This is a genomic window from Pseudidiomarina sp. (genome assembly GCF_048268165.1).
Taxonomy (GTDB): Bacteria; Pseudomonadota; Gammaproteobacteria; order Enterobacterales; family Alteromonadaceae; genus Pseudidiomarina.
In genome coordinates this window covers 1204975-1387085 of the sequence record NZ_JBLWWA010000001.1, presented here as the reverse complement: position 1 = coordinate 1387085, position 182111 = coordinate 1204975, and the positions used below count along the sequence as shown (strand labels likewise).

167 protein-coding genes, 1 other RNA gene, 1 pseudogene and 1 riboswitch (1 of these 170 running past the window's edge) are annotated in these 182111 nt (G+C 49.1%); of the genes and pseudogenes, 113 read left to right on the top strand and 56 right to left on the bottom strand.

Annotation, left to right across the window (positions count from 1 at the left end):
• Both ACN0UY_RS06610 and ACN0UY_RS06605 read left to right on the top strand, forming a co-directional pair.
• Positions 1 to 113, top strand: a 113-nt coding sequence (locus ACN0UY_RS06610; RefSeq protein WP_417665924.1) for a hypothetical protein, incomplete at its 5' end; no start/stop codon positions are given.
• Positions 114 to 253: 140 nt separating this feature from the next.
• On the top strand, positions 254 to 1018 hold the full coding sequence (locus tag ACN0UY_RS06605) for a hypothetical protein (RefSeq protein ID WP_417665887.1): 765 nt from the start codon (positions 254 to 256) through the stop codon (positions 1016 to 1018).
• On the opposite strand, the gene glsA is transcribed toward ACN0UY_RS06605, so the two are convergent.
• Together glsA and uvrA are read right to left on the bottom strand one after the other, a co-directional pair.
• The gene (glsA, locus tag ACN0UY_RS06600) at positions 1015 to 1971 is read right to left on the bottom strand and encodes a glutaminase A (RefSeq protein ID WP_417665886.1); all 957 of its coding nucleotides are present in this window, start codon (positions 1969 to 1971) and stop codon (positions 1015 to 1017) included. The genes ACN0UY_RS06605 and glsA overlap by 4 nt on opposite strands.
• Positions 1968 to 4799, bottom strand: coding sequence for an excinuclease ABC subunit UvrA (gene uvrA / locus ACN0UY_RS06595; RefSeq protein WP_417665885.1), 2832 nt, complete (start codon positions 4797 to 4799; stop codon positions 1968 to 1970). Before uvrA ends, glsA begins: the two co-directional genes overlap by 4 nt.
• Before the next feature lie 117 nt (positions 4800 to 4916).
• On the opposite strand from uvrA, the gene ACN0UY_RS06590 reads away from it, so the two are divergent.
• The 4 genes from ACN0UY_RS06590 (at position 4917) to ACN0UY_RS06575 (ending at position 10484) form a co-directional block, all read left to right on the top strand.
• Positions 4917 to 6302, top strand: a complete 1386-nt coding sequence (locus ACN0UY_RS06590) for an MFS transporter (protein ID WP_417665884.1) — start codon at positions 4917 to 4919, stop codon at positions 6300 to 6302.
• 22 nt (positions 6303 to 6324) lie between these two features.
• Positions 6325 to 6900 (top strand): single-stranded DNA-binding protein, encoded by a 576-nt coding sequence (gene ssb, locus ACN0UY_RS06585; protein WP_417665883.1) that lies wholly within the window; start codon positions 6325 to 6327, stop codon positions 6898 to 6900.
• Between the two features lie 204 nt (positions 6901 to 7104).
• Positions 7105 to 8040, top strand: coding sequence for a hypothetical protein (locus ACN0UY_RS06580; RefSeq protein ID WP_417665882.1), 936 nt, complete (start codon positions 7105 to 7107; stop codon positions 8038 to 8040).
• Positions 8037 to 10484 (top strand): putative bifunctional diguanylate cyclase/phosphodiesterase, encoded by a 2448-nt coding sequence (locus tag ACN0UY_RS06575; RefSeq protein ID WP_417665881.1) that lies wholly within the window; start codon positions 8037 to 8039, stop codon positions 10482 to 10484. The genes ACN0UY_RS06580 and ACN0UY_RS06575 overlap by 4 nt, the downstream gene beginning before the upstream one ends.
• Before the next feature lie 3 nt (positions 10485 to 10487).
• Here ACN0UY_RS06575 and ACN0UY_RS06570 read toward each other — a convergent pair whose 3' ends face one another.
• Positions 10488 to 11717 carry an adenosine deaminase family protein gene (locus ACN0UY_RS06570; protein WP_417665880.1) on the bottom strand — a complete coding sequence of 410 codons (1230 nt, stop codon included), beginning with the start codon at positions 11715 to 11717 and terminating at the stop codon, positions 10488 to 10490.
• Positions 11718 to 11842: 125 nt separating this feature from the next.
• Between ACN0UY_RS06570 and ACN0UY_RS06565 the strand changes: the two genes are divergently transcribed.
• The 14 genes from ACN0UY_RS06565 (at position 11843) to ACN0UY_RS06500 (ending at position 26542) form a co-directional block, all read left to right on the top strand.
• Positions 11843 to 12427 (top strand): thymidine kinase, encoded by a 585-nt coding sequence (locus ACN0UY_RS06565; RefSeq protein WP_417665879.1) that lies wholly within the window; start codon positions 11843 to 11845, stop codon positions 12425 to 12427.
• A gap of 115 nt (positions 12428 to 12542) precedes the next feature.
• On the top strand, positions 12543 to 14870 hold the full coding sequence (locus ACN0UY_RS06560) for a diguanylate cyclase (RefSeq protein WP_417665878.1): 2328 nt from the start codon (positions 12543 to 12545) through the stop codon (positions 14868 to 14870).
• Between the two features lie 40 nt (positions 14871 to 14910).
• Entirely contained in the window at positions 14911 to 15948 is a 1038-nt protein-coding gene (gene pyrC, locus ACN0UY_RS06555) for a dihydroorotase (protein WP_417665877.1), read from the top strand.
• 126 nt (positions 15949 to 16074) lie between these two features.
• Positions 16075 to 17034, top strand: a complete 960-nt coding sequence (locus tag ACN0UY_RS06550; RefSeq protein WP_417665876.1) for a hypothetical protein — start codon at positions 16075 to 16077, stop codon at positions 17032 to 17034.
• Positions 17031 to 17666, top strand: coding sequence for a PilN domain-containing protein (locus ACN0UY_RS06545; protein WP_417665875.1), 636 nt, complete (start codon positions 17031 to 17033; stop codon positions 17664 to 17666). The genes ACN0UY_RS06550 and ACN0UY_RS06545 overlap by 4 nt, the downstream gene beginning before the upstream one ends.
• The gene (locus ACN0UY_RS06540) at positions 17663 to 18307 is read left to right on the top strand and encodes a hypothetical protein (RefSeq protein WP_417665874.1); all 645 of its coding nucleotides are present in this window, start codon (positions 17663 to 17665) and stop codon (positions 18305 to 18307) included. The genes ACN0UY_RS06545 and ACN0UY_RS06540 overlap by 4 nt, the downstream gene beginning before the upstream one ends.
• Positions 18294 to 18647: a hypothetical protein gene (locus ACN0UY_RS06535; protein WP_417665873.1), complete on the top strand. Its 354-nt coding sequence runs from the start codon at positions 18294 to 18296 to the stop codon at positions 18645 to 18647. The genes ACN0UY_RS06540 and ACN0UY_RS06535 overlap by 14 nt, the downstream gene beginning before the upstream one ends.
• Positions 18644 to 20284, top strand: a complete 1641-nt coding sequence (mshL, locus tag ACN0UY_RS06530) for a pilus (MSHA type) biogenesis protein MshL (protein ID WP_417665872.1) — start codon at positions 18644 to 18646, stop codon at positions 20282 to 20284. Before ACN0UY_RS06535 ends, mshL begins: the two co-directional genes overlap by 4 nt.
• Positions 20285 to 20291: 7 nt before the next feature.
• Positions 20292 to 21206: an ExeA family protein gene (locus ACN0UY_RS06525; RefSeq protein WP_417665871.1), complete on the top strand. Its 915-nt coding sequence runs from the start codon at positions 20292 to 20294 to the stop codon at positions 21204 to 21206.
• Positions 21203 to 22306 (top strand): tetratricopeptide repeat protein, encoded by a 1104-nt coding sequence (locus tag ACN0UY_RS06520; RefSeq protein ID WP_417665870.1) that lies wholly within the window; start codon positions 21203 to 21205, stop codon positions 22304 to 22306. Before ACN0UY_RS06525 ends, ACN0UY_RS06520 begins: the two co-directional genes overlap by 4 nt.
• A 1-nt stretch (position 22307) precedes the next feature.
• A complete protein-coding gene (locus tag ACN0UY_RS06515) occupies positions 22308 to 24065 on the top strand; it encodes a GspE/PulE family protein (protein WP_417665869.1) in 1758 nt (585 codons plus the stop codon).
• Positions 24058 to 25278 (top strand): type II secretion system F family protein, encoded by a 1221-nt coding sequence (locus tag ACN0UY_RS06510; RefSeq protein ID WP_417665868.1) that lies wholly within the window; start codon positions 24058 to 24060, stop codon positions 25276 to 25278. Before ACN0UY_RS06515 ends, ACN0UY_RS06510 begins: the two co-directional genes overlap by 8 nt.
• Before the next feature lie 98 nt (positions 25279 to 25376).
• Positions 25377 to 25973: a type II secretion system protein gene (locus tag ACN0UY_RS06505; RefSeq protein ID WP_417665867.1), complete on the top strand. Its 597-nt coding sequence runs from the start codon at positions 25377 to 25379 to the stop codon at positions 25971 to 25973.
• Between the two features lie 47 nt (positions 25974 to 26020).
• The gene (locus ACN0UY_RS06500) at positions 26021 to 26542 is read left to right on the top strand and encodes a type II secretion system protein (protein ID WP_417665866.1); all 522 of its coding nucleotides are present in this window, start codon (positions 26021 to 26023) and stop codon (positions 26540 to 26542) included.
• A 95-nt stretch (positions 26543 to 26637) separates the two neighbouring features.
• Here ACN0UY_RS06500 and ACN0UY_RS06495 read toward each other — a convergent pair whose 3' ends face one another.
• From ACN0UY_RS06495 to ACN0UY_RS06480, 4 genes are read right to left on the bottom strand one after another with little or no spacing between them, the layout of a single operon-like run.
• Positions 26638 to 30585: a DUF6701 domain-containing protein gene (locus ACN0UY_RS06495; protein WP_417665865.1), complete on the bottom strand. Its 3948-nt coding sequence runs from the start codon at positions 30583 to 30585 to the stop codon at positions 26638 to 26640.
• On the bottom strand, positions 30572 to 31039 hold the full coding sequence (locus ACN0UY_RS06490) for a hypothetical protein (protein WP_417665864.1): 468 nt from the start codon (positions 31037 to 31039) through the stop codon (positions 30572 to 30574). The genes ACN0UY_RS06495 and ACN0UY_RS06490 overlap by 14 nt, the downstream gene beginning before the upstream one ends.
• Positions 31029 to 31865 (bottom strand): PilW family protein, encoded by an 837-nt coding sequence (locus tag ACN0UY_RS06485; RefSeq protein ID WP_417665863.1) that lies wholly within the window; start codon positions 31863 to 31865, stop codon positions 31029 to 31031. The genes ACN0UY_RS06490 and ACN0UY_RS06485 overlap by 11 nt, the downstream gene beginning before the upstream one ends.
• Complete coding sequence (locus ACN0UY_RS06480; protein ID WP_417665862.1) at positions 31865 to 32428, bottom strand: type IV pilus modification PilV family protein; 564 nt, start codon at positions 32426 to 32428, stop codon at positions 31865 to 31867. The genes ACN0UY_RS06485 and ACN0UY_RS06480 overlap by 1 nt, the downstream gene beginning before the upstream one ends.
• 124 nt (positions 32429 to 32552) lie before the next feature.
• Between ACN0UY_RS06480 and ACN0UY_RS06475 the strand changes: the two genes are divergently transcribed.
• The 9 genes from ACN0UY_RS06475 (at position 32553) to tldD (ending at position 43759) form a co-directional block, all read left to right on the top strand.
• Positions 32553 to 33065: a type II secretion system protein gene (locus ACN0UY_RS06475; RefSeq protein ID WP_417665861.1), complete on the top strand. Its 513-nt coding sequence runs from the start codon at positions 32553 to 32555 to the stop codon at positions 33063 to 33065.
• Between the two features lie 97 nt (positions 33066 to 33162).
• Complete coding sequence (locus ACN0UY_RS06470) at positions 33163 to 34206, top strand: rod shape-determining protein (protein ID WP_128352190.1); 1044 nt, start codon at positions 33163 to 33165, stop codon at positions 34204 to 34206.
• A gap of 8 nt (positions 34207 to 34214) precedes the next feature.
• Positions 34215 to 35087 (top strand): rod shape-determining protein MreC, encoded by an 873-nt coding sequence (gene mreC / locus ACN0UY_RS06465; RefSeq protein WP_417665860.1) that lies wholly within the window; start codon positions 34215 to 34217, stop codon positions 35085 to 35087.
• A complete protein-coding gene (gene mreD, locus ACN0UY_RS06460; protein WP_417665859.1) occupies positions 35077 to 35559 on the top strand; it encodes a rod shape-determining protein MreD in 483 nt (160 codons plus the stop codon). Before mreC ends, mreD begins: the two co-directional genes overlap by 11 nt.
• Entirely contained in the window at positions 35549 to 36124 is a 576-nt protein-coding gene (locus tag ACN0UY_RS06455; protein ID WP_417665858.1) for a Maf family protein, read from the top strand. The genes mreD and ACN0UY_RS06455 overlap by 11 nt, the downstream gene beginning before the upstream one ends.
• On the top strand, positions 36121 to 37590 hold the full coding sequence (gene rng, locus ACN0UY_RS06450; protein ID WP_417665857.1) for a ribonuclease G: 1470 nt from the start codon (positions 36121 to 36123) through the stop codon (positions 37588 to 37590). Before ACN0UY_RS06455 ends, rng begins: the two co-directional genes overlap by 4 nt.
• A 2-nt stretch (positions 37591 to 37592) precedes the next feature.
• Positions 37593 to 41564, top strand: a complete 3972-nt coding sequence (locus tag ACN0UY_RS06445; RefSeq protein WP_417665856.1) for a YhdP family protein — start codon at positions 37593 to 37595, stop codon at positions 41562 to 41564.
• Entirely contained in the window at positions 41458 to 42339 is an 882-nt protein-coding gene (locus ACN0UY_RS06440) for a carbon-nitrogen hydrolase family protein (protein WP_417665855.1), read from the top strand. Before ACN0UY_RS06445 ends, ACN0UY_RS06440 begins: the two co-directional genes overlap by 107 nt.
• Positions 42314 to 43759, top strand: a complete 1446-nt coding sequence (gene tldD / locus ACN0UY_RS06435) for a metalloprotease TldD (RefSeq protein WP_417665854.1) — start codon at positions 42314 to 42316, stop codon at positions 43757 to 43759. The genes ACN0UY_RS06440 and tldD overlap by 26 nt, the downstream gene beginning before the upstream one ends.
• Here tldD and yjgA read toward each other — a convergent pair.
• Entirely contained in the window at positions 43756 to 44259 is a 504-nt protein-coding gene (yjgA, locus tag ACN0UY_RS06430; protein ID WP_417665853.1) for a ribosome biogenesis factor YjgA, read from the bottom strand. The two genes, tldD and yjgA, sit on opposite strands and share 4 nt — an antisense overlap.
• Before the next feature lie 171 nt (positions 44260 to 44430).
• Between yjgA and pmbA the strand changes: the two genes are divergently transcribed.
• Positions 44431 to 45777 carry a metalloprotease PmbA gene (gene pmbA / locus ACN0UY_RS06425; RefSeq protein ID WP_417665852.1) on the top strand — a complete coding sequence of 449 codons (1347 nt, stop codon included), beginning with the start codon at positions 44431 to 44433 and terminating at the stop codon, positions 45775 to 45777.
• Here the strand turns inward: pmbA and mgtE are convergent.
• The 11 genes from mgtE to ACN0UY_RS06370 are packed head-to-tail and all read right to left on the bottom strand — an operon-like array spanning position 45774 to position 53786.
• Entirely contained in the window at positions 45774 to 47135 is a 1362-nt protein-coding gene (mgtE, locus tag ACN0UY_RS06420) for a magnesium transporter (protein WP_417665851.1), read from the bottom strand. The genes pmbA and mgtE overlap by 4 nt on opposite strands.
• Before the next feature lie 36 nt (positions 47136 to 47171).
• Positions 47172 to 47450: an HPr family phosphocarrier protein gene (locus ACN0UY_RS06415; protein WP_128352181.1), complete on the bottom strand. Its 279-nt coding sequence runs from the start codon at positions 47448 to 47450 to the stop codon at positions 47172 to 47174.
• A 9-nt stretch (positions 47451 to 47459) separates the two neighbouring features.
• Entirely contained in the window at positions 47460 to 48311 is an 852-nt protein-coding gene (gene rapZ, locus ACN0UY_RS06410) for an RNase adapter RapZ (RefSeq protein ID WP_417665850.1), read from the bottom strand.
• A gap of 25 nt (positions 48312 to 48336) precedes the next feature.
• On the bottom strand, positions 48337 to 48783 hold the full coding sequence (ptsN, locus tag ACN0UY_RS06405; protein ID WP_128352179.1) for a PTS IIA-like nitrogen regulatory protein PtsN: 447 nt from the start codon (positions 48781 to 48783) through the stop codon (positions 48337 to 48339).
• Positions 48784 to 48786: 3 nt separating this feature from the next.
• Positions 48787 to 49074, bottom strand: a complete 288-nt coding sequence (gene hpf, locus ACN0UY_RS06400) for a ribosome hibernation promoting factor (protein ID WP_128352178.1) — start codon at positions 49072 to 49074, stop codon at positions 48787 to 48789.
• A gap of 27 nt (positions 49075 to 49101) precedes the next feature.
• Positions 49102 to 50475: an RNA polymerase factor sigma-54 gene (locus ACN0UY_RS06395; RefSeq protein ID WP_417665849.1), complete on the bottom strand. Its 1374-nt coding sequence runs from the start codon at positions 50473 to 50475 to the stop codon at positions 49102 to 49104.
• 8 nt (positions 50476 to 50483) lie between these two features.
• Positions 50484 to 51209, bottom strand: coding sequence for an LPS export ABC transporter ATP-binding protein (lptB, locus tag ACN0UY_RS06390; protein ID WP_128352176.1), 726 nt, complete (start codon positions 51207 to 51209; stop codon positions 50484 to 50486).
• Positions 51190 to 51723 (bottom strand): lipopolysaccharide transport periplasmic protein LptA, encoded by a 534-nt coding sequence (gene lptA / locus ACN0UY_RS06385; protein WP_417665848.1) that lies wholly within the window; start codon positions 51721 to 51723, stop codon positions 51190 to 51192. The genes lptB and lptA overlap by 20 nt, the downstream gene beginning before the upstream one ends.
• Positions 51680 to 52255, bottom strand: a complete 576-nt coding sequence (gene lptC / locus ACN0UY_RS06380; protein WP_417665847.1) for an LPS export ABC transporter periplasmic protein LptC — start codon at positions 52253 to 52255, stop codon at positions 51680 to 51682. The genes lptA and lptC overlap by 44 nt, the downstream gene beginning before the upstream one ends.
• Positions 52252 to 52806, bottom strand: coding sequence for a 3-deoxy-manno-octulosonate-8-phosphatase KdsC (gene kdsC / locus ACN0UY_RS06375; protein ID WP_417665846.1), 555 nt, complete (start codon positions 52804 to 52806; stop codon positions 52252 to 52254). The genes lptC and kdsC overlap by 4 nt, the downstream gene beginning before the upstream one ends.
• A complete protein-coding gene (locus ACN0UY_RS06370; protein WP_417665845.1) occupies positions 52806 to 53786 on the bottom strand; it encodes a KpsF/GutQ family sugar-phosphate isomerase in 981 nt (326 codons plus the stop codon). The genes kdsC and ACN0UY_RS06370 overlap by 1 nt, the downstream gene beginning before the upstream one ends.
• A 177-nt stretch (positions 53787 to 53963) precedes the next feature.
• Here ACN0UY_RS06370 and ACN0UY_RS06365 point away from each other — a divergent pair, with 177 nt between their 5' ends.
• From ACN0UY_RS06365 to murA, 7 genes are all read left to right on the top strand, one after another.
• Entirely contained in the window at positions 53964 to 54824 is an 861-nt protein-coding gene (locus ACN0UY_RS06365; protein WP_417665844.1) for an ATP-binding cassette domain-containing protein, read from the top strand.
• On the top strand, positions 54817 to 55593 hold the full coding sequence (mlaE, locus tag ACN0UY_RS06360; RefSeq protein WP_417665843.1) for a lipid asymmetry maintenance ABC transporter permease subunit MlaE: 777 nt from the start codon (positions 54817 to 54819) through the stop codon (positions 55591 to 55593). The genes ACN0UY_RS06365 and mlaE overlap by 8 nt, the downstream gene beginning before the upstream one ends.
• Positions 55594 to 55598: 5 nt before the next feature.
• On the top strand, positions 55599 to 56066 hold the full coding sequence (gene mlaD / locus ACN0UY_RS06355; protein WP_417665842.1) for an outer membrane lipid asymmetry maintenance protein MlaD: 468 nt from the start codon (positions 55599 to 55601) through the stop codon (positions 56064 to 56066).
• A 10-nt stretch (positions 56067 to 56076) separates the two neighbouring features.
• Positions 56077 to 56742: an MlaC/ttg2D family ABC transporter substrate-binding protein gene (locus ACN0UY_RS06350; RefSeq protein WP_417665841.1), complete on the top strand. Its 666-nt coding sequence runs from the start codon at positions 56077 to 56079 to the stop codon at positions 56740 to 56742.
• Complete coding sequence (locus ACN0UY_RS06345; RefSeq protein ID WP_417665840.1) at positions 56742 to 57041, top strand: STAS domain-containing protein; 300 nt, start codon at positions 56742 to 56744, stop codon at positions 57039 to 57041. The genes ACN0UY_RS06350 and ACN0UY_RS06345 overlap by 1 nt, the downstream gene beginning before the upstream one ends.
• A gap of 62 nt (positions 57042 to 57103) precedes the next feature.
• A complete protein-coding gene (locus ACN0UY_RS06340) occupies positions 57104 to 57361 on the top strand; it encodes a BolA family protein (protein WP_417665923.1) in 258 nt (85 codons plus the stop codon).
• A gap of 12 nt (positions 57362 to 57373) precedes the next feature.
• A complete protein-coding gene (gene murA / locus ACN0UY_RS06335) occupies positions 57374 to 58630 on the top strand; it encodes a UDP-N-acetylglucosamine 1-carboxyvinyltransferase (protein WP_417665839.1) in 1257 nt (418 codons plus the stop codon).
• A gap of 16 nt (positions 58631 to 58646) precedes the next feature.
• Here the strand turns inward: murA and ACN0UY_RS06330 are convergent, their stop codons facing one another.
• The 3 genes from ACN0UY_RS06330 to ACN0UY_RS06320 all read right to left on the bottom strand — a co-directional run bounded on the left by ACN0UY_RS06330 (position 58647) and on the right by ACN0UY_RS06320 (position 61809).
• Positions 58647 to 59702, bottom strand: coding sequence for a trypsin-like peptidase domain-containing protein (locus ACN0UY_RS06330; RefSeq protein WP_417665838.1), 1056 nt, complete (start codon positions 59700 to 59702; stop codon positions 58647 to 58649).
• A gap of 122 nt (positions 59703 to 59824) precedes the next feature.
• Positions 59825 to 61171 carry a DegQ family serine endoprotease gene (locus tag ACN0UY_RS06325; protein ID WP_417665837.1) on the bottom strand — a complete coding sequence of 449 codons (1347 nt, stop codon included), beginning with the start codon at positions 61169 to 61171 and terminating at the stop codon, positions 59825 to 59827.
• Positions 61172 to 61392: 221 nt separating this feature from the next.
• Positions 61393 to 61809, bottom strand: coding sequence for a YhcB family protein (locus ACN0UY_RS06320; RefSeq protein WP_128352162.1), 417 nt, complete (start codon positions 61807 to 61809; stop codon positions 61393 to 61395).
• A gap of 76 nt (positions 61810 to 61885) precedes the next feature.
• Here ACN0UY_RS06320 and zapE point away from each other — a divergent pair, with 76 nt between their 5' ends.
• The 9 genes from zapE to ACN0UY_RS06275 all read left to right on the top strand — a co-directional run bounded on the left by zapE (position 61886) and on the right by ACN0UY_RS06275 (position 69569).
• Positions 61886 to 63007, top strand: coding sequence for a cell division protein ZapE (gene zapE / locus ACN0UY_RS06315; RefSeq protein WP_417665836.1), 1122 nt, complete (start codon positions 61886 to 61888; stop codon positions 63005 to 63007).
• Positions 63004 to 64557, top strand: coding sequence for a Na/Pi cotransporter family protein (locus tag ACN0UY_RS06310; protein ID WP_417665835.1), 1554 nt, complete (start codon positions 63004 to 63006; stop codon positions 64555 to 64557). The genes zapE and ACN0UY_RS06310 overlap by 4 nt, the downstream gene beginning before the upstream one ends.
• 242 nt (positions 64558 to 64799) lie before the next feature.
• Positions 64800 to 65228, top strand: coding sequence for a 50S ribosomal protein L13 (gene rplM / locus ACN0UY_RS06305; protein ID WP_128352159.1), 429 nt, complete (start codon positions 64800 to 64802; stop codon positions 65226 to 65228).
• Positions 65229 to 65245: 17 nt separating this feature from the next.
• Entirely contained in the window at positions 65246 to 65638 is a 393-nt protein-coding gene (gene rpsI, locus ACN0UY_RS06300) for a 30S ribosomal protein S9 (protein WP_128352158.1), read from the top strand.
• 206 nt (positions 65639 to 65844) lie between these two features.
• Entirely contained in the window at positions 65845 to 66435 is a 591-nt protein-coding gene (gene petA, locus ACN0UY_RS06295; RefSeq protein ID WP_417665922.1) for a ubiquinol-cytochrome c reductase iron-sulfur subunit, read from the top strand.
• A complete protein-coding gene (locus ACN0UY_RS06290; RefSeq protein ID WP_128352156.1) occupies positions 66435 to 67697 on the top strand; it encodes a cytochrome b in 1263 nt (420 codons plus the stop codon). The genes petA and ACN0UY_RS06290 overlap by 1 nt, the downstream gene beginning before the upstream one ends.
• Before the next feature lie 11 nt (positions 67698 to 67708).
• Positions 67709 to 68443, top strand: a complete 735-nt coding sequence (locus ACN0UY_RS06285; protein ID WP_417665921.1) for a cytochrome c1 — start codon at positions 67709 to 67711, stop codon at positions 68441 to 68443.
• A gap of 17 nt (positions 68444 to 68460) precedes the next feature.
• On the top strand, positions 68461 to 69090 hold the full coding sequence (gene sspA / locus ACN0UY_RS06280; RefSeq protein WP_417665834.1) for a stringent starvation protein SspA: 630 nt from the start codon (positions 68461 to 68463) through the stop codon (positions 69088 to 69090).
• Positions 69091 to 69101: 11 nt separating this feature from the next.
• Entirely contained in the window at positions 69102 to 69569 is a 468-nt protein-coding gene (locus tag ACN0UY_RS06275) for a ClpXP protease specificity-enhancing factor (protein ID WP_417665833.1), read from the top strand.
• 6 nt (positions 69570 to 69575) lie between these two features.
• On the opposite strand, the gene dolP is transcribed toward ACN0UY_RS06275, so the two are convergent.
• The 4 genes from dolP to ACN0UY_RS06255 are packed head-to-tail and all read right to left on the bottom strand — an operon-like array spanning position 69576 to position 72966.
• The gene (gene dolP / locus ACN0UY_RS06270) at positions 69576 to 70151 is read right to left on the bottom strand and encodes a division/outer membrane stress-associated lipid-binding lipoprotein (protein WP_417665832.1); all 576 of its coding nucleotides are present in this window, start codon (positions 70149 to 70151) and stop codon (positions 69576 to 69578) included.
• Positions 70148 to 70720, bottom strand: coding sequence for an SIS domain-containing protein (locus tag ACN0UY_RS06265; RefSeq protein WP_417665831.1), 573 nt, complete (start codon positions 70718 to 70720; stop codon positions 70148 to 70150). The genes dolP and ACN0UY_RS06265 overlap by 4 nt, the downstream gene beginning before the upstream one ends.
• A 9-nt stretch (positions 70721 to 70729) precedes the next feature.
• Positions 70730 to 71080 carry a YraN family protein gene (locus ACN0UY_RS06260; RefSeq protein ID WP_417665830.1) on the bottom strand — a complete coding sequence of 117 codons (351 nt, stop codon included), beginning with the start codon at positions 71078 to 71080 and terminating at the stop codon, positions 70730 to 70732.
• 38 nt (positions 71081 to 71118) lie between these two features.
• Positions 71119 to 72966 (bottom strand): penicillin-binding protein activator, encoded by a 1848-nt coding sequence (locus tag ACN0UY_RS06255; RefSeq protein WP_417665829.1) that lies wholly within the window; start codon positions 72964 to 72966, stop codon positions 71119 to 71121.
• 94 nt (positions 72967 to 73060) lie between these two features.
• Between ACN0UY_RS06255 and rsmI the strand changes: the two genes are divergently transcribed.
• Positions 73061 to 73912: a 16S rRNA (cytidine(1402)-2'-O)-methyltransferase gene (gene rsmI / locus ACN0UY_RS06250; RefSeq protein WP_417665828.1), complete on the top strand. Its 852-nt coding sequence runs from the start codon at positions 73061 to 73063 to the stop codon at positions 73910 to 73912.
• A 12-nt stretch (positions 73913 to 73924) separates the two neighbouring features.
• Positions 73925 to 74286: RNase P RNA component class A (gene rnpB, locus ACN0UY_RS06245), an RNA gene on the top strand.
• A gap of 143 nt (positions 74287 to 74429) precedes the next feature.
• Here the strand turns inward: rnpB and ACN0UY_RS06240 are convergent.
• Positions 74430 to 76193: pseudogene (locus tag ACN0UY_RS06240) on the bottom strand (putative bifunctional diguanylate cyclase/phosphodiesterase); the annotation flags it as partial.
• 526 nt (positions 76194 to 76719) lie between these two features.
• Between ACN0UY_RS06240 and mraZ the strand changes: the two are divergent.
• The 16 genes from mraZ (at position 76720) to lpxC (ending at position 94605) form a co-directional block, all read left to right on the top strand.
• Entirely contained in the window at positions 76720 to 77178 is a 459-nt protein-coding gene (mraZ, locus tag ACN0UY_RS06235) for a division/cell wall cluster transcriptional repressor MraZ (RefSeq protein WP_128352147.1), read from the top strand.
• Positions 77178 to 78128 (top strand): 16S rRNA (cytosine(1402)-N(4))-methyltransferase RsmH, encoded by a 951-nt coding sequence (gene rsmH / locus ACN0UY_RS06230; protein ID WP_417665827.1) that lies wholly within the window; start codon positions 77178 to 77180, stop codon positions 78126 to 78128. Before mraZ ends, rsmH begins: the two co-directional genes overlap by 1 nt.
• Positions 78118 to 78435, top strand: coding sequence for a cell division protein FtsL (ftsL, locus tag ACN0UY_RS06225; protein ID WP_417665826.1), 318 nt, complete (start codon positions 78118 to 78120; stop codon positions 78433 to 78435). The genes rsmH and ftsL overlap by 11 nt, the downstream gene beginning before the upstream one ends.
• The gene (locus ACN0UY_RS06220) at positions 78426 to 80174 is read left to right on the top strand and encodes a peptidoglycan D,D-transpeptidase FtsI family protein (RefSeq protein WP_417665825.1); all 1749 of its coding nucleotides are present in this window, start codon (positions 78426 to 78428) and stop codon (positions 80172 to 80174) included. The genes ftsL and ACN0UY_RS06220 overlap by 10 nt, the downstream gene beginning before the upstream one ends.
• On the top strand, positions 80167 to 81660 hold the full coding sequence (murE, locus tag ACN0UY_RS06215; RefSeq protein WP_417665824.1) for a UDP-N-acetylmuramoyl-L-alanyl-D-glutamate--2,6-diaminopimelate ligase: 1494 nt from the start codon (positions 80167 to 80169) through the stop codon (positions 81658 to 81660). The genes ACN0UY_RS06220 and murE overlap by 8 nt, the downstream gene beginning before the upstream one ends.
• Positions 81657 to 83102, top strand: coding sequence for a UDP-N-acetylmuramoyl-tripeptide--D-alanyl-D-alanine ligase (locus ACN0UY_RS06210; protein WP_417665823.1), 1446 nt, complete (start codon positions 81657 to 81659; stop codon positions 83100 to 83102). Before murE ends, ACN0UY_RS06210 begins: the two co-directional genes overlap by 4 nt.
• Positions 83096 to 84178: a phospho-N-acetylmuramoyl-pentapeptide-transferase gene (mraY, locus tag ACN0UY_RS06205; protein WP_417665822.1), complete on the top strand. Its 1083-nt coding sequence runs from the start codon at positions 83096 to 83098 to the stop codon at positions 84176 to 84178. The genes ACN0UY_RS06210 and mraY overlap by 7 nt, the downstream gene beginning before the upstream one ends.
• A gap of 3 nt (positions 84179 to 84181) precedes the next feature.
• A complete protein-coding gene (murD, locus tag ACN0UY_RS06200) occupies positions 84182 to 85537 on the top strand; it encodes a UDP-N-acetylmuramoyl-L-alanine--D-glutamate ligase (RefSeq protein ID WP_417665821.1) in 1356 nt (451 codons plus the stop codon).
• The gene (ftsW, locus tag ACN0UY_RS06195) at positions 85527 to 86813 is read left to right on the top strand and encodes a cell division protein FtsW (RefSeq protein WP_417665820.1); all 1287 of its coding nucleotides are present in this window, start codon (positions 85527 to 85529) and stop codon (positions 86811 to 86813) included. Before murD ends, ftsW begins: the two co-directional genes overlap by 11 nt.
• Positions 86810 to 87910: an undecaprenyldiphospho-muramoylpentapeptide beta-N-acetylglucosaminyltransferase gene (gene murG / locus ACN0UY_RS06190; protein WP_417665819.1), complete on the top strand. Its 1101-nt coding sequence runs from the start codon at positions 86810 to 86812 to the stop codon at positions 87908 to 87910. The genes ftsW and murG overlap by 4 nt, the downstream gene beginning before the upstream one ends.
• On the top strand, positions 87910 to 89403 hold the full coding sequence (gene murC, locus ACN0UY_RS06185) for a UDP-N-acetylmuramate--L-alanine ligase (protein WP_417665818.1): 1494 nt from the start codon (positions 87910 to 87912) through the stop codon (positions 89401 to 89403). Before murG ends, murC begins: the two co-directional genes overlap by 1 nt.
• Entirely contained in the window at positions 89403 to 90326 is a 924-nt protein-coding gene (locus ACN0UY_RS06180) for a D-alanine--D-alanine ligase (protein WP_417665817.1), read from the top strand. The genes murC and ACN0UY_RS06180 overlap by 1 nt, the downstream gene beginning before the upstream one ends.
• Position 90327: 1 nt before the next feature.
• A complete protein-coding gene (locus tag ACN0UY_RS06175; protein WP_417665816.1) occupies positions 90328 to 91062 on the top strand; it encodes a cell division protein FtsQ/DivIB in 735 nt (244 codons plus the stop codon).
• Positions 91063 to 91079: 17 nt separating this feature from the next.
• Positions 91080 to 92312 (top strand): cell division protein FtsA, encoded by a 1233-nt coding sequence (ftsA, locus tag ACN0UY_RS06170; protein WP_128352137.1) that lies wholly within the window; start codon positions 91080 to 91082, stop codon positions 92310 to 92312.
• Between the two features lie 65 nt (positions 92313 to 92377).
• On the top strand, positions 92378 to 93601 hold the full coding sequence (gene ftsZ, locus ACN0UY_RS06165; protein WP_417665815.1) for a cell division protein FtsZ: 1224 nt from the start codon (positions 92378 to 92380) through the stop codon (positions 93599 to 93601).
• 89 nt (positions 93602 to 93690) lie between these two features.
• On the top strand, positions 93691 to 94605 hold the full coding sequence (lpxC, locus tag ACN0UY_RS06160) for a UDP-3-O-acyl-N-acetylglucosamine deacetylase (RefSeq protein ID WP_128352135.1): 915 nt from the start codon (positions 93691 to 93693) through the stop codon (positions 94603 to 94605).
• A 123-nt stretch (positions 94606 to 94728) separates the two neighbouring features.
• Here lpxC and ACN0UY_RS06155 read toward each other — a convergent pair whose 3' ends face one another.
• Positions 94729 to 95205, bottom strand: a complete 477-nt coding sequence (locus ACN0UY_RS06155) for a DciA family protein (RefSeq protein ID WP_417665814.1) — start codon at positions 95203 to 95205, stop codon at positions 94729 to 94731.
• A 29-nt stretch (positions 95206 to 95234) separates the two neighbouring features.
• Between ACN0UY_RS06155 and ACN0UY_RS06150 the strand changes: the two genes are divergently transcribed.
• From ACN0UY_RS06150 to mutT, 3 genes are read left to right on the top strand one after another with little or no spacing between them, the layout of a single operon-like run.
• Positions 95235 to 96167 (top strand): M23 family metallopeptidase, encoded by a 933-nt coding sequence (locus ACN0UY_RS06150; protein WP_417665813.1) that lies wholly within the window; start codon positions 95235 to 95237, stop codon positions 96165 to 96167.
• A gap of 36 nt (positions 96168 to 96203) precedes the next feature.
• Positions 96204 to 98903 (top strand): preprotein translocase subunit SecA, encoded by a 2700-nt coding sequence (gene secA / locus ACN0UY_RS06145; RefSeq protein ID WP_417665812.1) that lies wholly within the window; start codon positions 96204 to 96206, stop codon positions 98901 to 98903.
• A complete protein-coding gene (gene mutT, locus ACN0UY_RS06140) occupies positions 98890 to 99288 on the top strand; it encodes an 8-oxo-dGTP diphosphatase MutT (protein WP_417665811.1) in 399 nt (132 codons plus the stop codon). Before secA ends, mutT begins: the two co-directional genes overlap by 14 nt.
• 16 nt (positions 99289 to 99304) lie before the next feature.
• Here mutT and zapD read toward each other — a convergent pair whose 3' ends face one another.
• From zapD to ACN0UY_RS06100, 8 genes are all read right to left on the bottom strand, one after another.
• Entirely contained in the window at positions 99305 to 100069 is a 765-nt protein-coding gene (zapD, locus tag ACN0UY_RS06135) for a cell division protein ZapD (RefSeq protein WP_417665810.1), read from the bottom strand.
• 31 nt (positions 100070 to 100100) lie between these two features.
• Entirely contained in the window at positions 100101 to 100712 is a 612-nt protein-coding gene (coaE, locus tag ACN0UY_RS06130; protein WP_417665809.1) for a dephospho-CoA kinase, read from the bottom strand.
• On the bottom strand, positions 100712 to 101578 hold the full coding sequence (locus tag ACN0UY_RS06125; RefSeq protein WP_417665808.1) for a prepilin peptidase: 867 nt from the start codon (positions 101576 to 101578) through the stop codon (positions 100712 to 100714). The genes coaE and ACN0UY_RS06125 overlap by 1 nt, the downstream gene beginning before the upstream one ends.
• A gap of 1 nt (position 101579) precedes the next feature.
• Positions 101580 to 102806, bottom strand: a complete 1227-nt coding sequence (locus tag ACN0UY_RS06120) for a type II secretion system F family protein (protein WP_417665807.1) — start codon at positions 102804 to 102806, stop codon at positions 101580 to 101582.
• A gap of 42 nt (positions 102807 to 102848) precedes the next feature.
• Positions 102849 to 104546, bottom strand: coding sequence for a type IV-A pilus assembly ATPase PilB (gene pilB, locus ACN0UY_RS06115; RefSeq protein ID WP_417665806.1), 1698 nt, complete (start codon positions 104544 to 104546; stop codon positions 102849 to 102851).
• Between the two features lie 103 nt (positions 104547 to 104649).
• A complete protein-coding gene (locus ACN0UY_RS06110; RefSeq protein WP_417665805.1) occupies positions 104650 to 105162 on the bottom strand; it encodes a pilin in 513 nt (170 codons plus the stop codon).
• Positions 105163 to 105354: 192 nt separating this feature from the next.
• Positions 105355 to 105461: riboswitch (cyclic di-GMP riboswitch) on the bottom strand.
• Between the two features lie 106 nt (positions 105462 to 105567).
• Entirely contained in the window at positions 105568 to 106434 is an 867-nt protein-coding gene (nadC, locus tag ACN0UY_RS06105) for a carboxylating nicotinate-nucleotide diphosphorylase (RefSeq protein ID WP_417665804.1), read from the bottom strand.
• Between the two features lie 87 nt (positions 106435 to 106521).
• The gene (locus ACN0UY_RS06100) at positions 106522 to 107106 is read right to left on the bottom strand and encodes a sigma factor-like helix-turn-helix DNA-binding protein (protein WP_417665803.1); all 585 of its coding nucleotides are present in this window, start codon (positions 107104 to 107106) and stop codon (positions 106522 to 106524) included.
• Positions 107107 to 107322: 216 nt separating this feature from the next.
• Here ACN0UY_RS06100 and ampD point away from each other — a divergent pair, with 216 nt between their 5' ends.
• From ampD to ACN0UY_RS06045, 11 genes are all read left to right on the top strand, one after another.
• Positions 107323 to 107883 carry a 1,6-anhydro-N-acetylmuramyl-L-alanine amidase AmpD gene (gene ampD / locus ACN0UY_RS06095; protein ID WP_417665802.1) on the top strand — a complete coding sequence of 187 codons (561 nt, stop codon included), beginning with the start codon at positions 107323 to 107325 and terminating at the stop codon, positions 107881 to 107883.
• Between the two features lie 2 nt (positions 107884 to 107885).
• A complete protein-coding gene (ampE, locus tag ACN0UY_RS06090; RefSeq protein WP_417665801.1) occupies positions 107886 to 108668 on the top strand; it encodes a regulatory signaling modulator protein AmpE in 783 nt (260 codons plus the stop codon).
• Positions 108669 to 108868: 200 nt separating this feature from the next.
• Positions 108869 to 109624, top strand: coding sequence for a pyruvate dehydrogenase complex transcriptional repressor PdhR (gene pdhR / locus ACN0UY_RS06085; RefSeq protein WP_417665800.1), 756 nt, complete (start codon positions 108869 to 108871; stop codon positions 109622 to 109624).
• Between the two features lie 10 nt (positions 109625 to 109634).
• Entirely contained in the window at positions 109635 to 112307 is a 2673-nt protein-coding gene (gene aceE, locus ACN0UY_RS06080) for a pyruvate dehydrogenase (acetyl-transferring), homodimeric type (RefSeq protein WP_417665799.1), read from the top strand.
• A gap of 21 nt (positions 112308 to 112328) precedes the next feature.
• Complete coding sequence (gene aceF, locus ACN0UY_RS06075) at positions 112329 to 114086, top strand: dihydrolipoyllysine-residue acetyltransferase (protein WP_417665798.1); 1758 nt, start codon at positions 112329 to 112331, stop codon at positions 114084 to 114086.
• A gap of 68 nt (positions 114087 to 114154) precedes the next feature.
• Positions 114155 to 115579: a dihydrolipoyl dehydrogenase gene (gene lpdA / locus ACN0UY_RS06070; RefSeq protein ID WP_417665797.1), complete on the top strand. Its 1425-nt coding sequence runs from the start codon at positions 114155 to 114157 to the stop codon at positions 115577 to 115579.
• Between the two features lie 151 nt (positions 115580 to 115730).
• Positions 115731 to 116015, top strand: coding sequence for an encapsulin-associated ferritin-like protein (locus ACN0UY_RS06065; RefSeq protein ID WP_128352116.1), 285 nt, complete (start codon positions 115731 to 115733; stop codon positions 116013 to 116015).
• A 16-nt stretch (positions 116016 to 116031) separates the two neighbouring features.
• Positions 116032 to 118095 (top strand): M13 family metallopeptidase, encoded by a 2064-nt coding sequence (locus tag ACN0UY_RS06060; protein ID WP_417665796.1) that lies wholly within the window; start codon positions 116032 to 116034, stop codon positions 118093 to 118095.
• Between the two features lie 31 nt (positions 118096 to 118126).
• Positions 118127 to 118492, top strand: a complete 366-nt coding sequence (locus tag ACN0UY_RS06055) for a hypothetical protein (RefSeq protein WP_417665795.1) — start codon at positions 118127 to 118129, stop codon at positions 118490 to 118492.
• A gap of 66 nt (positions 118493 to 118558) precedes the next feature.
• Positions 118559 to 119776 (top strand): efflux RND transporter periplasmic adaptor subunit, encoded by a 1218-nt coding sequence (locus ACN0UY_RS06050; protein WP_417665794.1) that lies wholly within the window; start codon positions 118559 to 118561, stop codon positions 119774 to 119776.
• On the top strand, positions 119757 to 122879 hold the full coding sequence (locus ACN0UY_RS06045) for an efflux RND transporter permease subunit (protein ID WP_417665793.1): 3123 nt from the start codon (positions 119757 to 119759) through the stop codon (positions 122877 to 122879). Before ACN0UY_RS06050 ends, ACN0UY_RS06045 begins: the two co-directional genes overlap by 20 nt.
• A 14-nt stretch (positions 122880 to 122893) precedes the next feature.
• Here the strand turns inward: ACN0UY_RS06045 and ACN0UY_RS06040 are convergent, their stop codons facing one another.
• The 3 genes from ACN0UY_RS06040 to ACN0UY_RS06030 are packed head-to-tail and all read right to left on the bottom strand — an operon-like array spanning position 122894 to position 127793.
• Positions 122894 to 123631: a 3',5'-cyclic-nucleotide phosphodiesterase gene (locus ACN0UY_RS06040; protein WP_417665792.1), complete on the bottom strand. Its 738-nt coding sequence runs from the start codon at positions 123629 to 123631 to the stop codon at positions 122894 to 122896.
• Complete coding sequence (locus ACN0UY_RS06035; protein WP_417665920.1) at positions 123628 to 126714, bottom strand: efflux RND transporter permease subunit; 3087 nt, start codon at positions 126712 to 126714, stop codon at positions 123628 to 123630. Before ACN0UY_RS06035 ends, ACN0UY_RS06040 begins: the two co-directional genes overlap by 4 nt.
• Positions 126714 to 127793 (bottom strand): efflux RND transporter periplasmic adaptor subunit, encoded by a 1080-nt coding sequence (locus tag ACN0UY_RS06030; protein ID WP_417665791.1) that lies wholly within the window; start codon positions 127791 to 127793, stop codon positions 126714 to 126716. Before ACN0UY_RS06030 ends, ACN0UY_RS06035 begins: the two co-directional genes overlap by 1 nt.
• A gap of 167 nt (positions 127794 to 127960) precedes the next feature.
• Here ACN0UY_RS06030 and ACN0UY_RS06025 point away from each other — a divergent pair, with 167 nt between their 5' ends.
• A complete protein-coding gene (locus tag ACN0UY_RS06025; RefSeq protein ID WP_128352109.1) occupies positions 127961 to 128833 on the top strand; it encodes a LysR family transcriptional regulator in 873 nt (290 codons plus the stop codon).
• Here the strand turns inward: ACN0UY_RS06025 and ACN0UY_RS06020 are convergent.
• Positions 128830 to 129141, bottom strand: a complete 312-nt coding sequence (locus ACN0UY_RS06020) for a hypothetical protein (RefSeq protein WP_417665790.1) — start codon at positions 129139 to 129141, stop codon at positions 128830 to 128832. The genes ACN0UY_RS06025 and ACN0UY_RS06020 overlap by 4 nt on opposite strands.
• A 367-nt stretch (positions 129142 to 129508) precedes the next feature.
• Between ACN0UY_RS06020 and acnB the strand changes: the two genes are divergently transcribed.
• The 7 genes from acnB (at position 129509) to ACN0UY_RS05985 (ending at position 137446) form a co-directional block, all read left to right on the top strand.
• Complete coding sequence (gene acnB, locus ACN0UY_RS06015; protein WP_417665789.1) at positions 129509 to 132097, top strand: bifunctional aconitate hydratase 2/2-methylisocitrate dehydratase; 2589 nt, start codon at positions 129509 to 129511, stop codon at positions 132095 to 132097.
• Between the two features lie 226 nt (positions 132098 to 132323).
• A complete protein-coding gene (locus ACN0UY_RS06010; protein WP_128351375.1) occupies positions 132324 to 132851 on the top strand; it encodes a hypothetical protein in 528 nt (175 codons plus the stop codon).
• Between the two features lie 46 nt (positions 132852 to 132897).
• Positions 132898 to 133533: a hypothetical protein gene (locus tag ACN0UY_RS06005; protein ID WP_417665788.1), complete on the top strand. Its 636-nt coding sequence runs from the start codon at positions 132898 to 132900 to the stop codon at positions 133531 to 133533.
• Positions 133490 to 134722: a hypothetical protein gene (locus tag ACN0UY_RS06000; RefSeq protein ID WP_417665787.1), complete on the top strand. Its 1233-nt coding sequence runs from the start codon at positions 133490 to 133492 to the stop codon at positions 134720 to 134722. Before ACN0UY_RS06005 ends, ACN0UY_RS06000 begins: the two co-directional genes overlap by 44 nt.
• Before the next feature lie 22 nt (positions 134723 to 134744).
• The gene (locus tag ACN0UY_RS05995; RefSeq protein ID WP_417665786.1) at positions 134745 to 135206 is read left to right on the top strand and encodes a hypothetical protein; all 462 of its coding nucleotides are present in this window, start codon (positions 134745 to 134747) and stop codon (positions 135204 to 135206) included.
• A gap of 1 nt (position 135207) precedes the next feature.
• Complete coding sequence (locus tag ACN0UY_RS05990) at positions 135208 to 136086, top strand: hypothetical protein (protein ID WP_417665785.1); 879 nt, start codon at positions 135208 to 135210, stop codon at positions 136084 to 136086.
• A gap of 46 nt (positions 136087 to 136132) precedes the next feature.
• Complete coding sequence (locus ACN0UY_RS05985) at positions 136133 to 137446, top strand: S41 family peptidase (RefSeq protein ID WP_417665784.1); 1314 nt, start codon at positions 136133 to 136135, stop codon at positions 137444 to 137446.
• 3 nt (positions 137447 to 137449) lie between these two features.
• Here the strand turns inward: ACN0UY_RS05985 and ACN0UY_RS05980 are convergent, their stop codons facing one another.
• A complete protein-coding gene (locus tag ACN0UY_RS05980) occupies positions 137450 to 139300 on the bottom strand; it encodes a DUF885 domain-containing protein (RefSeq protein ID WP_417665783.1) in 1851 nt (616 codons plus the stop codon).
• Positions 139301 to 139497: 197 nt separating this feature from the next.
• Here ACN0UY_RS05980 and ACN0UY_RS05975 point away from each other — a divergent pair, with 197 nt between their 5' ends.
• A complete protein-coding gene (locus ACN0UY_RS05975) occupies positions 139498 to 140424 on the top strand; it encodes a Dyp-type peroxidase (RefSeq protein WP_417665782.1) in 927 nt (308 codons plus the stop codon).
• 56 nt (positions 140425 to 140480) lie between these two features.
• Here ACN0UY_RS05975 and argR read toward each other — a convergent pair whose 3' ends face one another.
• Complete coding sequence (gene argR, locus ACN0UY_RS05970) at positions 140481 to 140954, bottom strand: transcriptional regulator ArgR (RefSeq protein WP_128351367.1); 474 nt, start codon at positions 140952 to 140954, stop codon at positions 140481 to 140483.
• Between the two features lie 168 nt (positions 140955 to 141122).
• Here argR and mdh point away from each other — a divergent pair, with 168 nt between their 5' ends.
• The 12 genes from mdh (at position 141123) to ACN0UY_RS05910 (ending at position 153106) form a co-directional block, all read left to right on the top strand.
• A complete protein-coding gene (gene mdh / locus ACN0UY_RS05965) occupies positions 141123 to 142055 on the top strand; it encodes a malate dehydrogenase (RefSeq protein ID WP_417665781.1) in 933 nt (310 codons plus the stop codon).
• Positions 142056 to 142080: 25 nt separating this feature from the next.
• Positions 142081 to 142620 (top strand): rhombosortase, encoded by a 540-nt coding sequence (gene rrtA / locus ACN0UY_RS05960; RefSeq protein WP_417665780.1) that lies wholly within the window; start codon positions 142081 to 142083, stop codon positions 142618 to 142620.
• Positions 142621 to 142764: 144 nt separating this feature from the next.
• Positions 142765 to 145371 carry a TonB-dependent receptor plug domain-containing protein gene (locus ACN0UY_RS05955; RefSeq protein ID WP_417665779.1) on the top strand — a complete coding sequence of 869 codons (2607 nt, stop codon included), beginning with the start codon at positions 142765 to 142767 and terminating at the stop codon, positions 145369 to 145371.
• Between the two features lie 112 nt (positions 145372 to 145483).
• Positions 145484 to 146455: an octaprenyl diphosphate synthase gene (gene ispB, locus ACN0UY_RS05950; protein WP_417665778.1), complete on the top strand. Its 972-nt coding sequence runs from the start codon at positions 145484 to 145486 to the stop codon at positions 146453 to 146455.
• 179 nt (positions 146456 to 146634) lie between these two features.
• Positions 146635 to 146946 (top strand): 50S ribosomal protein L21, encoded by a 312-nt coding sequence (gene rplU / locus ACN0UY_RS05945; protein WP_128351363.1) that lies wholly within the window; start codon positions 146635 to 146637, stop codon positions 146944 to 146946.
• Between the two features lie 18 nt (positions 146947 to 146964).
• On the top strand, positions 146965 to 147222 hold the full coding sequence (gene rpmA, locus ACN0UY_RS05940) for a 50S ribosomal protein L27 (RefSeq protein ID WP_128351362.1): 258 nt from the start codon (positions 146965 to 146967) through the stop codon (positions 147220 to 147222).
• Between the two features lie 82 nt (positions 147223 to 147304).
• Positions 147305 to 148477 carry an Obg family GTPase CgtA gene (gene cgtA, locus ACN0UY_RS05935; protein WP_417665777.1) on the top strand — a complete coding sequence of 391 codons (1173 nt, stop codon included), beginning with the start codon at positions 147305 to 147307 and terminating at the stop codon, positions 148475 to 148477.
• A 120-nt stretch (positions 148478 to 148597) separates the two neighbouring features.
• On the top strand, positions 148598 to 149095 hold the full coding sequence (gene folA, locus ACN0UY_RS05930; RefSeq protein ID WP_417665776.1) for a type 3 dihydrofolate reductase: 498 nt from the start codon (positions 148598 to 148600) through the stop codon (positions 149093 to 149095).
• Between the two features lie 222 nt (positions 149096 to 149317).
• Positions 149318 to 149641: a DUF3718 domain-containing protein gene (locus tag ACN0UY_RS05925; protein WP_417665919.1), complete on the top strand. Its 324-nt coding sequence runs from the start codon at positions 149318 to 149320 to the stop codon at positions 149639 to 149641.
• A gap of 91 nt (positions 149642 to 149732) precedes the next feature.
• Positions 149733 to 151205 carry an alpha/beta hydrolase gene (locus ACN0UY_RS05920; protein WP_417665775.1) on the top strand — a complete coding sequence of 491 codons (1473 nt, stop codon included), beginning with the start codon at positions 149733 to 149735 and terminating at the stop codon, positions 151203 to 151205.
• A gap of 9 nt (positions 151206 to 151214) precedes the next feature.
• Positions 151215 to 151949, top strand: coding sequence for an ATP-binding cassette domain-containing protein (locus tag ACN0UY_RS05915; RefSeq protein WP_417665774.1), 735 nt, complete (start codon positions 151215 to 151217; stop codon positions 151947 to 151949).
• Entirely contained in the window at positions 151946 to 153106 is a 1161-nt protein-coding gene (locus ACN0UY_RS05910) for an ABC transporter permease (RefSeq protein WP_417665773.1), read from the top strand. Before ACN0UY_RS05915 ends, ACN0UY_RS05910 begins: the two co-directional genes overlap by 4 nt.
• Before the next feature lie 34 nt (positions 153107 to 153140).
• On the opposite strand, the gene ACN0UY_RS05905 is transcribed toward ACN0UY_RS05910, so the two are convergent.
• The 5 genes from ACN0UY_RS05905 to folE2 form a co-directional block, all read right to left on the bottom strand.
• The gene (locus ACN0UY_RS05905) at positions 153141 to 154472 is read right to left on the bottom strand and encodes an NAD(P)/FAD-dependent oxidoreductase (protein WP_417665772.1); all 1332 of its coding nucleotides are present in this window, start codon (positions 154470 to 154472) and stop codon (positions 153141 to 153143) included.
• Positions 154473 to 154502: 30 nt separating this feature from the next.
• Complete coding sequence (locus tag ACN0UY_RS05900) at positions 154503 to 155060, bottom strand: GNAT family N-acetyltransferase (protein ID WP_417658774.1); 558 nt, start codon at positions 155058 to 155060, stop codon at positions 154503 to 154505.
• 131 nt (positions 155061 to 155191) lie between these two features.
• Positions 155192 to 156556, bottom strand: a complete 1365-nt coding sequence (gene ahcY / locus ACN0UY_RS05895; protein ID WP_417665771.1) for an adenosylhomocysteinase — start codon at positions 156554 to 156556, stop codon at positions 155192 to 155194.
• A gap of 170 nt (positions 156557 to 156726) precedes the next feature.
• Positions 156727 to 157740 (bottom strand): adenosine kinase, encoded by a 1014-nt coding sequence (locus tag ACN0UY_RS05890; RefSeq protein ID WP_417665770.1) that lies wholly within the window; start codon positions 157738 to 157740, stop codon positions 156727 to 156729.
• Between the two features lie 91 nt (positions 157741 to 157831).
• Entirely contained in the window at positions 157832 to 158770 is a 939-nt protein-coding gene (folE2, locus tag ACN0UY_RS05885) for a GTP cyclohydrolase FolE2 (RefSeq protein WP_417665769.1), read from the bottom strand.
• A 154-nt stretch (positions 158771 to 158924) separates the two neighbouring features.
• Between folE2 and ACN0UY_RS05880 the strand changes: the two genes are divergently transcribed.
• Positions 158925 to 159284, top strand: a complete 360-nt coding sequence (locus ACN0UY_RS05880) for an Hpt domain-containing protein (protein WP_417665768.1) — start codon at positions 158925 to 158927, stop codon at positions 159282 to 159284.
• Here the strand turns inward: ACN0UY_RS05880 and arcA are convergent.
• The 8 genes from arcA to mutH form a co-directional block, all read right to left on the bottom strand.
• Positions 159261 to 160016: a two-component system response regulator ArcA gene (gene arcA, locus ACN0UY_RS05875; RefSeq protein WP_128351350.1), complete on the bottom strand. Its 756-nt coding sequence runs from the start codon at positions 160014 to 160016 to the stop codon at positions 159261 to 159263. The two genes, ACN0UY_RS05880 and arcA, sit on opposite strands and share 24 nt — an antisense overlap.
• Before the next feature lie 109 nt (positions 160017 to 160125).
• Positions 160126 to 161772, bottom strand: coding sequence for an ATP-binding protein (locus tag ACN0UY_RS05870; protein ID WP_417665767.1), 1647 nt, complete (start codon positions 161770 to 161772; stop codon positions 160126 to 160128).
• Positions 161773 to 161793: 21 nt separating this feature from the next.
• On the bottom strand, positions 161794 to 162825 hold the full coding sequence (locus ACN0UY_RS05865; RefSeq protein ID WP_417665766.1) for a methyltransferase: 1032 nt from the start codon (positions 162823 to 162825) through the stop codon (positions 161794 to 161796).
• 25 nt (positions 162826 to 162850) lie between these two features.
• Positions 162851 to 163873, bottom strand: coding sequence for a succinylglutamate desuccinylase/aspartoacylase family protein (locus ACN0UY_RS05860; protein WP_417665765.1), 1023 nt, complete (start codon positions 163871 to 163873; stop codon positions 162851 to 162853).
• Between the two features lie 13 nt (positions 163874 to 163886).
• The gene (gene rimK, locus ACN0UY_RS05855; protein ID WP_128351346.1) at positions 163887 to 164792 is read right to left on the bottom strand and encodes a 30S ribosomal protein S6--L-glutamate ligase; all 906 of its coding nucleotides are present in this window, start codon (positions 164790 to 164792) and stop codon (positions 163887 to 163889) included.
• A complete protein-coding gene (locus ACN0UY_RS05850; RefSeq protein WP_417665764.1) occupies positions 164789 to 165220 on the bottom strand; it encodes an ATP-dependent zinc protease in 432 nt (143 codons plus the stop codon). Before ACN0UY_RS05850 ends, rimK begins: the two co-directional genes overlap by 4 nt.
• 34 nt (positions 165221 to 165254) lie before the next feature.
• Positions 165255 to 165950: a DUF2982 domain-containing protein gene (locus tag ACN0UY_RS05845; protein WP_417665763.1), complete on the bottom strand. Its 696-nt coding sequence runs from the start codon at positions 165948 to 165950 to the stop codon at positions 165255 to 165257.
• Entirely contained in the window at positions 165943 to 166653 is a 711-nt protein-coding gene (gene mutH / locus ACN0UY_RS05840) for a DNA mismatch repair endonuclease MutH (RefSeq protein ID WP_417665762.1), read from the bottom strand. The genes ACN0UY_RS05845 and mutH overlap by 8 nt, the downstream gene beginning before the upstream one ends.
• Positions 166654 to 166710: 57 nt before the next feature.
• On the opposite strand from mutH, the gene rppH reads away from it, so the two are divergent.
• From rppH to tcdA, 8 genes are all read left to right on the top strand, one after another.
• Entirely contained in the window at positions 166711 to 167226 is a 516-nt protein-coding gene (gene rppH, locus ACN0UY_RS05835; protein WP_128351342.1) for an RNA pyrophosphohydrolase, read from the top strand.
• 45 nt (positions 167227 to 167271) lie between these two features.
• A complete protein-coding gene (gene ptsP, locus ACN0UY_RS05830; protein ID WP_417665761.1) occupies positions 167272 to 169545 on the top strand; it encodes a phosphoenolpyruvate--protein phosphotransferase in 2274 nt (757 codons plus the stop codon).
• Positions 169546 to 169554: 9 nt separating this feature from the next.
• Positions 169555 to 170346 carry a sulfite exporter TauE/SafE family protein gene (locus ACN0UY_RS05825; RefSeq protein WP_417665760.1) on the top strand — a complete coding sequence of 264 codons (792 nt, stop codon included), beginning with the start codon at positions 169555 to 169557 and terminating at the stop codon, positions 170344 to 170346.
• Positions 170347 to 170349: 3 nt separating this feature from the next.
• A complete protein-coding gene (lgt, locus tag ACN0UY_RS05820; RefSeq protein WP_417665759.1) occupies positions 170350 to 171171 on the top strand; it encodes a prolipoprotein diacylglyceryl transferase in 822 nt (273 codons plus the stop codon).
• Positions 171168 to 172019, top strand: coding sequence for a thymidylate synthase (locus tag ACN0UY_RS05815; protein WP_417665758.1), 852 nt, complete (start codon positions 171168 to 171170; stop codon positions 172017 to 172019). Before lgt ends, ACN0UY_RS05815 begins: the two co-directional genes overlap by 4 nt.
• Positions 172020 to 172360: 341 nt before the next feature.
• Positions 172361 to 172693: a helix-turn-helix transcriptional regulator gene (locus ACN0UY_RS05810; protein WP_417665757.1), complete on the top strand. Its 333-nt coding sequence runs from the start codon at positions 172361 to 172363 to the stop codon at positions 172691 to 172693.
• Positions 172687 to 174003, top strand: a complete 1317-nt coding sequence (locus tag ACN0UY_RS05805) for a type II toxin-antitoxin system HipA family toxin (RefSeq protein WP_417665756.1) — start codon at positions 172687 to 172689, stop codon at positions 174001 to 174003. The genes ACN0UY_RS05810 and ACN0UY_RS05805 overlap by 7 nt, the downstream gene beginning before the upstream one ends.
• Positions 174004 to 174024: 21 nt before the next feature.
• Positions 174025 to 174783, top strand: coding sequence for a tRNA cyclic N6-threonylcarbamoyladenosine(37) synthase TcdA (tcdA, locus tag ACN0UY_RS05800; protein WP_417665755.1), 759 nt, complete (start codon positions 174025 to 174027; stop codon positions 174781 to 174783).
• A 7-nt stretch (positions 174784 to 174790) separates the two neighbouring features.
• Here tcdA and ACN0UY_RS05795 read toward each other — a convergent pair whose 3' ends face one another.
• The gene (locus tag ACN0UY_RS05795; RefSeq protein ID WP_417665754.1) at positions 174791 to 175195 is read right to left on the bottom strand and encodes a SufE family protein; all 405 of its coding nucleotides are present in this window, start codon (positions 175193 to 175195) and stop codon (positions 174791 to 174793) included.
• Between the two features lie 129 nt (positions 175196 to 175324).
• Here ACN0UY_RS05795 and ACN0UY_RS05790 point away from each other — a divergent pair, with 129 nt between their 5' ends.
• The 5 genes from ACN0UY_RS05790 to ACN0UY_RS05770 all read left to right on the top strand — a co-directional run.
• Complete coding sequence (locus tag ACN0UY_RS05790; RefSeq protein ID WP_128351331.1) at positions 175325 to 176074, top strand: electron transfer flavoprotein subunit beta/FixA family protein; 750 nt, start codon at positions 175325 to 175327, stop codon at positions 176072 to 176074.
• A complete protein-coding gene (locus ACN0UY_RS05785) occupies positions 176071 to 177000 on the top strand; it encodes an electron transfer flavoprotein subunit alpha/FixB family protein (RefSeq protein ID WP_417665753.1) in 930 nt (309 codons plus the stop codon). Before ACN0UY_RS05790 ends, ACN0UY_RS05785 begins: the two co-directional genes overlap by 4 nt.
• Before the next feature lie 285 nt (positions 177001 to 177285).
• Complete coding sequence (locus tag ACN0UY_RS05780) at positions 177286 to 178158, top strand: hypothetical protein (RefSeq protein WP_417665752.1); 873 nt, start codon at positions 177286 to 177288, stop codon at positions 178156 to 178158.
• A 236-nt stretch (positions 178159 to 178394) separates the two neighbouring features.
• Positions 178395 to 180221 (top strand): DUF1302 domain-containing protein, encoded by a 1827-nt coding sequence (locus ACN0UY_RS05775; RefSeq protein ID WP_417665751.1) that lies wholly within the window; start codon positions 178395 to 178397, stop codon positions 180219 to 180221.
• A 232-nt stretch (positions 180222 to 180453) separates the two neighbouring features.
• Positions 180454 to 182111 carry the 5' portion of a S9 family peptidase gene (locus ACN0UY_RS05770; protein WP_417665750.1) on the top strand. 358 nt of this gene lie beyond the right edge of the window, so only the first 1658 of its 2016 coding nucleotides appear in the window; its start codon is at positions 180454 to 180456; its stop codon lies off the right edge, out of view.

Here is a 182111-nt window from a genome sequence, read left to right as displayed (position 1 = left end):
AATTTGTTGTTGAACTGATTCACCCAATCGCGATGGACGAAGGTTTACGCTTCGCAATCCGTGAAGGTGGCCGTACAGTAGGCGCAGGCGTAGTATCTAAGATCATCGCTTAATGTGCTGAGGTATCCGTTTACGGGTATTGATGAAAGGGGAGCTTCGGCTCCCTTTTTTAATGCAATAACGACTAACGAAACTTGACATTACTGCTGTGAACGTAAACGATAGATGCAAGGATAATGGAGCGTAATTACCGTTGAAGCATTTAATTACAACAATAATAGCTTTGGGCTTTGCCCTTCAAGCAGTCGCAGAACCTATCAATGTTCGCGTCGCGGCATATGAATTCCCACCGTATTACTCTGACACCATGGATAGCCATGTTGTTGGTGAGATGCTGAATGAACTTAACAGAATCCAAGATAAGTACCTATTCACACTTGAGCGCGTTGCGCCAAATGGCCGCTATTTTGCTTTAAGCGAAAAGGGGTGTTGTGATTTGATCTTATTTGAAGATCCGGGTTGGGGCTGGCAGAACGCTGAATACCGGGTGGAAGTTACTGAACCCTTATTAATTGGTCGCGAGCGCTTTGTCACTATGAAGCAAATCAATCGCGGTCAGCAGTTTTTTGAAACCAAAGGGCTTCGATTCGGCGGTATTGTTGGCTATCATTATCCATTTGCAGCCAATGAAAAAGATAACCGTGTGCTCGAGGAGCAATACGGGATTTACTTAACCCATTCACACCATGCAAACTTACGTATGCTGATGAATGGACGCCTTGATCTCATCATGTTGACAGATAACTTTATTCAGACCATGTTGACTGAAACAGAACGCGAACAGCTGCTGTTGTCAGATAAACCTTTTGGCGTTTATAAGTTGCGGACTGTGATTAGCACTGTGAAAGCATTGAACCCGGAAGATTTTAAGCTGTTTCTCAAGCAGTTAAAACGACAAGGCAAATTAGAGGAAATCTATCAACGCTTTAAAATAAAAGCTGAGCCAAGTGTGTCTTAATAAACGCTTAAACCTAATTTGTTAGCCAGCTCACGGATCATAAACATGCTGCGCGCCGAGTTGCCGAATGAATTCAAAGGTGGGCTCCACGCACAAATCACGCCGTAGTCCGGTACAATTGCAATAATTCCACCACCAACCCCACTTTTAGCTGGTAACCCGACGGTAAACGCGAACTGTCCCGATTGATCATACATGCCACTGGTGCTCAATAGCGCATTAACGCGCTGAGCGTCCCTATGTGAGGTTATTTGGGCGCCGGTGCGCGGACATACGCCTCGGTTCGCTAAGAACGCTAGGCTGCGCGCTAGGTCTTCTGTGGTCATTGTTAATGCGCATTGCCAGAAATAGTGATCAAGCACTTCTTCGACATCTGATTCGATATTGCCAAAACTCTTCATCAAATAGGCCAATGCCGAGTTGCGTGAGCCGTGTTCGCGTTCAGATTCGTGTACCCGGGAGTCGACACACACATTATCACTGCCGCATAAGCTGCGTACCATACTCAAAAAAGCTGACTTACTGGCTGAGTAGTGACTAACAAGCACATCGCTCACTAAAATCGCACCTGCGTTAATCATTGGATTACGGGGGATGCCCTTCTCCCACTCTAACTGCACAATTGAGTTGAACGGTTGGCCAGAGGGCTCCATTTGCACGCGGTCCCAAAGTGGATCGCCCAAACGTTCCATAGCTAACATGAGTCCGAATATTTTAGAAATCGACTGAATAGAAAAGGGCGTCGTGGTGTCACCAACCGAAGTGACATTGCCGTCGAGCGTAGCCACCGTCAGCGCGCAAAACTCTGGGTTCACCTCAGCCAAAGCCGGAATGTAATCTGCGACTTTTCCCTCATTCACGCTTAAGGCTTGTTGCAAAATCTTTTCCAACAAGGGTTTAAGGTTGTCTGGGGCATGAATCGGTTGCCCGCCGCTGATCACATCTTTGCTCATTGCGCCTTCAATAGTGGTTTTAGGAAACGTGCAGTATGCGAACGTTCACAATCAACGATATCTTCTGGTGCACCCGCCGTCAAAATCTCGCCACCACCGGAGCCACCTTCTGGGCCTAAGTCGATGATCCAATCGGCCGTTTTAATCACATCAAGGTTGTGCTCAATAATGACAATGGTGTTGCCGTGATCGCGCAAGCGATGCAATACCGTAAGTAACTGCTGAATATCATGAAAATGCAAACCAGTGGTCGGCTCATCAAGAATATACAACGTCTTACCGGTATCGCGTTTTGATAATTCACGGGCTAACTTAACCCGCTGTGCTTCGCCGCCAGACAGGGTAGTCGCAGATTGGCCCAAACGAATATAGGACAAGCCTACGTCGATCAGTGTTTGTAATTTGCGCGCGATAGCTGGAATGGGTGCGAAAAACTCTCTCGCATCTTCAACGGTCATATCCAGTACTTCGTGAATGCTTTTGCCTTTGTATTTAATTTCCAAGGTTTCACGATTGTAGCGTTTGCCTTTACAGACATCGCATGGCACATACACATCAGGTAGGAAGTGCATTTCAACCTTGATCACCCCGTCACCTTGGCAGGCCTCGCAGCGTCCGCCGCGCACATTAAAGCTGAAGCGTCCAACTTTATAGCCGCGCGAACGTGCTTCTTCCGTGCCCGCATAGAGTTCGCGAATTGGGGTGAAAATGCCCGTGTAGGTGGCCGGGTTTGAGCGTGGTGTGCGGCCGATTGGGCTTTGGTCGATATCCACCACTTTATCCAAGAACTGCATGCCATCGATACTTGCATACGGTGCGGGTTCGTTGGCCGTCGCTTTGTTGAGTTCGCGGTGCGCAATGCGGAACAAAGTGTCGTTAATTAGAGTTGATTTACCGGAGCCCGACACGCCCGTTACACAGGTCATGAGCCCTGTTGGAATTTTAGCATCAACGTCTTTAAGGTTGTTGCCGGAGGCGCCCTTGAGGTGAACCCAGTGCTTACCGGGCTTGTTGCGCTTTTTAGGTATCTCTATGGCTTTACGGCCCGACAGGTAGTCACCCGTCAGCGATGCCTCATTGGCCATGATGTCTTCGTAGTGGCCTTGCGCAATGATTTCACCGCCGTGCACACCAGCTCCAGGGCCAATATCGATAACGTGGTCGGCTGCGCGTATAGCATCCTCATCGTGTTCGACCACGATGACTGTGTTGCCGAGGTCGCGTAGACGCGTCAAGGTTCCCAACAAACGTTCGTTATCACGTTGGTGCAAACCAATCGACGGCTCATCCAGTACGTACATGACGCCAACCAAGCCGGCTCCGATTTGTGAGGCCAGTCGAATGCGTTGTGCTTCGCCGCCGGATAACGTTTCAGCGCTGCGTGAAAGGCTTAAGTAGTTCAAGCCGACGTTGACCAAAAAGCCAAGACGGTCATTGATTTCTTTCAATATCTTTTCGGCAATTTGAGCGCGCTGACCTTCAAGTTCAAGTTGCTCAAAAAAGGCGAGGGCATCGCCAATCGAGCGCTCAACCACTTGCGGTAACGTTGTGTTGTTCACATACACATGACGCGCTTCCTGACGTAACCGTGCGCCATTACAACTTTTACATGGTTGCGACGCTAAGTATTTCGACAAGTCTTCACGCACTGCCATCGAGTCAGTTTCACGGTAGCGGCGCTGCATGTTGGGAATAATCCCTTCAAATGCATGCGTGCGGGCAACGCGGTCGCCGCGGTCATTCATGTAGGTGAATTCAATTTCTTCTTTGCCACTGCCAAACAACACAACCTGCCGGTGTTCCTCGTTGATATTGGCGAAAGGTTTGTTGAGGTCAAACTTATAGTGGCGTGCTAGCGACTGTAGCATTTGATAGTAATAAAAATTACGTTTGTCCCAACCGCGAATCGCGCCGCCGGTTAAACTGAGTTCTGGGTTCGTTACTACTTTCGCCGGGTCAAAAAATTGTTCGATACCCAACCCATCGCAAGAACCGCACGCGCCGGCCGGGTTATTAAACGAGAACAACCGTGGTTCCAGTTCTTGCATGCTGTAACCGCAATGCGGGCAGGCAAAGTTGGCTGAAAATACAATATCAGCAACATCAGAATCAGTTTCCATAGGCACCACCAAGGCCGTGCCACCACTTAATTCCAATGCCGTTTCAAATGACTCAGCTAACCGCAGTCCCAGGCCTTCACGTACTTTAATGCGGTCAACGACCACTTCAATGGTGTGCTTCTTTTGCAGCTCCAATTTTGGCGGGTCACTCAAGTCACAGAGCTCGCCATCAATGCGTGCGCGAATAAACCCTTGCGCGGCAAGGTTTTCAAGTACCTTAGTGTGTTCGCCTTTACGTTCCTGAATGATCGGGGCCACAATCATCAGTTTTTCACCTTCTGGCAACGCCAATACTTGGTCGACCATTTGCGAAACCGTTTGCGCCGCCAGTGCAACATCGTGTGTTGGACAACGGGGTTCACCGACACGCGCAAACATTAAGCGCAAGTAGTCATAAATTTCGGTAATGGTTCCCACGGTTGAACGTGGGTTATGAGACGTTGATTTCTGTTCAATGGAGATGGCGGGTGACAACCCTTCAATGCTATCAACGTCAGGCTTTTCCATGAGTGATAAAAACTGACGTGCGTAGGCTGAAAGTGACTCAACGTAACGACGCTGACCTTCTGCATAAAGAGTATCAAACGCTAGCGACGACTTACCCGAGCCAGACAACCCCGTAATAACCACCAATTTGTCACGCGGTATGGTCACATTGATGTTTTTCAGGTTGTGGGTGCGGGCACCGCGGATTTCTATTTTATCCATGAGAACTACAACTCTCCGTTGCCAATGACAAGCGATTGAATGAAACGAGTATTATCGCACAACCGATACCTTCTGGTACAATGGCCAGCGATTTTTTCCTGCAGCAATGAGAATTTCATGCGACAGCAAAACCAAGACAACCGACTAACACCCATCGAGCGGCGCGCCTCCGGTGCTTTAGCTGCTGTGTTTGGATTACGTATGCTGGGCCTGTTTTTGATCATGCCCGTTATTGCAATTTATGGCCAACAGTACCCAGATTACACGCCGTTACTGATTGGTCTTGCGATTGGCGCATACGGTTTAACCCAAGCCTTGCTGCAAATTCCACTCGGCATGCTGTCTGATCGCATCGGTCGCAAACCAGTTATTGTTGGTGGCTTAATTCTATTTGCTTTAGGCAGTTTAGTGGCCGCATGGGCCGACACCCTTGTCGGCGTTGTCATTGGCCGTGCGTTACAAGGCACGGGTGCTATAGCTGCGGCTATTTTGGCACTCGCCGCCGATATCACGCGCGACTCACAGCGGCCAAAAGTTATGGCAACTATCGGCATGTTTATTGGCCTGTCGTTTGCCTTGGCATTAGTGCTTGGGCCGCTATTAGGCGCACAGATAGGCCTGTCGGGTCTGTTTTATTTTACCGCTGTGAGTGCTGTGTTCGGTATTGTGGTGTTATTAGCGGCAGTACCAAGTGTGTCGCAGAAATCTGCTCGGGGTGACTTAATCCCGCTTTCGAGTGAATTAGGGCAACTTTTTAAGAATCCGCAACTGGCTCGCCTTAATTTTGGGGTGCTGGTATTGCACTGCGTGCTTACCGCATTTTTCGTGGTGGTACCGCTGCAATTGATGCGCGGTGGCTTGGCTGCGGATGAACACGCTTGGCTTTACCTGCCCACGCTATTATTCTCGTTTGCCTTGATGATACCCATGTTAATTAGAGCTGAGCGACAACGACAGCAGCCGCACTATTTTCGTGTTGCGATTGCGTTGGTTGTTATTGCGGTAGGAGTTATCGCATTTGTCCCTGCGCATTGGGCATATTTAGCCATTGCTGTTGTATTATTTTTTACTGGGTTTAACTTCCTTGAGGCAACCTTGCCGTCGTCATTGACGCGCTTCGCACCTGCAGGCCGCAAGGGCAGTGCGAGTGGCATTTATTCGACCTTTCAGTTTTTAGGGGCGTTTATCGGCGGTGCCGCCGGCGGCTCAATTTACCAACATTTTGGGCTTTTAGGTGTTGGGATTTTTTGTGTGGTGCTGCTACTATGCTGGTTCGTGGTTAGTTTTGGCATGCAGCCTCCACCGCAGCAACAAAGTGTCAGTTATACCTTGCCGAAGTTATCGGAAGCACAGTCAGATGGGCTTGCCGAGCAGCTCAGTCACGTTAACGGTGTGGAAGAAGTGCGCATAGTTGCAGCAGAACATACAGTGTATTTAAAAGTACATAAAACAGATTACAATGATGCGGACGTAGAGGCGCAGTTAGCGCCGTACAGAACATAAGAATATTGAAGGAGCAGATGGCATGGCCAGTCGCGGTATAAATAAAGTAATTCTCATTGGTAATTTAGGCGCAGATCCAGAGGTGCGCTATACACAAAACAATACTGCCATTGCAAACTTGTCAATTGCGACTAGCGAAACATGGAAAGACAAGCAAACAGGCGAGCCGCGTGAGCAAACCGAATGGCACCGTTGTGTTGCTTATCGCCGGTTAGCTGAAATCGCTGGTGAGTACTTGAAAAAAGGTTCCAAAGTATACGTAGAAGGGCGTTTGCAGACGCGTAAATGGCAGGGGCAAGACGGCGTTGAGCGCTACACAACTGAAATTGTAATTAACGATCTGCAAATGTTAGACGGGCGTCCTGGTAGCGGCCAAGGTGGTGGTCAAGGTGGTTATGGCGGTGGCCAACAAGCTGGCGGTTTTGGTGGCCAGCAAGGAAGTCAACAGGGCGGGAAAAAGCCTGCAGCAGCTCAGCAGGGCGGTCAACAACGCCAAGCGCCTGCGCAAAACTTCAATCAACAGCCGGCCCAACAGCCGAAGCAAGAACAAGAACCGTTTATTCCAGATCAAGATTTTGATGACGATATCCCGTTCTAAGGAACCCGTATTGCCATCAACCCATCTCTATAGCCCCTTTCAATAGGGGCTTTTTTTTGTTTATTAACCCGTATTAAATACATGGTCTCTTAGTCTAGAATCATCTATGATTAAACCTTACGTGCGCAACCCAGTATTCAAAGTGAACGACGAACCTAAAGTTTTCTAAATTCATCTTGGTTTTCAGCATGCGAGGTTAACTCAGTGATAAAGCAGCTTGTACTTGTTTGTGTAAGCATAGTGACTTTAGCTGGCTGTAATAACCAACAAGAGCCCATTAATGTGGTGGGTAACTCATGGTTGGGGTATCAACCCTACTATGCGCAACATCTTCTTCACCGTGAACAACAGCCCCCTGCCGTGCATATCACCATGCTGGTTTCTGATGTCAGTGTAATGCGCATGCTCACTAATGAAGCCGCAAGCGTGGCAATGCTGAGTTTAGACAATGCGATAAGCGTAAATTCGCGGACCAATTTGGATTTTTGCATTGCACTGGCTTTATCGAGCTCAAATGGTGCCGATGGGATTATGATGCATCCAAATTTTAGCGGGAAGTTAAATTCTAATGCACCAATCCGCGTTGGTATGGAAGACAGCGCTTTGGCGCGCTATGTATTGTCGCGCTGGCTGAAAATAGCCAATATTGATCCCGCGCGAATTGAACGTGAAATAATACTACCGAATAGTCATGCCACTGCATTTGCACGCGGTAGTTTTGATCTTCTCGTGACTTACGCACCGTTTACGACACGGCTCCGGTCTTCCGGTGCAATACCAGTTTTTTCCAGCATTGAAATACCGGATGAAATTATCGACACGGTGATCATCCGGCGTGATGTTTGGCAGCAGCACAAAAAACGACTGTATCCGTTGGTAACTACTTCTTGGAATCAGGCAATCGCAGCGGCGCAACAACCAGGATCCGACATTTTTAACGCGATGTCTCAGTTGTCAGAACTCAACACAAATGACCTAGTCACCACAATGGCTCAGCTTAAATTCTACGACGCAGCAACAAGTCGGGAGTTTTTGGCCGAGCGCTACGCCACTATCCACAATGTCGTAGCGCGGCACTTGGTTGAGGCAGGTGTGGTGCGCGAGGTGAAACCGTTGCCAGTCTGTGAGGGAATTTTGTGAAAGCACTCCCATACTGGAAAAGACTGAGTTTGCAAATTACGATTCCAATTGTGGTCACCGCGTTGCTGATTCTATCGGCACTGAGTTATTACCTAATCAGTGTGCAGCAAGATGAAGCTTTCGAGCGCGCCGAGCTAGAGTTACGCTCAATGGTGGTAGTAGCGCAAGGCTCTCTAAATCGCATGTTTTCATTGGATCGTACAGAATCCGTCACTGAGCTATTGAGTGAAGTGCATGTTCACCCACGCGTGAAGCAAGCCGTTATTCTCAGTCCAAGCGGCGAGTTAAGAGCGTTCTATGCGGCCAATCAAGTTGCGCCTGAGCTTAATAAATTTATTGCTGAGTTGCCACGCGAACAAATACTTAATGCGGCGCGCTCTGGCGTAACCAGCATTGAGTACCATGCTGCCCATAAACATTTTGTGGCTGTGGTACCTGTTTTGCCAGGTTCTCAACTTAGTACTGAACTGAGTCGAAACTTATTTGTGGTGGAATACTATCACGACAATACCTGGTACCAATTGAATTCAATGGCGATGAACGAGTTGATGGCGTTTATCTCGGTTATTCTGGTCGTTGGCTTGATGCTCTGGACTGGACTGCAATTCCTGATTGCTCGCCCAGTAAAAACACTGGTGCAAGCGTTAGACCGCTTTGCCGATCGGGAAATTATTGGCACATTAAACGTACCGAGCTATAACGAGTTAGGCTTGCTTGCAGACGCGTTACTGAATGCCGCGCATTCTCGTGAAGACTATGAAGCACGGCTGCGAACTTTAACGGCGGCGGTGGAGCAAAGTAGCGACAGTATTGTCATAACTGATCTTAATGCTCGCATTGAATATGTGAATAAGGCCTTTACTGACATCTCAGGTTATTCCGCTGATGATGTCATTGGCTCGAATCTGAAAATACTTGCGTCAGGGAACACGTCAAAGACCACCTATGAGGCAATGTGGAAGGTTCTAACAGCAGGCCAAGTATGGCAGGGTGAGCTTTATAACCTGCGAAAAGATGGCTCCGAATATCGCGAGTGGGCAACCATTTCGCCATTGCGTGATGAACATGGCGAAATTAAAAATTACCTTGCGAGCAAGCAAAATATTACCGAACGCAGAGCGGCAGAAGAACAAGTTCACCACTTGGCTTTTTTCGATGTTTTGACTGGCCTGCCCAATCGCCCCCATTGCACGCAAATACTCCGGGAGATGCTAAGTAGTCGAGATGCGCGCAAATTTGGAGTGGTTGTGCTGTTTGATGTTGACGGCTTGCAACGTATTAATGATGTGCGCGGGTTTGAGTTTGGCGATCAAATCTTATTGAGTATTAATGAGCGTTTGAGTCAGGTGCTCAACTATGAACACGACGCCAAACTTGGTAATTTAGGCGGTGACTTGTTTGCATTCATTCTGCCGGCCAGAGGCGAACGCGAGCACATCATTGCACACTCGAAAGTATTGGTTAAAGAGGCGTTGGATGAAATTGCACGCCCAGTTATTGTCTCCGGTGAGAATGTCACGGTTACAGCGAGTGCGGGTATGGTTGTTTACCCCGAATACGGTGATACGGCCGAGTCAATAATCCGACATGCCGAAACCGCAGTTCATAATGCCAAAGACGCTGGCGGCAATCAGTTGATCGTATACAACCCTGCTTATAGCTACGAGCTTGAGCAGCGCTTCGAGATTGAACGAGAACTTCGCGCAGCTATTGGCAGTGACCAATTAAAAATATACGTACAACCGCAGCAACTTGCTGATGGCACTTTTGTTGGGGTTGAGGTGTTATGCCGTTGGCACCACCCAGAGCTCGGCGCGGTTTCGCCTGTGGTGTTTATTCCGATTGCGGAAAAAACGGATTTAATTGTTGATTTGGGTAAGTGGATTTTAGCCGAGGCACTTGAAGTGCTTGCTCGCTTGCCCGGTGATTTGACACTGGCAATCAACATCAGCCCCCGTCAGTTTCGTAAATTTGACTTTATTTATTATATTGAACGTCAACTCTTGCGCACCGGCGCCGACCCGAAACGGCTAATACTGGAAGTAACCGAAAACCTTTTGGTGGACGATGTGCAAGACATCACCCTAAAAATGAAAACATTGAAAGAAACCGGCGTGCAGTTCTCAATTGATGATTTCGGTACAGGGTATTCGTCGTTAAGTTATTTGACGAATCTACCGCTCGATGAGCTAAAAATTGATCAGAGCTTTGTGCAAGGAATTGGTGATGTCAACAAAGAGAAGATTGTTGAAACCGTCGTGTCCATGGGCGAACATTTGGGGTTGCGTATTGTCGCCGAAGGCGTTGAGACCAAGCAGCAACTTAATTTCTTAACACAGCTTTCATGTGAAGTTGTGAGCCAGGGGTATTACTTCTTTAAACCGATGCCGGTGGACGATTTTTTTGCAGAACTGAAAAACCGCCCCCAGCAGTTGCCGAAGTAACACCTATTTTATGCCGTGCTCTGTTGCCACAGTATCGAAATACTCCAACGCCTGCTTTGCATAAGCACGTTTTTCGATGTAGTCACCGGCAAAAAAGTTTTTCTTAAAGCCATAGGCAACCATATCTTTGAGTCGTTTCAACGGTACATCAACGGCGCTTAATGCCAATTCATATTCCTGAGTTACCGTAGTGCGTGAAACCAATCGGTTATCCGTACAAATAACGGTTGCAAGACGGTGATTGAACATGTGCTTAAAGTTGTGATTGCTGACATCGCCGATATCCGGATTGGTCTGCAAATTGCTGGTAATACACACTTCTACGGCAATACGGCGGTCAGCAATAAATGACGCCAAGCGTCGTGCATAGTCTTCTTTGTCTGTAATTTTTGGGTCTTGAATCATTTCCGGTGAAAACAACGAATAGCCATGGCCGAGTCGGTCTGCATAGCACTGCGTTAAGGCTTCAAAAATACTTTCGGCGCCGTAGGCTTCACCGGCATGCACCGTTTTCAGTAGGAAATTTTGGTGCGCATATTCATAAACTTCTTTGAAATCGTGCGCAGGGTAGCCCATTTCTTGCCCGGCAATATCAAGGCCTACTATTGGCAAGCCTTCTTCATCGCGCAAGCGTACACTGGCACGAATCATCTCCATGGCAGCAGTTTTGATAACTTGCTTTGGCTCATGGTCGCGCAGCATTTGAAATAATTGCGTGTAATAAGGAGAGAAGCCTTTCTTGCCGAACATACGCATGGCGCAATTAATGATGCCATAGTCAAAAGGCGGCTTGTTGCCCGAACGCACGTCGGTTTGCGAATTGTATTCATGTTTGGCGCGCGCTAGCCCCTTGTTTACAGCGTGCATCACCGTGTCAAAATCAATTCCGCGGGCTGGGTCCATCATAAGTTGCGGCGCGAAGCGCGCTTCAATATATATGACGCCTTCTGCAAGGTTATCTTGCGCTAACTCATAAGCTGCTTGTTCAAGGTTTTCCATGTCACGCAACACGGCACACGTGTACTGAAAGCCATTCAAATACTCGCCTAAATTCTGGTAGGACTCTTTAAATACCAGATCATACAAACCATCTACCGTATAGGATGGCAATTCAACACCACTGCGCTTGGCCATTTCAATTAAACCTTGTGGGCGTAAACTGCCATCTAAATGCAGATGTAAGTCAGCCTTTGGCATGGCTTTTAGAAAGGCTTGGGAGTATGTTGTGGTCATTGACTTCTCCTTGATTAAGTTGACGAAGTATACCATTTAACTGCAGGTATTCGAACGCTAACGCTTGTCGTTTTTCCTAAAAACGTAGACACTTACAACCATTAAATTAACGATTAACGGAATCTATGGCCTCACTCTATTTTACCTACTCTGCAATGAACGCCGGCAAGAGCACCTCATTGTTGCAAGTTGCGCATAATTACGAAGAGCGCGACCAACGCGTTCTGCTATTAACACCGTCGATTGATGATCGAGCAGGTCAGGGGCGCATTGCATCGCGCCTCGGAATTGACCGTGAAGCGTTGGCGTTTTCAAATACCACCGACTTAGCAGCGCTGATTGATGCCCGCCACCAACGTCAACCTATAGACTGTGTGCTAATTGATGAGTCACAGTTTTTGACCGAAGCACAGGTTTGGCAGCTCACGGATGTGGTCGACCGTATGGATATTCCCGTGATGTGTTACGGCATTCGCAGCGATGCGTTTGGTAAAGCCTTTCCGGGCAGCGGCGTTTTATTGGCGGTGGCCGACAAAGTTGCGGAAATGAAGACCATTTGCTTTTGTGGGCGTAAAGCAACCATGAACTTGCGCATTGACGCGCAAGGCAATGCAGTAAAAGCAGGCGATCAAATTGCCATCGGCGGTAATGATCGTTACATCTCTTGCTGCCGTAAACATTGGAAAGAAAAGCTCGACTGGAATGCATGAAAAAAGCCCCAATAACACGACTTTAATATGTTAATTTTTGCAATCACCTCAATTATCTAGGTAAAAGTCTGCTACTATTTGATGTAGAACAAAAATTAACCTGTTCGGAGAGTCGATGAAGTCAGCACCGGTACCAAAAAATGAATTGGAACGCCTGCATTTGCTGCACGAGCTCGATATCTTAGACACCGAGCCGGAACCAATATTTGATAAAATAACACTGATGGCGAAGCAGCTGTTCGGTGTCGAAACTGCGCTGATTAGTTTGGTTGATACCGATAGGCAGTGGTTTAAATCGAAAGTTGGCTTCAATGAAAGTGAAACACCCCGCGAAGTTTCGATGTGTGCTCACGCGATAGCGCAGGGCGCAACGATGGTTATCAACGACACGCGAGAAGATACGCGCTTCGTGGAAAATCCGTTTGTTGTCGCCAGTGGGGGGATACGCTTTTATGCTGGCGCGCCTATTGAAATAGCCCCTCAAATTTATATTGGCACGCTCTGTGTCATTGATTCAAAACCTCATACATTTACGGCACAGCAACAACAGTGGTTGGAAACCTTGGCTGAGTGGGTTAGAAATGAGCTGCTTGGGCGCTTTGCTATGAGTAACTACGAGCAAGAACGACAGGTATTGGCGCAGGGCCCGGTAGCGGCGGTGGTATGGCAAGCCGAACCTGAAGCGCATTTAATCTACGTTGCGGAAAATGTGGAGCGGGTGTTGGGGTATTCCGAGGCTTACTTACTTAACCCAGAAGTGCGTTATGAAACCATCGTGCATACTGCAGATCGAGATGAGTTACTAACGCGTATGCAAGCAGTGCTTGATGGTGAGCAAGAGTCGTTGGAAATTGAGTACCGCGTGGTTACGCCATCAGAAGACATTCGTTGGGTGCATCACTTTGCCCGAGCTGACCGTGATCACAACGGTAAACTCGCGCGGGTGCGGGGCTATTTGCATGACAGCACTAAGCGTAAAAACTTAGAATTGAGTTTGCAGCATGCAAACCAAAGCATTGCGCTGGCGCTAGAGGCAGGGAATTTAGCGACCTGGGAATGGTATTTGTTTGATCAACGGGTTGAGGTTGATCATACTTGGGAAGAAATGTTGGGTCGCGATGAGAACTATGCGCTTGGCAACAAATGGGCTGAATTGATTCATCCGCAAGACTACCAACGTGTACGAACAGCATTGCAAAAACATTTGAAAGGCAAGTCAGAACGCTTTGAGTCACGGTTTCGTCTATTACATGGAGACGGGCATTATATTTGGCTACATAGCATCGGCAAGGTCATTGAAACGAATGAACAAGGCTTAGCTCAGCGTATGGTCGGTATTCATCATGACATTACATCTGAAGTCATGAATGAGCAGCGTCGTCGTCAACAAGAAGCCGTATTGAGTTTAGTCAGCTCGGTGCAACATGAATTTTTATTTGTAAACGACTTTAGTGAAGTCTGCGATGTTGCATTGCCCAAGTTAATGGAGTTAACGGAGAGCAAAACTGGACTGATTGGTGAACTGCCAGATAATTCGCGTTCACGGAATATGTTATGGTTGCACGGCTTACGCACTCTCGAGAACGAAACAAAAAATTCAGCTTATCAAAAACTTATTAAGCAAGGCATCGACGTTGAGGTAACTGGGGAATTAGCATTGAGTGTTTTAGTGCGGGGGGAACCACAGTTATGTCCCAACCCAGTTCAGCCTGAAGAAGCAATTTTTCATCCACTCGAGTTATCCGAGTTGAAAAATGCCCTTATTTTACCGCTTTATTTTAAACAACACGTCGTGGGAATGTTACTGCTTGCAAACTCAGAAAACGGTTATCAGCGTGAACAATTGGCCACATTGAAACCGATGCTGAATACGCTCGGTACGTTAATGCATATACGGCGCATGGACGAAGAGCGCCAATTTGCGGTGGACGAGCTGCGGCGGATGGCAACCATTGATGAGTTGACGCAAATTGCTAATCGCCGAGTATTTATTGAAGCAGCAGAGCAGCGATTTATAGAGCAGCAACGCTATGATATGCCTGTAAGCGTCGCGATTATTGACTTAGACCACTTTAAAAAGGTCAACGACTCCTTTGGCCATGCTGCTGGCGACAAAGTGTTAAAGCAATTTACTGATGTAGCCAAGGAAGTGCTGCGCGATGGTGATCTGCTGGGCCGCCAAGGTGGCGAGGAATTCGGTATTTTACTGCCGCATGCTGACATCAATCAGGCCATGCAGGCTGCCGAGCGTGTTCGTAAAGCCGTTGAAAAAACTGAATTTTCATGGGACGGCAAAATCATTCCCGTGTCGATTAGTATCGGGGTAGCACAATTGATGACAACCGATAATGATGTAGATAGATGGTTCGCACGCGCAGATAAAGCACTTTACCAAGCAAAATCTGAAGGTCGTAATCGCTGTATTGCCGCAGACGAGGTATAATGGCGGTGAAATAACCATCGAAACACAACTTGAGGTAGATATGCAGGTTACTGAGCTAACAATCCCCACGCCCGACGATTGGCATCTTCATCTTCGCGACGGTGAGCTGTTAGCCACCACAGTTCCTGCTACTGCAGTTGTTTTTGGGCGTGCTGTAATTATGCCCAATCTTGTTCCACCGGTTACCTCTGTTGAGCAGGCTCGCGCGTACCGTGAACGTATTGAAGCCGAGCGGCCCGCCGGTAATTCATTTAAGCCGCTGATGGCACTCTACTTGACTCAAGATACCAGCATCGAAACCGTGCAAGCGGCTGCAGCCGATCCACATGTTATTGGTTTTAAACTTTATCCATCGGGTGCCACCACGAACTCAGCGGCTGGCGTGACCGATGTAAATGGGTTGGACGCTGTATTTGCTGAAATGGCAAAACTGCAGGTTCCTTTATTGGTTCATGGCGAAGTAACCACTGCTGATGTGGATATTTTTGACCGTGAAAAAGTCTTTATAGATAACTACTTACGGCCTCTTTTGCAACGTCATTCGACCTTAAAGCTGGTGCTTGAACACATTACTACCGGCGATGCCGTGGCCTTTGTTGAAGAGCACGGTAACAATGTTGCCGCCACCATTACACCGCAGCACTTATTGATGAATCGTAATCATCTTTTAGTAGGTGGTGTGCGACCACATAATTATTGCTTGCCAATATTAAAACGTCGCGAACATCAGCTAGAGTTGCGTCGTGCAGCGGTTTCTGGGAGCCCTAAATTCTTTCTCGGTACCGATTCAGCACCACATGCTCAGTCGAAGAAGGAGAACGCGTGTGGTTGCGCTGGTTGCTACTCAGCCCCGGCAGCGTTACCGTTGTATGCAGAGTTTTTTGAGCAAATGGATGCGCTGGACAAATTGGAAAATTTTGCCAGCGGTTTTGGTGCAGATTTTTACGGCTACGCAAGAGCAACATCGACAGTTACTTTAGTGCGCAAACCTTGGCGAGTTCCAGAATCTGTATCAACTGCGGTGGGACCCATGGTGCCGTATTGGGCTGGCGAGATGTTAAATTGGCAGCTAAAATAAATATAACGCAAAAATAACAAGCGGCTGAACAATTTAACAAGCTAGAAATTCCCCTCAAGTAGTGGTCTTATAACGGCTTGAGGGATAAAATAATAACTATAATAAAAGTATAATTTATAAAGGGAAATGACTTTGATTCGCTTGTGGCGCGCTAAACACAACAATCGCCTAGTGCTTACGTACGCGTTGGCATCGGGATACGTGTCGCTGGCAATCGCTGAATTTGGCGACAATGACCCTGAACATGCTCCTGCCTTAATTGTTTCTGATCATATCGAAGTGATTAATAGTGACTTTGCAGCCGCAATTCGCGAGTTGTCCAATAGGTATTCGCGCTATACCAAAGGTAGCCCAATGGCAGTAGTTATTTTGGGACCATCGGTATATCAGAGCGTGCAGTTAGAACGACCAAACCTTCCAGTCGAAGAAATTACTCAGGCATTGCGCTATAACTTGCGCGATTTAGTGTCGTTGCCGCCAACCGATATTGTTGCGGATTATTATGATGCACCTGTGCAACTGGCAGGACAGGACAAGATTAATGCGATTGTGGCAGACCGCAAGGTGTTGAAACCGGTGTTAAATGAGATTCACCAGGTTACCGAAAATATTCTTGGCATTTTCTCTGAAGAACAAGCTATCGCACAGTTATTCACTGACCAAAACGAGCCAGCGGTAGTGGCTTACCAACATGATCTAGAGCCAGCATTATTGCAGGTTTATGCGCAAGGCAAGCTGCAGGTGAACCGTGTGGTTCGAAGTCTTGAGCAGCTCTCGCTGTTAGGCGCCGATGAAATCGACCTTGGCGGAGCATCGCCACTGAGTGTCGAAGTTCAGCGCTCGGCCGACTATTTTGAACGCCAGTTACGACAACGCCCTATTCGCGAGCTTATTATCGCTGTTGGTTCCAAGCATCGTCAAAGCATCGCCAAACAGCTGAATCAAGACCTAGGGCTCGAGTCGCGTTGGGTTGAATACCCTGAATGGGCCCGAGAGCTAGCCGTGGGCGACTTTTCTGATTTCCCAGTGCTTGGTGGTGTGATGTTGGCGCAGCGCTTACGAAACGCAAAGCAGGTCGCCGCATGAAGCATTTAGCGAACCTGTATTTAAGTGAGCTTCAGCCAAGTCGAGAAAAACTTACGTTTAACCGTGTTATGGGCGCGACCGCGGCACTGCTGGTTGTTGCCGTGGTGCTGGGCATCAGTATGCACTTATGGGCAAGTCAGCAGCAAATTAATACGCAGCGGGCGGCTCATTCATTAAGCCAAGCCCAGCAGCAACTCGCAGCGAAACAACAACAGTTGCGCGCGGCAATGAATAATCCAGATGTTGAGCAACGCATTGAGCAAACAGAGTTACAGCTGGGCCAACGCCAACGATTGCTGCAGCAAATGCAGCAGATTACCCAAAGTGGGCAGGTTAGTTTTGCAACGTTACTCAATGAACTCGCTCAAGCCGACGTTGAAGCAATTTGGCTACAACGTATTCTTGTAGCAAACAGTGAACTTACTTTGCAGGGCAAAACCGCGAATGCAAGTGCACTGCCGTCGTGGCTTGCGAGCTTTTCGAACTATCCATCATTAAGTGGTCGTCAATTTGGTGTGTTTGAACTGCGCGATAATGCTTCATCAGGCGTATTAGATTTCACCGTGGGCAGTTTGCAACACAGCAGCTTAATGAGCAGCCAGCCAAGTCGTGGCGCAGGAGCAGCGCAATGAAAGAACAATGGCTGCAGTGGAAAAATAAATTTGAGCAGGTTGATGTAAAACGCCGCCGCATTTGGTTTGTGGTTGCGTTATTTCTAATCGCGTATTTAGGTTTTTGGTTTGGCGTGCGCCCAGCGCTTGAAGTCATTCAAACTGAGCGGACACAACAGCAGCGTCAACACGTGTTAATTGAACAAATCGAGCAGGAAGTTGCCGCAATTAATACACGCTTAGCCGGTGATCCTCAGGCGGCGCAAAGAAGTCGATTGGAACAGTTGCAGCAACGTTTGGTGCAAGTGAACCAACAACTGAATCAAGAAGCAAATTATGTCAGTGCTGCGGATAACCGCGCGTTATTGAAGGCTCTGTTGAACCAAGCTCGCGGAATAAAAGTTGTTGCGGCGCAAGCGTTACCTGCGGAACAAGTCTACCAGGACACCGAGACTGCCGACGCTGCAATTTACCGTCATCGATTACAATTGGTGGTTACCGGGAATTATTTTGCGCTTGCGAACTATTTGCAGCAACTTGAACAATTAGATTGGTCGTTTTATTGGCAGCGTCTGGATTATAAAGTTCTGCAGGCGCCAGAAGCTGAAGCAACAATTGAAATATATACCATTAGCTTGGAGCGTGATTATGTGGCGAGTTAATTGCACGGCGCTACTTATTCTGATGGTACCTATGCTCTCGTATGCCCAGGCTTTAAGTGATCCAACTGCTCCGCCACGCGTGATTGAACGCAGTGAAGCAGGGGAAAGCTCGACGCAACGCTTAAAATTACAATCAATACAATGGATAGGTACGGAGCGCTCAGCATTGATCAATGGTGAACGGCTTTACCCAGGTGATAAATTGAATAGTTATACGGTTGAAACAATCGAAATGAGTCAGGTGACCTTGCGCGACCAACGAACCAATCAGTTAATAACTTTGCGCCTTTTTGGCTTCGCAAAACAGCGTGTCAGTCCGGCAGCGAGGAGCGGTTTATGATAAGAGCGGGTAGCGTTGCAGTGGCATTAATTGTACTTGCTGCTTGCGCGCATCATCCAGAGCGGAAGCCGATTGAGGCGCAGCAAGCGCTGCAAGAGCGCGGCAATGTACGCGCGAATTCCGAACGCCCGCCGTTGCCCGACTCGGTGCGTGAAAGCTTAGTAAACAATAGTGCTACACTGCGCAATGCCAGTGCGCAACTATTGGCAGAACCCCGCTTTTCGATTGCCGCAAACGACGTACCTGCAGCTGACTTTTTTGCAGGCTTGACCACAGATTCACCCTATAACATCGTTGTGCACCCTAATGTTTCTGGCACAATTACTGTGAACCTTAAAGATGTGACGCTAACTGAAACACTTGACGTTATTGGCGACATTTATGGCTACGACGTACGTAAAGAACGCAACATGATTCGGGTATTTCCAGCTGGCCTTCGCAGTGAAACCATAGCCTTGGATTACTTAGCTTTACGCCGCATGGGGTTGTCTCAAACCAGCGTCAGTTCTGGCGGTGTTAAAGATAGCGATCGTAACAGCAACAGCCAGTACGGTGGCAATAACAATAATAATCTCTTGGGTAATCAGGGCGGTGTAAATAACAACCCAGCTTCGCAAAACATGAATGGCATGCAAACGAATGGTTCTTCCATTAGTAGCTCGTCTGAAACTGATTTATGGAGCGACTTAAAAGCTATCCTAGAAGGGATTGTTGGTACTGGTGAAGGTCGGCGTGTGGTGGTAGCACCGCAAGCGGGCTTAGTAACCGTTACTGCGTTGCCGGCAGAGTTAAGGGCTGCACGCGAGTTTTTGGAGTCAGCTCAACGCCGATTGCAACGTCAGGTTATCTTAGAGGCCCGCATTGTCGAAGTTGCGCTCAATGATGATTACCAACAAGGCATCAATTGGAACGATCTATTCACAGCAGGGAACTCCGTAGGTTCAATCAGCATGAGCGGTTCTGGCGTATCTGCCGGTAGCGTTGGCGGTGTATTTGGTATGACCCTGAACGTGGGCGACTTTACTGGTGCGTTAAACTTGCTGCAAAGCCAAGGTAATGTGCAGGTGTTATCGAACCCGCGTGTTAGTGCAGCAAACAACCAGAAAGCGGTGATTAAAATTGGTGAAGATGAATATTTTGTTACTAATGTATCAACCACGACAGTTACGGGCACCGCAACAACGTCGACACCGAATATTGAACTGACGCCATTTTTCTCAGGTATTTCATTAGATATTACCCCGCAGATTAGTGAAAACGGTGACGTGATTTTGCATGTTCACCCGTCAGTAGTTGAAACCACCGAACAAGAAAAAGTGGTGAAGCTGAATAATGACACCTTTGTGTTGCCGCTGGCGCAAAGTAATATCCGTGAAAGCGACACCATCGTTAAAGCGCGTAACGGCGAAATCGTCGTACTTGGTGGTCTGATGCAAACCTCATATAGCGACAGTGAATCGAAGGCACCACTACTCGGTGATATTCCGGTACTTGGCAACCTGTTTAAGAACAAGCGCCGTACGGAGCAGAAAAAAGAGCTCATCATATTAATTCGCCCAACCGTTATCGGTGCAGAAACATGGCAAGACGAACTCGACCGTTCAAGTGAGATTTTGAAGCAATGGTACGGGAACTGAGGCCGCTATGTATCAAAAGCATTACGGCTTAACAGAACTGCCATTTACGCTAACCCCGAATACCAGTTTCTATTGTGACTTAGAGGGGCATCGCGCGGCATTAGAAGTTCTGTTAACAGCGCTTGAAACAGGTGAAGGCTTCATCAAAGTTGTTGGTGAAGTGGGCACAGGTAAAACGCTGTTATGCCGAAAGCTTTTAAACGAACTTCCTGACGAGTATGTGACCGCTTACATACCCAATCCATTTTTAACTCCTGAAGAACTCCGTGCGCAAGTTGCACGCGAATTACAAGTTGATATCAGCGATGCCAGCAGCCAGCAGTTAGTTACGCAAGCGATACAACAAAGGTTGTTGGAAATTAACGGTGAAAAACGCACCGTGGTGATTGTACTGGACGAAGCGCAAGCGCTACCGAGTGACTCTCTTGAGGCTTTACGACTGATTTCTAACCTAGAGACGGAAAGTCGTAAGCTATTGCATATTGTGTTGTTTGGACAACCTGAACTGAATGAACGTTTAGCTGCCCGGGAACACCGGCAATTACGTCAGCGCATTTCATTTAGCTACTACTTGCAGGCCATGACCGTTCATGAACTGGCACGGTATATTTCGCACCGACTGCATATAGCGGGCTATAAAGGCGCGCCTATTTTTAACGGCAGGGTTGTTACCATGCTGCACCAAGCGAGCCGAGGTATTCCACGGTTGGCAAATGTGTTGTGCCATAAAACATTGTTGCTGTGCTACGGCGAAGGTGTTTATCCAGTAACAGCGAAGCATGTTCGCATGGCTGTTGATGACACCGAAGATGCAACCTTACCGAAATCTAGATGGCCGTGGTGGCTCGCGGCTGGAATTATACTAGCTAGCCTTGCAGCTTATGGTTATAGCCAAAATTGGCTCGTGGAGGCTTGGTCGTGAGTGTGATTAACCGCATGCTACGTGACCTCGACGAGCGGCAGCAGCAGATCAAGAATCAAACCTACACACCAGCTGCCGTTGCGCCTCAACCCATTCATTGGCTATGGATAGTCGCGATTGTAGTTATCAGTGCGGCGGTGATTGTTGGGACCTTAAATTTATGGTGGATGTACTCCGACAAAGCGACGCCAAACGAGGGCGAGCAAATTGTTGACGTGCAATCAATGCCAAACCAGCCGACTTCAATCGCAACATTACCTAAGTCTGAGTCAAAACCTGAGCCACAGCCTGTAAACAAAGAGCCAGTGAAGCCGGCGGATGAAACCCCAAAGCAAGCCCAGGCGATTGTGGATGTTCGCGCGCTTGAGCAAATTCAAGAGCAAGCCGCCGAGGCCGAGCCAGCACAACAACAGCCAGCACAACAACAGCCAGAAAAACAAGAACCAGTAGCGGTTGCGAAACCTAAACCCAAGCCTGAACCCGTAGAAAAAGAAAGTTCGTTTGCAGTCACCCGTGTTCAGTTGTCACCGACTGAACTGGCTGAAGCGAATTTAGCGAAAGCGCGCGAAGCCTTGGCAAAGGGTGAACAATCACGTGGCCAAGAATTGCTGGAAAAAGCACTGATGGTAAAACCCGATCATGTCATTGTCCGGTCGGAATTAGCTGCTTATTGGTACGGCCGCGGCATGGCATCACGAGCGCTGACATTATTGCAGCAGGGGCTGGATATGAAGCCCCAGCAAAGTGAGTGGCAACTATTATACGCGCGCATGCTGGAACGTATTGGGCGTGTTGAACAAGCTTATACGGCATTAATCACAATTGATTCGAACGCCGCCGAAGTGCAGGAATTGTTAAAATTGCGAGCTGCTGCTGCCACCCAGTTGGGCTATTTCAGCGAAGCTGCTGCGGACTATACGGCGCTCGCTGCTGAATATGGCGAGCAGCGTTGGTGGCTAGCGGCAGCAGTTGCTTATGAAGACGGCGACAATATTGATGCTGCCGTACGTTGTTATCGGCAAGCCTTGCAATACCCTGAACTCGGCAATGATGCGCGCGCTTATATTGAACAGCGCTTAAATGTATTGGAGGGCTACTAACATGCGCCCACGCTTAAAAATGCGTCTTGGTGACTTACTCGTTCAAGATGGCATGATTAGTGAAAACCAATTACAGCTAGCACTGGCTGATCAAAAGCAAAATGGCCGTAAGTTAGGTGTCACACTCATTGATTTAGGCTTTATTGCAGAACACGATCTGCTCGAGTTCTTAGCTCGCCAGCTTAACATTCCGCTGATTGAGCTCGGCGATCGAAAAATATCCGAGCAAGTTGTCAATTTAATTCCCGAAGTGCAGGCGCGTCGGCATCGCGCCATCGTGATTGAAGCCGATGATAAAACAGCATTGGTCGGCATGAGTGACCCAGCAGATTTAGCCGCTGTTGATGCGATATCTCAATATATTCAACCACGTGACCTAAAACTTGCGGTAGTTCCAGACGCTGACTTGCTGGAGGCGTTTGACAATTTATACCGCCGCACCAAAGACATCGCCCAGTTCGCAAAAGAGCTACAGACAGAAACCCAAGACGGTGCCGAATTTGATCTGGGCGCATTGTCGTTGGATGATGACGACGACGAAGCAACCGTTGCCAAACTATTGCAATCAATATTTGCCGACGCAGTTCAAGTACGCGCATCAGATATTCATATCGAGCCCGATGATCGTGCATTACGTATTCGGATGCGCGTTGATGGCGTATTACAAGAAAACGTATTGACCGAAACCAATATCGCTAATGCATTGTTGTTGCGTTTGAAGCTGATGGCTGGGCTCGATATTTCAGAAAAAAGGTTGCCGCAAGACGGTCGATTCAACATAAAAGTGCGCGATCACAGTATTGATGTGCGGGTTTCGACCATGCCGGTTCAGTTCGGCGAATCGTGCGTTATGCGTTTACTTGATCAATCCGCTGGGCTGTTGCATCTTGAGCAAACCGGCATGCCCGACCACATATTGCAGCGCGTTCGGCGGTTGATTCATCGTCCCTATGGTATGTTGATTGTGACTGGGCCAACCGGCTCGGGTAAAACCACGACTTTGTACGGCGCACTCAGTGAGCTGAATCAAGCCGAGAAAAAAATAATTACCGTTGAAGACCCTGTTGAATATCGATTGCCGCGAATATCTCAGGTGCAAGTCAGTAGTAAAATCGGCTTAAGCTTTTCTAATGTGTTGCGTACAGCGTTACGCCAAGATCCTGATGTGATCATGGTGGGTGAGATGCGTGATCACGAAACCGTAGAAATAGGTCTTCGTGGCGCAATTACCGGTCACTTAGTGTTAACGACATTACACACCAATGACTCCATTACCAGTGCCCTGCGACTTATCGACATGGGCGCAGCGCCGTATTTGGTTGGTGCAGCGTTGCGTGGTGTGTTAGCGCAACGCTTGATTCGACGCGTTTGTGAAAATTGTAAAGTTGCCGATAGCCCTGAGCCTGCAGAGTTAACTTTGTTGCGGCGTATGGACGCAAGTATTCCAGCCGATGGTTCGGGTTTTGTGCGCGGCAAGGGCTGCCGTAGTTGCAATCACACTGGCTACAAAGGCCGAATTGGTGTGTTTGAATTACTGGAAATGAACGAAGCCATGATTGATGCGTTACGTGACAGTAATATGCGTGAATTCGCCCAAGCTGCCCGTCAGTCAGAAGGTTTTAAACCGCTCGCAAGTGTCGCGCTCGAATATGCGCGTCAGGGTGTAACATCACTTGATGAGGTGTTATTCCTGGCCGAAACAGTTGAAGAGAAAGAATTGCGGATAACACCGCCGACGGTGGAGGGGCTAGATGGCTAACTTCAAGTATCGCGGTCGTGACAATGGTGGAGCTATTGTTCAGGGCACCGTAGAAGCAGCCAGCGAGGGCTCTGCCGCAGAAACGTTGTTGCGTCGCGGCGTAACACCTCTTGCGATACAGCCTGATAGCATAGCTGCAGAGACAACGCCGAAACGAAGATTGTTTGAACCGCGTATTAGCAGTTCTGATTTGATTGTGTTTACGCGCCAAATGTACGCATTGACTAAAGCAGGTATCCCGCTGCTGCGAGCTATCGATGGCTTGGCTGAAAATACCAGTAACCGCCGGTTTGGCAAAATATTAAAAGACCTTGTTGAGCAGTTAGAACGTGGGCGTCCACTTTCTAGTGCCATGGCATCGCATCAGCGCGTTTTTCCGCGACTGTTAGTGGCGATAGTTCACGTTGGCGAAAACACAGGTGAACTTGAAGGCGCTTTTTTACAGCTTTCCGAATATTTAGAAAAAGAACAAGAAACTCGCAAAGCAATCAAAGCCGCCATGCGTTATCCAACATTTATTATGATGGCGCTGGTTGCCGCGGTTGTCATCATTAACATATGGGTGATTCCGCCTTTCGCACAAATGTTTGCCAATTTTAATGTGGATCTGCCGTTGCCAACCCGAATTATTTTGGCCACATCAAACTTCTTTGTGAATTGGTGGCCAGCCATGTTAGTGGTTACTGTGGCGGCCATTGGCGCCGCCATAAATTATGTAAAAACCGCCGCAGGAAAATTGAAGTGGGATCATTGGAAAACCCATATGCCCGTGGTTGGCGACATTATTATGCGCTCGTTACTGGCACGTTTCGCCCGCACCTTTGCGGTTATGTTGCAGTCCGGTGTACCACTGACACAAGGTTTAGGTTTAGTTGCCGAAGCAGTTGATAACTCGTGGATGAGTAAACGTATTAATGACATGCGACGGAATATTGAGCGGGGCGAGAGCCTGACGCGTACGGCCCGGAGTAGCGAGCTATTTACGCCTTTGGTATTACAAATGATAGCTGTTGGCGAAGAAACTGGCCGAGTCGATGAAATGTTGTTTGAAGTTGCAGGCTACTATGAGCGTGAAGTGGACTATGATTTGAAGAGCTTGACGGCACGAATTGAACCAATCATGTTAGTATTTGTTGCGATTATAATAACTGTTATGGCACTCGGTGTATTTTTACCGATGTGGGAGATGATGGACGCTTATCGCGGCCGTTAAAATCAACAAATAAACTACATTATTGAATAACCATTAATCTTTGCGTGGTTTCTCGATAAAAATGATAATAAACACACGGGGAATAAGGGGTGCAAGCAGTGCAAACTAAAACAACAACTAACCAATCTGGCTTTACCCTGATTGAATTGATTATTGTAGTTGTCATTCTTGGTCTGTTAGCAGCCTCAGCTTTGCCGCGCTTTACCAGTGTGACAGCTGATGCAGAAGACGCAGCCCTAGAAGGTGTTGCCGGTGGTTTTGCCAGTGCGGTAGGCCTTGTGCGTGCCGAATGGGAACTGCGCGGACGCCCGCAAGGCAACGTTGATGGTGCTGGCGCTGTAGTTATTATGGACGGCATCACCGTGAATGTTGATGGCAGCACCGGTTACCCCGTCAGCGGTGACGACAACCTCAATGCTCATGACTTAAATATTACCGGCGAAGATTGCCGCACTATGATGCAAGCAATTTTGCAAGGTGCACCAACCGCCACCACCAGTTTTACACTGTTGGGTGAAAACCGTTACTACGTAACCCGCGAAAGTAACGGAACCAATGATATTTGCGTATACTACTTAGCAAATACCATTAAAAACTTGGCGTCTGCGCCAAGTGGCACCGACTATCTATCCGTCGGTAACGTGTTTGTTTACAACCCACGTACCGGTGGGGTAAGTATTTTTAGCAATAATTAATAGATACTTTTGGGAATACTCCTACTTTATTTAAAAGGGAATGCGTTATGAAAGCACAAAAAGGTTTTACACTGATCGAACTGATCATCGTTATCGTGGTACTCGGCATCTTAGCCGTTACTGCCGCACCACAGTTCTTCAATTTCTCAAGTGACGCCCGCGAGTCGACGCTGAGCGGTTTAAAAGCATCAATGAATGGTGCATCTGATCTAGTATATGGCAAAGCTGCCATTGCAGGCGTTGAAGGTGATGCAGATGATGGCGCGGCAACGCCTGGCTACGTTGTTGTTGACTCTATCGACGTTGTTTATGGCTATCCGGCAGCAACTGCTTCTGGTATCACATCAGCATTGAATATCGAGGTTGCTGATTGGGATATCGCGTATACCGACAACGCAGACATTGGGGTAACTGCAAACGTGGTTCGTTTTGCACCAGCAGGTACCACACCAACAGCTACCTTCGACGCGGCTAATCATACTACAATTACTGAGTGCTACGTTGAATACACCGATGTTGTTACAGATGGCGCACGCCCAACAATTACTATTGTTACAACAGGTTGTTAATTCGTGTTGAGAGAAATAAAAAAAAGCGCCTTCGGGCGCTTTTTTATTGCCTTTTGTTTAACAACGAACAACGAATAACGAATAACGAACACCCATCAATTCCCAACCCGCTCCATCCAGAAAATCACTCGATCATTACCGCGATACTGGCCAAAGCCGGCAGTCGCACGAGGAAATCGATGTCCGTCGCCGTCTTCGTCCAACCAAGGGTACTCCAACCAGCTGTCCGTTTGATATTCAAATAGAAACTCACCCGTATTATTGGGCGGTGTTGGCGCAGACCACAGAAGATTCCCAAGTTGCAATTCACCCAGCAACAAATCGCTATCGATACCTGCAGCACTTGTTGCTAAGGCATTTGGATTGTCGATAATATTCAGTGCAGTCGATGTGGTTGCTGTACAAGAGTCATCGCCATGAAGAGTGAACCGTTGGCCGTCAAAATATTCACTGCGCATAACAACGGGTAAAGGTTCGTCTTCAGGGCCAAAAGTATTTTCAAGAACCATTCTACCGTAACGTAAATCTAAAGAGCCGTTCAATGCGGTGGCATTGCCGGATTGAGTGACTAAAGAAGCGCTTGCAAAGGCTCTATTATCTTGTTCATTTAGCACGCGTAGGCCCAGGCGCAAATTCGGATAGGGACCATCAGCGGCCTCATCAAGGCGGCGGTTAAACTGCACTGATGGCGTGATGGGGACCGTGTATTGTCCAGCCACCCATGTGCTCGTTATTGGCGCGACTAAGCGGGTTGAAAACTCATCGCCCACAGTGTCTTGCGGCGTGGTGTGTGCGGCCACAAGTTCAAACGCTGCAGTTCCTACGTAATTGGCACTGTTGTAATTGCGTGTTAAGACGCCCGCAGTATTCACTGCATCAATGGTATACGCAACGCCAATTGTCGGCTGCCCCATGTAACTAAAATTGCCTGTAGGGCAACTATTGCTAACACTCGATGAACTTAGTACAAAGCGGTCAGGATAAAATCGCCCGATAGGGCTGGCGAGTCGATTGAATGCATCGCCGGCGCCTAAATAACTATCGGCACCTAGTCGTGCGCGTAAATTAACCGTGCCAGCTTCACGCCAAACGGCACCAGTCGTTCGCTTAGCACCAGTGTAGGTTGGGTCTATAGTGAACGGATTGGTTATCGTGAGTTTACTTGCATTGCTCGACGGGTCAGCCGGAATTGGATAGGCCATCGAGTCAAACTCTGCGAGTACATTCGCTGAGATGGCTTCCTGGCCAAAATTAGGAGTGGGGTTACCAGCAGCATTGAGCGACTGAACTATGAGTGTAAACGGCTCACCAGCTGCCGTAAAACCTGCTCCCGTGTCGGTCGTTGCTACCCAGATATTTTCTAAGTCATCAAGTGCGGCTGTCACTAATGTATGCGGACGCACGATAAAATCATTTATACTGGTTCCGGTTAACGTGACGTCAGGGTCACCGTTGCCGGCATCTTCGGCTAAATCGAGTTCTGCGTGTAAGCGCAATTGGCCGACGTCGGTATAATTTGCTGTCAACAGCGCTGTTCCGGTATTGTCGAAGCTCACGGAAATCGAGCTAGTGGTTATGGCAGTGCCGTTATTATTTAACGGAATGGACGTGCTATTGAGCGAGAAGTTCTGACCGGCCTGACACGTCAGTGGGTTGGTGCATTCCAAGCCAAAATTGACAGACTGATTGCCTTCAATACGAGCAATACAGGCGCCCGTGGTGGTATTCGTTTCCACGGCCCGTAACGCCAGGGTGAAATCATTGCCAGCAAAGTCGCTCGGTACATTACTGATGCCGTCAGCTGCCGTAATAATCAAACCCGCAGAGACAAACTCAACCGCACATGATGTTGGTGTCACCCCCGACGGGTCATAACACTGCACAGGTTCGGTCGCTGCGGGCACCGCATTCGTTAAGCTAATAGCGGTAAACCCTCCACTCACATTACGTAGGCTAGCGTTGCCCGTTCCGTTCAAAAACTCCCAGTTTGAACTTTCGGCAGTGGCACTCACCACGGCGCCACCTTGCCATGTACTTCCGGTACCACTCGCCGTTGCAGTGAACGCTACAGCGTCATCATAAGTTTCGGTGCAGTCATTGTTGGCACAGGCTATAACTTCTACCGTGGCGGCTAGGCAGCTGACTTGCCGCACTGGATGTAAAATACGAAAATGGTCTACGGCAGCAGGCTCTGGAGTGCAGCCTGCGGCGTCGTTTACTTCACTTTGTACTGCGGGTGTGTACGAAATGTTCGTATTACTACCTAAAGTGATAGTTCCGGCTGTTAACGCACCACCTTGGAAGTTTGTATTATTACCAAAATTGATATCAGTGGTTTGATATGGGCTATAAATAAGGCCATTAAAGGTAAACTCCGGGCAATTATTGCCACTATTGCAGTAGTTACCAATAACAAAGTCAGCACCTTCATAGAGGTAAATAACTAGGTTGCCAACATTTCCTGTACTGTTAAATGAGATATCATTGCCACCAAATACACCATCACGAATAAACAACCGCACCGGGCCAGCAGGAACAATATTTATTGATGTATTATTGCCTAAGTCCATGCTTTTAATGAAGTAATCTCCCGGACCCAAATTCAGTGCGTTTGAGTTGGTCGAAAAAGTAATTTGTTCAATGTAGTAAGTGCCCCCCCCCGCAGTTGAAGAAGTAGCGTTGGCACCCTGGGTATGGATAGTTCCGTAAGTTCCGGGGGCTAGGTTGGTCGCGTTTTGCTGAGTTCCAGAACCGGTAAACACCGGAAATGTTGCGGGTTCTAATGGCGGAAACTCAAGATCAACGGTATCGATGCTGCCTTCTGGAGTTGGTGTATTACCGCCGGTACCCGTTTCATCGACGATGTCGTTATTGTTAATTTGTGAACCACCGCCGGCATTAAAGCCGTTTCCACCGACAACTCCGAAATCGGCAAGATCGTTAAATAATGAACAGCTATCAGGTGGAGGTGGGGTGCTGGGGTCGCAGTTTGGTGGTGTTGAGCCAGCACCCGCGTCACAAAATGTTGTACCGCCCACATTGCCGCCATTGTTTTCAACAGTCGGGGCCGAAACATCGCCACTAATGGTGCCCTGCCAATCAATTTGAATTTCCGTAGTGGCGGTCGCATTACCGGTAATGTATGCATTGCTGGCTTCTAATTGAATGAAGTCAGCGCTGGCGTTACCGGTTATCCCTGAGCCGTTGCCAATGATGATGTCTTGAGTTGCGTTAACTGTGCCTTGAATGTTGCTGTTTGATGCCAAAATGAGCACATTCTCGGCGCTTACGTTACCGTCCATTGAGCTGCCACTGGCTAACGTAAACGTTCCTGTTGCCGTGACATTGCCAGTTATGGTTACTGGCGAATCTGTGGTTACGTCGGTACCGGAAATGTTGCCATTAATGACATGGCCGCTACCAATAGAAATAGTACCGGAACTTGTAATCGGGCCACTAAAAGTTGAATTATCAGCGCGCAATACGATTGAATTGGTTCCGGTAATGGCACCTGTTATATTATTTTGACCATTGATATCAATGCTATCCGATGCATTCAGCGAACCATCAATTGTATCCTGATAGCTGGTGATGATTTGGGTGGCGGTTAAGTTACCGGTAATTTGGCTTAGCCCACCCGTGGTAATTTGCACGGCATTCAAATTCCCGGTAATGGAATTTTGATAGCCAAGAGAAATATTGCCGGTTGCGGAAAAATTAACGGTCCCCGAGAATTGAAAACCTGTGGTGATGTTACCGCTTGCAGTAATGGTTAACGGAACACCGCTTGCGCCCACCAAAATAGAAGCACCGTTTAGATTAACATCACCCGTAACCTCAATGATGGTTTTGCCATCCGTGATAAGGGTATCACCTGCTTGCAGCACTAACCCATTACAGGTGACATTGGTGTTGTTTTTGGCGGTACATCCGGGCGGTACGTCCCAATTGTTCCCGCCACCAGAAAGTGTATACGTCTGCGCTAACGCAGCACCGGAAGTTAACAAAAGAAGCAAGCTAAGCGTCGTCTTAATAAACCCCATCACTTGCCTCCAGCATTATTTCCTTGGAATAGGTCATATCCCCAACTGCGCAAATTCCTTCAGCAACGATACGAAAGTGCTCCCCGGAATAAGGGTTACTTAACACCGCTTTATCGCAGTAAACGGTTGTTGAGCAATTTGTCAGCCCATTAATTGAAAACACTTGCTCCGCCCGCGCCACAGCAGGCGGAGCAGCGGTTCGAACCGCGCATAAGCTGCTATTAACCGGTGCATCGTGCGGAAACAGCTCCACCAAAAATAATTCTGCACCAGTACGCGCTGCCGCTTGCGCGCGAGCACCATAAACTTCACTGACCGTAGCGCTGCTGGAGTCACCCAAAATGCGTACCATGGCTGTGCCGATTAAACTCATGACGACGATAATGAACACCGCGACGGCTAATGCTGCGCCGCGTTGATGTCTTGGGCTTGATACTCGTGGTTTAGGGAACATTCGGTATATGCACCTCATGTAACAGTTGTAGCGGTTCTTGGTCAGCGGTTCGGCTAAAACGCCAGTCAACTTGCACTAAATTATTGCGTTGCAAGGTTGCCTCAAATTGATAAAACGGAAATTCATTAGCCCCCAAATCATTGAATAAATTTTCAGCCATCAGCTCGGCACTGGTTGCAGCACTTACCTGCAGCGCATTCAACGATGGTTGGGTTATGGTGAGGCCGTAGCCCGCGTAGCGAAACAGCGCATTGCGCACATCATCGTAGCACCAACTGACCGGCTCACCACCGATGTAATAACGGCGAGCGGGGCTTTCAGCACCAAAGAACGACGGATTAGTGCTGTATTCAATCTCAACCACATTGTCTTGTGCAGGTGCGACAGGGCTAATATTGGTGACCACCTTTCTGCGCTGGTTTGATCCCCCATAAATATAGCTGCTGTTGGTGGCATAAACGAATAAATAGCCGCCGACCAGCGATTGGCTTGTGGTGGGTGCAATTGCAATAAAAGGGTTATTGCCCGTCGAGCCCGGGCGTGGAATATCCAAGTATTGGCTACTGGCAAGTATGGGTATAAATTCCACACACCGTTGGTTGTCGGTTATGCTAACGCGTACACTTCGAGGTACCGAATTACGCAACTCAGAGGCCAGTCGGTTAACGGCAAAACGAGATTGAGAAACCAATTGATCACGCTCCGCGGTATCGCGAAATATCTGAGCGCCAAAGCCTAAATAATTAAAGACGAACAGCCCTGTTATTGCTAAAAGAACAATAACAATAATCAGTTCGACCAGCGTGAAACCTCTATTACGTCCCATCAATAGTTCCCTCGTATCGATGTAAACGTGAAGGTTTGGCCGAACGATGTGGTTACCGACACCTGAATGCGCTTATATAAGCTGACAGCGCCCTGACACACGCCGCTATCATCACTGTAGCAAATGTCGATGGCGAAGCTAAAGCCGACATAGCGTGCGGCAATGTCGTCACCCAAAGCATCCTCTAAAGCTGGGTACGTTATCTCTAATTGATGGTAATCATCTACGTCATCAAAATCTTCGCGGGGCTCACCGTCAGGGCCCAGGTTGGCTGGGAGGGTGCAAGACACCGCTCCAACCTCACCACAGCGCGTTGCGCCACCTTGCCGATCACTATTCTCATCAAATGACTTGCCACTTATTTCATCAATAAGGGCCTGGCCAAGCGCCGCTGCACGCACTTGCAAAAGTGGCTCAGCGCTGCGCTGCGCTTGCGGAAACACGAGTACCGTTAGTAGCACAATAGACATACTCAGCACGACGATGCCGATTATAATTTCGATCAGCGTAAAACCTTGCTGATTTTCGGTACTGCCATTTTGCTTTGGCGAATCGCGCAGCATGGACAAACTCCGAGGCTTCTACTTTTCTTATAATTTGTTGATATATTGTTCTGTATACTACACTTTTTTCGTTTACACTGCATATATATAGTCAGTCATAGCAAGTGAGTGCAATCAGACCAATATGCAGAATATTATCGCCTGCAAAAATGTAAATAATCAGCAAGGCTTCACGCTTGTAGAGCTGATTATTGTTATTGTATTGGTTGGTATTTTGGCCGTTACGGCTGGGCCTCGTATTTTTGGTTCAGGCGGTGTTGATCAAGTAGTTACCGAAAGGCAATTGCTAAGCTTGTTGCGGCTACAGCAACAGCAGGCCATGCAGGACGTTACCAGCCGTTGTTACGGTGTTACGTTCAGCAGTACGCAGGTTGCGCCCTATGACTGCGGTCAGCCCGTGAATGCACAACGCTTAATCAATCTGCCGAGTGACAACACGTTGACCGTTGTTTCGAGTATACTAGGTGCTACGTCTGAACTGCGATTCAACGCGCTTGGATGCCCAGTATCTGTGAACCATGCAACCGCCGCCGAAAACTGTGGTCAAAGCAGTGTCGAAATACAAATAGCAGGGCCCAACGCCCGTAACCTTTGCATTCAAAGCCAAGGTTATATTCGCGTAGGCAGTTGCAGCTAGAAACAACCGATAGAACGCGCTTGCCCGCGCGGTGTCAGCTTGGTAAAGTTACACGGTTATTCAGTCCACCAAATTACGAGTAAGGGAACATCCCCTCATGTTTAAGAAGTTACGCGGCATCTTCTCAAACGATCTATCGATCGACTTGGGTACAGCAAACACACTTATTTACGTTAAAGACGAAGGTATCGTGCTGAACGAACCTTCAGTTGTGGCGATTCGGCAAGAACGCTCAGGCGGCCCCAAAAGTGTGGCGGCAGTCGGTCACGCGGCGAAACAAATGTTGGGTCGTACGCCGGGTAACATTAAAGCAATTCGGCCAATGAAAGACGGCGTGATTGCTGACTTTTATGTGACTGAAAAAATGCTGCAGCACTTTATTAAGAAAGTGCATGACAGCCATTACTTTCGTCCAAGTCCGCGAGTTTTAGTTTGTGTGCCATGTGGTTCAACGCAAGTTGAACGCCGCGCCATTCGCGAATCAGCGCTTGGTGCTGGCGCCCGCGAAGTCTATTTAATTGACGAACCAATGGCTGCCGCAATTGGTGCAGGGTTACCTGTATCCGAGCCAACCGGTTCTATGGTAGTGGACATCGGTGGTGGTACCACTGAAGTCGCGATTATCTCATTAAATGGTGTGGTGTATTCTTCGTCGGTTCGTATTGGTGGCGACAAATTTGATGAAGCCATTGTTAATTATATACGCCGTAACTTTGGTTCATTAATCGGTGAAGCCACGGCTGAACGAATTAAGCACGAAATTGGCTCGGCCTTCCCAGGTGAAGAAGTGCGCGAAATTGAAGTGCGTGGTCGTAACCTTGCTGAAGGTGTACCGCGTTCATTTACCCTGAACAGCAACGAAATTTTAGAAGCATTACAAGAACCGTTAATGGGGATTGTGAGTGCCGTCATGGTTGCCTTGGAGCAATCACCACCAGAACTCGCGTCTGACATTTCTGAACGCGGTATGGTCTTAACAGGTGGTGGCGCATTATTACGTGACCTTGATCGCTTATTGATGGAAGAAACTGGAATTCCAGTAATCGTTGCTGATGACCCGCTGACTTGTGTTGCTCGTGGCGGTGGTAAGGCACTCGAAATGATCGACATGCACGGCGGTGACCTGTTCAGTTATGAGTAAGCGACATCATGAAGTCGCTATTTGATCGAGGGCCCAGCCTTCTTACAAGACTGGTGCTGGCGCTTATCTGCGCTGCCACAGTGATGTTCTTAGACCACCGGCTGAATACCATGCAGCCGGTGCGTTCGTTTTTATCTACCCTTGTTGCTCCCGTTCAATACCTCGCTGTGTTGCCTGAAGAAGTGCTGGACCGTCTGGTTTATTTGTCGACAACGCGCACCACGTTGCGCGAAGAAAATAAGGCTCTAAAACAAGAGCTGCAAGAACTGCAAATGGCTGTTCAACGTTTAAACTTTTTAGAAAACGAGAACGATCGGTTACGGCAATTGCTAGACTCGGAAGTGCGAGAGACAAGTCGTCGCATGGCCGCCGAAGTGGTGGCAGTGGCAACTGACCCGTTTTCCCATCAAGTGGTCATTAACAAGGGCAGCGCTAACGGCGTTTACGAAGGCCAGCCGGTGCTCGATAACCGTGGCATTGTGGGACAAATTTTAAGTGTCGGCCGTGGTACTGCGCGCGTATTACTCATTTCTGATCAAAGCCATGCTATTTCTCTGCGTGCAGAACGTAACGACATTCGCGTACTGGCACGTGGTACCGGCGACCTGCAGCGGCTTGAACTTTTATTTATACCGCACTCAAGTGAACTTGAAGTTGGCGATAAGTTGATGTCGTCCGGCTTGGGTGGGGTATTTCCTGAGGGGTATCCGGTCGCAGAAATCATCGAGTTTGATCGTGACGAACGTTTACAATATGCGCGCGTGGTGGCACAACCCTTTGCGCAATTAGATCGCATTCGAACGGTGTTGTTGCTGTGGCCAAGCAGCGCAACAGAACAACCGGTTTATGATGAAAAAGAGGGTGCAGATAATGTGGATTAAATCTGGATTGCTGCCGCTCTTAGTGAGTTACCTAGTGGCTTTAGTGCTCATGGTTATGCCAATGCCCGCGTTTTTAGAAGCTTGGCGACCAGATTGGTTAAGCCTGGTGATTATTTATTGGGTCATGGCATTACCGCACCGGGTGGGTATGGGTACCGTACTTATTCTCGGGTTGATTGCTGACATTTTGATGGGCTCAGTGTTCGGTATTTATGCCACTGCGCTATTAATTATGGCGTATCCTGCTATTCGACACTTTCAACGTATTCGTAATTACTCATTTACCCAACAGGCTTTAATCGTGGCAGTGTTGGTTTTGGTAAAGCGGGTGTTGGTCTATGAACTTGAACATGTATTGAACGATGCAATGTTTCATGGCTCTTACTTATATCCAGTGATTTCGTCAGCCATAGCTTGGCCCTGGGTGTATTTGATTTTACGTAAGTACCGGAGGCATTATCTTGTCCGCTAAGACACTAGCACTGGCATCGGGCTCACCACGCCGGTTTGAATTGTTGCAGCTATTAGACCGGCCCTTCTCTGTGGTGCGGCCGCAGGTTCCTGAGCAGATTCAACCGCATGAAACGCCGTTAGCTTATGTGCAGCGCTTGGCGCTAAGTAAAGCACATGCAGGTGCACAGCTTTGTGATGCAGACACGTTAGTGCTCGGTGCCGATACCATAGTGATGTGTGACAACCTAGTGCTCGAGAAACCGCATGACTATCAACATTTTGTGCGCATGATGAAGATGCTTTCGGGTAAAACACATCAGGCCGTGACGGCCGTTGCTGGCGTGCTCAATGCCATTGAAGACACGGTAGTAAGTTGCGCCAATGTTACCTTTAAAACCCTGTCGGAAGCTGAAATTGAAGCTTACTGGCACAGTGGCGAACCGCAGGACAAAGCTGGTGGCTATGGTATTCAAGGGCGGGCGTCTAAATTTGTGACGCATCTAGAAGGTAGCTATTTCGCTGTGGTGGGATTACCCATGTACGAAACCGAACAGTTAATACAAACCATTGAGGGGCGCGCATGAGTGCAGAAATATTGATGAACGTCACGCCCACAGAAACTCGGGTTGCTTTAATTGAAAACGGAATTTTGCAAGAAATACATATTGAGCGGCAAGCCAAACGCGGGCTTGTTGGAAATATCTACGTAGGCAAGGTTTCACGCGTGTTGCCTGGTATGCAGGCAGCTTTTATTGATATCGGCTTAGACAAAGCTGCTTTTTTGCATGCATCGGATATTGTCACGCAGCTGGAGCAAGCCGAAGACATCGCGCGCGGTACATTACCGACGGCGGATATTGCACAACTCGTGCGGCCAGGGCAGCAGATTTTGGTGCAAGTGGTGAAAGACCCTCTTGGCACCAAAGGCGCACGCCTAACCACGGATATCACTATTCCATCACGCTACATGGTTTTAATGCCGCAATCTCCGCATGTGGGCATTTCGCAGCGCATTGAAGATGAGCAAGAGCGCGACCGCTTAAAAAAAGCCGCGATGCCTTATTGCGACGGCGACAGCGGTTTTATTGTGCGCACCGCTGCAGAAGGTGCTGCGGATGATGAACTGCAGCGTGATGCTAAATTTTTGCGACGCTTATGGGACACCATTCAAGCGCGCCGTAAAGGCATGCGCAAAATAGGCTTGGTTTACGAAGATTTAAACCTATCGTGTCGCATATTGCGCGACTTTGTCGGTGAACAAATTGAACGCATTCGTGTTGATTCGCGGGTTACTTATGACTTGCTTAACGAGTTTGTGAAAGAATTTATTCCGGAGCTCAGTGATGCGTTGGAATACTACAGTGGCGAACGGCCGATATTCGATTTATTTGATGTCGAAAATGAAGTTCAACGCGCGCTCGACCGCAAGGTTGAATTAAAGTCCGGCGGTTCCATTATTATCGACCAAACTGAGGCCATGACCACCATTGATATTAATACTGGTGGTTTCGTTGGGCACCGTAATCTGGAAGAAACAATTTTTAATACCAACACCGAGGCGACACAAGCCATTGCGCGACAACTGCGGCTGCGCAATCTTGGCGGCATTATTATTATCGATTTTATAGATATGCAAAACGCGGATCATCGCCGGCGTGTGCTTCACAGCCTCGAGCAGGCGCTAGGCAAAGACCGCGCGAAGACCTCAATCAATGGTTTCACTTCATTGGGTTTGGTTGAGATGACGCGAAAACGCACCCGGGAGAGTCTGGAGCACGTGCTGTGCTCAGAGTGCCCGGTATGCGGCGGACGCGGATCTATGAAGACCATTGAAACCGTGTGTTATGAGGTAATGCGCGAAATTGTGCGGGTTAACCGTGCCTATGCAGCGGATCATTTTGTGGTCTATGCATCGGCAGCGGTCACTGAAATGCTGCTTAACGAGGAATCACATGCTCTGGCTGAACTTGAAGTGTTCATAGGAAAACAAGTCAAAGTACTGGTTGAACCTTTGTACAATCAAGAGCAGTTTGATGTGGTAATGATGTAACTATGGCGCGTCAGGCATTCGGGTTTATCTACAGAACCCTACTGTATAGTATCGCAGTAGTGCTGGTGCTGTTTGCGCTATTCATTAGTGGTTTACGGTATCTATTACCGCAGTTACCAGACGTAACCCAACAGGTAGAAACCTTTCTAAGTAACCGCTATGCCATTGAAGTAAGCCTTGCGCAAATAAGCGCGGATTGGAGTCGTACAGGCCCTGAATTAATATTGCATGAGCTTGTAGTGCGCCCCGATGCGACCAAGGCCACCCGTGTTGAAATTGGCGAAGCCAGAGTACATATCAACTTTTGGAGCAGTGCCAGCACAGTTAGTCTTCAGTTTGAACGGGTGCAATTGGACGCCATGCGACTGCATTATGACCTGCGCGACAGCTACGGCAGTGATGATGCAACCGACTTGAGGTTGTCGGACAACTTAACTTCATTGTTGTTGAATCAGCTCGACTATATTCAGGTAACCGAAAGTACGCTTGAACTGGTTAATTTAATTGGGGTAACTCGCGCCATTGATATTCAGGAACTGCGCTGGAACAACCAAAACAAACGCCACCAAGGTGTAGGCAAGCTCGTATTTTCAGATGTTTCCGATAATACCCTCGATGTCATCATTGATGTGCAAGGTAGTGATGCACGCGCCCTGAATGGGCAAGTTTATGTTGCTGCTCATAAGTTAAATATTACACCTTGGGTTCAGCAGCAAGTTATTGATACACAAATTAAAAACGCCGAGTTTAACTACAAACTCTGGTTAAACTTTCAGCAAAATCAATTCACCGACGGCCTGTTACAGCTCGGTGAACAAGCCTTAGTGTGGCAGGTGGGAGAGCAAACTCACCAACTGCGGGTGCCTGGCGGGGAGCTGAAGTTGCGCCCGTATGAAGATGGCTGGCGAGTAAATTCAAATCCGATAACTATTGAGCATAACCAGCGTAGCTGGGTACTCCCTACATTTAGCTGGGAGCAAACCCCGACAAACACAGCAATTAGTGCGAATGATATTCCACTACCACCGATGTTGGAGTTACTCAACTTGCTTGGTAGCCAAGGTGCCGCGGTGAGCAATGAGCTTGCTGACCGCGACGCTCAGGGGGTGATTGATGTGGTGTTCGAGAACCAATTAAAAGGGCCTATGCGTTGGTCAGCCAGCGGTGAAGCGCTAAGTTGGGGGCAATTTGGTGGTGTACCAGGGCTGTCGAATGTTAATTTGCGACTGTACGGCTCTGGTGAACGCGTGGCGTGGCGGCTTGATGGTGTTAACGCAGCGTTTAATAGTGTGGCATTAGACTATGATGCCCCTTGGGCGTTGCCGAAATTAGCAATGTCTGGCGATTTCTCTTGGTACGGCGATGGGGATTGGCAGTTACGGGTCGATCCGACCAGCGAGTTGCATTTGGAGGGGTTTCCGATTGGGCTGGCTGCAACGCTTCAGCCTACGGAAGATTCAATCTATGTAAACGCCTTAGCGCGCAGTTTAAACGACGCACCCATTTCGGCTGAAACCCTGCGTAATAGTTTACCCGTTGTCATGGGTGATAAATTGCATGAATATTTGTCGGTTGCTATTCAAGGCGGGCAAGCGCAAGAAATTGCCATGGTGTGGCGCGGTGATTTGAAGCGTTTCCCATATCACGACAAACAGGGTGCGTTTGAAGCGCGAGCGCGTTTAAGTGGGCTCAACTATAAATTCCAACCGAATTGGCGTCCGGTTTATGACGCCAATGCAGTGATCAATTTCCGTAATGAGCGCATGCATATTGTCGCTGAGAACGGTCAACTCGGTAATGTACAAATAAACCGTGCTGATGTGATATTGCCGGATATCTTGGCTGGGGAAAATGCGTATTTAGATATTCAGGCTGATATTGCCGGGAACGCGAAAGAACTTAAGCCTGTATTTGATGATAGCCCGTTAGCAAACAGTTTAGGCGCTACCTTTGCGGAACTGCAGTTGCGTGGCCCGTTAACCAGTCAACTGCAACTGACAATACCACTTAAGAAAGATGCGCAAGTCATTGCTGAGGGTTTTGCCGAGTTGCAAGGCAACGATCTTACGGTGCGCAGCCTTAAAGAGACGTTTACCGAGGTTAGCGGTCGCGTGGATTTTCGCAATGATGTAATAACGGCAGAACAACTCTCAATGCAGTGGCGCGACTTCCCTGTAGCAATAACGCTAAATAGTAGCCAGCGCGAGAACGATTATTTTGTTGATGTAACGGCCGAAGGAAACTGGGCGTTGCAGAAATTCGCCCCACTTGTTGCGGGGCAAATGCCCTGGAATGCAACGTTTAACTTAAGTCTACCCAAACAAGGTGGTTATTCGTTTCGTTGGCAGCAAACGGCTAATCTTGATGGTGTCGCAGTCAATGCTCCTGTGCCTCTAAATAAAGAGACAGGGCAGTCACAAGAACTCGAATTATTGGTTTCCGGTAGCCAAGACAGCATTTTAGTAAATGCTGAAGTGGGTGAGGACGTGCTCGTCGAACTGCAATTTGATGGTAAGGGCGAGCAACTCCAAACGGGCTACGCGCGTGTCGGGCCATCGTTCAGTCAGTCACCTAACCCGAATGTAGTTCGGCTGAACCCAGTTTTCACCGTTGACGTGAATCTTCCCGAAGCTGATGTTGAGCAATGGTCTACCGCCTATGAACAGCTCCAGCAGCTCATTCCAGAAGGTGCTGATGAAACACAACTGGCCAGTTTATTGCAGCCAGATTATATTCAGCTAATTAGTCCGCGAGTCTATTTTAGGAACAACCAGTTAACTGATCTCGTTATGGTCGCTTGGCCTGCCGAGCGTGGTTGGAATGCGCGGATTGAATCGGCGCAAATGCTCAGCGATGCGTTATTCGTGCCTGCGACGCGCGCAACCGCGGAGGTTAAGGCGAATAAAGCTCAACTGCGATTGAATGCAGAGTTCATAGAGCTAGGAACCAGCAATTCAGCTGCGAAGGTTCTTGATGACGCAAGTACGGTCGCCGATAAAATTGCAAAATCACCTAAAGACTTTAACCACTTGCCGGATATTTATCTGCAATGTAAACGTTGCCGCTATGGGCCCTATGAATTGGGGGAGGTGGATTTACATTTAAGTGGCGAAAGCAACCTGTTAAAGCTCGTTAACTTTAAGGCACAACATAGAAATCATACCATTACCGCAGAAGGTAGTTGGGCACTCGAAACGAGCACGCAACACCCGCAAACTCGGATTTTCGGTGAGTTTACATCGCCTGACTTTGGTGAGTTTCTTGAGAACTATGAATTCACCTCAATGGTGCGTGACAGCGAAGCCAGAATCACGTTTGATTTAAGCTATTTGGGGGCGCCGCAGAATTTTGATGCAGCATCACTCAATGGCACCGTTGGTTGGCGGCTAGGGCAGGGGTATCTCAATGAAGTGAGTGACCGCGGCGCACGACTATTTTCATTACTAAGTCTCGACAGCATTCTGCGCAAGTTACGCTTTGATTTTCGTGATGTGTTTGCAAACGGATTGTTTTATACCAATTTTAGTGGCGACTTTAACATCGTAAATGGCATCGTAAACACCAATAATACCGAACTCAATGGTGCTGCGGGTGACATGGAAGTTAAAGGACAAACCAACTTGATGACGCGTACGCTGAACTATGATCTTCAGTTTGTGCCCAAAGTTACCTCCAGCTTACCAGTCATTTTGGCATGGATGATTAATCCGCCTTCTGGTCTCGCAGCCTTGGTCATTGATCGTATGTTGCACGATGCTAAAGTAATCAGCCGGCTCGAATATAAAATATCTGGCACGATGGACGAGCCGATCATTGAAGAAGTTGCGCGTGACAGTCGCGACGCGCCAATTCCACCGGAGGTGCGCAATGACACAGAATCAAAAGAACCTGACGCAGGTACAAATGACGGCGCTGCAAATGACCAGCAGCCCACAACCGAGTCAGAATCTTCAAACAATCGAGACGCTACTTAAGCAGCTACCCGCGCACCGACCGCAATTGGTTGTTTTGCCTGAGGCTTGCTTATGTTTTGGGGCGGGCGACCAACGTCAGCGCGAGTTGGCAGAGTTACCAAATCAGGGGCCGATGCAAGAGGGGCTTTCTGAACTTGCGCGCCGCTATAATGTTTGGTTGGTCGGTGGCACCATTCCGTTAATTAATCATCCCGACGACAATAAATTCTACGCGGCAAGTCTTGTCTATAATCCGCAAGGTGACTGCGTCGCTAGGTATAATAAAATACATCTGTTCGACGTCGACGTTGCTGATAACACGCGTAGCTACAGGGAATCCAATTGGACCGAAGCTGGCACTGAGGTGGTCACTGTGGCCACCGAGTTTGGCACATTGGGATTGGCGGTATGTTATGATGTGCGCTTTCCTGAACTGTTTCGAGCATTGCGAAGCGCTGGCGCGGACATTCTTCTGTTGCCCTCAGCATTTACGCAAGTGACGGGTGCTGCGCATTGGCACGTGTTGACCCGCGCACGAGCCATTGAGCAGCAATGTTTTATGGTTGCGGCCGCACAAGCAGGCGAACATGAGAATGGTCGTCAAACGTTCGGCCACGCGCTTGTAATTGATGCGTGGGGCCGCATATTAGCTGAAACAGAGCAAACACAACCAAGTTTGGCAACGGCACTCGTGTCGGTCAGCGGTATTGATAAAATTCGACAAGACATTCCGGTAGCGGACCATTTTAAACGCAGTAATAAGGTTCTTCATGCAAGCACAGAGCGTACAAGATAATCTCCTCAAGCATCATGGTCTTGACCGTGATGCTTTGCATACATCATTGGCAACCTTATATACAGGTGATATCGATTTTGCGGATATCTATCTGCAAAGCAGTATTAACGAATCTTGGGTGCTCGAAGACGGCATCGTCAAAGAAGGCAGCTTCCATATCGAAGCAGGCCTCGGCGTGCGAGCCATACATGGCGAGAAAACAGGGTTTGCTTATGCGGATGATATTTCGCCGCACGCGCTTCAGAAAGCGGCTGCGGCTGCTCGCGGTATCAGTTTGGCTGGTGCCAACAAGCAAGTTTGTGCATTTACCCAGGTGCCACATGCTGAGCGCTATGCCGCGGTGAACCCGTTGGCGAGCCTAAATGAACAAGCAAAGATTGATCTGTTGCGTGAAATTGACGCCTATGCACGCAGTTTGGACTCTCGTGTGGTCGAAGTGATTGCTAGCATTAGCGGTAGCTACGACGAAGTGCTTGTGGCGGCAACGGATGGTACCTTTGCGACCGACATTCGCCCGTTAGTGCGGGTGAATTGTACAGTATTAGTGGAACACAATGGTCGCCGTGAGCGGGGCAGTGCAGGTGGCGGCGCGCGCGTTGACTACCATTACTTTGCCCAGCCCATGGGTGAAAAGCCGCGTTGGCAAACATTTGCTGACGAAGCGGTTCGACAAGCTTTGGTGAACCTTGAAGCTCGGCCCGCACCAGCGGGAACTATGCCAGTTGTGCTTGGCGCAGGTTGGCCGGGGGTGTTGCTGCACGAGGCGGTTGGGCACGGTCTGGAAGGTGACTTTAACCGCAAAGGTGCTTCCGCCTATGCTGGTAAAATAGGTGAAATGGTTGCTTCTGAGCTGTGTACCATTGTTGACGATGGCACCATCAATGACCGTCGCGGGTCGCTTGCTATTGACGATGAAGGTACCGAAGCTGGTTATAACGTGTTGATTGAAAAAGGCCGTTTAGTTGGCTACATGCAAGATAAAATGAATGCGCGACTAATGGGTGTGAGCCCAACCGGTAACGGGCGCCGTGAAAGTTACGCGCACCTGCCAATGCCACGTATGACGAACACCTATATGCTAGCCGGTGAACATGATCCGCAAGAGATTATTGGCAGCGTGAAACGTGGTATTTACGCGCCTCACTTTGCCGGCGGTCAAGTAGATATCACGTCGGGAAAATTTGTATTCTCGGCATCAGAAGCCTACTTAATTGAAGACGGTAAAATTACGGCACCAATTAAAGGTGCTACGCTCATCGGTAATGGGCCAGATGCGATGCGTCAAGTTTCTATGGTTGGCCATGATTTAGAGCTCGACCAAGGTGTGGGTGTGTGTGGTAAAGACGGCCAAAGTGTGCCGGTTGGCGTTGGCCAACCCACGCTTAAATTAGATGCATTAACAGTGGGTGGCACCGACTAAAGGGTGACCACCTCACGTAAATATTTGAATAATTCGCGCGCAGCAGCCGGTGATTTACCTTGCTGCGCTTGCTTATTCGCTTGGCGATAAAACTGACGTAATTTTTGGCGATCAGCATTCGGATAGCTATCTATAAACTGCTGAATTGCTTCGTCACCGCGGGCTAAAATACTGTCACGATACTTTTCAAGCTGGTGGAACAATGCACTTTGTTCGTTGTGGGCATCTTCCAACTCAGCTAATGCTTGCTCTATCGGCGCTGTGTCGCGATGGCGCATCATTTTACCGATAAGCTGCAATTGACGACGGTAACCTTCACGCGTGTTGCGAATGCGCTGAGCCAGATGAATCGCGTCGAGTAACTCTTCGTCGAGTGGAATTTTAGCAAGCTTACCTTCTGACAAGGTAACAAGTTGCTCACCGAGTCGCTGTTGAGCTTCGGCTGCGCGTTTTAGTTCTGATTTACTGACAAGATCGTCGTCGTGCTCAAGTTCGGTCATGGGGTCGCCTCTGTGTTTTCGAGCGAATTGTACCTGAACACGAGTTATAAATACAAAAACGATATTAGTTATTAGCTATTGGATATTAGATTGGATATTTCCGGCTCTTGGTTTTTAACCAATATCTAATATCCAATAGCTAATATCGCTCTAAGTTTTAAAGGAGAAGTAATGATTCCGGATATCAAAGAACTAAGTATCGAACTTCACGACGTTGAAGAAGCCGTAGCGGATGCCATCAAGTATGCCAATAAACTTGGTGTGAGTGCTTCTGAATGCGCAATTAGCCGCAGCAGTGGAATCAACGTAGGCACGCGTCTGGGAGAAGTTGAGACTGTTGAGTTCAATCAAGATGGCGCACTTGGAATCACAGTGTTTCGTGGTCAGCAAAAAGGCTCAGCATCAACCACCGATTTAACCGCTAAGGCGATTCGTGCAGCTGTTGAAAAAGCAAATGACATTGCGCGGTTCACGTCGCCTGACCCATATGCTGGCCTTGCCCCAGGCGAGCTAATGGCCACCGAAATTCCTGATTTGGACTTGTGTCACCCAGCCGACCAGAGTGCGGAATTTGCCCTAGAACAAGCACTTGCGTGTGAACAACATGCCTTGCAGCTTGATCCACGCATCGTAAACTCCGACGGAGCAGGTTATAGCAGCCATGTTGGCTATCGTGTGTATGGCAATAGCCATGGGTTTGTTGCTGGGTATTTACAGTCGCGCCATAGTTTAAGCTGTGCGTTGATTGCAAAAAGTGGCGATGCCATGCAGCGTGACTATAGCTACACTGTTGCACGCAATCGGGACGACTTGTGGTCGCCTGAATATGTGGCCAAAGACGCGGTAGAAGCGACCATTTCACGTTTAGATTCTAAGAAAATAGCGACCGCCAAAGTACCTGTCATTTTTCGTGCTGACGTTGCGAATAGCTTGTTTGGCCACTTAGTCGCGGGTATTAGCGGTGGTAGCCTGTACCGTAAATCGAGTTTCTTAGTGGACCATCTAGGCAAACAAGTACTTCCTGAGTGGCTAACCATTACAGAGCGCCCGCACTTAGCTGGTGCATTGGCTAGCAGCCCGTTTGATCATGAGGGCCTTGCCACCCGTGACCGTGAAATCGTTGCTGACGGTGTTTTGCAAACCTATCTGTTAACCAGTTATTCGGCGCGCAAATTAAATATGCAGCCAACAGGCCATGCTGGCGGAATTCACACCTGGGAAGTAAATACCCAAGTGGACGACCTCGCCGCGCTGTGTAAGCGGATGGGTACGGGGTTATTGGTTACAGAACTGATGGGGCAAGGCGTAAACATCGTTAACGGCGACTATTCGCGTGGCGCTGCAGGCTTTTGGATTGAAAACGGCGAAATACAGTATCCGGTAGAAGAAATTACAATTGCGGGTAACTTAAAAGATATGTTGCAGAATATTGTGGCAATTGCCGGTGATGTGGACATGCGTCATGGCGTGCGTACCGGCTCGGTATTGTTAGAGGAAATGCGTATTGCCGGTGTTTAACCGAGCAGTAGGGTTGCCGTACCTAAGAATGCGAAAATACCGACCACGTCGGTCACAGTAGTTAGAATGACCCCGCCCGCAAGGGCTGGGTCAATATTGAACTTCTTCAAAATCAGCGGTACGGTAACGCCTGCCAGGCCAGCCGCGAGCAAGTTCGCCATCATCGCGAATGCAATGATACCGCCTATAACTAAATCTTGTTTCCAAATCGCAATCACACCTGCAATCAGCACAGCCCAAATCACACCATTTAGTGCACCAATCGCTAATTCTTTGCCAATTAACCAGCGTTGGTTGCTGGCGCCAATATGTCCAAGCGCCATACCACGAATAACCAAGGTGAGTGTCTGTGAGCCCGCAATTCCACCCATGCTTGGCACAATGGTGTTGAGGATGGCAAGAATCGCCATCTGTGCCAAAATATCCTCAAACATGGAGCTAACGGCTGCGGCGAGCAGCGCGGTCAGCAAATTCACACCCAACCAAATGCTGCGGCGGCGAGTACTTTTTAAGACAGGTGCGAAGGTATCTTCATCGTCGTCTAAACCGGCCATGCTCAACATGGAATGCTGTGCGTCTTCCCGGATAATATCTACCACGTCATCAATGGTGATACGACCGAGAAGGCGGTTTTCAGCATCAATAACCGGTGCTGATATCCAATCCTGGCGTTCAAACAGTTTTGCGACTTCAGTTTCATCCATTTCAACAGGAATGCCCTGAATGTCTTGATCCATGACTTCGTTGACGTATTTAGCTGGGTCAACGGTTAGTAGCCGCGTAATTCCAATTTCGCCAATGAATTTGTCATCACGATCCACCACGTACAATTTATCGGTTGCTTCAGGGAGCTCGCCTTTTAGGCGCAAATAACGCAATACCACGTCGATGCTTACGTCAGGGCGCAAGGTGATGGTATCGGTATTCATCATACCGCCAGCAGTTTCTTCGGCGTAGGAGAGCGCTTGCTCGGCACGGTGCCGATCTTGCTCGTCCATTGACTTTAGAACTTCTTGATAGACCTGCTCAGGAAGGCCACGAAGAACATAAGCAAGGTCATCGGTATCCATGCCCTCGGTAGCGGCCGCGAGCTTCTCAGGCGCCATTTGGCGGATAACTGATTTTTGAACTTCTTCGGAAAGCTCTTCAAGAATATCACCATGCTCTTCGGCATCTACCAACTGCCAAATAATGGCACGTGCTTTAGGGGGGGAAGATTCGAGTAGGAGTGCAACATCCCATGCTGGAAGATTATGCAGTTGTCGCCGTGCCTGCACATACATGCCACGGACTAACGATTCAGAAACTTCCTGAATGCGTTGTTCGGCAAATTCTTTGTCGGCAACTTCGGCTAGCATACGATAAACTCCCAGTAATATGAGAAGTTTACCGCATCATTGCGCTTCATCAAAGCGTGATTCAATTAAGTTTGCAATGGCATCCACTGCAACGAGCGCATCTTTACCTTCAGCAACCACGTCAATTTCGCGCCCTTGCCCACTGGCGAGCAGTAGCAAACACATCACACTGGAGGCATCAACGCGTTGATCGCCTTGTACAATGGTTACTTTGGCATCGAACTGATGAGAAAGCTTGGCTAACTTAGTAGCTGCACGAGCGTGTAAACCCAACTTATTCCGGATGGTCACTGTGCGGCGGATAACCTCACTCACAATATCACCTCACTTGTGTCGGCTCGCCTCGCGATGGCGAACCTGTACTTTGAAGGGTTGATCACTAAAGCGCTTCGCAAGTTGCTCTGCGATATAAACCGAACGATGTTGACCACCGGTGCAGCCAATACCAATGGTTAAATAACTGCGGTTACTGCGCTGAAAATGCGGTAACCAAGTTTCTAAAAACACTTCGAGCTGATGGATAAACTTGGTCACAAGTGGTTGCTGAGCGAAAAAATGTTGCACTGCTGGGTCGCGTCCAGTTAATGGTTTTAGCTCAGGCTCCCAGTGCGGGTTAGGTAGAATTCGCGCATCGAAGGCGTAGTCGAGGTCGGGCGGTAAACCATATTTGTAGCCAAACGACTGAAACACCACAATCAACCGTGACGCCGCTTTTCCAAGCACACGCTCGGCGACTTGCTCACTAAGCTGGTGCACACTCAAATCACTACTGTCGATTCGCCATGTTGCGCGCTCTGCCAGTGGTTCCAACATAGCCGCTTCCGCAGCAAGAGCGTCTGCAAGGGGCAATTCTTTCTGTGACAGTGGGTGCAATCTGCGCGTTTCGCCAAAACGGCGCAATAAAATCGATTCAGAAGAATCAATATAGAGAATTTCTGGTTTTACTTTACTGGGCAGAAAGTCGAGTGCTTCGGTTAGTTCATTTTGATCTGCGGGTAAATTGCGCACGTCAACGCTAACCGCAACTTTATCGTATTGTTCAATAACGGCATGAACCAGTGTGGGTAAGAGCGTTATGGGGATATTGTCCACGCAATAATAGCCGAGATCTTCAAGCACCCTCAGTGCAATGGTTTTCCCTGAGCCAGATCGGCCTGTGACAATAATCAGCTGCATCGAATTTGGTTACTCTACCCTTGGGTTATTTGATAAAAATTTCGTAGAGATCTTGGTCGCTCTGCGCATCGCGTAATGCCCGCGTACAATTTTTATCATTCAAACGCTGTGCTACGGAAGCTAACGTTTGCAGATGTTGCTCATGTTCGTCTTCTGGCACAAGCAAAGCAAAAATAATATCCACCGGTTGGTTATCTATTGCATCGAAATCAATGGGATCAGATAACGTCATTAAAATTGCAACGGGTTTATTGGCACTAGCCAAACGCCCGTGCGGAATGGCGACACCCAGCCCTATGCCCGTGCTACCTAACCGTTCACGGTTGAGCAGGCTTTCAAATACATCAAAGCTAGTGGTGCCGGAGAGGCGAGGCGAGGCCAATTGACCAATGAGCTCAAGTACTTTCTTTTTGCTTGAGCCATCGACTGCACAACGTGTGCAGTCGGGGCTTAATAAGGTGGATAAATCCATGATTTAGTGGCGTTTTATCTTTTCTTTGTGTTTAATTACCTGCCGATCGAGTTTATCAATCAGCCCGTCAATGGCGGCATACATATCTTCGTGTTGTGAATCTGCGAAAATTTCGCCGCCATTTAAGTGCAGCGTAGCTTCCGCTTTTTGCGTTAACTTTTCAACATTTAAAATGACATGGACGTTATTTATGTGGTCAAAATGACGCTGAAGCTTACTAAATTTACTATCAACATACTCGCGCAATGCGTCAGTGATTTCTACGTGATGACCAGTCAGATTAATTTGCATAACATCTTCCTTCTGTTTGTCCAAGATTCAGATAAGACGTTTGCGTTGACTCGAGGGCGGAATGTTAAGCGCTTCTCGATACTTCGCAATGGTCCGTCTAGCTACTTGGATACCCTGTTCGGCAAGGAGTTCAGTAAGTTTACTGTCACTCAACGGCTTTTTCGGGTTCTCCGCAGCAACTAGTTTTTTCAACAAAGCTCTGATAGCTGTTGATGAAGCTTCCCCGCCATTGTCAGTGTTCAATTGACTTGAGAAGAAGTACTTCAATTCAAACACACCACGCGGTGAATGCATATACTTTTGCGTGGTTACCCGTGAAATTGTTGATTCATGCATATCTATTGCGCTGGCGATGTCGGCAAGCACCATAGGTTTCATCGCTTCGGCACCGTGTTCAAAGAAACCTTGTTGGCGCGCAACAATTGCGCTGGCAACTTTTAATAAGGTTTCGTTGCGGCTTTCGAGGCTGCGGATAAACCATTTGGCTTCTTGAGTTTGTTGGCGAATGTATTGCATGTCGTCTTTTTGTCGCGCGCCTTGGCATAAGTTCAAATAACTTTCATTCACTTTAAGTTTAGGCACACTTTCAGGATTTAGCTCAACCATCCAACGGTTATTTTTTTTGCGCACTAACACATCTGGAATTACGTAATCGTCACTCGCATTGCCAAAACCCTCACCGGGTCTTGGCTGGAGGTGTTGAATCAACTCCAGAACCTCAGCAAGGTCCGACTCCTGCAGCCGTAATCGCCGCGCTAAAGTGCGATAATCGCGACTTCCCAATAGCGCCAGGTGCTCACGTACCGCTGCCAATGCTTGGGCTCGCCATGGTGTTTGTTCCGGTAAATGCAACAGTTGTAGCTCTAAACATTCACGTACGTCGCGTGCGCCGACGCCGATAGGGTCAAAATGCTGAATGCGCTTCAATACCACGGCAACTTCATCGGGCTCAATCTGTTCACCAGTTTGCTTTTCGGCAGCGGCCAAAATTTCGTCCAGTGAAACAGTTAAGTAGCCGCTTTCATCAATCGAATCGATAATAGCAAGGGCAATGAATTCATCGGTAGGGGAAAAATGCGAAAGCTGCATTTGCCAGATCAGATGGTCTTGAAGGGATTGGTGCGTTTCACCTTGGTAAATCGCATCCTCACCATCATAACCTGCAGAGGATTGGCCTAAAGCAGCCGAGCATGGGCTGTCCCAAGGCGACTCGTAGGCACCGATGTCGGTCTCGCCTTCAGCATCAGCATGCTCGAGCTCAAGCAAAGGATTTTCTTCTAACGCTTGTTGCACTTCTTGTTGCAATTCGAGCGTCGATAACTGCAATAGTTTAATAGCCTGTTGCAACTGCGGTGTCATCGACAGTTGCTGCGAGAATTTAAACTGCAGGCTTTGTTTCATTGCACCACCTACAAGGTGAACTGTTCACCCAGGTAAACGTCTTTCACCTGTTGGTTATTTAAGATGGTTTGGGCGTCGCCACTGGCTATCAATTCACCATGACTTACTATGTAGGCATGTTCACATACCGACAGGGTTTCACGCACATTATGGTCGGTGATTAACACGCCAATACCGCGGTTGCGCAGGTGTTCAATAATCTTCTTAATATCTAGAACTGATATTGGGTCAACCCCGGCAAATGGTTCGTCCAGTAAAATGAATGCAGGGTCTGCTGCGAGTGCCCGCGCGATTTCTACCCGCCGCCGTTCGCCACCAGAAAGACTCATACCCAGGCTATGAGCAATATGGCCTATATGAAATTCTTCCAATAACCCGTCAAGACGCTCTTCGCGCCCATTGGCGTCGAGGTCACTGCGGGTTTCCAATATCGCCATAATATTGTCACGTACGGTGAGCTTGCGAAATATAGAGGATTCTTGCGGTAAGTAGCCGATGCCCCGACGCGCGCGTTCATGCATGGGTAACAATGAGATATCGTCGTCGTCAATCATGATACGACCTTTATCGTTATTCACCAGCCCAACAATCATATAAAACGTTGTGGTTTTACCGGCGCCATTGGGGCCGAGCAAGCCAATAATCTGGCCAGACTCAACCGTTAAGCTGACGTCTTTGACGACCTGGCGTTTTTTATATGACTTAGCTAAATGCTCAGCGATTAGTCGGCTCATTGTTCGTGTCGCTCTTTTTCTTCGGCATAAATATAGTGGTGACACGATCGCTTTCATCGTCACCGCGGTTCGCTGTCATTTGTTGCGTCGCGAAGTTATACACAATTTCACTGCCTTGAATCACGCTATTGCTCTGTGAAACTTTGACATTGCCTGATAACGTCAATAATTGCTTGGTTTGATCGTAACTAATTATTTCGGCTTCGGCGGAAATGGGTGAACCATCATCAAGTTGTTGTTCGTACACCGCAGGGCTACCGCTAGCAGTAAATACATCAGACTGGTCGTCACGTCGGGTAACTTCCAAATGGTCAGCACGAATGCTCAAGCTGCCTTGACGAATCACCACATTATCTTCAAATACAGCAATTTTGTTTGCCACGTCAAACCAGTCGCGTTCGGCATTGATTTTAATGGGTTGCTCAAAATCCAAGCGACCTTGGGCGTTCGCCTCACCAACGGAAAACAGACTAATTATTAGTAGTGCTGCCGCCGGTATATATTGTTTCAACATGTCGTGTAAGTTCCAATGTTTGAGCGCGCATATCAGCGCGCAGACCTTCGCCTTTCGCCGTAAAATCACGGCCTACAATCAGCACTGGCTGGTCAGTTTGAACGGATTCGTCCAGTGTATCAATGGTTAAATAACTTGTTTCGATGCGGTCGATAAATTCTGATTCAGAGAGACTGATCATTTCAATGTTCCGCTCCAACACCAAACTCTTGTCAGCGTAAAACGAACCTTGCTCCGCCTGAACTTGCCAAATAGGGCCATCATTGTCGAGTTGCACGATATAAGTCGGTGCGGTCAACTCAGTCAGCCCTATTGGACTGTAGTGGGTCATTTTTTCGGCAGCGATGCGGTGCGCTAGCTCGCCATTGACGCCGTAAACCCTCACAATCAGGCCCTGTGCCGTAAAGTCGGGTTTAATTTCAGTATACCCTTGCTTTTCTTCATCATTGTCATCGACACCAAACGGCCGCCAGAAAAGCAAAGCTGCCGTGACAAAAATGATGGCGATGACCCATGCTAAGTTGCGATTCACAGGCTCACTCCGCCATGCAGCTGTAATTGCCCTTGTGCAAGGAGTATCAAGTCACTCAACTCGCGCACTGCACCATAGCCACCGCGTTGTGCCGTCACGTAGTCAGCGATTTGTTGCACAAACGGGTGTGCGTCTTGCACCGCAACACCAATGCCGCTGCGTTTAATCATGTCTACATCCGGTACGTCATCGCCAATGGTTGCAACCTGATGGTCCTGTAAATTAAGCGTTTTTAGCAATGCATTGTAACAGGTGAGTTTTTGTTCTTGCCCTTGGTAAACATGGGGGACCCCGAGTGCTTTCATTCGGTTTTCTACGATGGATGATTTTCGTCCGGTTATCACAGCAACCTGAATGCCAGCATGAAGCAGTGCTTTAACCCCGAAGCCATCGCGGGTATTGAATGCTTTGAGCTCTTCGCCGTCGTTACCCAAGTAAATGCAGCCGTCAGAAAATACGCCGTCAACGTCGCATACAACCAGTTTAATTTGCTTAAAACGTTCCAGCAATGTGTGCGAGATGTCGCCGTACCAAGTGCTGATTGTTTCCATTACATCACTCCCGCCTTCAGTAAGTCATGCATATTCAGTGCACCATGAGCGATGCCTTGGTCATCGACCACAAAGAGCCCATTAATTTTGCGGTCTTCCATAAGTTTTAAACCTTGTGCCGCTAAAACATCCGGTTTAATGGTTACTGGGCTGCGAGTCATAACTTGCGCAATTGGTGTGGTGTGTAAGTCGATGCGTTGGTCTAAAATGCGACGTAAGTCACCGTCGGTAAATATTCCTGCTAATTTCCCTGAGCTATCACCAACCCCTGTCATGCCCAACCCTTTACGCGACATTTCCAGCAGCGCTTCAGAAATCGTAGCTGATTCAGCCACCATAGGCATGCGATCACCGCTATGCATAATATCGTGAATGTGAAGTAATAGTCGGCGACCTAAGCTGCCGCCCGGGTGCGACATGGCAAAATCATCAGCAGTGAACCCCCGTGCATTGAGCAAGGCAACCGCTAAAGCGTCGCCCATAACCAATGTTGCAGTGGTCGATGATGTTGGCGCCAACCCCAGCGGGCAGGCTTCCTGTTCAACCGCAATACACACGTGCACATCGGCAATGTCTGCCAAGGTTGAATTTGGGTTGCCGGTCATACTAATCAGCTTAACGCCCCGGCGCTTAATAAGTGGCGCAATGGCCAACAGTTCACCCGTTTCACCAGAGTTCGATATAGCGAGTACCACGTCTTGGCTGGTAATCATACCAAGGTCGCCATGGCTTGCTTCGCCAGGGTGCACGAAGAATGCGGGGGTCCCCGTAGAGGCAAAGGTGGCTGCAATCTTGCCACCAATATGACCGGATTTACCCATACCGATAACAATAACACGCCCAGCACAGTTTAATAGGATGTCGCACGCTTGCTCAAAACTGCCATCAAGGAAGCGCTTCAGGCCAGTAATAGCAGCGGCTTCAATATCCACGACGCGCTCACCGAGCGCCCTAAAAGACTGCTTGCTTGAATCTGTCATAGCAATGAATTACCCCAGCTAAAGTGCGTTAATTGCAATAATACCCGATCGAAATCCGAAATGCAGACGTAAAAAGCACAGAATCTCACGTTTTGTCACAAATTTTACCGCCTTTACCTATAGAAAAAAGCCTAAATCTGGTACACTAGCGGGCTTGAAAAGGGAGATAACAAGGCGATGCATACGGCTCATAGTTCGGCGAGCGTAAAGCCAGAAACCCATGCTGATGACGACGCTTTAGTCGTTATTGATGACATTGACTTTGCTCATGGGTTCGGCGCTCATCAGGTTTATCGTGGATTATCGATGCGTATTCCAAAAGGGAAAATCACTGCAGTGATGGGCCCAAGCGGTATCGGTAAAACGACACTATTACGATTGATTGGTGCACAGTTGCGACCGCAGCGCGGTAGCATCACCTTTGCAGGTGAAAACGTGCATGCTTTAGGGCGCTCAGACCTTTACGAATTGCGTAAACGCATGAGTATGCTGTTTCAAAGTGGTGCGTTGTTCACCGATATGACGGTGTACGACAATATCGCATTTCCAATTCGTGAACACAGCCAGCTCCCAGAAGAAATTATTAAAACCATCGTAAAGATGAAGCTTGAAGCTGTGGGCTTACGCGGTGCCAGACATTTAATGCCGGCTGAGTTGTCAGGCGGTATGGCACGGCGTGCAGCACTTGCTCGGGCGATGGCTTTAGACCCAGAACTCATTATGTACGACGAACCATTTGCTGGCCAAGACCCCATTTCGATGGGGGTTATCGTCAAGCTAATCAAAGAGTTGAACGAGTCGCTCGGGCTTACCAGTATCGTCGTTACCCATGATGTTGCTGAAGTGCTGACCATTGCCGACTATGTTTACATTATTGCCGACAAAAAAGTGATCGGGCATGGTACCCCATCTGAGCTGCAGAAATCAGATAATGCATTAGTGCACCAGTTTTTACATGGCGAAGCCGATGGTCCTGTGCCGTTCCATTATGCCGCACCGTCACTTGCAGATGATTTATTGGGGGCTACAGATGCTTGATCGGATAGCTGCACTTGGCCGCTCAGTTTTAGACTCAATTGCGGGCGCAGGCGCAGCCTTTTTTATGTTGATGCGTGCATTGCTAGGCAAGCCGCAATTTCGTAAGTCATGGCCTTTATTGATGCAGCAAATGTACTCAGTGGGCGTGTTGTCTCTAGTTATTATTGTGGTCAGCGGTTTGTTTATTGGAATGGTGCTTGGCTTGCAGGGCTACACCATTTTGGTTGACTTTGGTGCCGAACAGTCACTGGGCCCGATGGTGGCGTTGTCATTATTACGCGAACTTGGGCCGGTGGTTACCGCGCTGTTATTTGCGGGGCGCGCCGGTTCATCACTCACGGCTGAAATAGGGTTAATGAAAGCAACTGAACAGCTTTCAAGCCTTGAAATGATGGGGGTTGACCCGTTACGCCGAGTTATTTCGCCACGTTTTTGGGCAGGTTTTTATAGCATGCCAATACTTGCCATTGTGTTCTCAGCGGTAGGTATCTACGGCGGTTACTTGGTCGGTGTGCGTTGGCTGGGTGTTGATGATGGCGCGTTTTGGTCAGTCATGCAGTCCAACGTGGAGTGGGGACAAGACATTCTGAACGGCATCATTAAAAGTTTAGTGTTCGCTTTTGTGGTGACATGGATTGCTTTACACAAAGGGTACAGTTGCACGCCAACTTCGGTGGGTATTAGTCGTGCAACCACGTCGACCGTCGTAACTGCATCACTCGCAGTACTTGGGCTCGATTTCGTTTTAACAGCATTGATGTTTGGATAAAAGCTATGGAATCAAGAAATACACAATTAGCAGTTGGTTTATTTGTCATTATCGGCGTTTTAGCGTTGTTGTTTTTGGGTTTACAGGCAGCCAATACCAGTGTTGTAACAAACGGTGACACCTACAAGCTCTATGCTAAATTCGACAATATCGGTGGCTTAAAAACCCGCTCACCCGTGAAGGTTGGTGGCGTGGTTGTCGGCCGTGTGAGCAACATTTCGTTAAGTGGTGATTATTACGAACCGTTGGTCGAAATGACAATTAGCGCTGAATACAATGAATTTTCTGATACCACGTCGGTCTCAATACTGACTTCCGGATTGCTGGGTGAGCAATATATCGGCTTAAACCCAGGCTTTATCGACGATACCGTAGAGATGTTGAAAGACGGTGATCAAATTTATGACACCAAGTCAGCATTGGTTTTAGAAGACTTAATTGGGCAGTTCCTATTTAGTCAGGGTAACGATTAAGGAGAAAAGCATGAAAATGTGGTTAGTTGCTGCATTCGCAGCGGTTGTTGGATTTGGCGCCATAACGCCGGTTCAAGCTGAATTAATTCGTGATGAAAACCCTTATATTTTGCTAGAAAAGTTAGCAAACGAAACGCTTGAGCGCATTGAGCAAGACCGCGAGCTTATTGATCAAGATATCAACCACATTCGTTTGGTTATTCGCGAAGAAATGATGCCCTACGTTGATTACGTGTATGCAGCAAAACGCGTACTCGGGCGCAACTTATCTGAGACCACCGAAGAACAGCGTCAAGAGTTCTATGCGGTATTTCGTGATTATTTGATCACCACCTATGCGGGTGCGTTTACGCAGTACGACGAAGAAAAACATACCATTGAATTTGGTAACGCGGAACGTTTTGAAAAAGGCAGTCGCATGGTTGTAGTCCACACACGCTTAGTTGAACAGGGACGGCCACCAATTCGTTTGGACTTTAAAATGCGTTTTGATAGCAATGATAACGTATGGAAAGCTTATGATTTGGTGGTTGAAGGTGTTAGCCTTTTAAACAGCAAACAAGCAGAGATTAGCTCGGTTATCCGCTCAAGCGGTATTGACGGAACCATTGCATTGCTGCGCGAAAAAGCACAAGAAACAGTGCAAGCACGCGATCTTCCGGAAGGGGCAGAGTAATGAGCGATTGCGCATGGCAGCTGAATGAGAGTGGCCACGTGGCATTCAATGGTGTGCTAACGCGGGCCAGTGTCCCTGATATCTGGAAGCAGAGAAAGCAGTGGCTGCAAGGTGAGCAAGCGTTAACTTTTGATTTGCAACAGCTCGAAAAAATTGATTCAGCTGGGGTCGCAATGCTACTTGAAGTTAAACGTGAACTACGCACACAGCAACGTGATTTGGTGATTAAAAACGCCAATCAGCAGTTAACTGCGATGATCCGAGTAAGTGGTGTGGATACGCTCTTAGAGCTGGCGTAACTTACGAACAAATCTCATACCATTCATGCAATGAACACAAACAAAGAACCAATTTATTTATGATAACTGCAGAATCTATTCAGCAACATCTACGCGACAACATCGATGTCAGCGAAGTTTTAGTTAAGCTCGATGGCGGTCATGCCAACATAACCGTGGTGGGTGAACTCTTTGGTGAACTGTCGCGAGTTAAAAAACAACAGGTTGTCTATGCGCCTCTGAAAGAATGGATCGCCAGTGGTGAACTCCATGCAGTTTCTATTCGCACCTACACGCCAACAGAATGGCAACGCGAGAAAAAACTCGCAATGTTGAGTTAACAGGAACTGCAGATGCAAAAATTAGTCATCCAAGGTGGTCAGGCATTGCACGGCGATGTGATGATATCGGGCGCCAAAAATGCGGCACTTCCAATTTTAATGGCGGCAATACTGCCTTCTGCGGATGTGCAGCTAGACAATGTTCCTGCCCTACAAGACGTAAGCACCAGTTTGAAATTGCTGGGCGAACTCGGTGTCAGCAGCGAAAAGCTCGGCCCAAACAGCTTCTTGATTAAGCCGCAAGGTATTAATAACCACATTGCAAGTTACGACTTAGTGAAAACGATGCGCGCCTCAATTTTGATTTTGGGGCCTTTGCTCGCTAAATATGGTGAAGCGCAAGTATCTCTTCCTGGTGGATGTGCCATTGGCGCTCGGCCTGTCAACCTTCACATTGAAGGGCTACGCCAGATGGGCGCAGAGATAATCGTCGAAAATGGTTACATCAATGCCAAAGTTGATGGGCGCTTAAAGGGTGCCAATATCCTCATGGATATGGTCAGCGTAACCGGCACCGAAAACCTGATGGCGGCGGCGACGTTGGCTGAAGGGGTCACCACCATTGAGAACGCAGCACGTGAACCAGAAATTGAAGATTTAGCTAATTTTTTGAACAGTATGGGGGCGGACATCCGTGACGCCGGCACCGACACCATTACTATTCATGGTAAAGAAGAGCTGCACGGTGGCGCGTATCGCGTTCAACCCGACCGTATTGAAACCGGTACCTTTTTAGTCGCAGCCTTGGCAACCGGAGGCGATGTTACCTGCCGCAATACCGACCCAACCATGCTGGATGCTGTTTTGAAAAAGCTAACTGAGGCTGGCGCTGTGATAACCAAAGGTGATGACTGGATTCGCCTGCAGGCCACACAGCGACCGCGCCCAGTGAATATCATTACCGCACCACACCCAGCTTTCCCAACGGACATGCAGGCACAGTTTTGTGCATTGAATGCAATTGCTGATGGTGCGGGTTGGGTGCGTGAAACTATTTTTGAAAATCGTTTTATGCATGTGCCTGAATTACGGCGCATGGGTGCAAATATCGAACTTGAAGGCAACACCGCCATTTCCAAAGGTGTACCTCGTTTAACTGGCGCACAGGTTATGTGTACTGATTTACGAGCCTCGGCCTCATTAGTGATTGCTGGTTTGGTGGCGCAGGGCGAGACTGTGGTTGAGCGTATCTACCACATCGATCGTGGTTACGAGGCGATTGAGAAGAAGTTGTCTGCTTTAGGTGCGAATATAAAACGCGTGAGTTGATAACTCACGCAACACCCTACATTGAGCCGAGTTTGGTAATGGTTACTTCGGCAATTCGTTCCTGATTATCTCTTAAGTAATGTACTTGAATTGTCGTGCCTGGTTTGGTCTGAGCTACTACGGCTAAGCCTTCTGTAGCCGAAGACATGGGCTTATCATTAATCTCTGTAATGTAATCATCGGCCCGTAAACCAGCTTTTTCGGCTGGGCTGTTGGGGTCAACGCCAGTCACATAGATACCCGGTTGTGTGTAAGGGTTTGATTGCGGTGTTTCACCAACTTGTACGCCCAAATAGCCACGAACAACCTCACCTTCGCGAATTAATGTATCCATCACTGAGCGAGCCAGTGGATAGGGCACGGCAAAGTAAATGCCATCGATACCCTGACCCCGTGCATCGCGAAACTGAGCGTTATTGATACCAACTAAGTAGCCTTGGCTATTAATCAATGCGCCACCTGATGCGCCTTCGTTAATAACAGCGTCCATTTGAATCAAGTCAGCATGGGAATGAATGACACCCATGCGGCCACCCGTTGCGCTGATAATGCCTTGGGTAATTGTTTGACCGAGGTTATGCGGGTTCCCGATAGCCAGCACGACGTCACCCACTTGGGTTGTGAGTGATTCATTCTGTGGAATTGTTGGAAGGTTGTCGGCTTCAATACGAACAACCGCTAAATCGGTAATGCGATCAGAACCAATCACTTGACCGCTGTAATTGCGGCCGTCTTGCAAAGCAACTTGAATCTCGTTGACATCAGCAACCACATGGTAAGCAGTTAAAATATGACCACGATTGTCCATGATCACACCAGAACCCAAACGCACCAGCGTACTTGGTCGCCGTGAATAATAAGACTCGCGAGTTGACCCAATGCTATAAATATTAACGACGGCAGGTGCCGCACGTTGCACTGCCGTTGAAAAGCTTAACGGCATTTCTGCGCGTTGCGAGTCATTATCACTGTCATTATTTAGATAGGGCAATAGGTAAATTACAATTGCAGCGACAGCTAGGCCGAGAACAACAGAGCGAACGATGTACCAAGCGATTGGGCGTAGCTGCATAGCGAGTTGTAACCTATTGATTTAAGAATATGCAAAAGCATAACACTGTTTAAAAAAGAAGGCAGCAACTGCTGCCTTCTTTCATATTCGCTGAGTAGCAGCGGCTATGTTTTCATGCTGCATTAACCGCCGCGCAATACTAAGTACAACTGCGAGTTACCGCGACGAATATTTAATGCCACGACATTACCTGCGCTGCTTAGCGCTTCACGCAATGCCGCCATGGTATTCACTGGGCTGCGGTTAACGCCAATAATTACGTCATCTTTGCGGATGCCGTAGCGTTCAGCCATTGAGCCTTCTTCAATCGCGGTTACTTGCAGGCCACCTTGCTCGCTCGGCGCAAGAGTCAGACCGTTAAGCGCGGGGTGAAGCGCAGCGGCTGTAACTGCTTGGTCGTCAGCACTGAGAACCACGTCAAACTTCTGTTCTTCACCGTCACGTAGTACGGTGAGTTTGAGTTCTTTACCCGCGCCCAGGGTGCTTACACGTGCACCTAAGTCAGCAAAGGTTCGAATCTTTTCACCGTTCACGCCAACAATAACATCGCCCGACTTCAGACCAGCTTTGTCGGCAGCGCCGTCCGGAATAACTTCCGCAATAAACGCGCCTTGATTTGCTTTTAAGTCTAAGGCTTTTGCGATTTCATGAGTCAAATCATTACCACGAACACCCAACACGCCGCGACGTACTTCGCCGAACTCAATCAACTGTTGCACCAGGTTCTGCATCATGTCGGCAGGAATTGCGAAGCCGATGCCTATGTTGCCACCATTCGGGCCTAAAATGGCGGTATTGATACCAATGAGTTGACCATCAAGTGTCACCAATGCACCACCTGAATTTCCGCTGTTTATTGCAGCATCAGTTTGAATGAAGTTTTCAATTTCCTCAATTCCCAACCCGCTTCGGCCTAATGCGCTAACAATACCCGACGTAACTGTTTGCCCAAGTCCAAAAGGGTTGCCAATAGCTACCACAAAGTCGCCTACGCGTAGCTTAGTTGAATCCCCAATTTTTAATTCGGTAAGGTTTTCGCCGTCTTTAATTTTCAGCAATGCGATATCTGAACGGTCATCGGTACCAATCACTTCGGCGTCAAACTGACGACCGTCTTTTAACGTCACCAAAATTTCAGAGGCGCCATCAATCACGTGGTTGTTGGTTACAACGTAGCCTTCATCAGCGTCTATGATGACGCCTGAGCCCAAACCTTGAAACGGGCGTTCCTGCACCTGTTCACGCGGGCCGCCCGGGCCGAAAAAGAAGCGGAACATATCCGGAATGCGTTGGCGAACTTCGCGTTTTCCCTTCACTGAGATGTTCACAACCGCAGGTGTGACTTCTTCAAGCATCGGCGCCAAAGTTGGGGTTTCATCTTTATCACCAAAGAAAGGGATGCCGGCCGAAACAGGCGCAATAATGAGTGCACTCGCAATGGCCAATACAGCTATGAACTTCACTTTCATCAGAGTTAACTCCTATATATGCACTGTGTGCAAACTATGATCGGAAAAGATATAAATAGATGCAGTTAAAGACTGACGACTTATAAATAAGTTCAGGTGGGATGTGTTTCAAGATGTAAATTCGTTATTCGTGCGCTACGCTGTTCGTACGCTACGCTCTTCGAATAGTGCGCAGCACGGACGAACAGCGCAGCGCACGAACAACGACTAACGTTTTTTAGTTATTTAAATAGGCCTGATTTTTTATCACTGTAATCGCGTGGCATATCACTTGCTGCTTTATCGTCGGATTTGCGCTTTTCGCTGTTTATTTTATTGGCCATACGCAGTTCGCGCATGGTGTCTTCAGCGAAAAACGGCAGGCTTGGCTGTTCTTGCTCGCGCTGCAATAAGTCAGCGCTGTGATGAAGATAAGCTTTTAACTTGTCTTGCGTTTCTTCCAACTGACCCACAAGTGCTTGCGCGGTGGCCAAATGTTCAGCAACTTCCTGGCGATAGTCAGCCAGCTGTTGCTTGGTTTGAGTCACTTGGTCGTTCAGTTCTGCTTCATCCGAATGCTCCGCGAGCCAGTAGCGCGCCGCAAAAAAACCAACAATTGCTCCGGCAACGACTAATAAAATTCCAATAATCCAGCTCATAATTACTCCTTAAAAATGCAATTCGCATGATAAACTAACACCTACTAGCATAATCTAGAAAAGGGTCGAAGTGGTAGTGACAACGAACAAGCTTACGCCAATCTCAAAATATGAGCAGGACCTTAACAGTGGTAATTTCACGCCAGACGAGGCGCAACGCCGCGCTGTTGAAGCCTTGCAACGCCTTTATGACGAACTGGTCTTATTTCATAACCAAGCGCCACAATCCAGTCTTTTAGAATCCATTAAAAGCCTGTTTGGTAAGACCACGAAGGTACCCAAAGGCATTTATTTCTGGGGCGGTGTTGGCCGCGGTAAAACCTACTTAGTGGATACTTTTTACGAAACGCTACCATTTCAGCAAAAACTACGTGTCCACTTTCATCGATTTATGCACCGCGTGCATGCTGAGCTTAAAGAGCTCAAAGGGCGTAGCGATCCGTTGCCATTGATTGCTGATAAGCTTGCGGCAGAGGCTCGGGTGGTATGTTTTGATGAGTTTTTCGTGCAAGACATTACCGACGCAATGATCTTGGGCACACTGATGCAGGAATTATTTAAGCGCAATGTGGTGCTTGTGGCGACCTCAAATATTGTTCCGGACGAGTTATATCGTAACGGTTTACAGCGTCAACGCTTCATACCAGCAATTGAACTGATTAAGCAACATTGTGAAATTATCAATGTTGACAGTGGCATTGATTACCGATTACGCACATTGAGCCAAGCCGAAATTTATCACTCCCCGGCGGACGCGGCCGCCGATGCCAATCTTGAGCGATACTTTACCGAATTAGCGCCCGATCACTGTAACCGTGATGAGCACGGTTACATTACGGTGAATAATCGCAATATTCCGGTGCGTATGGAGTGTGATGACGTGGTGTTGTTTTCATTTGAGGCAATCTGCGGTGGCCCTCGCTCACAGAACGACTATATTGAATTAGCACAGTGCTATCATGCGGTGCTGATTAGTGACGTACCGCAAATGGGCTCGCACAATGATGACGCGGCGCGACGTTTCATCGCCTTGGTGGATGAATTTTATGAACGGCGCGTGAAGCTCATCATGTCGGCTGCGACTAAGCTTGATGCGCTTTACACTGACGGTAAACTTAACTTTGAGTTCAAGCGTTGTATGAGTCGCTTACTTGAAATGCAAAGTCACGAATATCTGGGACTCGCACATAAACCATGACTTTAACTGACCTGACGTTAGCAATTGGCGGTCTAGGACTACTGTTACTTGGTATGCAGTTGCTCACCGATGGTTTGAAAGCTGCAGCTGGCAGCCATTTACAAAGTTTCCTCGAACGTTCCACTCAAACCCGTATGCGCGCCGCTTTGTCAGGTTTTACCGTGACTGCTTTGGTGCAATCATCCAGCGCAGTTGTTGTTGCTTTACTCGGTTTTACTAACGCCGGCATGCTTAAGTTGCGCGAAGCTGCGTGGGTGGTTTTTGGCAGCAACGTAGGTACCACCATGACGGCGTGGATAGTTGCGCTGATTGGTCTTAAGCTCAATATTGGCGTTTTTGCCTGGCCGCTAATCGGTTTTGGTATGCTCATTCAGTTGGTTCGTAAAAACTCCGTTGCCGGCAATGTCGGCACGGCAATTGCTGGTTTCGGTGTCTTGTTTGTCGGGCTGGATACGCTGCGCGATGCATTCGAACAAGTGGTAACGGTTTTACCGGTCGAGCAATTGCAAGTTACTGGTATAGCAGGGGTGCTGTTGGCGGTAATGGCAGGGGCGATACTCACAGCGCTAGTACAATCGTCTTCAGCAGCACTCGCAATTGTATTAACGGCATCAGTCAGTGGCGTCTTTAGCCCACTTGCCGGTGCTGCTGTGGTTATCGGTGCCAATATTGGCACCACCATTACGGCGTTACTGGCCAGTGTAGGCGCAACCGCACACGCGAAACGCCTGGCAGCCGTCCACGTGCTTATGAACAGCGTGACGGGTGCAGTCGCATTGGTGTTGTTGGTGCCTTTATGGTGGGTCGCAGAATTGCTTTCTGGTGGTGAGCAAGTCACCAATATCAGTTCAGGGCTTGCGGTGTTTCATACATTGTTTAACGTGCTCGGCCTCGCTTTGATGTGGTTGCTGGACAATCGCATTTTTCGCCAGGTCGAACGTTGGTATCGCCTGCCGCCTTTACGCTCAGGTGAGCCACGCTTTCTGGATAAAACTGTACTTCAAATTCCCGCCATGGGTTTGGGTGCGGCGCAGCAAGAACTCAGCCGTGTTTTGCGTCAATACATTATGCGCCTAAGAGCCCTACTTCGTGATGACGCTGTAAACACCGATACCGAAGAAGACATTGCCACCGGCGAGTTACTTGGACATATCAAGGTTTACCTTAATTTGCTCAGCGAAAAGCAATTGCATGGTGACGAAGCATTGAAGCTGGCGGAACTTCATAACAGCTATACACGCCTAATCGATTTGCGCGATATCGTTGAAAAACTTCGCGCTGCGAAGCCGGAGCATATCGATGCAAGCCTTAATCATGATTTACGCAGTCAACTGCTTGAACTTCTGAGTGGGGCTGATATGAAAGATCGTTCGGAGGCGAATTGGTCGGCGCTGTTAAGCTCAATACGTGCAACTCGCAATTTACTGCGCCACACCTGGCTGACAGACATTGCTGCGAACGAATTGTCGCCAACTGATGGTGCCGCGTTGTTCCAGCTTGCAAGCTTGTGGGAACGCAGCGCCGAAATCATCGCAGCACTGAAAGCCTGAAACGCGTTATTCGTTAATCGATCGCTGCGCTTGTCGTTATTCGTTAACCAATAACCAATAACGATTAACGATTAACGAATAACGAACATCACCGTTGATCTTTCGATCACTTTTCCCTATAATCCGCGCAGCCCACGTTACAGGTACAACTAACCGTTAAGTGGCTCAACCACAGCGGTTGTTGTGGTTCGCGGGGAAGCCCGGAACTACTGTCGTGAACCTTAAAGAAAAGAGTAATTTCAATGAGTACATTTGTTGCAAAACCAGAAACTGTACAACGTGACTGGTATGTTATTGACGCTGAAGGCAAAACCTTAGGTCGTTTAGCGACTGAAGTTGCTACACGCTTGCGCGGTAAGCATAAGCCTGAATACACTCCTCACGTAGACACTGGTGATTACATCATCATCGTTAACGCTGAGAAAGTGACTGTTACTGGCCGTAAGGCACAGGGCAAGATCTACTATTCACACACTGGTTACCCAGGCGGTATCAAAGAAATCAGCTTCGAGAAGTTGATTGCTAAGAAACCAGAAATGGTAATTCAGAAAGCGGTGAAAGGTATGTTACCTCGTGGTCCACTAGGTCGTGCCATGTTCCGTAAACTGAAAGTGTACGCTGGTGCAGAGCACAACCATGTAGCTCAGCAACCAAAACAACTTGAAATTTAAGACGGAGCATGAAGACTATGGCACAGAATCAATACTACGGTACTGGTCGTCGCAAAAGCTCGACTGCACGCGTTTTCTTGCGTCCAGGCAGCGGCAACATCAGCATCAATAATCGCACTTTAGAAGAATACTTTAGCCGTGATACCGCTCGTATGGTTGTTCGTCAACCGCTTGAGTTGGTAGAAATGGTTGAAAAATTCGATTTGTACATCACTGTTAAAGGTGGTGGTACGAGTGGTCAAGCTGGCGCAGTACGTCACGGGATTACCCGTGCACTGATGCAGTACGACGAAACTCTACGTAGCAACTTGCGTAGCGCGGGTTATGTAACGCGTGACGCACGTCAAGTTGAACGTAAGAAAGTCGGCTTGCACAAAGCGCGTAAGCGTCCACAGTTCTCGAAGCGTTAATTCGAAAGCTCGAGTACGTCAAAAACCCGGCCTTTGTGCCGGGTTTTTTGTCTTTATCCTTGTAAAAATCAGGGCATTTCTTTATCATCTGAAAGCATTTTTTTATTGTCGCTCACCCGCAAGTTGTTTGGGTGAGCCTAACGCAGCAGCTAATTACTGACTTCGCGGCAAAGTCCCGTGAAGCGTCCAAACTGGAGAGTAAGTGGATGAGCAATGCGCCTGTAGATAAAGGCCGCCGTCGTTTTCTGACTGTCGCGACATCTGTCGTTGGAGCAGCGGGCGCGGTTGGTGTTGCCGTTCCTTTCATTGCATCGTGGAACCCAAGTGAAAAAGCAAAAAACGCGGGTGCCCCAGTGGAAGTGAACATTGGAAAAGCTGAGCCGGGCCAATTGGTTCGGGTTGAATGGCGTGGCCAACCTGTTTGGGTTGTGCGTCGTACACCAGAAATGTTGGCGTCGCTAGAAGCCGTTAACGATCAGCTTCGTGACCCGAATTCCGACGAACCGCAACAACCAGAGTATGCAAAAAACTTGCATCGCTCACGCAAAGAAGAATTCTTTGTAGCGGTTGGTATCTGTACCCATCTAGGCTGTTCACCACAGTTTTTAGATCAAGGTATGGGCGAGTACGTTGAAGGGGCAGAAACCGGTTTCTTCTGTCCGTGCCACGGCTCTATTTTTGATATCGCAGGTCGCGTATTCCAAGGTGTTCCAGCGCCATATAACTTGGTTGTTCCACCGCATTACTACGTCAGTGATACAACCATTTTAATCGGTGAAGACGGGGGGCAAGCCTAATGAAAAAGCTCATTGCATGGTTTGACGAACGTATTCCGATGACCAAAACGTGGAATATCCACTTAGCGCAGTATCCTGCTCCGAAAAACTTTAACTTCTGGTACATCTTTGGTGTGCTAGCTACCTTGGTTTTAGTAAATCAGATTCTTACTGGTATCTGGTTAACAATGAACTATGTCCCATCAGCCGAAGGCGCATTCGCCTCGGTTGAATTCATCATGCGAGACATTGAATACGGGTGGTTGTTGCGCTATATGCACTCCACTGGTGCGTCTGCGTTCTTCGTGGTGGTGTATCTGCACATGTTCCGCGGCATGATGTATGGCTCCTACCAGAAGCCACGCGAATTGCTGTGGGTGTTCGGTATGCTGATCTTCTTGGTGCTCATGGCCGAAGCCTTTATGGGCTATTTGTTGCCTTGGGGCCAAATGTCATACTGGGGTGCACAGGTAATCATTTCATTGTTTGGTGCAATCCCAATCATTGGTGATGACTTAACGCTGTGGATTCGCGGTGACTATGTTATTTCCGGCGCTACCTTGAACCGCTTCTTTGCATTGCACGTTATCGCCTTGCCACTGGTTTTGGTTATATTAGTGTTCTTGCACATTATCGCATTGCACGAAGTTGGCTCGAACAACCCTGAAGGTGTTTCAATTAAGAAGCCTAAAGGTTCAGTACCAGAGTCTGAGAAGCCGAAGTTCACGTTCCACGAGCGCTTCACTAAGAAGTACGACATTGTCGATGCATTCCCATTCTTCCCGTATTACATCGTGAAAGACCTAGTGGGCGTTGCTATCTTCTTGTTCTTCTTCTGTTACGTCATCTTCTTTGCTCCGGCAATGGGTGGTCTATTCTTAGAGCCACCAAACTTTGAAGCGGCCAACCCGCTGAAAACGCCGGCGCACATAGCACCTGTTTGGTACTTCACGCCGTTCTATGCAATTTTGCGTGCAGTACCTGATAAGTTGTTTGGTGTTATCTTGATGTTTGGCGCTATCGTCGCCTTGTTCGTATTGCCATGGCTTGACCGCGGCAAAGTACGCTCAATTCGCTACCGTAGCACCATTCACAAAGTGAACCTGACGGTATTTGCGATCAGCTTCATCGCGCTCGGCTACTTAGGTCTGAAGCCGGCGACTGAGGTTTATACGATGTTCGCGCGTATCTTCACCTTCTTGTACTTTGCGTTCTTTGTTGTCTTGTTCTTCTACAGTAAGAACGAGAACACGAAGCCAGTTCCAGAGAGGATTACTAAGTGATGAAACAGTTTATTAAAAATACTCTGCTGGTAGCAGCATCACTGTGGTCAGTTGCAACATTAGCAGCTGACCCGACGGTTCCACTGGATAAAGCGAACGTTGACTTGCATGACAAAGCGTCATTGCAACGTGGTGCACAGTTGTTCATGAACTACTGCTTGGGTTGTCACTCAATGCAGTATCAGCGCTACAACCGCATGTTCAAAGACCTTGAGATTCCTGAAGAGTTAGGGGTCGAGAACTTACAATTTACAGGCGAAAAAGTCGGTGACTTAGTAACCAACGCCATGACTGCTGAAGATGCAGGTAACTGGTTTGGTACAGCAGCTCCAGACTTAACGCTGGTTTCACGCGTTCGTGGCGCCGACTGGATCTACACCTACTTGCGTTCATTCTATGTGGACGAAAGCCGTCCATTTGGCGTGAATAACGCAGTATTTCCAGCAGTTGGTATGCCGCATGCGTTGCAGGAACTGCAAGGTGTGCCGCGTAAAACAACAGAACAGCGCATGATAGACGGCGAAATGCAGGACGTTTATGTAGGTATCAAAGCCGATGGCAGCGGTATGTTGACCGAAGCTGAATACGACCAAGCCGCGCTTGATTTGACCAATTTCTTGGTTTACACAGGTGAACCAATGATGTTGCAACAGAAGCGCATTGGCTGGTATGTGTTCGGTTTCCTATTAGTCTTTTTGATTTTCGCGATACTGCTAAAACGTGAATTCTTTAAGGACGTGAAATAAGCTTTATGGAGAACAACATGTCGGTTGCGGCAAACAAACGGTCAGTAATGACCTTATATTCGGGCGTAAATGACTTACGCAGCCATCAAACGCGTATCGTGCTTGCAGAGAAAGGCGTTGGTGTTGAGATAACATTTGTTGACCCGGATAATCGTCCGGAAGACTTAATGCAACTCAACCCATATGCGGACTCATTGCCGACACTGGTTGATCGCGAGTTAGTGCTTTATAACGCTCATATCATCATGGAGTACCTTGATGAACGTTTCCCGCACCCGCCATTAATGCCGGTGTACCCTGTTGCTCGGGGTACCAGCCGCTTAATGATGTACCGTATTGATCGTGATTGGTATGCGCTTGCGGAAAAAATTAGGGCGGGTGGCAAAGGTGCAGAAGCAGCACGTCAGGAGCTACGCGAAGGTATTTTATCGCTTGCACCACTGTTTGCGGATTCGCCTTTCTTCATGAGTGAAGAGTTTAGCCTAGTCGATTGCTATCTCGCTCCATTGCTATGGCGTTTGCCATTGTATGGTATCGAGTTAGAAGGTGCCGGTGCGAAAGAAGTAAAAGCCTACATGGTTCGTGTGTTTGAGCGCGAATCATTCCAGGAATCCCTCACCGATAATGAGCGAGACTTAGGTCGGTGAGTGACCAGGAGATGACACCACGCCGTCCGTACTTAGTGCGGGCGGTGTATGAGTGGATAATCGATAATCAAGTAACGCCGCATCTGGTGGTTGATGCTGACTATCCTGGTTGTCAGGTGCCGTGGCAGTTTGTACAAGACGGCCAGATTATTCTTAATATTTCCCCAACCGCGGTTACAAACTTTGTAGTCGACAACGAGTCAGTGCAATTTAATGCGCGATTTTCTGGCAACCCGCATCGGGTGATTGTACCTATGGGTGCAATATTAGCACTGTATGCACGTGAGAACGGTGCTGGGTCAGTATTTGAACCAGAACCTTATTACGACACCCCAAGTGTAACTGCGCTAGAACAATCGTCGGAGCAGTTGTCTTCAGAAATTGATGAAGACGAGGAAACGGCGCCAAGCGAACCTAAGTCAAAATCTAAAACGACTAAGAAGAAGTCGTCAGGCTCGCATTTACGCGTAGTAAAATAAATCGCGTTATTCAAATGCATCGATAACGCGTGTAACACCATTAATGTTGCGCGCGATATCTATAGCGAGCTTTGCAATATCACGGTCAACCAAGCCCATTAATGCAACCTCGCCATTCTCTGTAACGACCTTAATATCACTTACTTTAATCTTATCGTTAGCAACGAATTTAGCCTTTATTTTACTCGTAATGTACGTGTCTTTACTGATCTGGCCAAACGAGATAACGGGTGCAACTTGAAGTTCGTTATGCACGCGGTCTACACCCTGGGTATTGCGAACAATGTGGCTGGCCAGTTCGCGCAGTGAGCTGTTAGTGACCTGACCTAACAGCAATACCGAACGATTAAATGAAACCACTTGCACTCGCGAGTCATCCATTCGGTCGTCATTTTTTAACGCCGTAATCACGCGTACTTCAATGGTTTGATCATCAATTTGCGTGCCCACACTTCGGGTATCCGTCGCCGCTGAAATACCCACCGCTGTGGCGCCCACTAAGGCTGCGGCACAGCCACTTAACGTCACGGTAAGAAGGGCGCTAAGAAATGTCGTACGAATCAATTTCCGACGGTTGTTCATGAATCGGTCTCCTGTGGAAAAATTCGATGTTCAATAATAGTACACAGCATATTTGATATCTGAAGTAAGTGCTCACTAGCTCTTGCGCTGCTGTTGGTAGGTATTCTTATCTCAACATCCTCAGGGCCAAGTAAGCCAGCAATGTCTGTGTCGCTATTGTGTGTTATTGCAATAATAAGCATCTCGCGACTCAACGCCGCTTCCATGGCTGCGCTTATACGTGGTGCGCGTTCGCAGGCGTTGAACACCATCAACACATCATTTGCTTGCCCTACGGCTTGGATTTGCTGAGCGAACATACGGGTATGTTCCTTCGCACCATAATCGGCATGTAGTGAGGTAACTGGAAAGGGTGGCCTTTCAAAACTTAAGCCGGTTAGCATGATGTGCGCAAAATGGCGCGAGGTAGCATGCGCCAGGCTCTCACCACAACAATAGATCTTACGACCTTGCAGTAACGACCCAACCAATAAGTTAGCAGCGCTTTCGAGCGGCTCTTGCAGCATATCCGCTGCCGCAATTTGAGTTTGAATGCACTCAGTAAATAAGGTTTTTATTGGGTCTTGCATATAGCCTCTTCAAAATGCATCCTGCAACCATTGGGCTTCTTCAAAGTCCATCACAATGGCGACGATGTCAAAGCGCATGAAAGTAACATGCTCATTTAAGTTTTGCTGAATTAAAAAGAGTTGCGCGCAGCGTCGGATTCTTTGACATTGATCTGCGGTAATCTGTTCAACCACACTGGCAAACTTTTCGTTGCTTCGAGATTTTACCTCAATAAACACCCAAGCGTCGCTATCTCGCATAATTAAATCTATTTCGCCCATGTCGCAGCGAAAATTGCTTTGTATGTGTTCTAAACCGTTCTGCTCAAGCAGTGCGCGGGCAATGTCTTCGCCCTGATTTCCCATATCTTTGCGTGACATTCCATGTCCTTAACGTTTCAATGTTACTGAGTTTTTAACTACTCGGCGACGACTTCGTGCCCTTTGAAGCGTGCCCAATTAAGCTTCCGCGTAACTTGCTCATCAGTAACCTGTAATTCGCCCGTTAACCCTTTGGCGGATATGCCCGGCATTGTTTGCAGTAGCGGTAAACGTTGACTTAATATTAGTGCGTCATGGCCAAATGCAACAAGCCGCGCAGTGCTATAGCCCCACCCCGTCCGCATCGCGAGAAGCTCTTCAAGAACCGCGCTTTCGCTATGACCGGGCAGCAACCATGGTGCTTCAGTAAAACGCACATTGTCTAAGTCATTCTCGCTAAGATTATTGCGTAGGGTGTGGCTGCCGGAGTTGGCATACACGGGTAGGGCTTTCATAAACGGCGAAATATTTACGTCAATAAATGGTTTCAATAAGCGCGTTTGTTCAATTCCACCAACCAAATAGACTGAATCTATATCCGCTCGGCTACGTGCTTGAGACTCTACAATAATCTTGCCAGCCGCAATTTTAACTTGGTAGATACGTGCTTCACTGGTGGTAACACCAAGCTGGTTTTGCACTGCTGATTTCATTTCTTCGGTATTGCGGTAGCTACCCAACGCAATGCTGGTGTCATCCGCAAACTGTGCTTGCCATGCTTCTTTAAACACCTCAGCTTGCTGTTGCCCGCGGTTGGTGGCAGGTGCAAGCACAACCGGATGCCGATGCCCACGTTGGGCCATATAAGACGCTGCTTGCTTAATTTCAGTCTCGGTATCTAATGCAAAAAAGTGCTGTAAACCGTGCACTGCTACAAAACCAGTTTCCGGCTCATTGAGCGTTAGCCACGGTAAATTATCTGGCAGCGTAGTGACATCAATGGCAGCAACATTCGGCTTCAATAATGGGCCCAATAGCATACTGGCCTGATGCTGTTGTAGCAGCTCCGGCAGCGTAGAAAAATCCAGTAGGTTGGTATCAACGAACACCGCTTTAACCTGCGGCTGGCGGGTTAAAGCTTTGATGATACCGTCGCGTACCGCATTGCCCTGTTCTTGGTATTGGCCGGTTAGCGGGAGTAATACTAAAACGTGATTACGGGGCTGAGCGGTAAGTGCAGTGAGATTATCCACCACGAACTGGCCGGGATGAGCAGCAAAGTTCTGCTGCCACTGATTTAAAATGGCATCGAATTGATTCGGGTTGGCGCTGATTTCATGCAAGGCTGTCATCAGTTGCACCCATCCAGCAACCAATCGGCTGCGTTGAGAACTTGGTGGCAACACCACCGCATTCGGATCGGTAACGTGTTTCAATACTGCCCATACTTCTGTGGGGTCAGTATGCTCCGGTACCACATTAACCAGCTGTAACTGATACCGCGCAGCCTGTTGCCAATGCCGCTGCGCGCGCGCAGCTTGCAAGGCAAGCTCAAGTGTTTGCTCAGGGTAATCTTGCGATAAGCGTGGTGTTAACAACGGCTGTAATAACTGCTCGGCATAGGTCCAGCGGCCTTCATAGGCTGCGAACCGTGCTTCCAACAAAGCTACAAGTTGTTGCTGCTCCGCACTCAAGGCCTGCGGCTCAAAGTGGCGTTGCACTTGCGCAATAACCACTGCACTTTGTTGCCACTGCTCGTCACGTTGAAAGGTAGCTGCTGCTTGCAATAAGGCATCCACTTGCGCAGCACCCTCGAGCAGTCGTGCATTCGCCAACCAGCTAGATGCGGAGCGATCTTGCTCAGTTAATGGCACCGCAATAAAGTCGGTATCGTCACCGCGCGTTTGCGGTTGTTCTGACCCTGAACGCGGGCCGGAAGAACATGCTGTTAGTGCAACAATAACCATGCACAGCAGCAACTTCTTTGGCACAATAGCAGCCGTCATTTCTGATCCACCAATAGTTTCATCAATGGGTCATACTATAAACCGTACGGCACACCTAAACAACGGAGCTGTGTGGTTCTTACAAGGGGTTAACATGAGCGCAACGAAAGCGGGCTGCTTATTCATCGTACCGACACCCATTGGTAATTTGGGGGATATCACCGAACGCGCGTTAAATGTCTTGCGCGATTGTGATGCGATTGCAGCTGAAGATACCCGCCATAGCGGACAACTGCTGCAGCATTTGGGCATTCGCAAAGAAATGTTTGCGCTGCACGAGCACAATGAACGTCAACGGGCTAGTCAGGTAATCGAGCGCCTACAACATGGCGATAATATTGCTTTAATAAGCGATGCCGGAACGCCGCTAATCAGCGACCCTGGGTATGTTTTGGTGCAGCAATGCCGTGAGGCGGGCGTGACCGTAACAGCGTTACCGGGTGCATGCGCCTTCGTAACTGCACTTTCGGGAGCAGGGCTACCCACCGACAGATTTACCTTTGAGGGGTTTCTTCCCGCCAAACCACAACAGCGACGCAAACGTTTGCAGGAGCTTGTTGGCGAAACCCGCACCTTAGTGTTTTATGAATCACCGCATCGAATTGCCGACACCCTAGCCGATATGGTTAGCGAAATTGGCGCCGACAGGCCGTTGGTTATGGCGCGTGAACTTACCAAGCAATTCGAAACCTATTTGAGCGGTAGCATTGCCGAAGTACAGCAACGGGTTATCGACGATAGCAATCAACAACGCGGTGAAATTGTACTCATTTTAGGTGGGGCTGAAGAGCTGGCGGCAGAAGATGTAAACCCTGCCGCTATGAAGACATTAAATTTGTTGCGCAAAGAGTTACCGTTAAAAAAAGCAGCAGCGCTGGCCGCTGAAATCCACGGTGCGCGTAAAAACACTTTGTATCAACTAGCACTCGAGCAAGATAACACGTAGAATGCGCGCTCGGGAGTCAGCCAGGCAATCGCTGCTTATGTGCTTGCACATAAGGGGAGGAAAGTCCGGGCTCCATAGGGCAGGGTGCCAGATAACGTCTGGGCGGCGTAAGCCGACGACCAGTGCAACAGAGAGCAAACCGCCGATGGCCTGCGTAAGCGGGATCAGGTAAGGGTGAAAGGGTGCGGTAAGAGCGCACCGCGCGGCTGGTAACAGTTCGTGGCACGGTAAACTCCACCCGGAGCAAGGTCAAATAGGGGTTCATTGGCGCGGCCCGCGTTGAACCCGGGTAGACTGCTTGAACGCTAGAGTGATTTAGCGGCTAGACGAATGATTGTCCTCGACAGAACCCGGCTTATCGGCTGGCTCCCGACACTTCACCTTGGATACTATTGTTATCCATCACGTTGCGATTAAATTGCTGAGTGAATCGAATAAATTCACTGAGTGGCATCGCTCGGCCGTAAAAGAACCCTTGCTGGAAGTGACAGTGTTGTTGCTGCAGAAATTCAACTTGCTGCTCATGTTCAACACCTTCCGCAACCACTTTCATATTTAAGGTGTGGGCGATACGAATCAGCACTTCAACCAAGGCTTTTTGTTGCCCCTGATGCGGCACATTATGTAAGAAACTGCGGTCAATTTTAATCACATCAATTGGGTATGAGCGCAGGTAGTTCAAGCTTGAGTAGCCGGTACCGAAGTCGTCTATGGCAAGTGTAATGCCCGCATCACGTAGTTTGCGTAAATTTGCAAACTGGCGTTCTTTATTACGCATGAGCATCGACTCAGTAATTTCAAACATCAGACGATTTGGCGGCACATCTGCAGCGGCAATTACATTTAACCAATGGGATGCGGCTTGGCGATCGTTAAACTCTCGCGGTGAGCGGTTAAGCGCTATCGACAAATCAAGCCCAGCTGCGTGCATTTTCTTCCAATCACGCACCACCTGGCGCAATACAAAATCACCCAGACCAATGATCGCGCCTGTTTTCTCTGCAATGGGAATAAACTCAGCTGGCGAAATAGCGCCACGCTCAGGATGCGTCCAACGCAACAGTGCTTCACAACGCGTCAGTAAACCGGTTTCTGTTTCAATAACCGGTTGGTAATGCACTTCAAACTGCTCGGCTTCAATACCCTTGATAATCTGATGGTGCAGATTGATATCCCGTTCGGTACTTTGACGCAATTGCTCGTCAAAGAAATGCACGCTCATAGCACCTTGCGTTTTCGCGGCATACATTGCCAATTCTGCGTGCTTCAGTAACTGCTGAACTTCTTGACCGTCATGAGGGAACATCGCGATGCCAGTACTGGCGGTCATATTAATATGGTTGTGTTCAATATCCAGCGTATGCAGCAGATCATTCATAATGGTTTTCGCACGAATTTCGGCTTCGCTCGGATCATTCAAGTCACGCAACACAATCGCGAACTCATCGCCACCGATGCGCGCAAGTAAGTCATCTTCACGAATACTGGTGCGGATACGTTCAGCAACCCTTTGTAATAACGCATCGCCAACTTCATGGCCGAGCACATCGTTGATTTCGCGCAAATGATCGAGATCAAGAACCAACAACGCGAACTTTTGTTGATTGCGTAGTGCAGAGCGAATATCCGCGCCGAGCTGCTCAGAGAAGAAATTGCGATTTGGTAAATCAGTCAGGCCGTCATAGCGGGCTTGATATGCAATGGTGGAAATTGCGCCGCGCAGACGATGTTGGGTAAATATCAGCATTAAAAATGCAGACAAAATAACCGCCGTTAAGCCAATACCGATGGCCCAGTGCAGCCAGAAGTCTGCGTTTGTAGCCACCCAGCGTCCATCGCGCGGGTAAGCCGCAAGTTCCCAACGCCCGCGGGGGAAGGTGATTTCCGTAACCAACGCATCTTTCTGAAATACATCATTTTCTCCGGCAAATGCGGGCGCAGTTGCTTCGGACTCCGTGACGACATGACGAATCGCAAAGGAGTAGTTAGGATGCTGGTAAAAACGCACACCATCTAATAAATGCACGTGGTCAATAACTAAGGACGTAACACCCCACAGCGTGCGGTCGTTTCGGAACACAGGCATGCGTGCGATCAATGCTTCACGCCCTTGAGTAAGACGTAACGGCCCCGTAAGCACTACGTCTTTAACTGAAATAGCACGTAAAATGCCAGCATATTGTTCGGTATCAAGGCGGTAGTTGAACCCAATCATTGACTGGTTGCCTTCCACGGGGTAAACAAATTTCACTTCAAGGTCAGGGGCAAGCGCAACATGCATGATGTCAAGATTGGACGAAAGGAATTCATCCATGATGTGTTGTAAGCGCACTCGGTCGGGGGTGTCTTGCCAAAGAATTTCTGGGCGCAAAGCCCTAAGCGCAAGCATGTTAGCTTGTAGACGTTGCTCAATCTGGCCACGCATCGCGCTTAAATGTTCCCCGGCACGTCGCTTTTCAACCTCAAGCTGTTGCTGGCGTTCACCATCAACCACAAGGTAAACCGCATACAGCAAAGCCGACGCGATGAAGAGCACGACAACAAGGTAGCGCAATAAGCGCCAGCGTTCGGACTGCTTACCGAACTTATCTGGAAAACTCACAACATCTATCTGCTTCATTTATATGAGAAAGCTTATTGTTAGAATTATATGCTAGATGACATACCTACCGCATCATCCTTTACATGAACCTTTCCGTCAAGAGCGGTCGCACACCGCAAACTTAGGATTTTTGCTTGACAGGTGGAAAGATCGGCACCTAGACTGTCACATTGTGGGGATTTGTGGGTAAAAGTGGATCAATATCATGTTTCGTGGCGCAGCAGCACTCAGTCTAGATGACAAAGGCCGGCTCGCGATACCATCAAAGTATCGCAAGAGCCTGCTTTTGGATTGTGACGGACAAATGGTCTGCACCATCGATATCAAGCAACCTTGTTTACTGCTGTATCCGTTGCCACAGTGGCAATTGATTGAACAGAAGCTCACCACCTTATCCAGCATGAACCCCGCGGAGCGTCGTCTCCAGCGCCTGTTACTGGGTCACGCCGAAGATTGCCAGATGGATAAAAATGGCCGTATTTTGATTGCACCAACCTTGCGTCAACATGCGGACTTGAGCAAAAAGATCATGATTATTGGTCAGCTCAATAAATTTGAACTCTGGTCTGAAGCGGCATGGCAAGAACAGATCGCAGCCGATATGGCAGCGGAGCAACAAGACGACTTGGCACTCACTGATCGACTACAAGACTTCTCATTATAATGACAACAGAAGCGCAACAACACGTCTCGGTGTTGTTACAAGAGTCCATTGCGGGCCTTGCGATCAAACCAGACGGAATTTATTTAGATGCAACCTTCGGTAGAGGGGGGCATTCGCGCGCAATTCTGGCTCAATTAAACGCTCAAGGTAAACTTTATGCACTGGATCGCGATCCCACCGCGATAGCAGCAGCTGAATCCTTACGCGATGACCCACGCTTTACCATTATCCACACCCCATTCTCACGTTTAGCAGAAGTGCTGGAAGCACAGCAACTGTCCGGGCAACTGGATGGCATTCTGTTTGACCTTGGCGTTTCCTCCCCACAATTGGATGACGCCGAACGCGGTTTTAGTTTTATGCGCGAAGGGCCACTCGATATGCGCATGGATACCAGCTGTGGTCCCACTGCCGCAGACTTTCTAAATCATGCCAGTGCCGATGAGATTGCATTTGTACTGCGCGAATATGGCGAAGAGCGCTTCGCTTGGCGTATTGCGCAAGCGGTCGTTAAGCACCGCGAACAACAGCCGCTGACCACCACGCGTGAATTGGCTGAGCTGATTTCCAACGCCGTGCCATTTAAAGATAAACACAAGCACCCAGCTACCCGTAGCTTTCAGGGTATTCGTATTCATATCAACGGTGAGTTGGACGAAATTGAAACCGCATTAACAGCTGCGGTTACTGGCTTAAAACCAGAAGGCCGCTTGGTGGTTATTAGTTTCCATAGCTTGGAAGACCGGTTGGTAAAACGCTTTATGCGAGGCCAGGCAAAAGGCCGTTCAATTCCCGCTGGATTGCCTATTCGTGATGCCGATTTTGATCGGGGCCAAACATTGCGTTTGGTTGGTAAAGCAATCAAGCCGTCGGCCGCTGAAACACAATTAAACCCACGCGCCCGCAGTTCGGTGCTACGCATTGCAGCGAGGTTAGATTATGAAAGCTAGCCGAGTACCTGCGTTAGTATCTGTTTTGTTTGACGATTTTCGCCAGCACCTTGTGCTGGTGTTGCTGTTTTTAATGGCCATAACAAGTGCCTTGGCAGTTATCTACGTTTCGCATGGGCATCGCTTGCTCACCATCGAGCGTGATGAGTTGCTGTCAGAGCGTGATGCGCTTGATATTGAATGGCGGCATTTACAGATTGAACAGAACACGTTGACTGAGCACAACCGGGTAGAGCGCATTGCTGAGCAACGCCTGAATATGGTGCGTGCAGACGCTGAGCAGGAGGTGCTAGTGCCATGGCAATAACACCAAAGCCAAACCGCCGCGCAACAAAAAAAGCGCAACCACACTTAAGCAAGGCGCGTTTCTACTTCGCCATGTTGGTGGTTTTGGGCGTGTTCGGTAGCTTGGTGGCTCGCGCAGCATATATTCAAATTATAGAACCTGAGCGCCTGATTTATGAGGGTGACCGCCGTTCACTACGCGCCGATGCAACGACCGTTCAACGCGGTAGCATTCTTGATCGCAATGGTCGCGAACTGGCGGTAAGTGTACCGGTACAAACGGTATGGGCAGATCCCAAACGAGTGCACGAAGGCAACGGGCTCGATAATCGTGAGCGCTGGTTGGCGTTGGCGGAGGTGTTCCGCACCGACGTGAACGATCTGATGAGTAAAGTTGCCGACCCGACCCGTCGGTTTGTGTACCTAGAACGCAAAGTAACACCGGGCGTGGCCGACTTTGTGCGTCAACTCGGTATTCCCGGCGTGTATTTAAAAACAGAATCGCGGCGTTTTTATCCCGCCGGTGAAATTGCCGCCCATGTGGTGGGCTTCACCGACATTGACGGTCTCGGCATTGATGGCCTTGAGGCTATTTATAACCAAGTACTTACCGGTGTTCCCGGTGAGCGAGTTTATCGCAAGGACGCGGCAGGACGGGTTGTTGAAGAAATACGAGTTACCGAAGCGCAACAACCACAACAATTAACGCTGAGTATTGATCAACGTTTGCAATCACTGGCTTATGCCGAAGTCAAAAAAGCCGTGCGCTATCACCAGGCGACTTCAGGTTCGGCCGTGATTCTTGACGTGCAAACCGGCGAGGTGCTCGCAATGGTCAACAGCCCGTCCTACAACCCAAACAATCGCTCCGACATGCAGCCGCACAAATTGCGCAATCGGGCAATTACGGACGCCTATGAACCCGGCTCTACGGTGAAGCCACTCGCTATTCTCGCGGGTTTGGAGTCAGGTGTGATTAAGGCCACTGATGTTATCGACACCAGCCCAGGTTGGCTGCGTTTAGGTGGCCGTCGGGTCAGTGATCCACGCAATCGGGGTGAACTGACCATTACACAAATTTTAGAGAACTCAAGTAACGTTGGCACTGCCAAAGTAGCTTTAGCAGCAGGTATCGACACAATGCTGAATACTTATGCTGCAGTAGGCTTCGGCAACGATACAGGAGTCGCCATGTTGGGCGAAAGCTTTGGTATTTTACAAAACCGCCAGCGGTGGTCAGACTTTGAAATTGCAACCTTATCTTATGGTTATGGCATGTCGGCAACCACGCTTCAGTTAGCACAGATGTACGCCATTATTGGCAATAGCGGCATTCGTAACCCGTTAACCATTCAGCGTCGCGAAGGCAAGCCCGCAGGCGAGCAAGTGATTTCCAAACAAAACGCCGACACCGTGTTAGCCATGTTAGAAAGCGTGGTGGCCAATGGTTCAGGCAGTCGAGCACAGGTTCGTGGCTACCGTGTGGCTGGCAAAACCGGTACGTCGCGTAAGGCCATCGCCGGCGGCTATGGCGATGAATATGTAACGTTATTCGCAGGTGTCGCACCCGTTAGTGAGCCGCGCATTGCCGTGGTGGTTACCATCAATGAACCCAGTGGCGACGAATATTATGGCAGTGAGGTGTCAGCGCCTGTATTCGCTGAAATTGTCAGTGACGCCCTGCGGGTTATGAATGTGCCACCCGACAATTTGGCCAACACTGAATTAAAAGCTGCCGGCTTCGGAGGTTCACGTGATTGATCTCATGACCTTGTTACCGGAATACCCGATGCAACTGCCTGCTGTGAAAGTGGGCGGCCTGAAGCTAGACAGCCGCCAGGTTGCTGCCAATGACCTCTTTATTGCCGTACCTGGATATCAGGTGGACGGGCGTCACTTTATTGATGCAGCAATTGCAGCCGGAGCAGCAGTGGTGCTGGCCGATTCTGAAACGGTAGGCATGGAGCTTCGCGGCTCTACATGGGTCATTGAAGTACCTCAACTTAAAAATCAGTTGTCGCACATTGCTGGACGTTTCTTCCACGAGCCGTCGCAAGCAATCGATGTGATTGGCGTGACGGGCACCAACGGTAAAACCTCAGTGACATACATTGCAGCCCAGTTACTTGAATCACTTGGGGTGCGTTGTGGTGTTATCGGCACGACCGGCAGCGGCTTTCCGGGACGTCTATTACCAGAAACGCACACCACGCCTGACGCGATTGCCGTACAGCATCGTTTGCACGTGCTACGCAGCGAAGGCGCTCAAGCTGTGGCAATGGAAGTGTCTTCGCACGCGTTGGTACAGCGCCGCGTTGAAGCAGTACACTTTAAAGTGGGTGTAGCAACTAACATAAGCCGTGATCACCTTGATTACCATGGCACCATGGCCAACTACGCCGGTGCAAAACGCCGCCTATTTACCGAACTCGACACCCAGTTCAGCGTACTGAATGCCGATGATGCAGCAGTCGCAGCTTGGTTGCCCGACCGCACCGACAGCTGGCGCTTTAGCTTAACACCGCAGTCAGCCGCGCACAGTTTGTGGGCAAGCGACGTGCGTTATGCGCATGACGGCACCGAATTCATCCTCAATGTGCGTCACAGCCATGACAGTCTTGAACAGCTAACTGTGCACTCGCCGTTACTCGGTGGCTTTAATGTTTACAACCTATTGGCTGCAATTGGTGCGGTGATGGCGCTTGGGCATTCGCCGCAATCGGTAGTGGCAGCCTGCACCAAATTACATGCTGTGCCGGGCCGTATGGAAGCGTTCGGTGGAACCGCCGGTAAACCTTTGGTGATTGTGGACTATGCGCATACCCCAGATGCCCTGCAGCAGGTGTTGAGCGCATTGCGTCGCCATTGCCACGGCCAATTGTGGTGTGTATTCGGATGTGGTGGCGACCGTGACCGTGGCAAGCGGCCACAAATGGGCGCAGTCGCTGCAGATTTGGCCGACCAAGTGGTGGTTACTGACGACAATCCGCGGACTGAAGAACCTGAGCAAATCGTCAAAGATATTCTTGCAGGTATGCCAAGCCGTCAGCGCGTGCAAGTCATTATGGGACGCGACAATGCCGTACGCCAAGTGATTGCGCAAGCCAAGGCCGATGATGTGGTAGTGCTGGCTGGTAAAGGGCACGAAGACTATCAGGTTATTGGTCAGCAGCGCATCGACTACGATGAACGCAAACTGGTTGCAGAAATCATCGCAGCCAGCCAATCTGCGGAGGAATTATCATGATTCGCATTGACCTCGCTTGGATTGCAGCAGCTGTTGAAGGACGTCTGATTGGTGTTAACCGTACCGTTGATCAAGTCAGTACCGACACGCGGAATATGCCCAACGGCTGTCTGTTTATTGCCTTAAAAGGCCCTAACTTTGATGCCCATGACTTTGCCAGCCAAGCTATCCGCGATGGTGCTGCAGCGGTGATGGTAGAGCGCGAGCTTAGTGCCGAAGATTGCGACGGAGCACCGCAAATTATCGTGGCAGATACCCGCCATGCGTTGGGTCTACTTGGTGCCGCAGTGAAAGCCAAAGTAGCACCAAAAACCATTGCGATTACCGGTAGCAGCGGTAAAACCACTGTCAAAGAAATGCTTGCTGCAATATTACGCAAGCAAGGCGAGGTGCTGGCAACAGCGGGTAACTTTAATAATGATATTGGAGTGCCGCTTACGTTGTTACGTATAGAGCCGCACCATCAGTTTGCCGTGATTGAACTTGGCGCTAACCATTTAGGTGAAATTGCTTACACCACGCGTTTAACCCAACCAGATGTAGCCATAATCAATAACGTGGCGCCGGCACATGTTGAAGGCTTTGGTGACATTCATGGGGTCTATCGCGCCAAATCCGAAATTTTCCGTGGGCTCGGTCCGCATGGCTTAGCGCTTACACCATTTCATTCCGACTTTGCGCAAGGCTGGGCACAGCAGCTCAGCGGTGTTCATCACGAAACCTTTGGCCGCGCACCGGAAGATGCGCAGCAGCCGCAACCTACGGTGCGTGCGCGCAATATTTCAGTGGATGAGCAAGGGTGTGCTGAATTTGATGTTGAACTGGGCGGAGCCACGCCACAGCAAGCACATATTAAGCTGAGCTTGCCTGGTTTACACAATGTTGACAACGCACTAGTGGCTATTCGGGCTGCGGTTGCGGTAGGTTGTGCGCTCACCGATGCACAAACTGCATTGGCTGAATTAACACCAGTGGCAGGTCGGTTACACGTGATTCGCCTCAACGACCATATTCGCCTCATTGATGATAGCTATAACGCCAATGTGGGCTCGGTAAAAGCCGCACTGGACATGCTCGCTGCCTATCCAGGTTACCGCATGATGGTGCTCGGTGACATGGGTGAACTTGGCAGTCAAGCTCGGGAATACCACGAAGAAGTCGGTGCGTACGCCATTAAGGCGGGTATCGATAATTTGTATACCGCAGGGGTATTGAGCCAAAGTGCGAGCGAAGTTTTTAACGGGCGTGGCGGCCGTCATTTCTCGGCAATTGAAGGTCTGGTTGAAGCCATCATTGCTACGGTGAAGCAAGCACAAGCCCCGATAACCATTTTAGTAAAAGGGTCGCGCAGCGCACGAATGGAGCGTGTAATTGAGGCGTTGCAACACCGTCAGGAAGAACTACAGCCTATGACACCAAAAGAAGGAAAGCACGCATGCTAGTGTGGTTAGCCGAATACTTAACCCAATTTGCGAGTGCTTTTAATGTCATCTCGTACCTTACTATGCGCGCTATTCTTAGCGTGCTAACAGCATTGCTAATCTCATTATGGATGGGGCCAACGCTCATCAAATACTTGCAGCGTTTACAAGTCGGTCAAGCGGTGCGTGACGACGGCCCACAGTCGCATTTAAGTAAAGCCGGCACGCCTACCATGGGTGGGGTATTGATTATCGCGTCCATCGTGTTGTCGACATTATTATGGGCTGATTTAACCAACCGTTACGTGCATGTCGTGTTAGCGGTGGTAATTGGCTTTGGTTTAGTGGGTTTCATTGACGACTACCGTAAAGTGGTGCAGAAGAACTCACGCGGTTTACCAGCGCGTTGGAAGTATTTTTGGCAGTCGCTCATCGCAACCTTAGCCGCTGTCTATTTGTATGCAAACGCAACCATCGGCGCAGAAACGCAACTGCTGGTTCCATTTTTCAAAGACGTGATGCCGCAACTGGGCATGATGTACATCTTGTTGGCCTATTTTGTAGTGGTAGGCACCAGCAACGCCGTGAACTTAACCGATGGCCTTGACGGTTTGGCGATTGTCCCAACGATCATGGTTGCTGGCGCACTCGGGGTATTCGCCTACGCCTCAGGTAACGCGAATTTTGCACAGTATTTAAGTATTCCATTTTTGCCCTTGTCTGGTGAACTGTTGATTGTGTGTACCGCAATTTTCGGGGCGGGTTTGGGCTTCCTTTGGTTCAACACCTATCCGGCCATGGTCTTTATGGGCGATGTCGGCTCGCTGACTTTGGGCGCCGCACTGGGCATCATTGCCGTAATGGTGCGTCAAGAATTGGTGTTGTTCATTATGGGGGGCGTTTTTGTGATGGAAACCCTCAGCGTGATATTGCAAGTAGGGTCTTACAAATTGCGCGGCAAACGGGTTTTTCGTATGGCACCTATTCATCACCATTATGAATTAAAAGGCTGGCCAGAGCCGCGCGTTATCGTGCGGTTTTGGATATTGAGCCTGGTGTTTGTGCTTATTGGTTTAGCGACCTTGAAACTGAGATAAACGATGAAATTAGCAGCATTAGACAGCTATGAAATGATCGGCGTAGTTGGCCTCGGCCAAACTGGGCTATCGTGCGTACGCTATTTGCTGCAGCGCGACATTACCCCCGTGGTATTTGATACCCGTGTTGAACCGCCGGGTATGGCAGAACTCCAACAATTGGCGCCTGACCTTGAGATTCACACCGGCGCACTTGAGCTGGAATACATTCTTGGTATGGACTTGTTGATTGTTAGCCCCGGTGTGGACTTACGTACGCCAGCACTGCAACTCGCGATTGATGCGGCCATACCGGTGGTCGGCGACATGGACCTGTTTGCGCGCCATGCCAATAAACCGGTGTTAGGTATTACCGGGTCAAATGGTAAGTCAACGGTAACGCGGTTGGTGACAGAGTTACTCATCGCGGCCGGTAAAAAAGTAGCAATGGGCGGTAATATTGGGGTTCCGGTGCTTGATTTGGTCGGTGAGCCTGTAGACGCCTTCGTTATTGAACTCTCAAGTTTTCAGCTCGAACTCATGCACGATTTGCATTTGCGTGGCGCAACCATCCTGAACATCAGTGATGACCACATGGACCGTTACAGTGACTTGCGCGACTACACAAATGCGAAGCATCGTATTTATAACCGTACCGACGTTGCGGTATGGAATCGCGAACAAGAAATGACGGCGCCAGCGCTTACTCCAATGGATGCGCAAATTACCTTTGGACTCGGGCCAAGCAGCGACAACGGGCCCGCCATGTTTGGCTTAACCGAGCATGAAGGTGAATTTGCGATTAGCTTTTGTGGTGAACCTTTGCTGAAAGCCAGTGAATTACAGTTAACCGGCATACACAACCTATTGAACGTACAGGCAGCGCTAGCCTTAGCCTATGCGCTCGATATTCAGCCTAAGGAAGTGCTTGGCGCGGTGCGGGCGTTCAAAGGCTTGCCGCACCGCTGTGAACTTATCGGTGAATTCGATCAGGTGCGGTGGGTGAATGACTCCAAGGCCACCAATATCGGAGCAGCTGAGGCTGCAATTTTTGGCATGCGCCAATTGGTCAGCGGCAAATTGATATTGATTGCTGGCGGTGATGGTAAAGGGGCTGACTTCAGCCACTTCCGAGCGGCTTTGCAACACGTTGATGTGGTGATTGTATTGGGTAAAGACGGCGAGCGCATTGCTCATCAAGTTGAACACGCAGTGCGTGTCACCAACCTTGAAGAAGCCGTAAGCACGGCAGCAGAATTGGCAACGCCACAAAGTATGGTTCTGCTTTCGCCAGCCTGTGCAAGTTTGGACATGTTTAAGAATTACGAGCATCGCGGTGATGAATTCCGCGCTGCAGTGGAGGCACACTATGGTCGCTAAAGCGCACAAAGCGCGCACCGCCAATGGCGCCGAGCAGCAACTGGAGCTTGGTATCCAGCCTATGCTGGATGCTATGGGTGCGCCGTTGTGGCAGCGCTGGCGCGATTGGTGGGCGGACAGCGATGCCACGCTGTTGTACGACCGGGTATTGCTGTGGCTGACGCTGAGCTTAATTGCCATCGGCTTAATCATGGTGACTTCGGCGTCATTCCCAGCAGCAGAGCGACTCACCGGCAATCCATTCCACTTCATGATTCGTCATGGCATGTATGTTGGGTTGGGTCTCATGTTGCTATTTACGGTCATACAAATTCCTGTGCAATGGTGGTATCGCGGGAGCGGCTCATTATTGCTGATCGCGATGGGCATGTTGGCGATGGTGCTGGTGATTGGGTATGAAGTAAATGGCGCTAAACGTTGGATTAAAATTGGGCCATTAACCTTGCAGGTGGCTGAGGTCGCGAAATTGTTCTTTGTAGTTTATATGTCCAGCTACCTAACGCGGCGTGTTGATCAGGTGCAGGAAAATTTACGTGGGTTTATTAAACCGTTAATCGTGTTGTTCTTTTTTGCAGGGTTACTGTTATTGCAGCCCGATTTTGGCTCGTTAGTGGTGATGTCTTGTATTGCGGTAGGCATGCTGTTCCTTGCTGGCGCCCGCTTGTGGCAGTTTTTCGCAGTACTCATTGCCTTTGCGTTGGCCATTACCTTATTGATAGTGAAAGAGCCGTATCGCATGCGTCGAGTGGTGTCGTTCATGGACCCATGGCAAGACCCGTTCGGCAGTGGCTATCAGCTGACTCAGTCACTGATGGCGTTTGGGCGCGGTGATTGGTTCGGACAAGGCTTAGGAAACAGCATTCAAAAGCTGCAATACCTGCCCGAAGCACACACCGACTTTATTATGGCAGTGGTTGGCGAAGAGCTCGGGTTCTTCGGCATTGTGGTGGTGCTGGTGTTGTCGTTCGCGTTAGTGGTTCGCACCATGCAGTTGGGGCGAAAAGCCTTGCATGCTGGGCATCAATACGGCGGCTTTATTGCTTACGGTATCGGCATTTGGTTCGCCTTTCAGTCAATGGTGAACATCGGTGCCGCAGCGGGTTTGTTGCCGACCAAAGGCTTAACACTGCCGTTGATTAGCTACGGCGGTACCAGCTTACTGATTAGCTGCATTGCAATAGGTATTTTGTTACGCGTTGACTACGAAGTGCGCGTCAGCAAAATCAAAGTGGCACCGCGGCGCAGAGCGTCGACTAAAGCCGGAGAACGCACATGAATCGCATCATGATTGCAGCTGCCGGCACCGGTGGTCACGTGTTTCCTGCTCTAGCTGTCGCTGAACAATTACGCAGCTACGGGTGGGAAGTTGTTTGGCTGGGAACAACCGAGCAGCGACTTGAAAGTAAAGTGGTACCTGCGGCGGGCTTTAAGCTGGAACAAATCAGCATGCAAGGCATGCGCGGGCATGGAGTGATGCGTAAGTTAGGCACGCCATGGCGTTTATTTAAAGCATTCTTGCAGTGCCGTAAATTGTTGAAGCAGCATCGCTCGCAACTGTTGCTGACCTTCGGGGGCTACGTGTGCGGACCTGCAGGGCTTGCCGCACGGTCACTGAGCGTACCATTGCTGGTACACGAACAAAACGCTGTAGCGGGTTTAACCAACAAGTTATTAGCGCGCTTTGCGCAGCATGTCATGCTTGGTTTCGGGGCTGCGAAGAAGCAGTTGCCCATGGCGGAGATTACCGGAAACCCATTGCGTGCCAACTGGTTGGCAAAGGAAGTTGCGGCATCTACCGATGGAAAATTAAAGTTATTAATTGTTGGTGGCAGCTTGGGTGCGCAAGCATTGAACGAAGCCGTACCAAAGGCTATTGCGCAATTGGATGCCGCACTGCAGGACAATTTAATCGTGCAGCACCAATGTGGGCAAGGCCGTTTGGCTGCAGTAACGGCCGCGTATGAACCCGTTACCGCAAGTATACAAGTGGAAGAATTTATTAACGACATGCACAGGGCCTACAGCAGCGCCGACATTGTGATCTGTCGCGCTGGGGCACTTACCGTTGCGGAGTTGGCTGTAGTAGGTACCCCAGCAATTTTCGTACCTCTGCCGCATGCGGTGGATGACCACCAAACGGCCAATGCGCGCGAGCTGGTTGAGGCCGGTGCCGCGCGATTGTTACCGCAGTCAGAGCTGGTACAGATAGAGCCATTAGTACAGATATTAAATGAATTGTTGCGTAATGAAGAAATGCGCAGGGCCATGCAGAAGCATGCCGCACAAGCAGCTTATCCGAACGCGACTGAAGCCGTTGTGAATCAGTGTGAGCGTTGGGCAAATCCAGAAAAATTAACCGTAGGCATTAAGTAATGAAGCAAGACAAAGCAACCCCATTTACAGTCGTTAATGTACCGGAGATGCGTCGTGTGCGCCGCATCCACTTTGTCGGTATTGGCGGCGCTGGAATGGGAGGCATTGCTGAGGTGTTGCAGAACCAAGGCTATGAAATTGCTGGCTCAGACTTAGCTGAGAACGCAAATACTCGGCGTTTACGCGGTTTTGGTGCAGAAATCTTTATCGGCCATGCTGCCGAGCATGTCAAAGGTGCTGATGTTATTGTGGTGTCATCGGCGATTAAGGCCGACAACCCGGAGTTAGTGGCTGCCAAAGAGTTATTAATCCCGCAGGTACGCCGTGCCGAAATGCTGGCCGAGTTAATGCGCTTTCGCCATGGTGTCGCAATTGCAGGCACACACGGCAAAACCACCACCACCAGCTTAATTGCCAGCGTATTCGCCGAAGGTGACTTAGACCCCACGTTCGTTATTGGTGGCTTACTCAATAGCGCCGGCACCAACGCGCGCTTAGGTACCAGTAAGTACCTGATTGCCGAAGCCGACGAGTCAGACGCATCGTTCTTGCACCTGCAGCCGATGGTTGCAGTCGTGACCAATATCGAAGCCGATCACATGGATACTTATGGCGGCGACTTTAACAAGCTGCTCGACACTTATATTGATTTTCTGCACAACTTACCGTTTTACGGATTGGCGGTGATGTGTGTGGATGACCCAGTAGTGCGTGAATTATTGCCGCGCGTGGGCAGACAGATAATTACTTATGGGTTTAGCGACGATGCGGATGTGCGTGGCGCAGATTATCAGCAGAATGGTGGTATGAGCTCATTTACAGTGCATCGCGCGGGGCAACAGCCTTTGCCAGTAACTGTGAATTTACCCGGTCGACACAATGCCTTGAACGCACTTGCAGCCATCGCGGTGGCAACAGACGAAGGTGTCAGTGATGCGGCAATCATCGCCGCACTGGAGAAATTCGGAGGCATCGGGCGTCGTTTTGAACATCTTGGCGCGTTTGCGAGTGAGCACAATGGCCAACAAGGCGATGTGCTGTTAGTCGATGATTATGGTCATCATCCGTCGGAAGTTGCTGTAACCATCGCTGCTGCGCGAGCCGGTTGGCCTGAACGGCGCATCGTGATGGCCTTTCAGCCACACCGTTATTCACGGACACGGGATTTATTCGATGATTTCGTGAATGTGCTTAGTGAAGTAGATGTGCTGTTGTTACTTGATGTCTACAGCGCAGGTGAAACACCAGTTACCGGCGCGGATAGCCGTGCGCTGGCGCGCGCCATTCGCATGCGCGGGCAAATGGAACCGATTTATGTGGGCGACCGCGGTGCATTGTATAAAGTTTTAGCTGATGTGCTGCAGCCCGGCGACATGTTACTGGCGCAAGGCGCTGGCACCATTGGCGCCATCGCACGAGATTTAGTTGCAACCGAATTGGCGCCGGATTCGTTGCGCGCCAAAGCCGATCAATTGCAGGGAGAGAAGTCGTAATGGCTACGAGCAAAGATTTTGGCAAAGTAGCTGTACTGTTTGGCGGAGACTCTGCCGAGCGCGACGTATCGTTGCGCTCCGGACAAGCGGTATTGGCTGCATTGCAGGCACAGGGTATCAATGCGCACGGATTTGATCCTGCGGAGCAGCCGCTAACAGGATTGGTTGAGCAACATTTTGATCGCGCCTTTATTGTTTTGCACGGGCGCGGCGGTGAAGACGGCACCATTCAAGGTGCACTGCAATATCTAGGCGTTCCGTACACTGGCAGTGGCGTGTTAGGGTGCGCCCTAGCTATGGATAAGGTACGCACCAAGCGCGTGTGGCAATCGACCGGTCTACCGGTTGCGCAAAGTGCTGTTATCGTTCGTGGCAAGCCAGTTGATTGGGCGTCAATGATTGACGAGCTCGGTGGCAAAGTTATGGTCAAGCCAGCGCAAGAAGGCAGCAGCATTGGTATGAGTCCGGCGCGCAATGCAGCGGAACTGGAACAGGCCGTGGCGTTGGCACATAAATACGATCAGGAAGCTTTGGTCGAAAGTTGGTTAAGTGGCCCTGAATACACAGTATCCATTTTGGGTGACCAAGCATTGCCGGCAATTCGCGTGCAGTCTACCCATGAATTTTATGATTACGACGCCAAGTACCAAGCCGGTGACACGCAATATCATTGCCCTGCAGGCCTGTGTGAACTGGAAGAGCGCGCCTTAGAACAACTGGCGGTTTCAGCTTTTCGCGCGGTTGGTGGCAAAGGCTGGGGTCGCATTGACGTGATGTGCGACCAAGACGGCAACTTTAAGTTGTTGGAAGCGAACATGGTGCCCGGTATGACCACCAAAAGCTTGGTACCGATGGCGGCCAAAGCAGTGGGTATGAGTTTCGAGCAGTTGGTAGTGCGCATACTCGAACTTAGCGAGGTTTAAGGTGGCGGCAGTCCGCTGGCAGTTTTGGCTGGGGTTTAGTTTTTTTCTCAGCGTCGTCATCGGAGCGATAGCGGGCGTTGCATGGCTGTATTATTTGGCGATGGACGTCAATGAAGTGCCGTTGAAACGACTCGTGGTACAAGGTGAGTTGCAGTATTTGGAACGTACCGAAGTACGCGATGCATTAGCTGGAGAAGAGCTGGGTAGCTTTTTCTCGGCCGATGTAAATAACATTCGAACACGATTAGAAGCTCAGCCCTGGATAGAGCAGGCGTCGGTACGAAAAGAATGGCCCGACATTTTGAAAGTGTTTTTGGTTGAACAAAAGCCAATCGGGCACTGGAACGAGGCAACACGACCCAATGCGCTGGTGAGTGCAAAAGGTGAAGTGTTTGAAGTGGATAAATCGGTCATTGATGTGTTGTTACCAAAACTCAATGGCCCGGAACATGCAGTAAAAGAAACCGTTGAGCAGTATCAGCAAGTGCATGAACTGCTCAAAATTAACGGCCACCAAGTGGTGGCTCTGACGCTCTCCGAGCGTTTCGCAGTGGATGTGGAGTTGTTGTCTGGCATTCGTCTGCGGCTAGGTCGTGAAGGGTTATTGGAACGGGTACAACGCTTTATTGATTTGTTCCCAACCATAATTCGGCATAAAGCCAAGCCGATAGACTATGTGGACTTACGTTATGACACCGGCGTTGCGGTGGCCTGGAAAGACGAAAACGAAGAATAAAAAGAGAGAAACGCAACATGTCGAAAGCAGCAGAACGGAACATGGTAGTAGGTTTAGACATTGGCACCAGTAAAGTGGTGGCGCTGATAGGCGAAGTAATGCCTGATAGCGACATCAGCGTGATTGGTGTTGGTGCGGCAACTGCGCGTGGCATGGATAAAGGCGGCGTTAACGATCTGAACCTAGTGGTGCAGTCCATTCAACGGGCCGTTGAAGAAGCCGAATTAATGGCTGATTGCCGCATTGCGTCGGTATACCTGAATATCTCTGGGCGCCACATTGGCTGCCAAAACGAATCCGGCATGGTGCCAATTAACGAAGCTGAAGTAACGCAAGACGATGTTGATAGCGTGATTCACGCCGCAAAATCGGTACCGATAGCGCAAGAACGGCGCATTTTGCACGTATTGCCGCAGGAATTCATCATCGACTCGCAAGAAAGCATCAAGAGTCCAATCGGCATGTCGGGCGTGCGCATGGAAGCCAAAGTACACATTATTACCTGCGCCAACGATATGGCTAAGAACATCGTCAAAGCGGTTGAGCGTTGCGGCTTAAGTGTCGATCGGCTGATTTTTTCGGCGCTTGCGTCAAGCTACGCAGTGCTAACTGATGACGAAAAAGACTTAGGTGTGGCGCTGGTGGATATGGGTGCAGGTACTATCGACATCAATATCTATACCGGTGGCGTACTGCGCCACACGGCGGTTATTCCGGCAGCGGGAAATCAGGTAACCAGCGACATCGCCAAGATATTCCGCACCCCGCTAAACCACGCCGAAGAAATCAAAACCAAATACGCGTGTGCGTTGCGCGAGCTGGTCAGTAAAGACGACAACATCGAAGTGCCATCAGTGGGGGGACGCCCTTCACGCACCATGCAGCGCCATATTCTGGCGGAAGTGGTGGAGCCTCGGTATCAAGAATTATTTGAGTTGATACGTGATCAAATCAACCAAAGCGGACTCGAAGATCAAATTGCAGCCGGTATTGTTTTAACCGGCGGGTGCGGGCGTATGGAAGGCGCTATTGAATTCGCAGAAGAAATATTTCAAATGCCAGTGCGCTTAGGTGAGCCACTGGGCATGCACGGTCTGAGCGATTACGTGCAAGATCCAACCTATGCAACAGCGGTTGGCTTGCTACGTTATGGTCAGGAAGATGTTCAAAACCGCCAAAGTGAAGCAAGCACAACCAACGTGATTGGGTTAGGAAAGCGCTTACTGAGCTGGTTTAAAGGCGAATTTTAATGAAAACAACGTTTTGGATATCTTCACTAGGGGTAGTACAATAAGCAGGTATAAGGAGAAACAACATGTCTGAAGTATTCGAAGTAGTCGACAACTTTGATTCGGACGCAGTGATTAAGGTCATTGGCGTCGGAGGCGGCGGCGGTAACGCTGTCAAACATATGATTAGCGAGTCCATTGAAGGTGTGCAATTTATCGTTGCCAACACCGATGCGCAGGCGTTGCGCAATCATGGTGCTCACGCAACCATTCAACTGGGTACTGACATCACCAAAGGGCTTGGTGCTGGCGCGAATCCAGAAGTTGGCCGTCAGGCAGCAGAAGAAGCGCGCGACGAAATTCGCAAGCATCTGCAAGGCGCTGACATGGTATTTATTGCCGCAGGTATGGGCGGTGGCACCGGAACGGGTGCTGCACCTGTCGTTGCCGAAGTGGCGCGTGAACTGGGTATTTTGACTGTGGCGGTGGTAACCAAACCATTCCCATTCGAAGGCCAGCGTCGCATGGCTGCAGCCAAAGAAGGTATTGAGCAATTAGCGCGCAACGTTGACTCGCTTATTACCATTCCTAATGAAAAGCTTTTGAAAGTTTTAGGTAAAGGTACCAGCCTACTTGATGCTTTTGCTAAGGCAAACGACGTATTATTAGGGGCTGTACAAGGTATTTCAGACTTAATTACCCGCGACGGCCTGATCAACGTCGACTTTGCAGACGTACGTGCGGTAATGCGTGAGATGGGTACTGCCATGATGGGTACCGGCGTCGCACGCGGCGAAGACCGCGCTCAAGAAGCGGCAGAGATGGCCATCAACAGCCCGCTGTTGGAAGACATTGACCTGTCGGGTGCACGTGGTGTGTTGTTGAACATCACCGCTGGCATGGACTTGAGCATGGAAGAATTTGAAATTGTCGGTAACGTGGTGAAAGGGTTTGTATCTGAGAATGCTACCGTCATCGTCGGTACCGTCATCGACATGGACATGTCTGAAGAGTTGCGTGTCACTGTGGTTGCAACGGGAATTGGTGGCGAGCGTAAGCCCGACATCGCATTAGTGAACCGTCGTGAACCTGCACCAAGCTATGGTAGTCGTAGCAGTGGTAGCAGCACCAGCAGTGGCGGCAGTTACGGGAATACCGCAACCGCACGCAACATTGAACCAGAAGCTGAAGAAGAGTCTGTAGAAGCTGAGCCGGTAGCAAGTAAATCGGCAGCAAAACCTCAGGCAAATCAAGGTAAAGACATGGATTATCTCGACATCCCGGCGTTCTTGCGTCGTCAAGTCGATTAGAAACGCTGTTTTCTTGCGGTTTTTTAGATAATCCGTTAAACTATTGCGCCTTTTGCTGGTCAAAAGACTTGATGAGAAGAAGAGCAGACATGATTAAACAACGTACAATCAAGCAGCCGATTGCAACCACTGGTGTTGGTTTGCATAAAGGTAACAAGGTTCAGCTTACGCTGCGCCCAGCACCTGCGAATACAGGTCTGGTGTTTCGTCGCGTAGACTTAAACCCTGCTGTGGATATTCCTGCTAACGCTGAGTTAGTGCGGGATACGCGTATGTGTACCTGTCTGATCAACGATGACAACGTTCGCGTATCAACCGTGGAGCACTTGCTTGCGGCAGTTGCGGCGATGGGCATCGATAACCTGATCATTGAAGTTGATAGCCATGAAATCCCGATCATGGATGGTAGCTCACACCCCTTTGTATACCTGCTGCAGAGCGCGGGAATTGAAGAGCAAGGCGCAGCGAAAAAGTTTATTAAGATTAAACAGCCGATTCGTGTTGAAGAAGATGACAAGTGGGCGGAACTACTACCCCATAACGGGTTCCGTATCGACTTTGCCATCGACTTCGACCATCCGGCGATTGCCGATACTGGGCAAGTGCTAAGCATTGACTTTAATAGCAGTAATTTTATTAAAGAAATCAGCCGTGCACGCACCTTCGGCTTCATGAAAGACATCGAAATGCTGCGCGCTAATAACCTTGCGTTAGGCGGCAGCTTCGATAACGCCGTGGTATTGGATGAATTCCGTATTCTAAATAACGACGGTTTGCGTTATGACGACGAGTTCGTTAAACACAAAATCTTAGATGCAATTGGTGACTTATACATGGGCGGTTACGCAATTTTAGGTAACTTACGTGCATTCAAATCAGGCCATGCGCTAAACAATCAATTGTTGCGTGCGGTATTGCAGAATCAAGAAGCGTGGGAATTTGTCACCTTCGAAGCTGAAGCGGAAAGCGCGCCAATCGCCTTCGCGACTCCGTCGCTGGCTTAAAAAAAACCGTTAGTCGTTATTCGTACGCTTCGCTGTTCCTCCGCTTCGCTCTTCGAATAGTGCGAAGCACGGACGAACAGTAAGCGCAGCTTACGCACGAATAACGAATAACGCTTTTAGCTTTTAGCTATTCTCGTATTTCTCCGCTAAAGCGAGCAACTGCGAACGCAGCGGTTCCTCGCATAATTCCGCCTGCTGACGTAATTTCGCCACCGTTTCACCATCATTATTGTTTGTTTTTTGAACAGGTTGCGTAGGCTTCTCAGCGCTTTGTGCCAAAGGCGTACGCATTTGTGGACGCACCTGCACTTCAAGGCGCGAGATATGCCCCGTAGATTCAGATTGAAAATGCGTTATAATGCGGCTTTGCTGCAGCTTTATTCGATTGGCCAAGGCCGCTGATGAAGCTTCCAGCACAAGGGTGTGCGCACGAACCGACACCACTTTACAATGTGCCAATAAAGGCGACAGCTGCAGTGCATCAAAACATTGTTGCAATTGCTGTTGCCAGCGTTGGTATTGCTCTGTAAAGTCAGTAAAACGCTGTAAGCGCTGACCGCCGAACAGTTGTTGAATATCGCGTGGTCGTTTTCGTGCCATAACATATATAATTAGCAGCGAGAGATTGCATGAGTTTATCAGTCTTCTACCGAGGCACCAAAGTTAAATTCAGTTTTGCGCTAAGTCGTCGACGTATCCTGTCGCTGGCTGGCCTTGCTGCGTTTGGTGTACTTGCTGTGACGAAGCCGTGGGCGCATCAGGGGCTAGACCCAGATAGCGCGCGTGCAAAAATTACAGAAGAAAAACTGGCATTGGCTGCACAAGAGCAGGCGGTGCTCGAATTAAAAAACGAGACCGAGAAAAAGCTGACTGCCATGACCATCTACTTAGGTGAGATGCAGTCACAGTTACGCCGTTTAGATGCCTTAGGGCAACGTTTAGCCTCGGTCGCTGACTTAGACAACGGTGAGTTCGCCTTTGACGAACCACTGATTGAAGTCATGGGTGGCCCCGAAGCCTCAATTACCGATGCGCCAAAAGTAGATGGTCGCGATGTTATCGATCAAATCGAAGGCATGCTCGGTGAGCTTTCCAGCAAACAAAAACAGCTCGCACTCCTTGAGTCTGTGATGATGAGTCACCATATCTCAGCAGAGAGCTATATTGCCGGGCGTCCAATTGAGTCTGGTTGGCTGTCTTCGCAATACGGAATTCGTAAAGACCCGTTTAATAGTCGCCCCGCAATGCACAAAGGCTTAGACTTCGCGAGCCTTGAAGAAGGTGCAGGTGTTTATGCGACGGGTGCCGGCGTTGTAACCTGGGCTGGTGAGCGCTCAGGTTATGGCAAGTTAATCGAAATTGATCATGGGGGCGGTTTAAAAACCCGCTACGGCCACAGCAAAGAGCTGTTAGTCAAAGAAGGTGACGTGGTAACACGGGGGCAGCAAATTGCTCTAATTGGCAGCACAGGGCGCTCAACAGGGCCACATGTGCACTACGAAGTGTTACGTAATAACCGTCAAATCGACCCATACAAATATGTCTATCGCTCGGCTGACTGAAGCCGGGTGATTGCTACAACAGGAAATTAGATTCACATGTTAGGTAGTTTATTCCGCAAGGTATTTGGTAGCCGCAACGATCGCATTCTTAAAGGTTTACAAAAAAAGGTTCAGCAAATTAATGCGCTTGAACCTGAATTTGAAGCGTTAAGCGACGAAGAACTCAAACAAAAAACCGTTGAATTTAAGCAGCGCGTTGAGCAAGGCCAAAAGTTAGACGACCTACTTGTCGAAGCCTTTGGCACCGTGCGTGAAGCATCGAAGCGGGTGTTTAAAATGCGCCACTTCGACGTGCAGTTGGTTGGCGGTATGATTTTGAATGAAAACCGCATTGCCGAAATGCGTACGGGTGAAGGTAAAACCCTTACCGCTACCTTGTCAGCCTACCTGAATGCGCTCTCCGGAAAGGGCGTTCACATTGTGACCGTGAACGACTATTTGGCGCGCCGTGATGCCGAAACCAACCGTCCATTATTTGAATTCTTAGGCCTTAGTGTCGCTTTCAATATTCCAGGTATGAACCCGCAGGCGAAGCGTGAAGCTTACGCAGCCGACATCACCTACGGTACCAACAACGAATTTGGCTTCGACTATTTGCGCGACAATATGGCGTTCAGCCCACAAGAACGCGTGCAGCGCGAATTGAATTATGCAATTGTCGATGAGGTGGACTCCATCTTGATTGACGAAGCGCGTACCCCGTTGATTATCTCAGGTGCCGCCGAAGACAGCTCAGAAATGTACATGAAAATGAATGACATTGTGCCTTTGCTGGAGCGTCAGGAAAAAGAAGACACCGAAGAAGAGCGGGGCGTGGGTGACTTCACCATTGACGAAAAATCCAAACAAGTGCACATGACCGAGCACGGGCAAGAGCACGTTGAAGAAATTCTAAAAGAACGCGGCATGCTGGCAGAAGACGATTCATTGTTCTCTGCAGCAAATATTACCCTGCTGCACCACGTCAATGCAGCGCTGCGTGCACACCACTTGTTCCAAAAAGACGTCGACTACATTGTCAAAGACGACCAAATCATCATTGTTGATGAACACACCGGTCGTACCATGGAAGGGCGCCGTTGGTCAGAAGGCTTGCACCAAGCCATTGAAGCCAAAGAAGGCGTTAAGATTCAAAACGAAAACCAAACGTTGGCATCTATTACCTTCCAGAACTTCTTCCGCTTGTACACCAAGCTGGCAGGTATGACAGGTACTGCCGACACTGAAGCATTCGAGTTCCAGTCTATTTATGGCCTGGAAACTGTGGTGATTCCAACCAACCGGCCGATGATTCGTGACGACCGCGCGGATTTGATCTTTATCACTGCTGAAGAAAAATACGATGCCATTGTGGCGGATATTGAAGAGTGCCGTGCGGCCAAACGCCCGGCGTTGGTGGGTACCATTTCAATTGAAACCTCAGAGCTGCTGTCGAAGTTACTGAAAAAGAAAAAAATTCCACACAAAGTACTGAATGCGAAATTTCACGCCAGTGAAGCTGAAATTGTTGCACAAGCGGGTATGCCAGGTGCAATTACCATTGCGACCAACATGGCTGGCCGCGGTACCGACATTGTGTTGGGCGGTAATTTACAAACTGAAATTGCTGAGCTGAAAGACCCAAGCCCAGAAAAAATTGAAGAAGTGAAAGCCGAATGGCAGAAACGTCACGACGCCGTCATTGAAGCTGGTGGCCTGCATATTATAGGTACCGAGCGTCATGAATCACGTCGTATCGATAACCAGTTACGTGGCCGTTCAGGCCGTCAGGGTGACCCGGGTTCATCACGCTTCTACTTATCGCTTGAAGATGCCTTGATGCGCATGTTTGCATCAGAGCGTATGGCTACTATGATGAAACGCCTTGGCATGAAGCCAGGTGAAGCCATTGAACACCCGTGGGTCAGCCGTGCTATCGAAAACGCACAACGTAAAGTTGAAGGCCGTAACTTCGATATCCGTAAGCAATTGCTTGAATACGATGATGTTGCCAATGACCAGCGTAAAGTGGTTTATGAGCAACGCAACGAACTGCTCGATGAGGGCGATATTTCAGAAACCATCGAAGTGATTCGCGCTGATGTGATTGATCGTGTGATCAGTGAATACATTCCACCGCAGTCATTGTTGGAAATGTGGGATCTCGACGGATTAGAAGAGCGCTTGCGTGCTGACTTTGCCCTGCCGTTGCCAATCAAGCAGTGGTTGGACGAAGACGATAAATTGCACGAAGAAGTATTGCGTGAGCGAATCCTTGATGAGCTGGTTAAAGCCTACCGTGACAAAGAACAAATGGTTGGCGAACAAGTAATACGTCAGTTCGAGAAAACCATCATGCTGCAAAGTCTCGATATGCATTGGAAAGAGCATCTTGCGGCAATGGATCACCTGCGCCAAGGTATCCACTTACGTGGCTATGCACAGAAGAACCCGAAACAAGAATACAAGCGTGAAGCTTTTGAACTCTTTGCCGAGATGCTTGAAGCATTGAAGCTTGAAGTGGTCACAATTCTAAGCAAAGTACGCGTGCGTGCTGAAGAAGAAGTGGAAGCGGTTGAAGCCAAACGTCGCGCCGCAGAAGCGTCACAGCAAAAAGAATATCAGCACGAAGGTGCACCAACCAGTGGTACCAGCGAAGCTCCGGCACAAGCCAGTTCAGCCAAGCAAGTTGGCCGCAATGACCCATGCCCGTGTGGTTCAGGTAAGAAGTTTAAACAGTGCCATGGCAAAATCTAAACGCGTACATGTTGCCGTTGGTGTTATTCAAAACACCAACGGTGATGTGTTCATTAGCCGTCGTCACGCCCATTTGCACCAAGGCAATAAGTGGGAGTTTCCGGGCGGTAAAGTGGAAGCCGAGGAAGATGTTTACAGCGCGTTGTGCCGCGAGTTGCATGAAGAATGTAATATCACGGTAGATGCTGCCTCACCGTTAACCGCTATTCAATTCGATTACCCCGATAAACAGGTGCTTCTGGACGTGTGGATGGTCACTGCGTTTCGTGGTGCTGTGCAGCAAAAAGAAGGGCAAGAATGGGCGTGGGTGCCAGTGCATCAGCTTGAGGCCTATCCGTTTCCTGCAGCCAACCAAGCCATTATCGAGCGGTTATTAACGTTATAGCTGGTGGGCTAGAGGGTTACGGGCAGAGCGCAAGTTCAAATTCAACGTTCTGGTCATAAGAGGCTTTGCCGTTAACCGGCTCGTAACGTAAAAAACGAATACTAAAGCGTTGTTTATGACCCGAAATAACTGGGTAGGCGGGCAAGTCTGCCGCCACACGAATACGCAGCAAACTTAACGGCTCGGTGCTTTCTTGCAGTAACCCATTAGGGGCACTTGCGGTTTGAAAACGCGCTTGGCCGCGCATCAGTTCCAATTCCAACAGTAAACCATTCACTAGCACGTCAAGTTCAGACCACCAGCGGTTGGTGTCTGCATCGCGCACTTCTTGTGGTTGATGCAGCCAAAAGTGCAACTGCGGTACGTCAAAATTACAGGTGCCACCTGGCATCGCGAAACGCTGACGAATTGCACTGAGTAAGCGGTCTTGTTTAAGGTTGCTACCCACGCGACTCATTGGTTGAATAGCCTGCAGCGCATCACCAACCCGCTGCATGGTTTCTTGCAATTGTTGTTGATTCACATCTGGGTGTTCCGCCCAAATTTTTAATTGGGCTTTGCGCCGTTCTAAATCTTTTTGCACGTCGGTGCGCACGTCACTGCGCTCGCATAAATCGAGCACGGAAAATAACGCGCTAAAATAGCGGGTAAAATTCTGTTGGCTGACTGGGGTATTGGGTTGCAGAGCATTTACAATATGCTCCAGACGCAAATAAGTGCGCACCCGCTCTAGTAGCGGGTACTCGTATTCAATAGTCGCCGTATTCTTATTGTTATTCATGGCCTCTATCATAGCTGCTTACAGCGAACTTTCAATCACTTGGCGTATGGGTATCTGCTAAACGCAGGTAAATTTCGTGCAATTTCTCAACTTTGTTAACAAGAAGGCTTCGGTCGCCATCATTGTGGATAACATTGTCGGCAGCGGCCAAGCGTTGTTGCCGTGTTGCTTGAGCCTGGATAATAGCCTGCACCTGATCTGTGGAAACATCATCGCGCGCAAGAGTTCGTTCAATTTGTGTGGCTTCGCTCACGTCAACAACCAGCACGCGATCACAAAGTGTGGTGAGGCGGTTTTCCACCAGTAATGGCGCTGAAAGAATCACGTAAGGCGATGTGGCAGCTTCGAGTTCGCGTAGCAGTTGCTCTCGAATAAGCGGGTGGGTTAGGCCATTCAGCCATTGCTTGTCTTCAGGATGATTAAAAATGCGTTCGCGTAGCCACGCGCGATTCAAACTGCCGTTATCATTCAAAGCTTCGGTGCCGAAGCGTTCTTCAACAGCAGCTAAAGCCGGACTGCCAGTATCCATAATATGACGGGCTATCACGTCTGCGTCGACAACGGTAATGCCGTGCGCTTGAAACAAGTCGGTGACGGTGGTTTTGCCGCTACCAATGCCGCCGGTAACACCCACCACAAACATTAGCCATACACCCAGTTCAGGTAGCTATGCAGTATCTGATCACCCCACAACATAGCAATCACACCGCCACATATTAGAAACGGACCAAAAGGGATTGGTTGGCCTTGTTTGTTACGATGAATAAATTGCCAAGCAATACCTATAACTGCGCCACTGCCTGCGGCAGCAATGATGGTAACCGGCAACATTTGGTAGCCATGCCAGGCCCCAAACGCCGCGAGCAGCTTAAAGTCACCGTAGCCCATACCTTCCTTGCCGGTTACCAATTTAAACGCCCAGTAGACGCTCCAGAGGGCTAAATAGCCAGCTATGGCACCAATCACGGCATCTTGCAGCGGAATATGCCCGCTGTAAACCGCAAAGCCCAAGCCAGTCCACAGCATCAGGTAGGTCATTTGGTCAGGCAACAGCATGTGGTCAGCATCAATAAAGAACATGCTGATCAGCAAGCAGGCTAGAAATAAATACACGAAGGTGGTGAAGGTGAACCCAAGGTTCCACACAATTAGTGCAAAGACGACTCCCGTAAGCAGTTCTATCAGCGGGTAACGTATTGAAATGCCGGTGCCACAACTGCGACACTTGGCGCGCAACATCAACCAGCTGATAACCGGAATGTTGTCATACCATTTTATGGGGGCTTTGCATTTAGGGCAGTGCGAATTGGGCTTGGCCAAATTGAAAGGGGCATGGGCTTCAGGCGTGGTACCGGAAACTTCCGCGCATTCACGTTGCCATTGGCGTTGCATCATGATCGGGAAACGGCCAATTACCACATTTAAGAAACTGCCAACCACCAAGCCAAGTAGTAATCCAAATACGGTGACCCACCAAGTCGCTGCGGGGTACTCAAGTATAATATTCACCTTAGCTCACCACTTTACCGAGTGAGAAGATAGGCAAGTACATGGCGACAATCAATCCACCCACCAGCACACCGATAACAACCATGATCATGGGTTCAAGCAGTGCGGTCAGGTTATCGACTAAGTCGTCAACTTCGCGTTCGTAAATATCGGCAACTTTCGCAAGCATGTCGTCTAATGAACCGGACTCTTCGCCGATAAAAACCATCTGTTCGGCCAGAGTCGGGAACAAGTCCTGTGATTGCATGGCCGTATTCATTTGCATACCCGAAGTCACTTCATCGCGGATGCGGAAAATAGCGTCGCGATAGACAGCGTTACCCGATGCGCCTGCTGCTGAATCAAGTGCGCTAATCAGCGGAACGCCAGCGGCAAACGTGGTTGATAAAGTACGCGCAAAACGCGCCACGGCAGCTTTGTTCAGAATTTCTTTAATGACAGGAATCTTTAGCGAGTATTTATCCACCTTGTCCCGCAACGATTGGCTTTTACTATAGGCCCGTTTGAACAACCAACCAGCCACGATAAATCCAGCGATGACGTATAAAAAGTAGGCTTGGACGATTTCCGATAAGGTAACCACAAACTGGGTCATGGCTGGCAGTTCAGCACCGAAGTCTTTAAACACCGCCTCAAACTGTGGTACCACGAATACCAGCAAAATAATTGTTACGGCAATTGCGACTACGATAACAGAGGCAGGATATACCAAAGCTTTCTTTATTTTAGCCTTCAATTGCTCGGATTTCTCTCGGTACGTGGCGATACGATCAAAGATGGTTTCGAGTGAACCGGACTGCTCGCCGGAATCGACTAAATCACAATATAAACTATCGAACACGTCTGGGTGTTTGCGCAAAGCACCGGCTAACGGTGAGCCTGCTGCGACATCGTTGGCTATGGTTAGCATGAGGTTACGAACTTTAACTTTCTCAACGCCTTTTGCCACCATTTCCAATGATTGCAATAGTGGCACACCAGCCGCAAGCATGGTGGCAATCTGGCGAGTAAATAACGCAATATCGGCCCCGACAATTTTTTTGTCACCCAGCAGCGGCTTGCCTTTTTTCTTCACGCTTTTCGGCATTACTCCCTGGTCGCGCAGCTTGGCACGCACCATGCGGTCGCTATCGGCGCGCATCACGCCTTTAACTTTCTGTCCGCGTTTGTTGATACCAGTCCAGGCAAACTCGGTGATTTCTTTTATGGTTTGAGGTTTTTTTGCCATTACTGCACCTACTTACTCTGATTATTATTTTGTTTATTCTAATTAGAAGTTTGTCACGCGGTTCGCTTCAATCAAGCTAATGGTGCCCTTGGCAACCTTAAGTAACGCCGATTCGCGCAAAGAATTAATACCATCTTTGCGTGCTTGTTTGGCAATATCCAACGACGATGAACCGGTCATTATAAGGTCTGCGATGTTGGCTGTAATCGGCATTACCTCGTAAACACCTGTACGACCTTTATAACCGTTAGTGCACTGATCGCAACCCACCGCTTTATAAACAGTGGCAGTTTTTACCTGTTCTTCACTAAAGCCTTGGCGAAGCATCTCTTCTTTTGGCAGTTTTTCTTCTTCTTTGCAGTGACCACAGAGACGCCGCGCAAGACGCTGCGCAATGATCAATGTTACGGAGCCGGCAATGTTATAGGCGGGCACACCCATATTCATCAGACGGGTTAGGGTTTCGGCGGCTGAGTTGGTGTGCAAGGTGGAAAGCACCAAGTGACCGGTTTGTGCTGCTTTAATGGCTATTTCTGCGGTTTCTAAGTCACGTACCTCACCCACCATAACCACATCAGGGTCTTGCCGCAAAAACGAGCGCAGCGCATCAGCAAAACCCAAACCGGCTTTGACATTAATCTGAACCTGGTTAATCCCCATTAAGTTAATTTCTACAGGGTCTTCGGCGGTAGAAATATTGCGTTCGGGGGTATTAAGAATATTGAGGCCTGTATACAGTGATACGGTTTTACCTGAACCCGTTGGGCCGGTAACTAATATCATGCCCTGAGGCTTTTCCAGTGCTTCTTCATAAAGCTTTTGCTGATCCGGTTCATAACCGAGTGATTCGATACCGATCATGGCAGCTGCGGCATCAAGTATCCGCAATACAATTTTCTCACCGTATAAAGTCGGCAATGAGCTAACCCGGAAATCTATGGCTTTGTGTTTGGAAAGTTTAAGTTTTATACGTCCATCTTGAGGCAGTCGGCGCTCGGCAATATCAAGCTGCGACATAACTTTTAACCGCGCTGCGATGCGTCCTGCTAGCTGCACCGGTGGCTTGGCAATTTCATGTAATACGCCATCAATACGAAACCGCACGCGGTATTCCTGCTCGTAGGGCTCAAAGTGCAAATCCGAGGCACCGCGTTTAATGGCATCCAACAACATCTTGTTGATGTAAATAACAATGGGCGCATCATTTTTAACGTCTGCCGATACGGCTCCGGTATCGTCTTGGCGCTCTTCAGCCGCATCAATGTCCCGTAATTCTTGTTCGTCTTCTGCGGTGACGCCAAGTGCTGATGATTCGTTTTCAAGTACCGTATCAATCAATTTCTGAAGTTTGTTTTCTTCCACCAATACCGCTTCAGTTTGCATACGTGTGCGGAATTGGAATTCATCGAGTGTTTCAATCCGGGTTGGATCTGAAACCGCCACGTACAACACATTCCCGCGCAGGTATAGCGGAATGGCATGGTTTTTACGAATTAAGCGTTCGTTGATGAATTCTTGAGGAATGAAATCGGCATTAAAGGCATCAAGGTCAAGCCACGGGGCATTGGACTCGAGGTAACAAAAGTTGGCAAGTTCGCTTGGCGAAATAAGCTTTTGCTCAATTAAGCAGGCACTAAAAGGAAGCTTATTTTCCCAAGCATACTCACTGCAACGGGTGAGTTTATCTTCAGGGATGAGTTTGTCACGCAGCAGCAAAGCCGCGAGGGAGTGGTGCAGCATGGTTTCTTACCTAACTTCACTGAAAAAATAAAAGGCCTCAAACATAATGTGTGTTCGAGGCCTCTCTATTCATTCGCTTATCAAATGAAAAGCACTGAGCAGATTAACCAGCTATCGCAACAGTACAACCATCTACGCGTGAGCCTTTAGAAAAATCTGAACAAGCGATAGTCCAAGTAAGTACACCACCACCTTGTGAGGCAGTTGGCGTAACCGTTACGTTGATTGGTGTACCGTCAACGTCTACAGCTTCTAAAGTTGCTGAGATAATACCAGCAGTTACGTTTGCAGTTGTTACACCGTTAACGCTGTCAGCAGAAGTAATCGCTTTAGGGATTGGCGTGATGTTAGCCGCTACAGCAGTAGTCGTGCCGTCACCATTATCAACTGTAGAAGCATCGGTAGAAGCATCACAGTTAGCTAAAGCGCCATAAGTCTGATAGCACATAGCTACAGTAGTTTTGTAGTTCGCCAATGCAGCTAAACCAGTAGAAGCTTTAGCACGTTGGGTGTAGTCGCTGTACATTGGAATTGCTACAGCTGCCAAGATACCGATGATCGCAACAACGATCATCAACTCGATTAAGGTAAAACCTTTTTGTACTTGCGCTTTCATGAAATATCTCCCGAAAGTAATTTCGAACTTATTAGTTATTGTTGTGTCTGTCTAAGTAGCATCCAGATGCACATCAGCACTTGGATGGTCACAAAAAAAGACCACAACAAGTCATCTGCATCAGCCGAAAGAACAAGTGGTTTTTGCTTTGTCGACATAACATCGGAAAGCTACTTCATCCACCAGACTTTAGCCTGCAGCCCCGCTATCCGCTAATTTGGTTGGCTGTAAAGCCGCCCTCACCAGTTGGACCGGAGGTTTTGCGTCACTACCTCTCAGTAGCTTTGCCTTTTAAAGCGTGCCTGGCACCTAAGAACCACCATTCCTGTCTTTTCATTCGACAGTGGGGGCTTTTAGTTGCGCATTGCCCTTAAAACATAGCAGATCAATTTAATTCGTCAATAGTTAAAGTTTTTGAAATCTTAAAGAAAGGTCAACGGCCTGTATACTTTTTGTTAAAGCCCCCGATGAAATATAATCGACGCCAGTTAATGCTAATTCATTCAAGCGCTTATCAGTGATGTTTCCGGACACTTCTAAGCGGGTCTGACCTGTACGTTGTTCTACAGCTGTGTAAATATCATGTAAAGAGAAGTTATCAAGCATAATTATGTCGGCACCGGCACTCAGTGCCTCCTCATATTCGCTTAAACTTTCCACTTCCACCTCAACAGGCTTGCCCGGATTTAACCTGCGTGCGGCCTCAACAGCTTGTGCAATACCGCCACATGCCATGATGTGGTTTTCCTTAATAAGGTAGGCGTCGTACAAGCCAATACGGTGATTAAAACCGCCGCCACAGACTACGGCGTACTTCAATGCTGTACGCAAACCGGGCACAGTTTTGCGGGTATCCAGCAGCCTTGTTTCGCTGCCTTCTAAATGCCGAACGTAATGTGCCGTGGTGGTTGCGACGGCCGATAACGTCTGCAGAAAATTAAGCGCAGTGCGCTCCCCGGTTAGAATGACACGCGCCGGGCCTTCCAGTTCACACAGTACGGAGTCGGCATCAACCATGTCGCCATCGGCCACCAGCCAGTTTACCGTAACGTCACCGCCTAGCTGCTTAAACACTTCGTTCACCCAATCAACACCGCATATCACGGCATCTTCACGGGTGATAATCGTGGCGCGGGCGTGCTCGGTAGCGGGTATCAGTTGCGCGGTAATGTCTAAGTCAGCAGAGAGTCCGTTTAAGTCTTCTTGCAGGGCGCGCTGCACCATGTGTTCGCGGTCAGCCGCCAATAAATTAGGGTCTACTCGAGTATCCATGCATGTGCCTTTTATATACGGTGATCATTGCTTAATGTGGCATATTGTAGGGCTGCGGAGCGTTTCTCACAAGAATGTTCCGAATTATTAGTCCGTTGCCAATAGTTGCCTTGCTTCAATGAGATACAATTCGAACAACTTATAATGTGTGCTGTTGAGTATTTGCGTGACATTCACACGCGATTTATTAAGTTTATCAGCTAGCTCCTGATGAGTGATCGGCATAAACCTCAGGTAATAGCTGAGTACCTGTGCCTGGGTAGAAGTTAACTGCGAAAGCAACGCATCAGCAAACTTGGTTGTTAATCTTAAACGATCATCTGTGGTGGGGCGTCCGGTTAGAACCATGAGCCGGTCTTTCTTTAAAGACGCTAGTGCTTGATTCGACAAACTCTCCGTTAACCCAACCCCGACTCGTACATCCCAATCATCCTGTTGTTGTTTCGATTTAAGAAATAACCGCAGCAGCATTGCAATGTCGAGCGCGTGACTTGCCTGTGCGGTTTGAATAACAAAGTGTTTGCCGCGAAATACGTCATATGAGAGCGGAACATAGTCATGAATTAAGCGCAGCCCTAATTCGATATGCGCGCTCAAATGCCTACGGCTATCGGAAGTCTCATTGGGCAAATCGACGACTTCGCCGGTTAACACCGCGCGTCTGGAAATCATGATGAATGTTGTCCTAAATAATGTTAGTAATTAAATATAGTTACATTTATGAAAGTAATCAAATAAGATTACTAAATGAAGCTTTCATACCTACTCTATTTTGCCTTGAATTTACATCTGACTTATAAAAAGTCTATAAAATGACTCAAGATAAAACTATGGTGTTAGCTGTTGTTCAGCAACGCACTACTTAATGAGGCAGATGAAGTCACACACATGACAACACCGAACATCAACAACGGTTGGCTGCCACAGGCCCAACATCGCGAATCACCCCACGCTGACGAGCGTCCTGACGCCAATGACATTAGCGTATTGGTGGTGCATGGCATCAGTTTGCCAGCTGGGGAATTCGGCGGGCCCTACATTGACGATCTATTTATGGGCACCTTGAACACCAGCGCGCATCCAGACTTCGCCGTGCTTGAGGGACTGCGTGTTTCCGCACATTGCTTAATTCGGCGCGACGGTGAATTGATTCAATATGTGCCGTTTCATCGTCGCGCATGGCATGCTGGGCAGTCGCATTACTGCGGCCGCAAGCGCTGTAATGACTTCACCATTGGAATAGAGCTTGAGGGAACTGACCACCAGCCCTACACTAATGAACAGTACCGACGCCTCGCTGAAGTGGCCCGACAACTCATCGAACACTACCCGGGCTTAACGCGGCGTCGTATAGTAGGGCACGAACATATTGCGCCAGTGCGCAAAACAGACCCCGGCCCAGCATTTGACTGGCAGCGGTTCCACCAATTGCTCAGTAAGAAGGTATAAGCATGTATTTGTTGGTAATATTGCTTGCATATTCGTTAGAACGAACGCTAGAAATTACCCGTAACTTGCATTGGCGTCGTATTATTTTACGTTGGCAACATTGGCAGGTGCGCGGCGCGCAACTGGAGGCTTGGCGTCAGCATGATTTAGGGCAAGTACTCTGGGCAATTATCCCAGCGTTGTTTATTGGTTTTGTGCTGGCGCTGCTAAACAATGTATTGCTCACCTTCTTAGTGAGTGCCGCCGGTTTATTGGCCGCCATTCAGGCTCCAGCCGCTCGCGCAGCTTACAAACGCTATTTACAGGCCGAATCTGAAGAAGATGGCGCGGAACAAGCACGCCAGCTGAAACTATTGCAACAGGCATCAGGGCGTAAAGAAGCTGCCCCCGTTGAACATCTATTGCTATGGATTCATTTGCGGCACTATTTTGCAGTGATGATCTACTTCGTGTTGTTGGGTGTTACTGGCGCATTGGTCTATGCCACGCTGCGTGACATGCGTCACAACAAAAGCCCGCGTTGGCAAACTGTGCACCAAATTATCAACTGGTTACCAACCCGCCTGATGACTTTAGGCTTCCTGTTAGTTGGTAACTTCTCCAAAGCGTTGCCGGTGTGGTTAAGTTCCATTGGCAACAAACCACAAAATAACTTCATCGCTTTGACCAAGGTGGCTGAGCTCGCCGATGACCTGACTGCTCCGACCACTACCGCGCTAGTTAAACGTAACTTCCTGTTATATGTGGTTTTTGTTGCGCTATTGACCATTGGTGGTTGGGTTTAGTCGGAATCTATTTGGTTTTTACGAAACCCTGATCTACAATGTTGGTCTATTGGTATTACCAAAGGCAAAAGCAAAAGCGTTATTCGTTATTCGTACGTTCGCTGCGCTCTCTGTTCGTCCGTGCTTCGCACTGTTCGAACAGCAAAGCGCACGAGCAGTGAAACGGACGAACAGCGCAGCGCACGAACAACGGGTTTTCTATGACATTCAAACGCATTCAGCAGACTAAACTGTCAGATGTAATCATGGAACGCATTGAAGCCATGATCGTGGACGGCACGCTCGAAGCAGGGGCGCGGTTGCCGTCTGAGCGCGATCTTGCCGCTCAGTTTTCGGTGTCCCGTCCGAGTTTGCGTGAAGCCATTCAGAAACTTGAAGCGCGTGGTTTAGTTGAGCGGCGTCAAGGTGGCGGCACTTACGTTTGCGATAACATGCAAGAGCGTGTTGCGGAGCCGCTACTGAACTTATTGGCACAGCATCCAGAATCCCAATTTGATTTACTCGAGTTTCGTCATGCCCTAGAGGGCATCTCGTCGTATTACGCTGCGTTGCGCGGCACCAGTGCCGATATCGAGGCGATAAAAGCCGCCTTCACCGCATTGCAATTAGACCCAGGTGCGGAGCTCGCCGCACAAGCGCAGGCGCTGACCGAGTTTAATTTGCGTATTACCGAAGCCTCGCACAATGTGATCCTGTTGCACTTGGTGCGCAGTATGTTGCCACTGTTGCAGAAAAATATTCTTCAAAACCTGCAGGACCTCGCGCACAAGCCGGGCGTTATGCAGCAATTACACGAACATCGGCAGCAAGTTGTGGCTGCCATTACCGCTGGCGAACCGGAGCAGGCTCGAGAAACCTGCCATCAGTTGCTAGCCTATATTGAACATGCGTTGCTCACCTCGAATCGTGAACAGTCACGAATTCAGCGGTCGCTACGCCGAACTCAGCAAGGGTAAGGACAGAAGTATGACTGACCATTTAAAAGACGACATCGACCCGCAAGAAACGCGCGAGTGGCTTGAAGCCCTCGAGGTCGTGTTGGAAGAAGACGGCGCCGAGCGCGGCCATTTCTTACTCGAATCACTCATTGAAAAGGCTCGTCGTAGCGGTGCGTATCTGCCGTACAACGCCACGACAGCGTACCTAAACACTATCCCTGCTAGCCAAGAGCCAACCATGCCGGGTGACCGCTCAATTGAAGCGCGGGTGCGTGCTGCAATTCGTTGGAACGCATTGGCGATGGTTCTGCGCGGTTCGAAAAAAGACCTCGAATTAGGTGGTCACATTTCAAGTTTTGCTTCGTCAGCCATGCTGTACGATGTAGGTTTTAACCACTTTTTCCGCGCGCCGACTGACCAAGACGGTGGTGACTACCTTTACGTTCAAGGCCATGTCTCGCCGGGCATTTATGCACGTGCATACCTTGAAGGGCGCATCAGCGAAGAGCAATTGAATAACTTCCGTCAAGAAGTAGACGGCAAAGGTGTGCCTTCGTATCCGCACCCACATTTAATGCCTGATTTTTGGCAGTTCCCAACTGTATCGATGGGCCTTGGCCCCATTCAGGCAATTTATCAGGCACGCTACCTGAAGTATTTAACCGACCGCGGCATTAAAGACTGTTCAAACCAACGTGTGTATTGCTTCTTGGGTGATGGCGAAGTGGATGAGCCAGAAAGCTTAGGTGCTATTGGCTTGGCAACGCGCGAAGGCTTAGACAACTTAACCTTTATTGTAAACTGTAACTTGCAGCGTTTAGATGGCCCGGTACGTGGTAACGGCAAAATCATTCAAGAGCTGGAAGGTACATTCCGTGGCGCAGGCTGGGAAGTTATCAAGGTAATTTGGGGTCGCTACTGGGATCCATTGCTGTACCGTGATACCGAAGGCAAGCTTGCTGAAATTATGCAAAACAGCGTTGACGGCGAATACCAGAACTACAAAGCGAAGGGCGGTGCCTATACCCGTGAGCACTTCTTCGGCAAAACTGAAGAAACCAAAGCGATGGTTTCAAACCTGACCGACGAAGACATCTGGCGCTTAAACCGCGGTGGCCATGACCCAATGAAAGTTTACGCGGCATATCATAAAGCCGTGAACACCAAAGGCCGCCCACAGGTCATCCTTGCTAAAACCGTTAAGGGTTATGGCATGGGCACAGCTGGTGAAGGTAAAAACATTGCGCACCAAGTGAAGAAGATGGACATGGAGGCAATTAAGCACTTCCGTGACCGCTTTAACATTCCGATTAAAGACAGCGAACTTGAAGATATTCCATTGTACAAGTTCCCGGACGACAGCGAAGAAATGAAGTACATGCGCGAGCGCCGTGAAGCGCTTGGCGGCTTCATGCCGAAACGTCTACCGAAAACCGACGTTGAGTTAGAAATTCCGTCACTAAAAGCATTCGAAGCTGTAACCAAAGGCTCGGGCGATCGTGAAATCTCTAGCACCATGGCGTTTGTACGTGTTCTTACTGCGCTGTTGAAAGACAAGAAGATTGGCCAACGTATTGTGCCAATCATTCCAGACGAAGCCCGTACGTTCGGTATGGAAGGCTTGTTCCGTCAAGTGGGTATTTACTCCAGCCAAGGCCAGAAGTACGAACCACAAGACGCAGATCAGGTTGCCTACTACCGCGAAGATACCAAGGGCCAAGTACTGCAAGAAGGTATCAATGAGCTCGGCGCCATGGCGTCATGGGTTGCAGCAGCTACCAGCTACTCAACCAACAACGAGCCGATGATTCCGTTCTACATCTATTACTCCATGTTCGGTTTCCAACGTGTGGGTGACTTAGTATGGGCTGCCGGTGATAGCCAAGCACGTGGCTTCTTAGTTGGCGGTACTGCAGGGCGAACCACGCTCAACGGTGAAGGTTTACAACACCAAGACGGCAGCAGCCACATCTTGTTCAATACCGTGCCGAACTGTATTACGTACGACCCAACCTATGGCTACGAAGTCGCGGTTATCGTGCAAGACGGTTTACGCCGCATGTATGGTGAACAAGAGAATGTGTTCTATTACCTGACCGTTATGAACGAGAACTACAAACAGCCGGAAATGCCAGAAGGCGTTGAAGAAGGCATTGTTAAAGGTATTTACGAGTTCGAAACAGTAAAAGCCTCAGGTAAAGCGAAAGGCGAAGTGCAACTGGTCGGCTCTGGCACCATTTTGGAGCAGGTACGTGCTGCTGCGAAATTGCTGGCAGACGACTTTAGCATTACTGCAAAAGTTTACAGCGCGACGTCGTTTAACGAATTGGCCCGTGACGGCTATGACGTTGAACGCCATAACATGCTGCACCCAGCTAAGAAGCAAAAAACTGCTTATGTAACCAAAGTATTTGAAAAAGCCAAAGGCCCAACTATTGCGGCAACGGATTACATGAAGCAATACGCGGATCAAATCCGTGCATGGGTGCCAACACCTTATCGTGTATTGGGTACGGATGGCTTCGGTCGTTCAGACAGCCGTGAAAACTTACGCCGTCATTTTGAGGTGAATCCACAGTACATTGTTGTTGCTGCTCTTACTGAGCTGGCGAAGGCGGGCGATATTGATGCCAAAGTCGTTGAAAAAGCGATCAAGGAATACGGCATCGATACCAACAAAATCAACCCACTGTACGCGTAAGCAACGGGAGCGGAGGCAAGCATGGCAGATTTAAAAGAAGTAAAAGCCCCCGATGTGGGCGGTGATGAAGTTGAAGTCATAGAAATCTTGGTGAGCAAAGGCGACAGCCTAGAAGCCGAAGACTCACTGATCACAGTTGAAAGCGACAAAGCATCGATGGACATCCCAGCACCGTTTGCCGGTGTTGTGGCTGAACTGAAGGTGAAAGTCGGCGACAAAATCAAAGAAGGCGACCTGCTGGCAATGTTCGAAGCGGCAGCAGAGTCGGGGTCTGACACCGCGCAAGCGGAGTCTGACTCCCAATCTAACAGCGGCGAAGCCGCTGACAAAGATGCTGAAAAAGTAAGTCAGGGGTCAGGCACGGCTGACGCCAAGCCAGACCCCGATCAGGGTAGTGACGAGAGCAGCTCTGCACCGGCATCGAAGAAAGTGATTGAAGTTAACGTGCCGGACATTGGCGAAGACGGTGAAGTTGATGTTATCGAAGTGCTGGTAAAAGAAGGCGATGAAATCAACGCAGAAGACGGCCTCATCACGCTTGAAACCGACAAAGCAACCATGGACGTGCCAAGCCCAGAAGCGGGTGTGGTTAAGTCTGTAGAAGTAAAAGTTGGCGACAAAGTGAAGCAAGGCTCGCTCGTCATAAAACTCGAAACCTCAGCCAAATCGGGATCTGATACCGCGGAAGCGGAGTCTGAGCCCCAATCTCACAGCGGCAAAGCCGATGACAGCGATGCTGAGAAAGCAGCAAGCAGCGATGCTAAAAAGGCCGCTGACAGCGACTCAGAAAAAGCTGATCGTAAGCCGCCGGTGCCCGATCACCCGCTGGACAAAAAGTCAAAAGCCGAAGGTTTGGCTTATGCATCACCTGCAGTGCGCCGTTTGGCGAATGAGTTCGGCGTTGATTTGAACAAAGTCAAAGGTTCGGGCCGCAAAGAACGTATTCTTAAAGAAGACGTGCAAGAATTCGTGAAATATGAACTGTCACGCCCGAAAGCGAACGCATCTAGCGGTGTTGCACAAGGTGAAGGCGGTCTACAAGTCATTGCGCCACCGAAAGTTGATTTCAGCAAGTTTGGTGAAATTGAAGAAGTGCCATTAACGCGCATTCAGAAAATTTCCGGACCAAACCTGCATCGCAACTGGGTAACTATCCCGCACGTGACGCAGTTTGATGAAGCTGATATCACTGAGCTGGAAGCATTCCGCAAGCAAGAAAACGAACTGCAGGCGAAAAAGAAAGATGGTGTGAAAATCACCCCGTTGGTTTTCATCATGAAAGCCGTTGCCAAAGCAATGCGCGAGTACCCAGTATTTAACTCGTCATTGGCACCGGATGGCGAACACTTGATCATGAAAAAATACGTGCACATCGGTATCGCGGTGGACACGCCAAATGGTCTGGTCGTGCCGGTTATCCGTGATGTCGACAAAAAGGGCATCTATGAGCTGTCTGACGAGCTACTCGAAATTAGTGCGAAAGCACGTGACGGCAAGCTCAAGGCGCAGGACATGCAAGGCGGTTGCTTCTCAATTTCTAGCCTTGGTGGTATCGGTGGTACTGCGTTTACGCCAATTGTAAACGCGCCGGATGTTGCCATCTTAGGTGTATCGAAAAGCGAAATGAAACCGAAGTGGAATGGCAAAGACTTTGATCCACGCCTGATGTTGCCACTCAGCCTGAGCTATGATCACCGTGTGATTGACGGTGCCGTTGCAGCGCGTTTCAGTGTCTACCTGAGCGCCGTGCTGTCGGATATTCGTAAATTGGTTCTATAAATTAAACAAATTGTGCAGGGGCTGTTATAATCAGCCCCACGTTTTTACCGGATTCAGATGAGGTTGTTATGAGCAAAGAAGTGAAGGCACAAGTAGTCGTTCTTGGTGGCGGCCCAGGTGGTTACTCAGCAGCATTCCGTGCTGCAGACTTAGGTTTAGAAACCGTATTGGTTGAGCGCTATAGCACCTTAGGTGGTGTTTGCTTGAACGTCGGCTGTATCCCTTCAAAAGCCTTGTTGCACATTGCCAAGCACATTGAAGATGCGAAGCACATGGGCGCAGAAGGCGTTGAATTCGGCAAGCCAAAAATCGACCTCGACAAAATCCGTACGCACAAAGAAAAAGTCATTGGTCAATTGACTGGTGGCCTAGGCCAAATGTCGAAAATGCGCAAAGTAAAAGTTGTGAATGGCGTGGGCGAATTTGCCAGCGACAAACAGCTCAAAGTGAAAGACGCGGACGGTAACGAAACGGTTATTAACTTCGAGCACGCGATTATCGCAGCGGGTTCACAATCAATTAAATTGCCATTTGTCCCGCATGACGACGAGCGCATCTGGGACTCTACCGACGCACTCGAACTGCCATTCGTACCGGGCCGTATGCTGATTCTAGGCGGCGGTATCATTGGTTTGGAAATGGGCTGTGTGTACAGCGCGTTAGGCGCGAAAGTTGACGTGGTTGAAATGACCGAGCAACTGATTCCGCCAGCAGACAAAGACATCATTAAGTCGTTCACCAAGTCAATTTCTAAGAAATTCGACAACATCATGCTGAACACTAAAGCGGCTAAAGTTGAAGCCAAGAAAGACGGCATTCACGTAACTTTCGAAGGCGACAAAGCGCCTGAGAAACCAGTGAAGTATGACGCCGTATTGGTTGCTGTTGGTCGTGCACCAAACGGTGACAAAGTAGGTGCTGAAAACGCGGGCGTAAAAGTAACTGACCGTGGCTTCATTGAAGTAGACAACCAACTGCGCACCAACGTGAAGAACATCTTCGCAATCGGCGACTTAGTGGGTCAGCCAATGCTGGCGCACAAAGCTGTTCACGAAGGCCACGTTGCCGCCGAAGTTATTGCGGGCAAGAAACACTTCTTTGATCCGAAAGTTATTCCTTCAATTGCTTACACCGACCCTGAAGTTGCATGGGCTGGCTTAACCGAGAAAGAAGCGAAAGAGCAAGGCGTTGAGTACGAAGCAGCAGTATTCCCATGGTCAGCTTCTGGCCGTGCTATTGCACAAGGTGCTACAGACGGCTTTACCAAGTTGTTGTTTGATAAGAACAACCGCATCATTGGTGGCGCAATCGTTGGTTCTAACGCTGGTGAGCTATTGGGCGAAATCTGCTTGGCCATTGAAATGGGCTGTGATGCAGAAGACATCGCATTAACCATTCATGCGCACCCAACCTTGCATGAATCAGTTGGCCTTGCCGCTGAAGTATTCGAAGGCTCAATTACTGACCTTCCGAACAAAAAAGCGAAAAAGTAACGGCTGCCGATTCGGCAGTTGGTTAACATTTTGCGACAAAAAAGCCCGCGGATGCGATGCATCTGCGGGCTTTTCTATTGTGCATCTTAGTGGCTTGGCTTATGGTAGAAAGGTTAACTGAAATCCACTGTGAATAACGACGGAGGCATTTATGGCCAACGAAGGGTACCACGAGCCGTTCGAGCTATTGTCGGAAGAAACCCGCGATATGCACCGAGCTATTGTGTCACTAATGGAAGAATTGGAAGCAGTCGATTGGTATAACCAACGTATCGATGTGTGTAAGGACGATGAGTTAAGAAAAATTCTTATTCACAATCGCGACGAAGAAAAAGAGCACGCAGCCATGACCCTAGAATGGATTCGGCGCCGTGACAAAGTTTTTGATGAAGAGCTTAAAGAATACCTATTCACCGAAGAAGTAATAGGTCACTAAAACAAACGGGGAAATTATGAACAAAGTCAGTACCATTGCGCTAAGTGTAGCGTTAGCATTAGGTGTAGCTGCATGCTCGCCACAGCAATCAGAACAACAACAAACACAGCAAGAACAGCCTCAGAAGCAATTAACGTCAGGTTTGAACCTTGAAGCGTTCAATACCGATGTGCGTCCACAAGACGATTTGTTCCAATATGTTAATGGTACTTGGTATGACAATGCCGAAATGCCAGCTGATAAGTCACGCATTGGTTCATTCTTAGAGTTGCGTGAAGAAAACCAGGAACGCTTGCGTAAAATTATTGAGGAAGCTTCAGCTAAAGCGGCTGAAGAGGGTAGCAATGCACAAAAAATCGGTGACTTTTTCAATAGCTATATGGACGTTGAGAAGCTGAATAGCTTGGGGTACACCCCGATTGCAGCTGATTTGCAAGCAACCGCACAAGTGAGTACTCACGCTGAAGCAGCGGCGCGCATGGCAGAATTAACCAAGCTTGGTGTAAGTTCGCCGTTTGGTTTTTACGTGTACCCAGATGCAAAAGACCCAGAAATCAATGCGATGTACATGTCGCAATCTGGTTTAGGTTTGCCTGATCGCGACTATTACCTGAAAGACGACGAAAAGTTCGTAGAAATTCGTAAGCAATATCAATCATATATCGCCGATGTGCTTGCGTTGGTTGATTATGAGCAAGCCGAAGAAGCTGCCGCTGCGATACTCGACTTAGAAACCAAGCTTGCCGAAGCGCAGTGGAGCCGAGTAGAGAGCCGCAACGCAGACAAAACCTATAACAAAAAGTCGTTGGCAGAATTAGCGACCATGTTTGATGCATTTGACTTTGAAACTTGGGCTGAAACCACAGGTGCCAATGTAGCAAGTGACATTATTGTGCGTCAGCCAAGCTACTTTGAGACGTTTGGTGAAATGTTTGACGAAGTCAGCGTGGATACGTGGAAACACTACATGACGTTGAAAACTGTTGATCGTTTTGCCTCAGCACTTACCGAAGAAATCAACGACCGTCGCTTTGATTTTTATGGCCAAGTATTGCGTGGCACACCAGAGCAAGAGCCGCGTTGGAAGCGCGGTGTTGATGCAACCGACAACGCCTTAGGCGAAGTGTTGGGTCAACTTTACGTTGCAGAATATTTTCCTCCAGCGGCAAAAGCGCGTATGGAAGAATTGGTTGATAATCTGATTGTTGCTTATGGTGACTCAATCAAAGATCTAGAGTGGATGACCGAGGAAACCAAGCAAAAAGCGCTGGAAAAACTTAGCAAATTCACCCCGTACATAGGCTATCCAAGCGAATGGCGTGACTATTCAGGTTTAGTGGTTTCTGCGGATGACTTGGTTGGTAACTACAAGCGCTCATATGCGTTTGATTATCAAGAAAACATCGGCAAAATTGGTCAGCCAGTTAAAGAAGAAGACTGGGGCATGACGCCGCAAACGGTCAACGCTTACTACAGCCCTGTGCGTAATGAAATTGTATTCCCAGCAGGTATCTTGCAGCCGCCATTTTTCGACATGAATGCCGAAGACGCTGTGAACTACGGCGGTATCGGTGCGGTAATTGGTCATGAATTAGGCCATGGCTTCGATGACCAAGGCTCTAAATATGATGGTGATGGCAATCTTAGCAGCTGGTGGACAGACTCAGACCGTGAAGCATTTGATGCACGTGGCTCAATGCTTGCAGCTCAGTACGATAGCTATGAAGTTATTCCAGACACCTTTATCAATGGTAAATTAACTTTAGGTGAAAACATTGGTGATTTAGCTGGTTTAACCATTGCGTATCGCGCTTATCAAACGTCGTTAAATGGCGAAGAATCACCGGTCATGGACGGCTACACTGGCGAGCAGCGTGTATTTTTAGGCTGGGCGCAAGTGTGGAAAACTAAAGCACGTGACGAATATGTTCGTAACCAAGTATTAAGTGACCCGCACTCGCCAGCTGATTATCGCGTTAACGGCACTGTGGTTAACATTCCCGCGTTTTACGAAGCATTTGACGTAAAACCAGGTGATGACTTGTACTTGCCACCGGAACAGCGTGTAACTATCTGGTAATTGCACCAGAGATAGGTTTATAATCAAAACCATGAACACATTGTTGAAGCTGATGATTATCGTAAGTTTGTTGCTGGCCCCGTTTTCGGGACCAGCGCAAGCTGCTGCGCTGTCGTCAGCCTCAATGATGTCTCATCATGCCATGATGGACACGGCAACCTCGGATAGCCAGCAGCACGACTGCTGTGAGCAGCCGGCAGTTGAAGCAACCACCATGCATCAAAGTTGTGACAATAGCTGTAGTGATTGTCAGCACCATTGCAGCTCGTCAGCGGGGGCATTAGTTGCTCGTTTTGCTGTCGACGCTTTATACCATCCAATTACCCTGTGGCCATCTGTAAATGCGCTGCTGCTAACTCGTAGCGAAACATCGCTGCGTCCCCCGATGTCTGCTTAGTTAACACGTTTCGTTTTGCGAACCATGCGGGTTCGTGTGTTGTGATAACTAACTGGCAGAAATCTTATGAATTACATTCGTTCTATTATTGTACTGATACTTTGCGTGATCGTGGCTATTCCGACGCTTAGTGCGCAAGAATTTGAGCTAAACCATGAACACGAAGCAAGCACCGAATATGTGTGCCCCATGCATAGTCATATTGTCAGTGATGAGCCTGGCACCTGCCCAATTTGTGGTATGGACCTAGAGCCGCGTCAGCGGGTGCAAGAAAGCGATGTTAAAGTCAGCGCGCAAATGCAGCAAAACCTCGGCATTCGCACAACCACGGCCGAAGTCACCACACTATGGCGCTACTACCCAACCATTGCCAGCGTGCAGTGGAATGACAACGCACGCCACCATCTGCATACACGAGCTTCGGGCTGGATTGAACGCTTGCATGTACGTAGTGAAGGCCAGCGGGTGCAGCAGGGAGACCCAGTTTACGAAATTTACAGCCGTGAACTGGTTGTAGCGCAACAAGACTTGTTGCAGGCGTTAAGCAGCGCATCGGCAAATCCACGCTTGTTGCGTGACGCTAAGCTGCGTTTAGAGTTGCTTGGGTTTGCCAAGCCATTAATTGCGCAACTGGAAAAATCAAAAGAAATTATCTATCGCGTACCTGTATTCGCTCCACACAGTGGCGTGGTAACAGAGCTTAATGTGGCGGAAGGCATGTACATTGAGCCTGGCCTGGCAGTCATGACCTTAACCGGCGATGACAGCTATTGGCTCATCGCCGATGTACCTGAGCGCTACAGCGATTGGCTCAGTACTGGTGCGCCCGTTGATGTGACTTTGCCGCAAGCAGGGCTGAACAAACACGAAACAACCATCGACTACATTTATCCAGAACTTGATACCCAAGCGCGCACCCAGCGGGTAAGAATCAAGATGCCAGACAGCAAAGTGGGTACTAACTTACTGGTTGGCATGCAAGCCGAAGTGGAACTCTACGGTGGGCCAAAACGCGATGCCCTAACGGTGCCGCTAAGCAGTTTAATGATTACCGGCACTACGAACCGAGTGATGGTAAAAACCGACGACAATAGCTTTGTCCAGCGTGACGTGCATGTTGGTCTGGTGGTCGGTGACCAAGCTGAAATTCTGCACGGTTTAGAAGCCGGAGAGCAAGTTGTTGTGGCAGGTCAATTCTTGCTTGATTCAGAGGCGACGCTCATCAACAGCCGTATGCAGAATCCACAAGCACAGGAGGCCACTGATGCTCACGCAAATCATTAATGCCTCATTGCGTAACCGCATACTGGTCATTATTGCGGCCGTATTAGCGGCTTGGTTTGGTTGGCGTGCCATGACCAGCACGCCACTTGACGCTATTCCTGACCTTTCCGATGTGCAGGTGATTGTTAAAACCAGTTATCCAGGGCAGGCACCGCAATTGGTGGAAGAACAGGTCACCTGGCCGCTCGCCAACGTCATGCTGGCCGTACCGGGGGCCGCTGAGGTGCGTGGCTATTCGTTTTTTGGTGACTCCTATTTATATATCCTGTTTGAAGACGGTACCGATATCTATTGGGCCCGCAGTCGTGTGTTGGAATACCTGAGTCAAGCACAAGAGCGCTTACCGCAGGGCGTTACGCCCGAACTTGGTCCCGACGCGAGTGGCGTGGGTTGGGTATTTCAGTATGTATTAACCGATAGCACTGGGCAGCATGACTTAGGGCAGCTCACCAGTTTGCAAAATTGGTTCTTAAAGCAAGAGCTACAAAGTGTAAGTGGCGTGTCGGAAATTGCCACTGTTGGCGGTATGGTGCAGGCCTATCAAGTGGTTATTGAGCCCGCGCGATTGCAAACCTATGGCTTAACTTTAGGCGCCATACGTGAAGCAATTCAGGCTGCTAACGCCGAAGTGGGCGGCGGCATCGTTGAAATGGCAGAAGCCGAATATATGGTACGCGGTACCGGTTACCTGCAGTCACTTGAAGACTTACGTAAATTACCATTGAATGTACGCAGTGCAACCGGCACCGCGATTACCTTAGATGACGTAGCCACCGTGCGACGTGGTCCGGTAAGTCGACGTGGTATTGCTGAATTTAATGGTGAAGGTGAAGTGGTGGGCGGTATTGTTGTAATGCGCCACGGCGAAAATGCCTTAGCCACAATTGAGCGGGTGCGCGACAAACTCAAAACCTTGCAGCAAGGCTTGCCTGAAGGCGTTGAAATAACGCCGGTGTATGACCGTTCGCAACTCATCCACCGCGCCGTTGATAACCTAACCACCAAGCTGGTTGAAGAAATGGCGTTTGTGGCATTGGTCACCATTCTCTTTTTACTGCATATTCGTTCCGCGTTGGTGGCAATTATCACCTTGCCTTTGGCGGTGTTAATCAGTTTTATCGTTATGCGTTGGCTGGGGATTAACGCCAACATAATGAGCTTAGGTGGGATCGCTATTGCCATTGGTGCATTGGTTGATGCGGCCATTGTGATGGTGGAAAATGCCCACAAACACTTGGAGCGCTACCGTGAACAGCATGGCGCGCCGCCGCAGGGCGCTGAGCACTGGCAAGTCATTGCCAAAGCCACCGGTGAAGTGGGGCCAGCATTATTTCTATCGTTGCTGATTATTACGCTGAGCTTTATTCCAGTTTTTGCATTAGAGCAACAAGAAGGGCGTTTGTTTGCCCCGTTGGCGTACACCAAAACCTTTGCCATGGCGGCGGCAGCATTACTGTCGATTACCTTGGTGCCGGTATTGATGGGCTATTTTGTACGCGGGAAAATCATTAGCGAACACCGTAACCCAATCACGCGCTTGTTGGTTGCAGTGTACCGGCCGCTACTGAATGTCGTGCTCAATTGGCCAAAATTCACCTTGGTATTTGCAGTGATTGCAGCAGTGAGCGCTTACTACCCACTGAGTAAGCTGGGCAGCGAGTTTATGCCTGCCATGCAAGAGGGCGATTTGCTGTACATGCCAACCACCATGCCGGGTGTTAGTCCTGCCGCGGTCGGCAAGCTGCTGCAGCAAACAGACCGGTTAATCAAACAAGTGCCCGAGGTTGATACGGTATTTGGCAAATCCGGCCGTGCTGAAACGGCCACAGACCCAGCACCATTGACCATGCTGGAAACCACCATTCAGTTAAAGCCTCAAGACCAATGGCGTGAAGGCATCACCATTACCGATATTATCGCCGAACTTGATGCAACGGTGCAGGTTCCGGGTATTACCAATGCGTGGGTCCAGCCAATTAAAACCCGTATCGATATGCTTTCCACCGGACTTAAAACGCCGTTAGGGTTGAAGATTGCAGGGCCTGATCTGAAAGAAATACAGCGTATCGGCGCTGAACTTGAACAGGTACTGCAGAATGTGCCTGGTGTGAGTTCGGTTTTTGCTGAACGCCCAGCCAGTGGCCGCTATATCGAAATACGGCCGCAACTGGACAAAGCGGCGCGTTACGGCCTCACCCAAGCTGATATTCAAACTGCAATACAATTTGGTATCGGCGGCGCGACCATTGCAGAAACCGTTGAAGGTACAGAACGCTACCCAATCACATTGCGCTATCCGCGTGCCGAGCGAGACCACGTTGAACGTTTGAAAACCATGCCATTGGTAAGCAAAGACGGCGCGTGGGTTACCCTTGAACAGGTTGCTGATATTCGTGTGACCATGGGGCCGGCAATGATTCGTAGTGAAAACGCACGACCTACCGGCTGGGTATTCGTAGATGTCGCGGCAGATGTACCCGTTGGTGATGTATTGACCGCTGCCCAACCTATCGTGAATGCGTACCAACTTCCACCGCGCTACAGCGTTAGCTGGTCAGGGCAATACGAGTCCATGCAACGCGTAAAAGCCAAGTTGCAAGAGGTGGTGCCGGTTACCTTAGCGGTTATCCTGATTCTGTTGTATTTCACCTTCCGCTCCTTCAAACAAGCGGTTCTGATCATGGCGACACTGCCACTCGCATTGGCGGGTAGCTTATGGTTTATCTGGTTGCTCGGGTTTAACCTGTCCATCGCTGTGGTGGTGGGCATGATAGCCCTGGCAGGTGTTGCTGCTGAGTTTGGCGTGGTGATGTTGTTGTACTTGAACAACGCGTGGCACGAGCGTACCGAGCGTACCCGCACCAGCTTGCATGATGCCATTATGGAAGGTGCGGTGCAGCGCGTGCGACCGAAAGCAATGACGGTAATAACCATTATCGCCGGCCTATTGCCGATTATGCTTACTGAGGGCACCGGTAGTGAAGTGATGCAACGCATAGCAGCACCCATGATTGGTGGTATGGTGGCTGCGCCGCTATTAAGTTTGTTTGTGTTACCGGCGGTCTATTGGCTGTATTGGCAACGCAAAGTTAAGGCCGTTTAAATGAGTAGCCCGAGTTACAGTAAAAGCTGCCAGTCAGCGGCTAGCTGCGGCTGAATGCGTTCGGCCAGGTCGGGCTTCAGGTGATTAATGCAAATGCGTTTGGGCTGCTCGGTTAAACCGCCGAGCAGCTTTTCGCACAGTTGTGGCGTTAAGTGACACGACTGCAATGCAATGGCTTCGAGTTCGTTGGGAAACGAACATTCAAGAATAATAGCGTCAAGTGGGGCCAATGCGTTGAGAGCGCTCACAACACTTTCGGCATACCCCGTATCCGCAACAAAGGCCGTCAACTGGCCAGCTTTGCGCACCGCATACCCGAACGTGGGCACGGTGTGATAGGTCGAAAAGGCCTTAATTTCTATACCCTCAATGGTAATGGACTCACCTGCTGCAATTTCTTGCAGGCGTACAAGTGGCTTTTCAGCCGACGGCATTACCGTCATATCGGGCCAGATCACCCAGTTAAATACGTGTGCTTTAAGCGCAGCGAACGTGTCTTTGGAGCCATACAAGGTCACCGACTGTGATGGATCAAGCGCGTTGAATAAATTAGCCAGCAACATGGGCAGGCAACAAATATGATCGCTATGGCTGTGGCTTAAAAATATATGCCGCACCTGCTGCATTTGTGCCAAGCTTAATTGACTGATACCGGTTCCGGCATCAATCAATATGGTTTCGCTGATTTGCAGGCAGGTACTGCCGCTGAGCCCAGCTAAGCCGCCGCTGGCACCTAATACATTTATGTTCATTTAACTCGCATCACTAAAGCGTACATAACCGGCACCACCACCAGTGTTAACAGGGTGGCGAAGCCCAAGCCAAACATAATCACCACCGCCATGCTGACAAAGAAGTCATCAAATAACAATGGGATCATTCCGACAATGGTGGTGGCTGCGGTCATTGTTACCGGCCGCACGCGACTAATTGAGGCATCAACAAGCGCGCTGAGTGCTTCTTTGCCCGAATGCAACTCAACGCGCACTTGCTCCAACAACACCACACCGTTTTTAATAAGCATGCCTGACAAACTTAAGAAACCAAGCAAAGCCATAAAACCAAACGGCTGATTGGTTATCCATAACCCCAAGGTAACGCCAATAACGCTCAGCGGTACAGTGGTCCAGAGCACACTTGCCTGACGAATGGAGCTAAACAACAATACGGTAATAATGAACATCACTAAAAAGGCGAGCGGTAAGGCTTGGAATACCGCCCCCGTGGCTTTTTGTGAAGCCTCGAATTCGCCGCCCCAACTTAGTTCATAACCAACTGGCAGCTCAATCGCTTCAATTGCTGGACGAACGCGCGACAGCACCATAGCTGGGGTTTCGTCGCCGAAAATATCGTGGTCGGCCATAACGGTAATTGTACGTTTGCGGTCACGGCGCAGTATGAGGTTATCTTCGGCCAGTAAGGTCATGTCACGCACCACTTGGCCAAGCGGAATATGCTGCTGCAAGGCTGAGCTATATACTTGCAGCTCTCGCCAATTATTCAAATCAGTGCGTTCACCGGCCGGTGCGCGCACCACAATAGGCAACAAGTCAGTGCCGTCACGATAAACGCCAACCGCTTGCCCGGTAAAGTTACGTTTCAGTACATCGTCAACATCCGATTTGGTGATGCCCAACCGCCGTGCTGCCGCTTCATTGAATTCAGGTTGCAGCACTTTGGTGCGTTGGCGCCAGTTATCACGCAAGTTATGCACGCCGTCGTCTTTTGCCATAATTGCCCGCGCTTGATCGGCTAATTGACGCAGCACTACCGGGTCAGAACCGCTAAAACGAGCTTCAATTTTAGCCGTTTGCGTGGGGCCCATTTCCAGAGGCTTCATTTTGTATTCAACGTCAGGTTGCTCAACCTTCAGGTAAGCTTCAAAGTCCAATAAAATAGCCTGCAGCTGATCGGTGTTTTCCGCACGTAATATAAGCTGCGCGTAACTTTCATAAGACTTTTCTACTTGGTATGTCAGTGTAAATCGCGGCGCACCTTGACCAATTGTTGATGCGACAAATTTTAAGCCATTGTTATTGTTTTCCGCGTCCACGCCCTGTGTGGCCAAGTAATGTTCCAGCTGTTTCACTTGCTGTGCTGTTGCACGTATGTCGGTGCCTTGTGGGTACCACAAATCAACAAATGCCATTGGCGTTGTGCTAGGAGGAAAGAACGATTGCTTAATGGTGGTAAACCCGTATCCAGCAACAACCAGTAGCACTAACATTACCGCAACGGTTGTTTTACGCCAGCGTAAAAACCAGTGCAGCATGATGCGATAACCACGAAACACCCAGTGATTATAAACGTGGTCGTCGTCTTCCGGTTGCTCACGGGCTGTTCGGGCGCGCGCATCTTTGCGGAATAATATGTTTCCTAAAAATGGTGTCAGCGTTATGGCCGTGAACCAACTGAGTAACAACGAAATAAACAGCACCCAGAACAGTGAATTGGCATACTCGCCGCTGGCATCTCGTGACAGGCCTATTGGCGCAAAGGCAATAATGGCAACGGCCGTTGCGCCCAACAAGGGCCAAATATTCTGTTGCACCACGTCAATGGCGGCTTGAACCCGTGAAAGGCCGCGCCGAACACCAACCAACATACCTTCGGCAATCACAATCGCGTTATCAACCAGCATGCCCAGAGCAATAATCAGTGCGCCTAAAGAAACCCGTTGCAGCTGAATGTCCATCAGATACATGAAGATAAAGCTGCCAAGCACGGTGATGAGCAACACACTGCCAATTAGAACCCCCGACCGCAAGCCCATGGTTACCAGTAACGCTATCACCACAATGACGATGGCTTCAGCGAGGTTAATCAGGAAGTTATTGACCGAATTATCCACTTCCGAGGGCTGGTCATAAATTTTTTGAACCTGCATACCAACCGGTTGTGCATACCGCAGCTCGTCCAGGCGTTGCATGACCCGTTCACCCACATCGACCACGTTCACGTCTTCAGCAAATGACAGTGCTAACCACAAAGAGTCCTCACCGTTGTAACGAACCAAATGTGTCGGAATGTCTTGGTATTCGCGCGTTACCGTCGCCACATCGCGCAACAAGATACGCTCGTCGGCACCGGGGTTACTGATCATAAGGTTGGATAGTTCGTTAACGCTCTTAAACTCGCCGCTGGTTTGCAGGCGAATTCGTTCGCTACCTACTTGCACGCGGCCAGCATCGCTGACTGTGTTTTGGGTTTGCAGCAGATTAACGATTTGTTGTGGCGGGACACCAAAGTTGGCGAGTTTTTCACGTGAAACTTCAACGATCACCTGTTCATTTTGTTTGCCGGAAACTTGTACTTTGCCAACCCCTTTAACCAACACCAGCTCGCGGCGTAGGTAATCGGTATAGTCGGCAATATCTTGATAGCTATAGCCTTCGCCTGTAATTGCGAACGTCATGCCATATACATCAGCAAAGTCGTCTTTCACCATGGGCTCGCCGCTACCCGGCGGCAAATGTTTGCGGGTGTCGTTGACCTTGCGGCGCAGCTCATCCCACACCTGTGGCATTTGATGCTTGCGTAGCGTGCTGTGCATCTCAATCATGATTTGGCTTAAGCCCGGCTGTGACACTGACGTAATATGGTCAACATAGCTCAGTTCTTGAATGGCGTTTTCCAGCCGGTAGGTTACTTCTTCTTCAACTTGCTGTGACGTGGCGCCGGGATACTGGGTAATCACCATGGCTTGTTTCAAGGTGAACTCAGGGTCTTCTAAGCGGCCAATATTTTGTAGGGCCACCACACCACCAAGCAGTAAAATCAGCAACACCAACCAACTGGTGGTGGTGCGCTTCATACTGTAGCGAGCGATATTTATCACAGGCCACGCTCCTTAACCCATGGACGCACCTGCTGTTCGCTTTGCAACGCGTGCACGCCGGCAATCACGATTTGCTCGCCGGGCGTTAACCCGTCGATAACCTCGACGCCTTGATTGGTCACCGCACGAACGGTAATTTGGCGCTGCTGAACCCGCTCGGTTTCAGGGTTGAAAACCCAAACAAAATGCCCTTGGTCAGGCGCATCCGAGGTGGGCGAGAACAGCGCTGCTGTCGGCACTAATATGGCAGCTTCGGCCTGCTTTGACACGGCATTAGCATCAACCGAAACCATTGCCGACATACCCGGAAGCACATTCAGGTTCTCGGGCGCGGGCAGGGTAAACACTACTTTGTAGGTATTGGTGGCAGGGTCAGCCGTTGAATCCCACTCTTTTAAACTTGCTTTGAATTTCTGCTCTGGGGCAGCCGCAAAGGTGACATCTGGCTGGTAATTCGTTTGGCGTTGCACCCGCGCAAATAACCCCTCAGGAACGCGAATACTGACATCAATTGCGTTATTCATTTGCAAGGTTGCGATTTGACGCTGCGGCTGAACGGTCTCATAGCGCTCCACAAATACATGGGCAATGGTTCCAGCAAACGGTGCGCGTAACTCGGTATAGCGCACATTGGCACGGGCAGTTTCAACATTCGCCCGTGCAACCTCAAGGTTCGACTTCACTTCGTCAAATTGCTGCGGCGATATCACTCCTTGGTCAACCAAGTTTTCCGTGCGGCGAAATTGCGCCTGCGCCAACTCAAAGCGCGCCTGCGCTTGGTCCAGAACCAGTTGATAATCGGTTGGGTCGAGCTTGGCAATCAATTGGCCTTGCGTAACCTCATGACCGGCCTTAACCGGAAACTCTTGAATTTCACCACCTACGCGAAACGCCAGTTGCGCCACTTGTGCAGCTTCAACCACCGCTGGAAAACTGCGTACACGCTGACCATCAGCAAAACTGACAGTATGCAACTTCACCGGTTGTATGACTGCCGCGCGCTGTTTCTCCTGCGGCGCATCGCTGCAACCAGCTAAAGCCGCAAGGGCGGCGAGGATGAAAAAACGAATGTGCATAAAACCTCCAGTGAGATGAAAAACAAAAGCGATATTAGTTATTCGTTATTGGTTATTCGTTGGATCGAGAAAACGAATAACGATTTTACGCTGTTGCATGTAAAATAATACTGAATTAATCTTGAATACATGTTCAGTTTTACTTAATTAGATTCGGTGTGCTTGCGATGAAGATTCAACAACTACAGATGCTCAATGCATTGAGTGAGACAGGAACGCTACTGGGGGCTGCCGAACACTTACATCGAACCCAAGCAGCGGTCAGTATGGCACTTAAGAAGCTTGAAGACGAGGTGGGGTTTCCGCTGTTTGATCGTGAAGGCTATCGGCTGAAATTAACCGCCTATGGTGAGCAATTTTTACGACAGGCGCGCGAAGTACTGCGGCAACAACAACGTTTGCAATCCTTAACCCAACAGTTACGCGATGGTGCAGAACCGGTATTGCGTATTTCTTACGATCACACTTGCGCACCCGCCAGCTTGTTTGAGGCCATGCGCGCCATGCAAACCCGTTACCCAACCACTGATCTCCTGCTAAATGGCGAAGCACAATTGCGTTCCTTACGGGCCATTCGCGAAGGTGAAGCGGATTTAGCGTTAACGCCTTGGTTACCCGTGTTTCGCCAGCATGGCGATTTTGAAACTAAGCTCGTCCGCCCATTTGAATTGTTGGTCACCATTTCGCCAGCACTTGTGGCCAAGTATGGCTTGCCCACACAACGGCGTGACTTACTTGACATACCTATGTTGATGCCGCAAAACCAAGACGTCGGCATTAATTTGGACCGAATGATTCGCATGCCCGGCCAACAACGGATACGTGTGAATGATTCCATCGCCCAGCGAGAACTGCTGGTAGCAGGTATGGGCTGGGGCATTGTACCCGGTGATATTATTGGCGATGAGCTGGCGCGCGGTGATCTCATTCGCATTGACATACCGGACTTCATCAACCAGGTTCACCTGGAAGTGCATCTTGTTCGCTCCGCAGAGCGCATTGCAGGCCCCGCCGCCCAAATTATCTGGGACTATTTTTAAACGATTTTCTTCCACAGCAAAGGCTCAACCCGCTTCGGTATATACAGTGCATAGCCGTATTGAGTTTGCAGTTGTGCCGCAGTATCGTACAAGTCCATCATTGAACTACTTTTAATGTCACTCGCCGTTTCATTGCGAATATCGTTGCGCGCAATATCCACAGCGTGGTCCCAGCTACCAATTGCACGTTCGGGTGAATAAACGTAACGGTAAACTTGCATGTTGGTATTGTCAGTGTCAGCTAGTGCTGGCGCAGCAGTTACAAGAGCTGCGGCTACCAACAAGGTTTTCATTGTGAATGTTTTCATGATCAATCCCCCCACAGAGATGTCATGTATTAAGATAGTCTAAAAGTGTGAAAAGTTTATTGCGCAAGTGTAACGAGTCGTTACTGGTTATTCGTTATTCGTTATTGGTTACTCGTTATTCGTCCAGTCACTTCGTTCCTTGTTGGTCCGCACTACGTGCTGTTCGTATTTATTTCTCGAACAACAAGCGCAGCGCGTGCACGAACAGCGAAGCGCACGAATAGCGAATAACGAATAACGCTCTTTCCCTATTCACAGCATTTATCGCAAAGATTGATGCATATATCCCCCTATGAATTCAAATCAGCCGCTAAAACCCGTATAATTCGCCACACTTTTCAAACCGCAACAGCAAAAGGGGTACCCAGTGCTGCAAGAATACCGTAAGCATGTCGAAGAGCGGGCCGCAGAAGGCATTCCGCCAAAGCCACTGACAGCAGAGCAAGTTGCTGATTTAGTCGAATTACTGAAAAACCCACCAGCCGGTGAAGAAGACTTCTTATTAGAACTTCTTTCTGAGCGCGTACCTCCAGGTGTTGATGAAGCTGCTTACGTAAAAGCAGGATTTTTGTCAGCTATCGTAAAAGGTGAAGTAACAAGTCCTGTCGTAAGCAAAGACGCTGCAGTTTCTCTGCTTGGCAATATGCACGGCGGTTACAACATCGTAACTTTGGTTGAGTTGCTCGACGATGCCGACTTAGGCGAATTAGCTGCAGAAGAACTGAAACACACCTTGTTGATGTTTGATGCCTTCCACGACGTGGAAGAGAAAATGAAAAACGGCAATGAACTGGCCAAAGAAGTTGTTGAATCATGGGCAAATGCCGAGTGGTTCACGGGCCGTGACAAAATGCCTGAGCAAATTAAAGCAACCGTATTCAAAGTAACGGGCGAAACCAATACCGACGACTTGTCACCAGCACCTGATGCGTGGTCACGTCCGGATATTCCGTTGCACGCCAAAGCGATGTACAAAATGCCACGTGAAGGCGTAACTGACGCGGCGAAGCAAATTGACGAGCTGAAGCAAAAAGGCCATCCAGTAGCTTTTGTTGGTGACGTTGTAGGTACCGGTTCTTCGCGTAAATCTGCCACCAACTCAGTGTTGTGGTTTATTGGCGAAGACATGCCAGGCACCCCAAACAAGCGTGCTGGCGGCATCTGTATTGGTAGCAAAGTTGCGCCAATTTTCTTCAACACCATGAAAGACGCAGGCGCGTTGGTGTTTGAAGCCGACGTTGAAAAAATGAATATGGGCGATGTGATCACCATTCACCCATACGCAGGCAAAATTGAAAACGAAGCGGGCGAAGTTATCGCAGAATATGACTACGCATCACGGGTTATCCTTGATGAAGTGCGTGCTGGCGGTCGTATTAACCTGATCATCGGCCGCGGTTTGACAGAAAAAGCGCGTGAGTCACTCGGTTTGGGTCACTCAGAGCTGTTTTTGAAGCCTGAACAACCAGTCGACAGCGGCAAAGGCTTTACCCTAGCGCAAAAAATGGTGGGTAAAGCATGTGGTATGGAAGGCGTTCGCCCAGGTACCTATTGCGAACCGAAAATGACCACTGTGGGCTCACAAGACACCACCGGGCCAATGACCCGTGACGAGTTGAAAGACTTAGCCTGCTTGGGCTTCACTGCGGATTTAACCATGCAGTCATTCTGTCATACGGCGGCGTATCCAAAGCCTGTTGATGTTGAGACACAGCACACCTTGCCAGACTTCATCATGAACCGTGGCGGCGTGAGCTTGCGTCCGGGCGACGGTATCATCCACAGCTGGTTGAACCGTATGTTGTTACCAGACACCGTAGGCACTGGTGGTGACTCGCACACCCGTTTCCCACTGGGTATCTCATTCCCGGCAGGGTCTGGTTTGGTTGCGTTCGCGGCAGCTACCGGTGTTATGCCGTTGGATATGCCTGAGTCAGTATTGGTCCGCTTCAAAGGCGAAATGCAGCCAGGAATTACCTTACGTGACTTGGTTCACGCTATTCCGGCATTTGCGATTAAAGAAGGTTTATTGACCGTTGAAAAACGTGGCAAGAAAAACATCTTCTCAGGCCGCATTTTAGAAATCGAAGGCCTTGATCACTTAACCGTTGAGCAAGCGTTTGAATTATCAGACGCATCAGCAGAGCGTTCAGCGGCAGGTTGTACGATTAACTTGTCAGAAGAATCAGTTGCTGAGTACTTGCGCTCGAACATCACCATGTTGCGTTGGATGATCAACGAAGGCTACGGCGACGTGCGTACGCTTGAACGTCGTGCAAGCAAAATGGAAGAGTGGTTGGCGAACCCAACGTTGATGCGTGCTGATGCAGACGCAGAGTACTCAACCGTGCTTGAAATTGACTTGGCCGATATCAAAGAGCCAATCGTGTGTTGCCCGAATGACCCAGATGACGCGAAATTCTTAAGCGAAGTTGCTGGCGATAAGGTTGACGAAGTGTTCATCGGCTCGTGCATGACCAACATTGGTCACTTCCGTGCTGCAGGTAAATTGCTTGAGAAAAATACGCAAGAATTGAACACGCGTTTGTGGATTGCGCCACCGACTAAAATGGACGAAGCGCAGTTACGTGAAGAAGGTTATTACAACATCTACGCCAACAATGGCGTGCGTACTGAAATGCCAGGCTGTTCATTGTGCATGGGTAACCAAGCACGGGTTGAAGCGGGCGCAACAGTGCTGTCAACGTCTACCCGTAACTTCCCGAACCGTTTAGGTGATGGCGCCAATGTTTACCTGACTTCAGCTGAACTTGCAGCTGTTGGTGCAATTTTGGGTAAACTGCCAACGCCTGAAGAGTACATGGAGTATGCGCAGGACATCAACTCAATGGCTGGTGAAGTTTATAAGTACTTAAACTTTGACCAAATGGACGCCTTCCGCGAAGCAGAAGCTGCAGCGAAAGCGAATGTAATCCCAACCATTAATGTTGGCTAATGGCGTTCACGCAATTGGTTGAAAAGGAGCTCATTTGAGCTCCTTTTTTTTGCCTAAAATTTTTTATTTATTAATCAAATGTTTAAACAAAAGTTATAAATTCTTCTTGCCTATTTCTCGTCTTTGCATAATCTTAACGTTAACTGAACATAAAGTACCCATAGGTACGAGTTAACAAATCAGTTGCACCATCAATAACAAAAATAACAGCTCATTGGAGAGCTCTATGAACAACATCAAACTAGCTATCGTAGCTATTCTCGCTTTATTCCTCAGCGCTTGCGCCATGGGACCCCAACTCGCTCAACCTTACCAACTTACCGCACCACCAGCAATTGAAGGCAACAGTGGCCAATACATGAGCCCCTATACTTCTGACGGTGTGTTAGCCGAATGGGTTAACAACGCACGCAATGCCGACATGGGCAGTGCAATTGGCGGCATGGCTGGCGCTTATGCGGGGCAAAAATTGGCGGAAAACATTCCATTTATCGGCGGTTGGTTAGGTCAGGAAATTGGTGAAACCGTTGGCCGTGAAGTGGCTTTAGAAATGGCCGGTGGCGAAGAAATTATCCGTGGCACTTCAGATATTTCCTTTAACAGCTTAGAAGAGCTCTCTGTGTGGATGTACGTAACCCACTCAGCGCACCCGCATTATCAAGACGCGCTGGAATCGGCAATGTCGATTTATCCTGAGCTAAAAACTGTTTACTCCCAAGCTTTGTATACAGCCTCTGGTCAACTTGGCTACTAAGCATCTAAGCGTTAACAGTTACTAATCAGAAAAAAAGGCAATCCTTATGAATAAAGTCGTTTTACTAGCGACCCTGGCAAGCGTTATTGCGCTTGCTGGGTGCTCAAGCACCTCAAACATAGACAACAGTGCGGGCCGTGCCACGGTGTATGAAGACGCACGCTCACCAGGCAAAGTGCAAGGTGTTGGCGTTGAATCGCAAGATATTATGGCCGTTACCGATCAAATGATGCGCGACATGCTTAGCAACCCACAGCTGGTTAGCCGTGATGTTGCGCCGCGAATCATTATCGACAGCCAGTATTTCACCAATGAGAGTTCATCACGTATCAATAAAAACATGCTGACCGATCGGCTGCGGATTAACTTAAATCGTGCGTCCAATGGTCGCTTGGTTTTCGTTGGTCGTGAATATGCTGACATGGTTGAAAAAGAGCGTGAATTGAAACGTATGGGCGTGGTTGACGGCGGCACCATTCGTGCTACCCAGGCCACCGCCGGTGCTGACTTCCGTTTGGTTGGGCGCATTATGTCGCTCGACGCTATGGACACGCGTAGCCAAGAACGTTCGCGTTATCATCAAATCACTTTCGAGCTTGTAGACCTCGAACTTGGCACCTATGTGTGGAGTGGCATGTATGAATTCCAGAAAACTGCACAAGACGACGTTATCTATCGTTAGTGCAGCCTTGGTGTTGGGCCTTGCTGGCTGTGCCAGTACGGGCCCAACGCAATACCAAGCGTTAGCACTGAATCAACAAGAAAAAGACGCACTGAACGACAAGCCTGCCTATTTACGTCCGCTTTATCGCAAACTCTTCGAAGAAGGTAAGCGTAACGAAGTGCTGAACCGCATGGAAATTGGTACCGCTGCGTTCTATCAAGGCGATATTGATATTGCGCGTGAGAACTTTGATGCGGCTTTGGAAGTAATTGAAACCGTGTATGCGGACAATGACTCAGCAACAAAAGCCCGCAGCCTGTGGCACGAAGAGGGCCGCAAAGACTTTAAAGGTGAACCCTATGAGCGCGCTATGGCCTACTACTATCGTGGACTCATCTATTTGATTGACGGGGTTTACGACAACGCGCGAGCAAGTTTCGTCAGTGGCTTAATGCAAGATGCATTTGCCGAAGAAGAGCAAAACCGCAGTGACTTTGCGGTGATGCTGTTGCTTGCTGGCTGGTCAGCGCAAAAAATGGGTAGCCCAGTACTTGCTGAGGAAGCTTACGACGAATTACGTGAACTGCGCCCTGATTTTCCGATTCCAGCGGCTGATGACAACGTGCTAATTTTGGCTGAAACCGGGTACTCACCGCGTAAGCTCGCAGATGGCATGGGTCACTATGAATTGGTGTTCAGGCCGGGTAAAAACTTCAAAGAAAAGCAGGTTGTTATCGATACGGGGCAACAACAAGTAGCGATGGAACCGATTGAAAGTGTTTATTGGCAGGCTACTTCTCGTGGCGGTCGCCCAGTTGATGCCATTATTGAAGGCAAAGCTGCATTTGCCAATAACACCGCCAGTTTTGGTCGGGATATAGCCCAGCTCGGTGTCACCGCGCGCGTGTTTTCACCAGCAATAGGTGGCAGCAGCGGGCAAGTTGGTAACACCTTGGCGCTCATCGGTGTGGCAAGCATGGCGTTGTCGGCCAATGTGAAGCCGCGCGCAGACACCCGTTATTGGTCACGTTTACCCGATGCCGTGCATAGCTCCACCACCAAGGCCAATCCAGCCGACGTGGCCATGTGGCAAGCACAGTACACAGATATTGATGGGAATCCTGTCGCCCTAGACTCTGGCGTGTTTCATCACTACCAAGATCCACAGGGCAATCATTTAATCTGGCACAGCTCACGTGCCCGTTAACACAGCATTAAGGATAAGCATTATGAAACGACATTTCATAGTAGTCGCCAGTTTAGTACTTACTTTAGCCGCGTGCGGTAGTACACAAAATGGTTACAGTGGTTCGCACCCGGTGCAGCGCACCAGCACCAATGAGCTCAATTCAATTGTTTTTATTGACCACAGTTTGAATCGAACAGACATTACCAAAACGCCATTCGGCGAAAAGGTTAAAGACACCGTCAAGGTCACTTTAGATCGCAGCGGCATCACCAACACAGCGACTGGGCAGTTGGAAGTGTGGACTATGATTCGTAACCGCACAGATTATGATCTGCAAATTGAAGGTAAAGCATTGTTTTTTGATGCCAACCAAGCACCGTTAATGGATGAGTCCATGTGGCGTCGCGTGTATGTACCGGCAAACGGCACGGCCATCTATAAGGAAACATCACTCAACAATCGGGCCGAATACTTTTTAGTTGAGCTACGCGAGGGCCGCTAATATGAAAGCCGTGTTCCTGTATGGTATGTGTGCTGCTACTTTGTTGGTTAGCAGCACTGTCCAAGCGCAAGATACCCAAGCGCAACCGATGTTAAATGACCCGTACTTTGACCGGGCTCGGCAAGCTGAGCAACAACAAGTCAGTTTGTTACAGGTGGATAAAGCGACGTTTCGTGCAGCTTACGACAAGGCGGGTAAGCCCAAGTTGGTGATGTTAGTTGGCGAACCTTTCAGTGACATGGTTTCTGACTGGCACATGCAACGTCGGGTAAGCGTTAACGCTCAAGCAACCGGCACAGAGGGGACATTTGTGCCCGAATCGCAAAGTGTTCAGGTTGGTGTTGAACAACGAGGCTATGACAGCCCTCGCCGCTCCAGTATGCTTAGCGCAGCCCAGTGGGATGAATATCAACGCGGTTATCAGAGCATGCTGATGAGTTTTGGCGTGCGTCTGGTCAATCGCAGTGTGGCCATGCGTTTACTGGACTCGGAGATTCGTGCGCAAACCAGCCGTAACCCGCAAGACGACAATCAACGCTTAGAAATGGACATGTTGCGCAAGCACACCAATCTACTCATTGAAGTGATGCCATACCGTGAAACCAAAATGAACTATGAGCCTATTGGCTATCACATCACCATGACCTCGTTAGAAGACGCCACGTTACTTGCTGATGACCGCGTGCCAATTCCACAAGGTTTGTATGAATACGGGGCAACTGCCGGTGGTTATGAGTTACAACGGCCGCGCAATGTTGCTGGGGTAACCGCGCAACCTGGCGGCTATGAAGTGATTGAAGAGCAAGCCGAGCTGTGGGCCGAGCAAGGGCAACTAGCTGCGCAGGCAACGCTGCAAATGCTTTACGACCGTTATCTGTAAGGCTAGTCTACTAGGCACAGGTAGCTAATATTGGAGTGACTGTGCCTTGAACATTAAAGGTTGGGTTCTGACCGCCGCTACTGCAATGCTGCTGGTCGGCTGCAGTGGCAACGAGCGCAACACACCGCAACTTGATATCAATGACGGCGTGTATTGGTCAGAACGTTATCAAAGCTATCTGGTGGTTGATGATGCGGTGATTACCCGCTATCAGTGGACACCGTCACAATGTTGGGCCGCAGATGCCGGCCTCATGCCGCGCGTATTTTCTAGCAAGTTCAACCCCGGCCAGCATGCCTGGGTGGGGGCGGGCTACCGAACCTTGGTATTGCAACGCTTATCCGATGGTTTACCCGTGGTGTTTACCCGCGAACCCTTTTTACCCAAGCATTGCACGCAAAAGCCAGAGTCTGGCGCCCAGCAAGTTGTTGATACACTGGCCGAACTATTGCAGCAATTTCATCATGGCTTGAGCCAAACAGCGCTGCTGCGCTGGCAATATGAAGCGCAACGTATCGACGCCATTAAATCGGATGTGCCGCTTGATGATCAGGTGGCGTTATTTGCCTTAGTCAGTGAAGTGCTAGAAGACAGTAACGACGAGCATGCTTTTATTTTGGCGCAGGGCATTCAGCGCTATTATCGCGTCAGCGACTTTGAAGTGGGTGAGGCACAACGCGAACAAGCGCGGCGGCAGTTGTTGCAAGACCTGCAAACCAGCCGACTCAACCACGGTTGTGAGCAAGCCTTATGGTGGGGGTTACTCAATACCGGGGAATATTACCTTGGTGTACAACGGTTACACCGTTTTAGTCCTGAAGCCAGTTATAGTGAACCTGGACAGCGTTGCTTGCAGCGCGCCTTGTATAGCATAGAAGAAGACTTAAAAGGTGTTGCACAAGTTACCGGCGCTAAACCGAAGCTACTTATTGATTTACGCTACAACGAAGGCGGCAGTTTGTTGTTGGCAAGTCAGCTCGCTAACAGCTTGGTAAACCGTGACGAAGCACTGACGACCATTCAAGGGCACAGTGTATTTGAAACACGCCGGCCTGAACTATCCGAGTTGCATCAGCGCGGTACGGTATTGGTCACTGAAGTTACTGCAAGTGCGGCAGAGCATTTAGCTCAAGCTTTGCGGTTGCGCGGATTTTTATTGCGCGGGCAAAAAACCCGTGGCGCATTTTCACCGACAACCGTAAAAAGCCTACCCAATGGATGGATAGTGGGCTTGTCGATGTACGCCCCAGATGCCGTGGTGGACGGTCGCGGCGCGGTCCTTCCTGAGGGGGAAGGGCTCACGCCCGACGAAAACTTACCCATAGAAGTGCTGTTTCCAACGGAACCAGCACCAGACTAGATGCTAGGCATTGTTCGCGGCAGAACGCTCAGCAGAGCGCTCGGCCACTTGGCTGTCTATCCAGTTGCGTGTTTCTTGCTGCAGAACATCCAGCGGAATACTGCCATTGCGCAGAATCACCTCATGAAACTCGCGCAAGTCAAAGTCGGCGCCTAACGCTTGTTCAGCTTCGGTACGCAGCTGACGTATCAGCATTTCACCCAATTTGTACGACAATGCTTGGCCAGGCCAGGTAATATAACGGTCAATTTCCGTTTTCACATTATGTAAGCTTAAGGCCGTATTGGAGGCCATGAAGTCCATCGCTTGCTGACGGCTCCAGCCCATGGCGTGCATACCCGTGTCGACCACTAAGCGCGCTGCGCGCCACATTTCATAGCTTAAGCGACCAAAGTCACTATAAGGGTCCTGATAGAAGCCCATTTCTTTACCAAGCCACTCCGCATACAAACCCCAACCTTCGCCGAAGGCAGAAATATAGGTGTATCGGCGGTAATCCGGTAAGTCTGACATTTCGCGCGCTAGCGCACCTTGCAAATGATGGCCTGGTGCCGCTTCATGTAAGGTCAAAGCTTCCATCTGGTAGAGCGGGCGGCGATCAAGCGCGTAGGTGTTAACCCAGTAGAAGCCTGCGCGGTCGTCGCGATTGCTGCCAGCATAACGTCCGGTGGTGTATTTCGGCGCAATTTCAGCAGGTACTGGCGCCACCCCATAAGGTTGCCGTGGGAGCTTTTTGAAAAACTTCGGCAGTTCGCCGTCTGCTTTCTTGGCAATGTATGCAGCTTCTTTCAGCAACTCTTCCGCGGTTTCCGGGTAAAACTGTGGGTCTGTGCGCAAAAAGTTGGTGAACTCCTCAAAGCTGCCTTCAAAACCAGTTTGCTCAATGACTATCGCCATTTCATTGCGAATACGTTTAACTTCATCCAACCCGCGCTGGTGAATATCTTCAGGCGTTAAATCAAGCGTCGTGAAATGTTTAATACGGTTTTGATAATAATCACGGCCATCAGGTAACTCGCTGGCGCCCACACTGTCGCGACTGTTCGGCAGGTAATCCATGACCATGAAGTCAAAGTAACTTTGGTAAGCTGGCAATACCTGCTCATCAATAATTGTTGCCGCTTCTTCTTGCAGTTGAACCCATTGTATTGCGGTTACAAAAATTGGTTTTTTGCCGGTGAAAGGTTCAAAAAACAGACTATCTTCAGGTGCCTGCACAATGTATGCAGCAATACTTTCTTCAAACCCTTGCATGGCCGCTTTCGGTTGGGTGTAGCCTTCTGCTAAAGCCGCTTGTAACCAAGCAGTTTGTTGCACCATGTAGCGCGGAACCGAACGTAACCGTTCTAAATAATTCTGATAGTCTTCAAAGCTCCGAAAACTGGCATTACGCACCATGAAGCCAAGGTTACTATGAAAGCCACCTTCAGCGTTAAGTGGCATATAATGTTCTTTGTAGGTGTAGCCATCGACTACGTTTTGTAATCGGTAGGTCAGCATGCGATGGTTGATTTGATTCTGTCGCGACAGCGCAGACACGTCCACCTGTTGCAATCGGGCCAGCCAAACCTTTTGCTCTTGAGCGCGCTCGGCAAGTGCAGCCGCAGACATATCAGGCAATTGGTTACCTTGCTGCGAGCCCTGTGCTTGCAGTTGTTCAAAAATGCCGTCAGCCAGCTCAGTGTAACGGCTGTCAGCATTTTCAGCCGCTTGCTGTGTGGCCGCTGTGTTGGCTTGTGAAGCTGTTTCTTGCGTGCTGGCGCAACCGCTAAGCAGTAGGGCAATGGCCGTTGCCGCTAAGCTGGTTTTAAACAGAGTTTTGGTGTTGGACTGTGCGGGTATTCCTGAACGCATGATATCTCCGGCAATTGATTCAAACAGTTACATATTAACCTATGACATGAGTTTGCTAGACTTTATAATCTACATCAGTGTCAAAATATGGTAAAAACCATCATTAAAGAAAACCAATCTATCGCACAAACGGGCATGGCGCTACAAGCACGATGCGACCGACACGCAGTATTTGGCGAGGAATTTACGAGGAATTTATGACGCACGCACAGACAGGGATATACGCGGAACCCAATTTACACGGGGTGACCTTGCTGTTGAATGTCATGACAGATGACGTGGCTCACGTACGTCGTAAGCTCGCCAGAGTTCCTCAGCTGCTTGACGACTTAGACCTACGCTTCTCAGAGGCCATGCTCAATGGCTATATTGCTATTGGCAGCGATTATTGGGACGTGGTTTACCCAGAGTCACGGCCACTGCAGCTTACCGGCTTCCCAGATTTAAACGATGGCGACCGCCAGGCGCCTCGCGAGTCGGTCGATTTGATGCTCTGTGTGCGTTCTGATCGCTTTGATGTAAATTTTCAGGCTGCACGCACCTTGATGGAGTGGCTGGGACACGACGTTGAATTGATTGATCAAATCAACACGTTCCGTTTTATGGACGGCCGTGACTTGCTCGGCTTTATCGACGCTCCGGATAATTCGCGGGGTATGCGCCGCCGTGAAATAGCCTTAGTGAATGACGATCCAGTATTTAAAGGTGGCAGCTACATATTCAGCCAACGTTTTCGCTATGACCTGCGGCGTTGGGAGCAATTAAGTACCGAAATTCAAGAACATGTAATGGGGCGTAAAAAAGTAACTGGCGAGCGCATCAGTGAAGCGGTACTAAGCATGGTCACCCATACTCAAAAGGCACGTTTGGTAGACGCCAAGGAACAACCCTTAGAGTTATTGCGTCAGAATATGCCGTGGGGCAACTTACGTGAACAAGGGCTGCTGGGTATGTATATGACAGGCAAGCCACAGCACGTTATCCATTGGCTAAAAAATCGTTATATTGCAGACGAGCAGGGCGATTACGATCCGTTGCTGGATTACATTGAAGCCGTAAGTAACGCAGCCTTCTTCGCCCCCTCAATCGATTTTCTGAAAAACAAAAGCGATATTAGCCGTTAGATATTTGATATTAGAAAAACACTGTTACATCATATCTAATATCTAATATCTAATATCTAATATCGTGGTTGCCCTTCGAAGAGTTTTTTGACGTTCTGCAGTGTGAAATCAATCTCAGAGACCTTCAGCGGTGCAATGAAAATTGTATCATCGCCAGCAATCGTGCCCAGCACACCTTCTTGTTTGCCGACCGAATCAAGCAAGCGAGCAATTAACTGGGCAGCCCCCGGCGTAGTACGAATAATCACCATCACATCATTGTGTTGTATATCCAAAACAAGCTGGGTTAATGGTGCGCGGGTACTTGGAATACCTAATTCTGCGGGTAGGCAGTACACCATTTCTTGCCGTGCATTGCGGGTTCGCACCGCCCCATATTTGCTTAATAAACGTGAAACCTTCGACTGACTAATATTGGCAAAGCCTTGTTCTTTAAGGGCATCGACAATATCCCCTTGCGAACCGTAACGTTCTTCTTTTAGCAACGCTTTAAAGGCTTCAATCATGTCGTCTGGTTTTTTGTTTGGCATAAGTTTGGCTCAATCAACACATTAAATTAATCCTCAATCATATACAGCCAGCACCGTAACGCAAGTGTTTCCGAGCACTTACGCAGCCGTTGTTTGGTTGTAATTTGGCCGAAAAAGGAGTAAAGTTTTCGGCCTAAAATATCCCCACACAAATGGATGGAGTCTGAGATGAAAGTTGCAGTTTTAGGTGCTGCTGGCGGTATCGGCCAAGCATTATCATTACTTTTGAAAACCCAATTACCTGCTGGTTCTGAATTGGCGTTATACGACGTTGCGCCTGTAGTACCTGGTGTTGCTGTTGATCTGAGCCACATCCCTACTGCGGTATCCGTTGCTGGTTATGGTAAAGACGACTTAGCTTCAGCGTTAGTTGGTGCTGACATCGTGTTGATTCCTGCGGGCGTACCGCGCAAGCCAGGCATGGACCGTTCAGACTTGTTCAACATCAACGCAGGTATCGTTGCGAACTTGGTTGAAGCAATTGCTGATAACTGCCCGAAAGCTTGTGTGGGTATTATTACCAACCCGGTGAACACCACAGTTGCTATCGCCAAGAAAGTGCTTGAGAAAAAAGGCGTTTACGACAAAAACAAATTATTCGGTGTGACCACGCTGGACGTGATTCGTGCTGAAACATTTGTGGCAGAAATTCATGGCAAAAACCCAGCTGAAGTGACTGTTCCAGTTATTGGCGGCCACAGCGGTACCACTATTTTGCCATTGTTGTCACAAACCGGTTTAAGCTTCTCAGACGAGCAAATTGAAGCGCTAACCAAGCGTATTCAAAATGCTGGCACTGAAGTTGTTGAAGCAAAAGCTGGCGGCGGTTCTGCAACCCTTTCAATGGGTCAGGCAGCTGCGCGCTTCTGCTTATCGTTGGTTAAAGCAATGGAAGGTGACAACAGCGTTGTTGAGTGCACTTACGTTGAAACTGACGGCAAAGACGCGTTGTTCTTCGCACACCCAGTACGTTTGGGCAAAAATGGTATTGAAGAAATTCTGCCATACGGCGAACTAAGCGCTTATGAAGAAAAAGCAAAAGCTGCTATGTTGGATGGTCTGAAAGCTGATATCCAAGCTGGCTTAGACTTCGTTAAATAAGCCTTTCACCTAAAAAGGCTGAATCATGCCAAAGCAGAGTGTCTTACCACCCCTTGTGATAAGCGCTCTGCTTTTGTGTTTCTATTACCTGCTCATGCCATGGCATGACGCACTACTGATGCGTTACCCCCGAGTTATCGACGGCGCGTGGTGGCAAATCATCACCGGTCAGTTGATGCATCATGACCAACCCCACCTTTGGTTCAATGTTATCGGCGTTTGGATTGGCTGGTTACTGTTCCCTGAGCAATTGAAACATGCAAAACACTGGTGGGTAGTTTTCCCCATTCTAATCGCTAGCAGTGCTGGTCAGTTACTCGGTGCCCCCAGCTATGAAGTTTATGCCGGCTTTTCGGGCACGCTTTACGGTTTATTTGCCTTCGCTGCGCTCAAAGATGCCCTGGCCAAACAATGGATAGGCATGGTCGTGCTCGCAGCACTCGTGCTAAAAATCATTTTTGATCTGGATCAACCCGCAAGCGGCGACGCGGTTGCCGTATTTGCGCATATTGGCGGTGCTTTGTGTGGTTTAGCACTCGCGGCAGTTCCCCGCGTATCTTTATAGACTTTTGTCTAATTTAACCTATCTCCCCTTGTAAAATCTGAACAATTGGCGATATTTAATACAGCGCGTAGTACTTTAGTGCTATGCGCATTCGCAAAACAAACCAGAACAATCCAGAACAACAATAAGATCAGGGAGAAATTTATGACAAAGTCTGTCATCCAAAAAGTAGTCCCAAGTGGCCATGGTGTGCGGCCTACGCTTATCGCCTGTGCTATTTTTGCATGCTTACCATCGCTTGGTATGGCACAAGAAGCCGGGACCGAATCAGAGCAGCCAGAAACACGGGCGGATGAACGTATTGCAGTGGTGGGCACCCGTTCAGCGCCTCGGTCAGTTGGTGATTCAGCGGTGCCCTTGGATATTATCGGTGCCGATGAACTCACCGACCAAGGTTCCACGGACATGCTCAATATGGTGAGCACAGTGGTACCGTCATTCAATGTTAACGACCAACCTATCAATGATGCATCAACGCTGGTTCGTCCTGCCAACCTGCGTGGTTTGGCTTCTGACCATACGTTGGTGCTGGTTAACGGTAAACGTCGCCACCGTAGTGCGGTAATAACCTTCCTTGGAGGGGGATTATCCGATGGCGCACAGGGCCCGGATATTTCAAATATTCCGGCATCTGCGCTGAAGCAAATTGAAGTGTTGCGTGATGGTGCCGCGGCCCAATACGGGTCCGATGCAATAGCAGGTGTGGTCAACTTTGTTTTAAAAGATGCCTCTGAGGGCGGTATGTTGGAGGCACGCTATGGCACTACCGCAGAGGGCGACGGCGACACCATTCAAATCAGCGGTAACGTAGGGTTTGAACTCAGTGAGCGTGGCTTCGCTAACTTTAGTGCGGAATACCGAGAAGCAGATGCAACCAGTCGTACGGTACAACGCGACGACGCTGCAGCATTAATAGATGCAGGCAATACCTTTGTCGCAGATCCGGCCCAAATTTGGGGCACACCGGAGATTAAATATGACTTCAAAGCACTTGCTAATTTCGGCTTAGATTTAGGTAAGAACCGAGAGGCCTATTTATTTGCTAACTACGCGGAACGTGAAATTGAAGGCGGTTTTTACTTTCGCCATCCGCATAACCGCGATGGGGTGTACTTCGGTGGATTTAATGATCAAGACGAACAGCTACTCTTAGTCGGTGACTTAGACGGAGTGGGACAAGGGCTTTCGTGTCCCGACGTGCCGGTTGGCGATAACGTATTAGATGCGCCTGAATATCAATTAATAGCTGACAACAGCACGCCACTTGGTGCCAACTGTTTCGCATTTAATGAGCTATTCCCTGGCGGCTTTACCCCGCGATTTGGCGGCATTGTAACCGACGCGTCCTTTGTAGCCGGCACTAATGGTTATGTGGGCAACGACTGGGCTTATGATGTCTCGATCGGGGTTGGCTACTCGCATGTTGAATACCTGCTATTCAATACCGTAAACCCATCGTTAGGGCCAAACACGCCGTTTGACTTCAGCCCAGGTGCAGCCAGTCAGTTAGAGAAGAACTTTAACCTAGATTTCAGCAAAGGCTTTCAGTTAGACGGCTTCTATGACTTGGTTAATTTTGCAACCGGTATTGAATACCGCCGCGAAACCTTCAAGCAAGAAGTTGGTGACCCAGCGTCATTTGCAATAGGGCCCTTAACCGAGCAAGGGTTTGGTATTGGCTCGAACGGCTTCCCGGGTATTAAACCTGAAGCTGCCGGTGAATGGAGTCGTGGAAACTGGGCGTGGTATGCCGATGTTGAAACTTATCTAACAGCTGACTTTATGGTTGGCGCTGCAGTTCGCTTTGAAGACTTCACTGATTTTGGTTCCACCGCCAATGGTAAATTATCGGCGCGTTGGCAGTTGAGCTCAGATTGGGCTGTTCGTGCTGCTGCGAGTACCGGCTTTAAGGCACCAACGGTAGGACAAAGTAACGTTATTAACGTTACCACGGCCTTTGTTGGCGATGCGTTGCAAGACCAAGCACTGTTGCCACCAACCAATCCAATTGCCGCACTTAAAGGCGGTAAACCGCTTGAGCCTGAAGAGTCAGTGGCTTATAGCTTGGGTATTGTTGGTGAATTTGAAAGTGGACTCTATCTGACGGTGGATTACTTCAACATTGAAGTGACCGATCGTTTAAGTCGCACATCAGCGATTCCACTAACGCAGGAAGATATCGACGCCTTAATCGCGCAAGGTGTGCGTGATGCATCAAGCTATAGCAGTGTGGTTTATTTCACCAACGACTTTGATACCACCACGCAAGGTATCGATGTTGTCGCTAACTACGGCCACGACTTGTGGGAAGGTGAGATGAAGTACACCCTGGCATACAACTGGACTGACACCAAAGTTGATTCATTTAATCCGCAAAACATCAATTTGGCCAAAGTGCAGATGCTTGAAGATAACCTTCCAGAGCATCGCTCCACCGTAACCGCGAATTACCGTAAAGGCGACACGCGCACCTTGTTGCGCCTGAACTACTACGGTAAATACTATGAGGACCACGTGGATGCGGGTGGCGGTTTAGATATCTACCCTGGTGCCGAAACCACCGTAGATGTTGAGTTCGCGTATGACTTTACGCAAAACTTCACCGCAGCCTTAGGGGGTAAAAACGTGTTTGATAACCGTCCCGATGAAAACCCATTCGGTCGCGCGGTAGTCGGGTCTCAATACCCACCTACCTCGCCGATGGGTGTGAACGGCGGTTTCTATTACGTGCGAGCGCAATATAAATTTTAATGCGTTGCGATAGAAAGAATAGAAGGCAGGCCTAATAGCCTGCCTTTTTTCTGTGCCAAAAACCTAAATTCGTGTACAATCTTTGGCTTAATTTAACTGTTGCACTGAAGCTATGAAGTTATCAGAAATCAATGTGTTGATGGCCGACGATATGTCAGGCGTAAATCGATTAATTGGCGCTGAATTACAGTCAGACGTTGCTTTAATTAATCAGCTCGGTTTGTACATTGTTAACAGTGGTGGCAAGCGTTTGCGTCCTTTGTTGGCAGTAACTGCCGCACGAGCAGCCGGTTACCAAGGGCAGGGGCATCTGACCTTGGCAACCATCATTGAGTTTATTCATACCGCAACGCTGTTGCATGACGACGTTGTGGATGCCTCAGAATTGCGCCGCGGTCAAGAAACAGCCAACGCCGTGTTTGGTAACGAAGCCAGCGTATTGGTGGGTGACTTTTTGTACACCCGTGCGTTCCAGTTAATGGTTACGCTGAATTCGATGAAAGTGATGAAGATTTTGGCGGATGCCACCAACATCATTTCTGAAGGCGAAGTGTTGCAGCTGATGAATTGCAACGACCCAGACACCACTGAGAAAAGTTACTTCGAAGTGATTTACGGGAAAACCGGCAAGTTATTTGAGGCAGCTACCCAATTAGGTGCTGTGCTGGCAGACAAACCGGCAGCAGTTGAAGAAGCACTCGCGGCTTACGGACGTCATTTGGGCACTGCGTTTCAGTTGGTCGATGACTTACTCGACTACACGGCTGACAGCGAAACCATGGGCAAGCAAGCTGGCGACGACTTAGCCGAGGGTAAGCCAACCTTGCCGTTGCTGTATGCCATGTGGCACGGCAACGATGCCGAAGCAGCAATGATCCGCAAAGCTATTGAACAAGGCGACGGCCGTGATCAGTTACAAACGATTTTAGCGGCCATGCAGCGCACAGGCGCACTCGATTACACACGTGATCGCGCACTGAAAGAAGCGGAATTAGCGCAGCAGCAGTTGGCACAGTTGCCGGATTCGCCTCACCGCGAAGCCCTGCATGCTCTCGCTGCCATCGCCGTCGACAGAATTGCTTAAAAAAACAAAAACGATATAAGTTGTTAGATATTGGATATTAGAGCTGATGTATCGAGTATTGATTGGTTATCCAATATCTAAAAGCTAATATCGTAGTTGCATTTCGTCCCGTAGGGACATATAATTCGCGCCCTGAATTTAATTCAAATAAAGACCCTTCGGGGAAATCGGAGAAAGACATGTACGCAGTATTCCAAAGTGGCGGTAAGCAACACCGTGTATCTGAAGGCCAAATCGTCCGCCTGGAAAAACTGGAAGCGGCCACTGGTGATGTGGTTGAGTTCGATCAAGTGTTAATGCTATCGAACGGTGACGACGTTAAAATCGGCGCGCCCTTTGTTTCTGGTGGATCTATCAAGGCGGAAGTTATCAACCACGGTCGTGGCGACAAAGTGAACATTATCAAGTTCCGTCGTCGTAAGCACCATATGAAGCGCCAAGGTCATCGTCAGTGGTTCACTGAAGTGAAAATCACTGGCATTAACGGTTAATTGAAGGAGTAACGACACATGGCACATAAAAAAGCCGCAGGCTCAACTCGTAACGGTCGTGACTCAGAAAGTAAACGTCTGGGTGTAAAACGTTTCGGTGGCGAATCAGTATTAGCTGGTAGCATCATCGTTCGTCAACGTGGTACCAAGTTCCACGCTGGTGATAACGTTGGTATTGGTCGTGACCACACTTTGTTCGCGCTTAGCGACGGTAAAGTTTCTTTTGCGGAGAAAGGTCCTAAAAACCGCAAATACGTTAGCATCGTTACTGAATAATTTCAGTTAGAAGGCTAGCGCAGAAATAAGAAACCCCGTCCGGAGTGGCGGGGTTTTTTCATGTAAGCAAGTAGGTAAAATCATGAAGTTTGTAGATGAAGTCGGAATTCGCGTAGAAGCAGGCGACGGCGGTAACGGTGTCGTAAGTTTCCGACGTGAAAAATATATCCCCAAGGGCGGTCCCGATGGCGGTGACGGTGGCGATGGCGGCGACGTTTATCTAGAAGCCGATGAGAACCTGAACACACTCATTGATTATCGCTTTGAGCGTTTTCACCGTGCTCAGCGTGGCGAAAACGGTCACGGCAAAAATTGTACCGGCAAGCGCGGCGCAGATCTGGTGCTGAAAGTTCCAGTGGGCACACGTGCTACTGATGAAGAAACCGGTGAAGTACTCGGTGACTTAACCCGTCATGGTTTGCGTCGCATGGTGGCCAAAGGTGGTTTCCACGGCTTAGGTAATGCGCGCTTCAAAAGCTCGACGAACCGTGCACCGCGTCAAAAAACCATGGGCACCCCAGGCGAAATTCGCAACTTGAAGCTTGAACTGATGCTGCTTGCAGACGTCGGTTTGCTCGGTATGCCAAACGCCGGTAAATCCACCTTTATTCGCTCAGTTTCTGCGGCGAAACCGAAAGTTGCCGACTACCCGTTCACGACCTTGGTACCAAACCTTGGTGTTGTGCGTCCAGTGCCGCATGCAACCTTCGTTATCGCAGATATTCCTGGCTTGATTGAAGGGGCTGCAGAAGGTGCCGGTTTAGGAATTCGCTTCTTGAAGCACCTTGAGCGTTGCCGCTTATTGTTGCATCTTGTTGATTTAGCACCGTATGATGAATCAGACCCAGCTAAACAAGCGGTAAAAATTGTGAATGAGCTGGAGAAATATAGCCCAGCTTTAGCCGCAAAACCGCGTTGGTTGGTGGTGAACAAAGTTGACTTGCTTAGCGAAGAAGAAATTGCCGAAGGCATTGAGCGCGTCAAAGAAGCACTTGACTGGGACGGTCCGGTGTATCAGATATCGGGTCTATCCAAGATCAATACCGACGCGCTCTGCAAGGAAATCGTTAATTATCTTGAAACCTTGCCGAAGCCAACGCCAGAAGAAATGGAAGCGGAAGCCAAGGCCAGCGTTGAGTTCAAGTGGGACGATTACCACAAAGAGCAACTTGAAGCCTTTGCGCAAGATGACGAAGATGATGATGACGATTATGACGACGACGATCACGACGTCGAAGTGATCTACCAGAAATAAAAGAAGCGTTATTCGTTGGTCGTACGTTCGCTTTGTTCACTGTTCGTCCGTGCTACGCACTGTTCGAAGAGCGAAGCGCACGAATAACGAACAGCGAAGCGCACGAATAACGGAGGTTACATGCATATTGCTTTGGTGGCGGCGATGGCTGCGAATCGCGTTATCGGTAAAGATGGCAAAATGCCATGGCACCTTCCTGCCGAGCTGCAACATTTCAAACGGGTTACCCTGGGTAAGCCGGTGGTTATGGGGCGCACAACCTATGAATCTATTGGGCGTCCGTTACCTGGGCGCACCAATATTGTTCTTAGCCGCAAACACCAGCAACCCTACACCGACGAGCAGGGCGTTATTTGGGTGAATAGCCCACAATTAGCGGTTCGCGAAGCGGGTCACTCGGACGAATTGATGGTGATTGGTGGTGGGCATGTTTATGCTGAGTTTCTGCCTCATGCTGATCGTTTGTACTTAACCCAAATTCAACTCGAAACTGAAGGCGACACGTTTTTTCCTGACTACCAGGCTGCCGCTGAATGGGAATTGATCGAGTCCGTCGAACATCCTGCTGATTCCAATAACCCGCATGCATTTGTAACAGAAGTTTACCGTCGTCTTTGAATCGGCTTAGACACCTGAAAAAGTGTAAATAAGCTGTTAAAAACCGAATATCGTTAACAAATTATTCCGTTGCATGCGCTTTAACAGCTGTTTACCATGCTAAACAGAATAATAAAAAAGCGATGTTTAGTTATGGTTGGTTCAGCGAGTCGACTGCGGTTGCTCACATTATCTTGCGTATTAATTGGGGTATTTAACAGCCCGGCGTCCGCTCAAGTGAGTATGAACTCATTTGGTGAGGACTTGGCCTTGCTGTTTTGTAGCCATGTGTTGACCAATGATTCCAATGCATTTCGTAACAAGCTTCGCGAGCATCGTCTTCGTATTCGTGATATCTATCCCCGCATTCGCTGTAACGGCGAAACCATGATTCAATTTGCCGAGCGACATGGATCAACTGAGATTGGCCTGTTTATCGTGCATAGCGTACTGCATGCGGACCTGCAACAAGCAGGTGATTTGAGCTGGGCTCAGAAACTTCCTTATAATCACCCGATAAACTCGGTGTTGCGCGAGCGCTTTGAAAGCTCTGCGCCACAACAATAGCCAAAAAAATAAACATTTACAGTTTGTTGCTTTCCTTTGCACATCCTCGCGCGCTAAACTAACCACAATTGTTACAACTGGATAACAAATCATGGGAATTAAGGGAATATCTGTAATAGGAACACTGTTGGCTTCGTTAGCCAGCATCAATGTAGCAAATGCTGATGAAACGGATGCAATCAATGTTTCGCAAGCGCCATTAGCTTCATGTTATTTAAAGAATATCAGCGAGCAAGTTCTTTGTGGCGAGCTTGCGGTTCCAGAAAACTACGACCAGCCGGAAGGTCGTCAAATTACCATTAATTACGCGGTGCTACCTGCAGTTAGCGAGAATAAAAAAGCTGACCCTTTATTGATTTTAGCCGGTGGGCCAGGTCAGGCAGCAACCGAGTTGGCAGCAATGATCAATCGTATGTTCAGTGACGTTCGCAAGCAGCGCGACATTCTGTTAATCGATCAACGCGGCACTGGTAAATCGAACCCTCTGGGTTGTGAACTGAGCCATGTTGATGAACTTGTTAAAGCCGATGATGACATGCAGCTCGATCGCATTGCGGGCGAGTGTCTTGCTAAGTTTAACGAAGAAGATTTGACCCAATATCACACCGTGAATGCAATTCGCGATTTTGAAGCAGTTCGTGAACATTTAGGCTACAGCCAAGTTAATTTATATGGTGGTTCGTACGGTACTCGGGCTGGCTTGGTATACATGCGTGAAGCACCTAACTCAGTTCGTGCTGCAGTATTAGATGCGGTTGCGCCCCCGGAAGTCGTGGTTGGGCCATTTGGTCGTCACGGCGCACAATCGTTTGAATTGTTGCTTGAGCAATGTGCGGAATCTAAAGCCTGCACCGCAACATTTCCCAATTTAGAACAAACCTACGCCAACACCTTGGCTTCGCTTGGAAGCCAGCCGGTGCCGTTGACTGTGGCAGATCCGCTTAGCAATGAAGCGACCGAAATACTGATTACGGCAGGGCGGTTTACATCGGTAATGCGTGTTGGGCTATATCACCCAACGACACGACAAATGTTGCCGTACGTCATTCAGCAAACTGGGCGAGGTAATTACACGCCTTTGGTGGGGTTGCTAGGCAGCGCAATGTCACAATCTGAAATGTATATGGGTTTGACGCTGTCGGTGCTTTGTAGCGAAGACCTTCCACGAGCAACCGAACGGCTGTTGGCCGAAGACGGCAACAACAGCTTTATCGGCAGTCGCACAGCCGATGCATTTATTGAAATGTGTTCCGTATGGCCACAAGCACCGCGCCCCGAAGCGTGGTTCGAACCTGTTTACAGCGACATTCCGACACTACTGCTATCAGGTCGCCTTGATCCAGTTACCCCGCCAACGTGGGGTGCTCTTGCAGCACAATCGTTAAGCAACAGTCGGCATTTAATTGCGCCACATGGCTCACATACCATTGCTGGCCATACCTGTGCCAATAAACTTGCGGGACAATTTATCGAAACGCTTGATGCGCAGGTACTGGATGACAGCTGTTTGAAAAATCAAAAGCCTGCACCTTTCGTGTTGAATGCTAACGGTAAAGGACTGTAGGAGGCCGCGATGATTGAAGTTACTGGATTACGCAAACAATTTGCCGAAGTCGTGGCACTCGATGGATTAACCTTTACTGCACCAGAAGGGCAGATAACTGGTTTGTTGGGCCCGAATGGCGCGGGCAAAACAACCTGCTTACGCACCATTTATGGTTTGCTCAAAGCGGATAGCGGTCACGCGTTGATTGATGGCATAGATGCCAGCAAACAGCCACTGGAAGCACGTCGCAATATTGGTATTTTCCCTGATAAATTTGGCTTGTATGAGCGTTTAACTGCGCGCGAGCAAGTCGCCTATTTTGCCGCATTGCACGGTTTAGAAAAGCAGGCGGGTGAAGCTGCGGTGCAGCAAGCACTGGAACGTCTCGATATGTTGGCTATTGCGGACCGCAAAGCAACCGGGTTTTCGCAAGGGCAACGGATGAAAGTTGCGTTGGCGCAGGCGATTGTGCATAGCCCGAAGCATTTGATACTGGACGAACCAAGCCGTGGACTAGATGTCATGAGCACACGTATTTTGCGCGAATTACTGCGCGAGCTGCGCGGTCAAGGCACCAGTATTTTATTTTCGAGTCATGTCATGCAAGAAGTGGCCGCGTTGTGCGACCAAGTTGTTGTCGTCGCGAAGGGTAAAGTCGCCGCGCAAGGCACCACCGAAGAACTTTGTGCGCAAACCGGCGAAACTGCATTGGAAGAAGCGTTTGTAAAAATCATAGGAACAGATGAGGGTATCGCAGCATGAGTAATTTAGTTCGCAATCCAATCCGGATTGTTTGGCGAAAAGAACTTCGTGATGCGATTCGTGACAAGCGCTCTGTTATGGCGGCTATGTCCTATGCATTTTTTGGCCCATTGCTGATGGCTGTAGCGTTTTACGTGATGATCAGCCAGCTGACTGATCCCAGTGACGTTGAGATAGACATTACCGGTGCGGAACATGCACCTGCTTTGGTTGAGCATTTAAACAGTAATGGGATTGTCGAGCGCGATAAACCTTGGCCTGCAGGGCGTCAACCCATCGTACTAGCGATTGGTGAGAGCTGGGCCGAAGACATCGCACTTGCCAAACCTGCACCGGTTACCTTAACGGCAGACTTCAGTGCCACCAAGCAAACTGGTGATTTGCGTCGCATAGAACGTGCTATTGAAGGCTATAGCAATCAAATAGCCTTTATTCGCATGCAAATGCGCGGCCTCGATCCGCGTGTGGTGCAACCCATCGATTTGGTGAAACACGACACCGCAACGAAAGGCTCGCGCTCGGCCATATTGATGGGCAGCGTACTCATTTTTATTCTGCTATCAGTGTTTTTCTCAGGCATGAATGTAGCGATTGATATCAGTGCCGGTGAACGTGAACGTAACTCACTGGAGTTGCTGCTATCGCAACCGTTAAGTTCCCATCAGCTGGTGCTTGGTAAAGCGCTCGCGGCAAGCTGTTTCGCCATGTTTGGTGGGGTACTTAGTGTGGTGTTGATTCCAATTATATTCCGTTTCTTACCGCTGCATAATATTGGCATCAGTTTGACGCTAGATTGGACCATGATGCTACTCATCATCCTGATGTTGGCACCGCTTGCGTTGTTCGCAACCGCATTACAGTTATTTGTCAGCTTTCGCGCCAAAAGCTTTAAAGAAGCGCAAACCTATATTTCGTTTTTACTTATGCTGCCCATGTTAGCTGTATTCGGAGTGGAGTTCGCACGCCTTAAAAATCCAATACTCTATTACTTACCCTTAACGGGTCAGCATCAAGCGTTATTGGACATCATTAAAGGTGAAAGCCTACAGTGGTTACCAATTATCGTCAGTGCAGGGGTAACGGCATTGTTAAGCTTGTTGATCATTCGCTATATCGGGCGGATGCTCGCCAGCGAAAAAGTAGTGTTTGGATTGTAGAGCAAAGGCGTTATTAGATATTAGCTATTAGATATTAGTTAACGCGACTTTGAATTTGATAGTACAGCCACTGACCAAGGCGCCGCAGCTGTGGCAGCGGAAACTTTGGCAACGCTGACTGATAAAACGGTAAGTCCGGCATTTTCTCACCCATGGCCAGTTGCGCAACGCGCTGGCCAGCTAATTGGGTAAACGTCACACCTGCACCGCAATAGCCCATACTGGTATAAACACCCTCAGCTGGGCTGTAAATACGTGGGTAATCATCCAATGCAACAGCTACCCAGCCACTCCAACTGTAAGCTGGTGCTTCTTGGCTGAGCGCAGTGAGTGCTGGAAACGTTTGCGCCATTGCAGCCAACAGATGTTTTGTGTAGCGCGGCTTTTCCGCATCGCACCCTCGAATGGCGCCACGTCCACCGAATAACATACGGCCGTCAGGGAGTAACCGAAAATAGTATTTGAGTGTGCGGGTATCCATAACCAGCTCATGCGGCTGCACACCAATGGCGGCACGCTCGGTTTCTGTCAATTTACGCGTAACCAATACGCTGGAGAGCACGGGCAAACTGCGGCCATGAATGCTGGGGTGCAAATTATTCGGTGTATAGCCATTGGTGGCGATAATCACTTTCTTTGCTTGAATCACGCCTTTGGCGGTGGTCAGCTGATGCATACCATTTGCGTGTGTCTGCCAATTTTGCACCGGTGCATGCTCCACTAAGGTCGCGCCGGCTTGAGCGGCCTGACGTGCAACGCTCGCTAACAGCAACAATGGGTTCACACCGAAGCTCTGCGGAAAATGAATCGCAGCAAACGCCTGCGGGCTTTTTACGCGCGCTCGAATGGCGTCGCGGTCTAGCCAGCGTGTGGTAGGTTCGTATTGGCATAAGGCGTGGTATTGTTGGTTTAATTCCGCGACAGCGCCTTGGCGGTGCGCAATTTTCAAGTAGCCGCCGCGTTGCACCTGCAGTTGTTCTGGGCATGCACTGAGGTGCCGTTCTAAACGTGCAAAAGCATGTTGATATTCAGCTTGAATACCTTGTGCAACGGCTTCACCGCACCGTTTTTTCCATGCGGAATAACCAAGTCTGCCGGTACCCGGCATGGCGAACCCTGCGTTACGGCTTGAGCAGCCCCAGCCGAGCTGATTCGCTTCAACCACAACCACCTTCTGTTGATAAGCTTCAGCCAGCTCAAGAGCCGCGTTTAATCCGGTGTAGCCCGCACCAATAACTACAATATCGGCTTGGTCGGGTAAGGCTGTGGCGCAGTCTGGCCATTGTGGCGCGCTGTGGGCGTGCCAATAGCTGGTGGGGTAGGGCTGATTAGGGCCTGGGCTGCGATCGTGAAGTGGGTCGTACATGCCAGGCCTCCAAAGGTAACTTCGTACTGTTTAAAATTTCAAAATCATCTCGCCAGCCGTGCAGTGGCAAACGCCATCGCAGACTGGACAGTGGTACCCATCGTTGATGGATAAATCATACCAGCGCTTGTCATGTTCACGAATTAGCTCACCGCCACAGCGGGTGAAGTATTCGAACGCTGCATTGTCTGGGCTTTGCATCCAAATGTGCGCCAATCCTGCCTGACACCCTAGCTTCTTAGCTTCAGCAATCGAACGCTCTAACAAGCCACGGCCAATGCCGCCACCGCGCACGTCAGGGTCAACAGCAACACATTTAAAGTAACAGATCTGTTCAGCAGGTACGGGCCACTCCGACGGGCAACAGTGCCCATCAATGTCCCAGTTGCCAGGGGCAAAAGTCAGCCGAATACCTGCCAACTTACCGTCTGCAAATGCTAACCAGTTCAAGTTCACATCGCCCACACGCCCACGCTGGTCATAATCTGCCAGTGACTCAGGTGTCAGGTAGTTGTCGCCGTGAACACGGTTGCCTAATTCAATTACGGCCGCGTAATCGGCGGCCGTCATTTGTTTGTATTCAATCATAAAAACCAAGTTCGTTATTCGCTGTTCGTTATTCGTACACTTCGTTGTTCGTCCGCTACGCTGTTCGAACAGCGCGAAGCGCGTACCAACAGTGAGCGAAGCGAACGTACGAGTAACGAATAACGGCTTTCCTAGTAGCGGTAGTCGTCCGACTTGAACGGCCCTTCCACGGCTACATGAATATAATCCGCTTGTTGCTGGGTCAGCTTGGTCATAACGCCACCAAAGCCTTGCACCATATAGCGGGCAACTTCTTCATCAAGCTGCTTCGGTAAAACTTCAACGCGCAGCTTGGCAGCTTTTTCAGCCGCTGGCAAGTCAGCAAACTTCTCTTCGAACAAGTGCATTTGCGCCAATACTTGGTTGGCAAAAGAACCGTCCATAATGCGGCTTGGGTGACCGGTTGCGTTACCAAGGTTTACTAAACGACCTTCAGAAAGCAACAACAAATAGTCGTTGTCGTCATCGCTACGATAGATCTTATGTACTTGTGGTTTCACTTCGTCCCAACGCCAATTATCACGCATAAACTTGGTGTCAATTTCGTTATCGAAGTGGCCAATATTACATACCACAGCAGTTGGTTTTAACGCCGCCAACATGTATTTATCACAGACATTGACGTTACCGGTTGTGGTAACAATCAGGTCGGTATTTTGCAGCAAATCACGGTTAATGCCTTCAGCAGAGTTTGTGTTCACACCATTTTTAAACGGTGACACCACTTCATAGCCATCCATACAGGCTTGCATGGCACAGATTGGGTCAACTTCGGTAATCTTCACAATCATGCCTTCTTGACGCAAGCTGGCTGCAGAACCTTTACCTACATCGCCATAACCAACAACAAGCGCCTTTTTACCTGACAACAAGTGGTCAGTTGCGCGCTTAATTGCGTCATTCAAAGAGTGGCGACAACCGTATTTATTGTCGTTTTTCGACTTGGTTACAGAATCGTTCACGTTAATGGCAGGCACGCGCAAAGTACCGTGCTTCAACATCTCGAGCAAACGGTGCACACCCGTGGTGGTTTCTTCCGTAATGCCGTGCACTTTATCCAGCATCTGAGGATATTTTTCGTGGATCAACAGCGTTAAATCGCCGCCGTCATCCAAAATCATATTGGCGTTCCACAACTCGCCGTCTTTACGACAAGTTTGTTCCAAACACCACTCATATTCTTCTTCGGTTTCACCTTTCCAAGCAAACACAGGTACACCCGCGGCTGCCATTGCTGCTGCTGCGTGGTCTTGCGTTGAAAAGATATTGCATGATGACCAGCGCACTTCCGCACCAAGCTCAATCAAGGTTTCAATAAGCACGGCGGTTTGGATGGTCATGTGAATACAACCAATAATGCGTGCGCCGGCAAGAGGCTTGCTGTCAGCATATTTGCGGCGAATAGTCATCAACGCCGGCATTTCTGATTCAGCGATAGAAATTTCTTTGCGGCCCCAATCGGCCAATTTAATGTCTGCGACTTTGTAATCTTGCATATAAAACCTCTTAAATCGTTAATCGTTGTTCGTTAATCGTTATTCGTAGTGTTGCTCGCTGGTTCGACCCTCAGATCGACTCGCACATTTTTCTGTGCGGTGACTTTTGATATTCGCTTTTTCCTTTTCGAATAACTAATAACGAACAACGAATAACGGTTTTGCTTTTTTTAGCTAAATTCTGGTTCGTGCTGTAGACGAATCAACAGCTGTTGCTGACGGCTTAACTCTAGGCGTGGCCCGAAATTTGATACAACCTCCGCCGCAGCGTGGCTGGCTAATAAACCGCAGGCTGCGAGCGAATAGTTTCGTGTTAGTCCATACATCATGGCGCCGGCAAACATATCCCCAGCACCGTTGGTATCGACCGCTTTAACTGGCACACCAGGAACCACAACCTGGCGTTCGCCGTCGCCCAACAAGGCGCCGTCTTTACCCAGCGTAATTGCAACTAAGTCAGCATGCTGCTGCAGCTGTTGCATGGCCTCTTGTACGTTATTGGTGCCGGTTAAGATCCCTGCTTCTTCTTCATTACAGAACATCACATCAACGCCGCCTGCTAGAATTTCATCTATGCCGTCACGGAAATACTTCACCATGGCCGGGTCAGAGCAGGTCACCGCAATTTTAGTGCCATGGGCCCGCGCAACTTCTTTGGCGCGGGCTATTGCCTGGCGCGCAATTGGTGATGTGACTAAATACCCTTCAATATACAGATACTGAGCACGAGCAATAGCGTCTTCATCAAGTTCGGCTACCGATAAGTCAGCGGTAATTCCCAAATAGGTGCGCATGGTGCGCTCAGCGTCAGGGGTGACCATGACTAAACAACGGCCGGTTTTGCCTTCATGTTTTTGGCTGCCGATATTGGTCGTAATTCCAATTTTCTCGAGATCGTCACAATAGAATTTACCCGCTTGGTCATCGGCCACTTTGCAGCAATAAAAGGCGGTTCCACCAAATTGCGCAAACCCTACCAGTGAGTTGGCCGCGGAGCCACCGCCGGATTGCTTCTTGAGCTCACCACGTTTTGCCAGTAGCTCAATAAGCCGCTCTTGGTCAGCATCTTCAATCAGCGTCATCATGCCTTTTTCAATCTGATGCTGCTGCAGGAATTCGTCCGTTACTTCAAATTCTTGATCGACGAGCGCGTTGCCAATGCCAACGATATCAATAGGTTCCATGCCTTTCTCGTGTAAGGTTCTAGTCGTGTTTAAAAACAAAAAATCCGGCTGCGTAGTATACCGCAGCCGGATTAGTAGGTCGATAAAATGGTTAAGCTTTGAAGCCGCCCGGCACGCCTTTGGTCGTGATACTTACAGCATCATGCGCATGCAGCGATTCATAGTGGTTTACTCTGATCCAGAAGTCTGAAAATTGTTTTTGCAGATTCAGGGCATGCTGCAAACGGCGCGCGGCATCTTCACAGAACATCAGGTTCTGACCGTTCAAACGCGCAAACTCTTGTTCGTCTTCACGTTTTACAGCTGCTTGCACCGGGGTTTTCAAGGCATCTTCGATGGCATCGATTAACCCAATAATTGGCAGCTCAGACACCCCTTCACCCATAATGACATTCACTTGGGCAATGGAACGTTGGCTGTGTGGTGTCGCCACAATACCTTGGGTGGTACCTAACCAGCGGTGCACCATTTCGGCATCAACTTCGCTGTCGGTACCAAACTGGTTGGCAAAGGCTTCTTGAATTAGCTGGCGTGCCAAAGCAGCCGAACATGGACAGGTGCTGGAATAAGGCACTTCCACGCCTAACTCAAGATTTAGTTTGCCGTTATCGTAACGCCCTGTAACAGTCACCGGGTAGGCTTTCCAACCCTGCTTTTTGCTGATCAGTGACTTTCGACGCAAGTGATAATCGAAACTAAACTTCACATAAGCTTGATCTGCAAGGCCATCATGACTATCAATAAAGTCATGTAAGAGCTTGCTGAGCGAATGATGGCTAAGTACATCATTGTTTGATAAATCTTCCAACAGCAGGTATAAGCGAGACATGTGAATGCCTTTCGCTTTAGGGTCCGTTAGGTTAACAAACGCGTCAACGTGTGCACTAACTGGACGTTCCGGCTCTTGGGCAGCACCGACAACTAGTGGCATTTCAATATTACTCATGCCCACCCAATCGAGAGTCCCCTCGGTTTGTGCGCGGGTTTGATTGGCGATGTCTGGCATCAAAGTTGGTGTAGCTGTTGGCATGCTTGTACGGCTCCAAACGTTAAAAATACTTAGTCCCAGTAAAAGGGGGCGATAGTATACTAGATTTAACCTTAATACGGTAGTTTGCCAGATTGGGTTTAGAACCGAAGTAAAACTTTTCGATTAGCGGAATCGAAAATGATGGATGATCACGATGGATAAAGAAACCACGATGTTAGATGAGAAACTATTAGACCAATACTACGAGTTATTGGGCAGTGATGGCGTACGCGAAATGTACGACACATTTAACGATAATATAAGTGGTTATCTCGACCATTTAAAGCACTTGGTTGGCAAACGGGACGAAGGTGATACCCGCCGTCAGGCTCACAAAGTAAAAGGCGCGTGCCGTTCAGTTGGTTTAGCACAATTGGCAAGTCAAATGGAGCGTTTAGAGCGGGAAGAGTGGCACTGGCAAGATGCAGACGATTTGCTGGAGCAATGGGTGATTGAATTACCATTGCACCAGCATCAACTGCGTCGCTGGTTACATGCCCGGGGCATTCAGTGACGGTTGTTCCAAGTGCTTAATCGAAACATCACCAATAAACCGATAACCTTCACCATGAATGGTGGTAATTAAGTTCGGTGAATCAGGCAGAGCCTCAAAATGACGGCGAATGCGGCGAATGGCGACATCAACAGTACGGTCATTCGGGCGTAAATCGCGGTCGAGCATTTTCTTAACCAATGTTTCGCGGTCAAGAATTTTACCAGGATTCGTCAGGAACAATTCCATGGCGCGGTATTCACTCTTCGGCAAGCGGAACATCTTACCGTCTGGCGAGAATAAGCAACGGCTGTCACTCTCTAAACGCCAACCATTAAACTCATAAACAACACTGTCGTGCCCAACGTTTTTCTGCTGGCTCTTCAGTGCTTCGATGCGACGGTATAAGTTGCGCACCCGAATAATGAGTTCTTTTGGATTGTAAGGCTTGATTAAGTAGTCGTCGGCGCCTAGTTCAAGTGCCAGCAAACGGTCTTCTTCAGCATCACGGCCAGTTAAGAATACCAATCCGATATTGTCATTTTCACGGAGTTTTTCCGCAAGTTCGATACCGCTCTTGCCTGGCAAGTTGACGTCCATGATCACGAGGTCAATTTGTTGGCGAGCCATAATGCGTTGCATCTGCATGCCATCGGCTGCATCAAACACATCGTAGCCTTCTTGCTGAAATAAACGAGTAAGTGTATTGCGTGTTACGACTTCATCTTCGACGATTAATAATCTGGCGCTCATAAGCAGTTCCGAGAATCCGTTAACATGTGTTGAAATTTGGTAATGAAAGATAGTGTAGCATGCGATTTTATATATAGCTGCAAAATCGTGCAACAATTCTTACAATTGTTTACTTCGATTGTACTAAGCGCCGCACCGGAAATACAACTTTGAAACGTGTGCCTTGGTGTGGCTGGCTTTCAAGCTCAATGTGCCCCTGTAAAACTTGCACCACCAGGTTGTAAACCAAGTGCAAACCTAACCCTGCGGCGCCATGACTGCGCTTACTGGTCACGAACGGATCGAATACGCTTTTTATCAAATCATCCGGAATGCCATCGCCGTTATCTTCGTAGGTCATTTGTAAGTCACCTGACTCGCTATTTTCAGCCTGCGGTATAAAACTGAAGCTGAATTGAATCATCGGGTTGGCTGTGTTTGAGAAAGCATGTTGCAACGCGTTTTGAACCAGCTGACTAATCACTTGATTTAACGGGCCGGGGCGGGTGCTAATAATCAGGTCCTCTGCCACCTGACATGACAACGCAACGGCTGTGAGTTCAGGATGACGATTGTACAAACTTTGCGCAATTTCATCCCAGAACTTGATCAAGTGCAGCGAGCGGTCATCGTCGCTGAACTGGTCCATCGATAATTTACTGAAATTACTGATGAGGTCGGCGGTGCGTTTGATATTTCGGCTTATCAGTGCAAGGTTCTCATCAAACCCTGACATATAGCGTTCAAATTCTTGGCTGGTAAGCTTTTTATCGGCGAATTTTTGCTTCAATAGTTGCAGGTTGTCCTGCAAAATTGAGGTGGAGGTTACGGCTAAACCGACTGGCGTGTTAACTTCGTGCGCGACACCGGATACCAGTTTCGCCAAGCTCGACATCTTTTCAGCTTGCACTAATTCGCTTTGATATTGGTGGGCAGTTTCTAAAGCTTGATGCAGTTCTTGGTTTGATTCATACAGTTTTTGAGTGCGCTGCTTTACTTGCAGTTCCAGCTCCGCATTTAACTCACTTGCCTCTCGTTCAGCTTGGTCTTGTCGGCGTATGTGTTGCTGAATTCGGGTCAGAAGCGCGTTAAAGGCATCGGCAACGCGGTCGAGCTCCTGCAATTCAAATTCGTGCAAGGTGCGGTCATAATTTTTATCGCGCGCAATTTGCTGAATGCTCTCAACCATTTCATCCAGTGGTTGCGTGATTACCCGACGTAACCACAACGACATCAACCAACTCAAAATAAAACTGGCTGTGATAATTACGCCACTTATAGCCGCGGCATACCACTTGGCTTCATCAAGCGCGGCGCGTGAGGTGCGCAAATACACGTAGCCTTGCAAGGTGTTTTGTACATACAGTGGCACAGCACTTTCCACATAGTTAGTCGCGAAACGTGCTTCAGTAATATTCTTCACGCGGTCGAAACGAACCGGAATAGGCGCTTCGCGTTCGGCATAATAACTGGCAAAGAAAGCAAGGGCTTCGGTATTCGGGTCATAGCGGTACAAGTGAACATGCTGAATCAGCGGAGAATGCCGTAATGAGTGCAACCAGCGTTCGGCCGCTTCGGCCTGGTTGTACACCATGTAAGAGGTGGCATTTTCAGCAATAAACCGACTTACTTGCTCAGACTGCCGCAACAAGCGATGGTGAGTATCTGCAATGAAGTTGTAACTCAGTACCAAGCACGCCAGCGCCACCGATATTGTGGTAATTAAAATAACCAGACTGGTGACACTGCGTTTAATGGAGCTGACTTTTAAGTTCATTGGGTTGCTCTATCGATCTCGTTATCTATCCCGTTTCGCAAGATATACCGCGAATTTGTTGTCTTGTGCAACTCGAATACAATGGCCAAAAGCGTGCTCAATAAGCTCGGGCCATGGCAGAAACCGATTCGCAACTAACCACAGCTCGCCTTTTACGCGCAAATGACTGCGAATGCCGCGTAAAAATTGTTTGCCGATTTCGTAGTCGGTTGCTAACCCAGTATGAAAAGGGGGATGACTCACCACGTAATCGAACTGTCCCAGATTGTCCTGAAGGCCTTCACTGGCAATGCACGTGCCCGTTAAGCCATTTAATTGCAGAGTTTTTTCGGCGGCTTTGAGCGCAAGGGCGCTGACATCAAGGTAGGTAACCTCCAGTTCCGGTGCTTGGCGGTTTAGCCATGCACCGAGCACACCATGGCCACAGGCAAAATCAAGCAGGCGGCCTTTCTGCCAGTGGGGCAGGTGCTGCAATAAAATTTCACTACCTGTATCAATACTCGGAAACGCAAATACACCCGGTAAGCTGGCGAGATGCAGCGGCTCGGTTTGCTCTGGTTGTGGTAAGTCCACATAGGCAAAGTGTTCGTCGACGCTAAATTCAGCAGCACACTCGGCAACCGTGGTGCGTATTAACAGCGAGTGATTGCCCACGGCCATTTTTTGTGCCGGGGTAACGGTATTTGGAAATTGCTTATGAATGCTTTTAATGCCGCCACGGTTCTCGCCCACTAACCAGATGGTAGCACCTTGTGGCAAAACACTGCGCAGTGCATCGAGTACATACCAGGTGAGTTGCTTTTCTTTAGGTAGCCACACCAGCGCAGCTTGCGCACCCGCCGCAGCTGGCGCACTTGCACCAAAATGGTGCACTATATTCGGTGCTTGTTGCTTCCAGCGCTCGGCAAACCCAGCGTGCCACTGCCAGCAGCTAACCACCGGCAGTGCCTCGGCCACTTCGGCTTCAGGCGCGTTAACCACTAATAGCGGAACGCCATCGAAACGCTCTTGATGGCGTAAAATAAGTTGAGATGGTGGGCTTAAATGCTTCAAATTTTTGTTCCGTTTAAATCGTCAGTTATATCGTTTTTTGATCATAGGTTTCAGCGAATACATCAACATTTTCGCTGGCGTCGCCAATTTGTTCGCCGTCAAACTGCGCCACATTGAATAAAGCCTCGCCTTCATTGGCAACTGGAATGTTACTAATACCAATCACAATGCCATGATAAGGGCTTTTAATTGCATGTAAATCGTCACCGTGCGGATTCACGGTTTGCGCAACCACTTGCCCTTTGTTGATGGTTTGCCCAAGTTCAACTTTAGGCACCACCAAGCCATCGTACTCGTTACGAATCCAGCCGCTCCGGTGCGCCACCACAGGTTTAACTTTCTTGCGGCTACGGCGGCCTTTCATCATTTTTAGGCTTTTCATGACATTTTGTACGCCGATAACGCCCGCGCGTATGGCACCGTAATCAAACCGTAAGGCTTCACCGGCTTCATACAAAATCAGCGGAATACCTAATTCAGTTGCCAGAGAACGCAACGAACCATCGCGCTCTTTGCTGTGCAAAATTACTGGCGTACCAAACGACTCAGCCATCTTTAACGCTTCACCGTTGTCGGTGTCGACACGAATTTGTGGCAGGTTGCTACGGTGAATGGCCCCAGTATGCAAATCAATAATGTGGGTTGCGTTTTGTACCAAGGTTTCACTAAACAGGTAAGCTAAACGACTACCCAAAGCACCGCGTTCAGAGCCAGGAAAGCAGCGATTCAGGTCGCGCCGATCAGGTAAATAACGTGACTGTTGAATAAACCCAAACACATTAACGACTGGCACGATAATCACTGTGCCATTTAATTGCAGCGGGTCCAGCTCGCCCATCAGGCGTCGGCATACTTCAATACCGTTTAATTCATCGCCGTGAATTGCTGCGCACACTAACAGCGTGGGCCCTTTTTTCACGCCATGAAAAACCTCAGCGTGTAAATCCATGGGCGTATCGTTATAAAGTCGCGCCGCCGGTATTTTAACGCTATGGCGCGAACCCGGCATGATGCGCTGGGTGGCTAAGTGAAATGCTTTCTGCTTCATGGCTTTTATCGTCTTAGCCTTTACCTTTGGTGCGCGTTTTATGCGCTTTTGCAGTTTTCTCAATGAAACTGATAATTTGATCGGCCACGTCTTTATTGGTTGCGCCTTCAATACCTTCAAGGCCTGGTGACGAGTTAACCTCCATGACCAATGGGCCGTGATTCGAGCGCAAAATGTCGACACCGGCCACGTTTAATCCCATCGTCTTCGCAGCTTTTACAGCGGTTGCACGCTCAGCCGGAGTCAACTTCACCAAGCTGGCTGAACCGCCGCGATGCAAGTTGGAGCGAAACTCCCCGGCTTTTGCTTGACGCTTCATTGCGGCAATAACTTTATCGCCAATCACAAAGCAGCGGATGTCGGCACCGCCAGCTTCCTTGATGTATTCCTGCACCATGATGTGCGATTCCAAGCCCATAAAGGCTTCGATAACACTTTCTGCTGCTTGGCGAGTTTCAGCAAGCACCACGCCAATGCCTTGTGTGCCTTCGAGTAACTTAATCACTAACGGCGCGCCACCAACCATGTCAATCAAGTCGGGAATGTCCTGCGGCTGGCTGGCGAAACCTGTGGTTGGAAGGCCAATGCCTTTGCGGCTTAACAGCTGCAACGAACGTAATTTGTCGCGGCTGCGTGAAATTGCCACCGATTCGTTAAGCGGGTAGGTGCCAATCATTTCAAACTGCCGCAATACGGCCGTTCCGAAAAAGGTAATCGAGGCGCCGATGCGCGGAATAATGGCATCGTAAGGCGGCAAGTCTTTACCCTTCATGTGAATGGACGACTCGCGCGCATTAATATTCATGTAGCAGCGCAGCGGATCCAGAACATCCACGGTATGGCCGCGAGCTTCACCAGCTTCGACCAAGCGACGGGTTGAATAGAGGCGTGGATTACGCGATAAAATTGCAATTCTCATGCATTAGCTCCTGGCTGGCCGAATAGATAAGACTTATCAGGGTCGACAATAAAATGTCCGCGCATTGCTTGGCGGCCGAGTAACATACGAAATTTCATGGTGTCGCGATTAGTAAGCGTGAGCTCTACTGGTTGCGAAAAATCGCCAATGGTTAATGTCGACAGAATAACGTACCGAAGCTCGGTATGGCCACCTGAGTCGGTTACTTCACGTTGGTCGTGAATTTTGGATTCACAGACAAGTACCCGATCGCTATGTTGTTCGGGGTGTAGCCAAATCCGCAACCAATTCTCGCCGTTTTTTTCAAAGGGTTCCAGCTTAAATGCATGCAAACACGAAGTGCGGGCGCCAGTGTCTACTTTCATTTTAAGGGCGTTAATACCAAGATCAGGTAATGACCCCCATTCGCGCCAACCTAGTGTCTGCATGTTAAAATCCTCGTTATTCGTTATTCGTTATTCGTTATTCGTTATTCGTCAAGGTTCTTGTCTGTTGCAATTGCTGCAAGAAATGCAAGAACTCATCTGCTGGGCGATCAAGTGCTCCCGCAGGAATGAATAGATCATAACCTAATATGTCGCGAAAGTGTTGACATCGTACCGCGAACATCGCCTGTACACCTCGGTATTCTTTTCCTGAGGCAGCTTTATAGCGATCTGGAACTTCGAAGTACGTGGAGTAATCTTTCAGTTCTGGGCGTTCGTGACGTAAAGCGACTACCAGCAGGTGGCGTTGCTCACTTAATAAATATACCGCAAGACGCGGTGTTATAGCATGTAATACGGGCTCAATGTCATGTAATCGAAAGCCGATATAGGGCAGTTCTTCAATGTCTAAGCCGCGATGGGTGCGCGGAATATCAAAACGCACGATATTTTCCCACGTGATGTGCCAGTTACCGCGGCCATGTAAGTAGGAAATTGTGGCTGGCGTAATTTTCATACTTACCGCGGGTTCAAACACCTTCGCGCTGCCCAAAAATATTAACACCGCGCTGGCAATATAGAGCAATCCGAATGCGGCCTTAGGTATTGGCGCGTCTACCAACCACATGAACATGGTCACCGCAAAAATGACAACACCAAGGGCGCTAAAACCAATGCCGTTGGCGCGGGTATGTGGGCTGATTAGTACTTCGCGCGGCTGGGTATCAGTCATGGGGTGCTGGCGCCGTTTCGAGCCCAAAGGTAGAGCAAATGATTTGCCAGGTAAATTGCGTCTTCAAATAGAAACCACGTGGCAAGGTTTTTATGATTTTGCCGTCTGCGCCAATGGCTTCAGTCAGTACCCGACTGTTCGCGGCCTTCGGGCGCAGTTGTAAAACCTCACCTTGGTGCGCGCTAATTGAGTCAATGTCACCAAGTGCAATTTTATCCATGTGTTCTTGCCAATCAGCGCGTAATTGCGCCTCCTGTTCGGCGCTAGGCTGCCAAAGAAACGCAGTGCCAATGGTGCGTTCTGCCAGCGGAACGTCTCGGCGACCATCAATCGGTATCCACAATACGCATTGCAGCTTGTTGCGCACGTTACTGGTTTCCCAAGTTAAATTATGAATATTAATCAGTGGGGTAGTGCACACGAACGTAGTTTCCAGTGGTTTGCCAGCAGCATCCAACGGAATCGTCTTTAGCTCCACACCAAGTTCAGGGAAATCTTGTAGCGCTTGCGAACCCGCACTTGCACCTAAAGCGCTTTCCAGCAACTGGCCCACCCAACCTTTGTTGCGGCGCAAATCATTAGGTACCGACATGCCTTGGCGCGCCGCTAATTCGGCAAAGCTCATACCGGCTAGGGCGCTAGCGTTTTCAAAGAGCTGCTTAAGCTGCACAATTACCTCGTCTAAACGGATTAATCCTTTCATTCATGCCGCGATTATGGAAAAATCCAAGCAATATGTCGAATTTATGAGGGCGCTCGCGTGATAGACGCAGAAGGATTTCGCGCCAATGTGGGAATTATTATCTGCAACGAGCAGGGACAAGTCTTTTGGGCGCGTCGATTCGGACAACATAGCTGGCAATTTCCACAAGGTGGAATAGATGACGGTGAAACACCTGAACAAGCTATGTTCCGTGAACTCTGGGAAGAGGTAGGGCTAAAACCCGAACAAGTTGAACTTATCTACACTAGCCGAAACTGGTTCCGTTATCGGTTACCAAAACGTTTAGTGCGACGCGAACAACGGCCAACCTGTATCGGTCAGAAGCAGAAATGGTTTTTGCTGCGGTTAAAATGTGATGAGAAAGATGTGAACGTTATGCAGTCGTCGCATCCCGAGTTTGATGACTGGCGTTGGGTCAGTTTCTGGTACCCGGTGCGACAAGTTGTGTCGTTTAAACGGGAAGTATACCGTCGTGTGTTGAAAGAGTTCTCTTCGGTCATTATGGCCCCGTTTCAACGCCGACAAAGACCCCCACGCCGCCGCCGTTCTTGAATCGTTAAGTAAGAAAGGTTGAGTAAGAAAAACTAAAGGCAGGCTATGCTCCGAATACTGCAACGCATTGTGGAAGCGGTGAACCAAGCGCCAGATTTTGAACTGGCGCTGCAAACCATGGTGCGTCAAGTAAAAGAGGCCTTAAAAACAGATTCCTGCACTGTTTATTTAGCCGACCACGAGCAGCAAATGTTTGCCTTGGCGGCTACCGACGGCCTCGAAATTCGTTCCAATGAACCCATCCATGTGCCTTTTGGTGAAGGGGTTATCAGCCTGGCTGCTAGCCGCGAAGAGCCTCTAAATATTGCCAATGCTTCCGACCATCCAGCATTTTTAAAGCTTGAACACGTGGTCGAAGACCGTTACAAAGCCATGTTGGCCGCCCCAGTTATCCATCGCCGCAGGGTGCTCGGCGTGCTTGCCGTGCAACAAGAACAAGCCCGCGCGTTTACCCGTGATGAAGAAGCTTTTGTGGTCACTTTGGCTGCACAGTTGGCGGTGGTTATTGCGCATGCGGAAGCGAAAGGCTTTTTACGCACCGCCAAGCAGTCACCTTGGCTGCAAACCATCAAAGGGATACCCGCCGCGCCAGGCGTAGCCATTGGTGAAGCATTTGTGGTCAAGCCGCCCGCACGTTTAAGCGAGGTGACGCCGAAACGCAGCACCATGCCGGAACATGAAATTCGCGCGTTTCGTGCCGCCGTTGCGCGCACCCGTCAAGAATTACTGACCATTAGCGACAGCATGAAGGGTCACGTGGCCGATGAAACCCTGGCAATTTTTGACGTGTACCACGCCATGATGGACTCTGCCAGTTTAGGGCAAGAAGTGGAGCAAACCATTAACGATGGCTGGCGCGCGCAAACCGCGTTGAAGCTAGTGGTTGAGCAACTGGTTAATCAATTTGAAAACCTCGATGACGAATACATTCGTGAGCGCGCGAGCGATGTTCGTGACCTAGGTAACCGCATACTGGCGCATCTGCAAAACCGCGAAGTGCGCAACCTGAACCCGCCGGCTCAATGTATTTTGGTGGCCGACGAAGTCACTGCCACCATGCTGGCTGAACTACCCCAAGCCGAAATTATTGGCATGGTGTCGCTGCGCGGCTCCGCCAATTCCCATGCAGCCATTATGGCGCGCAGCATGGGCATTCCGGCAGTATTGGGGGTGGACAACATTCAGCTCAATGAAGTCAGTGGCGAAACGCTGATTGTTGATGGTTACAACGGCGACGTGTTCGTTAACCCGCCCATTCAAGTCGAGAATGAATACAGCCAATTAGCGGAAGAAGAGCTGGCGCTGCGTCAAAAAGTGATGCAAGCGCGCGACTTACCGGCCGAAACAACTGATGGCGTGCGAGTGCAGCTGAACTTGAATGTCGGCTTAAACACCGAGCGCGACTGGCTTAATGATTTGAATGTACATGGAGTAGGGCTGTACCGCACGGAAATCCCGTTTATGATGCGCGAACGGCTGCCAACTGAAGACGAACAAGAAGAGCTGTACAGCCAGGTGTTAGAGCAGTTTCGTGGTGCACCCGTGGTAATGCGTACGCTGGATGTTGGCGGTGACAAGCCACTGCCGTATTTACCCATGGACGAAGAAAACCCGTTTTTGGGCTGGCGCGGCATTCGCATGACACTTGATCATCCAGAAATTTTTTTAATGCAAATTCGCGCCATGCTGCGCGCCTCCGTGGGGCGCAATAATCTGCGTATTTTGTTGCCGATGATAACCAGTGCGGAAGAAGTCGATGAGTCAGTGCGAATGATTCATCAGGCTTATCATGAAGTGGCTGAAGAGCTCGCCTGCAGTGTTGATGAACAATTATTTGAACCGCAAATTGGTGTCATGATTGAAGTGCCAGCTATGATCTATCAGCTGCATTGCGTCGCCGATAAAATTGATTTCTTTTCGGTAGGCACCAACGACTTAACTCAATACATGCTGGCGGTAGATCGCAACAACTCGCGGGTCGCGAGTTTATACGATGCGTTTCATCCAGCCGTTCTGCATGCGCTGAAGCAAATTATCGACCGTTGCGATGGGCTTAATAAGCCTGTGTCAGTATGCGGTGAGTTGGCTGGTGAGCCGGGTGGTGCGCTATTACTACTTGCCATGGGCTACCGGAACCTCAGCATGAACAGCTACAATATAGATCGTATTCGATGGATCATCCGCCACATTGCGGCCGATGATTTAACCGAGGTATTGCAACGTTCACTCGCGGCGCGTTCGCCCCACGAAGTGCGGCAGCAAGTTATCATGGCACTCGAAAACGCCGGTTTAGGTGGCTTCGTGCGTGCAGGTGGTTAAGGAGAACAAGTGCTCTTAGCAGGCTGGTTGTGGTGTTTAGCCGGAGGCATGGTAGCAGGCCTGTTAGCAGGTATGCTCGGCATTGGCGGCGGCCTGGTGATTGTCCCCTTGTTGATTTACTTGTTACCACTGCTTGGCGTTGCTCCTGATTTAGTGGTGCAGATGGCCGTTGCGACGTCACTGGCCACCATTGTGATGACCACTTTAAGTTCGGCGCGCTCGCATTTGAAGCACGGCCAGGTCAGTTTTTTCTGGGTACGCCGGCTTATTCCTGGGTTGATGGTTGGTGCCGTGTGTGGCGCTTGGCTGGCCACGTTGCTCCACCCCGACTGGTTACAACGCATTTTCGCAGTGGTACTGATGTTGCTTTCATTACGTATGTTGGTGCCACAACGCGGTGGTGAGCCGCTCACTGACGTGTCGAAACGCCTGATGGCTTTAATTAGCACGGGTATGGGCACACTGTCAGCGTTAGTCGGTATTGGCGGCGGCTCGTTAACGGTGCCGTTACTGCAGCGGTTAAGGGTTCCTATCCGCCAAGCGATTGCGGTATCCTCGGTGGGCAGTTTAAGCATTGGTTTAAGCGCAGTTATCGCGTTTGTGGTGCTGGGGCAGCAGTTGGAAGGCGGCGAAGGTCTGTTTGGTTATGTGCACGTGCAGGCGTGGTTGGCTATCTCCATAGCCTCAATGCTCTGTGCCCCATTAGGAGCTGCACTCACGCAACGTATACCGGTGAAGCATTTGCAACGCGGCTTCGCGATATTTTTAGTCATTATTTCACTTAAATTGGTTATAGGATAATTCATGCAATCAGCGTTCACGCAAACAGACTACCTGGTGCACCCCAACATTGATCCCATTATCGTTAGCATCGGGCCATTTGATTTGCGTTGGTACGGGTTGATGTACCTTGTCGGCTTTCTGTTTGCATGGTGGTGGGGTAACCGTCAGTGCCAGCAACCGCATCACGCCGCGCAGGGGTGGACCGAAAAACGCTTCAGCGATCTGCTCTTCTGGGGGTTCATGGGCGTGATTGCTGGCGGCCGCGTTGGCTATGTAATCTTCTACCAGTTTGATTACTTTGTGCAAAACCCCTTATACCTCTTTGATATCACCAGCGGCGGCATGTCCTTTCATGGCGGCATGCTTGGTGTGATTACCGTATTGTGGATATTTGCTGCTAAAACCAAACAGTCGTTGCTTGCCGTGGGTGATTTTATCGCTCCGTTGGTGCCGGTTGGGTTAGGTGCTGGCCGCATTGGTAACTTTATCAACGGCGAGTTATGGGGCCGTGTTACGGATGTCCCGTGGGCCATGATATTTCCAGCAGCCGGGCCATTACCGCGTCATCCATCGCAGCTGTATCAAGCATTACTTGAAGGCTTTGTACTGTTTGTTATTTTGGCGCTGTACAGCCGCAAACCACGCCCAGTAGGCGCTATTGGCGGCTTGTTCTTAATCGGCTACGGCTTAGCACGGTTTGTGGTTGAGTACGCCCGTGAGCCTGATGCGCATCTTGGGTTGTTAGCCTTTGGCTGGTCAATGGGGCAGTGGTTATCTGCACCTATGGTGTTGATTGGTGCGTTGTTGATGGTATTTGCATATAAGCGTGGGAGCCGAGCGTGAGACAGTATTTAGATTTATGCCAGCGAATTGTGGACGAGGGCGTTTGGGTTGAAAACCAGCGCACCGGTAAACGTTGCCTCACGGTTATCAATGCAGATTTAGACTATCGCGTTGACCGCAATGAATTTCCGCTTATCACCACCCGTAAAAGCTATTGGAAAGCCGCAATCGCCGAATTAATTGGCTACATTCGAGGCTACTCCAGCGCCGCAGATTTCCGGAAAATCGGCACCCCCACTTGGAATGCCAACGCTAACCTTAACGAAGCTTGGTTAGCGAACCCCCATCGCAAAGGCGAAGACGACATGGGGCGTGTGTATGGCGTGCAAGGCCGTGCATGGGCTAAGCCAGACGGTGGCACAATCGACCAATTACGCAAGGTAGTTGATAACCTTACAAAGGGCATTGACGATCGCGGCGAAATTATCAGTTTCTATAACCCTGGTGAGTTCCACATGGGTTGCTTACGCCCCTGCATGCACACACATAATTTTTCGCTGCTGGGTGACACGCTCTATTTAACCAGCTATCAGCGTTCATGTGACGTACCGTTGGGCCTTAACTTCAATCAAGTGCAAGTATTCACCTTCTTAGCGCTGATGGCACAAATTACCGGCCACAAAGCTGGCGTGGCCTATCATAAAATCGTGAACGCCCACATTTACGAAGACCAACTCGAACTTATGCGCGACGTACAGCTTAAGCGTGAGCCATTCGCCGCACCAAAATTAGAAATCAACCCAGACATCAAGTCGCTGGAAGACTTGGAAACTTGGGTGACGATGGATGATTTTGCAGTGCATGGGTATGAGCATCATCCGGCGATTGCGTATCCGTTTAGTGTTTGAGGAGCGTACGCTTCGCTCGTCGTTATTCGTTAATCGTTATTGGTTCGCTGTAAGTTAGGTTGTATAAGGTGCATAAAATGGTGCTTTGTTTGGCATTTTATGTTTTTAAGTGCGATAAAATGGACTTTGTGGGTTTTGTTTGACTTTTCTTTGTTGTGTTCTATCCTTTCTAATATCCTTTTATTGGCACTTTGGTTATGTGTTTTTGTTATAAAGTGCCAGTAACGTAACTTTATTTGTTTTTTTTGGTTTGTGTTTTCCGAATAGCGAAGCGTACGAACAGCGCAGCGCACGAACCACGAATAACGAATAACGAATAACGAATAACGAGTAACGAACAAATGAACCCACTTTCCCCAGCCGCATGGGCCGAAGAACTCGGCGATCGGCTCAAGCAGGCTCGACTGAACGCCAACATCACGCAGGCAGAACTCGCCAAGCGCGCAGGCGTGTCGCGTAAAATCGTACTTAATGCCGAAAAAGGGCAGGCGCAGCTCGAGAATTTTTTAGCGTTGTTGGTTGCACTTGATTTAACGGACCAGCTGAAGAATTTTCTGCCGCCACAGCCCATTTCACCTATACAACTGCGCAAGCTGCACGGCAAACAGCGTATGCGAGCAAGCGGCAGCCGTGAGCAGGGTGATGAAGAGATTGAGGAACCATCCGTATGGTAATGGAAGTTGTCAGTGTCTGGTATCGTGAACACGAAGTGGGCGCACTCAGTTTTGATACAGAGCAGGGGCTTGGCGCGTTCGAATACACTCCGGCATTCTTGAATACAGGCATTGAGCTGGCGCCGTTAAAAATGCCGCTACGCAAACGCATCTACAATTTTCCAGAACTGAATTTTGAAACATTTCATGGGCTGCCGGGGCTCGTTGCGGATTCCCTGCCGGATGATTTTGGCAATGCTGTGTTGAATGCGTGGGTGGCCAGTCAAGGTAAACAGCCGGCTGACATCTCGCCGTTACAACGGCTGCAATATACCGGTAAGCGCGGCATGGGCGCGCTGGAATACCGCCCAGCCACGCGCATGCGAGGCTTCGAAGCGTCGCAGCAAGTTGAAATTGCCCAGCTAATTGAGATAGCTCAAGAGGTGCTGAATAACCGCGCAAACTTTCATGTGGAACTCACAGCGCCCGGGCAAGCCGACCGTGAAGCCATGTTGGCATTATTGTCAGTGGGTATGAGTGCCGGTGGTGCACGCCCAAAGGCGGTACTGGCATTTAATTCCGATTTCAGTCAGGTATGCTCGGGCCAAACCGATGCGCCAGAAGGCTTTACCCATTATTTGATGAAATTTGATGGTGTGAGTGAGCGCAGCACTGCCCACGAAACCTTTGGCGACCCGCAAGGTTATGGCGCTATGGAGTATGTGTATTACTTGATGGCGCAGCAGTGTGAGATAAACATGATGCCGTGCCATTTATTGGATGAAGGCAACCGCAGGCATTTTCTTACGCAGCGATTTGATCGCCGTCACAATGAAAAGCTTCACGTGCAAACTTTGAATGGGTTGGCGCACGTCGATTATAAACGGCCTGGTAGCTATTCCTACGCTGAACTGTTTGCAACCGCACGGCAATTGAAGTTATCGGCGGTCGAAGCAGAACAGCTATTTCGGCGTATGGTTTTTAACGTGGTGGCTCGCAATCATGATGACCATGCCAAGAACTTTGCATTCTTGCTCGACAAAGGACGTTGGCAGTTAGCACCAGCCTATGATTTGGCCTACAGCTACAAGCCCGACAGCAAATGGGTGAACCAACACTGGATGCAATTGAATGGGAAGCGCGAAAACTTCAGCCGTGATGATTTTTACAGTCTGGAAAAAGTTAGCCCCTTGTTCACTCGCAAAAAGATAGACGCAATTGTCGAACAAACCATCGATGCCGTCGCACAATGGCCACAACGAGCACGCGAGCACCATGTGCCTGAGGTTTTGATCACTGAAATACAGGGTAACCTTCGCCTTGATCTATAACCCGTGATAAAATCCACCGCTATGACAAAACAACGATTTTCTGGCATCGAACGCGTCTACGGCCAAACGGCTGCGGCGCGTTTTCAACATCACCACGTAGCTGTAATTGGCCTCGGTGGTGTCGGCTCGTGGGCTGTTGAAGCCCTGGCCCGTTCAGGGGTTGGTGCGCTGACACTGATTGACCTTGACGACGTGTGCGTCACCAACATCAATCGTCAACTGCCAGCACTAACGAGTACTGTTGGCCAACTGAAAACTGAAGTGCTTGCTGCACGGGTGCGCGACATTAATCCTGATTGCCAGGTGCGTGTTATCGATGACTTTCTCACCGCAGATAATCTTGAGCAATGCCTTGGTGAGCCCGTCACAGCAGTACTGGATGCAATTGACAGTGTTACCGTGAAAGCTGCGTTAATTGCTTGGTGTAAGCGCCGTAAGTTGCCTTTGGTTACTTGTGGCGGCGCGGGTGGGCAGGTCGATCCAAGCCAAGTCACTTCAGGCGATTTAGCCAAAGCCACCCAAGACCCGTTATTGGCCAAAGTACGTTACATGTTGCGACGCGACTACAATTTCTCGAAGAACCCCAAACGTAACTTCGGTGTAGCGGCAGTATATTCCGCCGAGCAATTACGTTACCCAACTGCTGACGGCGAATGGAATCACGCTAAGCCGGGCGCGGGCAGCATGCGCATGGACTGTGCCACAGGCTTCGGTGCCGCCATGCCGGTTACCGCCACCTTCGCCATGCACGCCGTTGCCCTGTTACTGAAGAAGCTCTAGCGGTACGTTATGCTTGAATGGCTGTAACAACATTACGTAAGCCATTGCGTCGCGACGAGGTAACAAAGTCGGAAAGGCCGAGTGCCTCAAAATGTTCATCAAGGGAATATGCGCTGACCTGATTGCGCCGCGCACCATGCAAAGCCTGCCGAATTACCATAAGCAGTCCCAGTACCACGCGCGACCCACTATCGACGGTTAATGCCAACTGATCATGATGCCAATCGGCTTGCAACCAAACGCGCGCTTCACAGCCAAACACTTCATGCTCGGCGGTACGAAAGTCAGCAGGTACCTGTGCGGCCTTGGCAAGCTGCACGAGATAGCGCATCCGATTTTCACGGCTGCCTAATTGCTGGCGCATTGCCGCTAGATCCGTTTCAGTCATCACGCCGTACATAAAACCACCCATGAAATTCCTTAATTATTCACACTGGTCAACAAAAACGGCCGTAAGAGTACCATTTTTGCTGCGAAAAATGTTAATCTTGCACGGTCTCAGTTTACTTTGAACCGAACCTCAAACAACAGGAACCACAACATGAAAGTATTAGTGGCGGTCAAACGCGTCATTGATTACAACGTGAAAGTTCGCGTAAAAGCGGACAATTCAGACGTTGATCTGGCCAACGTGAAAATGGCCCTGAATCCGTTCTGTGAAATCGCGGTAGAGGAAGCAGTGCGATTAAAAGAAAAAGGCATCGCTGACGAAGTGGTGGTTGTGAGCATTGGCCCGAAAGCCGTGCAAGAGCAATTACGTACCGCTTTAGCCCTGGGCGCAGACCGCGCCATTCAGGTAGAAACCGATGAATTACCAGACTCACTGGCGGTTGCTAAATTGCTAAAAGGTGTGGTTGAAAAAGAACAGCCGCAACTGGTTATCTTGGGCAAACAAGCGATTGACTCAGATAACAACCAAACCGGCCAAATGCTGGGCGCATTAACCGGCATGCCACAAGGCACCTTCGCATCGAAAGTTGATGTTGCCGACGGCAGCGTGAACGTAACCCGTGAAGTTGACGGCGGTTTGCAAACTGTAAAGTTACAGTTGCCAGCAATCGTAACCACCGATCTACGTTTGAACGAACCACGCTATGCGTCGTTGCCAAACATTATGAAAGCAAAGAAAAAGCCGCTTGATGTGACCACCCCCGATGAATTGGGTGTGAGTGTGGCGCGCACAGTGAAGCTACTTAAAGTTGAAGCACCTGCCGAGCGCAGCGCCGGTGTGAAAGTAGCAGATGTCGCAGAATTGGTCGAAAAACTTAAGAATGAGGCAAAAGTGATATGAGCATTCTCGTTATTGCCGAACATGACAACGCAACCCTAAATCCAGCCACGCTAAAAACTTTAGCTGCGGCGAAGCAAATTGGTGGCGATATTCATCTATTAGTTGCTGGCGAAGGCTGCCAAGCAGTTGCCGACGAAGCCGCAAAAGCTGAAGGCGTAAGCAAAGTATTGCTTGCCGACAATGCCGCTTATGGTCATTTCTTAGCTGAAAATCTTGGCCAGTTGGTTGCCGATTTAGGCAAAGACTACGGTCACATTTTGGCACCAGCAACCACCACCGGTAAAAACTTTATGCCGCGTGTTGCTGCGCTGCTTGATGTTGCGCAAATTTCAGACATCATCGCGGTTGAAAGCGCCGATACCTTTAAGCGTCCTATTTATGCAGGTAACGCAATTGCGACCGTGCAATCAGAAGACGCGATAAAAGTTATTACCGTACGTGCAACAGCATTTGATGCAGTCAGCGCAGAAGGCGGTAATGCCGGCGTTGAAGCACTGGATAACGTGGTTAACAACGACAAGTCTGAGTTTGTTGGCGAAGAACTGGCGAAATCAGAACGCCCAGATCTTACCGCAGCAAGTGTCGTTATCTCAGGTGGCCGCGGCATGCAAAACGGCGAAAACTTCCACTTATTGGAAAAAGTTGCCGACAAGCTTGGTGCAGCAGTAGGCGCATCGCGCGCTGCAGTTGATGCAGGCTTCGTGCCGAATGACATGCAAGTTGGTCAAACGGGCAAAATCGTTGCACCAGAACTGTACATTGCAGTGGGTATCAGCGGTGCCATCCAACACTTGGCGGGCATGAAAGACTCAAAAGTTATCGTTGCCATTAACAAAGATGAGGAAGCACCGATTTTCCAGGTTGCTGATTACGGCTTAGTGGCTGACTTATTCGATGTACTGCCTGAGTTAGAGCAAAAGCTTTAAAAGACGAAAAGCGTAGTTCGTGTTTCGTGCGCTTCGCTGTTCGTCCATTCGGCTGCGCCTCATTGTTCGACTTCCATGAAATCTCCGTTGCACTCTGTGCACGGAGATTTTTTTATTTAACGAACAGCGCGCAGCGCGCACGAACAGCGAAGCGCACGAATAACGAATAACGCCTTTGCATTTGTTTAACTTTGCAAAGTACATAGACAGCTCCAGTTACCGTTGCTATAACATCCGTATACGTCAATGATCATATATCGTCGTTTACATTCGAGGATGCAAGGCATGAAAATAACACTAACAAAGTCACTATCAGCATTGACCCTGACCACCGCCCTGACTGTGATGAGCGTGCCATCTGTGCATGCCGAAACCGTAGAAGTTCGTGGCCAAATCAGCTACGGCTATAGCTTTACCCCAACTGGCGTTGAACAGTATACAACTGGGCATTACCTGCTCGAGATTACCCAACAGCCAAGCATGCCACTTATGTACAGTGCAAGCAGTTGGCGTCAGTACACTGATGCATTAAGCCAAGTGAAAGTGACGATATTCGACGCACAAGGCAACGAAATTGCCGTTCGTCAGCCGCTTAAAGTTGCCGAGTTAACTCAACCAACGAACACCTTATATTTTGATTTTGGCCGCATGGCAAACTACGCCAGCTGGACGCTAACCGGAGTTAGCCAAGATCAGTTTAATAGCCAGCTCAATTTGAATTTACGTGGGCCTAATCAAAGCTTGTTTGAATCGACGGCTGAGTTTCCACGCTTCGTAAGCTCCCCGAGGTACGTGAACGCAACCTTGTTTTCGAGCGTGGAAACAGCCGTGGGTGATGATGCGCTTTATATAAGCGGCTCAGTTACCGAAATTAACTATCTGACGCAGGATAGCGACGCCGACGGCATCCTGGACGATGTCGACGCTTGCCCAGCTTCTGATATCAGTACAACTGTGGTTATCGGTACGAACGACACTGGCGTGAAGAATGTTGTAGACGTCGTCGGCTGCTCAATCTCGGACAAGCTGCAAGCCTGCGGCGCCGATGCCAAAAGCAAAGGTGCCCAAGTTAGTTGCGCGAGCGAGCTGGCCAAGCAGTTGCGCCAAGATGGCGTTATGAGTAACCGCGATCACGGCGCACTTCTCCGACATCTATAAAAGACCGTTATTCGTTATTCGTTACTCGTGCATTCGGCTGCGCCTCATTGCTCGAAAATATAAAATCTCCGTTGCATTACATAGTGCTCGGAGATTTTTTATGTTGAACGAATAACGGCTAACGAATAACGCATTTTTTCCTAACGAATCACTTGCATATTTGTAACTCATCGGACATGATTGAACCAATAACATCCTAATCGGATTAGGTGGCTAACATGAAAAGAAGAACAACTATGCTAAAAAAATTACCTATCGCGTCGGCGATTACGCTGGCATTAGCAGGAACAGCAAGCGTCCAGGCAGCGGAGTTTGAAGTAGGTGACTTCCGCGTTAAGTTCGACTCAATCATTTCATATGGTGCCGCATGGCGTATGGAAGAGCGTGATATGCGCTTTATCCACCCAGGCAATATGGAAGGTGGTCTTGGTCAATCCGGTGTTGCCGATGACGGTAACTTAAACTATGACGACGGCGACATGGTTTCGTCTGTTGTTAAAGGTGTTCACGATCTGAGCATCGATGGTGGCGACTACGGCGCATTTATCCGTTTCAAATATTGGTATGACGACGTCATTAAAAACGAAGAAGTCGCGCATGGCCACACTGCAACAAATTACTTCCCTAATGTTACCCTAGATAACGATGGTTTAGACGACTATTCAACCGGTTCTGGTTTTGAACTGCTTGATGCATTCGTTTATGCCTACTTTGACATCGGCGACATGCCTGCCAACGTCCGTTTAGGCCGTCAGGTGCTTAGCTGGGGTGAAAGTACATTCATCTTTAACGGTATTAACGCCGTTAACCCTATCGACGTGAACGCGATTCGTCGTCCGGGCGTTGAAATTAAAGAAGCATTATTGCCAGTTGGCATGTTGAACCTGAACATTGGTTTAACCAACGAAACCAGCTTGGACATGTTCTATCAGTACGAGTGGGATGACTACAAACTTGATGGTTGTGGTACCTTCTTCTCAACTGTAGATATTTTAGGTGGTCCAGGCTGTAATAAAGTTACCCTGAACCCAACCTTAATACCTGGCGACCCAAGCTCAAGCTTGAGCGACCGCGAGTCAATTCAGTTCGGCACCTACCTTGAGCGTCGTCCAGATATTGAACCTGATGATGCAGGTCAGTACGGTTTAGCATTGCGTCACTACGCAACAAGTATCGACACTGAATTTGGTGCGTACTTTATGAATATCCATACGCAGACGCCAATTATTTCTGCGTACAACTGGCAACAACAGCCAACACCAGCATTGAGCCATCCAGATGGTATTCCAATTGCGGGTCCTGACTATGTGTTGCAGTTCCCTGAAGACCAACAAATCTTTGGCTTCAGCGCATCAACCTTAATCGGTGACTGGTCTGTAGGTGGTGAAGTAAGCCACCGTTTAGACATGCCAGTACAAATCAACACCACTGAAATCTTGACAGCTGGTCTGCGCGCAGGCGTTCCAAGCACGTTCTCGAACCGCATCTTGCGTGACGACACGGGCGCAATCACCAACTTAGGTGAATTGCAGGAAGGTTATGACGAATATGACGTAACCCAGTGGCAGTTAACCGGTGTTAAATTCTATGACCGTGCATTGGGCGCTGACCGTATCACCTTTATCGGTGAAGTAGCGGTAAGCAAAGTACATGGCTTAGCAGGGCTCGATGAGCAACGCTATGGTCGTAACCCAGTATTCGGCAAATGTTTAACTGTTGCTGACCAAGCTGCTTTAGGTAACCCTTCAGCTACGTCAAACATCAACTGTGAAGGTTTTGTAACGTCAACCTCGTGGGGCTATCGTGCTCGCATCGTGGGCGACTACAACAACGTATTCTCAGGCTGGAATATGACCCCAACCATCGCGTTTGGTCACGATGTGAAAGGTTACTCAGCAAACTCAAACTTCATTGAAGGTCGTCGCACCTTAGGTTTGAGCGTTGATTTCAGCTACTTGAGCAAATACAAAATCGGCGTTGGTTACAACATTACCGACGGTGCTGATTTTGACCCAGCTGATGACCGCGATTTCGCAGCGGTAAGCTTCAGCTACAGCTTCTAAGGAAAAACCCGCTTCGGCGGGTTTTTTTTGTCCGTTACACTATTCGTGGTTCGTACGCTGCGCTCTTCGTGCGCTCCGCTATTCGACTGTGTAACTTGACGCATTATCTACCCGCTTCGGCGGGTTTATCTTTTTGTTTTTCATAGTTTCGTTATCTTTAAACTAGACGAACAGTGCGGAGCACGGACGAACAGCGCAGCGTACGAATCACGAATCACGATTGAGGCAATTTATGAAAAAACTCTTAACACTCACCTTGGCTTTGGTCGCAAGCAGTTCCTACGCTGCCACTGACAACGCCTTACAGCTCGAAGACGTGTTCCAACTGGAATACGCTAGCCAACCGGCTATCCATCCCGACGGCGGCTACACCGTATTTGTTCGCAACTATATGGACATCATGAGTGACCGTCGCTTAGGTAACTTATGGCGTGTTGATAACAAAGGTGAATTACGTCCGTTAACTGGTGGGCAAGCAAATGACCATTCGCCAACCTGGTCGCCAGACGGAGAAACCTTGGCGTTCGTATCGAACCGCTCAGGTAGCAACCAGATTCATTTGTATTGGACCGACACCCGTGAAGACGCAGCCGTAACGCGCTTAACTGGCAACCCAAGCAGCTTAACTTGGTCTCCAGATGGAAAGTGGTTAGCATTTACCATGTTCACACCAAGCAGCAACCCTGCGCCTGTCAGCTTACCTGGCAAGCCTAAAGGTGCCGAGTGGGCTGAACCTGCGCGTTACATTGATAAAGATAACTACCGCTTTGACGGTTCTGGCTTTGCACCTGACGGCTATACTCAGATTTATGTGATACCGGCAAGTGGCGGTACGCCGCGTCAGATAACCACAGACGCGTATCATCATGGTGGCCAGCTCACATGGACAGGCGATAGTAAAAGCATCGTGTTCTCGGCAAACCGTCGCGACGATGCTTTTGATCAACCGAATAATTCAGAGTTGTACCAAGTTGCAGTGGCTGACGGCGCTATCACCCAGTTGACCGACCGTAATGGCCCAGATCGTTCGCCGCAAGTAAGCCCCGATGGTAAAAAGCTCGCGTGGCTTGGCTACGATGACGAGTACATGAGCTATCAAAATACCATGTTGTACGTGATGGACTTAGACGGTAAAGGCACGCCGAAACTATTGTCGACCGAGCTTGATTATTCGGTAAGTGACATCAAATGGGCAGCGGATAGCCGTGGTATGTACTTTAGCTACGACAAGCACGGTAAGGGCAACATCGTTTACCAAAGCCTAAGCGGCAATCGCCGCGTACTGACTGACGCCATGGGCGGTTTAAGTTATACCCGCCCATACAGCGGTGGTAGCTTTGATGTCAGCGCCGACGGTGACTTAGTGTTCACCATGGCTAACCCATACCGTCCGGCTGATTTGATGTTGCAAACCAGCAAACTCAAACGCAAGTTAACCACACTGAATGACGACGCTTTGGCTCACAAAGAATTAGGCCGCATTGAAGAAATCTGGTACGAATCAAGCCATGACGACTTGAAAATTCAAGGTTGGATTGCGTATCCGCCAGGTTTTGACCCAACCAAAAAGTACCCCCTGATTCTAGAAATCCATGGCGGGCCACACACTGCATATGCAGGCTCGTTCTCAGCTGAAGTACAGTTGATGGCCGCCAAGGGTTATGTGGTGCTGTATACCAACCCGCGTGGCAGCACCAGTTACGGTGAAGACTTCGCACAAGAAATTCATCACAACTACCCAAGCAATGACTACACCGACTTAATGGACGGTGTTGATGCGGTTATTGAAAAAGGCTTTATTGATGAAGAACGCTTGTATGTAACCGGTGGTAGCGGCGGTGGTGTGTTAACCGCTTGGATTGTCGGCCATACCGATCGTTTCGCTGCAGC

Bases quoted from the DNA above. Each gene is read 5' to 3' on its own strand.
- glsA (WP_417665886.1), bottom strand. From the start codon at position 1,971: ATGAGCAAAGATGTGATCAGCGGCGGGCAACCGATTCATGCCCCAGAC.
- uvrA (WP_417665885.1), bottom strand. From the start codon at position 4,799: ATGGATAAAATAGAAATCCGCGGTGCCCGCACCCACAACCTGAAAAAC.
- ACN0UY_RS06590 (WP_417665884.1), top strand. From the start codon at position 4,917: ATGCGACAGCAAAACCAAGACAACCGACTAACACCCATCGAGCGGCGC.
- ssb (WP_417665883.1), top strand. From the start codon at position 6,325: ATGGCCAGTCGCGGTATAAATAAAGTAATTCTCATTGGTAATTTAGGC.
- ACN0UY_RS06570 (WP_417665880.1), bottom strand. From the start codon at position 11,717: ATGACCACAACATACTCCCAAGCCTTTCTAAAAGCCATGCCAAAGGCT.
- ACN0UY_RS06565 (WP_417665879.1), top strand. From the start codon at position 11,843: ATGGCCTCACTCTATTTTACCTACTCTGCAATGAACGCCGGCAAGAGC.
- ACN0UY_RS06560 (WP_417665878.1), top strand. From the start codon at position 12,543: ATGAAGTCAGCACCGGTACCAAAAAATGAATTGGAACGCCTGCATTTG.
- pyrC (WP_417665877.1), top strand. From the start codon at position 14,911: ATGCAGGTTACTGAGCTAACAATCCCCACGCCCGACGATTGGCATCTT.
- ACN0UY_RS06550 (WP_417665876.1), top strand. From the start codon at position 16,075: ATGACTTTGATTCGCTTGTGGCGCGCTAAACACAACAATCGCCTAGTG.
- ACN0UY_RS06545 (WP_417665875.1), top strand. From the start codon at position 17,031: ATGAAGCATTTAGCGAACCTGTATTTAAGTGAGCTTCAGCCAAGTCGA.
- ACN0UY_RS06540 (WP_417665874.1), top strand. From the start codon at position 17,663: ATGAAAGAACAATGGCTGCAGTGGAAAAATAAATTTGAGCAGGTTGAT.
- ACN0UY_RS06535 (WP_417665873.1), top strand. From the start codon at position 18,294: ATGTGGCGAGTTAATTGCACGGCGCTACTTATTCTGATGGTACCTATG.
- mshL (WP_417665872.1), top strand. From the start codon at position 18,644: ATGATAAGAGCGGGTAGCGTTGCAGTGGCATTAATTGTACTTGCTGCT.
- ACN0UY_RS06525 (WP_417665871.1), top strand. From the start codon at position 20,292: ATGTATCAAAAGCATTACGGCTTAACAGAACTGCCATTTACGCTAACC.
- ACN0UY_RS06515 (WP_417665869.1), top strand. From the start codon at position 22,308: ATGCGCCCACGCTTAAAAATGCGTCTTGGTGACTTACTCGTTCAAGAT.
- ACN0UY_RS06510 (WP_417665868.1), top strand. From the start codon at position 24,058: ATGGCTAACTTCAAGTATCGCGGTCGTGACAATGGTGGAGCTATTGTT.
- ACN0UY_RS06500 (WP_417665866.1), top strand. From the start codon at position 26,021: ATGAAAGCACAAAAAGGTTTTACACTGATCGAACTGATCATCGTTATC.
- ACN0UY_RS06495 (WP_417665865.1), bottom strand. From the start codon at position 30,585: ATGGGGTTTATTAAGACGACGCTTAGCTTGCTTCTTTTGTTAACTTCC.
- ACN0UY_RS06490 (WP_417665864.1), bottom strand. From the start codon at position 31,039: ATGTTCCCTAAACCACGAGTATCAAGCCCAAGACATCAACGCGGCGCA.
- ACN0UY_RS06485 (WP_417665863.1), bottom strand. From the start codon at position 31,865: ATGGGACGTAATAGAGGTTTCACGCTGGTCGAACTGATTATTGTTATT.
- ACN0UY_RS06480 (WP_417665862.1), bottom strand. From the start codon at position 32,428: ATGCTGCGCGATTCGCCAAAGCAAAATGGCAGTACCGAAAATCAGCAA.
- ACN0UY_RS06475 (WP_417665861.1), top strand. From the start codon at position 32,553: ATGCAGAATATTATCGCCTGCAAAAATGTAAATAATCAGCAAGGCTTC.
- ACN0UY_RS06470 (WP_128352190.1), top strand. From the start codon at position 33,163: ATGTTTAAGAAGTTACGCGGCATCTTCTCAAACGATCTATCGATCGAC.
- mreC (WP_417665860.1), top strand. From the start codon at position 34,215: ATGAAGTCGCTATTTGATCGAGGGCCCAGCCTTCTTACAAGACTGGTG.
- mreD (WP_417665859.1), top strand. From the start codon at position 35,077: ATGTGGATTAAATCTGGATTGCTGCCGCTCTTAGTGAGTTACCTAGTG.
- rng (WP_417665857.1), top strand. From the start codon at position 36,121: ATGAGTGCAGAAATATTGATGAACGTCACGCCCACAGAAACTCGGGTT.
- ACN0UY_RS06445 (WP_417665856.1), top strand. From the start codon at position 37,593: ATGGCGCGTCAGGCATTCGGGTTTATCTACAGAACCCTACTGTATAGT.
- ACN0UY_RS06440 (WP_417665855.1), top strand. From the start codon at position 41,458: ATGACACAGAATCAAAAGAACCTGACGCAGGTACAAATGACGGCGCTG.
- tldD (WP_417665854.1), top strand. From the start codon at position 42,314: ATGCAAGCACAGAGCGTACAAGATAATCTCCTCAAGCATCATGGTCTT.
- yjgA (WP_417665853.1), bottom strand. From the start codon at position 44,259: ATGACCGAACTTGAGCACGACGACGATCTTGTCAGTAAATCAGAACTA.
- pmbA (WP_417665852.1), top strand. From the start codon at position 44,431: ATGATTCCGGATATCAAAGAACTAAGTATCGAACTTCACGACGTTGAA.
- mgtE (WP_417665851.1), bottom strand. From the start codon at position 47,135: ATGCTAGCCGAAGTTGCCGACAAAGAATTTGCCGAACAACGCATTCAG.
- rapZ (WP_417665850.1), bottom strand. From the start codon at position 48,311: ATGCAGCTGATTATTGTCACAGGCCGATCTGGCTCAGGGAAAACCATT.
- ptsN (WP_128352179.1), bottom strand. From the start codon at position 48,783: ATGGATTTATCCACCTTATTAAGCCCCGACTGCACACGTTGTGCAGTC.
- hpf (WP_128352178.1), bottom strand. From the start codon at position 49,074: ATGCAAATTAATCTGACTGGTCATCACGTAGAAATCACTGACGCATTG.
- ACN0UY_RS06395 (WP_417665849.1), bottom strand. From the start codon at position 50,475: ATGAAACAAAGCCTGCAGTTTAAATTCTCGCAGCAACTGTCGATGACA.
- lptB (WP_128352176.1), bottom strand. From the start codon at position 51,209: ATGAGCCGACTAATCGCTGAGCATTTAGCTAAGTCATATAAAAAACGC.
- lptA (WP_417665848.1), bottom strand. From the start codon at position 51,723: ATGTTGAAACAATATATACCGGCGGCAGCACTACTAATAATTAGTCTG.
- kdsC (WP_417665846.1), bottom strand. From the start codon at position 52,806: ATGGAAACAATCAGCACTTGGTACGGCGACATCTCGCACACATTGCTG.
- ACN0UY_RS06370 (WP_417665845.1), bottom strand. From the start codon at position 53,786: ATGACAGATTCAAGCAAGCAGTCTTTTAGGGCGCTCGGTGAGCGCGTC.
- ACN0UY_RS06365 (WP_417665844.1), top strand. From the start codon at position 53,964: ATGCATACGGCTCATAGTTCGGCGAGCGTAAAGCCAGAAACCCATGCT.
- mlaE (WP_417665843.1), top strand. From the start codon at position 54,817: ATGCTTGATCGGATAGCTGCACTTGGCCGCTCAGTTTTAGACTCAATT.
- mlaD (WP_417665842.1), top strand. From the start codon at position 55,599: ATGGAATCAAGAAATACACAATTAGCAGTTGGTTTATTTGTCATTATC.
- ACN0UY_RS06350 (WP_417665841.1), top strand. From the start codon at position 56,077: ATGAAAATGTGGTTAGTTGCTGCATTCGCAGCGGTTGTTGGATTTGGC.
- ACN0UY_RS06345 (WP_417665840.1), top strand. From the start codon at position 56,742: ATGAGCGATTGCGCATGGCAGCTGAATGAGAGTGGCCACGTGGCATTC.
- murA (WP_417665839.1), top strand. From the start codon at position 57,374: ATGCAAAAATTAGTCATCCAAGGTGGTCAGGCATTGCACGGCGATGTG.
- ACN0UY_RS06330 (WP_417665838.1), bottom strand. From the start codon at position 59,702: ATGCAGCTACGCCCAATCGCTTGGTACATCGTTCGCTCTGTTGTTCTC.
- ACN0UY_RS06325 (WP_417665837.1), bottom strand. From the start codon at position 61,171: ATGAAAGTGAAGTTCATAGCTGTATTGGCCATTGCGAGTGCACTCATT.
- ACN0UY_RS06320 (WP_128352162.1), bottom strand. From the start codon at position 61,809: ATGAGCTGGATTATTGGAATTTTATTAGTCGTTGCCGGAGCAATTGTT.
- ACN0UY_RS06310 (WP_417665835.1), top strand. From the start codon at position 63,004: ATGACTTTAACTGACCTGACGTTAGCAATTGGCGGTCTAGGACTACTG.
- rplM (WP_128352159.1), top strand. From the start codon at position 64,800: ATGAGTACATTTGTTGCAAAACCAGAAACTGTACAACGTGACTGGTAT.
- rpsI (WP_128352158.1), top strand. From the start codon at position 65,246: ATGGCACAGAATCAATACTACGGTACTGGTCGTCGCAAAAGCTCGACT.
- petA (WP_417665922.1), top strand. From the start codon at position 65,845: ATGAGCAATGCGCCTGTAGATAAAGGCCGCCGTCGTTTTCTGACTGTC.
- ACN0UY_RS06290 (WP_128352156.1), top strand. From the start codon at position 66,435: ATGAAAAAGCTCATTGCATGGTTTGACGAACGTATTCCGATGACCAAA.
- sspA (WP_417665834.1), top strand. From the start codon at position 68,461: ATGTCGGTTGCGGCAAACAAACGGTCAGTAATGACCTTATATTCGGGC.
- ACN0UY_RS06275 (WP_417665833.1), top strand. From the start codon at position 69,102: ATGACACCACGCCGTCCGTACTTAGTGCGGGCGGTGTATGAGTGGATA.
- dolP (WP_417665832.1), bottom strand. From the start codon at position 70,151: ATGAACAACCGTCGGAAATTGATTCGTACGACATTTCTTAGCGCCCTT.
- ACN0UY_RS06265 (WP_417665831.1), bottom strand. From the start codon at position 70,720: ATGCAAGACCCAATAAAAACCTTATTTACTGAGTGCATTCAAACTCAA.
- ACN0UY_RS06260 (WP_417665830.1), bottom strand. From the start codon at position 71,080: ATGTCACGCAAAGATATGGGAAATCAGGGCGAAGACATTGCCCGCGCA.
- ACN0UY_RS06255 (WP_417665829.1), bottom strand. From the start codon at position 72,966: ATGACGGCTGCTATTGTGCCAAAGAAGTTGCTGCTGTGCATGGTTATT.
- rsmI (WP_417665828.1), top strand. From the start codon at position 73,061: ATGAGCGCAACGAAAGCGGGCTGCTTATTCATCGTACCGACACCCATT.
- mraZ (WP_128352147.1), top strand. From the start codon at position 76,720: ATGTTTCGTGGCGCAGCAGCACTCAGTCTAGATGACAAAGGCCGGCTC.
- rsmH (WP_417665827.1), top strand. From the start codon at position 77,178: ATGACAACAGAAGCGCAACAACACGTCTCGGTGTTGTTACAAGAGTCC.
- ftsL (WP_417665826.1), top strand. From the start codon at position 78,118: ATGAAAGCTAGCCGAGTACCTGCGTTAGTATCTGTTTTGTTTGACGAT.
- ACN0UY_RS06220 (WP_417665825.1), top strand. From the start codon at position 78,426: ATGGCAATAACACCAAAGCCAAACCGCCGCGCAACAAAAAAAGCGCAA.
- ACN0UY_RS06210 (WP_417665823.1), top strand. From the start codon at position 81,657: ATGATTCGCATTGACCTCGCTTGGATTGCAGCAGCTGTTGAAGGACGT.
- mraY (WP_417665822.1), top strand. From the start codon at position 83,096: ATGCTAGTGTGGTTAGCCGAATACTTAACCCAATTTGCGAGTGCTTTT.
- murD (WP_417665821.1), top strand. From the start codon at position 84,182: ATGAAATTAGCAGCATTAGACAGCTATGAAATGATCGGCGTAGTTGGC.
- ftsW (WP_417665820.1), top strand. From the start codon at position 85,527: ATGGTCGCTAAAGCGCACAAAGCGCGCACCGCCAATGGCGCCGAGCAG.
- murG (WP_417665819.1), top strand. From the start codon at position 86,810: ATGAATCGCATCATGATTGCAGCTGCCGGCACCGGTGGTCACGTGTTT.
- murC (WP_417665818.1), top strand. From the start codon at position 87,910: ATGAAGCAAGACAAAGCAACCCCATTTACAGTCGTTAATGTACCGGAG.
- ACN0UY_RS06180 (WP_417665817.1), top strand. From the start codon at position 89,403: ATGGCTACGAGCAAAGATTTTGGCAAAGTAGCTGTACTGTTTGGCGGA.
- ftsA (WP_128352137.1), top strand. From the start codon at position 91,080: ATGTCGAAAGCAGCAGAACGGAACATGGTAGTAGGTTTAGACATTGGC.
- ftsZ (WP_417665815.1), top strand. From the start codon at position 92,378: ATGTCTGAAGTATTCGAAGTAGTCGACAACTTTGATTCGGACGCAGTG.
- lpxC (WP_128352135.1), top strand. From the start codon at position 93,691: ATGATTAAACAACGTACAATCAAGCAGCCGATTGCAACCACTGGTGTT.
- ACN0UY_RS06155 (WP_417665814.1), bottom strand. From the start codon at position 95,205: ATGGCACGAAAACGACCACGCGATATTCAACAACTGTTCGGCGGTCAG.
- ACN0UY_RS06150 (WP_417665813.1), top strand. From the start codon at position 95,235: ATGAGTTTATCAGTCTTCTACCGAGGCACCAAAGTTAAATTCAGTTTT.
- secA (WP_417665812.1), top strand. From the start codon at position 96,204: ATGTTAGGTAGTTTATTCCGCAAGGTATTTGGTAGCCGCAACGATCGC.
- mutT (WP_417665811.1), top strand. From the start codon at position 98,890: ATGGCAAAATCTAAACGCGTACATGTTGCCGTTGGTGTTATTCAAAAC.
- zapD (WP_417665810.1), bottom strand. From the start codon at position 100,069: ATGAATAACAATAAGAATACGGCGACTATTGAATACGAGTACCCGCTA.
- coaE (WP_417665809.1), bottom strand. From the start codon at position 100,712: ATGTTTGTGGTGGGTGTTACCGGCGGCATTGGTAGCGGCAAAACCACC.
- ACN0UY_RS06120 (WP_417665807.1), bottom strand. From the start codon at position 102,806: ATGGCAAAAAAACCTCAAACCATAAAAGAAATCACCGAGTTTGCCTGG.
- pilB (WP_417665806.1), bottom strand. From the start codon at position 104,546: ATGCTGCACCACTCCCTCGCGGCTTTGCTGCTGCGTGACAAACTCATC.
- ACN0UY_RS06110 (WP_417665805.1), bottom strand. From the start codon at position 105,162: ATGAAAGCGCAAGTACAAAAAGGTTTTACCTTAATCGAGTTGATGATC.
- nadC (WP_417665804.1), bottom strand. From the start codon at position 106,434: ATGGATACTCGAGTAGACCCTAATTTATTGGCGGCTGACCGCGAACAC.
- ACN0UY_RS06100 (WP_417665803.1), bottom strand. From the start codon at position 107,106: ATGATTTCCAGACGCGCGGTGTTAACCGGCGAAGTCGTCGATTTGCCC.
- ampD (WP_417665802.1), top strand. From the start codon at position 107,323: ATGACAACACCGAACATCAACAACGGTTGGCTGCCACAGGCCCAACAT.
- ampE (WP_417665801.1), top strand. From the start codon at position 107,886: ATGTATTTGTTGGTAATATTGCTTGCATATTCGTTAGAACGAACGCTA.
- pdhR (WP_417665800.1), top strand. From the start codon at position 108,869: ATGACATTCAAACGCATTCAGCAGACTAAACTGTCAGATGTAATCATG.
- aceE (WP_417665799.1), top strand. From the start codon at position 109,635: ATGACTGACCATTTAAAAGACGACATCGACCCGCAAGAAACGCGCGAG.
- aceF (WP_417665798.1), top strand. From the start codon at position 112,329: ATGGCAGATTTAAAAGAAGTAAAAGCCCCCGATGTGGGCGGTGATGAA.
- lpdA (WP_417665797.1), top strand. From the start codon at position 114,155: ATGAGCAAAGAAGTGAAGGCACAAGTAGTCGTTCTTGGTGGCGGCCCA.
- ACN0UY_RS06065 (WP_128352116.1), top strand. From the start codon at position 115,731: ATGGCCAACGAAGGGTACCACGAGCCGTTCGAGCTATTGTCGGAAGAA.
- ACN0UY_RS06060 (WP_417665796.1), top strand. From the start codon at position 116,032: ATGAACAAAGTCAGTACCATTGCGCTAAGTGTAGCGTTAGCATTAGGT.
- ACN0UY_RS06055 (WP_417665795.1), top strand. From the start codon at position 118,127: ATGAACACATTGTTGAAGCTGATGATTATCGTAAGTTTGTTGCTGGCC.
- ACN0UY_RS06050 (WP_417665794.1), top strand. From the start codon at position 118,559: ATGAATTACATTCGTTCTATTATTGTACTGATACTTTGCGTGATCGTG.
- ACN0UY_RS06045 (WP_417665793.1), top strand. From the start codon at position 119,757: ATGCTCACGCAAATCATTAATGCCTCATTGCGTAACCGCATACTGGTC.
- ACN0UY_RS06040 (WP_417665792.1), bottom strand. From the start codon at position 123,631: ATGAACATAAATGTATTAGGTGCCAGCGGCGGCTTAGCTGGGCTCAGC.
- ACN0UY_RS06030 (WP_417665791.1), bottom strand. From the start codon at position 127,793: ATGCACATTCGTTTTTTCATCCTCGCCGCCCTTGCGGCTTTAGCTGGT.
- ACN0UY_RS06025 (WP_128352109.1), top strand. From the start codon at position 127,961: ATGAAGATTCAACAACTACAGATGCTCAATGCATTGAGTGAGACAGGA.
- ACN0UY_RS06020 (WP_417665790.1), bottom strand. From the start codon at position 129,141: ATGAAAACATTCACAATGAAAACCTTGTTGGTAGCCGCAGCTCTTGTA.
- ACN0UY_RS06010 (WP_128351375.1), top strand. From the start codon at position 132,324: ATGAACAACATCAAACTAGCTATCGTAGCTATTCTCGCTTTATTCCTC.
- ACN0UY_RS06005 (WP_417665788.1), top strand. From the start codon at position 132,898: ATGAATAAAGTCGTTTTACTAGCGACCCTGGCAAGCGTTATTGCGCTT.
- ACN0UY_RS06000 (WP_417665787.1), top strand. From the start codon at position 133,490: ATGAATTCCAGAAAACTGCACAAGACGACGTTATCTATCGTTAGTGCA.
- ACN0UY_RS05995 (WP_417665786.1), top strand. From the start codon at position 134,745: ATGAAACGACATTTCATAGTAGTCGCCAGTTTAGTACTTACTTTAGCC.
- ACN0UY_RS05990 (WP_417665785.1), top strand. From the start codon at position 135,208: ATGAAAGCCGTGTTCCTGTATGGTATGTGTGCTGCTACTTTGTTGGTT.
- ACN0UY_RS05980 (WP_417665783.1), bottom strand. From the start codon at position 139,300: ATGCGTTCAGGAATACCCGCACAGTCCAACACCAAAACTCTGTTTAAA.
- ACN0UY_RS05975 (WP_417665782.1), top strand. From the start codon at position 139,498: ATGACGCACGCACAGACAGGGATATACGCGGAACCCAATTTACACGGG.
- argR (WP_128351367.1), bottom strand. From the start codon at position 140,954: ATGCCAAACAAAAAACCAGACGACATGATTGAAGCCTTTAAAGCGTTG.
- mdh (WP_417665781.1), top strand. From the start codon at position 141,123: ATGAAAGTTGCAGTTTTAGGTGCTGCTGGCGGTATCGGCCAAGCATTA.
- rrtA (WP_417665780.1), top strand. From the start codon at position 142,081: ATGCCAAAGCAGAGTGTCTTACCACCCCTTGTGATAAGCGCTCTGCTT.
- ACN0UY_RS05955 (WP_417665779.1), top strand. From the start codon at position 142,765: ATGACAAAGTCTGTCATCCAAAAAGTAGTCCCAAGTGGCCATGGTGTG.
- ispB (WP_417665778.1), top strand. From the start codon at position 145,484: ATGAAGTTATCAGAAATCAATGTGTTGATGGCCGACGATATGTCAGGC.
- rplU (WP_128351363.1), top strand. From the start codon at position 146,635: ATGTACGCAGTATTCCAAAGTGGCGGTAAGCAACACCGTGTATCTGAA.
- rpmA (WP_128351362.1), top strand. From the start codon at position 146,965: ATGGCACATAAAAAAGCCGCAGGCTCAACTCGTAACGGTCGTGACTCA.
- cgtA (WP_417665777.1), top strand. From the start codon at position 147,305: ATGAAGTTTGTAGATGAAGTCGGAATTCGCGTAGAAGCAGGCGACGGC.
- folA (WP_417665776.1), top strand. From the start codon at position 148,598: ATGCATATTGCTTTGGTGGCGGCGATGGCTGCGAATCGCGTTATCGGT.
- ACN0UY_RS05925 (WP_417665919.1), top strand. From the start codon at position 149,318: ATGAACTCATTTGGTGAGGACTTGGCCTTGCTGTTTTGTAGCCATGTG.
- ACN0UY_RS05920 (WP_417665775.1), top strand. From the start codon at position 149,733: ATGGGAATTAAGGGAATATCTGTAATAGGAACACTGTTGGCTTCGTTA.
- ACN0UY_RS05915 (WP_417665774.1), top strand. From the start codon at position 151,215: ATGATTGAAGTTACTGGATTACGCAAACAATTTGCCGAAGTCGTGGCA.
- ACN0UY_RS05910 (WP_417665773.1), top strand. From the start codon at position 151,946: ATGAGTAATTTAGTTCGCAATCCAATCCGGATTGTTTGGCGAAAAGAA.
- ACN0UY_RS05905 (WP_417665772.1), bottom strand. From the start codon at position 154,472: ATGTACGACCCACTTCACGATCGCAGCCCAGGCCCTAATCAGCCCTAC.
- ACN0UY_RS05900 (WP_417658774.1), bottom strand. From the start codon at position 155,060: ATGATTGAATACAAACAAATGACGGCCGCCGATTACGCGGCCGTAATT.
- ahcY (WP_417665771.1), bottom strand. From the start codon at position 156,556: ATGCAAGATTACAAAGTCGCAGACATTAAATTGGCCGATTGGGGCCGC.
- ACN0UY_RS05890 (WP_417665770.1), bottom strand. From the start codon at position 157,740: ATGGAACCTATTGATATCGTTGGCATTGGCAACGCGCTCGTCGATCAA.
- folE2 (WP_417665769.1), bottom strand. From the start codon at position 158,770: ATGCCAACAGCTACACCAACTTTGATGCCAGACATCGCCAATCAAACC.
- ACN0UY_RS05880 (WP_417665768.1), top strand. From the start codon at position 158,925: ATGGATAAAGAAACCACGATGTTAGATGAGAAACTATTAGACCAATAC.
- arcA (WP_128351350.1), bottom strand. From the start codon at position 160,016: ATGAGCGCCAGATTATTAATCGTCGAAGATGAAGTCGTAACACGCAAT.
- ACN0UY_RS05870 (WP_417665767.1), bottom strand. From the start codon at position 161,772: ATGAACTTAAAAGTCAGCTCCATTAAACGCAGTGTCACCAGTCTGGTT.
- ACN0UY_RS05860 (WP_417665765.1), bottom strand. From the start codon at position 163,873: ATGAAGCAGAAAGCATTTCACTTAGCCACCCAGCGCATCATGCCGGGT.
- rimK (WP_128351346.1), bottom strand. From the start codon at position 164,792: ATGAGAATTGCAATTTTATCGCGTAATCCACGCCTCTATTCAACCCGT.
- ACN0UY_RS05850 (WP_417665764.1), bottom strand. From the start codon at position 165,220: ATGCAGACACTAGGTTGGCGCGAATGGGGGTCATTACCTGATCTTGGT.
- ACN0UY_RS05845 (WP_417665763.1), bottom strand. From the start codon at position 165,950: ATGACTGATACCCAGCCGCGCGAAGTACTAATCAGCCCACATACCCGC.
- mutH (WP_417665762.1), bottom strand. From the start codon at position 166,653: ATGAAAGGATTAATCCGTTTAGACGAGGTAATTGTGCAGCTTAAGCAG.
- ptsP (WP_417665761.1), top strand. From the start codon at position 167,272: ATGCTCCGAATACTGCAACGCATTGTGGAAGCGGTGAACCAAGCGCCA.
- lgt (WP_417665759.1), top strand. From the start codon at position 170,350: ATGCAATCAGCGTTCACGCAAACAGACTACCTGGTGCACCCCAACATT.
- ACN0UY_RS05810 (WP_417665757.1), top strand. From the start codon at position 172,361: ATGAACCCACTTTCCCCAGCCGCATGGGCCGAAGAACTCGGCGATCGG.
- ACN0UY_RS05805 (WP_417665756.1), top strand. From the start codon at position 172,687: ATGGTAATGGAAGTTGTCAGTGTCTGGTATCGTGAACACGAAGTGGGC.
- tcdA (WP_417665755.1), top strand. From the start codon at position 174,025: ATGACAAAACAACGATTTTCTGGCATCGAACGCGTCTACGGCCAAACG.
- ACN0UY_RS05795 (WP_417665754.1), bottom strand. From the start codon at position 175,195: ATGGGTGGTTTTATGTACGGCGTGATGACTGAAACGGATCTAGCGGCA.
- ACN0UY_RS05790 (WP_128351331.1), top strand. From the start codon at position 175,325: ATGAAAGTATTAGTGGCGGTCAAACGCGTCATTGATTACAACGTGAAA.
- ACN0UY_RS05785 (WP_417665753.1), top strand. From the start codon at position 176,071: ATGAGCATTCTCGTTATTGCCGAACATGACAACGCAACCCTAAATCCA.
- ACN0UY_RS05780 (WP_417665752.1), top strand. From the start codon at position 177,286: ATGAAAATAACACTAACAAAGTCACTATCAGCATTGACCCTGACCACC.
- ACN0UY_RS05775 (WP_417665751.1), top strand. From the start codon at position 178,395: ATGCTAAAAAAATTACCTATCGCGTCGGCGATTACGCTGGCATTAGCA.